196 protein-coding genes, 4 tRNA genes and 1 pseudogene are annotated in these 205,089 nt (G+C 69.2%); 147 read left to right on the top strand and 54 right to left on the bottom strand.

Features of this window, described 5'->3' with window-relative positions; genetic code table 11:
• Nucleotides 1–35: 35 nt before the first annotated feature.
• On the bottom strand, nucleotides 36–902 hold the full coding sequence (locus RAC81_RS14810) for a hypothetical protein (RefSeq protein ID WP_375083067.1): 867 nt from the start codon (nucleotides 900–902) through the stop codon (nucleotides 36–38).
• A 12-nt stretch (nucleotides 903–914) separates the two neighbouring features.
• Here RAC81_RS14810 and RAC81_RS14805 point away from each other — a divergent pair, with 12 nt between their 5' ends.
• The 17 genes from RAC81_RS14805 (at nucleotide 915) to RAC81_RS14725 (ending at nucleotide 17,300) form a co-directional block, all read left to right on the top strand.
• Entirely contained in the window at nucleotides 915–1,817 is a 903-nt protein-coding gene (locus tag RAC81_RS14805; RefSeq protein WP_375083066.1) for a hypothetical protein, read from the top strand.
• Between the two features lie 6 nt (nucleotides 1,818–1,823).
• Nucleotides 1,824–2,861: an HAD-IIA family hydrolase gene (locus RAC81_RS14800; protein WP_375083065.1), complete on the top strand. Its 1,038-nt coding sequence runs from the start codon at nucleotides 1,824–1,826 to the stop codon at nucleotides 2,859–2,861.
• Nucleotides 2,862–2,923: 62 nt separating this feature from the next.
• Complete coding sequence (locus RAC81_RS14795) at nucleotides 2,924–3,100, top strand: hypothetical protein (RefSeq protein WP_179297633.1); 177 nt, start codon at nucleotides 2,924–2,926, stop codon at nucleotides 3,098–3,100.
• Complete coding sequence (locus tag RAC81_RS14790) at nucleotides 3,097–3,894, top strand: TlyA family RNA methyltransferase (RefSeq protein ID WP_375083064.1); 798 nt, start codon at nucleotides 3,097–3,099, stop codon at nucleotides 3,892–3,894. The genes RAC81_RS14795 and RAC81_RS14790 overlap by 4 nt, the downstream gene beginning before the upstream one ends.
• Nucleotides 3,891–4,805 (top strand): NAD kinase, encoded by a 915-nt coding sequence (locus RAC81_RS14785; RefSeq protein ID WP_375083063.1) that lies wholly within the window; start codon nucleotides 3,891–3,893, stop codon nucleotides 4,803–4,805. Before RAC81_RS14790 ends, RAC81_RS14785 begins: the two co-directional genes overlap by 4 nt.
• Nucleotides 4,802–6,484 (top strand): DNA repair protein RecN, encoded by a 1,683-nt coding sequence (gene recN / locus RAC81_RS14780; protein WP_375083062.1) that lies wholly within the window; start codon nucleotides 4,802–4,804, stop codon nucleotides 6,482–6,484. The genes RAC81_RS14785 and recN overlap by 4 nt, the downstream gene beginning before the upstream one ends.
• A gap of 26 nt (nucleotides 6,485–6,510) precedes the next feature.
• Nucleotides 6,511–8,205, top strand: a complete 1,695-nt coding sequence (locus tag RAC81_RS14775) for a CTP synthase (protein WP_375083061.1) — start codon at nucleotides 6,511–6,513, stop codon at nucleotides 8,203–8,205.
• Nucleotides 8,198–8,788: an NUDIX domain-containing protein gene (locus tag RAC81_RS14770; RefSeq protein WP_375083060.1), complete on the top strand. Its 591-nt coding sequence runs from the start codon at nucleotides 8,198–8,200 to the stop codon at nucleotides 8,786–8,788. The genes RAC81_RS14775 and RAC81_RS14770 overlap by 8 nt, the downstream gene beginning before the upstream one ends.
• Nucleotides 8,789–8,790: 2 nt before the next feature.
• Nucleotides 8,791–9,693, top strand: a complete 903-nt coding sequence (gene xerD, locus RAC81_RS14765; protein WP_375083059.1) for a site-specific tyrosine recombinase XerD — start codon at nucleotides 8,791–8,793, stop codon at nucleotides 9,691–9,693.
• Nucleotides 9,694–9,773: 80 nt separating this feature from the next.
• Entirely contained in the window at nucleotides 9,774–10,664 is an 891-nt protein-coding gene (locus RAC81_RS14760; RefSeq protein ID WP_096715719.1) for a ParA family protein, read from the top strand.
• On the top strand, nucleotides 10,648–11,526 hold the full coding sequence (locus tag RAC81_RS14755) for a segregation and condensation protein A (protein ID WP_375083058.1): 879 nt from the start codon (nucleotides 10,648–10,650) through the stop codon (nucleotides 11,524–11,526). Before RAC81_RS14760 ends, RAC81_RS14755 begins: the two co-directional genes overlap by 17 nt.
• On the top strand, nucleotides 11,516–12,133 hold the full coding sequence (scpB, locus tag RAC81_RS14750) for an SMC-Scp complex subunit ScpB (RefSeq protein WP_375083057.1): 618 nt from the start codon (nucleotides 11,516–11,518) through the stop codon (nucleotides 12,131–12,133). Before RAC81_RS14755 ends, scpB begins: the two co-directional genes overlap by 11 nt.
• A complete protein-coding gene (locus RAC81_RS14745) occupies nucleotides 12,130–12,924 on the top strand; it encodes a pseudouridine synthase (protein ID WP_375083056.1) in 795 nt (264 codons plus the stop codon). The genes scpB and RAC81_RS14745 overlap by 4 nt, the downstream gene beginning before the upstream one ends.
• A gap of 41 nt (nucleotides 12,925–12,965) precedes the next feature.
• Nucleotides 12,966–14,072 (top strand): prephenate dehydrogenase, encoded by a 1,107-nt coding sequence (locus tag RAC81_RS14740; RefSeq protein ID WP_375083070.1) that lies wholly within the window; start codon nucleotides 12,966–12,968, stop codon nucleotides 14,070–14,072.
• The gene (gene cmk / locus RAC81_RS14735; RefSeq protein ID WP_375083055.1) at nucleotides 14,065–14,739 is read left to right on the top strand and encodes a (d)CMP kinase; all 675 of its coding nucleotides are present in this window, start codon (nucleotides 14,065–14,067) and stop codon (nucleotides 14,737–14,739) included. Before RAC81_RS14740 ends, cmk begins: the two co-directional genes overlap by 8 nt.
• 40 nt (nucleotides 14,740–14,779) lie before the next feature.
• Nucleotides 14,780–16,252 (top strand): ribosome biogenesis GTPase Der, encoded by a 1,473-nt coding sequence (gene der / locus RAC81_RS14730; protein ID WP_375083069.1) that lies wholly within the window; start codon nucleotides 14,780–14,782, stop codon nucleotides 16,250–16,252.
• Between the two features lie 106 nt (nucleotides 16,253–16,358).
• Nucleotides 16,359–17,300, top strand: coding sequence for an NUDIX domain-containing protein (locus RAC81_RS14725; protein ID WP_375083054.1), 942 nt, complete (start codon nucleotides 16,359–16,361; stop codon nucleotides 17,298–17,300).
• Between the two features lie 12 nt (nucleotides 17,301–17,312).
• On the opposite strand, the gene RAC81_RS14720 is transcribed toward RAC81_RS14725, so the two are convergent.
• The 4 genes from RAC81_RS14720 to RAC81_RS14705 are packed head-to-tail and all read right to left on the bottom strand — an operon-like array spanning nucleotide 17,313 to nucleotide 20,259.
• Nucleotides 17,313–18,770, bottom strand: a complete 1,458-nt coding sequence (locus tag RAC81_RS14720; RefSeq protein ID WP_375083053.1) for a DUF222 domain-containing protein — start codon at nucleotides 18,768–18,770, stop codon at nucleotides 17,313–17,315.
• Between the two features lie 37 nt (nucleotides 18,771–18,807).
• A complete protein-coding gene (locus RAC81_RS14715) occupies nucleotides 18,808–19,194 on the bottom strand; it encodes an RNA-binding S4 domain-containing protein (RefSeq protein ID WP_375083052.1) in 387 nt (128 codons plus the stop codon).
• Nucleotides 19,194–19,649 (bottom strand): hypothetical protein, encoded by a 456-nt coding sequence (locus RAC81_RS14710; RefSeq protein WP_375083051.1) that lies wholly within the window; start codon nucleotides 19,647–19,649, stop codon nucleotides 19,194–19,196. The genes RAC81_RS14715 and RAC81_RS14710 overlap by 1 nt, the downstream gene beginning before the upstream one ends.
• A gap of 25 nt (nucleotides 19,650–19,674) precedes the next feature.
• Nucleotides 19,675–20,259: a GNAT family N-acetyltransferase gene (locus RAC81_RS14705; RefSeq protein ID WP_375083050.1), complete on the bottom strand. Its 585-nt coding sequence runs from the start codon at nucleotides 20,257–20,259 to the stop codon at nucleotides 19,675–19,677.
• Between the two features lie 117 nt (nucleotides 20,260–20,376).
• On the opposite strand from RAC81_RS14705, the gene RAC81_RS14700 reads away from it, so the two are divergent.
• Nucleotides 20,377–20,453: transfer RNA gene (locus RAC81_RS14700), tRNA-Pro, on the top strand.
• A gap of 552 nt (nucleotides 20,454–21,005) precedes the next feature.
• On the opposite strand, the gene RAC81_RS14695 is transcribed toward RAC81_RS14700, so the two are convergent.
• The 3 genes from RAC81_RS14695 to RAC81_RS14685 are packed head-to-tail and all read right to left on the bottom strand — an operon-like array spanning nucleotide 21,006 to nucleotide 24,389.
• The gene (locus RAC81_RS14695; protein ID WP_375083049.1) at nucleotides 21,006–21,512 is read right to left on the bottom strand and encodes a GyrI-like domain-containing protein; all 507 of its coding nucleotides are present in this window, start codon (nucleotides 21,510–21,512) and stop codon (nucleotides 21,006–21,008) included.
• A 55-nt stretch (nucleotides 21,513–21,567) separates the two neighbouring features.
• A complete protein-coding gene (locus RAC81_RS14690) occupies nucleotides 21,568–23,157 on the bottom strand; it encodes an amidohydrolase (RefSeq protein WP_375083048.1) in 1,590 nt (529 codons plus the stop codon).
• Nucleotides 23,154–24,389, bottom strand: a complete 1,236-nt coding sequence (locus RAC81_RS14685) for an MFS transporter (protein WP_375083047.1) — start codon at nucleotides 24,387–24,389, stop codon at nucleotides 23,154–23,156. The genes RAC81_RS14690 and RAC81_RS14685 overlap by 4 nt, the downstream gene beginning before the upstream one ends.
• 176 nt (nucleotides 24,390–24,565) lie before the next feature.
• Between RAC81_RS14685 and RAC81_RS14680 the strand changes: the two genes are divergently transcribed.
• Complete coding sequence (locus tag RAC81_RS14680) at nucleotides 24,566–25,168, top strand: TetR/AcrR family transcriptional regulator (RefSeq protein ID WP_375083046.1); 603 nt, start codon at nucleotides 24,566–24,568, stop codon at nucleotides 25,166–25,168.
• On the opposite strand, the gene RAC81_RS14675 is transcribed toward RAC81_RS14680, so the two are convergent.
• Entirely contained in the window at nucleotides 25,169–26,032 is an 864-nt protein-coding gene (locus tag RAC81_RS14675; protein WP_375083045.1) for a DUF72 domain-containing protein, read from the bottom strand. It abuts the gene before it with no gap.
• 394 nt (nucleotides 26,033–26,426) lie between these two features.
• Here RAC81_RS14675 and RAC81_RS14670 point away from each other — a divergent pair, with 394 nt between their 5' ends.
• The gene (locus RAC81_RS14670) at nucleotides 26,427–26,888 is read left to right on the top strand and encodes a hypothetical protein (RefSeq protein ID WP_375083044.1); all 462 of its coding nucleotides are present in this window, start codon (nucleotides 26,427–26,429) and stop codon (nucleotides 26,886–26,888) included.
• Nucleotides 26,889–26,910: 22 nt separating this feature from the next.
• On the opposite strand, the gene RAC81_RS14665 is transcribed toward RAC81_RS14670, so the two are convergent.
• Genes RAC81_RS14665 through RAC81_RS14655 form a run of 3 tightly spaced genes read right to left on the bottom strand, consistent with a single transcriptional unit; the run spans nucleotide 26,911 to nucleotide 32,695 of the window.
• Nucleotides 26,911–30,375, bottom strand: a complete 3,465-nt coding sequence (locus RAC81_RS14665) for an error-prone DNA polymerase (RefSeq protein WP_375083043.1) — start codon at nucleotides 30,373–30,375, stop codon at nucleotides 26,911–26,913.
• Nucleotides 30,375–31,913: a DNA polymerase Y family protein gene (locus RAC81_RS14660; protein WP_375083042.1), complete on the bottom strand. Its 1,539-nt coding sequence runs from the start codon at nucleotides 31,911–31,913 to the stop codon at nucleotides 30,375–30,377. The genes RAC81_RS14665 and RAC81_RS14660 overlap by 1 nt, the downstream gene beginning before the upstream one ends.
• The gene (locus RAC81_RS14655; protein ID WP_375083041.1) at nucleotides 31,910–32,695 is read right to left on the bottom strand and encodes a hypothetical protein; all 786 of its coding nucleotides are present in this window, start codon (nucleotides 32,693–32,695) and stop codon (nucleotides 31,910–31,912) included. Before RAC81_RS14655 ends, RAC81_RS14660 begins: the two co-directional genes overlap by 4 nt.
• Before the next feature lie 116 nt (nucleotides 32,696–32,811).
• On the opposite strand from RAC81_RS14655, the gene RAC81_RS14650 reads away from it, so the two are divergent.
• From RAC81_RS14650 to RAC81_RS14620, 7 genes are read left to right on the top strand one after another with little or no spacing between them, the layout of a single operon-like run.
• The gene (locus RAC81_RS14650; protein ID WP_375083040.1) at nucleotides 32,812–33,102 is read left to right on the top strand and encodes a DUF1905 domain-containing protein; all 291 of its coding nucleotides are present in this window, start codon (nucleotides 32,812–32,814) and stop codon (nucleotides 33,100–33,102) included.
• A gap of 60 nt (nucleotides 33,103–33,162) precedes the next feature.
• Nucleotides 33,163–33,633, top strand: coding sequence for a prepilin peptidase (locus RAC81_RS14645; RefSeq protein ID WP_375083039.1), 471 nt, complete (start codon nucleotides 33,163–33,165; stop codon nucleotides 33,631–33,633).
• 35 nt (nucleotides 33,634–33,668) lie between these two features.
• Nucleotides 33,669–33,884 carry a response regulator gene (locus RAC81_RS14640; protein WP_375083038.1) on the top strand — a complete coding sequence of 72 codons (216 nt, stop codon included), beginning with the start codon at nucleotides 33,669–33,671 and terminating at the stop codon, nucleotides 33,882–33,884.
• Nucleotides 33,877–34,509: a CYTH domain-containing protein gene (locus RAC81_RS14635; protein ID WP_375083037.1), complete on the top strand. Its 633-nt coding sequence runs from the start codon at nucleotides 33,877–33,879 to the stop codon at nucleotides 34,507–34,509. Before RAC81_RS14640 ends, RAC81_RS14635 begins: the two co-directional genes overlap by 8 nt.
• 51 nt (nucleotides 34,510–34,560) lie before the next feature.
• A complete protein-coding gene (locus RAC81_RS14630; RefSeq protein ID WP_375083036.1) occupies nucleotides 34,561–35,718 on the top strand; it encodes a type III polyketide synthase in 1,158 nt (385 codons plus the stop codon).
• Entirely contained in the window at nucleotides 35,715–36,437 is a 723-nt protein-coding gene (locus RAC81_RS14625) for a methyltransferase domain-containing protein (protein WP_375083035.1), read from the top strand. Before RAC81_RS14630 ends, RAC81_RS14625 begins: the two co-directional genes overlap by 4 nt.
• Nucleotides 36,424–37,539, top strand: a complete 1,116-nt coding sequence (locus RAC81_RS14620) for an FAD-dependent oxidoreductase (protein ID WP_375083034.1) — start codon at nucleotides 36,424–36,426, stop codon at nucleotides 37,537–37,539. Before RAC81_RS14625 ends, RAC81_RS14620 begins: the two co-directional genes overlap by 14 nt.
• 57 nt (nucleotides 37,540–37,596) lie before the next feature.
• On the opposite strand, the gene lpdA is transcribed toward RAC81_RS14620, so the two are convergent.
• Entirely contained in the window at nucleotides 37,597–38,994 is a 1,398-nt protein-coding gene (gene lpdA, locus RAC81_RS14615) for a dihydrolipoyl dehydrogenase (protein ID WP_375083033.1), read from the bottom strand.
• Between the two features lie 9 nt (nucleotides 38,995–39,003).
• Complete coding sequence (locus tag RAC81_RS14610) at nucleotides 39,004–39,690, bottom strand: copper resistance protein CopC (protein ID WP_375083032.1); 687 nt, start codon at nucleotides 39,688–39,690, stop codon at nucleotides 39,004–39,006.
• A 95-nt stretch (nucleotides 39,691–39,785) separates the two neighbouring features.
• On the opposite strand from RAC81_RS14610, the gene RAC81_RS14605 reads away from it, so the two are divergent.
• The 3 genes from RAC81_RS14605 (at nucleotide 39,786) to RAC81_RS14595 (ending at nucleotide 41,599) form a co-directional block, all read left to right on the top strand.
• The gene (locus RAC81_RS14605) at nucleotides 39,786–40,271 is read left to right on the top strand and encodes an FHA domain-containing protein (RefSeq protein WP_375083031.1); all 486 of its coding nucleotides are present in this window, start codon (nucleotides 39,786–39,788) and stop codon (nucleotides 40,269–40,271) included.
• A complete protein-coding gene (locus RAC81_RS14600) occupies nucleotides 40,271–40,954 on the top strand; it encodes a MerR family transcriptional regulator (protein ID WP_375083030.1) in 684 nt (227 codons plus the stop codon). Before RAC81_RS14605 ends, RAC81_RS14600 begins: the two co-directional genes overlap by 1 nt.
• A gap of 99 nt (nucleotides 40,955–41,053) precedes the next feature.
• Nucleotides 41,054–41,599 carry a MerR family transcriptional regulator gene (locus RAC81_RS14595; protein ID WP_096715689.1) on the top strand — a complete coding sequence of 182 codons (546 nt, stop codon included), beginning with the start codon at nucleotides 41,054–41,056 and terminating at the stop codon, nucleotides 41,597–41,599.
• A gap of 86 nt (nucleotides 41,600–41,685) precedes the next feature.
• Here RAC81_RS14595 and RAC81_RS14590 read toward each other — a convergent pair whose 3' ends face one another.
• Nucleotides 41,686–42,498 carry a ParA family protein gene (locus RAC81_RS14590; protein WP_375083029.1) on the bottom strand — a complete coding sequence of 271 codons (813 nt, stop codon included), beginning with the start codon at nucleotides 42,496–42,498 and terminating at the stop codon, nucleotides 41,686–41,688.
• Between the two features lie 93 nt (nucleotides 42,499–42,591).
• Between RAC81_RS14590 and RAC81_RS14585 the strand changes: the two genes are divergently transcribed.
• The 3 genes from RAC81_RS14585 to def all read left to right on the top strand — a co-directional run bounded on the left by RAC81_RS14585 (nucleotide 42,592) and on the right by def (nucleotide 48,507).
• Complete coding sequence (locus RAC81_RS14585; protein WP_375083028.1) at nucleotides 42,592–45,999, top strand: pyruvate carboxylase; 3,408 nt, start codon at nucleotides 42,592–42,594, stop codon at nucleotides 45,997–45,999.
• Nucleotides 46,000–46,066: 67 nt separating this feature from the next.
• Nucleotides 46,067–48,016: a MinD/ParA family protein gene (locus RAC81_RS14580; RefSeq protein ID WP_375083027.1), complete on the top strand. Its 1,950-nt coding sequence runs from the start codon at nucleotides 46,067–46,069 to the stop codon at nucleotides 48,014–48,016.
• Nucleotides 48,016–48,507 carry a peptide deformylase gene (gene def / locus RAC81_RS14575; protein ID WP_375083026.1) on the top strand — a complete coding sequence of 164 codons (492 nt, stop codon included), beginning with the start codon at nucleotides 48,016–48,018 and terminating at the stop codon, nucleotides 48,505–48,507. Before RAC81_RS14580 ends, def begins: the two co-directional genes overlap by 1 nt.
• Before the next feature lie 92 nt (nucleotides 48,508–48,599).
• Here the strand turns inward: def and RAC81_RS14570 are convergent, their stop codons facing one another.
• Nucleotides 48,600–50,432, bottom strand: coding sequence for an AMP-dependent synthetase/ligase (locus RAC81_RS14570; RefSeq protein ID WP_375083025.1), 1,833 nt, complete (start codon nucleotides 50,430–50,432; stop codon nucleotides 48,600–48,602).
• A gap of 151 nt (nucleotides 50,433–50,583) precedes the next feature.
• On the opposite strand from RAC81_RS14570, the gene RAC81_RS14565 reads away from it, so the two are divergent.
• Nucleotides 50,584–51,282, top strand: coding sequence for a lysophospholipid acyltransferase family protein (locus RAC81_RS14565; protein ID WP_375083024.1), 699 nt, complete (start codon nucleotides 50,584–50,586; stop codon nucleotides 51,280–51,282).
• 38 nt (nucleotides 51,283–51,320) lie between these two features.
• Nucleotides 51,321–52,661, top strand: coding sequence for a class II 3-deoxy-7-phosphoheptulonate synthase (locus RAC81_RS14560; RefSeq protein ID WP_251588837.1), 1,341 nt, complete (start codon nucleotides 51,321–51,323; stop codon nucleotides 52,659–52,661).
• 74 nt (nucleotides 52,662–52,735) lie between these two features.
• On the opposite strand, the gene pknB is transcribed toward RAC81_RS14560, so the two are convergent.
• Nucleotides 52,736–54,682 (bottom strand): Stk1 family PASTA domain-containing Ser/Thr kinase, encoded by a 1,947-nt coding sequence (gene pknB / locus RAC81_RS14555; protein WP_375083023.1) that lies wholly within the window; start codon nucleotides 54,680–54,682, stop codon nucleotides 52,736–52,738.
• 79 nt (nucleotides 54,683–54,761) lie between these two features.
• Nucleotides 54,762–55,955 (bottom strand): LysM peptidoglycan-binding domain-containing protein, encoded by a 1,194-nt coding sequence (locus RAC81_RS14550; protein WP_375083022.1) that lies wholly within the window; start codon nucleotides 55,953–55,955, stop codon nucleotides 54,762–54,764.
• A gap of 133 nt (nucleotides 55,956–56,088) precedes the next feature.
• Here RAC81_RS14550 and RAC81_RS14545 point away from each other — a divergent pair, with 133 nt between their 5' ends.
• Nucleotides 56,089–56,457: an Rv2175c family DNA-binding protein gene (locus RAC81_RS14545; RefSeq protein WP_341934058.1), complete on the top strand. Its 369-nt coding sequence runs from the start codon at nucleotides 56,089–56,091 to the stop codon at nucleotides 56,455–56,457.
• A gap of 34 nt (nucleotides 56,458–56,491) precedes the next feature.
• Here the strand turns inward: RAC81_RS14545 and RAC81_RS14540 are convergent, their stop codons facing one another.
• A complete protein-coding gene (locus RAC81_RS14540) occupies nucleotides 56,492–57,580 on the bottom strand; it encodes a polyprenyl synthetase family protein (protein WP_375083021.1) in 1,089 nt (362 codons plus the stop codon).
• Nucleotides 57,581–57,677: 97 nt separating this feature from the next.
• Between RAC81_RS14540 and RAC81_RS14535 the strand changes: the two genes are divergently transcribed.
• The 19 genes from RAC81_RS14535 to RAC81_RS14445 all read left to right on the top strand — a co-directional run bounded on the left by RAC81_RS14535 (nucleotide 57,678) and on the right by RAC81_RS14445 (nucleotide 76,122).
• Nucleotides 57,678–58,052 (top strand): DUF3040 domain-containing protein, encoded by a 375-nt coding sequence (locus RAC81_RS14535; RefSeq protein WP_375083020.1) that lies wholly within the window; start codon nucleotides 57,678–57,680, stop codon nucleotides 58,050–58,052.
• 265 nt (nucleotides 58,053–58,317) lie between these two features.
• The gene (mraZ, locus tag RAC81_RS14530) at nucleotides 58,318–58,749 is read left to right on the top strand and encodes a division/cell wall cluster transcriptional repressor MraZ (protein ID WP_067120554.1); all 432 of its coding nucleotides are present in this window, start codon (nucleotides 58,318–58,320) and stop codon (nucleotides 58,747–58,749) included.
• Between the two features lie 115 nt (nucleotides 58,750–58,864).
• Entirely contained in the window at nucleotides 58,865–59,800 is a 936-nt protein-coding gene (gene rsmH, locus RAC81_RS14525; protein WP_375083019.1) for a 16S rRNA (cytosine(1402)-N(4))-methyltransferase RsmH, read from the top strand.
• Entirely contained in the window at nucleotides 59,797–60,369 is a 573-nt protein-coding gene (locus RAC81_RS14520) for a hypothetical protein (protein ID WP_375083018.1), read from the top strand. The genes rsmH and RAC81_RS14520 overlap by 4 nt, the downstream gene beginning before the upstream one ends.
• Nucleotides 60,370–60,400: 31 nt before the next feature.
• Nucleotides 60,401–62,188, top strand: coding sequence for a peptidoglycan D,D-transpeptidase FtsI family protein (locus RAC81_RS14515; protein WP_375083017.1), 1,788 nt, complete (start codon nucleotides 60,401–60,403; stop codon nucleotides 62,186–62,188).
• A gap of 26 nt (nucleotides 62,189–62,214) precedes the next feature.
• The gene (gene murF / locus RAC81_RS14510; RefSeq protein ID WP_375083016.1) at nucleotides 62,215–63,627 is read left to right on the top strand and encodes a UDP-N-acetylmuramoyl-tripeptide--D-alanyl-D-alanine ligase; all 1,413 of its coding nucleotides are present in this window, start codon (nucleotides 62,215–62,217) and stop codon (nucleotides 63,625–63,627) included.
• Nucleotides 63,624–64,736 carry a phospho-N-acetylmuramoyl-pentapeptide-transferase gene (mraY, locus tag RAC81_RS14505; RefSeq protein ID WP_096715675.1) on the top strand — a complete coding sequence of 371 codons (1,113 nt, stop codon included), beginning with the start codon at nucleotides 63,624–63,626 and terminating at the stop codon, nucleotides 64,734–64,736. The genes murF and mraY overlap by 4 nt, the downstream gene beginning before the upstream one ends.
• Nucleotides 64,726–66,264, top strand: a complete 1,539-nt coding sequence (gene murD / locus RAC81_RS14500; protein ID WP_375083015.1) for a UDP-N-acetylmuramoyl-L-alanine--D-glutamate ligase — start codon at nucleotides 64,726–64,728, stop codon at nucleotides 66,262–66,264. Before mraY ends, murD begins: the two co-directional genes overlap by 11 nt.
• Complete coding sequence (gene ftsW / locus RAC81_RS14495; protein WP_375083014.1) at nucleotides 66,233–67,501, top strand: putative lipid II flippase FtsW; 1,269 nt, start codon at nucleotides 66,233–66,235, stop codon at nucleotides 67,499–67,501. The genes murD and ftsW overlap by 32 nt, the downstream gene beginning before the upstream one ends.
• Nucleotides 67,498–68,574, top strand: coding sequence for a glycosyltransferase (locus RAC81_RS14490; protein ID WP_375083013.1), 1,077 nt, complete (start codon nucleotides 67,498–67,500; stop codon nucleotides 68,572–68,574). Before ftsW ends, RAC81_RS14490 begins: the two co-directional genes overlap by 4 nt.
• A 53-nt stretch (nucleotides 68,575–68,627) precedes the next feature.
• Nucleotides 68,628–70,025, top strand: coding sequence for a UDP-N-acetylmuramate--L-alanine ligase (gene murC, locus RAC81_RS14485; protein WP_375083012.1), 1,398 nt, complete (start codon nucleotides 68,628–68,630; stop codon nucleotides 70,023–70,025).
• A 3-nt stretch (nucleotides 70,026–70,028) separates the two neighbouring features.
• Nucleotides 70,029–70,952 (top strand): FtsQ-type POTRA domain-containing protein, encoded by a 924-nt coding sequence (locus tag RAC81_RS14480; protein WP_375083011.1) that lies wholly within the window; start codon nucleotides 70,029–70,031, stop codon nucleotides 70,950–70,952.
• A gap of 179 nt (nucleotides 70,953–71,131) precedes the next feature.
• Nucleotides 71,132–72,289 carry a cell division protein FtsZ gene (ftsZ, locus tag RAC81_RS14475; protein WP_375083010.1) on the top strand — a complete coding sequence of 386 codons (1,158 nt, stop codon included), beginning with the start codon at nucleotides 71,132–71,134 and terminating at the stop codon, nucleotides 72,287–72,289.
• On the top strand, nucleotides 72,286–72,966 hold the full coding sequence (locus tag RAC81_RS14470; protein WP_375083009.1) for a YggS family pyridoxal phosphate-dependent enzyme: 681 nt from the start codon (nucleotides 72,286–72,288) through the stop codon (nucleotides 72,964–72,966). The genes ftsZ and RAC81_RS14470 overlap by 4 nt, the downstream gene beginning before the upstream one ends.
• 43 nt (nucleotides 72,967–73,009) lie before the next feature.
• Entirely contained in the window at nucleotides 73,010–73,489 is a 480-nt protein-coding gene (locus tag RAC81_RS14465; RefSeq protein ID WP_375083008.1) for a cell division protein SepF, read from the top strand.
• A gap of 3 nt (nucleotides 73,490–73,492) precedes the next feature.
• On the top strand, nucleotides 73,493–73,789 hold the full coding sequence (locus RAC81_RS14460) for a YggT family protein (RefSeq protein ID WP_375083007.1): 297 nt from the start codon (nucleotides 73,493–73,495) through the stop codon (nucleotides 73,787–73,789).
• A 153-nt stretch (nucleotides 73,790–73,942) separates the two neighbouring features.
• Nucleotides 73,943–74,536 (top strand): DivIVA domain-containing protein, encoded by a 594-nt coding sequence (locus tag RAC81_RS14455; RefSeq protein ID WP_375083006.1) that lies wholly within the window; start codon nucleotides 73,943–73,945, stop codon nucleotides 74,534–74,536.
• 96 nt (nucleotides 74,537–74,632) lie between these two features.
• Nucleotides 74,633–75,199: a signal peptidase II gene (locus RAC81_RS14450; RefSeq protein WP_375083005.1), complete on the top strand. Its 567-nt coding sequence runs from the start codon at nucleotides 74,633–74,635 to the stop codon at nucleotides 75,197–75,199.
• A gap of 2 nt (nucleotides 75,200–75,201) precedes the next feature.
• Nucleotides 75,202–76,122, top strand: a complete 921-nt coding sequence (locus RAC81_RS14445; protein ID WP_375083004.1) for an RluA family pseudouridine synthase — start codon at nucleotides 75,202–75,204, stop codon at nucleotides 76,120–76,122.
• On the opposite strand, the gene RAC81_RS14440 is transcribed toward RAC81_RS14445, so the two are convergent.
• Nucleotides 76,119–76,718, bottom strand: coding sequence for a TetR/AcrR family transcriptional regulator (locus tag RAC81_RS14440; protein WP_375083003.1), 600 nt, complete (start codon nucleotides 76,716–76,718; stop codon nucleotides 76,119–76,121). The two genes, RAC81_RS14445 and RAC81_RS14440, sit on opposite strands and share 4 nt — an antisense overlap.
• Before the next feature lie 99 nt (nucleotides 76,719–76,817).
• On the opposite strand from RAC81_RS14440, the gene RAC81_RS14435 reads away from it, so the two are divergent.
• The 9 genes and pseudogenes from RAC81_RS14435 (at nucleotide 76,818) to RAC81_RS14395 (ending at nucleotide 86,969) form a co-directional block, all read left to right on the top strand.
• Entirely contained in the window at nucleotides 76,818–77,435 is a 618-nt protein-coding gene (locus RAC81_RS14435) for a DUF6230 family protein (protein WP_375083002.1), read from the top strand.
• Nucleotides 77,426–77,872, top strand: coding sequence for a DUF6114 domain-containing protein (locus tag RAC81_RS14430; RefSeq protein WP_375083001.1), 447 nt, complete (start codon nucleotides 77,426–77,428; stop codon nucleotides 77,870–77,872). Before RAC81_RS14435 ends, RAC81_RS14430 begins: the two co-directional genes overlap by 10 nt.
• Entirely contained in the window at nucleotides 77,869–78,588 is a 720-nt protein-coding gene (locus RAC81_RS14425) for a hypothetical protein (protein ID WP_375083000.1), read from the top strand. The genes RAC81_RS14430 and RAC81_RS14425 overlap by 4 nt, the downstream gene beginning before the upstream one ends.
• Before the next feature lie 35 nt (nucleotides 78,589–78,623).
• Nucleotides 78,624–79,190 (top strand): annotated as a pseudogene (locus RAC81_RS14420) (GNAT family N-acetyltransferase); the annotation flags it as partial.
• Between the two features lie 47 nt (nucleotides 79,191–79,237).
• Nucleotides 79,238–82,756: a DNA polymerase III subunit alpha gene (gene dnaE / locus RAC81_RS14415; protein ID WP_375082999.1), complete on the top strand. Its 3,519-nt coding sequence runs from the start codon at nucleotides 79,238–79,240 to the stop codon at nucleotides 82,754–82,756.
• A 111-nt stretch (nucleotides 82,757–82,867) separates the two neighbouring features.
• Nucleotides 82,868–84,139, top strand: coding sequence for a hypothetical protein (locus RAC81_RS14410; protein WP_375082998.1), 1,272 nt, complete (start codon nucleotides 82,868–82,870; stop codon nucleotides 84,137–84,139).
• A gap of 2 nt (nucleotides 84,140–84,141) precedes the next feature.
• Nucleotides 84,142–85,446: a histidinol dehydrogenase gene (gene hisD / locus RAC81_RS14405; RefSeq protein WP_375082997.1), complete on the top strand. Its 1,305-nt coding sequence runs from the start codon at nucleotides 84,142–84,144 to the stop codon at nucleotides 85,444–85,446.
• 10 nt (nucleotides 85,447–85,456) lie between these two features.
• Entirely contained in the window at nucleotides 85,457–85,927 is a 471-nt protein-coding gene (nrdR, locus tag RAC81_RS14400) for a transcriptional regulator NrdR (RefSeq protein ID WP_341934086.1), read from the top strand.
• A 10-nt stretch (nucleotides 85,928–85,937) separates the two neighbouring features.
• Complete coding sequence (locus RAC81_RS14395; protein ID WP_375082996.1) at nucleotides 85,938–86,969, top strand: quinone-dependent dihydroorotate dehydrogenase; 1,032 nt, start codon at nucleotides 85,938–85,940, stop codon at nucleotides 86,967–86,969.
• Between the two features lie 84 nt (nucleotides 86,970–87,053).
• Here RAC81_RS14395 and RAC81_RS14390 read toward each other — a convergent pair whose 3' ends face one another.
• Nucleotides 87,054–87,641 (bottom strand): DUF3043 domain-containing protein, encoded by a 588-nt coding sequence (locus RAC81_RS14390; protein WP_251588800.1) that lies wholly within the window; start codon nucleotides 87,639–87,641, stop codon nucleotides 87,054–87,056.
• Nucleotides 87,642–87,687: 46 nt separating this feature from the next.
• Here RAC81_RS14390 and RAC81_RS14385 point away from each other — a divergent pair, with 46 nt between their 5' ends.
• From RAC81_RS14385 to RAC81_RS14365, 5 genes are all read left to right on the top strand, one after another.
• Nucleotides 87,688–89,109 (top strand): dipeptidase, encoded by a 1,422-nt coding sequence (locus RAC81_RS14385; RefSeq protein WP_375082995.1) that lies wholly within the window; start codon nucleotides 87,688–87,690, stop codon nucleotides 89,107–89,109.
• Nucleotides 89,110–89,219: 110 nt separating this feature from the next.
• A complete protein-coding gene (gene erpA, locus RAC81_RS14380; protein ID WP_096715651.1) occupies nucleotides 89,220–89,585 on the top strand; it encodes an iron-sulfur cluster insertion protein ErpA in 366 nt (121 codons plus the stop codon).
• Between the two features lie 97 nt (nucleotides 89,586–89,682).
• Nucleotides 89,683–90,585 (top strand): cytochrome c oxidase subunit II, encoded by a 903-nt coding sequence (gene coxB / locus RAC81_RS14375; RefSeq protein ID WP_375082994.1) that lies wholly within the window; start codon nucleotides 89,683–89,685, stop codon nucleotides 90,583–90,585.
• 3 nt (nucleotides 90,586–90,588) lie between these two features.
• Nucleotides 90,589–92,322: a cytochrome c oxidase subunit I gene (ctaD, locus tag RAC81_RS14370; RefSeq protein WP_375082993.1), complete on the top strand. Its 1,734-nt coding sequence runs from the start codon at nucleotides 90,589–90,591 to the stop codon at nucleotides 92,320–92,322.
• A gap of 3 nt (nucleotides 92,323–92,325) precedes the next feature.
• Complete coding sequence (locus tag RAC81_RS14365; RefSeq protein WP_375082992.1) at nucleotides 92,326–92,760, top strand: cytochrome c oxidase subunit 4; 435 nt, start codon at nucleotides 92,326–92,328, stop codon at nucleotides 92,758–92,760.
• Between the two features lie 75 nt (nucleotides 92,761–92,835).
• Here the strand turns inward: RAC81_RS14365 and RAC81_RS14360 are convergent, their stop codons facing one another.
• The 6 genes from RAC81_RS14360 to RAC81_RS14335 form a co-directional block, all read right to left on the bottom strand.
• Nucleotides 92,836–93,255, bottom strand: a complete 420-nt coding sequence (locus RAC81_RS14360; RefSeq protein ID WP_375082991.1) for a rhodanese-like domain-containing protein — start codon at nucleotides 93,253–93,255, stop codon at nucleotides 92,836–92,838.
• A 92-nt stretch (nucleotides 93,256–93,347) separates the two neighbouring features.
• Nucleotides 93,348–93,848, bottom strand: coding sequence for a GNAT family N-acetyltransferase (locus tag RAC81_RS14355; protein ID WP_375082990.1), 501 nt, complete (start codon nucleotides 93,846–93,848; stop codon nucleotides 93,348–93,350).
• A 75-nt stretch (nucleotides 93,849–93,923) separates the two neighbouring features.
• Nucleotides 93,924–95,741 (bottom strand): cytochrome bc complex cytochrome b subunit, encoded by a 1,818-nt coding sequence (locus RAC81_RS14350; RefSeq protein ID WP_375082989.1) that lies wholly within the window; start codon nucleotides 95,739–95,741, stop codon nucleotides 93,924–93,926.
• The gene (locus RAC81_RS14345; RefSeq protein WP_375082988.1) at nucleotides 95,738–96,814 is read right to left on the bottom strand and encodes a ubiquinol-cytochrome c reductase iron-sulfur subunit; all 1,077 of its coding nucleotides are present in this window, start codon (nucleotides 96,812–96,814) and stop codon (nucleotides 95,738–95,740) included. The genes RAC81_RS14350 and RAC81_RS14345 overlap by 4 nt, the downstream gene beginning before the upstream one ends.
• 36 nt (nucleotides 96,815–96,850) lie before the next feature.
• A complete protein-coding gene (locus RAC81_RS14340) occupies nucleotides 96,851–97,654 on the bottom strand; it encodes a c-type cytochrome (protein WP_375082987.1) in 804 nt (267 codons plus the stop codon).
• Nucleotides 97,655–97,674: 20 nt separating this feature from the next.
• A complete protein-coding gene (locus RAC81_RS14335; RefSeq protein ID WP_251588899.1) occupies nucleotides 97,675–98,232 on the bottom strand; it encodes a heme-copper oxidase subunit III in 558 nt (185 codons plus the stop codon).
• Nucleotides 98,233–98,520: 288 nt separating this feature from the next.
• Between RAC81_RS14335 and trpD the strand changes: the two genes are divergently transcribed.
• Together trpD and RAC81_RS14325 are read left to right on the top strand one after the other, a co-directional pair.
• Nucleotides 98,521–99,585, top strand: coding sequence for an anthranilate phosphoribosyltransferase (gene trpD / locus RAC81_RS14330; protein WP_375082986.1), 1,065 nt, complete (start codon nucleotides 98,521–98,523; stop codon nucleotides 99,583–99,585).
• Between the two features lie 8 nt (nucleotides 99,586–99,593).
• Nucleotides 99,594–100,580 carry a PHP domain-containing protein gene (locus tag RAC81_RS14325; protein WP_375082985.1) on the top strand — a complete coding sequence of 329 codons (987 nt, stop codon included), beginning with the start codon at nucleotides 99,594–99,596 and terminating at the stop codon, nucleotides 100,578–100,580.
• A 3-nt stretch (nucleotides 100,581–100,583) separates the two neighbouring features.
• On the opposite strand, the gene RAC81_RS14320 is transcribed toward RAC81_RS14325, so the two are convergent.
• A complete protein-coding gene (locus RAC81_RS14320; protein ID WP_375082984.1) occupies nucleotides 100,584–101,522 on the bottom strand; it encodes a 5'-3' exonuclease H3TH domain-containing protein in 939 nt (312 codons plus the stop codon).
• 210 nt (nucleotides 101,523–101,732) lie between these two features.
• On the opposite strand from RAC81_RS14320, the gene rpsA reads away from it, so the two are divergent.
• From rpsA to RAC81_RS14265, 11 genes are all read left to right on the top strand, one after another.
• The gene (rpsA, locus tag RAC81_RS14315) at nucleotides 101,733–103,187 is read left to right on the top strand and encodes a 30S ribosomal protein S1 (RefSeq protein WP_096715640.1); all 1,455 of its coding nucleotides are present in this window, start codon (nucleotides 101,733–101,735) and stop codon (nucleotides 103,185–103,187) included.
• 153 nt (nucleotides 103,188–103,340) lie between these two features.
• A complete protein-coding gene (locus RAC81_RS14310) occupies nucleotides 103,341–104,195 on the top strand; it encodes an ABC transporter ATP-binding protein (protein WP_375082983.1) in 855 nt (284 codons plus the stop codon).
• Nucleotides 104,192–105,235 (top strand): aliphatic sulfonate ABC transporter substrate-binding protein, encoded by a 1,044-nt coding sequence (locus tag RAC81_RS14305; protein ID WP_375082982.1) that lies wholly within the window; start codon nucleotides 104,192–104,194, stop codon nucleotides 105,233–105,235. The genes RAC81_RS14310 and RAC81_RS14305 overlap by 4 nt, the downstream gene beginning before the upstream one ends.
• Nucleotides 105,232–106,092: an ABC transporter permease gene (locus tag RAC81_RS14300; RefSeq protein WP_375082981.1), complete on the top strand. Its 861-nt coding sequence runs from the start codon at nucleotides 105,232–105,234 to the stop codon at nucleotides 106,090–106,092. The genes RAC81_RS14305 and RAC81_RS14300 overlap by 4 nt, the downstream gene beginning before the upstream one ends.
• A complete protein-coding gene (gene acs / locus RAC81_RS14295; RefSeq protein WP_375082980.1) occupies nucleotides 106,083–108,095 on the top strand; it encodes an acetate--CoA ligase in 2,013 nt (670 codons plus the stop codon). Before RAC81_RS14300 ends, acs begins: the two co-directional genes overlap by 10 nt.
• Nucleotides 108,092–109,396 carry an O-acetylhomoserine aminocarboxypropyltransferase/cysteine synthase family protein gene (locus RAC81_RS14290; RefSeq protein ID WP_375082979.1) on the top strand — a complete coding sequence of 435 codons (1,305 nt, stop codon included), beginning with the start codon at nucleotides 108,092–108,094 and terminating at the stop codon, nucleotides 109,394–109,396. Before acs ends, RAC81_RS14290 begins: the two co-directional genes overlap by 4 nt.
• A complete protein-coding gene (locus RAC81_RS14285) occupies nucleotides 109,393–109,974 on the top strand; it encodes a CoA-binding protein (RefSeq protein ID WP_375082978.1) in 582 nt (193 codons plus the stop codon). The genes RAC81_RS14290 and RAC81_RS14285 overlap by 4 nt, the downstream gene beginning before the upstream one ends.
• A gap of 30 nt (nucleotides 109,975–110,004) precedes the next feature.
• Complete coding sequence (coaE, locus tag RAC81_RS14280; RefSeq protein WP_375082977.1) at nucleotides 110,005–110,604, top strand: dephospho-CoA kinase; 600 nt, start codon at nucleotides 110,005–110,007, stop codon at nucleotides 110,602–110,604.
• Nucleotides 110,601–111,830, top strand: a complete 1,230-nt coding sequence (locus RAC81_RS14275; protein WP_375082976.1) for an MFS transporter — start codon at nucleotides 110,601–110,603, stop codon at nucleotides 111,828–111,830. The genes coaE and RAC81_RS14275 overlap by 4 nt, the downstream gene beginning before the upstream one ends.
• 60 nt (nucleotides 111,831–111,890) lie before the next feature.
• The gene (gene uvrB / locus RAC81_RS14270; protein ID WP_341934109.1) at nucleotides 111,891–113,963 is read left to right on the top strand and encodes an excinuclease ABC subunit UvrB; all 2,073 of its coding nucleotides are present in this window, start codon (nucleotides 111,891–111,893) and stop codon (nucleotides 113,961–113,963) included.
• A 17-nt stretch (nucleotides 113,964–113,980) separates the two neighbouring features.
• Entirely contained in the window at nucleotides 113,981–114,313 is a 333-nt protein-coding gene (locus RAC81_RS14265) for a TfoX/Sxy family protein (RefSeq protein ID WP_375082975.1), read from the top strand.
• A gap of 83 nt (nucleotides 114,314–114,396) precedes the next feature.
• Here RAC81_RS14265 and RAC81_RS14260 read toward each other — a convergent pair whose 3' ends face one another.
• Entirely contained in the window at nucleotides 114,397–114,636 is a 240-nt protein-coding gene (locus tag RAC81_RS14260; protein WP_251588766.1) for a hypothetical protein, read from the bottom strand.
• A gap of 44 nt (nucleotides 114,637–114,680) precedes the next feature.
• On the opposite strand from RAC81_RS14260, the gene RAC81_RS14255 reads away from it, so the two are divergent.
• The 11 genes from RAC81_RS14255 to RAC81_RS14205 all read left to right on the top strand — a co-directional run bounded on the left by RAC81_RS14255 (nucleotide 114,681) and on the right by RAC81_RS14205 (nucleotide 126,712).
• The gene (locus RAC81_RS14255) at nucleotides 114,681–115,121 is read left to right on the top strand and encodes a MarR family winged helix-turn-helix transcriptional regulator (RefSeq protein WP_375082974.1); all 441 of its coding nucleotides are present in this window, start codon (nucleotides 114,681–114,683) and stop codon (nucleotides 115,119–115,121) included.
• A gap of 204 nt (nucleotides 115,122–115,325) precedes the next feature.
• Nucleotides 115,326–118,214, top strand: coding sequence for an excinuclease ABC subunit UvrA (uvrA, locus tag RAC81_RS14250; protein WP_375082973.1), 2,889 nt, complete (start codon nucleotides 115,326–115,328; stop codon nucleotides 118,212–118,214).
• Nucleotides 118,214–120,118, top strand: coding sequence for an excinuclease ABC subunit UvrC (gene uvrC, locus RAC81_RS14245; protein WP_341934119.1), 1,905 nt, complete (start codon nucleotides 118,214–118,216; stop codon nucleotides 120,116–120,118). The genes uvrA and uvrC overlap by 1 nt, the downstream gene beginning before the upstream one ends.
• A gap of 44 nt (nucleotides 120,119–120,162) precedes the next feature.
• A complete protein-coding gene (rapZ, locus tag RAC81_RS14240) occupies nucleotides 120,163–121,035 on the top strand; it encodes an RNase adapter RapZ (RefSeq protein WP_375082972.1) in 873 nt (290 codons plus the stop codon).
• Between the two features lie 68 nt (nucleotides 121,036–121,103).
• Entirely contained in the window at nucleotides 121,104–122,081 is a 978-nt protein-coding gene (gene whiA / locus RAC81_RS14235; RefSeq protein ID WP_096715625.1) for a DNA-binding protein WhiA, read from the top strand.
• A 184-nt stretch (nucleotides 122,082–122,265) separates the two neighbouring features.
• Complete coding sequence (locus tag RAC81_RS14230) at nucleotides 122,266–122,892, top strand: superoxide dismutase (RefSeq protein ID WP_096715624.1); 627 nt, start codon at nucleotides 122,266–122,268, stop codon at nucleotides 122,890–122,892.
• Between the two features lie 115 nt (nucleotides 122,893–123,007).
• Complete coding sequence (gene gap, locus RAC81_RS14225; RefSeq protein WP_375082971.1) at nucleotides 123,008–124,018, top strand: type I glyceraldehyde-3-phosphate dehydrogenase; 1,011 nt, start codon at nucleotides 123,008–123,010, stop codon at nucleotides 124,016–124,018.
• A 10-nt stretch (nucleotides 124,019–124,028) separates the two neighbouring features.
• Complete coding sequence (locus RAC81_RS14220) at nucleotides 124,029–125,243, top strand: phosphoglycerate kinase (protein WP_375082970.1); 1,215 nt, start codon at nucleotides 124,029–124,031, stop codon at nucleotides 125,241–125,243.
• Nucleotides 125,234–126,025: a triose-phosphate isomerase gene (gene tpiA / locus RAC81_RS14215; RefSeq protein ID WP_341934123.1), complete on the top strand. Its 792-nt coding sequence runs from the start codon at nucleotides 125,234–125,236 to the stop codon at nucleotides 126,023–126,025. Before RAC81_RS14220 ends, tpiA begins: the two co-directional genes overlap by 10 nt.
• Before the next feature lie 85 nt (nucleotides 126,026–126,110).
• A complete protein-coding gene (gene secG / locus RAC81_RS14210) occupies nucleotides 126,111–126,359 on the top strand; it encodes a preprotein translocase subunit SecG (protein ID WP_050723792.1) in 249 nt (82 codons plus the stop codon).
• On the top strand, nucleotides 126,359–126,712 hold the full coding sequence (locus tag RAC81_RS14205) for an RNA polymerase-binding protein RbpA (protein WP_096715619.1): 354 nt from the start codon (nucleotides 126,359–126,361) through the stop codon (nucleotides 126,710–126,712). The genes secG and RAC81_RS14205 overlap by 1 nt, the downstream gene beginning before the upstream one ends.
• 74 nt (nucleotides 126,713–126,786) lie before the next feature.
• Here the strand turns inward: RAC81_RS14205 and RAC81_RS14200 are convergent, their stop codons facing one another.
• Complete coding sequence (locus RAC81_RS14200) at nucleotides 126,787–127,989, bottom strand: hypothetical protein (protein ID WP_375082969.1); 1,203 nt, start codon at nucleotides 127,987–127,989, stop codon at nucleotides 126,787–126,789.
• Between the two features lie 111 nt (nucleotides 127,990–128,100).
• A tRNA-Gly gene (locus RAC81_RS14195) sits at nucleotides 128,101–128,171 on the bottom strand.
• A gap of 121 nt (nucleotides 128,172–128,292) precedes the next feature.
• Between RAC81_RS14195 and RAC81_RS14190 the strand changes: the two genes are divergently transcribed.
• The 12 genes from RAC81_RS14190 to RAC81_RS14135 all read left to right on the top strand — a co-directional run bounded on the left by RAC81_RS14190 (nucleotide 128,293) and on the right by RAC81_RS14135 (nucleotide 138,985).
• Nucleotides 128,293–128,366 (top strand) — tRNA-Pro (locus RAC81_RS14190).
• Nucleotides 128,367–128,429: 63 nt separating this feature from the next.
• Nucleotides 128,430–129,899, top strand: coding sequence for a trigger factor (gene tig / locus RAC81_RS14185; RefSeq protein ID WP_375082968.1), 1,470 nt, complete (start codon nucleotides 128,430–128,432; stop codon nucleotides 129,897–129,899).
• Nucleotides 129,900–129,982: 83 nt separating this feature from the next.
• Complete coding sequence (locus RAC81_RS14180) at nucleotides 129,983–130,477, top strand: tetratricopeptide repeat protein (protein WP_375082967.1); 495 nt, start codon at nucleotides 129,983–129,985, stop codon at nucleotides 130,475–130,477.
• Nucleotides 130,478–130,558: 81 nt separating this feature from the next.
• On the top strand, nucleotides 130,559–131,149 hold the full coding sequence (locus tag RAC81_RS14175) for an ATP-dependent Clp protease proteolytic subunit (protein WP_096715615.1): 591 nt from the start codon (nucleotides 130,559–130,561) through the stop codon (nucleotides 131,147–131,149).
• A 19-nt stretch (nucleotides 131,150–131,168) separates the two neighbouring features.
• On the top strand, nucleotides 131,169–131,810 hold the full coding sequence (locus RAC81_RS14170) for an ATP-dependent Clp protease proteolytic subunit (RefSeq protein WP_096715614.1): 642 nt from the start codon (nucleotides 131,169–131,171) through the stop codon (nucleotides 131,808–131,810).
• A 153-nt stretch (nucleotides 131,811–131,963) separates the two neighbouring features.
• Complete coding sequence (locus tag RAC81_RS14165; protein WP_375082966.1) at nucleotides 131,964–132,899, top strand: sugar-binding transcriptional regulator; 936 nt, start codon at nucleotides 131,964–131,966, stop codon at nucleotides 132,897–132,899.
• Nucleotides 132,896–133,897, top strand: coding sequence for a deoxyribose-phosphate aldolase (gene deoC / locus RAC81_RS14160; protein WP_375082965.1), 1,002 nt, complete (start codon nucleotides 132,896–132,898; stop codon nucleotides 133,895–133,897). Before RAC81_RS14165 ends, deoC begins: the two co-directional genes overlap by 4 nt.
• A gap of 9 nt (nucleotides 133,898–133,906) precedes the next feature.
• A complete protein-coding gene (locus tag RAC81_RS14155; protein WP_375082964.1) occupies nucleotides 133,907–135,349 on the top strand; it encodes an aldehyde dehydrogenase family protein in 1,443 nt (480 codons plus the stop codon).
• A complete protein-coding gene (locus tag RAC81_RS14150; RefSeq protein WP_375082963.1) occupies nucleotides 135,346–136,197 on the top strand; it encodes an aldehyde dehydrogenase family protein in 852 nt (283 codons plus the stop codon). The genes RAC81_RS14155 and RAC81_RS14150 overlap by 4 nt, the downstream gene beginning before the upstream one ends.
• 243 nt (nucleotides 136,198–136,440) lie before the next feature.
• Nucleotides 136,441–137,709, top strand: a complete 1,269-nt coding sequence (clpX, locus tag RAC81_RS14145) for an ATP-dependent Clp protease ATP-binding subunit ClpX (RefSeq protein WP_375082962.1) — start codon at nucleotides 136,441–136,443, stop codon at nucleotides 137,707–137,709.
• Nucleotides 137,710–137,711: 2 nt separating this feature from the next.
• Nucleotides 137,712–138,263 (top strand): NUDIX hydrolase, encoded by a 552-nt coding sequence (locus RAC81_RS14140; RefSeq protein ID WP_375082961.1) that lies wholly within the window; start codon nucleotides 137,712–137,714, stop codon nucleotides 138,261–138,263.
• A gap of 17 nt (nucleotides 138,264–138,280) precedes the next feature.
• Complete coding sequence (locus RAC81_RS14135; RefSeq protein WP_375082960.1) at nucleotides 138,281–138,985, top strand: Type 1 glutamine amidotransferase-like domain-containing protein; 705 nt, start codon at nucleotides 138,281–138,283, stop codon at nucleotides 138,983–138,985.
• A 10-nt stretch (nucleotides 138,986–138,995) separates the two neighbouring features.
• On the opposite strand, the gene RAC81_RS14130 is transcribed toward RAC81_RS14135, so the two are convergent.
• Both RAC81_RS14130 and RAC81_RS14125 read right to left on the bottom strand, forming a co-directional pair.
• Nucleotides 138,996–141,044: a M3 family metallopeptidase gene (locus RAC81_RS14130; protein WP_375082959.1), complete on the bottom strand. Its 2,049-nt coding sequence runs from the start codon at nucleotides 141,042–141,044 to the stop codon at nucleotides 138,996–138,998.
• A complete protein-coding gene (locus tag RAC81_RS14125) occupies nucleotides 141,041–141,943 on the bottom strand; it encodes a LysR family transcriptional regulator (RefSeq protein ID WP_375082958.1) in 903 nt (300 codons plus the stop codon). The genes RAC81_RS14130 and RAC81_RS14125 overlap by 4 nt, the downstream gene beginning before the upstream one ends.
• 81 nt (nucleotides 141,944–142,024) lie before the next feature.
• On the opposite strand from RAC81_RS14125, the gene tdh reads away from it, so the two are divergent.
• The 4 genes from tdh to RAC81_RS14105 all read left to right on the top strand — a co-directional run bounded on the left by tdh (nucleotide 142,025) and on the right by RAC81_RS14105 (nucleotide 145,126).
• Nucleotides 142,025–143,068, top strand: coding sequence for an L-threonine 3-dehydrogenase (gene tdh, locus RAC81_RS14120; protein WP_375082957.1), 1,044 nt, complete (start codon nucleotides 142,025–142,027; stop codon nucleotides 143,066–143,068).
• Nucleotides 143,068–144,246, top strand: coding sequence for a glycine C-acetyltransferase (locus RAC81_RS14115; RefSeq protein ID WP_375082956.1), 1,179 nt, complete (start codon nucleotides 143,068–143,070; stop codon nucleotides 144,244–144,246). The genes tdh and RAC81_RS14115 overlap by 1 nt, the downstream gene beginning before the upstream one ends.
• A 68-nt stretch (nucleotides 144,247–144,314) precedes the next feature.
• Complete coding sequence (locus RAC81_RS14110; protein WP_375082955.1) at nucleotides 144,315–144,911, top strand: ArsR/SmtB family transcription factor; 597 nt, start codon at nucleotides 144,315–144,317, stop codon at nucleotides 144,909–144,911.
• Nucleotides 144,908–145,126, top strand: coding sequence for a hypothetical protein (locus RAC81_RS14105; RefSeq protein ID WP_375082954.1), 219 nt, complete (start codon nucleotides 144,908–144,910; stop codon nucleotides 145,124–145,126). The genes RAC81_RS14110 and RAC81_RS14105 overlap by 4 nt, the downstream gene beginning before the upstream one ends.
• A gap of 52 nt (nucleotides 145,127–145,178) precedes the next feature.
• Here RAC81_RS14105 and RAC81_RS14100 read toward each other — a convergent pair whose 3' ends face one another.
• Both RAC81_RS14100 and valS read right to left on the bottom strand, forming a co-directional pair.
• The gene (locus tag RAC81_RS14100; protein ID WP_375082953.1) at nucleotides 145,179–145,394 is read right to left on the bottom strand and encodes a hypothetical protein; all 216 of its coding nucleotides are present in this window, start codon (nucleotides 145,392–145,394) and stop codon (nucleotides 145,179–145,181) included.
• On the bottom strand, nucleotides 145,394–148,000 hold the full coding sequence (gene valS, locus RAC81_RS14095; protein WP_375082952.1) for a valine--tRNA ligase: 2,607 nt from the start codon (nucleotides 147,998–148,000) through the stop codon (nucleotides 145,394–145,396). Before valS ends, RAC81_RS14100 begins: the two co-directional genes overlap by 1 nt.
• Nucleotides 148,001–148,169: 169 nt before the next feature.
• Here valS and RAC81_RS14090 point away from each other — a divergent pair, with 169 nt between their 5' ends.
• From RAC81_RS14090 to RAC81_RS14075, 4 genes are read left to right on the top strand one after another with little or no spacing between them, the layout of a single operon-like run.
• Nucleotides 148,170–149,780: an ABC transporter substrate-binding protein gene (locus tag RAC81_RS14090; RefSeq protein ID WP_375082951.1), complete on the top strand. Its 1,611-nt coding sequence runs from the start codon at nucleotides 148,170–148,172 to the stop codon at nucleotides 149,778–149,780.
• Between the two features lie 33 nt (nucleotides 149,781–149,813).
• Nucleotides 149,814–150,782, top strand: coding sequence for an ABC transporter permease (locus tag RAC81_RS14085; RefSeq protein ID WP_375082950.1), 969 nt, complete (start codon nucleotides 149,814–149,816; stop codon nucleotides 150,780–150,782).
• The gene (locus RAC81_RS14080) at nucleotides 150,779–151,591 is read left to right on the top strand and encodes an ABC transporter permease (RefSeq protein WP_375082949.1); all 813 of its coding nucleotides are present in this window, start codon (nucleotides 150,779–150,781) and stop codon (nucleotides 151,589–151,591) included. Before RAC81_RS14085 ends, RAC81_RS14080 begins: the two co-directional genes overlap by 4 nt.
• Complete coding sequence (locus RAC81_RS14075) at nucleotides 151,588–153,096, top strand: dipeptide ABC transporter ATP-binding protein (RefSeq protein ID WP_375082948.1); 1,509 nt, start codon at nucleotides 151,588–151,590, stop codon at nucleotides 153,094–153,096. Before RAC81_RS14080 ends, RAC81_RS14075 begins: the two co-directional genes overlap by 4 nt.
• On the opposite strand, the gene RAC81_RS14070 is transcribed toward RAC81_RS14075, so the two are convergent.
• Nucleotides 153,086–153,736 (bottom strand): pentapeptide repeat-containing protein, encoded by a 651-nt coding sequence (locus RAC81_RS14070; protein ID WP_375082947.1) that lies wholly within the window; start codon nucleotides 153,734–153,736, stop codon nucleotides 153,086–153,088. The two genes, RAC81_RS14075 and RAC81_RS14070, sit on opposite strands and share 11 nt — an antisense overlap.
• A 231-nt stretch (nucleotides 153,737–153,967) precedes the next feature.
• On the opposite strand from RAC81_RS14070, the gene RAC81_RS14065 reads away from it, so the two are divergent.
• The 5 genes from RAC81_RS14065 to ndk all read left to right on the top strand — a co-directional run bounded on the left by RAC81_RS14065 (nucleotide 153,968) and on the right by ndk (nucleotide 160,709).
• Complete coding sequence (locus tag RAC81_RS14065; RefSeq protein ID WP_375082946.1) at nucleotides 153,968–154,810, top strand: DUF559 domain-containing protein; 843 nt, start codon at nucleotides 153,968–153,970, stop codon at nucleotides 154,808–154,810.
• 338 nt (nucleotides 154,811–155,148) lie between these two features.
• Nucleotides 155,149–158,523: an isoleucine--tRNA ligase gene (ileS, locus tag RAC81_RS14060; RefSeq protein WP_375082945.1), complete on the top strand. Its 3,375-nt coding sequence runs from the start codon at nucleotides 155,149–155,151 to the stop codon at nucleotides 158,521–158,523.
• On the top strand, nucleotides 158,520–159,872 hold the full coding sequence (locus RAC81_RS14055) for a bifunctional folylpolyglutamate synthase/dihydrofolate synthase (RefSeq protein ID WP_375082944.1): 1,353 nt from the start codon (nucleotides 158,520–158,522) through the stop codon (nucleotides 159,870–159,872). Before ileS ends, RAC81_RS14055 begins: the two co-directional genes overlap by 4 nt.
• Entirely contained in the window at nucleotides 159,869–160,291 is a 423-nt protein-coding gene (locus RAC81_RS14050) for a DUF4233 domain-containing protein (protein ID WP_375082943.1), read from the top strand. Before RAC81_RS14055 ends, RAC81_RS14050 begins: the two co-directional genes overlap by 4 nt.
• 1 nt (nucleotide 160,292) lies before the next feature.
• Nucleotides 160,293–160,709, top strand: a complete 417-nt coding sequence (ndk, locus tag RAC81_RS14045) for a nucleoside-diphosphate kinase (RefSeq protein ID WP_067120383.1) — start codon at nucleotides 160,293–160,295, stop codon at nucleotides 160,707–160,709.
• Nucleotides 160,710–160,772: 63 nt separating this feature from the next.
• On the opposite strand, the gene RAC81_RS14040 is transcribed toward ndk, so the two are convergent.
• Nucleotides 160,773–161,390, bottom strand: a complete 618-nt coding sequence (locus RAC81_RS14040; protein WP_251588700.1) for a vitamin K epoxide reductase family protein — start codon at nucleotides 161,388–161,390, stop codon at nucleotides 160,773–160,775.
• A gap of 290 nt (nucleotides 161,391–161,680) precedes the next feature.
• Here RAC81_RS14040 and RAC81_RS14035 point away from each other — a divergent pair, with 290 nt between their 5' ends.
• A complete protein-coding gene (locus tag RAC81_RS14035; protein WP_375082942.1) occupies nucleotides 161,681–164,143 on the top strand; it encodes an Rne/Rng family ribonuclease in 2,463 nt (820 codons plus the stop codon).
• Here RAC81_RS14035 and RAC81_RS14030 read toward each other — a convergent pair.
• Nucleotides 164,105–164,374, bottom strand: a complete 270-nt coding sequence (locus RAC81_RS14030) for a DUF4031 domain-containing protein (protein WP_096715590.1) — start codon at nucleotides 164,372–164,374, stop codon at nucleotides 164,105–164,107. The genes RAC81_RS14035 and RAC81_RS14030 overlap by 39 nt on opposite strands.
• 212 nt (nucleotides 164,375–164,586) lie before the next feature.
• Between RAC81_RS14030 and rplU the strand changes: the two genes are divergently transcribed.
• The 11 genes from rplU (at nucleotide 164,587) to RAC81_RS13975 (ending at nucleotide 172,360) form a co-directional block, all read left to right on the top strand.
• Complete coding sequence (gene rplU / locus RAC81_RS14025) at nucleotides 164,587–164,895, top strand: 50S ribosomal protein L21 (protein ID WP_179297631.1); 309 nt, start codon at nucleotides 164,587–164,589, stop codon at nucleotides 164,893–164,895.
• Nucleotides 164,896–164,913: 18 nt separating this feature from the next.
• Nucleotides 164,914–165,171, top strand: coding sequence for a 50S ribosomal protein L27 (gene rpmA / locus RAC81_RS14020; RefSeq protein WP_017202370.1), 258 nt, complete (start codon nucleotides 164,914–164,916; stop codon nucleotides 165,169–165,171).
• A 75-nt stretch (nucleotides 165,172–165,246) separates the two neighbouring features.
• On the top strand, nucleotides 165,247–166,746 hold the full coding sequence (gene obgE / locus RAC81_RS14015) for a GTPase ObgE (RefSeq protein WP_375082941.1): 1,500 nt from the start codon (nucleotides 165,247–165,249) through the stop codon (nucleotides 166,744–166,746).
• Nucleotides 166,743–167,528, top strand: a complete 786-nt coding sequence (gene proB / locus RAC81_RS14010) for a glutamate 5-kinase (RefSeq protein WP_375082940.1) — start codon at nucleotides 166,743–166,745, stop codon at nucleotides 167,526–167,528. Before obgE ends, proB begins: the two co-directional genes overlap by 4 nt.
• Nucleotides 167,529–167,537: 9 nt before the next feature.
• Nucleotides 167,538–168,791 carry a glutamate-5-semialdehyde dehydrogenase gene (locus RAC81_RS14005; protein ID WP_375082939.1) on the top strand — a complete coding sequence of 418 codons (1,254 nt, stop codon included), beginning with the start codon at nucleotides 167,538–167,540 and terminating at the stop codon, nucleotides 168,789–168,791.
• Between the two features lie 65 nt (nucleotides 168,792–168,856).
• On the top strand, nucleotides 168,857–169,081 hold the full coding sequence (locus RAC81_RS14000; RefSeq protein ID WP_096715585.1) for a hypothetical protein: 225 nt from the start codon (nucleotides 168,857–168,859) through the stop codon (nucleotides 169,079–169,081).
• A 6-nt stretch (nucleotides 169,082–169,087) separates the two neighbouring features.
• A complete protein-coding gene (gene nadD / locus RAC81_RS13995) occupies nucleotides 169,088–169,690 on the top strand; it encodes a nicotinate-nucleotide adenylyltransferase (RefSeq protein WP_375082938.1) in 603 nt (200 codons plus the stop codon).
• Nucleotides 169,687–170,910 carry a hypothetical protein gene (locus tag RAC81_RS13990; RefSeq protein ID WP_375082937.1) on the top strand — a complete coding sequence of 408 codons (1,224 nt, stop codon included), beginning with the start codon at nucleotides 169,687–169,689 and terminating at the stop codon, nucleotides 170,908–170,910. Before nadD ends, RAC81_RS13990 begins: the two co-directional genes overlap by 4 nt.
• Entirely contained in the window at nucleotides 170,910–171,287 is a 378-nt protein-coding gene (rsfS, locus tag RAC81_RS13985) for a ribosome silencing factor (RefSeq protein ID WP_375082936.1), read from the top strand. The genes RAC81_RS13990 and rsfS overlap by 1 nt, the downstream gene beginning before the upstream one ends.
• A 1-nt stretch (nucleotide 171,288) precedes the next feature.
• The gene (locus tag RAC81_RS13980; protein ID WP_375082935.1) at nucleotides 171,289–171,978 is read left to right on the top strand and encodes an SDR family oxidoreductase; all 690 of its coding nucleotides are present in this window, start codon (nucleotides 171,289–171,291) and stop codon (nucleotides 171,976–171,978) included.
• Nucleotides 171,979–172,075: 97 nt separating this feature from the next.
• Nucleotides 172,076–172,360, top strand: a complete 285-nt coding sequence (locus RAC81_RS13975; protein ID WP_375082934.1) for a hypothetical protein — start codon at nucleotides 172,076–172,078, stop codon at nucleotides 172,358–172,360.
• Between the two features lie 47 nt (nucleotides 172,361–172,407).
• On the opposite strand, the gene RAC81_RS13970 is transcribed toward RAC81_RS13975, so the two are convergent.
• A complete protein-coding gene (locus tag RAC81_RS13970; RefSeq protein ID WP_375082933.1) occupies nucleotides 172,408–174,063 on the bottom strand; it encodes a dipeptide ABC transporter ATP-binding protein in 1,656 nt (551 codons plus the stop codon).
• 167 nt (nucleotides 174,064–174,230) lie between these two features.
• Here RAC81_RS13970 and RAC81_RS13965 point away from each other — a divergent pair, with 167 nt between their 5' ends.
• From RAC81_RS13965 to RAC81_RS13935, 7 genes are read left to right on the top strand one after another with little or no spacing between them, the layout of a single operon-like run.
• Nucleotides 174,231–175,439: a dipeptidase gene (locus RAC81_RS13965; RefSeq protein WP_375082932.1), complete on the top strand. Its 1,209-nt coding sequence runs from the start codon at nucleotides 174,231–174,233 to the stop codon at nucleotides 175,437–175,439.
• Complete coding sequence (locus RAC81_RS13960) at nucleotides 175,439–177,058, top strand: ABC transporter substrate-binding protein (RefSeq protein WP_375082931.1); 1,620 nt, start codon at nucleotides 175,439–175,441, stop codon at nucleotides 177,056–177,058. Before RAC81_RS13965 ends, RAC81_RS13960 begins: the two co-directional genes overlap by 1 nt.
• Nucleotides 177,059–177,088: 30 nt before the next feature.
• Complete coding sequence (locus RAC81_RS13955; RefSeq protein WP_375082930.1) at nucleotides 177,089–178,051, top strand: ABC transporter permease; 963 nt, start codon at nucleotides 177,089–177,091, stop codon at nucleotides 178,049–178,051.
• On the top strand, nucleotides 178,048–178,950 hold the full coding sequence (locus RAC81_RS13950; protein WP_375082929.1) for an ABC transporter permease: 903 nt from the start codon (nucleotides 178,048–178,050) through the stop codon (nucleotides 178,948–178,950). Before RAC81_RS13955 ends, RAC81_RS13950 begins: the two co-directional genes overlap by 4 nt.
• On the top strand, nucleotides 178,947–180,143 hold the full coding sequence (locus tag RAC81_RS13945; protein ID WP_375082928.1) for a M24 family metallopeptidase: 1,197 nt from the start codon (nucleotides 178,947–178,949) through the stop codon (nucleotides 180,141–180,143). The genes RAC81_RS13950 and RAC81_RS13945 overlap by 4 nt, the downstream gene beginning before the upstream one ends.
• A 46-nt stretch (nucleotides 180,144–180,189) precedes the next feature.
• The gene (locus tag RAC81_RS13940) at nucleotides 180,190–181,089 is read left to right on the top strand and encodes an alpha/beta fold hydrolase (protein ID WP_375082927.1); all 900 of its coding nucleotides are present in this window, start codon (nucleotides 180,190–180,192) and stop codon (nucleotides 181,087–181,089) included.
• The gene (locus RAC81_RS13935) at nucleotides 181,086–182,108 is read left to right on the top strand and encodes an Lrp/AsnC family transcriptional regulator (protein WP_375082926.1); all 1,023 of its coding nucleotides are present in this window, start codon (nucleotides 181,086–181,088) and stop codon (nucleotides 182,106–182,108) included. The genes RAC81_RS13940 and RAC81_RS13935 overlap by 4 nt, the downstream gene beginning before the upstream one ends.
• A 38-nt stretch (nucleotides 182,109–182,146) precedes the next feature.
• On the opposite strand, the gene RAC81_RS13930 is transcribed toward RAC81_RS13935, so the two are convergent.
• The gene (locus tag RAC81_RS13930) at nucleotides 182,147–182,320 is read right to left on the bottom strand and encodes a hypothetical protein (protein ID WP_375082925.1); all 174 of its coding nucleotides are present in this window, start codon (nucleotides 182,318–182,320) and stop codon (nucleotides 182,147–182,149) included.
• Between the two features lie 100 nt (nucleotides 182,321–182,420).
• Complete coding sequence (locus tag RAC81_RS13925; protein WP_375082924.1) at nucleotides 182,421–183,551, bottom strand: AI-2E family transporter; 1,131 nt, start codon at nucleotides 183,549–183,551, stop codon at nucleotides 182,421–182,423.
• Nucleotides 183,552–183,712: 161 nt separating this feature from the next.
• Here RAC81_RS13925 and RAC81_RS13920 point away from each other — a divergent pair, with 161 nt between their 5' ends.
• A complete protein-coding gene (locus tag RAC81_RS13920) occupies nucleotides 183,713–184,201 on the top strand; it encodes a pyridoxamine 5'-phosphate oxidase family protein (protein ID WP_375082923.1) in 489 nt (162 codons plus the stop codon).
• A 70-nt stretch (nucleotides 184,202–184,271) separates the two neighbouring features.
• On the opposite strand, the gene RAC81_RS13915 is transcribed toward RAC81_RS13920, so the two are convergent.
• The 8 genes from RAC81_RS13915 to RAC81_RS13880 all read right to left on the bottom strand — a co-directional run bounded on the left by RAC81_RS13915 (nucleotide 184,272) and on the right by RAC81_RS13880 (nucleotide 189,872).
• A complete protein-coding gene (locus RAC81_RS13915) occupies nucleotides 184,272–184,748 on the bottom strand; it encodes a nucleoside deaminase (RefSeq protein WP_375082922.1) in 477 nt (158 codons plus the stop codon).
• Entirely contained in the window at nucleotides 184,745–185,365 is a 621-nt protein-coding gene (locus RAC81_RS13910) for a hypothetical protein (protein ID WP_375082921.1), read from the bottom strand. Before RAC81_RS13910 ends, RAC81_RS13915 begins: the two co-directional genes overlap by 4 nt.
• Nucleotides 185,362–186,222: an endonuclease/exonuclease/phosphatase family protein gene (locus RAC81_RS13905; RefSeq protein WP_375082920.1), complete on the bottom strand. Its 861-nt coding sequence runs from the start codon at nucleotides 186,220–186,222 to the stop codon at nucleotides 185,362–185,364. Before RAC81_RS13905 ends, RAC81_RS13910 begins: the two co-directional genes overlap by 4 nt.
• Nucleotides 186,219–187,055, bottom strand: coding sequence for a glycosyltransferase family 2 protein (locus RAC81_RS13900; protein WP_375082919.1), 837 nt, complete (start codon nucleotides 187,053–187,055; stop codon nucleotides 186,219–186,221). The genes RAC81_RS13905 and RAC81_RS13900 overlap by 4 nt, the downstream gene beginning before the upstream one ends.
• Nucleotides 187,056–187,167: 112 nt before the next feature.
• The gene (gene bla / locus RAC81_RS13895; protein ID WP_375082918.1) at nucleotides 187,168–188,103 is read right to left on the bottom strand and encodes a class A beta-lactamase; all 936 of its coding nucleotides are present in this window, start codon (nucleotides 188,101–188,103) and stop codon (nucleotides 187,168–187,170) included.
• An 11-nt stretch (nucleotides 188,104–188,114) separates the two neighbouring features.
• Nucleotides 188,115–188,828 carry a lysostaphin resistance A-like protein gene (locus tag RAC81_RS13890; protein WP_375082917.1) on the bottom strand — a complete coding sequence of 238 codons (714 nt, stop codon included), beginning with the start codon at nucleotides 188,826–188,828 and terminating at the stop codon, nucleotides 188,115–188,117.
• 64 nt (nucleotides 188,829–188,892) lie between these two features.
• Nucleotides 188,893–189,630, bottom strand: coding sequence for a MerR family transcriptional regulator (locus RAC81_RS13885; RefSeq protein ID WP_375082916.1), 738 nt, complete (start codon nucleotides 189,628–189,630; stop codon nucleotides 188,893–188,895).
• A gap of 166 nt (nucleotides 189,631–189,796) precedes the next feature.
• Nucleotides 189,797–189,872: transfer RNA gene (locus tag RAC81_RS13880), tRNA-Ala, on the bottom strand.
• A gap of 135 nt (nucleotides 189,873–190,007) precedes the next feature.
• Here RAC81_RS13880 and RAC81_RS13875 point away from each other — a divergent pair.
• Genes RAC81_RS13875 through RAC81_RS13855 form a run of 5 tightly spaced genes read left to right on the top strand, consistent with a single transcriptional unit; the run spans nucleotide 190,008 to nucleotide 194,323 of the window.
• Nucleotides 190,008–191,075 (top strand): flavin-containing monooxygenase, encoded by a 1,068-nt coding sequence (locus RAC81_RS13875; RefSeq protein WP_375083068.1) that lies wholly within the window; start codon nucleotides 190,008–190,010, stop codon nucleotides 191,073–191,075.
• A 45-nt stretch (nucleotides 191,076–191,120) separates the two neighbouring features.
• A complete protein-coding gene (locus RAC81_RS13870; RefSeq protein WP_375082915.1) occupies nucleotides 191,121–191,912 on the top strand; it encodes a hypothetical protein in 792 nt (263 codons plus the stop codon).
• Entirely contained in the window at nucleotides 191,909–192,433 is a 525-nt protein-coding gene (locus RAC81_RS13865) for a DUF3592 domain-containing protein (protein ID WP_375082914.1), read from the top strand. Before RAC81_RS13870 ends, RAC81_RS13865 begins: the two co-directional genes overlap by 4 nt.
• Nucleotides 192,434–192,471: 38 nt before the next feature.
• Nucleotides 192,472–193,128: an SDR family oxidoreductase gene (locus tag RAC81_RS13860; protein ID WP_375082913.1), complete on the top strand. Its 657-nt coding sequence runs from the start codon at nucleotides 192,472–192,474 to the stop codon at nucleotides 193,126–193,128.
• Between the two features lie 4 nt (nucleotides 193,129–193,132).
• Nucleotides 193,133–194,323, top strand: a complete 1,191-nt coding sequence (locus RAC81_RS13855; protein WP_375082912.1) for a glycoside hydrolase family 3 N-terminal domain-containing protein — start codon at nucleotides 193,133–193,135, stop codon at nucleotides 194,321–194,323.
• Nucleotides 194,324–194,341: 18 nt separating this feature from the next.
• Here the strand turns inward: RAC81_RS13855 and RAC81_RS13850 are convergent, their stop codons facing one another.
• From RAC81_RS13850 to RAC81_RS13840, 3 genes are read right to left on the bottom strand one after another with little or no spacing between them, the layout of a single operon-like run.
• A complete protein-coding gene (locus RAC81_RS13850) occupies nucleotides 194,342–195,205 on the bottom strand; it encodes a 3-methyladenine DNA glycosylase (RefSeq protein WP_375082911.1) in 864 nt (287 codons plus the stop codon).
• A gap of 1 nt (nucleotide 195,206) precedes the next feature.
• Nucleotides 195,207–196,232: an App1 family protein gene (locus RAC81_RS13845; RefSeq protein WP_375082910.1), complete on the bottom strand. Its 1,026-nt coding sequence runs from the start codon at nucleotides 196,230–196,232 to the stop codon at nucleotides 195,207–195,209.
• 4 nt (nucleotides 196,233–196,236) lie between these two features.
• Nucleotides 196,237–196,914 (bottom strand): DedA family protein, encoded by a 678-nt coding sequence (locus tag RAC81_RS13840; protein ID WP_096715561.1) that lies wholly within the window; start codon nucleotides 196,912–196,914, stop codon nucleotides 196,237–196,239.
• 41 nt (nucleotides 196,915–196,955) lie between these two features.
• On the opposite strand from RAC81_RS13840, the gene RAC81_RS13835 reads away from it, so the two are divergent.
• From RAC81_RS13835 to RAC81_RS13825, 3 genes are all read left to right on the top strand, one after another.
• Nucleotides 196,956–198,272, top strand: coding sequence for an anthranilate synthase component I family protein (locus tag RAC81_RS13835; RefSeq protein ID WP_375082909.1), 1,317 nt, complete (start codon nucleotides 196,956–196,958; stop codon nucleotides 198,270–198,272).
• Between the two features lie 32 nt (nucleotides 198,273–198,304).
• Nucleotides 198,305–200,881, top strand: a complete 2,577-nt coding sequence (gene leuS / locus RAC81_RS13830; protein WP_375082908.1) for a leucine--tRNA ligase — start codon at nucleotides 198,305–198,307, stop codon at nucleotides 200,879–200,881.
• A 111-nt stretch (nucleotides 200,882–200,992) separates the two neighbouring features.
• Nucleotides 200,993–201,586, top strand: coding sequence for a helix-hairpin-helix domain-containing protein (locus RAC81_RS13825; RefSeq protein WP_375082907.1), 594 nt, complete (start codon nucleotides 200,993–200,995; stop codon nucleotides 201,584–201,586).
• Here RAC81_RS13825 and RAC81_RS13820 read toward each other — a convergent pair.
• Nucleotides 201,576–201,995: a VOC family protein gene (locus RAC81_RS13820; protein WP_375082906.1), complete on the bottom strand. Its 420-nt coding sequence runs from the start codon at nucleotides 201,993–201,995 to the stop codon at nucleotides 201,576–201,578. The genes RAC81_RS13825 and RAC81_RS13820 overlap by 11 nt on opposite strands.
• 58 nt (nucleotides 201,996–202,053) lie before the next feature.
• The gene (locus RAC81_RS13815; protein ID WP_375082905.1) at nucleotides 202,054–202,386 is read right to left on the bottom strand and encodes a hypothetical protein; all 333 of its coding nucleotides are present in this window, start codon (nucleotides 202,384–202,386) and stop codon (nucleotides 202,054–202,056) included.
• A gap of 151 nt (nucleotides 202,387–202,537) precedes the next feature.
• Between RAC81_RS13815 and RAC81_RS13810 the strand changes: the two genes are divergently transcribed.
• Nucleotides 202,538–204,877: a ComEC/Rec2 family competence protein gene (locus RAC81_RS13810; protein ID WP_375082904.1), complete on the top strand. Its 2,340-nt coding sequence runs from the start codon at nucleotides 202,538–202,540 to the stop codon at nucleotides 204,875–204,877.
• Nucleotides 204,878–205,089 lie beyond the last annotated feature (212 nt).

The following is a 205,089-nucleotide window of genomic DNA, read 5'->3' as shown; positions in this document are numbered from 1 at the left end:
GAAATGGCCACCCAAAGCTGGGTGGCCATTTCGCGTTAACAGCACACACGAGAACAGGGAACATCATGCCGGAAGAGGAAGAGCGCCGTCCGCGTCGCAACGACGACAGAGGACCGCGCCGAGACCGCCCTTCCGGACCCCGCTCCGACCAGCCACGCCGTGACGGTGGACAGCGTCGCGAGGGTGGCTACAGCCGTGATGGTGGTGTCCCGCGTCGTGAGGGCGGTTACAGCCGTGACGGCGGGCAGCGCGGTGTCGGTGGCTACAACCGTGACGGCGGTGCCCCGCGTCGCGAAGGCGGCTATAACCGTGACGGCGGGCAGCGTCGTGAGGGCGGATACAGCCGTGACGGCGGTGCCCAGCGTCGTGAGGGCGGTTACAGCCGTGACGGTGGTGCCCAGCGTCGTGAGGGCGGTTACAACCGTGATGGCGGGCAGCGCCGCGAGGGGGGCTACAGCCGTGACGGCGGTGCTCCGCGTCGCGAGGGCGGCTACAACCGTGATGGCGGGCAGCGCCGTGAAGGTGGCTACAACCGTGACGGCGGTGCGCCGCGTCGTGAGGGCGGATACAACCGTGACGGCGGGCAGCGCCGTGAAGGTGGCTACAACCGGGATGGTGGTGCCCCGCGTCGTGAGGGTGGCTACAACCGCGACGGTGGAGCGCCGCGTCGTGAGGGTGGCTACAACCGTGACGGCGGTGCCCCGCGTCGTGAGGGCGGCTACAACCGTGACGGCGGTGCCCCGCGTCGCGAGGGCGGCTACAACCGCGACGGTGGAGCGCCGCGTCGTGAGGGCGGCTACAACCGCGACGGTCAGCGCCCGGATCGTTCCCGGTCCTTCCCGCAGCGCGGGGGAGCGGGTCGTGAACGGCCGTTCCAGGCCGCGGACGAGCGCCCCCGGCACAACGATCCCGCCTTGCCGGAGGACGTGACCGCGCGCGACCTGCACCCGTCCGCTCGGAACGAGCTGAAGACGCTGAGCAAGGAGAACGCAGAGCACGTCGCTCGGCATCTCGCGATGGCATCCCGTCTCATCGACGAGGATCCCGCTCTCGCGCACCAGCATGCTCTCGCGGCCTCGCGTCGAGCCGGCCGCATCGCCATCGTGCGGGAGACGCTGGGCATCACCGCGTACGCGAACGAGGACTTCGCGCTCGCCCTCCGCGAGCTCCGTACATACCGTCGGATCTCCGGTAAGGACGACCAGATCGCCCTGATGGTCGACAGCGAGCGGGGCATCGGACGCCCCGATCGTGCGCTCGAGACGGGCCGCGCCGTGGACCGCAGTGAACTGACCACGCCGGTTCGAGTCGCTCTGGCGATCGCCATGTCCGGTGCGCGTCTCGACCAGGGGGACCTGGAACTGGCTTTGGGTGAGCTCGAGATCCCGGAGCTCGACCCCGACCGCGCGTTCGAGTGGAGTCCGGCACTGTTCTCCGCGCGTGCCGCTGTGCTCGAAGACCTCGGGCGCACGGAGGAAGCAGCGTTCTGGGCACACCGCGCCGAGGTCGCCGCGGAAGCGCTCGGAGTCGACGAAGCCGGTGACGAGGAGATCTTCGTCGAGGACGGCCTGATCGACGACATCGAAGACCTCGACGAGGACTCCGACGCCGCCGATGCGGATGCCGGAGCGGAGCCCGACGACGAGAACGAGAACGTCGTCGAGCCCGAGCCGTCGATCGAGGACGAGGTCCGCGAACTGCTCGGCGAGGACGAGACCGACGCGGCCGTAACCGAGGCCGACGAGTCCGTCACCGCGGATTCCGACACCGACGATTCCGACACCGACGAGGGGCGCGACTCCTCGAAGGAGGCCTGAGGCGCGGTGGGGCTGTTCTCGAAGAAGCACGCACAGCGTGCGCCGCTCGACGACGTCGACGCTGTGCTGGCCGATCTCGACGGAGTGGTCTACGCCGGTCCGGGCGCGCTGCCGCACGCGGTCGAGAGCCTCAACAGAGCTGCGGAATCGGTGCGTCTCGGCTACATCACGAACAACGCCTCGCGGACGGATGCCTCCGTCGCCGCGCACCTCAGCAGCCTCGGACTCGACGTCGCCCCGGCCGATGTGATCACCAGCCCGCAGGCGGCGATGCGACTGCTCGCCGGGATAGTCCCCCCGCCCGCCACCCTTCTCATCGTCGGGGGCGACGGACTCGTGGACGAGGCGGAGAAGGCGGGCTACACCGTCACGCGCTCGGCCGAGGACTCGCCGGCGGCCGTGGTGCAGGGCTTCGCCCCCGAGGTGGCGTGGACCGACCTCGCCGAGGCCGCCTTCGCGCTGAAGGTCCCGGAGGACGAGGGCGGCATCCCCTGGATCGCCACCAACACCGACTGGACGATCCCGCGCGAGCGCGGCGTCGCACCGGGTAACGGCACGCTGGTGTCCGCTGTCCACACGGCGATCGGCCGACTGGCGACGGTCGCCGGCAAACCCGAGGTGCCGATCTTCGAGGAGGCCCTGTCGCGCTTCGGCGCCCAGAAGCCTCTGTTCATCGGCGACCGGCTCGACACCGACATCCTCGGCGCAGTGCGCGCCGGGATCGAGTCGGCTCTCGTCCTCACCGGCATCGACCGGCCCAAGCACGTGCTGGCCGCGCCCGAGGGATCGCGGCCGACCTACATCCTCCGCGATCTTCGGGACCTCCACGAGCCGTATCCGACCGTCTCGGTGAAGGACGGCATCCACTCCGTGAACGGTGCGTCCGTGCGTGTCTCGGGACCCGATGTGGAGATCCTGGCTGAGGGAGACGAGCAGATCGATCTGCTCCGCGCCGGCGCGTCCGCGATCTGGGCGTCCGGGACCCCGGTCTTCGTGCTCCGAGTGCCGGAGCGCCTCTACGACGACCCGTTCCACCGCCCCTGACGACGGCCGTGCGGCCGTCGTGGCTCCGGCCCGCTGTCGCAGCCGCCGCGTACAGTAGAGACGTGAGCGATGAGACGACGAACGAGCCGACCGACGGTCTGTGGAGTCGCCTGCGCCTGATCGAAGGGCAGCCGTTGGCTGCGCGAGCAGACGCGTACTCCGGGTTGCACGACGAGCTGTCACGCCGCCTCGACAGCGGCGCGCGCCTCGATCAGCGCGACGCCCCTGGCGCGCGATGACGCGACTCGACGCCGCCCTCGCGACGCGGGGACTCGCTCGTTCGCGAACACACGCCGCATCGCTGATCGCGGACGGCCTCGTGAGCGTCGACGGGCGCCCCGTGGTCAAACCCTCGACCCCGGTCCTCGACACGGCCGAGATCACCGTCGCTGGCGCCGATCACTACGTCGGCAGGGCGGCCCACAAGCTCATCGCCGCTCTCGACGGGTTCGACATCGCCGTCGACGGGCGTCTCGCGCTCGACATGGGCGCTTCGACGGGTGGCTTCACGCAGGTGCTCCGCGAGCGCGGTGCGCGGTCGGTCCTCGCCGTCGACGTCGGACACGACCAGCTCGCGGCATCCGTCGCCGCTGACCCCGGGGTCGTGCTGGTCGAGGGCTACAACGTGCGTCATATGACGCCAGACAATCTCCGCGTCGCGACGGGCGAGCCGCAGGCGCCCGACCTCGTCGTCGGAGACCTGTCCTTCATCTCCCTCGAACTGGTGCTGCCCGCCGTCGCGGCAGTGGCCGCGCCTGCCGCCGACATCGTGCTGCTCGTGAAGCCGCAGTTCGAGGTCGGCCGCACGGCGGTGCGCGGCGGACTCGTGACGGATCCCGCGACTCGCGCGGACGCCGTCGCGAGGGTCGTCTGGAGCGCCTGGGATGCCGGACTGGGGATGCTCGGCATCCTCCCATCGCCGATCCTCGGCACGCACGGCAACACGGAATATCTCGTACACCTCGCTCCGGGCCGGGGCACGGATCCGTCAGAATGGTCGGAACGCATCAACGCACTGGCAGGGGGCCGATGAACGAGCGCAACATCCTGGTCGTCGCCCACGCCCGACGCACGGACACCGTCGAGGCGGCTCGCCGCGTGGTCGAGGCGCTGCGCGAAGCGGGAGCGCGTCCGGTGCTGGCGGGCGATGACAGTGCTGATCTCAGCACGGTCGATCCCTTCTTCGCCGACGTCGACGTGCTCGGCGACACCGTCGCCCAGGAGGACCTCGAGCTCGCGATCGTGCTGGGCGGAGACGGGACGATCCTGCGCGCGGCGGAGCTGGTGCGCGGGTGTTCTGCACCCGTCCTCGGCATCAACATGGGCCATGTGGGCTTCCTCGCAGAGATCGACCGCGACGACATGGACGCCGCTGTGCGCCGCGTCATCGACCGCGACTACGACGTCGAGGAGCGGCTCGCCCTCGCGGTGCGGGTGAAGGATGCGGATGGCGCGGTCGTCTACGAGACCTTCGCGCTGAACGAGGCGACCGTCGAGAAGGGCAGCCGCGAGCGCATGATCGAGGTCGTGCTGGAGATCGACGGGCTGCCGCTGTCGAGCTTCGGCTGCGACGGCATGGTCGTGTCGACCCCGACCGGATCCACCGCCTACAACTTCTCCGCCGGGGGACCGGTGATCTGGCCGACGGTCGAGGCCATCGCCGTGGTGCCGCTGTCAGCGCACGCCCTCTTCGCGAAGCCGCTCGTGGTGAGCCCCGACGCCGCCGTCGCGATCGAGATGCTCGACGGGACCACCGGTTCCGGCATCCTGTGGTGCGACGGCCGTCGATCGCACGACCTGCCACCCGGCGCGCGGGTCGTGGTGCGACGGTCCTCCCGCCCCGTGCGACTGGCGCGTCTGCACACCGCCGAGTTCACGAACCGTCTCGTGCGGAAGTTCCAGCTCCCAGTCGCGGGCTGGCGCGGACAGGGGGCGGGCGCGTGATCGAGGAGATGCGGATGCAGGGGCTCGGCGTGATCGCCGACGCCGTCCTCCCGCTGGGTACGGGCTTCACCGCGATCACCGGCGAGACCGGCGCTGGCAAGACCATGGTCGTGACCGGACTCGGGTTGCTGCTGGGCGCACGGGCCGACTCAGGCGCCGTGCGCGCCGGCGCCTCGCAGGCCTCGGTCGCCGGGGTCTGGATCGTGCCGGAGAAGGGCGAGGTCGCCGATATCGTCGCCGACGCCGGCGGTGAGCTCGAGCCGGCCGGCGGCGGGACCGCCGAGCTGTACGTCTCCCGCACCCTGAGCGCGGAGGGACGCAGTCGCGCGAGCGTGGGCGGACGGGCTGCGCCGGCGGGAGTGCTCTCGTCCTTGGCCGACGAGCTCGTCGTGGTGCACGGGCAGTCGGAGCAGCTGCGGCTGCGGTCGGCCGTCGCTCAGCGCGAAGCGCTCGACAGGTTCGGCGGCGCCCCGATCGCGACCGCGCTCGAGGCGTACGCGGCAGCCTTCGCGCGCTGGCGCGAGCTGGATGCCGAGATCGCCGACATCACGGAGAACCGGGACCGTCGAGCCGAGGAGGCCACGAGGCTGCGCGAGGCGCTCGCGCTGATCGAGGCGACAGCCCCCGAGCCCGGTGAGGACATCGAGCTCACCGCTCGTGCCGAGCGTCTCGCCAACGCCGAAGACCTGCGCCTGGCCGCCACGCTCGCGCACAACGCCCTGTCGAACGAAGAGGGCGAGCCCGATGTCTCCGCTCTCGTCGCGGAGGCGCGTCGATCCCTCGAGCGCGTGACCGACCCGACTCTCACCGACATCACCGAGGGTCTCGCCGACATCGGCTACCGCGTCGCCGACCTCGCCGGGCAGCTCTCGGCCTACCTCGCCGACCTCGACGAGTCCGGCCCGCACGAGCTGGCCGCCGTCGAGGAGCGCCGCGCGGCGCTCGGCGCGCTCGTGCGCGCCCACGGGTCGCTCGACGAGGCACTCGAACTGTGGCGCACCGGGTCGAACCGACTCGCCGAGCTCGACGACGACGGAGACCGCCTCACCCGGCTCGAGGCCGAACGCGACACCGCGCGCCTCGAGCTCGACGGGCTCGCGGCCGCATTGACCGCAGAGCGCACAGCAGCCGCTGCGCGTCTCGGTGCCGCTGTGACGGAGGAGCTGCACGCCCTCGCGATGCCCGACGCGACGCTCGTAGTGGCGGTCACCCCTGGAGCGGAGAGCGCGCACGGTCGCGACGACGTCGGCATCCTGCTCGCGCCGCATCCGGGGGCCGAGCCCCGCTCCGTGTCGAAGGGCGCGTCGGGCGGCGAGCTCTCGCGCGTCATGCTGGCCATCGAGGTCGTCATCGCCGGCACCGATCCCGTTCCGACGTTCGTGTTCGACGAGGTCGATGCGGGCATCGGCGGAGCCGCGGCGATCGAGGTCGGTCGGCGACTCGCCCGACTCGCCGAGAAGTCGCAGGTCATCGCAGTGACCCATCTCGCACAGGTAGCGGCCTTCGCGAACAACCACCTCTCGGTCGTGAAATCCCACGACGGAGCGGTCACCGCCTCCAGCGTCCGCCGACTCGAGGGAGAGGAGCGGGAGGCCGAGATGGCCCGTCTGCTCTCCGGACTCGCTGATTCGGACGCCGCACTCACCCATGCCCGCGAACTTCTCAGCCTCGGCGTCTGAGCGAACTGTTAGGATAGAAGCCCGTGATGAACTCTTCTTCTGCGGGGCCCAAGAACGACACGACCAAGCACATCTTCGTGACCGGTGGTGTCGTTTCGTCTTTGGGCAAGGGGCTCACCGCGGCCAGCCTCGGCAACCTGCTCACCGCTCGTGGACTCCGCGTCGTGATGCAGAAGCTCGACCCGTATCTGAACGTCGATCCCGGCACGATGAACCCGTTCCAGCACGGTGAGGTCTTCGTCACCGATGACGGCGCCGAGACCGACCTCGACATCGGCCACTACGAGCGCTTCCTCGACATCAACCTGTCGCAGGCGGCGAACGTCACCACGGGTCAGATCTACTCGCAGGTCATCGCGCGCGAGCGGCGCGGCGAGTACCTCGGCGACACGGTGCAGGTCATCCCGCACATCACCGACGAGATCAAGCGACGCATGCGCCTGCAGGCGACCGAGGACCCGCAGCCCGACGTCATCATCACCGAGGTCGGCGGCACCGTGGGCGACATCGAGTCGCAGCCGTTCCTCGAGTCCGCGCGGCAGCTGCGTCACGAGCTCGGCCGCGACAACGTGTTCTTCGTGCACGTCTCGCTGGTCCCGTTCATGGGGGCCTCCGGCGAGCAGAAGACCAAGCCCACGCAGCACTCGGTGGCAGCTCTCCGCCAGGTCGGCATCCAGCCCGACGCGCTCGTGCTGCGCAGCGACCGCCCCGTCAGCGAGAGCAACCGCAACAAGATCGCGCTCATGTGCGACGTGGACGCCGAGGGCGTCATCAACACGGTCGACCTGCCGAGCATCTACGACATCCCCTCGACGCTCAACGAGCAGGGCCTGGACTCGTACATCGTGCGCCGCCTCGGTCTGGACCAGAAGGCCGAGGAGGTCGACTGGACGCGCTGGAACCGGGTCCTGCACGCCGTGCACAACCCGAAGCACGAGGTCACGATCGGGCTCGTCGGCAAGTACATCGACCTGCCCGACGCCTACCTGTCGGTCACCGAGGCGATCAAGGCCGGCGGCTTCGCCCAGGAGACCAAGGTCAACATCCGGTGGATCCCGTCCGACCTGTGCGAGACGCCCGACGGCGCCAGGGAGCAGCTCGCCACGCTCGACGGCATCTGCGTGCCGGGTGGCTTCGGGATCCGCGGCATCGAGGGCAAGCTCGGCGCGCTGAAGTTCGCGCGCGAGCAGGGCATCCCGACCCTCGGCCTGTGCCTCGGCCTGCAGTGCATGGTCATCGAGTACGCGCGTGACGTCGCCGACATCGCCGGCGCGTCGTCGACAGAGTTCGACCCCGAGACCAGCGAGCCGGTCATCGCGACCATGGCCGAGCAGGTCGAGATCCTCGACGGCGGCGACCTCGGCGGCACCATGCGGCTCGGCCTCTACCAGGCCGCGCTCGCGGAGGGATCCCTGGCCCGCGAGGTCTACGGCGCTCCGATCGCGTCCGAGCGCCACCGCCACCGCTACGAGGTCAACAACGCCTACCGGTCGCGTCTGTCCGAGGCGGGACTCGTGTTCTCGGGGCTGAACCCCGAGCTCGACCTCGTCGAGTACGTCGAGCTGCCGCGCGACGTGCACCCGTACTACATCGCCACGCAGGCCCACCCCGAGCTCCGCTCGCGTCCGACCGACCCGCACCCGCTCTTCCGCGGCCTGGTCGGTGCGGCGATCGAGCGGCACCGCGCGAGCGAGCTGTTCGACGTTGAAGCCGATGCCTGAGAACCCCGTCGCCGCGGGCGAGCTCCGCGACGAGGCCTTCGAGCCCGAGGTGCTGCAGAGCGACCTCGCGTTCGAGGGCGCCGTCTGGAACGTCCGCGACGACCGCGTGCGCTACGGCGACGGCGAGATCCGCCGCCAGTACGTCGAGCACACCGGCGCCGTGGCGATCCTCGCGCTGGATGACGAGGGGCGGGTGCTGCTGATCCAGCAGTACCGGCACCCGATCCGTCACCGCGACTGGGAGCTGCCCGCCGGCCTGCTCGACGTCGACGGCGAAGAGCCGCTGGCCGCCGCACAGCGGGAACTGGCCGAGGAGGCCGATCTCGTGGCCGCTCACTGGGAGCCGCTCGTCTCCTCGTGGACCACTCCCGGCGGCAACGACGAGGCGATCCACATCTTCCTCGCGACCGGGGTCTCGGCAGCGCCGTCGGCGCACGAGCGTGAGGACGAGGAGGCCGACATCCGCGTCGAATGGGTTCCGCACGACGCGGTGATCGCGGCGGTCATGGAGGGGCGGATGCGCAACGGCATCCTCACCATCGGCGTGCTGGCGACCGCGCAGAGGCTGCGCGACCGGGCCTGAGCATGCAGCTCGACCGTGCGCTCGACTCGTACCTGCGCCATGTCACGATCGAGCGCGGTCTGAGCGACCACACGATCGCCGCCTACCGGCGCGATCTCGCCGGCTATCTCGAGTGGCTGACCGCCGACGGCGTCAACGATACGGCGGAGATCACGCCAGCGATCGTGGGGCGCTTCATCGCGGAGCGGTCGTCCGCCGAGCCCGCGCCGGCGGCGACGAGTCTTGCGAGGCTGCAGTCGTCGGTGCGCGGGTGGCACCGCTTCCTCGCGCGGGAGGGCATCGAGAACGACGATCCGAGCGGACGTCTGCGACCGCCGAAAGCGCCGCGTCGGCTGCCGAAAGCCCTCACCATCGACCAGGTCGAGCGCCTGCTGGCCGCCCCGTCGGCAGAAGAGCCGATCGGCATCCGAGATCGTGCCCTGCTCGAGCTCCTCTACGCGACCGGAGCGCGTGTCTCGGAGGCGGTGAACCTCGACGTCGATGACGTCTCGCACGGCGACGTGCTGCGGCTGCGCGGCAAGGGGTCGAAGGAGCGCATCGTGCCCGTCGGCTCGTACGCCCGCGCCGCCGTCGACGCCTACCTCACGCGTGTGCGGCCGGGTCTCGCCGCGAAGGGCCGGGCCTCGGCGCGGCTGTTCCTCGGAGCTCGCGGAGCGCCTCTGTCGAGGCAGAGCGCGTGGCTCGTGATCAGGGAAGCCGCGGAGCGTGCCCGGATCACGTCGGAGGTGTCACCCCACACGCTGAGGCACTCGTTCGCGACCCACCTGCTGCAGGGCGGCGCCGACGTGCGGGTGGTCCAGGAACTGCTCGGGCACGCCTCGGTGGCCACGACGCAGATCTACACCCACGTGTCAGTCGACACGCTGCGCGACGTCTACGCGACCTCGCATCCTCGGGCGCGCTGAGGCCGGTCTCCGCGCGCCGAGGGCTCTCGCCGATGCCCCGCCCGCTACAATCGACCAAGCACGAGGGAGCAGGAGAAGCGGTGGCGGAGAAAGCGGCGAAGTCCAGGGCGAAGGCACGGAAGGCCGACGAGACACCCCTCGGACCGACCGGCCGGCCGTATCACGGGTTCCCCACTCCTGAGCCGCTGGCCTCGCACGGACCGGCTCGCATCATCGCCCTCTGCAACCAGAAGGGCGGCGTGGGCAAGACCACGACGTCGATCAACCTCGCCGCAGCCCTCGCGGAGTACGGCCGCAAGGTGCTCGCCGTCGACTTCGACCCGCAGGGGGCGCTGTCGGCGGGTCTCGGCATCCAGACGCACGACGTGACGACGATCTACGATCTGCTGCTCGACACGAAGCGCGACGCGCACGAGGCGATCGTGCACACGAGCGTCGACGGCCTCGACGTCATGCCCGCCAACATCGACCTCTCAGCCGCGGAAGTGCACCTCGTCAACGAGGTCGCGCGCGAGACGATCCTCGCCCGGGTGCTTCGTCAGGTGGCGGGGGAGTACGACGTCATCCTCATCGACTGCCAGCCGTCGCTGGGTCTGCTGACGGTGAACGCGCTGACCGCCGCCCACGGCGTCATCATCCCCCTCGAGTGCGAGTTCTTCGCGCTCCGCGGCGTCGCACTGCTCATCGAGACGATCGACAAGGTGCGCGACCGGCTGAACCCGTCCATCACCATGGACGGCCTGCTCGCCACGATGTACGACCCGCGCACGCTGCACTCGCGCGAGGTGCTGGAGCGCGTGGTCGAGGCGTTCGGCGACGACGTGCTCGAGACCGTCATCGGCCGGACCGTGAAGTTCCCCGACGCGTCCGTCTCCGGCGTCCCCATCACCGAGTTCGCTCCGGAGCACGCCGCCGCCCAGGCGTACCTGCGGCTGGCGCGGGAGCTGGTCGCCCGTGGCGCCGTCGCCTGACGAGACTCCCGAGACGCTCACGTCCGTTGGACCGGACGAGGCGACAGCCGCGGCATCCGACTCGGCGTCGGCCGAGTCCGAGGCGGGGTTCCGGGTCTCGCTCTCGAACTTCGACGGGCCGTTCGACCTGCTGCTGAACCTCATCTCGAAGCACGAGATGGACATCACCGAGGTCTCGCTGAGCGCGGTCACGAACGAGTTCATCGCCTACCTGCAGCACCTGGACGACGACGAAGAGCTCGATCAGGCATCGGAGTTCCTCGTCGTGGCCGCCACGCTGCTCGATATGAAGGTCGCGGGACTCCTCCCGCAGGGAGAGCTGGTGGATGCCGAAGCCGTGGCGCTCCTCGAAGCGCGCGACCTGCTGTTCGCCCGGCTGCTGCAGTACCGCGCGTTCAAAGAGGTGTCGGCCTGGTTCTCGCGCTGCCTGCAGCGGGAGGATCGCCGGCACGTTCGGGCGGTCAGGCTCGACGAGAAGCACCGCACGCAGACGCCCGAACTCGTCTGGTCGCTCAGCGTCGACGACTTCGCGGCCCTCGCATTGCTCGCGTTCGCGCCGAAGGAGATCCCGCACGTCGGCCTCGACCATCTGCACGCCCCGCTCGTCAGCATCCGCGAACAGGCGGCGATCGTCGTCACGCTGCTGCGCGGCACGGAGTCGCTGAGCTTCCGCGAGCTGGTGTCCGGCATCCGCGAACCGGGCATCGTCGTGGCCCGGTTCATCTCCGTGCTGGAGCTGTACCGGCACGCCGCACTGAGCTTCGAACAACTGGAACCGCTCGGCGAGCTGACGCTGCGCTGGGCCGCCGACTCCTGGTCGGACGAGACACTCGCGAGCCTGGGGGCCGACTATGACCGATGACCTGACTGCGCCCACCGAGCAGGAGGAGGCGGCACCGACGGCTGCGCTCGAAACCCCTCTGGCAGAGCGGATCGAGGCGATCCTGCTGATCATCGACGAGCCCATCGGCCTGGTCGCTCTCGCCGCCGCCGTCGGATCTCCGGTGGCGGCGGTACGCCAGACGATCGAGGCCCTCGTCGACGATTACGACGGCCGGGGCAGCGGTCCGCGGCGCGGCTTCGAGCTGCGCGAGGTGGGCGGCGGGTGGCGTCTCTATGTGCGCGAGGACCACGACTCCCTCGTCGCCGAGTTCGTCGGCGGTCAGGCGCCGGCGCGGCTGTCGCAGGCCGCGCTCGAGACCCTCGCGGTCATCGCCTACAAGCAGCCCGTCACGAGGAGCCAGGTCGCGTCGATCCGCGCGGTCAACGTCGACTCGGTCGTGCGCACGCTCCTCGCACGGGGACTGATCACCGAGCTCTTCGCCGACGCGGAGACGGGGGCGATCAACTACGGCACCACCGACGCGCTGCTGCAGCACCTCGGGATCAACTCCCTCGACGAGCTGCCCCCGATCTCCCCGCTGCTCGACGACGGCGCCGACGGTTTCGACGAAGGAGTGGTCCGATGATGGAAGACGCGAGCTCTGCGCCCGAGGGCGTCCGACTTCAGAAGGTGCTCGCAGCGGCCGGCGTCGCGTCGCGGCGCGTGGTGGAGCAGTACATCGTCGAGGGCCGCATCCGGGTGAACGGTCGCACCGTGACCGAGCTCGGCACGAGGATCGACCCCGAGACCGATCTCGTCGACGTCGACGGAACAGCGGTGCAGCTCGATGTCTCCAAGCGCTACGTCATGCTCAACAAGCCGACCGGCGTCGTCAGCAGCATGCGCGACGAGAGCGGGCGCCCCGACCTTCGCCGGTTCACGAAGGACTACGAGGAGCGTCTCTACAACGTCGGCCGTCTCGACGCCGAGACCAGCGGGCTGCTCGTCCTCACGAACGACGGCGAGCTCGCGCACGTACTGGCGCACCCGTCGTTCGGCGTCACCAAGGTGTACATCGCCAAGGTCGACGGACCCGTGACGGCCCAGACGATCTCGAAGCTCACCAAGGGGATCGAGCTGGAAGACGGGCCGATCGCGGCCGACAAGGCGCGTCTCCTCGACACGTCGCGAGGGTCGAGCCTCGTGGAGCTGACGCTGCACTCCGGTCGCAACCGCATCGTGCGCCGGATGATGGCGGCCGTGGGTCACCCCGTCACGGAGCTCGTCCGGCGACAGTTCGGACCCCTGCACCTGGGAACCCTCCCGGCCGGCCGCACGCGCGAACTGAGTAAAATAGAACTCGGTGCGCTGCTGACTCTCGCGCGCCGTTATTCCGGTGTCGCCGCGGCGCCAGGCGAGCAGCAGGAGAACGAGTGACCGAGACGACGAGTGCGCCCGGCGGGGCGCCGACGACCGGCGTGTCCGCGCCGCGCGTCGCGACCCGTCTGTCCGGCACCGTGCGCATCGTCGGCGCCGGCCTGCTCGGCGCGAGCATCGGGCACGCGCTCCGGGCGAAGGGCGTCGACGTCGTGCTCGCCGACACGTCGCCCGCACAGCTGCGTCTTGCGATCGACTACGGCGCTGGTCGGGCGGCGACGGATGCCGACACCCCCGCGCTCGTCGTGGTGGCCGTGCCGCCCGACGTCACCGCCGATGTGATCGAAGCCGAGTTGGCGCGATTCCCCGACGCCGTGGTGACGGATGTCGCGAGCGTCAAGCTCGAGCCCTTCCTCGCCCTGCAGAAGCGCGGCGTCGACATCACCCGCTACATCGGCTCCCACCCGCTCGCCGGTCGGGAACGCGGCGGAGCGATCTCCGCCCGAGCCGACCTCTTCATCGGACGACCGTGGGTCGTGTGCCGGGATGAGGACACCAAGGCCTCCGATCTCGCTCTCGTCGAGGCGCTCGCGCTGGATGTCGGAGCGATGCCGCTGGAGATGACTCCGGAGGAGCACGACCGGTCGGTCGCGCTCACATCGCACGTGCCGCAGGTCGTCGCGAGTCTGCTCGCCGCGCGGCTCGCCGTCGCCGACGAGGGCGCATTGCGCCTTTCTGGCCAGGGCGTGCGCGATACGACGCGCATCGCGGCATCCGCGCCCGAGCTGTGGGTGCAGATCCTGGGCGCGAACGCCGGACCGGTCGTGGAGATCCTCGACGCGCTGGCAGAAGACCTCCGCGAGGTGTCGGATGCGCTGCGGGTTCCCGACGCCCCCGGAGCGCGGCGCGTGGTCGCGGAGACGATCAAGCAGGGCAACGACGGGGTCGAGCGTCTGCCGGGCAAGCACGGCCAGAACCGTCGCTTCGAGAGCCTCGTCGTCATGGTCGACGACACGGCCGGACAGCTCGGTCGACTGTTCGGGGAGCTGGGCGAGCTCGGTGTCAACGTCGAGGATCTGCGTCTCGAGCACTCGCCGGGCGCACAGTTCGGCCTCGCCGAGATCAGCGTCGACCCCGCTGCACTGCACGGGGCGATCACCGGACTCCAGGAACGCGGCTGGCGGATTGCAGGGACCACCAATGACTGACTTCATCGCGATCGACGGGCCCGCGGGGTCCGGCAAGTCGAGTGTCTCGAAGGCGGTCGCGCGCCGGCTCGGATTCGGGTACCTCGACACGGGCGCGGCCTATCGGGCCCTCGCCTGGCACGTGCTCGACCGCGGTGCCGACACCGATGACGCGGAGTCGGTGCGCGTCGCGGCATCCGAGTTCCCGATCAGGCTGGGGCTCGACCCCGACGACCGCACCGTGCTCGTGGGTGACTCCGACGTGACCGACGCGATCCGTGAGCCGCGCGTCTCGGGCGCGGTGAGCGGCGTAGCCCGCGTGCCCGAGGTGCGCGAGCAGGTCAATCGCCTGTTCCGCGCGCTCGTCGCCGAGGCTCCGTACCCGGCTGTCGTCGTGGAGGGTCGCGACATCACCACCGTGGTCGCGCCCGACGCGCCGGTCCGGATCCTGCTCACCGCCGCACCCGAGGTGCGCGCCGCTCGCCGCGCGGGCGAGCTCGCGGGCGAGAACGCCCAGGCCGTCGCCGAGGCCCTGCACAAGCGCGACGCCTGGGACAGCGCGGTCGTCGACTTCCTCAACGCCGCCGACGGCGTCGAGGTCGTGGACTCGACCGCGCTCGATTTCCCCCAGACCATCGACGCCGTGCTCGCGGTGATCGAACGACTTCGAGGAGCACACCGTGGCTGACGACGAATACGAAGGCGGCCCCGACCAGCTCGCCGAGAAGATGGACGCACTCGACGAGGAGCTGGCCGAACAGCGCGCGGAGACTCTGCGCGCCGGTCTCGCCGACTACGAGCTCGACGACGAGGATGCCGCGCTCCTCGCCGGCGTGACGCTCGGCGAGGACGGCATCCAGTTCCTGCCCGCGTTGCCCGTCGTGGCGATCGTGGGGCGCCCGAACGTCGGCAAGTCCGCGCTCGTGAACCGCATCCTCGGCCGTCGCGAGGCCGTCGTGGAGGACACCCCTGGTGTCACGCGCGACCGCGTCACGTACAAGGCCGAGTGGAACGACCGTCGCTTCACGCTCGTCGACACCGGCGGGTGGGAGCCCGACGCGAAGGGCATCGACCGCTCCGTGGCCGCCCAGGCCGAGGTGGCGATCGACCTGTCGGACGTCGTCCTCTTCGTCGTCGACGCGATGGTCGGCGCCACCTCCACCGACGAGCACGTCGTGAAGCTGCTGCGCAAGAGCGGCAAGCCCGTCTTCCTCGTCGCCAACAAGATCGACGACAGCCGCCAGGAGCCCGAGGCCGCCGCGCTGTGGAACCTCGGTCTCGGCGAGCCGCATCCCGTCTCCGCGATCCACGGCCGCGGTGTCGCCGACCTGCTGGACGCCGTCCTGAAGAAGCTGCCGGACGTATCGGCCGTCGCGAAGGCCGAGATCGGCGGGCCGCGCCGGGTCGCCATCCTCGGTCGCCCGAACGTGGGCAAGTCCTCGCTGCTGAACAAGGCGGCGGGGGAGGAGCGCGTGGTCGTGAACGACCTCGCCGGCACGACCCGCGATCCGGTCGACGAGATCGTCGAGCTCGGCGGCAAGCTGTGGACGCTCGTCGACACGGCCGGCATCCGTCGCCGGGTGCACATGGCGCAGGGCGCCGACTTCTACGCGTCGCTGCGGACCTCGGCCGCGCTCGAGAAGGCCGAGGTCGCCGTCGTCGTGCTCGATGTCTCGGAGACGATCAGCGAGCAGGATGTGCGCATCATCGACCTCGTGCTCGAGTCGGGCCGTGCGCTCGTGCTCGCATTCAACAAGTGGGACCGTCTGAACGACCTCGACCTCGAGAACGCCGACCGCCGTCGGTACCTGGAGCGCGAGATCGAGCAGGACCTTGCGCATGTCGCCTGGGCCCCGCGCGTGAACATCTCGGCGAAGACCGGCCGTCACCTCGACAAGCTCGTGCCGGCGCTCGAGACCGCGCTGGAGAACTGGGACCGTCGTATTCCGACGGGCAAGTTCAACGCCTTCCTCGCCGAGCTCGTGGCCGAGCACCCGCACCCGCTGCGCGGCGGCAAGCAACCCCGCATCCTGTTCGGCACTCAGGCGTCGACGCGTCCGCCGACGTTCGTGCTGTTCACGACCGGGTTCCTCGACCCGGGGTACCGCCGCTTCATCCAGCGACGTCTGCGCGAGCTCTACGACTTCGAGGGCACGCCGATCGTCGTCAACATGCGCGTCCGCGAGAAGCGCCAGCGCTAGTCATCGAGCCTCGACGGGCCGTGCGCTTCCCGCGGGCGGCCCGTCGCTGTTCCCGCGTGTGACCGGCGCGGGTGCCGATGCCCGGATGCTGTGAAAAGCTGAGGGGGTGACTGTCGTTCCTCCTGCCGCCGGTGAACCCCGCCGTCCGTCCGGGCCTCGCGATCCCGGCGATGCCTGGGTCGTGGCGCCGTCGGGTGAGAAGTACTGGGGTCGATTCGGCGCGGCGGGCCTGCTGGCGGTGGATCCCGAGCGCGGGATCCTGCTGCAGCACCGCGTCGCGTGGAGTCATTTCGGGGGAACCTGGGGTCTGCCCGGCGGCGCGCTGCACGAGGGCGAAAGTGCGATCGTCGGGGCGGTTCGCGAGGCTCAGGAGGAAGCGGGCGTGCCGGATGCCGCCGTGCGGCCTCGATTCACGAGCGTGCTCGATCTGGACGTCTGGTCGTACACGACGGTGATCGCCGATGTCGTCGAGCCCTTCGACCCGGTGATCAGCGACCCCGAGAGCGTGGCGCTGGAGTGGGTGCCTCTCGACGAGGTCGACGCTCGCCCGCTGCATCCGGGTTTCGGGCGGGCGTGGCCGACGCTGCGGGCGTTGCTCGCGGTGCGCCCGTCGCTCGTCGTCGATGCGGCGAACGTGGTGGGGTCGGTGCCGAACGGCTGGTGGAAGGATCGCGCGGGCGCCGCGCGTCGGTTGGCGGAGAGCCTCAGCGGGCTGTCCGTGGCGGGGTCCGACATCGACCTCGGCGGCACTGCCTGGTTCCCCCCGATCGCGCTCGTCGTCGAGGGGGCGGCGCGGGGCATCGATGCTCCCGACCCCGACGCCGATGACGACGACGCGCTGCTTCCGGCCGGCGTGGTCTCGCTCGTGGAGGCGGATGCCGGAGGGGATGACGCGATCGTCGCGGAGGTCGAGCGCCGGGTCGCCACCGGTGCGTACGTGGTGGCGGTCACCAGCGATCGCGAACTGCAGGCGCGGGTCGCGGCTGCCGGCGCCGCCCAGGTGCGGTCCTCCGGCTGGCTGCAGGGAATTCTCGCCGACGCGAGCTGATTCGGTTGGCGCTCACACGAACATCACTCGCCGTCGCGGGGGATCGACGTAGGTGCGCCCGAGCGGACTCTCCCAGGTCACACTCCTGTCGGGGAGCTGTCGTGCGGTCCATCGGTGCCGGGGGTCGACGTCGGGATGCTTGAGCGAGTGATGCGTCGTGCAGAAGTGGCTCAGATTGTCAAGACGGGTGCGACCGCCGAGTGCGTGGTCGTGGTTGTGGTCGATCTCGCATCGGTGCACCGGCATACGACAACCAGGGAATCGACAGTGCTGGTCGCGAGCCCGCAGATGTCGGCGCATCGCCTCGGTGGGAGTGTATGTGTCGGTCTCCACGACCTGCCCGGCGGGATCGAGGAACAGGCGGGACCAGCCCGTGTTCCGGCCCGCGAGCGCCCGGGCGATCGCGGGATCCAGCGGACCGTGCCCGTCGAGTTCTGCCGGCCTGTCGTCGGCGCCGATCAGCGTGCTCGCTGCGACCGTCACCTGGATCCGCGGCTGCACGGCGTCGAGTCCCGAGCCGAGTTCGGCGCTCGGGACCGAGACGAGGAGCAGATCTGCGAAGAGATCCGCGCGGATCTGGTCGAGCGTGCGGTCGTCAGCGGGGAGGTGCTCGATATCGGGGCTGCCGGGGTCCGTGAGCGGGTCGACGAGCCCGGCGAGAGGATCGACGGTGAAGGTGCCGTTCTCGCCGAAGATCACTGAGCCCGCGGCGGGCGAGTCACGTCGGGGGTCGTCGGGTGCGAGGTCGTCGACGGTGATCTCGTCGCTGCAGTCTTCGAGCGGAGGCAGGGTCGGCTCGGCATCCGCTCGGCCGCGCACGACTTCGCGCGCCATGCGTGTGAGCCGATCGGCGATCGCGACGGCGAGCCATTCCGGCAGCACGGCGGTGAGGAGCGCGAGCCCGTCGTCGACAGAACGCACGGAGACGCACCGCTCCGACTCCGCGCGACGGTGTCGCTCGACGACGGTCTCGCCCGCGAGTGCCGCGGCGACCTGGCGTGCGTGCGCCCGCGTGCGGGCGGCGGTCTCCTTCTCGGCTACCACGAGAACGGCGGTCTCGAACAGCGTCAGCGTTTCGGCATCCACTCGGCCGTTGCGAACGGCCTCAGCCACGACAGCGCTGGCGCGAACGATCTCGCGCACGTGTCCTGCGGTGATGTCGCCCGCCCGGAATGCGGCGCGCGTCGCGGGAAGATCGCGCGACAGGGTGCGAGCGTCGGTGAAGGACTGCTCCACCGTTCCGCGGGGGAGGTGAGCCGCGGCCGAATACTCGGAGAGCATCGATCGGTAGATCGCGTCGCGGTGGAACGGGCTCTCGGCGACATCCGTTTCGTGCACACCGACCCGCGCGATCAGCAACTCGGTCGCTTCGGCCTCGAGCGCCGCGATCTGCCGCCTCTTGCGCACCCACCCGTCGAGCAGGCTCTGTCGCTCTCGGAGGTCGAGATCGAGGTCGGTCGGCGTGTCCATGTTCCTATCTTAGAACATATGTTCGACGAAAACTGGGTCAATCGAGGAAGATACCGGCCTCCTCGTCGCCTCGTCCGCGAAGGCGATCGATGTCGCGGCGCTCCCGCTTCGTCGGGCGTCCGGCTCCGCGATCGCGGACTCCGATCATCGCCTGCGGTTCGCGAGCGGGCGTGCGGTCTTCGTACGCCGCGGCGGCGAGCGGTGCGCCTACGCGCTTCACGAGGAGCTGGCGCACGACCAGGATCCGATCGAACCCGGCGATGCGCACCCTCACCTCGTCGCCCACGCGCACCTGTTGCGCGGCCTTCACTTTGTCGCCGTTGAGGCGCACGTGACCGGCGCGGCAGGCGGTGGTGGCGGCCGAGCGCGTCTTGTACGCGCGCACCGCCCACAGCCAGCTGTCGATCCGAACCGCGTCGACCATCAGGACTCGACGGTGACCTGGGTGATCTGGCCATCGGGGCCGAGATGCACGGCCGGCCAGTACCCGTCGGGGAAGTGCGCGCCGCAGGTATCGGTGAAATGGAGCACGATGGTGCCGTCCTCCGAGGCTTCGATGGTCTCGAGCGTGAGATCCGTCGCGGCGGCGTCGAGATCCGCCGGTTCGGGGGAACCCTGGCTGAACGCCGTGACGACGGCATCCGTCGCCAGCCGGCGCAACGAGGCGAGAGCGGAGAGCGTCTCGCGGACGCGGGGGACGAGCGCTCGCGCTTCGTCGGCCGTGGTGCCCTCGAGCATGATCTCGAGGTCGGCATCGTCGACCGTGGCCGTGCCGGCGTACCAGTCATGAGTCAGGACCGTGCCGTCGCTCATCTCCGTCGTCGCCCGGGCGAGCACGCCCAGCTCAGGGTCGTCGATGATCGGATGCTCGTTGCTCATGGTTCCACGGTACTGGCGCATGCCGTCATGCGGTCACGTCCAGGGCTACGAGGGGACGACCCGCCTTCAGCTCGCCGCGCGGTTCGAACCCGGCTGCCATGAAAGTGCTGAGCGTGCCGTGGAACAGTTCGTTGCTGCGCTGCGTCGCGCCGCCGGTGTCGACCGGATACCCCTCGACGACTCGGGCGCCCGACTCGCGGGCGTACTCGACAGCGGCATCGAGCAGGGCGCGGTTGAGTCCCCTGCCGCGGTGCTCGCGCCGCACGACGAAGCAGCTCACCGCCCAGACGCTGTCGTCGTCGAACGGCTCCTGCGTCGCTGCGACGATCGCCCGTGTGTGGGCGAGCCGCCGCTGGCGGGCTCGCGGACCGATGCGGATCCAGCCCGCCGCCTCGCCGTCGACATAGGCGATGAGTCCCGGCGGGGGACCGGCATCGATCTCGGCACGGAACATCTCCACGCGCTCGGGGGTCGTGGTCTCGTTCCAGTCCTTGTTCCGCAGCATCGGCCAGATGCACTGGCAGCTGGCACCGTCGCCGCCGCCCGTGAGCGCGCGCTGCACGTCGTCCCACCGCGCGGTCGTCGCCGCCTCTGTCGTGATCGTCGCCATGGTCCGACGCTACGCCCGGGCTCCGACACGGGGCAACGCCCGGGAGGCAGTCGGTTCGCGGAGGCGTCGCCGGTCAGGCTAAGATAGGGGAGTTGCCTGCGCGAGAGTGCAGAACAACGGGCTGTGGCGCAGCTTGGTAGCGCACTTGACTGGGGGTCAAGGGGTCGCAGGTTCAAATCCTGTCAGCCCGACCAACAAGCCCCGGAGAACCGCAGGAATCATGCGGATCTCCGGGGCTTTATCCATCACCCGATCTGTCCCGCTCCCACATCCGGTCCTCCAACAAACGAAATGCGTTCTGTCGGACGGAACACCCACGTGCACCCATGATCGAAGTCGACCTCGATCGCGCCTGCACGATGACGGATCTCGTCGACTCGCCCCAGTTCTGTGTCGCGACCGACGTCATGGTGCGTCAGAGCGCTGGCACTTTTGACGATGCGAACGCCAGTCGTCGTGGCGGCGGGAACGGGCGGAGTGCACCGAGTGCAGCGACTGTACGGACCGATCAGCTCGATCTCAGAGGCATGTACTGTGACGCCGCCAGGTGCCCCCGCATCATGATCGGAGCCGGGGCATCCCTCGACGTGGATCATTCCTGACCTCGACTGGATCAGCGTCACCTCATCACCCATGACCAGATCGTGGCATAGAAGAGGGCTCCTCGGTAGCTAAGCAAGCCTTTTACTTGGCTAGCGAAAAAATGCGGCTGCACCTCTCACGACTCGCACGAGTGAAAAAGCTCCTCAGTCCTCCGCCTCCAGTAGGACCGCCAGTTCCACCGTCCACCGGGTCTTGCGGCGCTCGATCCGCGGGCCGGTGCGCAGAATCTCCAACCTCCCGGCCCACGCTCCCGTCTCCGGATCCGCGTCGAACCGGCGGCTCTGCTCCGGCACCCACGCCAGCAGCGCCTTGTTCGCCTGCATCGAGCTGCCTCGGTAGGCGAGCAGTGCGTAGTCGCCGGCCGGTGCCGATCCCGCGCGCACCCGCTCGCTTCCCGACAGCTCTACCGACGTGTCGAGCACGCCGACCTCGATGTCCATGTCGCCGGCCATGTCCACGGTGTGCAGCCGCAGGAAGAACGGCCCACCCGGTTCGACCCCGTGTTCGTCGAGCCATCGGGCGAGCTCGTCGATCAGGGAGTCTCGCACCGCCAGCATCCCGCGGAAGGGCGTGACGAGACGGATGCCGACGGTCGGCCGCTCCGGCCGGTGTTCGATACGCGGGCCGTCCTGAATGTCGAGATGCGCCATATGCCCATGATCGTCGGGTCGAGCTCCGAGAAGAAGGGCGAACGCGCCCGGCAGCTCAGGCTTGGTGCACTGTCCGTCCGCCGATCACGGTGCGCACCACCCTCGCGGTCAGCAGCGCACGCTGTCCCTCAGCGAACGGATCGACGTCCACGACGGCGAAGTCCGCGGCCTGACCCGCGGCGATGCGGCCACGCCATTCCCCGTCGCCGACGGATGCCGCGGCATCCCGCGTGCCGTGGATCACGGCGCGCTCGAGCGGCAGGGCGAACTGCGGATGCACAGCCGCGAGTTCAGGGTCGAGCGCCGAGGCGCGCGTCGCCGCGACGTACATGTTCGCGAGGGCGTCGAACGGCGCGGTGGGCGCGTCGGTGGAGAAGGCGAGCAGAGCGCCGGCGTCCTCGTACTCCGGCCAGGCGAACGCCCGGTCCACCCGCGAGTCGCCCAGCTGCTCGGCCCAGTTCGCGAAGATCGCCGGATCCGCGTGCACGGGCTGCATGGACGCCGTGACGCCGAGTCGCGCCATCCGCTCAGCCGTTCCCGGGGCGGCGTATTCCAGATGCTCGATGCGGTGCCGTCGCTGCCGCGGTCCGTTGTCGGAGTGCGCGTGCTCGATCGCATCGAGTGCCAGGCTGCTCGCGGCGTCACCGATCGCGTGCAGCGCGATCTGCAGCCCCGCGGCGTCGGCGGCGGCGACCACGGGGAGTAGCCGGTCACGAGGCCAGATCGTGTCGGCGTTCGAGCCGTCCGCATACGGAGCCCTCATCGCGGCCGTGCAGGCGTCGATCGTGCCGTCGAGCACGAGCTTGATGCCGACCACCCGCACTCCGTCGGTCTCCGCCGCTGCGAGCTCTGCCGCCTCCGTGACCTGCGCGAGGTTCGCCTCGTCGTCGCCCGTATCGTTCACGAACCAGTGCGCGGCGATCCGCAGCGGCTGCGCACCCCGGGCGCCTGCGCGCGCCAGCGCCTCGAGACCCAGACGGTCGAATGCCATGTCGACGGCACCGGTCACGCCGGCCGCGAGGTAGGCGCCGACGACGCGGTCGACCGCGGCATCCCGCTGCGCGTCCGTGGTCGTGGCATCGCGGTGGGCCCAGGCGTACTGCTGGGCGGCGGTCTCGTACAGCATCCCGGTCGCCTCTCCCGCTGCATCGCGCTCGATGCGACCGCCCAGCGGGTCGGGAGTGTCCCGCGTGATGCCCAACGCGGTGAGCCCCGCCGAGTTCACCCAGCACGAGTGGTAGTCGTTGGCGTCGAGGAAGACCGGGATGTCGTCGACGACCGTGTCGATCATCGCGGCGGTCGGCGCGCCGCCCGGTATCGCGTCGAAGAGCCATCCTCGGCCTCGCAGCACGCCGTCGGCCTCGGCGCGAGCCGCGCGGAGTCGGCCCTGGATCTCCTTCAGCGTGCGGGCGTCGGTGAGGCCCACCTGCCCGAGCGCCTCGCCGGTCATCAGCAGGTGCGTGTGCGCGTCGGTGAAGCCTGGTACGACGAGGTGGCCGCCCAGGTCGACGGTCTCATCGGCATCCGGCGCGTCCGCTTCGGAGCCGACGAAGACGAAGGCGTCGTCGTCGACCACTGCGCAAGCCGCCCAGAGCGGCTCGTCGGCCGTGAAGATGCGGGCGTTCGTGTACAGGATGCGTGTCATGCGGGGGACTCCGTGATCGAAGCGCGCTCGAGGCGCGTGGACAGCAGGGCGATCGCGCCCGTGGGTACGGCGAGCACGAAGCTCGCGATGCCGAGGGCGATGGCGAATCCCTGGAATCCGAGCACACCGACCAACGCCGCTCCGATCACCGGGGTCAGGGCGGAGCCGACGAGGTAGACGGCGAGCAGGGGTCCCGACCACCGCCCGTCGGCGTCCAGCGCGGCGGAGGTCGCGACGAAGTACATGAAGGCGATGGCATAGATCGTGTTCCACGCGATGAAGACGATGATGAACGCCGTCGCATCGGTGGTGAACCCTTCGGCGATCTTGAGCGCACCGCCGGTGAGCAGCAGGACAACGAGGGGAACGGCGCGGCCGAGCCGCGACCCCACGGCCATCAGCAGCAGCGATCCGAGGAGTCCGCCCGCCGTCGCGCCGCTGAGCGCGATGCCGAGACCCTCCGGCGAGAGTCCTGCCTGCTCGGCGCCCATCACCCCGGCCATGGCCCACAGCGAATCCTCGCTCGCCGCCCACAGCGCGAAGACCAGAAGGAGACCGAATCCCGCGATCGTCACCACGCGGGACCGTGCGGGCGAGACCTTCAACGTGCCGGTCGGCGGCACCTCGATGGGCATGGCCTCGGCGACGGCGGCGCCGGCGTGCGGATCGACCACGGGGGCTGCGGGCAGCCACGCGGTGACCGCGAGACCGATCACGCAGAACAGCGCGAGGGCGCCGAACACGTCGAGGGGAGCGAGGCCCATGAGCGGGATGACGGCGAGGACGACCGTGATCACGCCGCGGTTCGCGAGTCCGTTGAAGCCCGCCACGCGGTCGGGGTTCCGGAAGGCGGCGAGTGCCGCACCGGATGCTGCGACCGCACCGCCTGCCCCGATGCCGCCGGCCAGCAGAGCAGGCAGGATGGCCCCGGGGAGCAGGGCGGCCGTGGCGAATCCGAGCGCTCCGAGTGCGAGGCCGGCGCGCGCGACCGTGCGCCGGTGAGCCCCCGCGCAGAGGGGCGCGATCGCCAGGCCGGTCACCGCGGTCAGCAGGAGCGTGGCCGTGACGAGCCAGCTCGCACCGAGGACATCGATGCCGAGCCCGGTCTGCGCGGCCGTGATCATGTAGGGCGAGAGATTGACGCCGAGGTAGCCGGCGATGCCGATGGCGAAGGTCGCCGTGGCGGTGGGCACGCGCAGGGGAACCCGCGTGCTGAGGTCGATGACGGTCATGAGGCTCCGGGAGGAAGGGGCACGTCGCTGTGCGGAGGGAGGCGCGGGCGCCACGGGTCAGGCGCGATCCATAAACGAATAGTGTTCGTCAACGAATGGTGTTCACTATTATGCACAGGAGGGATGCCGAGGGGAACAGTCTTCTCGACATCGCACGACGACCGAGAGCGAGCACCATGCCCCGACCGACGACACCGCTGCTGTCGCCTGACATCATCGGCGCGGCCGGCTTGGAGCTCTCGCGGGCCGGCGAGCCTTTCGGGGTCAACGCCATCGCACGCCGGCTCGGAGTGCGCCCCTCCTCGCTCTACAACCACGTCGACGGGATGGACGGCATCGTGGAGCTCATGCGGGGCCGTCTGATCGAGGATTACCGCGTCGCCCCGAGCGGGGAGGCGTGGGACGAGTTCCTCGTGGACCTGCTCCGCGCGCAGCGCAGGATGTACGCCGATCACCCACAGCTCGTGCCCCTGCTGATCGGCAAGACGATCACGCATCCCGCCGTCATCGCCGCGTACGACGATCTCGCCACTGTGCTCGTCGAGGCCGGTTTCCCCGAGGACGAGGTGCTCACGGTCATCGCGGTGATCGACGCCTTCGCCATCGGCTTCGGTCTCGATCTGGCGTCGCCGGACGACGTGTGGGCGCCCGATGGCGAGACCCGCACGCTCGGCAGGATCCTCGACGGGGCGGTCCGTGGCGATGCGCGCGCCGACCGCACGTTCGAGGTCGGGATGTCGCTGCTCGTCGAGTCGCTGCGGTCGCGCCTGCGGCCCTGATCAGCGAGCGAGCGCCCCTACGAGTGCCGCCAGCCCCTCGGCGTCGTGCGGCGCATGCCCGCGAGCGTCGTTGTCGAAGTAGACGTAGACGTCGCGGGGGAGTCCGTCGCTCGCGCCCGAGCCGTCGGCCCAGGCGCCCACGATGCCGGCCCATTCCGCCAGCTCGGCCGCCGTGTATCCGCTGTGATACAGCATCTGCGCACCGTGCAATCGGACGTACGCGAAGTCGCTGGTGAGGGCGTCGAACCGGGGCCACCGGCCGGCGGTGTCGGCGGCGACGAGGGCGGTGCCGTGCCGCTGCAGGAGCTGCAGCGCCCCCGGGTCGGCGAAGGTGTCGGATCTCGGTTCGAGCGCGTAGCGCAGGGGCCGGTCCTCCTCGATCTCCAGCCACGCGCGGCCGTCGAGTCGCTCGTCGTGCCGCCTCGCGAGCTCGAGAGCCTCGCCCGTCGACGAAGGGAGGCTCGAGAGGAACGCCTCGAGGACGCCGGGGTCATAGGTCTGCCGTTCCGGGAGCTGCCAGAGGATCGGTCCGAGCTGGGCGCCGAGGGCGAGGACGCCGGATGCGAAGAAGTTCGCCAGTCCCTGCTCGGTGTCGCGCAGGCGGAGCATGTGCGTCACGTACCGGGAGCCCTTCACGGCGAAGACGAAGCCCTCCGGCACCTCCGACCGCCACCGGCGATAGCTCTCCGGACGCTGCAGCGAGTAGAACGATCCGTTGAGCTCCGCGCTGGAGAAGTGCTCGCCGATGTACTCGAGCTCTCGGCGTTGCGCGAGACCCTTGGGGTAGAAGTCGCCTCGCCAGCTCGCGTACTTCCAGCCGGAGACGCCGATGCGGATGCGACCGTTCGGTCGGGCTGCGGTCATGGGTGCACGATCCTCCCTGAGGGACCGACGCTACGGCGTGCGCAGTCCGCGAGGACCGGGCTTGACGGACGCCGAACGGCACAGTACGCGACGGCGAGGCGGGATCGGGACTGGTTGCCCTCTCGAGTCATCCGCCCCAGTTCAGATCGCTCGAGAGGGCCCACCGTCCTACCCGGACGGAGGGGGAGGGCGGCGAAGATCTCGCTGCTCTCTTCGGCTGTTCTCCCCATAAGTCAGCCGGTAGCCCCCGCTACTCTGAGCAGAATATCGCTAATCGCGTTTGTCCGCCATTTGGGGGACAAAGAAATGTACGAATGTTTCTTCCGGGTTTTGCGCTTCCGGTGAGAATCGCACCCGGGGTTGTCTTCGGGATCCGCGCTCCTAGAGTGGATCCATGGACAGAAGGCTCGTGCTGAACGCCCACCTCGCCGTCGAGCGGGGACATCGCCTGGATGTGATGGAGGCTGTGGACGAGGAGAACGGGCGCGCATCGGTGCTGCAGATCGTCGACCTCGACAGCGGCGTCCGCTACGTCCTGGAGGAGGCCACGCGCGGCGACGTCGTACGGTGGTCGGGGCGAGTGCTCGACTGCACGGTATCGATCAGCACGGTATCGATCAGCCGGGGGACGGTCGGCGGGGAGACGATCGGCGCCGAGGCGATCAGCGGGGGGACGGTCGGCGCCGGCTCGCGCACGGTGCTCGCGATCGACGTCGAGGGAGGCAGCGCAGGGGAGACGAACGCCCGCGCCGCGCTGCTCGGGGCCGATGCCGCGGTCGAGGCGGCCAAGGCCGAGGCCGACCGCTGGGGCGGGTCAGACGGAGTGCCCGAGCCGGAGACCGACCGCTTCTGGTGACCGGCCGCCGCGGGATCTCGACTCAGCGGAAGTCCCGCGAACGGTGCGCGACGCCTGTCCGCAGGTCTTCGAACGCGTCGGCGAGGATGTTGATCACCCCCTCCGGCGATCGCTCCAGGATGCCGCGGATGATGAGCGCCGGCGAATCCCGAGCGATCCGCCGATAGCGCGCCCACACGCCGGTCGAGCAGATGACGTTGACCAGGCCGCTCTCATCCTCGAGGTTCAGGAACGTGACGCCCGCCGCGGTCGCCGGTCGCTGCCGATGCGTGACGAGCCCCGCGACCTCGACCCGGCGGCCGGTCTCGTGCGATTGGAGGTCACGGGAGGTGAGCACGCCGCGCTCGGCCAGCGCCGCACGGAAGTGCGCCATCGGGTGATCGTCGGTCGAGACCCCGGTCGCCCAGAGGTCTGACGACAGCTGCTCGTAGCTCGACTGATCCGCGAACAGCGGCGGCTGTACCGAGACGACGGTGCCGGGCAGGAACCGCGATCGGTCCTCGGCCGCCGCTCCCGCGAGCCACATCGCCTCCCGCCGCTGCAGCCCCAGCGACTCGAACGCGCCCGCCGTCGCCAGAGCTTCCAGCTGCGCGGCGGTGGCATCGGTCCTCCGCACGAGGTCGTGCAGGTCGCGGTACCGCCCGTGCGCCTCGCGCTCCGCGACGATCCGTTCCGCCAGGGGGAGTCCGATGCCGCGGACGCCGCTGAGGCCGAGCCTGACCGCATACCCGCCGTCGCGCCGATGAGCCGCCGACTCGTCGGGCAGCGTGCGGTCGAAGCGAGGGGTGTCCGGCTGATCGGCCTCACGGCAGGAGTCGAGGCCCGTCGGAATCCGCTCCGTCGTCTCGGAGAGCGGCTCGAGGGAGTCGGTGGCCGCCGAGGCGTGCAGATCGGGCCGCCGGACCTCCACGCCGTGACGGCGCGCATCGGCCGTCAGGGTCGCGGGCGAGTAGAAGCCCATGGGTTGTGAGCGCAGGAGGCCGGCGAGGAACGCCGCGGGGTAGTGCAGCTTCAGCCAGGAGCTGGCATAGACCAGAAGCGCGAACGAGAGGGAGTGCGACTCCGCGAAGCCGAAGTTCGAGAACGCCTGGATCTGCGCGTAGATCCGGTCGGACTGATCCTTCGAGAGGCCGCGCCGCGTCATCCCGGCGTAGAGCTTGTCGCGCACCTTCTCGATCTTCTCGAGTCCGCGCTTGGAACCCATGGCGCGTCGCAGCAGATCGGCCTCGTCCGCCGTGCAGTCGCCGATCGCCGTGGCCATCTGGATCAGCTGCTCCTGGAAGATCGGGATGCCGAGGGTCCGCTCCAGGATCGGCTTCAGATCCTCATGCGGGTACGGGACCTCCAGCAGAACCGGCTCCTCGCCCCTGGCAGCGCGGGCGCGGTTCTCCTCGTCGAGGGCGTCCTTCGCCATCTTCCGGCGGACGAACGGATGCACGGCCCCGCCCTGGATGGGACCGGGGCGGATCAGTGCGATCTGGATCGCCAGGTCGTAGAAGCGGCGCGGCTGCAGGCGGGGGAGCAGACCGATCTGCGCTCGCGACTCCACCTGGAACACGCCGATCGAGTCGGCCCGGCAGAGCATGTCGTAGACGGCCGGTTCCTCCTTCGGCAGCGTCTCCAGCGTCCATTCCTCCCCGGTGGCGTCGCGGATCAGGTCGAAGCAGTGCTGCAGGGCGGCGAGCATGCCGAGGCCCAGCAGGTCGAACTTCACCAGTCCCATCCAGGCCGCGTCGTCCTTGTCCCACTGGATGACGGTGCGGTTCTCCATGCGGGCGTGCTCGACGGGGACGACCTCGCCCACCGGTCTCGCCGTGAGCACCATGCCGCCGGAGTGGATGCCGAGGTGCCGCGGCGCCTTCAGCAGCTCGCCCGCGTACTCCAGCACGTTCGCCGGGATGTCGTGCTCGTCGGCGACCTCCAGCCTCGTGCTCCAGCCATCGACCTGACGCGACCATGCGTCCTGCTGCCCCACGGAGTGCCCGAGCGCCCTGGCCATGTCGCGCACGGCGTTCTTGGGGCGGTACTGGATGACGTTCGCGACCTGCGCTGCGCGCTCCCGCCCGTACTCGCGGTACACCCACTGGATGATCTCCTCGCGGCGGTCGGAGTCGAAGTCCACGTCGATGTCGGGCTCCTCCGAGCGGGTGGTCGCGAGGAATCTCTCGAACGGAAGCCGGTAGAGGATGGGGTCGACCGCGGTGATCCCCAGGAGATAGCAGACGGCGCTCGCCGCGGCCGAGCCACGGCCCTGGCACAGGATGCCGCGACGCCGCGCCTCGGCCACGATGCCGTGCACGATGAGGAAGTAGCCGGGGAAGTCCTTCTCCTCGATGACGTCGAGCTCGCGGTGGATCCGCCGCCGGCCGTCGTCGTCCAGGCGGGGGTACTTCGTCGGCACCGCCTCCCACACGAGGTGCCGCAGCCAGGTCATGGGGGTGTGCCCCTCCGGCACCTCCTGCTTCGGGAGGGCCGGGCGCGCGCGTCGCAGCGGGAAGGCGGATGCCGCAGCGATCTCGAGCCCGGAGGAGATCGCCCCGGGATAGCGGCGGAACCGCGCTGCCATCTCGGCGCCGCTGCGCAGGTGAGCCCCGCCGTGTGCGGGCAGCCAGCCGTCGAGATCGTCCATGCTGCGCACAGCCCGGACCGCCGAGACCGCTTCGGCGAGGGCGGCCCTGTCGGGTGTCGCGTAGTGCACGTTGTTCGTCGCGACCACGGGCAGCCGCAGCCGACGGGCGAGGTCGGCGAGGGCGTCGTTGCGGCGGGTGTCCAGCGGGTCGCCGTGGTCGAAGAGCTCGACGACCACGCGGTCCCGACCGAAGAGGTCGACGAGCCGACGCAACGGGGTCATCGCGTCGCCGGCCTCGAGCCCTCGGCGGACAGCGCCCTTGCGGCATCCGGTGAGCACCGTCCAGTGCCCGGCGGCCGTCGCCGCGAGCTCGTCGATGTCGTAGACCGGCCGTCCTTTCTCGCCGCCCCGGAGGTGCGCTCCCGTCATCGATGCCGACAGGCGGTGGTACCCCTCGAGGCCGTCGGCGAGCACGAGCAGATGATCGCCGACCGGATCGGCCGCACCGCGCTGCGGCCCGTCGAGTCCGAGGGAGAGCTCGGCGCCGTACACGGTCTGCACCTGCACCTCCATCAGCTCTGCGACCTCGGCGAAGCGCGCCGCGCCGTAGAAGCCGTCGTGGTCGGTGAGGGCCAGCGCCGAGAGGCCGAGTCGTTCGGCCTCGGCGAGGAGGTCTTCCGGTGACGATGCCCCGTCGAGGAAGGAGTACGACGAATGCGCGTGCAGCTCGGCATAGGGCACGGGGTCGGTCGGACGGGTGACCGCTGTCGGCGGGTTCCGCTTCTTCCGGGTGCTGACCGGTCCGGGGTCGGGGCGGTCGAGGCGGGGCTCGGGGCCGCCGATCGGATACGGCGACTCCTCGCCGCTCAGGGTGCGTTCGAGCTCGCGCCAGGTCTGCGGAGGGTTGTGCCAGCCCATCAGCGATACCGCCCCTCGGCCCACCATCGGTCACCGGCCGAGAACACCAGCCACGCATGATCGTGGCCGTCGACGATCTGCAGTCGGTGCCCCCTCTTGCCGCCCGAGCTCTCCCACCGTCGCTCATGGATCGGCCAGGGGCCGGCCCAGGCGCGCACCTCGACGCCGTCGATCCGTGCGGGGACCGCGGAGAGTGCTCCCCGCTCATCGATCTGCACCGACTCTCCGTCCGGCGTCTGCACTCCGATGGGCCGAGGAGGACGGAAGACCTCGGCGGGGAGCGGGTCGGGAAGGCTCCCCGGCCAGGGCTGATCGGGGTCGCGCGGCGCGACGGATCGCTCACCCCACGGGGTCAGCACCTGCCGGTCGGCGAGCCAGCGCCCTCCCGAGAGCGCGGCCGTCACGACGCCCTGATGGCCCAGCATCGTCTGCACACGCGAGACGGCGTGGTGGAGGCGCTCGTCTGTGCCCGAGCCGAAGAGGCCCGGCTGGTGATGGGCGGCGTCGTCGACGGCCGTCGGCACGATGCGCACCATCGCGATGCCGCCGAAGGCCCGCGCCTCGTCGACCGGCTCCTTCGCCGAGTCGGCGGCCAGCGCCTCGAGCTGCCAGCGCACGCGGTCGACGAGATCCGCGGCGTCGAAGCAGGTCGGATGCAGCCAGCTGCGGGAGTACACGCGACCGTCGTCGTCGGTGAGATCGATGCGCACCTCCGTGCAGACCACAGAGGCGTCGGCCAGGGCGAGCATCACCGCATCCGAGGTCTGCCGCACCGCGAAGGCCACCTGGTCGGCACCCGCCAGCGGGGTCTCGAACTCGATGGAGCGCACGAGCTCCGGGTCGGGCGGTCGGGGCACGACCGCCCGGGAGTCGGCGCCGGCCGCGAGGGCGTGCAGTCGTGCTCCGCGCTCGCCGAAGCGGTCGCGCACCTCGATCGCGTCGAGCCGGGCGAACTCGCCGAGAGTGCGCACTCCGAGGCGGGTGAGCAGTCCGGTGAGCTGCTCGTCGCGCAGCACCCCGACGGGGAGCGGATGCAGGAACTCCTCGGCGCGCCCGGAGGGGACGACCGTGCAGGGCCCGGAACCGCGGGCGGCGAGTTCGGCGGTGAAGGGGCCGTCGGCGATCCCCACGCGCACCTCGGGATACCCCGCCTCGGCGAGGATGCGGATCAGAGCGTGACCGGCCTCCGGTTCGCCGTCGTGATAGCGGGAGATGCCCCGTGCCCGCAGCGCGGCGAGGCCGGGGCGCAGCAGGGCGGCACCCGGCGCGTGCTTCTCGATGAGCTGCAGCACGGGCAGGAACGCCCGCTCGTCCCGCGCCGGGTCGTGCGGGAGCACCCGCAGCGATGAGATGTGCCCCTGCGCGACGCGGCGGCGCTGGCCTGCGCGCACGCCGTGCTCTCGCGCCGACGCCGTGCAGGCGACCACCGTGTTCGCGTGAACGATCGCGGTGGGAGGATGCGGCGGCGCTCCGCCCAGGGCCGCCCGGAGCGGCCAGTCGGGGAACCAGAGGACCAGGACGCGGAGGGGAGCGGTCATCCGGCCACCGCCAGCGGGTACTCGGGCGGGCTCGCGTCGCCCTCGCGCAGGGTCGGCAGCGCGGTCAGCTCGGTGATCGTCTCGGCAGCAGCCTGCTCCGCGATCGCCTCGACGGCACCGTGGCTGCCCGGCAGTCGCACCCGCACGCTCGCACCCGTCGGGGTGTGCCTGGTGCGTGCCGTCACGGTCGCCGTCGATCCCTCGATCAGTCCCCAGCCCTCGCCGATGCCCTCCCACTGCTGGTCGTGCAGGCGGATGGCGCCCTCACTCTGCGGCCATGCCCCGAAGTGCTCGGACTCGGTGACCAGCAGCGTGCTGCCGCGGTCGCGCAGCCGGGCGCTCAGACGGGAGACATCGGCATCGCGGACCCGGCCTCCCGGTTGCACCGCGATCAGAGGAACGACCTCGGCGAGGGCGGAGGTGGCGGCGAGCCAGCGATCTCCGGGATCGGGGACGAGGATCAGCCGGGGCAGCTCGATCCCGAACGCCGAAGCCGCCTCGACGCCCAGTGTCGGCATGCCGACCACGGCGCACCAGAGACCGCGTCGCGAAGCGGCGCTGAGCAGAGCGAGCACGAGGCTGGGGGAGGGGGACACCGTGTATGCGGCACCCGCCTGCAGACCCTGATCGGGGAGCAGCGGGGCGAGGGCCTCGTCGATCGGGAGCAGGGGGAGGTCGCTGCGGCGGCGCTGCATGCGGCTGATCTCCCGGCGCAGCCGGAGCACCTCTCCGGCGCGGGAGTCGCCCGCCGGAGAGATCGTCGACACCGCATCGAACCCCATGCATCCATCCTCGAAGCTATGTACGAATAAATCAACTGGATCAGATGACGATAGTTCGAACCTCCGACATCCCTTCGCGAACGGTCATGTCGGACACTCTGGCTACGCTGAGGCCCATGCAGATCGAGTTCGAGAGCTCCGTCACCCGCTGGGAGAAGCGCGTCGACGACTGGTTCTTCGCCACCATGCCGGAGGAGATCTCGCTCGAGATCCGCGAGCTTCCCGCCCCACAACGGGGATTCGGATCCCTGCGTGTGCGGGCACGCATCGGCGCATCCCTCTGGACCACCTCGATCTTCTTCGACGGGGCCGCGTTCGTGCTCCCGCTCAAGAAGGCGATCCGCGACGCGCAGGGCATCACCGAGGGTGACGTGGTGCTCGTCGACCTCGACATCATCGATCTCTGACCAGCCGGGTTATCCACACCCGACGGCGCACGGCATCCGGGCATTCCCTAGCCTTCCCGGATGGATCCGCGTCCCGTGCTCATCGTCCTCGTGCATCTCGGCCTCGTCGTCGTCGCCGCCCGGCTCGTGGTGATCGACCTCCGCATCCACCGACTGCCCGATCGGATCGTGCTCCCGACCCTCGGCGTGCTACTCCTCCTCGCCGTCGTCGACGCGGCGCTCACGCATGACACGGCCCCGCTGATCCGAGGCGGGGCGGGGCTCCTGATCCTCGGCGGCTTCTACGCGCTGCTGCGCCTGATCAGCCGCGACGGCATGGGCGGGGGAGACGTCAAGCTCGCCGCCGCGATCGGCCTGGTGCTCGGCTGGCACGGCTGGCAGGAGCTCGTCGTCGGTGCGGCGGCCGCCTTCGTGCTCGGGGCCCTCTTCGCCTGCGGACTGATGCTCCTCCGCCGCGCGAACGGAGCCACCCGCATCGCCTTCGGGCCGTGGATGATCGCGGGCGCGGTGCTCGGTCTCGCCGTGGGCTGAGAACGGAACCGAGGCGGCGGGGCTAGGGTGAGGACATGGCACTCGCACGACTTCACGGAGGCCCGCTCGACGGGCAGATCATCCCTCTCGACGACGACGCGGACGACAAGCTGATCGTCCCCTACAGCGAGACGCAGGTGGTGTACAACCGCCGCGGAGACGCACAGAACACGGGTGAGTCCGACGGCCCCACCGAACTGGACTACTGGTTCGACGAGTCCCTCGAGGAACTCAACCCCGCGGATGACTGACGCGATCGACCCCGCCGAGCCGTCGCGCGTCGTCGAGGTCGAGCGTAAGTACGACGTCGATCCGGGAACGCCGCTGCCCGACTGGCGCGGCCTCCCCGGCGTCGATGCGGTGTCCGAGGGCGAGGCGCGCGAGCTCGACGCCCGCTACCTGGACACGGCAAATGCCGCGCTGTCGCGTTCCGGTGTGGCGCTCCGCCGCCGCACCGGCGGCCCCGACGCCGGCTGGCACATCAAGGGTCCTCGTGAGGGTGACGGACGTCTCGAGATGGGATGGCCGCTCGGAGACGACGACTCCGTGCCGCCGGCGATCGTCGACGCGCTCGCGCGCTGGACCACCGACGAGCTGTCGCCGCTCGCACGCATCGAGAACCGACGCACCGCGTACCTGCTCACCGGGCCGCACGGCGTGGTCGCCGAGTTCGTCGACGACCACGTCAGAGCCACGGACCTGCGTCAGGACGTGCGGCGCGAATGGCGCGAGTGGGAGCTCGAACTCGGGCCGGCGGCGCCGACCGGGACTGACGCCCGCAAAGCCTTCTTCGCAGCAGCGGAGGAGGCGATCTCCGCCGCGGGTGGGCGCGCAGCGGCATCCGACTCCAAGCTCGCCAGAGCACTCGGGTTCTGAGGGAGCGCAACCCCCTTCCTGCGCCGGGGCGGCTCGTGCTTGAGTGACAGCATGAGCCGTCCCGCTGTACTCCGATCGCTGCACACGATCGTCCCCGACACCGTCCTCCGGCAGAACGAGGTGCGCGACGTGTTCGCGTCGCAACCCGACGTCGGCCGTCTCGGCCAGCGCCTCATCGGAGCATCGTTCAACGGGTCGGGCATCGACACGCGCCACACGGTCATCGACGAGCTGTCGCTCACCGCCCACACCGATGATCCGACGTTCTTCGACCGCGAGTCGGGACTGCTGCTCGCGCCGGGCACCAAGACGCGCAACGAGTTCTACGTGCAGCAGGCCACCCCGCTCTTCATCGCGGCGGCCCGAGGTGCACTCGATGCCGCCCCCGACGTGCAGGCCGCGGACGTGACCCACGTCATCACGGTCTCCTGCACGGGTTTCCACGCCCCGGGGCCGGAGTACGAGATCGTCCGGGCCCTGGGGTTGCACGACAGCGTGCAGCGCTACCACCTGGGCTTCATGGGGTGCTATGCCGCGATGCCCGCGCTGAAGGCGGCGAGCCAGTTCTGCGCCGCCGATCCCGACGCCGTGGTGCTCGTGGTCAGCGTCGAGCTGTGCACACTGCATCTGCGGTCGTCGGAGGACCCCGACCTCATCGTGGCCTGCTCGCTCTTCGCCGACGGCGCAGCAGCCGGCATCGTGACGGCTCGCGATCTCCCCGCGGGAGAGCGCGGCGTCGTGCTCGACGGCTTCCACACCGCGATCGCCGAAGAGGGCGAGAAGGACATGGCGTGGACCATCGGCGACAGCGGCTTCGAGATGATCCTCTCGACGGCCGTGCCGCAGATCATCGGCGAGACGATCATCGGCGCCATCCGCCCCCTCTACGGCCGCGACGAGGACCTTGCCGACGCGTTCGACCAGGGCCGCATCGGCGATCGCGTCGAGCACTGGGCCGTCCACCCCGGCGGGCGCAGCATCCTCGATCGCGTCCAGGACCGGCTGCACCTCAGCGACGAGCAGATGATGCCGGCACGCGAGACGCTGCGCGAGAAGGGCAACATGTCGAGTGCGACCATCCTCTTCGTGATCAAGCGCATCCTCGACGAGGGTGCGCGGAACGGGTCGCGCGTGGCGGCGATGGCCTTCGGCCCTGGGCTCACCGCGGAGAGCGCGCTGATGACCGTCGTCGCGCCTGACGCCGCATGAGGCACGATCTCTCCGTCCGCGACGAGCGGGTGCGCGAGCTCATGGACGAGACGGACGCCGATCTCGGGATGCTGGAGCGCACCTACGAGCGGTTCGGACTGGTGAACGCACTCGTCTCCCGACCGGGGCTGCTCTACCGCAGAGACGTCCGCCCCCGGGCGCGGCGCGGACCCGTGCGCATCCTCGACATCGGCGCCGGGGGCGCCGATGCGTGCCGTCTGCTCGCGGCCCGTCTGCGGCGCGACGGACTCACCGGCTCGATCACGGCACTCGATGCGGACGTGCGGGCGATCGACTGGGCAGCTCGGCACGACGACGGCGCAGGCATCGAGTACCGGCACGCCCTGTCGTCCGATCTCGTCGCCGAAGGAGCGACGTTCGACGTGATCTTCTCCAACCACGTGCTGCATCACCTCGGTGACGCCGAGCTGCAGGGCATCCTCGACGACTCCCAGCGTCTCCTCGCGCCGGGCGGAATCGCCGTGCACCGAGACATCGCCCGCAGCTCGACGGCCTACGCGCTGTTCGCTTCGGTGACCTGGCCGTTCGCCGGAAGCCTCTTCCGGGGCTCATTCATCCGCGAGGACGGCCTGATCAGCATCCGTCGCTCGTACACGTCGCGAGAGCTCGCCGCAGTCGTCCCGGACGGATGGCGGGTGGTCGCAGGACTCCCGGCCCGGCTCGAGGCGAGGTGGGAGGCAGTCGGTGCCCGCCCATGAGGTGATGGTCGTCGGAGGCGGCCCGGTCGGCCTGCTCTTCGCCACTCTGCTCGTGCAGCAGGGCATCGACGCGGTCGTCTACGAGCGGCGAGGCGAGACGGACGACAGGACGAGGGCGATCGGCATCCACCCGCCCGGTCTCGACGCTCTCGACGCGGCGGGTGTCGGCGCAGCGGTGCGGTCGGAGGCTCTGTCCCTCGACGGAGGCGAGGTGCGCAGTCGAGGCCGTGTGCTCGCCGCCCTGAGCTTCGACGCTGACAGACCCGTGCACGTCCTCGCCCAGCCGCGCACGGACGACCTGCTGCGCACGAGACTGCGAGAGCTGTCTCCCGAGACGCTGAGGACCGCTCGCACGGTGCGGTCGCTGCGCGACGACGGTCGAGAGGTCACCGCGCAGGTCGAGGGTGCGGACGGAGCGCGCGAGGTCACGGCGGCGCTGGCCGTCGTCGCCGACGGCGTGCACAGCGGCCTCCGCCGAGCGCTGGGAGCGGGCTGGAGACGGATGCCGGGATCGGCGCCGTACGCGATGCTCGATGCCGACGATCCCGAGCCCGATCGGGTCGCCGTGCTGCACTGCGAACCGGAGGGGCTGGTGGAGTCGTTCCCCCTGCCCGGAGGACGCCGCCGCTGGGTGCTGCGTCAGGACCGCCCTGCGGCGATCGATGCGGAGCAGTTCCGCGCACGGATCGTGCAGCGCACCGGCATCCGCCTGTCGATCGATCCGGGGACGAAGCCCGCGCGGTTCCTGGCCGCGCAGCATATCGCCGAACGGTTCGCACACGGACGGATCGCCCTCCTGGGCGACGCGGCTCGCGAGATCAGCCCCATCGGAGGGCAGGGGATGAACCTCGGGTGGACGGATGCCGTCGCCCTCGCCGACGCCGTGGGGCGGTCGGCCCGGCGTCGTCCCGATCTCGAGCGCTATGCGCGGGCCGCCCGGCGGTCGGCACGGCGCGCGCAGCGCCGGTCGGCCTTCTACATGTCGATGGGCGCTCCGGCCGTCGGAACACGTCTCGTCGCCCGCGAGGCGCTGATGTCGGCGCTCGGCACACGTCCGGTCCGCGGCTGGACGGCCGGGCTGATCACCATGCGCGGTCTGTGACCGGACGCACGAAGGCCCGGCCCCGCGTGAGCGGGCCGGGCCTTCGAGACGTCGCGATCAGAAGTTGATCATGTGACCAGCGAGGCCGTGGAAGCCCTCCTGCAGAGCCTCGGACAGCGTCGGGTGCGTGTGCACGTTACGAGCGAGCTCGAGCGCCGTGAGGTCCCACTTCTGCGCGAGCGTGAGCTCGGGCAGAAGCTCCGACACGTCGGGGCCGATCATGTGCGCGCCGATGAGCTCGAGGTGCTCGGCGTCGGCGATCAGCTTGACGAAGCCGACGGGCTCACCGAGGCCGTGCGCCTTGCCGTTCGCCATGAACGGGAAGGTGGCGACCTTGATCTCGCGGCCCTCGTCCTTGGCCTGCTGCTCGGTGAGGCCGAACGACGCGACCTGCGGCGAGCAGAACGTCGCCCGCGGCATCATGCGGTAATCGCCGAGGGTCTGGGTCTCGGCCTTGCCGATGGTCTCGGCCGCGACCACGCCCTGGGCCTCTGCGACGTGGGCGAGCTGCAGCTTCATCGTCACGTCGCCGATGGCGTAGATGCCCTCGACGTTGGTGCGCATGTGGTCGTCGATGTCGATCGCGCCGCGCTCGGTGAGCTTGACACCAGTCTTGTCGAGTCCGAAGCCCTCGACGTTGGGCGCGAAGCCGACCGACATGAGCACCTTGTCGGCCTCGATCGACGACTGCTGGCCGTCCTTGCCCGTGTACGTGACCGTGACGGACGATCCGTTGTCGACGACGCTCTCGACCTTGGTGGAGGTGAGGATGTCGACGCCGTAGTTCTTGTACTGCTTGGCGATCTCCTTCGACACGTCCGCGTCCTCGTTGGGCAGGGCGCGGTCGAGGAACTCGATGATCGTGACCTTCACGCCGTAGTTCGTCATGACGTAGGCGAACTCCATGCCGATGGCGCCGGCGCCCACGATGACGATGGACTTCGGGAGCTCGCGGCTGAGGATCTGCTCCTCGTAGGTCACGACGTTGTCGCTGAGCTGCACGCCGGGGAGCAGACGGACCTTCGAGCCGGTGGCGATGATCACATTGTCGAACGTGACCTCTTCGGTCGTGCCGTCGGACTTGGCGACCGAGATGGCCTTCGGGCCCGTGAACGTGCCGCGGCCGTCGTACTCGGTGACCTTGTTCTTCTTCATCAGGAAGTGGATGCCCTTGACGCGGCCGTCCGCGACGACGCGGCTGCGGTCGAAGGCCTTGCCGTAGTCGATCGTGAACTCACCCGAGATGCCGAAGAAGTCGGCCTTGTGGTTCAGCGTGTGCGCGAGCTCCGCGTTCTTGAGGAGAGCCTTCGAGGGGATGCAGCCGACGTTGAGGCAGACACCGCCCCAGTACTTCTCTTCGATGATGGCCGTGGAGAGGCCGAGCTGCGCGCTGCGGACGGCGGCGACGTATCCACCAGGACCGGCACCGAGGATGACGACATCGTAGTGAGGCATGGATCCAGCCTATCGCTCCGACGGGGCGTCGGAATCGGGATCGGACGGGTCTGCGGCGGCGGTCCCGGCGTCGCGGGCGCGGCCCTTCAGGGCGACAGCGACGACACCCGCGACGGCGGCGGCGAGCACACCGGCGATCGCGAGGAGCCAGATCCACGTGGTGGCCGATGACCCGTCCTCCGCGGACTCCGACGGCTGCGGTGTCGGCGTCGCGGCCGGAGCAACCGTCGCCTCCGCTGACGCGGTCGCCTCGGGTGTCGAGGTCGGTTCGGCGGTGGGCGCCGCGACCGTGCTGTTCGCGACCGTGAAGTCGAACTCGCCCGAGGTGGGGTGGCCGTCGCTCGAGACGATCTTCCAGATCACGTGATAGGCGCCCGCTGCCGCCTCGGAGACCAGCGGCTGGGTGACGATCGCGCCGTCCACGCTGGCGTCACCGTCGGTGACCGACGCGCCCGAGGCGTCGGTCACGACCACCTCCGTCGCGCCCTCGCCGTCGATGAGCTTGGCGCTGAAGGTCAGCGTCAGCTCAGCGGGCAGCGTATCGACGGTGCTGTCGGCCTCCGGGGACGAGCCGAGGATGCTGTCGTGCGCCGACGCCGAGAGCGGCGCCGCGAACAGCAGGAACGCCGTGAGCAGCGCGGCGGCCAGGGCGACGGGGACGAGGGGACGGCGGTGGGCGACGGTTTTCACACTCATCAGCCTAGAAGCCCCCGATATACGACCGCTGAGTGGTGATCGGCCCTCCCGCGAGCACCCGCCGATCAGTTAGTCTGGACGACGAGGAGGGCACAGTGACAGACAGCGACAGCCGACCGGCCCGAGACGCCGCGATCCACCGTTCCGGCGAGCAGCGGCACGACGTGACGCAGACGTTCGGCCACGATTCAGACCTCTCGTTCGTGCCGTTCGGCGTGGAGTTGACCGACGTCGAGCAGAGCGCCATCGCGGCCCTCCCCGCGGGTTCGGCGCTCCTCCTCGTCCGCTCGGGCGCGCTCGCAGGAGCCCGATACCTCCTCGACACCGACGTCACCACCGTCGGGCGCCACCCCGAGGCCGACATCTTCTTCGATGACGTGACGGTGTCGCGTCGTCACGCCGAGATCACCCGCAACGGGTCGACCTTCGAGATCATCGATCAGCGCTCGCTCAACGGCACGTACGTCAACGGCGAGCGGGTCGACCGCAGCGTCCTCGTCGACGGCTCGGAGCTGCGCGTCGGCAAGTTCCGGCTGAACTTCTTCGTCTCCCCGGCCGATCGCCCAGCGGCGAACGCCTGATGGCGGCGTCCCCCGCCCGTGAACGCTCGGCGTCCGCGGGCCTTCTGAGCATCGGTCAGGTGCTCGCGAGGCTCACGCCCGAGTTCCCCGACCTCACTTCGAGCAAGCTGCGCTTCCTCGAGGTGCAGGGCATCGTCACCCCTTCTCGGACCGAGTCGGGATACCGCAAATTCTCGCAGGCCGACATCGAGCGTCTTCGGCTCGGCCTCACGCTCCAGCGCGACCACTACCTCCCGCTCAGCGTGATCCGTGAGCAGCTCGACGAGGCGGAGGCCGGTGGGGATGCCGCGTTGAGCGCCCCTCCGTCGATCGCCCCGACCCCGCGGCGGTACCGCCGCGACGAGCTGCTGTCTGCCGCAGGAGCGGGGCCGCAGCTGCTCAACGACGCGATCAGCACCGGGGTCGTCACCGCGCAGGAGACGTATCCCGAGTCGACGGTGACGCTGTTGCGCGGCCTCGTCGCTCTCGACCGGCACGGCATCGAACCGCGCCACCTCCGGTCGCTGCGGCAGAGCGCCGACCGCGAAGTGGCGCTCATCGAGTCGGCCCTGTCGGCGCTGCTGCGCCGGACGGACGCCGCCTCGCGCGGCAAGGCGGGGGAGATGGCGCCGAGCCTCGCCGCCCAGATCGACGAGGTGCGCTCGCACTTCGTGAAGGAAGCGATCGCGAAACTGCTTTCGTAACGAACTGATTGCGACACACCTTCGGGGTGCCACGGATGTCGTTGCCGCTGCCGGGGGCCTGCTCTACCGTGGAGGTAACGGCTCCAGAGAGGAATTCAGATGAATGCGGACGAGCGTGCAGACGACCCGCGGTTCGTGACCGAACTCCTCTTCACCGACGGTCTTCCGGCGATGGACGACGAGGTCGGCTACCGCGGCGCGGTCGCCGCCCGTGCCGCCGGCATCACCTACCGTCAGCTCGACTACTGGGCCCGCACCGAGCTCGTGGAGCCCACCGTGCGGGGCGCGAGCGGCTCCGGCTCGCAGCGCCTCTACGGGTTCCGCGACATCCTCGTGCTCAAGCTCGTGAAGAGCCTGCTCGACACCGGCATCTCCCTGCAGCAGATCCGCACGGCCGTCGATGAACTGCGCCGAGCGGGCATCCGCGATCTCGCCGGGACCACCCTCATGAGCGACGGCGCGTCGGTCTACCTGTGCACGTCGAACGACGAGGTCATCGACCTCGTGAGTCGCGGCCAGGGGGTCTTCGGCATCGCCGTCGGCAAGGTGCTGCGCGAGGTGGAGTCGACGCTGGTCGAGTTCGACCCGACGGCGCCGGACCCCGTCGACGAGCTCAGCGCCCGTCGCGCCAAGCGCTCGGCCTGACTCGCTCGGAACCGCGTCGCCATACGGAGAACGCCCGCTCGATGAGCGGGCGTTTCGCGTATGCGCTGACTCCTGGCCGCCGCGGATCAGCCCTGCGCGCCGGACTCCGAGACGGGGATGCGGCCGGTGCGGATGATGCGGTCGAGCAGCGAGTCGAAATCCGCGGCGAGCTCCTGCGCGGAATCGCCGGGCCAGATGTGCAGCGGCTTCGCCGCGCCCTGCGCCTGCTGCAGGGACGTGCGCTCCGGCAGCTGCGGCGAGAGGACGAGCGGGCCGAACATGTCGCGCAGCTCCTTGATGCGGAACTGGTGCTCGATCGACTGCGGGCGCACGCGGTTCACGACGATGCCGAGCGGCTGCAGGCGAGGGGAGAGGCCGCGGCGGATCTCCTCGATCGCGCGCAGAGCCCGGTCGGCCGCGGCGACGGAGAACAGCCCCGGCTCGGTGACGACCATGACGCGGTCGCTGGCCGCCCACGCCGTGCGGGTGAGGGCGTTCAGCGACGGCGCGCAGTCGATGAGCACGAGGTCGTAGTCGGCCTCGACGGCGGCCAGCGCCTCCTCGAGCTTCCACACGTCGCGGACGCTCGGGTGGGGGCCGTCGAAGTTGATGGCCGAGGGGCTGCCGATGAGCACGTCGATGGTGCCGGGGTGCACCTTGGCCCAGCCGCTGGAGGTGATCGCCTGACGGACGACCTTCTCCTTGGGGTTGGCGAGGACGTCGGCGATGTTGAGCCGACCGGCCACCTGGATGTCCATTCCGGTGGACACATCCGACTGGGGGTCGAGGTCGACGACGAGAGTGCGGACACCGCGGGCGAAGGCCGCTGAGGCCAGTCCGAGTGTCACGGTCGTCTTGCCGACGCCTCCTTTGAGAGAGCTGACGCTGAGTACGTGCACGGACTCCACGTTACCTTCCCCTAGGCTGGGTGCACACTCAGCCCCGCCCCATGCGCGCCGATCACGTCGCGCATCGAGCTCTCAGAGGTGTGCATGTTCCAGAAGATCCTGGTGGCGAACCGCGGCGAGATCGCGATCCGTGCCTTCCGTGCGGCAGTCGAGGTCGGAGCGAGGACGGTGGCCGTCTTCCCGCACGAGGACCGGGGCTCGGTCCATCGGCTGAAGGCCGACGAGGCCTACGAGATCGGTGAGCGGGGGCATCCGGTCCGGGCGTACCTCGACGTCGACGAGATCATCCGCGTCGCCAGGGAGGCGGGCGCCGACGCCATCTACCCCGGTTACGGCTTCCTGTCGGAGAACCCCGATCTCGCCGAGAAGGCCGCGGCGAACGGCATCGCGTTCATCGGCCCGCCTGCAGCCGTGCTCGAGATGGCCGGCAACAAAGTCGAGGCCAAACGGCACGCGGTCGAGGCCGGAGTGCCCGTACTGCGGTCTACCGAGGCCTCCGACGACGTCGACGCGCTCGTCGCGCAGGCCGAGGAGATCGGGTTCCCCCTCTTCGCGAAGGCTGTCGCCGGCGGCGGCGGTCGAGGAATGCGACGCGTCGAGTCCGCAGCGGAGCTCGCGCCGGCGCTGGCCGAGGCGATGCGGGAGGCGCAGAGCGCGTTCGGCGACCCGCGGATGTTCCTCGAACAGGCCGTGGTGAGGCCGCGGCACATCGAGGTGCAGATTCTCGCCGACAAGACCGGAGAGACCGTCCACCTGTTCGAGCGCGACTGCTCGGTGCAGCGCCGGCACCAGAAGGTCGTCGAGATCGCGCCCGCCCCGAACCTCGACGACGACGTGCGCACCGCGCTGCACGGCTACGCGGTCGCCTTCGCCCGGTCGATCGGGTACGAGAACGCCGGCACCGTCGAGTTCCTGCTCGAGACGGCGGGGGAGCGCGCCGGCGAGGTGGTCTTCATCGAGATGAACCCCCGCATCCAGGTCGAGCACACGGTCACCGAGGAGGTGACCGACGTCGACCTCGTGCAGAGCCAGATGCGCATCGCGGCAGGCCAGAGCCTGGCCGACCTCGGCCTGCGGCAGCCCGACCTGCACCTGCGCGGGGCCGCGCTGCAGTGCCGCATCACGACGGAGGACCCGACTCAAGGCTTCCGGCCGGACACGGGCAAGATCACCACCTACCGCTCGCCGGGCGGTGCCGGCATCCGTCTCGACGGCGGCACGGTGCATCAGGGCGCTCAGATCAGCCCGCACTTCGACTCGATGCTCGCCAAGCTGACCTGCCGCGGGCGCGACTTCCCCGCGGCGGTCGCCAGGGCGCGTCGCGCTCTTGCCGAGTTCCGCATCCGCGGCGTCTCGACGAACATCCCCTTCCTGCAGGCTCTGCTCGACGACGACGCGTTCGTCGCGGGGGATGTCAGCACGTCGTTCATCGACGAGCGCCCGGAGCTGCTGCGCGGCCGCGCCTCGAAGGACCGCGGCACGAAGATCCTGAACTGGCTCGTCGACGTCACCGTCAACAAGCCGCACGGTGCGCATCCCGGCGTGATCGATCCGCGCGCCAAACTCCCGACGATCGACCTCTCGACGGAGCCGGTCGCCGGTTCCCGTCAGCGACTGCTCGAGCTCGGTCCCGAGGGATTCGCGCGCAGCCTGCGCGAGCAGAGCGCTCTCGCGATCACCGACACCACGTTCCGCGATGCGCACCAGTCGCTGCTCGCCACGCGCGTCCGCACCCGAGACCTGGCCGCCGCCGCGCCCTACGTGGCACGCCTGACTCCGGGACTCCTCTCGGTCGAGGCCTGGGGAGGGGCGACCTACGACGTCGCGCTGCGCTTCCTCGGCGAGGACCCGTGGGAGCGCCTCGACAAGCTCCGGGCCGCATTGCCGAACATCGCCATCCAGATGCTGCTGCGAGGGCGCAACACGGTCGGGTACACGCCGTACCCTGAAGCCGTCACCGACGCATTCGTGCAGGAGGCCGCCGCGAGCGGCATCGACATCTTCCGCATCTTCGACGCACTGAACGACGTCGATCAGATGCGTCCGGCGATCGACGCGGTCCGCGGCACGGGCACGGCGGTGGCGGAGGTCGCGCTGTGCTACACGGGTGACCTGCTGAACCCCGCCGAGAACCTCTACACGCTCGACTACTACCTGCGCCTCGCGGAGCAGATCGTCGACGCCGGCGCGCACATCATCGCCATCAAGGACATGGCCGGTCTCCTCCGGCCGGCGGCCGCAGCGAAGCTCGTCACGGCACTCCGGGAGCGCTTCGACCAGCCCGTGCACCTGCACACCCACGACACTCCCGGCGGACAGCTCGCGACGCTGCTCGCCGCGAGCGCCGCGGGCGTGGATGCTGTGGACGCGGCATCCGCTCCGCTCTCCGGCACCACGAGTCAGCCCTCGCTGTCGTCGCTCGTCGCAGCGCTCGCCCACACCGAGCGGGACAGCGGCATCGAGCTCGCGGGAGTCTCGGACCTCGAGCCGTACTGGGAGGCGGTGCGCCGCCAGTACGCGCCGTTCGAGTCCGGCCTCCCCGGACCCACGGGGCGCGTGTACCACCACGAGATCCCCGGCGGTCAGCTCTCGAACCTCCGCCAGCAGGCCAAGGCGCTCGGCCTCGCCGACGACTTCGAGCTCATCGAGGACATGTACGCGGCGGCCGACCGCATCCTCGGCCGCGTGCCGAAGGTGACGCCGTCGTCGAAGGTGGTCGGCGACCTCGCCCTGCACCTCGCCGCCGTGAAGGCCGACCCGGCGGACTTCGAGGCGAACCCCGAGAAGTACGACGTGCCCGACTCGGTCGTCGGCTTCATGGCGGGCGAACTCGGCGATCTGCCTGGCGGATGGCCCGAGCCCTTCCGCTCGAAGGTGCTGGCCGGGCGGTCGGTCCGCACCGGCCTGACCGACATCTCCGCGGACGACGAGCGCGCTCTCGCCGGGGACAGCGCGGAGCGGCGTGAACGCCTCAACACGCTGCTCTTCCCCGCTCCGACCCGGGAGTTCGCGCAGACGCGCGACCAGTTCGGCGACCTGTCGGTGCTCGACACGGGTGACTACCTCTACGGCCTCGTTCAGGGGCAGGAGCACCTGGTCGAGATCGACCGCGGCGTGCAGCTGTACGTGGGGCTCGAAGCGATCGGCGACGCCGACGAGCGCGGCATCCGCACCGTCATGACCACGCTCAACGGTCAACTGCGCCCGGTGTTCGTGCGCGATCGATCCGTGGCGGTCGACGCGCACGAGGTCGAGAAGGCCGACACCTCGGTGCCCGGTCAGGTGGCTGCTCCGTTCTCCGGCGTCGTCACCCTCAAGACGGAGGTCGGAGCGTCGGTGGCGGCCGGGGAACCGGTCGCGTCGATCGAGGCGATGAAGATGGAGGCAGCCATCACCGCCCCCGTCGCGGGCGTCGTCGAGCGCCTCGCCATCGGCGTGACGCAGCAGGTCGACGCGGGAGACCTTTTGGTCGTCATCCGTCCGGCGCACTAATCTTGTGCGGGCGAGGGCCGCGCTCGATGCAGCGCTCCCGAGGCCCGACCGAGCTTGGAGTGACGACGTGACCCCGAAGAACGTGGCAGAGCCGCCGGACGACGAATCCCGCGGTGTGCTCGACGACGCCGCATCCCTGGACACCACGGGGATCGGCATCCTCGGGCACACGGCCCAGGTGAGCGTGCAGTTGCCGAAGGATGAGGACGACGCGCTCGAGGATGACGGCGTCGTCGAGGGCGAGGTCGTCGCCGACCTCATCCTCGACGAACCCGTCGCCGCCGCGAAGGCGGCTGCCGAGATCTCCGAGGTGTCTCTCTCCACACCGATGATCATCGAGCTGCCCGCGGAGCAGGTGGACGCGAGGCCGGCTGCGGCGGAGGTGGAAGAGGACGCCGCGTCGGAGGACGAGGCGGAATCCGACGTCGCGGACGAGGAACTTCCCGTCATCGACGCCGACGAGGTGGTCGTCGAGCAGGACTCCTCCGTCGAACCGGAGGCTGACGTCGACAGCGACCGTCTGGATGACGAGATCATCGAGACCGAAGAGATCGCCGCGGCCGAGGTCGCGGAGTCCGACGGGATCGCGGAGTCCGACGAAGCCGGCGAGGCGGACGAGGCGGCGGATGTCGGGGAAGAGTCGGAGTCGGAGTCGGAGGCGATCCTCGAGCGTGAGAGGGCGGCCGAGGCCGCGCCGGATGTCGTCGCCGTGTCTGACCGCGTCCACGACGGCAGCCTCCCTGAGCAGACGACACCTGAGCAGACGAAGCCCGCGCACACGGAGCCCGAGCAGACGGAGGATGCCGCGCCCGCAGTGCCGGCCGCGGCATCCGCGCCCGTCACCGAGTCCGACCACGAGGCGGAGGCGGCGGCTGCGGCGGCATTCGTCGCGCGAGCCCGCGCCGATCTCGACACCCGCACGCGCACCCGCGCGAGCGATGCCGTGCGACCGAAGGAGGATGCCGTGGTGGAGGAGCGCGAGAAGCCGGTCCCGACCCGTCACGCGGCGCGCGCCTCGCGAGCCGAGGTGCAGCTGACGGCCAAGCGCCTCGACGATCTCAGCGACACCTCGCGCGAGAGCGCCGACCTGCTCACGGCCGACCGGCTGCTCGATCCGCACCGCGTCACGAAGCCCGAGCCCGAGGGCGCCTGGAGTCACTTCCTGTACACGATCTCCGGACGGCGCATCAACATCGGCGACGGTCGACGCGCGCGCGAGCGCAAGGCGCTCACGACGCGCATCGCGGCGCCCTTGTCGGGTGGTGCGCGATTCGTGCCCGTGTTGTCGCGCAAGGGCGGCGTGGGCAAGACGACCCTGACGACGCTGCTCGGCATGGCGCTCGCCGACGCCAGGGACGACCGGGTGATCGCCGTCGACGCCAACCCCGACCGCGGCACGCTGGCCGACCGCGTGGTTCGTCCGCAGCACAACCGATCCGTGCGAGACCTCGTGCGCATCCACGACGAGATCAAGGGGTATCACGACATCTCGGCGGTCGTCTCCCGCGATGCGACCCGCCTCGACGTGCTGGCGTCCGACTCCGACCCCCGCATCGCGGAGGCCTTCAGCGACAGCGACTACCGTGATGTCGCGGAGGTCGCCGCGCACTACTACTCGCTCGTGCTCACCGACACGGGCACGGGGATCGTGCACTCCGTGATGGCAGCGACGCTCGACCTCGCCGATCAGTTCGTCATCGTGTCCGGGCTCAGCGTCGATGAGGCGCGACTCGCGTCAGAGACGCTGACCTGGCTCGAGACGAACGGCTATGCCGAGCAGGCGAGGGACGCCGTCGTCGTGCTCAACCAGTCGCACCCCGGTGCTCCACTGGTGCGTCTCGACGAGCTCGAGAACCACTTCCGCACGCGGGCGAAGCACGTCGTGCGGATGCCGTACGACGCGCAGATCGCCGGCGGCGGCCCGATCGTCTTCGCGAACCTCCAGCCCGAGACGAGGAAGGCGGCGCGGGAGATCGCGGCGCTGCTCGTCGAAGGGCTCCGAGCGAAGGCGGCCTGATGACGGTTCGTGAGATCCGCGTGTTCGGCGACCCGGTGCTCCGCACGGTGTGCGCCCCGATCGAGCAGATCGACGACGGCGTGCGAGCGCTCGTCGCCGACCTCGTCGACACGGTCGAGCTGCCTGGTCGCGCCGGTGTGGCCGCGCCGCAGATCGGTGTCGCGCTGCGCGCGTTCAGCTACAACATCGACGGCGACATCGGATACGTCATCAATCCCGTGCTGACCGAGGTCCGCGGCGAGCCGGTGCCGACGGGGGAGGGCTGCCTGTCGGTGCCCGGTCTCTGGCATGACGCGCTGCGCCACCCGTGGGCGCGGGTCGAGGGGATCGACCTCGATGGCGAGCCGGTGGTGCTCGAGGGTGAAGGGCTGCTCGCCCAGGCGCTCCAGCACGAGACCGACCACCTCGACGGCACGCTCTACCTCTCCCGGCTCGACGCCGACACCCGCAAGCGCGCGATGCGCGAGGTGCGCGAGAGCTCCTGGTTCTGACACCTGTCGAGCCACCCCCCTCACGAACGAACCCGCCCCTTGCGGTCAGCACGCAGGGGGCGGGTTCGAGCGGAAGGGGGTGGTTCGGCGGATCAGCCGCCGATCGCGACGTTGGTGGTCGACACGGGCTCGTCGTAGATCGCGGCGATCTCGTCGGCGAAGTCGTTCATGATCACGTTGCGCTTGATCGACAGCTTCGGCGTCAGGTGGCCCGACGCCTCCGTCCACTCGCTCTCGAGGATCGTGAACTTGCGGATCGACTCCGCCCGCGAGACGCGGGTGTTCGCGGCATCCACCGCGCTCTGCACCTCTGCGCGGACCGCCGCGTTCTTCGCGGCCTCGGCGAGGGGCATGTCCTTATCGAGGCCGTTGTTGGCGAGCCAGGTCGGCAGCATCTCGGGGTCGAGGGTGATGAGCGCCGAGATGAACGGGCGCTGATCCCCGACGACGACGACCTGGCCGATGATCGGGTTCGCGCGGATCGGGTCCTCGAGCGCGGCGGGGGCGACGTTCTTGCCGCCGGCCGTGACGATGATCTCCTTCTTGCGACCCGTGATGGTCAGGAATCCCTCGGAGTCGAAACTGCCGATATCGCCGGTGCGGAACCAGCCGCCGTCGCTGAAGGCCTCTGCCGTGGCCTCGGGGTTGTTCCAGTACTCGCGGAAGACGTTGATGCCGCGCACCTCGATCTCGCCGTCGTCGGCGAGACGCACGCCGACGCCGGGCAGGGCGGGACCGACCGTGCCGATCTTCGACTTGTCGGCCAGATTCACGGTCGCCGGGGCGGTGGTCTCGGTGAGGCCGTACCCCTCGAGGATGACGACGCCGAGGCTGTGGAAGAAGTGGCCGAGGCGCGAGCCGAGCGGTGCGGATCCCGATACGGCGTAGACGACCCGTCCGCCCATGGCCTCACGCAGCTTGCCGTAGACGAGCTTGTTGAACAGGGCGAACTTCAGACGCATGCCGAACGGGATGCTCTTACCCTGCTCCAGCAGTTTCGAGTGCTCGATCGCGACATCGGCGGCGGCGCGGAAGATCTTGCCCTTGCCCCCTGCCTCGGCCTTCTGCTCGGCGGAGTTGTAGACCTTCTCGAAGACACGCGGAACCGCGAGGAGGAACGTCGGCTTGAACGAGCCGAGCGCCGGGAGGAGCTGACGCGTATCGGGCTGGTGCCCGGTGCGGACACCCGCGTGGACGTTGAGGATCGAGATGAAGCGCGCGAAGACGTGCGCGGTCGTGATGAACAGCAGGGTGGACGACCCGGGCGTCTGCACGACCTCGTCGAGAGCCTTGGCGGAGTTGCGGGCGAGCTCGACGAAGTTGCTGTGGGTGAGAACGCACCCCTTCGGGCGCCCCGTGGAGCCCGAGGTGTAGATGAGGGTCGCGATGTCGGAGCCGACGGCGATGCTGCGCAGCCGCTCGATCTCCTCGTCGGCGACGGATGCGCCCTGCGCGGTGAGCGTGTCGATCGCCCCCAGGTGCAGCTGCCAGACCTCGCGCAGCAACGGAAGGTCGCCGCGCACCTCGTCCACGCGTGCGAAGTGCTCGGGCGACTCGACGAGAAGAGCGATGGCACCGGAGTCTTCGAGGATCCACTGGATCTGCGCGGGGGAGCTGGTCTCGTAGATCGGAACCATCACCGCGCCTGCGTAGAACAGGGCGAAGTCGACCAGCGACCACTCGTAGGTGGTGCGGGCGAGGAAGCCCACCTTCTCGCCGGGCTGGATGCCGGCCGCGACGAAGCCCTTGGCCAGCGCGATCACCGCGGACTGGAAGTCGGATGCGGAGATGTCGCGCCATCCGCCGTTCTCCGGGACCGCGAAGAGTGCACGGTCGGGGGTGGCCTTGACGCGCTCGACCAGCAGATCTGAGATGTTCGCGTCGGGGTCGGCGGGGACGACGGCGGGGACTTCAAACTGGACCACGGCAGCTCCTTCGGTACCGGTCGGGCACGGGGTTGCTCCCGAGTCTAGGGCATGGAACCCGGTCGCACGAAGGGTGGAACTCAGTCGCCTCCGAACGCTCGCGAGAGCCCCACGCTGGCGCAGCGGGCGCGCGGCGCTAGACTTCACATCGATGTTCTACTGGCTGATGAAGTACGTCGTGATCGGCCCCGTGGTCAAGGCGGTGTTCCGCCCCTGGATCGTGGGGCGCGGCAACGTGCCCCGCTCCGGAGCGGCGATCCTCGCCAGCAACCATCTGTCGTTCGCGGACTCGATCTTCCTGCCCCTCATGATCGACAGATCGATGTCGTTCCTCGCCAAGAGCGACTACTTCACCGGCCGCGGCCTCAAGGGCTGGGCGACCAAGTTCTTCATGAAGGCGACCGGTCAGATCCCGATCGACCGTTCAGGGGGAAAAGCCTCCGAGGCCTCGCTCAACACCGGTCTGCAGGTGCTCGGGGGAGGCGACCTCCTCGGCATCTACCCGGAGGGGACGCGCAGCCCCGACGGCAAGCTGTACCGCGGCCGCACGGGCCTCGCCCGTATGGCGCTCGAGGCCAAGGTGCCCGTCATCCCCGTCATCATGGTCGACACGGACACGGCGATGCCGATCGGACAGCGTCTGCCGCGCGTCGTGCGGGTCGGCATCGTCATCGGGGAACCCCTCGACTTCTCACGCTACGCGGGGATGGAGAACGACAGATACATCCTCCGGTCCGTCACGGACGAGATCATGGTCGCCCTGCAGAGGCTCGGCGAACAGGAGTACGACGACGTCTACGCGTCGACCGTGAAAGACCGTCTGCCGGCGCGCGTCACACGGCGGTCCTGAGGCATCTGCGCCGCCTCGCGCCCAGTAGGCTGGGAGCCATGCTCCAGCACCACATCGACGCGCTCGACGCGTGGCGTTCGCTCCCGATCAAGCAGCAGCCTCAGTGGCCAGACGCCGAGCGCGTGGCCGAGGTCTCCGCTCAGATCGCTGCGCTACCGCCCCTGGTGTTCGCCGGCGAGGTAGACAACCTCCGCGATCGGCTCGCGCGCGCCGCCTCCGGGCAGGCCTTCCTGCTCCAGGGCGGGGATTGCGCCGAGACGTTCGCCGGCGCCACCGCCGACCAGATCCGCAACCGCATCAAGACGGTCCTGCAGATGGCGGTCGTGCTGACGTATGGCGCCTCGATGCCGATCGTGAAGATGGGCCGCATGGCAGGGCAGTTCGCCAAGCCCCGCTCCAGCGACACCGAGACCCGCGGCGACGTCACTCTGCCCGCGTACCGCGGCGATATCGTCAACGGCTACGACTTCACCGAAGGGTCCCGCCAGGCCGACCCGGGCCGCCTGCTTCAGGGCTACCACACGGCTGCGTCGACCCTGAACCTGATCCGCGCCTTCACACAGGGTGGCTTCGCCGACCTGCGCGAGGTGCACTCCTGGAACAAGGGCTTCGCACAGAACCCCGCCAACCAGCGCTACGAGCGCATGGCTGCCGAGATCGACCGCGCCATCAAGTTCATGGAGGCCGCGGGCGCCGACTTCGACGAGCTCAAGCGCGTCGAGTTCTTCACCGGCCACGAAGGCCTGCTGATGGACTACGAACGTCCGATGACCCGGATCGACTCGCGCACGGACACCCCGTTCAACACGTCGGCCCACTTCCTCTGGATCGGTGAGCGCACCCGCGAACTCGACGGGGCGCACGTCGACTACTTCTCGAAGATCCGCAACCCCATCGGTGTGAAGCTCGGCCCCACGACCACGCCCGAGACGGCGCTCGCGCTCATCGACAAGCTCGACCCGAACCGCGAGCCCGGCCGGCTGACGTTCATCACGCGCATGGGCGCGGGCAAGATCCGCGACGCGCTGCCGCCGCTGCTCGAGGCCGTCCGTGATTCCGGGGCTCAGCCGCTCTGGGTCACCGACCCCATGCACGGCAACGGCATCACGACCCCCACCGGCTACAAGACCCGTCGATTCGACGACGTGGTCGACGAGGTCCGCGGCTTCTTCGAGGCGCACCGCGCGGTGGGTACGTTCCCCGGTGGCATCCACGTCGAGCTCACGGGCGACGACGTCACCGAGTGCCTCGGCGGCTCAGAGCAGATCGACGAGGCCGCTCTCGCCACCCGCTACGAGAGCCTCTGCGACCCGCGTCTCAACCACATGCAGTCGCTCGAGCTGGCGTTCCTCGTCGCAGAAGAGCTCGAGAAGCGCTGACGGCAGCATCCACACGACGAAGGCCCTCCTCGGATCGAGGAGGGCCTTCGTGGTCTGCGGACGATGGATGCCGCTCAGCCGCTGAGCTGGATGGAGAGCTTGACGGTACCTCCGCGGGGGAGCTGCTTGTCCGCCCCCGGATCCTGCGCCGTGACCTTCGCCAGATCGGCGAAACCGGGCAAGTCACCCCAGGCGGCGTAGGTCGCGGTGAAACCCGCTCCCTCGATGATCCGCTTGGCCTCGACGAGCGTCTTGTTCGTGACGTTGGGCACGGGGAAGAGCTCCGGGCCCTTCGAGACGATGAGCTGCACGGTGTCTCCGGGGCGCCAGTTGCCCTCTTCCGCACGGTCGGACACCCCGATGACGAGGTCCTTCTCGAGCTTCTCGCTGAACGCGTAGACGATCTCCGGGGAGACCTGCAGCTGCTTGTCGGTGAGCGTCGTCGTGGCCTGATCGACCGACATCCCGCTGACGTCGGGGAACGGGCCGGCCGAGACGTAGAGCTCGACGGAGTCGTCTTCGAGCAGATCGCACCCGTCGCCGCAGCCGTACACCTCGCCGCCGTCGCGCGGGGTCACGAAGGCGTTGATGACCCGCCCGGCTTCGGCGTCGGAGAAGAGGAGCAAGGGCTGCTCCGCCACGTTGACCTTGATGTCGCCGAGGTAGTCCCGCGCCTCCTGCTCGGTCTTGCCGTTGAGGGCCTCTGCGGTGTGGCTGGCCGGGCCGATCGAGATGAACACCGTGACCTCGGTGCCCTTGTCGAGCCGCTCGCCCTCTTCGGGATCGGTGCGGATCGCCTGATCCCTCGCGACTTCGATCGAGTTCTCTTCACCGCGGACCGGGACGAAGCCCTCCTCGGTGAGAGCGGACGCCGCTTGGTCGTAGGTGAGTCCCGCCACATCGGGCACGGCCACGAGAGAGCCCGGGCCGGAGCCGAACCACCAGCCGACGCCGCCCGCGACGGTGGCGAGCAGCAGCACGAGGGTGAGGAGCAGGGCGCCGCGCGCACGGCGACGAGAGGAGCGCCGCCGCAGCAGGGTGGCGTTGTCGACGGCCTGAGGCGCCGGAGCCGTCGGGTCGGTGAGCACCATCGTGCTCGGCATGATCTTGGTGAGCTCGGCGGAATCCGCCTGCGAGCGCTGTGGAGCGGTCGCCGCAGCGACGGCGGGCGCGATGCCCAGGTCGCGCTCGATGTCGCGCAGGCGCTCGAGCATCTGCTGGGCGTCGTCCGGTCGCTCGTCCGGGGACTTCTCGGTCGCCCACAGCACGAGTTCGTCGAGCTGCTCGGGCACCGCCGGGTTGCGGACGCTCGGGCGGGGCACCGACTCCGTCGCGTGCTGGAACGCGATCTGCATGGGTTGCTCGCCCTTGTACGGCTGCTCGCCGACGAGCATCTCGTACAGCATGATCCCGAGGGCGTAGATGTCGCTGCGCGCGTCGGCCGTACCGCGAGTGACCAGCTCGGGCGCGAGGTACGCGATCGTGCCGAGCAGCTGCTGACCGGTCGCGGTGTTGGCGGTGGTGGCGCGGGCCAGACCGAAGTCGCCGATCTTGATGCGGCCGTCCTCCGCGAGGAGCACGTTCTCGGGCTTCACGTCGCGGTGGACGATGCCGGCGCGGTGCGCGGCCGACAGGCCCGCGAGCACGGCATCCATGATGGTGATCGTCTGCGGGACCGTGAGTCGCTTCTGCTCGCGGAGCAGCTCGCGCAGAGTGATGCCCGGCAGGTACTCCATGACCAGGTATGCCAGCTCGCCGTCCTGCCCCTGATCGAAGACGTTGACGACGTGCGGGTCGGCCAGACGGGCAGCCGACCGTGCCTCCTGGATGAACCGGCTCTGGAAGGACGAGTCGTCGCTGAGATGCGCGTGCATGACCTTGAGGGCGATGCGGCGCTCGAGACGCAGGTCTGTCGCGACGTACACGGTGGCCATGCCGCCGCGGGCGATCCGAGCGCGGACCCGGTACCGACCGTCGACAAGCCGCCCGATGAGGGGGTCGGCCTGCTGATTGGTCGTCACGTCAAGATTCTATTGAGGACTGCCTGAAAGCTCCGGGAACGGCTCGCCCTCTGCTCCTGCGCGTTTGCCTCGAACGGGCTCATCCGTACTGCACGAGCCACTGGTACGCCTGCGTCTCCCACAGTCCGTATCGCTCGGGATAGGCGGAGATCTGCACGGCCTGCGCGGCATCCGTGAAGCGCATCGACTCCCAGCCGGGGATGTCGAGCAGGCCGCGGGTGGCCTGGCCGTTGGGGTCGCCGGCGCCGCCGAAGAACACTCGCGTGCTGCGGTCGGCGTCGAGGATCTGCTCCGCAGAGCCCCACCCGGTGCTCGGGCGCTGCTGGAAGAGGCCGAGCGAGTCGCGGTCGCCCCAGGAGAGGTTGCGCATGCTCGACTCGACCATCGCGGTCGCGAGTCCGATCGCGATCGCGCGATCCGAGACGCCGAGCTGCCGGCCGATGCGGATGATCAGGGCCGCGTTGCCGGCCTGCTCCGCGTCGAGCGCCGCTGAGGACTGCGATGGCGCGGCAGGCGCCGGCGCTGCAGCGGGGGCGGCTGCGGGGGCCGCGGGCGCGCCGCCGACGGCGATGCTCTGCCCGGGATAGATGATCGAACCCGAGGACAGGCCGTTCAGGGCGAACAGCGCGGCCGTGGTCGTGCCGTACTTCTGGGCGATGCCGAACAACGTGTCCCCAGCGGCCACGACATGGGTCTGCGCCGCGGCCGGAGGCGGGGGAGTCAGGGGCGCTGCGGCGGCGGGAGCGGGAGCGGGGATGCTGGCGCCGGAGACCGCGAGACTCTGCCCGGGGTGGATGACCGAGGCGCGCGTGAGGCCGTTGGCCGCGAGCACGGCGTCGACCGTGGTGCCGTACTTCTGCGCGATGCCGAAGACCGTGTCACCGCTGACCACGACGTGCGAGGCGCCCGCGGGCGCGGTGGTGACCGAGACCGGAGCCGCGGGGGCTGCAGCGGTCGCGCCCGAAAGGGTCAGCGACTGGCCGGGATAGATGACCGAGCGCCAGGTGAGTCCGTTCCAGGCGAGGACGTCGACCGTGCGGAGGCCGTGCTGTCGAGCGATCGACGAGACGGTGTCTCCCGGCTGCACCACGTAGCTGGAGGGAGTCGTCGTTGCAGGGACGATCCGGCCGGGGCCCGCCTGCATCCGTTCGATCGAAGCGGTGTCGGCCTGGGCTGGAACGACCGCGAGGGGTCCGGTGAGGGATCCGATGACCGCGGCGGGTACTCCTATCTGCAGGTATCGGGCGCGACGGCGTGCGAGTGGCTGTCTCAAGGCTTCCCCCTTGTTCGGCGTCTGCCTACGCTGACACGGGTGTAGACAGAAGTCAACAAGAGTGACGCATGTGACAGATGTGATCAGGCACGTCCGCATGCGATCATCTCGCGGAGATGAGATAGTGAACAGCGTGTCTGAGCAGTCTGAGAACCACCTTCCCGAGAACGGCGCCACCCCGACCGAGTGGCTGACGATGCCCGACCTGGTCGAGGTGCTGGGTGAGCCGCTCGGCCGCGTCCGTCGCCTCATCGACGAGCACTACCTCATCGGGTCGCGTCGATCCGGCGTCTTCGCCGTGCCGTCGGTGTTCATCGTCGACGGCCACCCGCTCTCGTCCCTGCGCGGGACCGTCATCGCACTGCAGGACGCCGGTTTCACCGATGACGAGGTCGTCGACTGGCTGCTCGCCGACGAGGAGACGCTGGGCCGCTCGCCGATCGCCGCGCTGCTCGCCGGCCACAAGAGCGAGGTCCGTCGCATCGCGCGCACCCTCGCCTGATCGATCGGCGGTGTGAGGCCGCCGGCTCCGGGGGTCAGGCTGCGCGCACGGTCGCCGCGCGGGCGAGATCGCGCAGGTCTCCAACGGCTGCGTTGTCGAGGCGTGCGCCCGAGAGCGCGCGGTCGGCCTCTTTCGCGTAGTCGTCGATCATCGACTCCACGCGCTCGAGAGCACCCGACTCGGAGATGGTCGCCTGCAGGAAGCGGATCTGCTCGGGGGTGAGCTCGGGGTCGCCGAGCATCTCGTCGAACAGGTTGCGCGCCGAGATGTCGAGAGTCTGCCGCGTGAGCGCGACGAGGACCGTGCGCTTGCCCTCACGGAGATCGTCTCCGGCTGGCTTGCCGGTGACGGCCGCATCGCCGAACACCCCGAGCACGTCGTCGCGCAGCTGGAAGGCCATGCCCACGGGGTGCCCGAACCGACGCAGGGCGCGCAACTGCTCCACATCGGCCTCGGCGACCGCCGCGCCCAGCACGAGCGGCTGCTCGATGCTGTACCTCGCCGACTTCAGCGACACCACTCGCAGAGCGCGTTCGACGTGCGACTCGGTGGCGTTCACGCTCCAGGCGGACTCCTCGGCGATGTCGAGGAACTGACCGACCGTGACGTCCCGCCGCATGCGCGCATACTCTCGGCGGATGGTGCCCGCGTGGGGGAGGGAGTCGACGGCATCCTCGAACAGGTCGTCGCTCCAGGCGACGAGCAGGTCGCCGAGCAGGATCGCCGACGAGCGGCCGAACGCCGCGGCGTCGCCGGTCCATCCGGCCTCGCGGTGCGACGCCTCGAGCGCGCGATGCGCGGCCGGACGTCCGCGACGGGTGTCGGAGTTGTCGATGATGTCGTCGTGCACGAGCGCGGCGGATTGGAAGATCTCGAGCGCCGCGCAGACGTCCCAGAGCGGATCGTGCTCGACCGCCCCACGGTCGCGGTGGCGGGCCACCGACCGCCAGCCCGCATGGCAGAAGCGCGCGCGCAGCCGCTTCCCGCCGACGAGGGTGTCGGCACCGGACTCGACGAGGGCGGCGGCATCCGGTCCGTAGGCGATCGCCTCCGCACGCATCCTGTCGAGGAACGACTGCAGGCGGGCGGCCACCGCATCGGGCACGGGGGAAGGGGTCGGCACGACTCCCAGCATACGTAAAGCCAATGAGGGGCCCGCTCACTAGCCCGCGACCTCATACCGCGCGTAGAATGAGGAGACCATACCCGAGGGGGACGAAATGCCACTCTCCGAACAGGAGCAGCGTCTGCTCGACGAGATGGAGCGCCATCTCCTCCACAATGACGCCGATGTCGTGAGTGCGCCGTCAGGCGACCGAGCACTCAGCTATCGCAATCTCGTTTACGGGGCGCTTCTGCTGCTCGCCGGCGTCGGCGGGTTGATCGTGGGTGTCATCCTCGGCGACGTGTGGGGTGTCGTGGTGGGAGTCATCGGCTTCGCCGCCATGCTGGGCGGCGTGATGCTCGCCGTTACTCCCGTGCGACGGCCGACCTCGTCGACGCCGACCGAGCGCGCCCCCAAGAAGGCGCGCGGATCGGTCTCCTTCATGGACCGCATGAACGATCGCTGGGATCGCCGTCAAGACGGTCGCTGACCTCCACTTCTCCTCGAAGGCCCGGATGCTCTGAGCATCCGGGCCTTCGTCGTATCCGGATGCTGTCGTGGGAATTTCCTCCACTCGCCCTCCACCGTCCTCCACTCGGCGATTTCCGTGTGATTCCGCGACTCTCTCGCCGCGCCCTGAGGCTCGTGCGTGCCTTCGCGCCGTCTCCGGGCAATTCACCATAGGTTTGTGGAGGAAAGTGGAGTAAAGTGGGGTGCACCTCGAAGTTGGCCGGACGAAGAGGGGGTGATGGCCGATGCTGCTGGGTACGCACTCTCCGAAGCTGGACGACAAAGGGCGGGTCATCCTCCCTGCGAAGTTCCGCGAAGACCTCGGTGGCGGCATCGTCGTCACGCGGGGCCAGGAGCGCTGCCTCTACGTCTTCAGCACGGCCGAGTTCGAGGCGATGCACGAGCGGATCCGTCAGGCGCCGCTCGCCAACAAGCAGGCGCGCGACTTCATGCGCCTGTTCCTCTCCGGTGCCAGTGCGGAGATGCCCGACAGTCAGAACCGCATCACCATCCCCGCGCACCTCCGCCAGTACGCGGGCCTGCAGAAGGAGCTCATCGTCACCGGAGTCGGCGCCCATGCCGAGATCTGGGATGCAGAGAGCTGGAACGCCTACCTCGCCGCCGGCGAGGAGTCCTACGCCGACCTGGAGCAGGAGGTGATTCCGGGACTGTTCTGACCACGGCTGTGATGCCCCGCCGCTCCCGCCCCGACACACTTCCCCGGTGCCGGGTCGAGAAGCGGAGGGGGATCAGGGCCCTGGTCACCGAGACAGAGGTCACCCGAGAAAGATCATGAACCTCCGCGACATCCACACCCCGGTCCTGCTCGAGCGCTGCATCGAGCTGCTCGCCCCCGCCCTCCAGCGCGACGGGGCGATCCTCGTCGATGCCACTCTCGGCATGGGAGGGCACTCCGAGGCGCTCCTGGAGCGGTTCCCGAACATCCGACTGGTCGGGCTCGACCGTGACACCGACGCCCTGCGCATCGCGGGGGAGCGCCTCTCGCGCTTCCGCGATCGCATCACGCTCGTCCACACCGTGTACGACGAGATCGGACTGCACGCGCAAGGCGCGTCCGGCATCCTCTTCGACCTCGGCGTCTCATCCCTGCAGCTCGACGAGGCGGATCGCGGGTTCGCGTACTCGAAGGATGCCCCGCTCGACATGCGCATGGATCAGACCCAGGGCGTGACCGCCGCCGAGGTCATCGCCACGTACAGCGAGGGCAACCTGCGCCGGATCTTCGAGCGCTACGGCGAGGAGAAGCTCGCCGGCCGGTACGCCCGTTTCATCATCGAGGCGCGTCAGCAGAAGCCCATCACGCGATCGGGAGAGCTTGTCGACATCCTCGTCGCGGCGACTCCCGCCGCTGCCCAGCGCGCCGGGCACCCCGCGAAGCGCGTCTTCCAGGCCCTGCGGATCGAGGTCAACACCGAGCTCAGCGTGCTCGCAGACGCGATCCCCTCCGCCATGGACTCCCTCGCGCTCGGAGGTCGGATCGTCGTGATGTCGTACCAGTCGCTCGAGGACCGCCTCGTGAAGCAGGCGTTCGCGGCGGGCGCCGCGTCCACCGCGCCGAAGGGCCTCCCGGTCGAGCTGCCCGAACACGCACCGCGCTTCCGCATCATCACCCGCGGAGCGGAACTGGCCGATGACGACGAGCGGGCACGTAATCCCCGCGCGATCCCCGTGCGCCTCCGGGCCGCCGAGAAGGTGCGTGACGCATGAGTCTCCCCGCAGCAGCGCGAGCCCCCAGGACCGTCGAGAGGGAGGCGCCGAGCCGCGCGCCTCGTCGACGGCTGCAGCCGGTCACGGGCACGCCGACGCGCCGCAAGCCCAAGCTGGCGTACGCACTGGTGGCTCTCGCCGGTGCCATGGCGATCGGCGCGGCCCAGATCGGACTGTCGCTCGCCATCACGCAGGACTCGTTCCTGCTCGCCAGCCTCACCTCGCAGCAGCACGACCTCGACCTCCGCACCGACGCGCTGCAGGAGGACCTCACGGGTCTCAGCTCTCCGCAGGCGTTGGCGACGGGCGCGGCATCGCTCGGGATGGTCGTCGCGGGCACCCCCTCCTACCTCCGTCTCAGCGACGGCGCCATCTTCGGCCAGGGGACGGGCGCAGGCGGCACGTCGACGATCGATCCGAACGGTGCAGGAGCGGTCGGGAACGCGCTGCTCCAGGCCCCGGTCACCGCGACGGCGACGGATGATGCCGCCGACGCCGCGAGCGGCCAGACGCAGCAGGAATTGCCACCGGCGATCACCGACGGCCTTCCCAGCCCCACGACGCGCTGAACCGACCACCACGATCCGACGGAGAGAGTCCATGACGACACGAGCCACCCGGACGCCGCGGCGACGCACGGTCGTCGCACTGGCCGTGATCCTCTCGATCCTCGCCGCGTTCATCGTGCGCCTCATCGACATCCAGATCGTCCGCGCCGACGAGCACGTGTCGCAGTCGCTCGAGTTCATCTCCCACGGCACCACGATCTACGGCGACCGCGGATCGATCGTGGACTCGGACGGCAACGTACTCGCCGAGAGCGTGGCCGTGTACGACGCCAACGTCGACCCGAAGGTCATGAACCTGCTCGAGACGGACGAGAAGAACCCACCGAAGATCCCGTGGGCGGAAGCCGCACAGCGGATCGCCGAGATCACGGGCGTGGACGCCGAGACGCTCCGGACGGGAGTCGAGGCACAGCATGCCGCGGACCCCGAGTCGCAGTGGTACCAGGTGAAGACGGGCCTCAACGCCGAACAGTACATCCAGTTGAAGGAGCTCAAGGCCGACGGTGTGAAGTACCTGCACTTCGAGGAGCGCGAGACGCGGGTGTACCCGAACGGCGCGGTCGCCGGCAACGTCGTCGGTTTCCTCGACGGCACCGGCGCGGCGCAGGCAGGCGTCGAGAAGATGGATGACAGGTGCCTCGCGCCGACGAACGGCGAGGAGAGCTACCGCACCGGCAAGGACGGGGTCATCATCCCGGGCAGCGAGAGCCGGACGGATGCCGTGGACGGGGGAACCGTACAGCTGACGATCAACAGCGACCTGCAGTGGTACATGCAGCAGATGATCGCGGAGGAGGCGCAGGCGCAGGGCGCCAAGGGCGGCACGGTGACGGTGGTCGAGGTGGCGACGGGCAAGATCCGCGCCGCCGCTGAGTGGCCGACCATGGACCCCAACGACCTCAACGCCTCGAGCTCGGACACCTGGGGCAGCAAGCTCTTCACCTACCCGTTCGAGCCGGGGTCGACCTTCAAGGCGGTGACCGCGGCAGCCGTCATGGAGAACGGGGGCGTCACGATGACGAGCCCGACGGTCTCGGCATCCTCGAAGGAGAAGTTCCCGAACGGCGCCGTGATCAACGACGCGTTCGTGCATCCGACGTTCCAGTACACCCTCGCCGGCGCGCTCATCGACTCGTCGAACGTGGCGCTGTCGAAGTTCGGCACCATGGTGAGCCCCGATGTGCGCCACGACTATCTGCAGCGCTTCGGCGTCGGCGAGACGACCGTCGGCTTCCCCGACGAGTCGTCCGGCCTCCTGCACCCCACCGACCAGTGGGACAACCAGTCGCTCTACACCACGACCTTCGGGCAGTACTTCACGGTGACCGCTCCGCAGCTCGCAGGCGCGTACCAGGCGATCGCGAACGGCGGCGAGAAGATCGGCCTCTCGCTGGTCGAGTCGTGCACCGCACCGGACGGCACGACCGTCACACCCGACGCCCCGAGCCGTGAGCAGATCATCCAGCCGCAGACGGCGGCCGATCTCACCCGGATGCTCGAGAACGTCGCGGTGCAGGGCGGGAACGCGGAGCGCATCCAGGTCCCCGGGTACCGCGTGACCAGCAAGACCGGTACCGCGCAGATCCCCGACGGCAACGGCGGTTACAAGCAGGGCGTGTACTACACGAGCATGGTGGGCTTCGCGCCCGTCGACGATCCGCAGTACGTCGTCGTGGTGACTCTCGACGAGCCGACTAGAGTTACATCATCCGCGGCGACCGCGTCGGCCTTCCAGAAGGCGATGACGCAGACCATGAAGACGTACCGCGTGATGCCGTCCTCCACCCCGATGGACGCACTGCTTCCGAAATTCGAATGATCGGCGCGCCCGCGCCTGGAGATGTCATGATCGCCCTGTCGCTTGCCGAGATCGCCGCCGTCCTGGGGGGTGATCTGCGGCTCGCCGGAGAAGCCACGGCCGAGACCGTGGTGGACGGCGTCGTCGACACCGACTCGCGGAACATGGGCCCCGGCTCGATCTTCGTCGCGAAGCCCGGCGCAGCGACCGACGGCCACAATTTCGTGGGTTCGGCTGCCGCGTCAGGCGCCGCGCTCGCGATCGTCGAGCGCCCTGTCGACGAGGAGATCACGCAGATCGTCGTCCCGGACGCGGTGCGCGCGCTGGCCGACCTCGCGCGAGAGGTCGTCGCACGGGTCCGCGCGGCCGGCTCGCTCAAGATCATCGGCATCACCGGCTCGAACGGCAAGACCACGACCAAGAACTTCCTGGCGCGGATCCTGTCGGAGGAAGGGGCCACGGTGGCCCCCATCGCCTCGTACAACAACGAGGTCGGCGCCCCCGTCACGATGCTGCGCGTCACGCACGGCACCCGCTTCCTCGTCAGCGAGTTCGGAGCCGACGCGCCCGGCAGCATCGCCCGCCTGGCCGGCCTCGTCGAGCCCGACGTGGTGGTCGTGCTCATGGTCGGCATGGCCCACGCCGGCGGCTTCGGGGGTATCGAGGCGACCGCGAAGGCGAAGTCCGAGCTCGTGGCGGCCGCCACCCCCACCGGCACGGCCGTGCTGAACATCGACGATCCGCGTGTCGCCGCGATGCGCGAGCTCGCCGAGTCGCGGGGCATGAACGTCGTCGGGTTCGGCCAGGGCGCCGCGGCGCAGGTGCGGGCGGAGGGGCTCGAGGTCACGGCATCCGGCACCTCCTGCGTGATCGAGGCAGCCGGCGCGCGTGTGCCGCTGCGCCTCCGCGTCCTCGGAGCGCATCACATCAACAACGCCCTCGCAGCCATCGCCGCCGCCGGGGTGCTCGGCGTCTCGACGGCGGATGCCGTCGAGCGACTCGAGACCGTGGAGATCGCGGAGCGCTGGCGCATGCAGCCACTCGGCAACGACCGTGTCCGCATCATCAACGACGCCTACAACGCGAGCCCGGACTCCATGGCGGCCGCACTGCGCACGCTCGCGCAGATCACCGGCCCCGGAGAGCGCACGGTGGCCGTCCTCGGCGCCATGAGCGAGCTGGGTGAGACCGCGGGGGAGGAGCACGACCGCATCGGCCTGCTCGCCGTGCGTCTCAACATCCAGCGCATCGTGGTCGTCGGACCCGAGGCGCGCCGCCTCTACATCTCCGCGATCGGCGAAGGGTCGTGGGACAGCGAGGCCGTCTTCTTCCCCGACCAGGACGCGGCTTTCGAGTACCTGCGCGAGGAGCTCCGCGACGGCGATCGTGTGCTCGTCAAGTCCTCCAACTCGGTCGGGCTCCGGCATCTCGGTGATCGTCTGGGAGAATTGTTCTCGTGAGGTCACTCATCATGGCGGCGGCCATCTCGCTCGCCTTCACACTCTTCCTGACTCCCGTCTTCCTCCGGCTCTTCCGCAAGTGGGGATGGGGTCAGGTCATCCGCACTCCCGAGGCGCTCGAGAATCCGAGCCATGAGGCGAAGCGCGGCACCCCGACCATGGGCGGTGTCATCTTCATCGCCGGCACGATGGTGGGGTACTTCACCGGCGTCCTCGTCGGCGGAGGAACACCGGCGCTGTCGGCGATCCTCGTGATCTGGCTCATGGTGGGCTTCGGAGCCGTCGGCTTCATCGACGACTACATGAAGGTGCGCAGCCAGCGGAGCCTCGGCCTCTCCGGATGGCGCAAGATCATCGGGCAGCTGATCGTGATGATCCCGTTCGGCATCGTCGCGCTGAACTTCCCGAACAAGTTCGACCAGACGCCCGCGTCGGGATCGATCTCCCTGTTCCGCGACATCCCGTGGCTCAACCTGTTCGCGTTCACGGTCGTCGTCGGCTGGGTGCTGTACCTGCTGTGGATCTCGGTGATCGGCGTCGCGACCTCGAACAGCGTGAACCTCACCGACGGACTCGACGGTCTCGCCGCCGGCGCCGGTGTGATCGTCGTGGGCGCGTACAGCCTCATCGCCTTCTGGCAGTTCAAGCAGTCGTGCGTCGGCGAAGGGGTCGAGAAGGCAGCGATCGGCGGATGCTACGAGGTGCGCGACCCGTTCAGCCTCGCCATCGTCGCTGCGTCCTTCGCGGCGAGCCTCATCGGCTTCCTGTGGTGGAACGCCCCGAAGGCCAAGGTGTTCATGGGCGACGTGGGCTCGATGGCCATCGGCGGCGTCATCACCGCCATGGCGATCCTCACGCGCACCGAGCTGCTGCTGCTCGTGATCGCAGGCGTGTTCGTGCTCGCTTCGGGCTCCGTCATCCTGCAGCGCGCGTACTTCAAGATCACCCGCGGCAAGCGGCTGTTCCTTATGAGCCCGTTCCACCACCACCTCGAGATGCGCGGCTGGTCGGAGGTCACCATCGTCGTGCGGATGTGGATCATCGCCGGGCTCCTCGCCGTCTCGGCGGTCGGCCTCTTCTACGTGGAATGGCTGACCCGTGTCGGTTGATTCCCGGCTCGCATCGCTCACCAGCTGGAACGCCGACTGGGCGGGTCTTCGCGTCGCGGTGCTCGGCCTCTCGATGACGGGTTTCTCGGTCGCCGACACTCTCACGGAGCTCGGCGCCGAGGTGCTCGTGCTCAGCGAGTCGGCCGACGAGGAGTACGCGAAGCTCGTCCCGGTCATCGGGGCGCGCCTCGAGCTCGGCTCACTGAGCGACGTGCCGCAGACCCTCGTCGACTTCGACGCGCAGGTCGTGATCGCATCCCCGGGGTTCGCGCCCGCGCACCCCGTCATCCGCTGGGTGCGGGAATCGGGCATCGCGTTGTGGGGCGACGTCGAACTCGCCTGGCGGGTGCGGGACAAGGTCGTGCGCGCCGACGGGACCCCGGCCGACTGGGTGCTCATCACGGGGACGAACGGCAAGACCACCACGACCCAGCTCACGGCGAGCCTGCTCGTCGAGGGCGGACTGCGCGCGGCTCCGTGCGGGAACATCGGGGTGCCGGTGCTGGATGCCGTGCGCGACCCCTCCGGCTTCGACGTTCTGGTCGTCGAGCTCTCCAGTCATCAGCTCTGGTACCTCGGCCTCGCGGAGCCGGAGGGCGAGCTGTACCCCCATTCGTCCGTCTGCCTGAACCTGGCCGACGACCACCTCGTCTGGCACGGCAGCGCCCGCGCCTACCGCGACGCGAAGGCGCTCGTCTACCGCAACACCCGCGTGGCCTGCGTGTACAACAAGGCCGATGAGGCGACCCGCCTGATGGTGGAGGACGTCGAGGTGGTCGAGGGGGCGCGCGCGATCGGGTTCGACCTCGGCATCCCCGGACCCAGCGATCTGGGGGTCGTCGAGGGACTCCTCGTCGATCGCGCGTTCCTCGACGATCGCGCACGCAGCGCACTCGAGCTCACGACCGTCGCGGATCTCGAGACCGCCGGGCTCAGCGCTCCGCACATCGTGCAGAACATCCTCGCGGCGAGTGCGCTCGCACGGTCGCTGGATGTCGCCCCCGAGGCGATTCACGACGCGCTGCAGAGCTTCCGTCTCGACGCTCACCGCATCCAGGTCATCGCCCGCCACGCCGGCATCACCTGGGTCGACGATTCCAAGGCGACCAACCCGCACGCCGCGGCGTCGTCGCTGCGCGCGTACCCCGGCGCGGTGTGGGTCGTCGGGGGAGACCTGAAGGGCGTCGACATCGCCGGCCTCGTCGCCTCCGCAGGCGCGACGGCCCGCGCAGCGGTCGTGATCGGCGTCGAGCGATCCGAGGTCGTGACGGCATTCGAGCGACACGCGCCGACGGTGCCCGTGTTCGAGGTCGATGCTGGCGAGACTGGTCAGGTCATGAACCGCGTCGTGGAGATCGCTGCGGGGATCGTCGACGGCGAGGGCACGGTGCTGCTGGCTCCCGCCGCGGCATCCTTCGATCAGTTCACGAGCTACGCGGATCGCGGCCGCCGCTTCGCCGAAGCGGTGCAGGACTGGATAGACCGGGGGAGCGCCGATGACACAGGTCGCACGCCCCCCGCGCTCTGAGTCCGGGTCTTCGGGCGGCCTCGCCGCACGTGTCTCGCTCGGACGCCGCTTCACGCCGCTCTCGACCGAGTTCCTCATGATCGCCTCCGCGGCGCTGCTGCTGACGATCTTCGGGCTCGTCATGGTGCTGTCCGCGACCAGCGCCACCGCCGTCTCCCGGGGCGAGAACCCGATGGACGGCGCTCTGCGCCAGGGCGTGTTCGCCGTGCTCGGCGTTCCGTTGATGTTCCTCATCTCGAGGATGCCGGTCCGCTTCCTCAAGCGCATGGCCTGGCCGGCGCTGTTCGGCGCTATCGCGCTGCAGCTGCTCGTCTTCACCCCCCTCGGCATCGAGGACGGCGGAAACCGGAACTGGATCAAGATCGCCGGCTTCACCCTGCAGCCGTCCGAGTTCCTCAAGCTCGCGCTCGCGCTGTGGATCGGCTACGTGCTCATGCGCAAGCAGACGATGCTCGGCACGTGGCACCAGGTCTTCATCCCCGTCGTTCCCGTCGGCGCGCTCGCGATCGGCACCGTCCTCGCAGGCAAGGACCTCGGTACCGCCATGGTGCTCGTGCTCGTCCTCCTGGGCTGCCTCTTCTTCTCGGGGGTGAAGCTGCGGCTCTTCATCCTCCCGGTGCTGCTCGGCATCGCCTCGGTGATCGCCCTGGCCGTCACCAGCCCCGATCGGATGCGGCGCATCACAGCGACGTGCTCGGACATGTCCGCCTACACCGGCGACTGCTACCAGTCGATCCACGGCATCTGGGGCATGGCCTCGGGCGGAGTGTTCGGCGTCGGCCTGGGCAACTCGCAGGAGAAGTACGGCTGGCTCCCCGCCGCGGGCAACGACTTCATCTTCGCGATCGTGGGGGAGGAGCTCGGCCTCATCGGCTGCGTTGTCGTGCTCGCGCTGTTCACGCTCTTCACGGTCGGTGCCTTCCACATCATCCGCAAGACTTCCGACCCGTTCATCCGCGTCGCCGCCGGCGGTGTCACGGTCTGGATCACGGGACAGGCCGTGCTGAACATCGGCGTCGTCATCGGCGTGTTCCCGGTCATGGGCGTGCCATTGCCCTTCATGTCGCAGGGAGGGACGGCGCTGCTCGCCGTGCTCATCGCCTGCGGCGTGCTCCTCGCCTTCGCCAGGACGATCCCGGCCGCAGAGGCACGCGCGACTGAGCGGGCAGCCTCGCCGGGACGGGCGCGCTCTGCTGGACGGGGCCCCTCGGCCGCGCGGGGTAGGGTCTCACGGTGACCACCTACCTTCTCGCCGGCGGGGGAACCGCCGGTCACGTCAACCCCCTGCTCGCCGTCGCCGACGGACTGCGTTCGCGCGACGCGGAGGCATCGGTGCTGGTGCTCGGCACGGCGGAGGGACTGGAGTCCCGGCTGGTGCCCGCACGAGGCTACGAGCTGCTCGTGGTCGACAAGGTGCCGTTCCCGCGGCGTCCCGACGCGCAGGCGGCGCGGTTCCCGCTGCGGTTCCGTCGGGCGGTCGCCCAGGTGCGCGACCACATCCGCGCGCACGGCGTCGACGTCGTCGTCGGATTCGGCGGCTACGCTTCCGCTCCGGCCTATGTCGCCGCGCGCCGCGAGCGGATTCCGTTCGTCGTGCACGAGGCCAACGCGCGACCCGGTCTCGCGAACGTGCTCGGCGCTCGTCGTGCCGCCGCAACGGGCGTCGCCTTCGCCGGCACCCCGCTGCGCGGGGGCGAGGTCGTCGGCATGCCGCTGCGCAGAGAGGTCATCGAGCTCGATCGTGCCGCGGTGCGCGACGAGGCAGCCGCTCACTTCGGCCTCGACGCAGCGCGCCCCGTGCTGCTCGTCTTCGGCGGATCGCTCGGCGCCCAGCGTCTCAACGACGCTCTGGCCGATTCGTGGGGCGATGTGCTCGCGGCGGGATGGCAGCTGCTGCACGTGACGGGAGAGCGCAGCGACTTGGCCGATCCCGGCGTCCCGGGGTATGCGCTCGTGCGGTACGTCGACCGCATGGACCTCGCGTTCGCCCTGGCTGATCTCATCGTGTCGCGCTCCGGCGCCGCCACGGTCAGCGAGATCAGCGCCCTCGGCATCCCCGCTCTGTACGTGCCGTACTCGGTCGGCAACGGCGAGCAGCGTCTCAACGCCGCGACCGCGGTCGCCGCCGGTGCGGCGAAGCTCCTCGACGACGCCACCTTCGACGGTGACGCCGTGCGACGGATCGTCCTCCCGCTCCTGGGCGATCCCGACCGCCTCGCCGCCATGTCGGCGGCGGCGTCGACGGTCGGGACCCGGAGCGGCACGGAGAACCTCATCGCGCTCGTCGACCGCGCTCTCGCCTCCGTGTGACCGGCGCTGCCCTGCGCCGCTCCGTCCGACCCGAAAAGTAGACTGAACCCGACATGATCAGACCTGACCTCTCCCTCCCGATCCCCGAGTCGATCTCCTCCGCGCACTTCATCGGCATCGGCGGATCCGGCATGAGCGGCCTCGCGCGCATGTTCCTCGACGCGGGCATCCGCGTGTCCGGCAGTGACCGCGCCGACAGCGACAACCTGCGCGCCCTGGCCGCTGCGGGGGCGACCGTCCACGTGGGGCACGACGCCGCACATCTCGGCGATGCCGACACGGTCGTGCACACCGGAGCGATCTGGCCGGAGAACCCCGAGTTCGTCATCGCGAAGGAGCGGGGCCTGCACGTGATCCACCGCTCGCAGGCGTTGCACTGGCTGATCGGCTCCCGCCGTCTCGTGTCGGTCGCCGGCGCCCACGGCAAGACGACGTCGACCGGCATGATCGTGACGGCGCTGCAGGCGCTCGGCGCCGATCCGAACTTCGTGAACGGCGGCGTGATCGAGCAGCTCGGCGTGTCGAGCGCATCCGGCTCCGGCGAGCTGTTCGTGATCGAGGCCGACGAGTCCGACGGGACCTTCCTCCTCTACGACACCGCGGTCGCCCTCATCACGAACGTCGACCCCGACCACCTCGACCACTACGGATCCGACGAGGCGTTCCACGACGCGTTCGTGCGTTTCGCGGACGCGGCGACCGAGGCCGTCGTCATCTCGAGCGACGACGCGGGCGCGCTTCGCGTCGGCGCGGGTCTCTCGCACCCGAACGTCATGACCTTCGGCCAGGCAGAGGGGTCCGATCTCCGCATCACCGACATCGTCGCCGCGGGCCCCGTGGCCGCGACCCTCACGCACGGCGACGCGAGCGTCCGCCTGCAGCTGGCCGTACCGGGCGTGCACAACGCCGTCAACGCGGCGGGTGCCGTCGCCGTCCTGCGCGCCCTGGGATTCGGTCTCGAGGAGTCAGCGCGAGCCGTCGAGGGGTTCGCCGGCACCGTCCGGCGCCTCGAGAAGCACGGCGTCGAGCGAGGAGTCGCGGTCTTCGACGACTACTCGCACCACCCCACCGAGGTGCGGGCGGCTCTGGAGGCGATGAGGTCGATCTCGGGTGAAGGCCGCATCATCGCGATCCAGCAGCCGCACACCTACTCGCGCACGCAGCACATGTTCCGCGAGTTCGCCGACGTGCTCGAGACGTACGCCGACCACACCGTCATGCTCGACGTGTACGGCGCGCGGGAGGACCCGGTCCCCGGGGTCACCGGCGAGCTGGTCAGCGGTGCGTTCCGCGACCCCTCCCACGTGCACTATGTCGCCGACTGGCAGCAGGCGGCCGACTACACGGCATCCGTCGCCCGTGAGGGCGACTACGTGATCACGCTGGGGTGCGGCAACGTCTACCAGATCATCCCGCAGGTGCTCGAGTCGCTGCGGACCATCGAGGCGTAGCGCATGCGCCGCCCGCCCCCGCTCCCGACGCCTGCCGGCGAGTCCGCGGAGAACGCGGCCGCGCGCCGACGGCCCGACACCGCGGTCGGACGGGGCACTGCCGGACGAGGCGGAGCGGCACCGGGGACGATCTCGGAGTTCCCCCCGACGGAGGCCGTCGATGACGACCGTGAGATGTCTGCGCGCGACGTCTGGCGTGCCGCGCGAGCGCGACGGAAGGCGCTTCGTGCGGAGATCCGGCGATTCACCCAGCGGTCGCGTCGCCGCAGGATCGTCTGGCTGACCGCGATCGGGGCCGCTGTCGTGCTCGTGGGCGGGAGCGTCGCGGCCGCCTACAGCCCGTTGTTCGCGGTGGAGAAGATCACCGTGGTCGGCGCGACGACGCTCGACCCTGCCACCCTCGAGGCCGCGCTCGCGGATCAGCTGGGCACCCCGCTGGCGCTCGTGGATTCGAGCGAGGTCAAAGCATCGCTGCTCGCGTTCCCCCTCATCGAGACCTACGCTCTCGAGGCGAAACCGCCGCACGACCTCACGGTGCGCATCGTCGAGCGCACTCCCGTCGGAGTCATCCGCTCCGAGGCGGGGTACACGCTGGTGGATGCCGCGGGCGTCGCGCTGTCGACGACCTCCGACCAGCCGGCGGGTCAGCCGATCCTCAACATCACGGGCGGCACCGACTCCGCGGCGTTCGAGTCGGCGGGGCTCGTCGTGCGCTCCGTTCCCGCGGATCTGCGCGCGGCGCTCACCAACGTCACGGCGACGACGCCCGACGACGTCACGCTGACGCTCAGCACGGGACTGACGATCGTGTGGGGCAACTCAGAGAACTCGCCGACGAAGAGCGAGGTCCTCGCGAAGACGCTGCGCTCCGTGCCAGGGGCGTCGTCGATCGACGTGACCTCGCCGCACGCGGTCGTCGTCGGCTGAGTTCGCTCGGCAAACACACGACACGCCCGTGTCGTTGCGCGCACGCACCCATGCGGCGCTTACCTTCGAACAAGAGAAACCATTGCCGGGAAATACTTTACACCTCTAGTTGAGGTTTAAGGTTCAACCCGGCGGGGGTGGCTCTCCATCAGACAGGCTCGATTATTCGGAGGCCGGCCATGAGCCAGAACCAGAACTACCTCGCCGTGATCAAGGTCGTCGGCGTCGGCGGTGGCGGCGTCAACGCCGTCAACCGCATGATCGAACTCGGTCTCCGCGGAGTCGAGTTCATCGCCGTGAACACCGACGCGCAGGCTCTCCTCATGAGCGACGCCGACGTCAAGCTCGACGTGGGCCGCGAGCTGACTCGCGGACTCGGCGCCGGCGCCGACCCCGAGGTCGGCCGTCGCGCCGCCGAGGACCACGCCGAGGAGATCGAGCAGGCGCTCACGGGTGCCGATATGGTCTTCGTCACTGCGGGCGAGGGAGGCGGCACCGGCACCGGCGGCGCACCCGTGGTGGCCCGCATCGCGAAGTCGATCGGCGCGCTGACCATCGGTGTCGTCACCAAGCCGTTCTCCTTCGAGGGCCGTCGACGCCAGAGCCAGGCCGAGGCCGGCGTCTCCAAGCTCAAGGAAGAGGTCGACACCCTCATCGTGGTGCCGAACGACCGACTGCTGGAGATCAGCGACCGCGGCATCTCGATGATCGAGGCGTTCGCCACGGCCGACCAGGTGCTCCTCGCCGGTGTGCAGGGCATCACCGACCTCATCACGACCCCCGGCCTCATCAACCTCGACTTCGCCGACGTGAAGTCCGTCATGCAGGGTGCGGGTTCCGCGCTCATGGGCATCGGATCCGCGCGCGGTGCCGACCGGGCGATTAAGGCCGCCGAGCTTGCGGTCGAGTCCCCGCTGCTCGAGGCGAGCATCGAGGGAGCGCACGGCGTGCTGCTCTCGATCCAGGGTGGCTCGAACCTCGGCATCTTCGAGATCCACGACGCCGCCGACCTCGTCAAGGAGGCCGCTCACCCCGAGGCGAACATCATCTTCGGTACGGTCATCGACGACACCCTCGGCGACGAGGTGCGTGTCACGGTGATCGCGGCCGGATTCGACGGCGGCGAGCCCTCGCTGCGCCTCGACCCGATGGTGGTCACGCGCCCGGCTGCGGCCAGCACGCTTCCCGAGGTCACGCTCTCGAACGACGAGGAGAGCGCGCCCGCGGCATCCGAGCAGGCCGAGAAGAACGAAGCCGTTCCGCAGCGCGTGACCGCGACGAGCATCGAGCCGGCATTCGCGGACGACGACATCGACATCCCCGAATTCCTGAAGTGACCGACCTGGCTGCCCGGCTGTCGGCGATCGATGAGCGGATCGCCGACGCCGCGCGCCTGGCCGGGCGCGACCCGCGGGAGATCACGCGGATCGTCGTCACCAAGTTCCACCCCGCATCGCTCGTGCGGGAGCTTTCGGCTCTCGGCGTCGCTGATGTGGGGGAGAACCGGCAACAGGAGCTCTCTGCGAAGACCGCCGAGCTCGACGGTCTCGGCGTCCGGTGGCACTTCATCGGTCAGGCGCAGACGAACAAGGCTGCCGCGATCAGACGGAGCGCGGATGCCGTGCATTCCGTCGACCGCGAACGCCTCGCCGACGCCCTGCACAGGGCTGCGGAGGATGACGGCATCCTCGACGTTCTGGTGCAGGTGAACCTCACCGACGACCCAGGGCGCGGAGGCGTCGCCCCCGAAGCGGCGCGGGCCCTGGCCGAGCACGTGCTCACCCTGCCCAGCCTGCGGCTGCGCGGGGTGATGGCCGTCGCGCCCCTCGACGAGGACCCGGCCCCGGCCTTCGCGCGGCTGCGTGCGATCTCCGACGATGTCCGGACCGTCGACCCTTCGGCGACGTGGCTCTCCGCCGGGATGACCGGCGACTTCGTCGAGGCGATCTCCGCGGGTGCGACACACCTTCGGATCGGCTCCGCAATCACAGGACCCCGCCCCGACCGGGGTTAACCTCTAACCAGACCAGCCCGACACGTTCGAACCGGAGGACACGATGGGTAACCCGCTGAAGAAGACCATGGTGTATCTCGGCCTCGCCGACGAGGAAGAGGTCTACGAGGAGGAGCAGCAGGCTCCGGCCCGTGCCCACCGAGAGCGTGACCGCGACCGCGAGCGCGACGAGCCGGCCCCCGCCCCGATCACCCCGCTGCGTCGTCCCGTCGCGGTGCGACAGCCCGCAGGAGGGGCAGTGAACGAGATCCTCACCGTGCACCCCAAGCAGTACCGCGATGCGCAGCTCATCGCCGAGAGCTTCCGTGAGGGAGTGCCGGTCATCATCAACCTCTCGCAGATGAGCGATGCGGACGCCCGTCGTCTGATCGACTTCGCCTCCGGTCTCTCCCTCGGCCTGTACGGCCGCATTGAGCGCGTGACCTCGAAGGTGTTCCTCCTCTCTCCGGAGAACATCAACGTCTCGGGTCACGGGGGCATCGCGCACGCGGACGCAGAGTCCGCGGGCTTCGACCAGTCGTAACCCGTGGGGCTCGTCTCCGTCTTCGCAAGCATCGTCCACACGGCGCTGCTGCTGTACCTCCTCGTCCTCTTCGCACGGTTGATCCTCGACTACATCCCGATGTTCAATCGCGAGTGGCGTCCCAAGGGCGCCGGCCTGGTGGCCGCTGAGGTCGTCTACACGGTCACCGATCCGCCCATCCGGTTCTTCCGGCGGATCATCCCGCCTCTGCGGATCGGATCGCTGTCTCTGGACTTCGGATTCTCGCTGACCATCCTCATCGTGCTGATACTCATGAACATCGTGGGCATCTTCCGCTGAGACGGCCGAGAGTTCTCGAGTCCGGGTGTCGCGGCGTCGCGGCGGACAGGCTCGGGGACTATGCTTGGCTCCCAGGTGCGCGCCCCGGGTTCGCGCCACATCACGACCGCGCCATTCTCGAAACTGGCAACCGAACTCATCGAAGGAGCCACCATGGCACTTACCCCGGATGACGTCGTCACCAAGCAGTTCCAGCACGTCCGCTTCAAGGACGGCTTCGACCCGGACGAGGTCGACGACTTCCTCGACGAGATCGTCATCGAGTGGCGCAAGGCCCTCGAGGAGAACGCAGAGCTCAAGGCCAAGCTGGCCGCATACGAGTCGGGCGCAGCTCCGGCCGCCGCTGCCGCTCCCGCCGCTGAGGCGCCTGCCGCTCCGGCTCCCGTCGAGACTCCCGCCGAGCCTGCTCCTTCTGGCTCCGCGACCGCCACCGCCGGCATCATCGAGCTCGCGCAGCGTCTGCACGACGAGCACGTCGCCGAGGGTGAGGCCAAGCGCGCCCAGCTCATCGCCGAGGCGGAGGGTGAGGTCAACCGGATCCGCAGCGAGGCCGAGGCCAAGCAGCGCGAGGAGTCCGCACGCCTCGAGCGCGAGCGGAACACGCTCGAAGCCCGCATCACCGAGCTCCGCAACTTCGAGCGCGACTACCGTTCGCAGCTGCGCGGCTACATCGAGGGTCAGCTCCGCGACCTCGACGAGAAGTCGGCGTCGACGGACTCGACTCCGGTTTCCGCGATCGGACTGTAGGTCGTCCTCTTGCCAGGACGCCGTCCTCTTCGTCGGTCGGCGGCCGGCGCGATCGTTGCGATCCTCGCAGTGGTCGTGCTGGCCGCCGATCAGTTTGTGAAGTACCTCACCATCGAGAACCTGCCCCTGCAGGAGCCGGTACCGGTGCTGGGTGAGTTCCTTCAGCTGTACTACGTCCGCAACCCCGGTGCGGCATTCTCGCTGGGCTCGGACGTCACGTGGATCTTCACGATCGCTCTCGCGGTCGTCGCCGCCGTGATCGTGTGGAAGGCCTTCGGCCTCCGTTCGCGGCTCTGGGCCGTCGTGCTCGGCGGTCTGCTGGGCGGCGTGCTCGGCAATCTCACCGACCGGCTCTTCCGCGACCCCGGCTTCCCCATGGGGCACGTGGTCGACATGATCTCGATGCCGTGGATGATGCCGGCGATCTTCAACGTCGCCGACGTCTTCATCGTGACGGGCATGATCTCCGTCGCGCTGCTCGTCGTGTTCGGTCTGCGATTCGACGGATCGCGTGAGCGCGACCACGCGGTCGTCGAGACCGAGGAAGAGGCAGAGGCCGTGGCTGTGGCCGAGGCGGTCGAGCACGAGAGAGCTGCGTCCGATGACTCGGCACGCGACGCCACGGGGTCTCGCTCCGGTCCGGCAAACGCCGACGGGCGCTGATCGTGGAGTTCCGGACCCTCCCCGTCCCTGACGGGCTGGACGGTGTGCGCGTCGACGCGGCGCTTGCGAAGATGCTGGGCTTCTCGCGCACGTTCGCGGCTGATGTGGCCGCGGCGGGCGGGGTGCGTCTCGACGGCACCACTCTCGACAAGTCGGATCGCCTCCGCGGTGGCGGCTGGCTCGAAGTCGAATGGCAGCCGAAGGAGGAGCCGCGCATCGTGCCGATCGCGGTTCCCGAGCTCGGCATCGTCTACGACGACGACGACATCGTCGTGGTCGACAAGCCGACAGGCGTAGCGGCGCACCCGTCGCTCGGCTGGGACGGTCCGACCGTGGTCGGCGCTCTGGCGGCGGCGGGATTCCGGGTCGCCACGAGCGGCGCGCCGGAGCGGCAGGGCGTCGTGCACCGGCTCGACGTGGGAACCAGCGGTCTCATGGTCGTCGCGAAGACGGAGGCCGCCTATACGGCCCTCAAGCGCGCCTTCAAGGAACGCACCGTCGAGAAGATCTACCACGCGGTCGTGCAGGGGCATCCCGACCCGCTCGCCGGCACGATCGACGCGCCCATCGGTCGGCATCCGAACCACTCCTGGAAGTTCGCCGTCGTCCCCGACGGCAAGCCCTCGGTCACCCACTACGAGACGCTCGAGGCGTTCCCGGGCGCCTCGCTGCTCGAGATCCACCTCGAGACGGGGCGCACGCATCAGATCCGCGTGCACATGGCCGCCCACCGGCATCCGTGCGTGGGCGATCCGCTGTACGGGGCGGACCCGACCCTCTCCGCGCGCCTGGGCCTCACGCGCCAGTGGCTGCACGCGCACCAGCTCGCCTTCAGGCACCCGACCACGGGGGAGTGGGTGCAGTTCGAGTCCGCGTACCCCGACGACTTCCAGCACGCTCTCGACGTGCTGCGCGCCGACTAGAAGCGCGCGTCGGAGGCGGCCGCGACGACGCCGTCGAGCGTCTTCTCAAGGAAGTCGACCGCGGCCTCGTCGTCGATACGGCGATCGACGACGAGCTCCAGCAGGGCCTCCTCCGTGAACGACACCCAGGCTCGGAGCGCGACCCGCAGCGCGAGCTCGTTCGGTGCTCCGAGCTCCTGGAACGCCTCCAGGAGGCGTTGCGCGTTGAGGTCGCGAGATTGGTCGACGATGGCGCGCACGGCCGGGTCACCGCTCGCGACGCCGCGGACCAGTGAAGAGAAGGTGCCGCTGTGGTCGCGCACGAAGCCGGCGATGCGCAGCAGCGTGTCGTGGATGCGCTCGCGGGGCGGCAGGTCGGCGCGCGGTTCGGTCGCCACGAGAAGGCTGTCGCGGGCGGTCGTGACGATCGCGCGCTCGACACCCTGGCGACTGTCGAAGTAGTGGAAGATCAGGGCTTTCGAGACGCCCGCCCGGGCCGCGAGCTCGTCGATCGTGAGTTCGTCGAGCGGGTGGTCGACGAGGAACTGCACGCCGATCGCGATCAGCTGGGCGCGACGCTCTTCAGGACTGAGGCGTGAACGAGGCTCCGACGGCATGCCTGAAGCCTAGCCAGACCGGGTATTGACTCTGAATCAATAGCGCCTAGGATCGGTATATCGCGCGGACGGAGCCGTCGGCGCGAAGGAGGAGGATCGATGAAGTTCCCGAAGCCGTCCACAGTCCTGTCCGCCGCGACCCGCACGCGTGCCGGCCGGATCACCCTCGCAGCCGTGCCGGCGGGGGTCATCGCCGGAGTGCTGCTCGGAGGTGTCGCCCAAGGGGCGGTTCCCGTCTCGTTCGCCGTGTCGGGCAGTCAGTTCCAGATCGGCGCGAGCCAGCTCGAAGGCACCGGCTTCTCGCAGTACGCGGGCGTCGCGACCGACACCGAGGGCGTCGAGCACACCGTCGCGATCGCGAACATCAAGAGCGCGACGCTGACCGACCTCTGCCAGTCGGTGATCACCGAGACACCTCTGGGCACGGTCGGGGTGTTGATCAAGGCGGGCGGCGGTAGGGAGCCGGCGACCGCGAGCGATCTGCAGATCGGGATGACCGGCCTCAAGGGAGACGCGTCGTTCGGCGGCATCCGCATCGGCGTCGATGCGTCCACCGTAGCCACGGATGCGAAGGGCTCGCCGGGCGACTTCGCGCAGGACTCCGACACGATCTCGATCACGAACCTCCAGCAGACGGCGTGGAGCACCCAGGCATCCGTCTTCACGCTGAAGGGCATGTCGCTCGAGCTCACGGACGGCTCGCAGGGATGCTTCTGAACGGGGCGGATGCTGTGAGCCAGGACTCGGGAGACACCGCCGTCGCAACGCCAGGCCGCTTCCGCACCTGGCGGCGACAGCGCCCGTTCGTGGGCGGCATCCTCGTGGCGGTCGGCGGCGTCGAGATGTTCTTCTCCGGGCAGCTCGACCTCGGCCATCTGCACGTGCAGCTCGGGATCGAGGGGCTGCAAGCCACGGTGATCCCGCTCGTGCTGCTGCTCCTCGGCATCCTGGCCATCGCCATGCCCGCCCACCACGTCTTCTACGGGGTGATCGCACTCGCGGTGGGTCTCTACTCCCTGATCGGCGTCAATCTCGGCGGGTTCCTCGTCGGGATGCTCCTGTCGGTCGTCGGCGGCATCCTCGTCGTGGCGTGGATGGCGCCGCGAGAGACGGCCGCAGCTGCTGCGTCGGCCGATGAGGTGACGGCGACGTGACCCGTCGACCCGGGCTCGCCGCCGCGCTGGTGATCGCCCTCGCGGTGACTCCGATGACGCTGGGGGCGGCTGCGCCGCGCCCGCAGGCCGGGTTCTGCATCCCTCTCATCTACTGCCCGGATCCCGAGCCGCAGCCGGATCCCGCGGCCCCGTCGGAGAGCCCCGCGCCGGCCGACCCCCAGGACCCGATCCTGCCGACCGATCCACTGCTGCCGCTCGACCCCGCCGAGACACCCGCGCCTGTCGACCCGGTAGCCGCGCCTGTCGACCCGGTACCCGCGCCCGTCGACGATGCCGCGCCGATCTTCACGGGCACGCCCGCGTCGCTGGGCTCGACCTCGCTGTCGTTCACCGGGCTCTCGGGGATCTCCATCGTGACCGTGCCGACAGTGGACGGCGGGGGAGTGCGCGCACTGAGGATCTCGGCCGACTCGATCACGATCGAGGGGTTCTCGCTGACGGTCCGCCCTCCAGGGGGTCCGGGACTCGTGACGACCGCCGACACCATGACCCTGCGCGGCGACGTGAGCGTCTATCTCGGTTCCGTGAGCGCCTCGGCGATCGGCGGAGAGCCGCTCACGATCGGACTCGATACGCCGCCGCCACTCACGGACATCGAGCCAGGACTGCTGAACGTGACGATGGGCCTCGTCGGCAGCACAGCGGACTCCATCACCTACGCGAACACGGATCAGCGGATCGTGCAGGCAGAGTGACGACCGATGTCGGCAGTCCGCGCAACAATGGCCGCATGAGCATAGAGGTGCGGCCGGCCACGGTGTTCGAGGACGTGGCCGCGCTCGTCGGGCCCAAGAAGCCGACGTCGACGGTGTGCTTCTGCCTGAGCTACCGAGTCGGTAGCAAGGAGAGCCTCGCGCTGAAGGGGCCAGCGCGGGCGGAGCGCGTGCGCGAGCTGTGCCACCAGGACCCGCCGCCCGGCGTCATTGCCTACCTCGACGACGAACCCGTCGGCTGGGCGGCGCTGCATCCGAGGCGGGAGACGAGCTTCGCGCGCAACCGACTGATCCCGCACGTCGACGACCTGGATGTCTGGTCGCTGTGGTGCTTCCGTGTCAGGCCCGGGCACCGGAAGCAGGGGATCTCGCACGCTCTCGTCGACGGTGCCGTCGCGTACGCCAGGGAGCGGGGCGCGCCCGCGATCGAGGGTTACCCGGTCGACAACCGCGGCGAGAAGGTCGACCTCACGATGGCGTACGTCGGGACGCGCGCGCTCTTCGAACGCGCCGGTTTCGAGAAAGCGGCCGAGACCGGATCCGTGTTGAACGGATTTCCCCGGGTGCTGATGCGGCTCGATCTGAGCTTACCCCGACGCCCGATGTCGGACGCCGAAAGTAGACTCGAACCATGGCATCCGACTCCTTCGTCCACCTCCATGTGCACAGCGAGTACTCGATGTTGGACGGTGCGGCGAAGATCGCGTCGATGACGCAGGCGGCGGCCGATTACGGGATGCCGGCGATCGCCGTCACCGACCACGGCAACACCTTCGCGGCGTTCGAGTTCTACAAGGCGGCGAAGGCCGCGGGCATCAAGCCCATCGTGGGCCTCGAGGCATACGTGACGCCCGGAACCCACCGCAGCGACAAGTCGCGCGTCCAGTGGGGCTCGCCCGACCAGAAGAGCGACGACGTCTCGGGATCCGGCGCGTACACGCACATGACCATGTGGAGCGAGAGCACGCAGGGTATGCACAACCTGTTCCGGCTGAGCTCGCTGTCGAGCATGGAGGGGTACTACTTCAAGCCCCGCATGGACCGTGAGCTGCTGCAGACATACGGCAAGGGACTGATCGCCACGACGGGATGCCCGTCCGGTGAGATCCAGACCCGGCTGCGGCTCGGCCAGTACGACGCGGCCCGCGCGGCGGCGGCCGAGTTCCAGGACCTGTTCGGCAAGGAGAACTACTTCGCCGAGATCATGGATCACGGGCTCTCGATCGAGCGGCGTGTCATGACCGACCTGATCCGCCTCGCGAAGGATCTCAACATCCCGCTGGTGGGAACGAACGACTCCCACTACACGCACCAGCATGAGGCCGACGCGCACGAGGCGCTGCTCTGCGTGCAGTCCGGCTCGACGCTCGACGATCCGAACCGCTTCAAGTTCGACGGCGACGGGTACTACATCAAGACCGCCGCTGAGATGCGGCAACTCTTCCGCGACCACCCCGAGGCCTGCGACAACACCCTCCTCATCGCCGAGCGCTGCGAGGTGGAGTTCAACACCTCTGCGAACTACATGCCGCGATTCCCGGTTCCCGACGGCGAGACGGAGGACAGCTGGCTGATCAAGGAGGTCGAGGCCGGCCTGCACTACCGCTACCCGAACGGAATCCCCGACAAGGTGCGCAAGCAGGCCGAGTACGAGACCGGCATCATCCTGCAGATGGGGTTCCCCGGGTACTTCCTCGTCGTCGCCGACTTCATCAACTGGGCGAAGGACAACGGCATCCGCGTGGGGCCGGGCCGTGGCTCCGGCGCGGGCTCCATGGTCGCGTACGCCATGAAGATCACCGACCTCGACCCGCTCGAGCACGGTCTCATCTTCGAGCGCTTCCTGAACCCCGACCGCGTCTCCATGCCCGACTTCGACGTCGACTTCGACGACCGTCGCCGCGGCGAGGTCATCGAGTACGTGACCCGGAAGTACGGCTCGGAGCGCGTCGCGCAGATCGTCACCTACGGCACGATCAAGTCCAAGCAGGCGCTCAAAGACGCCGGACGTGTGCTCGGGTTCCCGTTCAGCATGGGGGAGCGCCTCACGAAGGCCATGCCGCCGCCCGTTATGGGCAAGGACATGGAACTCGGCGGCATGTTCGACTCCGCGCACCCGCGCTACAAGGAGGCGAGCGAGTTCCGCGCGCTCATCGAGACCGATCCCGAGGCGAAGACCGTCTTCGACAGGGCCCTCGGACTCGAGGGACTCAAGCGGCAATGGGGCGTGCACGCGGCCGGCGTGATCATGTCGTCCGAGCCGCTGCTCGACATCATCCCCATCATGCGCCGCGAGCAGGACGGCCAGATCGTCACGCAGTTCGACTACCCGTCGTGCGAGTCGCTCGGTCTCATCAAGATGGACTTCCTGGGGCTCCGCAACCTCACGATCATCTCCGATGCACTCGACAACATCCGCACCAACCGCGGCGAGGAGCTCGATCTCGAGCACCTCGCGCTCGACGACCGCGGAGCCTACGACCTTCTCGCCCGAGGCGACTCCCTCGGCGTCTTCCAGCTCGACGGCGGGCCGATGCGCTCTCTCATGCGACTGATGAAGCCCGACAACTTCGGTGACATCTCGGCCCTCATCGCGCTGTACCGCCCGGGTCCCATGGGGGCGAACTCGCACACGAACTACGCGCTCCGCAAGAACGGCATGCAGCCGATCACGCCGATCCATCCGGAGTTCACCGAGTCGCTCGCAGACATCCTCGAGGAGTCCTACGGTCTCATCATCTATCAGGAGCAGGTCATGGCCATCGCCCAGCGCGTGGCCGGATTCTCGCTCGGCCAGGCAGACATCCTGCGCCGGGCCATGGGAAAGAAGAAGAAGTCCGAGCTCGACAAGCAGTTCGAGGGCTTCCAGGCCGGCATGCACGCCAACGGATACTCCGACGGAGCCGTGAACGCGCTCTGGGAGATCCTGCTCCCGTTCTCCGACTACGCCTTCAACAAAGCCCACTCCGCGGCGTACGGCGTCGTGTCGTACTGGACGGCCTATCTCAAGGCGCACTATCCCGCCGAGTACATGGCCGCGCTGCTCACCAGCGTGGGCGACTCCAAAGACAAGATGGCGCTGTACCTCAACGAGTGCCGACGGATGGGAATCAAGGTCCTGCCGCCCGACGTCTCCGAGTCGATCAACTTCTTCGCCGCCGTCGGAGACGACATCCGCTTCGGACTCGGCGCCGTCCGCAACGTCGGCAGCAACGTGGTCGACGGCATCGTCCAGGCGCGCAAGGACGAGCGCTTCACCTCGTTCCACCACTTCCTCGACAAGGTCCCCCTGCACGTCTCGAACAAGCGGACGGTCGAGTCGCTGATCAAGGCCGGCGCGTTCGACTCGATGGGCGACACCCGTCGCGCGCTCATGGAGATACACGAGGATGCCGTCGAGGCGGCCGTCGACCGGAAGCGCAACGAGGCTCAGGGAGCCATCGGCTTCGACTTCGACAGTCTCTACGACGGGATGGAGGAGGCGGCGCCCGCGAAGGTTCCCGCGCGTCCCGAATGGATCAAGAAGGACAAGCTCGCCTTCGAGCGAGAGATGCTCGGGCTGTACGTCTCCGACCACCCGCTCGCCGGCCTCGAAGTACCGCTCGCCAAGCACGCCTCCATCTCGATTCACGACCTCAACAATTCCGAGGACCTTCAAGACGGAGACCAGGTCACGGTGGCGGGGCTCGTCACGAGCGTGCAGCACCGTGTGGCCAAGGCCAGCGGCAACCCCTACGGCATGATCACGATCGAGGACTTCAACGGCGAGGTGACGGTCATGTTCATGGGCAAGACCTACACCGAGTTCCAGCACACGCTGCAGCAGGACTCCATCCTCGCGGTCCGCGGCCGAGTCTCGCGGCGAGACGACGGCCTGAACCTGCACGCCCAGTCCGCCTTCGCTCCGGACGTCGGGTCGTTCGACGCCGCGGGGCCGCTGTCGCTCGTGCTCGCCGAGCAGCGTGCGACAGAACGGGTCATGCAGGAGCTCGCCGACGTGCTCCGCCGTCACAACGGCGACACCGAGGTCGTGCTGCGGGTCCACCGCGGAGGCACAGCGAAGGTGTTCGACGTGCCGATGCCGGTGAAGGTCTCGGCCGATCTCTTCGGCGACCTCAAATCGCTCCTCGGCCCGACCTGCCTGGGCTGACGCGCCGTCATCGGGCGTCGCTCCCTGCACTCCTCACCGGGGCACCGGGTAGGATCATGACCCGTTGGGTGCGAGGCGTCCGAACTCCGCACCGTGACGAAAGGACCACCCATGAGCGCGGAATCCCCCTTCCTGAACAGTGATCCCACCGATGCTGCGACCTCGGCACCCGCGGTCTCCTCGGTCGACGAGGACTTCTCCGACGACGACGGGGTGCTGTACGACGAGGAGGTCACGCCCGAATACGGCATCCTCGGCTTCACCCTTCGCGAGCTCATCATCGTCGGCGCCTGGCTCGTCCTGTTCGTCCTGTCGTTCTTCCCGCTCGGCTGGTCGCCGGCGCTCTGGGCGCAGGGCATCTCCTGGATCCTGCCGATCGGCGTCCCGACCGTCGCCGTCTTCCTCGTCGTGCTCCGACGGCTGTCGCCCGACGGCATCCGTCGTGTCGGATCGCTCGGCATCGACCAGTTCGCCTCCGTGGCCTTCTCCGTCGCGGCGATGTGGTGGGCTCAGGTCCTCTGGGACTACGTCGCGCTCGTCATCCGCACCGACGTCGACGCGGTCGTCTGGGTCCCCTGGGTGCAGTTCGTCGTCGCCCTCGCCCTCGTCGCGCTCACGGTGTTCGCCCCGCTGATCCCGGGGATCAAGGAGGACTTCCACGGCCGCCTGGTGACCCTCGCTCACCGCAACGCGAATCCTGTCCGTCCGGTCATCGCACGTCCGCGGCCCGAGCGACCCGAACCGACCGTTGCCGAGCCGACCGTTGCCGATGCGCCCGGTGCCGTCGCAGACGAGACCGCTGCGCCGGTCGGGTACGTGTCCGCTCCCGCCCCCTACATCGCGCCGAACACCCATGTCTCCGTGCCCGCGAGCGGGCTCGACGCCGAGCTGTCCGGCCAGCAGGCGACCGACGAGGTGGCCCGGCTCGACGTCGCCGACCAGCTGCCCCTGTCGTCCCACGCCTCGGGCGGGGGAACCGGTACCGAGCAGGCGACCAGTGACGAGACCTACACCCCGTCCTACTCCCGCAGCTCGTGGGAGCGCGAACCTGAAGTCGTGTCGGACACCGGCAGCATCGAGGCGATGCTCGGAGCCCGCGCCCAGGACGTCGATGCGGCACCGCAGACACAGGCGTTCCCGGCGATCGATGACACCGACCTCGACGCGACGAACCCGCGTGACCCGGCTCCTGCCCCTCAGCCGTTCTGGATCCTCGCGCCCACGGAGCGAGATGTCCACGACGAGTTGGGTGAGCCGATCTTCCGCATCGGCCCGTCGGCGTGGGCGCTCGTGATCGAGGACCGCGGCGGTGCCTACGTCGTGCGTCATGACGACGGACGGATCGGATACCTGCACGACATCGCCGACATCACGAGGGGCTGACTTTGCGCACGATCGATCTGCGGGGGCGCGAGCTCTCGCCCGCAGACATGCTCGCAGCCGTACCCCGGGCCGCTCAAGCCAGGGCCGAGGCTCTCGATACCGCCGCACGAATCGTGGACGACGTCCGCGAGCGCGGTGAGTCCGCGCTGCGCGAGCAGGCAGAGCGGTTCGACCGCGTGACCGGACACGACCTCCGCGTACCTGCCGCGCACATCGACGAGGCGCTGGCGGGACTCGAGCCCGAGGTGCGGACTGCCCTGGAAGAGGCGATCCGCCGGGTCCGCACGGCCTCCGAGGCTCAGATCCCGGCCCCTCAGGTCACGCGGATCGGGCCGGGGGCGACCATCACGCAGCGGTGGCAGCCCGTGCAGCGGGTCGGCGTCTACATCCCCGGCGGCAAGGCGGTGTATCCGTCGAGCGTCATCATGAACGTCGTGCCCGCGCAGGTGGCGGGCGTGGCACAGATCGCGCTCGCGTCGCCGCCCCAGAGCGATCAGGACCGCCGTATCCACCCGACGATCCTCGCGGCCGCGGGGCTCCTCGGCGTGACCGAGGTCTACGCGATGGGCGGTGCAGGGGCGATCGGGGCCTTCGCTCACGGCGTCGCAGGCATCGGGCTCGACCCGGTCGATGTCGTGTCGGGTCCCGGGAACAACTACGTCGCATCCGCGAAGCGCGCCGTCGCGGGAGTCGTCGGCACCGACTCGGAGGCGGGCGCCACCGAGATCCTCGTGGTCGCCGACGCCGGGGCCGACGCGCGTCTCATCGCCGCCGATCTCGTGAGCCAGGCCGAGCATGACGAACAGGCGTCGGCGGTGCTCGTCACAGACTCCGAGCAGCTCGCCGGAGCCGTGGCGCAGGAGGTCGAGCGGCAGGCGGCAGCGACGCGTCACGCGACGAGGGTCGCCGCTGCTCTTTCCGGTCCGCAGTCGGCGATCGTGCTGGTCGACGACCGCGCGATGGCGACCGCGTTCAGCAACGCGTACGCCCCCGAGCACCTCGAACTCCACCTGTCGGACGCCGAGACCGCGGCGGACGCGTTCACCAGCGCGGGCGCCGTGTTCGTCGGCGATCAGACCCCGGTGAGCCTGGGGGACTACATGGCGGGCAGCAACCACGTGCTCCCGACGGGCGGTCAGGCGCGTTACGCGCCCGGACTCGGGGCCTACACGTTCCTCCGTCCGCAGCAGGTCATCAGCTACGATCGCGATGCTCTCGCCGCCGTGCGTGCGGGCGTCGTCGCGCTCGCGAACACCGAGGTGCTGCCCGCGCACGGCGAGGCGATCGAGGCGCGGTTCACCGCGTAGGATCGGTCAGATGCACTGCCCCTTCTGCCGTCACCCCGACTCGCGCGTGATCGATTCGCGCACCAGCGACGACGGACTCTCCATCCGCCGCCGTCGTCAGTGCCCTGAATGCGGAGGTCGCTTCACGACGACGGAGACGGCGAGCCTCAACGTCATCAAGCGCTCCGGCGTGATGGAGCCGTTCAGCCGCGAGAAGGTCATCTCGGGCGTCCGCAAGGCGTGCCAGGGCCGCCCCGTCACCGAGGCCGACCTGGCGATCCTCGCGCAGCGCGTCGAGGAGGCCGTCCGGCAGACCGGTGTCTCGCAGCTGGACACCAACGAGATCGGCCTCGCGATCCTCGGGCCGCTCCGCGACCTCGACGAGGTCGCGTACCTGCGGTTCGCCAGCGTCTACCAGGCCTTCGACTCTCTCGACGACTTCGAGAGCGCCATCACCGACCTCCGCGCCGACCACGCGAAGAGGGAGCCGGTCGACCGGTAACCTGGCAGGGATGTATCCGCTGCTCTTCCGCGCCGTCCTGTCGCGCTTCGACCCCGAGTTCGCCCATCACGCCGGCATGGCGGTGATCCGTGTGCTCGGAGTGCCGCCCTTCGCGGCCGTCACCCGCGCGTTCACGAAGCCGGACCGGTCACTCCGGGTCGACGCGCTCGGACTGACTTTCCCGTCGCCGTTCGGCGTCGCCGCAGGGTTCGACAAGAACGCCGTCGGCGTGCGCGGACTCGCGGCTCTCGGTTTCGGCCACGTCGAGATCGGCACGGTGACCGCCATCCCGCAGGAGGGCAACCCGAAGCCCCGCCTGTTCCGTCTCGTGGCCGACCGAGCGGTCATCAACCGCATGGGTTTCAACAACAGGGGAGCGGATGCCGCTGCTCGGCGCCTCGCCCGTCTGCGGCGCGGAGCCCCGGACACCGTGATCGGGGTCAACATCGGCAAGAGCCGCGTCGTGGATGTCGAGAACGCGACCGAGGACTACGTCTCCTCAGCCACCCGGCTCGCGCCGCTCGCCGACTACCTGGCGGTGAACGTGTCGTCGCCGAACACCCCTGGTCTCCGCGGGCTGCAGGCCGTGGAGACGCTCGCTCCGCTGCTGCGCGCCGTGAAGGAGGCGTCGGGGTCGACCCCGCTGCTCGTCAAGATCGCACCTGACCTGCCCGACGACGAGATCGCGGCGATCGCCGGGATGGCCGTCGCGGAGGGGCTCGCGGGGATCATCGCGCACAACACCACGATCAGCAGGGACGGCCTCGTCACCGACGATGCGACGGTCGAGGCCGCGGGCGCGGGTGGCCTCTCCGGGGCTCCGCTCAAGGAGCGGTCACTGCAGGTCCTGCGCCTGGTGCGCGAGGCCGTCCCGACGGATTTCTGTGTGATCGCCGTCGGAGGGGTGGAGACACCGGAAGACGTCCAGGAGCGTCTCGATGCCGGCGCGACCCTCGTCCAGGGCTATACCGCGTTCCTCTACCGCGGACCCTTCTGGGGACGGGAGATCAACCGCGGCCTCCTGCGACTGCGGCGAGGCTGACCCCTGCGGCGCACTGCGACATTCTGATCGAGACGACGAGGGCTCCTGCCGATCGGCAGGGGCCCTCGTTCGTGGCTCGGGATGTCAGGCGGGGTACTGTCCGCGCTTGACCTGAGCCTTCGGCAGACGCATGAACCGCATCTGCAGAGACCGCATGGCTGCGTACCAGCCCAGACCGCGCTCCATCCGCTCGGCCCCGAACTTCGCCGACACCTTGCGCTTGACCCGGATCGCGAGGAAGATCATGCCGCCGATCGCGAGGACGAGGTACGCCATCATGACGAGGTACGCCCAGCCGGCGATCGCGAACCCGCCGATCGCGAGGTTCGGCGGGAGGAGGGAGATCAGGATGACGAGCACCATGACGCCCATCACGAATTCCGCGGGGTGCCAACCGGCATCCACATAGTCGCGCACCCAACGGCGCTGCGGGCCCTTGTCGCGGGCGGGGAGGTACTTCTCGTCGCCGGCGGCGAGACCCGCCTGCGCGCGGGCGCGCCGCTCGTTGAGCTCGGCGCGCGCGGCCGCCTTGGCCTCCTTGGTGTTCGCCACCAGAGGGCGGCGGCGGGCGGCCTCCTGCTCCGCCCGGGTCGGCGTCGCACGTCCCTTGCCCGCGGCGGGCTTGTCGGCGGCGTCGTCGTTCGTCGGAGGGGATGCGGGGGAAATGGCCACGAGGTTCCTCGGTTCGGGTGAAAAGGATCACCTTAAGATTACTCGCATGACATCTCCTGCCCACCCCGGCGACCAGAACCTGTCCAGCGACCGCGAGCCGGCGCTCCTCGAAGCCGCGTCGACCGGACTCCCCGCCGCGCTGAGCGACCTCGGCGCGCTCGTGCGCATCCCGGGCATGGCCTGGCCGGCCTTCGACCAGACCCAGCTGGAGCGCAGCGCCGAGGCCGTCGCCGCTCTTGCCGAGGGCACCGGGATCTTCGACGAGGTTCGCGTCCTCCGCGCGGCGATCCCCGGCACCGACGAGCTCGGACAGCCCGCCGTGCTCGCCACGCGGGCGGCCCGAGGCGGCAAGCCCACGATCCTCCTCTACGCTCACCACGATGTGCAGCCTCCGGGTGATGACGCGCTGTGGGAGACGCCCCCCTTCGAGCCGACCGTGCGCGACGGGCGCCTCTACGGTCGAGGTGCCGCCGACGACAAAGCGGGCATCATGGCGCACATCGCGTCGATCCGCGCCGTGGCCGAGGTCCTCGGCGACGATCTCGAGCTCGGCGTCGCGCTGTTCATCGAGGGCGAGGAGGAATACGGCTCGCGATCCTTCGCGCAGTTCCTCTCCGACAACAAGGATGCGTTGCGTGCCGACGCGATCGTCGTCGCCGATTCCGGCAACTGGGACTCCGTGACCCCGGGTCTGACGGTCTCGCTGCGCGGCAACGCCCGCTTCACCGTCCGCGTCCGCACTCTCGACCACGCCTCCCACTCCGGCATGTTCGGGGGAGCGGTGCCCGACGCCATGATGGCCACGATCTCGATGCTCTCGACCCTGTGGAACGAGGACGGCTCGGTCGCTGTCCAGGGGATGACCGAGCGCGACGCGCCCACTCCGGACTACACCGAGGAGACCCTCCGCGACGAAGCGGGGCTTCTGCCCGGGACGACTCCGATCGGCGACGGCTCGATCCTCAGCCGAATCTGGAACAAGCCGTCCGTCACCGTCATCGGCATCGACGCCACGAGCGTGGCCGCGGCCTCGAACACGCTGCTGCCCGAGGTCACGGTCGTGATCAGCGCCCGCGTCGCTCCCGGACAGTCGGGCGAGGACGCGTATGCAGCCCTCGAAGCGCACCTGCGGGCTCACGCGCCGTTCGGCGCCGAGCTGACGTTCTCCGACGTCGACCTCGGCAACGGATTCCTGGTCGACACGAGCGGCTGGGCGGTGGCGCTCACCCGCGACGCGATGCGCGACGGTTACGGCGTCGCGCCGATCGACCTCGGAGTCGGCGGGTCGATCCCGTTCATCGCCGACCTCGTGCGCGAGTTCCCGGAGGCGCAGATCCTGGTCACCGGCGTCGAGGACCCGCATTCCCGGGCACACAGCCCGAACGAATCACTGCACCTCGACACCTTCCGTCACGCCGTCGCGACGGAGGCCCTCCTCCTGTCGCGCATGAACGACATCGTCATCTGAGCGCGACCCCCGACGCCGACGGCCCGGGCGAAACCGACCCGCCCGGGCCGGAGCGAAGGTAAAATCGAGTCACCAGCCGTGTGCGAACGCGGCCCGTCACAAGGAGCGACATGAGCGACACCGCACTCACCCCCGCAGAGACCACCCAGGCGCACGGCGTGAAGCTGACCGACGCCGCCGCGACCAAGGTCAAGAACCTCCTCGAGCAGGAAGGGCGCGACGACCTCCGCCTGCGCGTCGCGGTGCAGCCCGGCGGATGCTCCGGACTGATCTACCAGCTGTACTTCGACGAGCGCTTCCTCGAGGGCGACGAGACCGTCGACTTCGACGGCGTCGAGGTCATCGTCGACAACATGAGCGTGCCCTACCTCGACGGCGCGTCGATCGATTTCAAGGACACGATCTCGGAGCAGGGCTTCACGATCGACAACCCGAACGCAGCGGGCAGCTGCGCGTGCGGCGACAGCTTCCACTGATCGGATCGCGCCCGCCAACCTGCACGGTTGGCATGAATCAGGTGTGAGGTTGCCCTAGACTTGGGGTGTGCCCTGTCCGCAATCTGAAAGGTGCATCGTGCCCTCGAAACGCCGCCTTCGTTGGGTCGCTCTTCCTCTGGGAGTAGCGACAGCCGTGGCCCTGGCGGGATGTACTGCCACCGAGCTGAACGGCTACCTCCCGGGCTTCGTGGAGGGTGAGCCGGCCGTCACCAACCAGACCGAGCGCGTCTCGTCGCTCTGGGTCAACTCCTGGATCGTCCTCCTCGCCGTCGGCGTGATCACCTGGGCGCTCATGGCCTGGGCCGCGATCGCGTACCGTCGCCGCAAGGGGCAGACCGGGCTTCCGGTGCAGATGCGCTACAACATGCCGATCGAGATCTTCTACACGGTCGTGCCGCTGATCCTCGTGCTCGGCATGTTCTTCTTCACGGCACGCGACCAGGCGGCGATCGAGACGAAGTGGGACGACCCCGACGTCGAGATCACCGCGATCGCCAAGCAGTGGGCATGGGACTTCCAGTACGACGGCGAAGAGGACGACAACTCCGACGCCGTGTGGACCATGGGCATCCAGGCCCAGCCTGACGCCGCGGGGAACATCGATCAGGAGCAGCTTCCGACCCTGGTGTTGCCGGTCGACCAGAAGGTCACCATCAACCTGCAGTCCCGTGACGTCATCCACTCCTTCTGGATCATCGACTTCCTCTACAAGAAGGACATGTACATCGGGAAGGACAACTCCTGGTCCTTCATCCCGACCCGCGTCGGCGAGTACTCCGGCAAGTGCGCCGAGCTCTGCGGCGAGTACCACTCGATGATGCTCTTCAACGTGAAGGTCGTCGAGCAGGACGAATACGACGCCTACCTCCAGTCTCTCGAGGAGGAAGGCAACACCGGCGACATCACGGACGCCTACGACCGTCTGTCGAACCTGCCCGGCACCGCCGGCCAGAACGACTCCGAGGAAGGAGAGGAGTAAGCCATGTCGACCACTGAAGCACCCCGCACCGACGAGGCCCCTCGCTCCCGTCCCAGCACTCTGCCCGCGCGTCAGGCCGCTCTGATGAGCTCGTCGCGCGTCGAGCAGAAGGGCAACATCGTCGTCAAGTGGATCACCTCCACCGACCACAAGACGATCGGGTACATGTACCTCATCGCCTCGGTGCTGTTCTTCCTCCTCGGCGGCGTGATGGCGTTGGTGATCCGTGCTGAGCTGTTCGCGCCGGGCATGCAGATCGTGCCGACGAAGGAGCAGTACAACCAGCTGTTCACGATGCACGGCACGATCATGCTGCTGATGTTCGCGACGCCGCTGTTCGCCGGATTCGCGAACGCCATCCTGCCGCTGCAGATCGGAGCGCCGGACGTCGCGTTCCCGCGTCTCAACGCCTTCGCGTTCTGGCTGTTCCTCTTCGGCTCGACGATCGCCGTCGCCGGCTTCCTGACTCCGCAGGGCGCGGCGTCGTTCGGATGGTTCGCCTATCAGCCGCTCGCGAGTGCGTCCTTCTCTCCCGGCGCCGGCGGCAACCTCTGGATGCTGGGTCTGGGCATCTCGGGCTTCGGCACGATTCTCGGTGCGGTGAACTTCATCACCACCATCATCACGATGCGCGCCCCGGGCATGACGATGTGGCGGATGCCGATCTTCTCGTGGAACACGCTCATCACGAGCCTGCTGATCCTCATGGCGTTCCCGGTGCTCGCCGCCGCGATCTTCGCCGCCGGAGCGGACCGTGTGCTCGGCGCCCACATCTACGACCCGCAGAACGGCGGGGTGCTCCTCTGGCAGCACCTGTTCTGGTTCTTCGGCCACCCCGAGGTCTACATCATCGCGCTGCCGTTCTTCGGCATCGTGTCGGAGGTCTTCCCGGTCTTCAGCCGCAAGCCGATCTTCGGGTACAAGACGCTGGTCTACGCGACCATCGCCATCGCCGCCCTCTCAGTCGCCGTGTGGGCGCACCACATGTACGTCACGGGCTCGGTCCTGCTGCCGTTCTTCGCGCTCATGACCATGCTCATCGCCGTTCCGACGGGTGTGAAGATCTTCAACTGGATCGGCACGCTCTGGCGAGGGTCCGTGACCTTCGAGACCCCGATGGTCTTCGCCCTCGGCTTCCTCGTGTCGTTCGTCTTCGGCGGTCTGACCGGTGTCATCCTCGCGGCCCCGCCGCTCGACTTCCACCTCAGCGACTCGTACTTCGTGGTCGCCCACTTCCACTACGTGGTGTTCGGTACCGTCGTGTTCGCGATGTTCTCGGGCTTCTACTTCTGGTGGCCGAAGTGGACAGGCCGCATGCTGAACGAGCGCCTCGGGTACGTGCACTTCTGGATGCTGTTCATCGGCTTCCACATGACGTTCCTCATCCAGCACTGGCTGGGTGTCGACGGAATGGTGCGTCGCTACGCGGACTACTCCGAGGCCGACGGCTGGACCTGGGGCAACCAGGTCTCCACGATCGGCGCCATCATCCTCGGCGCGTCCATGCTGCCGTTCTTCCTCAACGTGTGGATCACGGCCCGCAAGGCGCCGAAGGTCACGGTCAACGACCCGTGGGGTTACGGTGCATCGCTCGAGTGGGCGACATCCTGCCCGCCGCCGCGTCACAACTTCACCTCGATCCCGCGCATCCGCAGCGAGCGGCCCGCGTTCGATCTGAATCACCCGGAGGCGGCCGAGTTCGCTACCACCGCCCCCGGCGAGCGAGAGGGCCACTGACCCATGCGCGACAACGTCATCCTCTGGTGGATCCTCACCGCGTTCTTCGCGCTGATGGGTGTGGTCTACACCGGCTGGCACATCCTGGCCACTCCGAACGACAACTTCGCCATGCGGATCGAGTGGGTCGGCACGGTTGCGCTGTTCTTCGCCGCGTTCATGGGTTCGATGGTCGCGTTCTACCTCGACCGCACTCACAAGGCGCAGAAGGGTGAGCTTCCGGAGGACATCCTCACGAGTGACATCGACGACGGCGACCCGGAGCTCGGCGAGTTCAGCCCGTGGTCCTGGTGGCCCCTCGTGCTCGCGGCCTCGGCCGGGGTCTTCGTGGTCGGCCTCGCCGTCGGACACTTCCTGCTCCCGATCGGCCTGGCGATCTTCGTGGTCGCGATCGTCGGCTGGGTCTACGAGTACTACCGCGGCAACTTCGCCCGCTGAGTATCATCCGGAAGGGCCCCGAGGAGTGATCCTCGGGGCCCTTCTGCTGTGTACGGGCGGGGTACGAGAGCTGCGTCACGCGCGGGTGCGGATGCGAGCGACTCCGGTGAGCGGGTCGACCGGACGCCGGTGGACGCCATCGGCGTCTTCCACGGGGTATCCCTCGCGCACCCAGTACTCGAATCCGCCGATCATCTCCTTGACGTCGTAGCCGAGCGACGCGAACTCCCGTGCGCCCTTCGCGCCCGCGTTGCATCCGGGACTCCAGCAGTAGACGACCACCGTCGCATCCTTCGCGATCTCCTGGGGTGCACGAGCGGCGATCTCGCTGTAGTGCATATGCACTGCCCCGGCCACGCGTCCCTGGGCCCATGCCTCGTCCGATCGGACATCGACGATGACGATGCTCTCTCCGCGCTGCTGCGCGGCATAGGCATCGCTCGCGTCCGTTTCCGCGGCGAGTTTGGTGGCGTAGTAAGCGGCTCGATCCATCATGATCACAGCCTAGGGACGGGTGGTGCGGAGCGCCGCTCGTATCCGGACGAAGGTGCATGCGAATCGCGCCAGCGTGGCCGGCAGCGTCCGCGTCAGAGCAGGATCGTCATCTGCAGTCGGCGTCCGTACCGGTCCAACCCGAGTTCCGTCTCCGTCTCGACGAGCTGCCGGTGGAATCCGGACTCGGGGATGCTCTCCTTGAATCCGCACGAGGCATAGAAGGGGGCGTTCCAGGGGATCTCCGCGTACGTGCGGAGCGTCATACGGGAGTACCCGCGGCGGCGAGCCTCCTCCAGCGCGGCCTCGACGAGACGCCGTCCGTGGCCGCGGCGAGCGTGCTCGGGGAGAACCGAGAGCTGCTCCAGATGGGCGGTGCCGTCGGCATCCAGCACGTGCACGAAGCCGACGGGGGAGGAGTCCGCGTTCTCTTGGAGAAGGAGCACGTATCCCGCCGATCCGACGCGCTCGGTCCCGTCTCCCGGCGGCGGCCACTCGGGTGCGCCGAGCGCTTCGACGAGGAGCGCGTCGGCGATGGCCTCGATCGTCTGGACGACCTCGGCGTCCCCGGCGACCGCTTCGCGTATCGTGCTCATACGACGATCCTTTCACGGGAACGTGAAAGGGCCCTGTCCGCGAACGGACAGGGCCCCGAGGGGGAGCGAAGCGGACTACTCCGCGTCGTCCTTCGACTTCTTGTCACGAGGGTGCTTGGGCGGGTCCGTCGCGATCACGGTGCTCGGAGTGTTCGCCGTCTCGTCGACGTGATTCTCCTCGGCCGTGAGAGGCGCGTCGGGGAAGCCGGCGCGATCGTGAGCGCCCTGGATCTCCGCCAGCTCCGTCTCCTCGTTCTGAGCGATGACGTGGTGCTGGTGGGCATCAGCCTCGTCGACCTCGGCCTGCGTGAGCGGAGCCAGACGGTCTTCGAAGAACCAGCGCGAGATCGAGGAGCGCAGGTTCTCGCTCCACGGGATGCGGCCCTTCTCGTTGGGGCGGACGACCAGCGGCTCGTAGCCGTCGACGTCGATGAGCTTCCAGCGGTCGTACTTGTCGACCGGCTCGTGGACCTCGATGAACTCGCCGCCGGGGAGGCGCACGATGCGTCCCGACTCGAATCCGTGCAGGACGATCTCGCGATCCTTCTTCTGCAGCGCGAGTGCGATGCGCTTGGTGACGAAGTAGGCGAGGATCGGGCCGAGGAAGAGCATCGCCTGCAGCGTGTGGATCACGCCCTCCATCGTGAGCATGAAGTGCGTCGCGATGAGGTCGGAGGATGCCGCAGCCCACAGGACCGCGTAGAAGACGACACCGGCCACGCCGATGGCGGTGCGGGTGGCGGCGTTGCGCGGGCGCTGGGCGATGTGGTGCTCGCGCTTGTCGCCGGTGATCCACGCCTCGAGGAAGGGGTAGATCGCGACGACGACGATGAACAGACCGAGGACGGCCACCGGCGCGAGGATGCCGAACGACCAGGTGCGGTCGAGGAACACGATGTCCCAGTTCGACGGGGCCAGACGCAGAGCGCCGTCGGCGAATCCGATGTACCAGTCCGGCTGCGTACCTGCCGACACGGGGGACGGGTCGTACGGGCCGTAGTTCCAGATCGGGTTGATCTGGAAGAACGTCGCGATCAGCACGATGGCGCCGAAGACGATGAACAGGAAGCCGCCCATCTTCGACATGTAGACGGGCATCATCGGGTAGCCCACGACGTTGTCGTTCGTGCGGCCGGGGCCGGCGAACTGCGTGTGCTTGTTGATGATCATGAGCATCAGGTGCAGACCGATGAGGGCGATGATGATCAGCGGCAGAAGCAGGATGTGCAGCGTGTACAGGCGGCCGACGATCGCGGTACCCGGGAACTCGCCGCCGAAGAGCATGAACGAGGTCCAGGTGCCGATCAGCGGCAGACCCTTGATCATGCCGTCGATGATGCGGAGACCGTTACCGGACAGCAGGTCGTCGGGGAGGGAGTAGCCCGTGAAGCCCTCGGCCATCGCGAGGATGAACAGGATGAAGCCGATGACCCAGTTGAGCTCACGCGGCTTGCGGAACGCACCCGTGAAGAACACGCGCAGCATGTGCACGCCGATGCCGGCGATGAACACGAGAGCGGCCCAGTGGTGGATCTGACGGACCAGCAGACCGCCACGGATGTCGAACGAGATGTTCAGCGAGGATTCGAGCGCTGCGGACATCTCGATGCCGCGCATCGGGGCGTAGGCGCCGGTGTAGTGCGTCTCGACCATCGACGCCTCGAAGAAGAACGTCAGGAAGGTTCCGGAGAGGAACACGACGACGAAGCTCCACAGCGCGATCTCGCCGAGCATGAACGACCAGTGGTCGGGGAAGATCTTGCGTCCGAGCTCCTTGACGAAGCCGGAGAGGCTGGTGCGCTCGTCGAGGTAGTTCGACGCGGCGCCGACGAAGCGGCCGCCGAGAGGCGCCTTGGTGTCCTTGTCCTCGTTGGACAGCGTTGCGGTGCTCAATGGCGCTCCCAGAAGCTCGGGCCGACGGGCTCGGTGAAGTCACTGCGTGCGACGAGGTATCCCTCGTCGTCGACGGTGATGGGCAGCTGCGGCAGCGGACGTGCGGCCGGGCCGAAGATGACCTTGGCGTGATCCGTGACGTCGAACTGCGACTGGTGGCAGGGGCAGAGGAGGTGGTGCGTCTGCTGCTCGTACAGGGCGACGGGGCAGCCGACGTGCGTGCAGACCTTCGAGTACGCGACGATGCCGTCGTACGACCAGTCCTTGCGGTCCTCGGCCTCGATGAGCTGCTCGGGACGGAGACGCATCATGAGGACGATGGCCTTGGCCTTCTCCTCGAGGTACCCGTCGTGGTGGCTCAGGGTCGCGAGCTCCTCCGGGATGACGTGGAAGGCGGATCCCAGAGTGACGTCCGCGGCGCGGATCGGGGTGCCGTCGGGGTCGCGGACCAGGCGCGCGCCCTTCTCCCACATGGTGTGCTTGAGCAGCGCGACGGGGTCGCCGGCGGTGGGGTCGTCCGGCGTGCTGTGCGGCGCCAGGCCGCGGAACAGCGTCACGCCGGGGATGATCGACGCGACGATCGCCGCGAACAGCGAGTTGCGGATCATCGTGCGGCGCCCGAAGCCCGACTCCTCGTTCGCCGCAGCGAACGCCTGGATGGTGGCCTCGCGTGTCGAGTCCTTGCCCCGGGTGGGGTGGCGGTGCTCGATGTGCTCCTTGTCGCTCATCAGCGCCTTGGACCAGTGGATGGCTCCGATGCCGAGGGCGAGGAGCGCGAGCGCGATCCCGAGACCGATGAAGAGGTTGTTCTGTCGGATGTCGATCAGAGCGCCGCTCTCGATCGGGAACAGCATGTAGGCCGCGACGGCCCAGATGCTTCCGGCGAGCGACAGGTAGAACAGCGTGTAGACGGTCCGCTCTGCGGTCTTCTCGGCGCGCGGATCCTTGTCGGTCATCCGCTCGCGGTGCGGCGGCAGCCCCGGGTTCTGCACAGGGTCGCTGACTGCGACGCCCAGCCCCGGAGAGGGCTGGTAGGCCCTGTCAAGAGCCTGCGAGTCGTCGTCGTGTGCCATGGTGCTCCTCGTACGTTCCTCTTCGATGAATAAGCGTCAGTTGGACTTCGCCGTGATCCACACGGTGATGGCGACCAGGGCGCCGATTCCGAAGATCCAGGCGAACAGGCCCTCGGACACAGGACCGAGCGAGCCCAGCGAGAAGCCGCCGACCTGCACCGACTGCTGCTGGAAGAGCAGAGCCGAGATGATGTCGCGCTTGTCCTCGTCGGACAGGTTCATGTCACCGAAGACGGGCATGTTCTGGGGGCCGGTGACCATGGCGGCGTAGATGTGCAGCGCGCTGGTCTCGGTGAGGGCGGGGGCGTACTTGCCCTCGGTGAGCGCGCCACCGGCGGCGGCTACGTTGTGGCACATGGCGCAGTTGACGCGGAAGAGCTCGGCGCCGTGCGCGACATCGCCTTCGCCGTCGAGGATCTCGTCCTTCGGGAAGGTGGGGCCGGGGGCCTCGGCCTGCACGTACGAGGCCATGGCGAGGATCTGCTCCTCGGTGAACTGCGGCTCCTTCTGGGGTGCCTGCGGTCCCTGCATCTGCAGCGGCATGCGCCCGGTAGAGACCTGGAACTCCACAGCCAGCTCGCCGACGCCGTAGAGGCTCGGGCCGTTGGGGGTTCCCTGCAGGTCGAGTCCGTGGCAGGTGGCGCAGTTCGCCTGGAACAGCTTCTCGCCGTCTTCGACCGTCAGCGTGCTCGACGCGGCGGTCTGCGTGTCGGTCGCGGCGAAGGCCGCGGATGCTCCGGCGTACACGGCGCCGGTGATCATGAGGCCTGCTCCGATGAGGGCCGCTGCTGCCAGGGGGCTGCGGCGGCCGTTAGAACGGCGCTTCTTCTCTCGTGCCATCTCGGGGATCAGCTCCGCTCTTATTTCAGGAAGTAGATAACGACGAACAGCACGATCCAGACGACGTCGACGAAGTGCCAGTAGTAAGACACCACGATCGAGGACGTCGCCTCCTTGTGCCGGAAGTTCTTGACGGCGTAGGCGCGTCCGATCACGAGCAGGAACGCGATGAGTCCGCCGGTGACGTGCAGGGCGTGGAAGCCGGTGGTGATGTAGAACGCCGATGCGTAGGAGTCGGCGCTGATCGGCATGCCCTCGGCGACGAGCTGCGCGTACTCCCAGACCTGACCCGACACGAAGATCGCGCCGAGTGCGAAGGTGAGGAAGAACCACTCGACCATGCCCCAGCCGAACAGGCGGCGACGACCGGCACCGTTCTTCTGGCCCTTGGGAAGGCGGTACGGCTGCAGGTCCTCAGCGGCGAAGACACCCATCTGGCAGGTGAAGGACGAGAGCACCAGGATGGCCGTGTTCACGAAGGCGAACGGCACGTTCAGGAGTTCGGTGCGGTCGGCCCACAGCTCGGGTGAGGTGCTGCGGAGGGTGAAGTAGATCGCGAAGAGTCCCGCGAAGAACATCACCTCGCTGCCGAGCCACACAATGGTGCCGACAGCTACCGGGTTGGGCCGCTTGATGGTTCTCGCCGCCGGGGCATACGTCGCTGAGGTCGTCACCCTTCCATTATGGCCGATCCGCGGGCATGATTCTCGCACCGCGGGGCCGCAGATAGCCCTCTGGGGACTAAGGGGACCCTAAGAAAACGCTGCGAATCCACGGTGAATCCCTGAGAAACAGCGGATGCCGCGTCCGCGCCCTCACTTCGATAACCATTCGAGCAGTTCGTTCCCGCCGATAGGATCGCTCACATGCCTGAAACGCTGACCTGGTCCGACGTGCTCACCACTCTTCTGGAACGTCGTGACCTCAGTGTCTGGGAGTCCACGTGGGCCATGCGTCAGATCATGCGCGGCGATGTCACGGAGGCGCAGCTCGCCGGCTTCCTCGTCGCGCTGCGCGCGAAGGGCGAGACCATCGACGAGATCGTGGGCTTCCGCGACGCGATCCTCGAAGCGGCGGTGCCGCTGCCTGTCTCTCCGAACGTGCTCGACATCGTGGGAACCGGTGGGGATCGTGTCGGCACCGTCAACGTGTCGACGACGGCCGCGATCATCATCGGCTCGGCCGGCATCCCCGTCGTGAAGCACGGCAACCGGGCGGCGAGCTCGGCCTCCGGCTCCTCCGACGTGCTGAGCGCGCTGGGTCTCGAGCTCACCCTGGATCCGGCGGCCGTGTCGTCGATCCTCGACCGCACCGGAATCACGTTCGCGTGGGCAGGGGCCTTCCACCCGGGGTTCAAGCACGCGGGCGGCGTGCGTGCGGAGCTCGGCGTGCCGACCGTGTTCAACATGCTCGGCCCGCTCTGCAATCCCGCTCGCGCCGAGGCCAACGCCGTCGGCGTGGCGCAGATGGAGCGTGTTCCGCTCATCACCGGAGTCTTCCGCACCCGCGGTGCGACGGCGCTCGTGTTCCGCGGCGACGACGGCCTCGACGAGCTGACCACGACCGGTCACAGCCGCATCTGGGAGGTCACGCGCGGCGACATCCATGAGCACGACCTGGACCCGCGCGATCTCGGCATCCCGCTCGCCGACCTCTCCGACCTCATCGGCGGCACGCCGGCGCACAACGCCGAGATCCTGCGGCGCACCCTCGCGGGGGAGCAGGGACCCGTCCGCGACATCGTGCTGCTCAACGCCGCGGCCGGCATCGTCGCCTTCGAACTGTCGCAGGACCCGACGCAGGCCACGCTCCCGATCGTCGAACGCCTCAGGGCGGGCTACGAGAAGGCCGCTGCCGCAGTCGACGACGGCCGGGCCGCCGCCAAGCTCGACCAGTGGATCGGCGTCAGCCGGGAGCTGGCCACCGCCTAGGAGGAGCCATGGACCCGATCGCCGCACTTCTCGAGATCGCCTCGCTGCTCGAGCGCGAACGGGCGTCGCGGTACCGGGCCAAGGCCTTCCGTCAGGCGGCCGCCACGCTCCAGCAGCTCCCGGACGACGTGCGCACGGACCCGACGCGGCTTCGTGCGGCGAAGGGGATCGGCGAGTCGACCTTCTCGGTGATCCGTCAGGCGCAGGCGGGTGAGGTGCCCGACTACCTCGTCGAGCTTCGCGGGGAGGTCGAGCCGGAGATCGCGTCGGAACTCCGCTCGAAGCTCCGCGGCGACTTGCATGCGCACACGGACTGGTCGGACGGGACGACTCCCATCGGGGTCATGGCGGCCGCCGCGCGCGCGCTCGGACACGAGTACCAGGCCATCACCGACCACTCGCCGCGCCTTCGGGTCGCCCGAGGCCTGTCCGCAGAGCGGCTGCGTGAGCAGATCCCGCAGGTGCGGGCGGAGTCCGGCGACGGCTTCACACTCCTCGCGGGGATCGAGGTCGACATCCTGGAGGACGGCGCCCTCGATCAGGAGGACGACCTCCTCGCGGAACTCGACATCGTCGTCGCGTCCGTGCACTCCAAGCTCAGGATGGATGCGCGCCCCATGACCGCGCGCATGCTCGCGGCCGTCGCGCACCCTCGCGTGAACGTCCTCGGACACTGCACCGGGCGTCTTGTGCAGGGGGACCGAGGGACGCGTCCCCTGTCCCAGTTCGACGCCGAGGCGGTGTTCGCGGCCTGCGCCGAGAACGGCGTCGCGGTCGAGATCAACTCCCGTCCCGAGCGGCAGGACCCGCCGGACGAGCTCATCGCGATCGCGCTGGAGGCGGGGTGCCTGTTCTCGATCGACTCCGACGCGCACGCGCCAGGGCAGCTCTCACTCCTCGACCATGGGGCGCAGCGCGCGGAGCGTGCCGGGGTCCCTGCGTCCCGGATCATCACGACCTGGGGGCTCGAGCGTCTGCTCGCCTGGGCGGGCTGACCCTCAGCCGGCGGTCGTGCCGACGGCGGCGATGGCTCGTGCCATCGATCCGCCGAGGTTCCAGGTCTCGGCCAGGGCCAGGGCAACATCGACCTCGTCGGGTCCGAGGGGGAGGAGGGGCTCAATGGGTGCGGCGATGTCGAGATCTTTCGCCACCTCGACGACGGTCGGAGCGACGTCGAGGTAGGCGGAGGCGGCGAGCACCTTGGCCCGCACCCCGGCGCTCATGCCCTCTCCCGCCTCGGCGGCAGCGCGGATGCCGGCGAGGTCGCCGTGCTCCTTGAGCAGCGTCGCCGCGGTCTTCTCGCCGACCCCGGCGACCCCGGGGAGTCCGTCGGAGGCATCGCCGCGCATCGTGGCGAAGTCCGCGTACTGGGTGGGAAGCACTCCGTACTTGCCGACGACGACGGCATCCGTCACGATCTCGAGGTTGCTCATGCCCTTCGCGGTATAGACGACGCGGACCTCGCGCTCGTCGTCGACGAGCTGGAAAAGATCGCGATCCCCGGTCACGATGTCCACCGGCATCGTGGCGTGGGTGGCCAGGGTGCCGATGACGTCGTCGGCCTCGTGCTCGGCGACGCCGATGATCGGGATGCGCAGGGCGGTCAGGGTCTCACGGATCAGCGGGATCTGTGCTTCCAGCGGATCGGGCACCTCTTCGACGTCCGGCCCCGCCGGCACGACCTCGACCACGCGGTGAGCTTTGTAACTCGGGATGAGGTCGACGCGCCACTGCGGGCGCCAGTCGTCATCCCAGCACGCGACCACGTGTGTCGGTTCGTACAGGGTGACGAGCTTGGCGATGATGTCGAGCAGGCCGCGAGCGGCGTTGATGGGGGAGCCGTCGGGGGCCGTCACCTTGTCCGGCACGCCGTAGAAGGCGCGGAAGTAGAGGCTGGCGGTGTCGAGCAGGAGCAGCTTGTCGGCGCGATCTGGCATGGGGACAGTCTGGCAGGGGAGTCGCCCGCCGACCGGTATTCGGGGGAAGCGGTCGGGCTCCCGGTCTGATAGTCTGAACTGTCACTCGTGGCGTGTCTCGCATGCCCTCGTGACAGAAATCACAATCCAACCGCTGTGAAGCATGCAGTACGACCGTGCGCGGTCGCAGCTTCCGGCCCGAGTTCCCATTCAACAAGGACAACCCACTACATGACTACCGCAACGACCGCCCCGGCCACCAAGCAGGTCGCCATCAACGACATCGGATCTGCTGAGGACTTCCTGGCCGCGGTCGAGAAGACCCTGAAGTTCTTCAACGACGGCGACATCATCGAGGGCACGATCGTCAAGATCGACCGCGATGAGGTTCTGCTCGACGTCGGCTACAAGACCGAGGGTGTCATCCCCTCGCGCGAGCTCTCCATCAAGCACGACGTCGACCCCAACGAGGTCGTCAAGGTCGGCGACGAGGTCGAGGCTCTCGTTCTCCAGAAGGAGGACAAGGAAGGCCGCCTGATCCTCTCCAAGAAGCGTGCGCAGTACGAGCGCGCCTGGGGAGACGTCGAGAAGATCAAGGAGAACGACGGCGTCGTCACCGGTACGGTCATCGAGGTCGTCAAGGGTGGACTCATCGTCGACATCGGCCTCCGCGGCTTCCTGCCTGCGTCGCTCATCGAGCTGCGCCGCGTCCGCGACCTCACGCCGTACCTCGGCCAGGAGATCGAGGCCAAGATCCTCGAGCTCGACAAGAACCGCAACAACGTCGTGCTCTCGCGCCGCGCCCTGCTCGAGCAGACGCAGTCCGAGTCGCGCACCACGTTCCTCAACAACCTGCACAAGGGCCAGGTCCGCAAGGGCGTCGTCTCGTCGATCGTCAACTTCGGTGCGTTCGTCGACCTCGGCGGCGTCGACGGTCTCGTGCACGTCTCCGAGCTGTCCTGGAAGCACATCGAGCACGCCTCCGAGGTCGTCGAGGTGGGCCAGGAGGTCACCGTCGAGATCCTCGAGGTCGACCTCGACCGCGAGCGCGTCTCCCTGTCGCTGAAGGCGACGCAGGAGGACCCGTGGCAGGTCTTCGCCCGCACCCACGCGATCGGCCAGGTCACGCCGGGTAAGGTCACCAAGCTCGTTCCGTTCGGTGCATTCGTGCGCGTCGCGGACGGCATCGAGGGCCTCGTGCACATCTCGGAGCTCTCGAGCAAGCACGTCGAGCTCGCCGAGCAGGTCGTGTCGGTCGGCGAAGAGGTCTTCGTCAAGGTCATCGACATCGACCTCGAGCGTCGTCGCATCTCGCTGTCGCTGAAGCAGGCCAACGAGTCGGTCGACCCCAACGGCACCGAGTTCGACCCGGCCCTGTACGGCATGGTCGCGGAGTACGACGAGAACGGCGAGTACAAGTACCCGGAGGGCTTCGACGCCGAGACGGGTGCCTGGAAGGAAGGCTTCGACGCCCAGCGCGAGGCATGGGAGCAGGAGTACGCTGCGGCCCAGGCTCGCTGGGAGGCGCACAAGGCTCAGGTCGCGAAGGCGGCCGAGGCCGAGGCTGCGGCCGGCGACGACTTCGGTGGCCAGTCCTTCTCGAGCGAGGCCGCCGGTGCGGGCACGCTCGCGGACGACGAGGCTCTCGCGGCTCTGCGCGAGAAGCTCTCGGGCGGCAACTCCTGAGCATCAGCTCTCACCGGAACGGGCCGTCACTCTTCGGAGTGGCGGCCCGTTCCGCGTATCCGGGACGGGGCGTCGGAGTCGGCCCCTGGCTTACGTGACCGAACATTACGAAGCGGTTCGTGACACGGGTGCGCTCTCGGACAGCATGAAGGCATGACCTCCCTGCTGAACGCGCCTGCATCGTCGCGCGCTCCGGGGGCGCCCGGCGCCGCCGCATCCGTGCGACTGGACGCCGTCGAGCGCTCGTTCCCGCTCGCGCCCGGGCGGCGGGAAGTCCTGCGCGGCGTCGATGTCGACGTGGCCGCAGGGGAGATCGTCGCCGTCGTCGGCCCCTCAGGCTGCGGGAAGTCCACACTGCTGCGGCTGATCGGCGGACTCGACACTCCGAGCCGCGGCCGGATCGAGATCGGCGGCGCCGCCGTCGTCGACGCCGACGAGCGCACCGCGGTCGCCTTCCAGGAGCCGCGGCTACTGCCGTGGCGGACCCTCGCCCAGAACGTCGAACTCGGACTCCCTCGACGGACGCCCCGGCGTGAGGGCCGCGAACGTGTCGAAGAGCTGCTGCACCTCGTCGGCCTCGAGCACGCGGCAGGGCAACGCCCGCGCGAGGTGTCGGGAGGAATGGCCCAGCGTGCCTCCCTCGCGCGCGCTCTGGCACGGAACCCCAGCGTGCTGCTGCTCGACGAGCCGTTCGGCGCCCTCGACGCCCTGACCAGGCTGCGTATGCACGACCTGCTCCTGAAGATCCACGCCGCCGAGCCGACCACCGTCCTCCTCGTGACGCACGACGTCGAGGAGGCGCTCTACCTGGCTGATCGCGTGCTCCTGCTGCGCACCCTCACGAGCGACGCAGATGCCGCGGCTCCCTCGATCGCCCGAACTGTGACGGTTCCGGGCGCACGGCCCCGGGACCGCGCCGACCGCGGCCTCGCAGACCTCCGCGCCGAGCTCCTCGAAGGACTCGGCGTCGACACCCACCACCGCACGTCCCCCGAGGAGACCCGATGAGCACCATCACCCGCCGAATCATCCCTGCGATCGCGATCGCCGGGACCATGATGCTCGTCGCCACGGGCTGTGTGGCGGGGGAGGATGCCCCTGCCGACACCGCTGAGGCCGACACCGCGGCATCCGGCGAATGGTCGGCCGACACGATCTCGCTCGACTTCGCCACGTACAACCCGCTCAGCCTCGTGGTGAAGGACCAGGGGCTGCTCGAGGAGATCCTCGGCGACGAGGTCACCGTGGAATGGGTGCAGTCCGCCGGATCCAACAAGGCCAACGAGCTGCTGCGCTCCGGATCGATCGACGTCGGATCGACGGCGGGTTCGGCCGCCCTGCTCGCGCGCGCCAACGGCTCTCCGATCCAGGTCATCGACATCTACTCGCAGCCGGAGTGGGCGGCGATCGTCGTCGGGCCCGACAGCGACATCACCTCGGTCGAGGATCTCGCCGGCAAGTCCGTCGCGGCGACCAAGGGCACCGACCCCTACTTCTTCCTCCTGCAGGCGCTCGAAGAGGCAGGGCTGTCGATCGACGACGTCGAGGTGCAGAACCTGCAGCACGCCGACGGGCGCGCAGCCCTGGACGGTGGGTTGGTGGCCGCGTGGTCAGGACTCGACCCCATCATGGCCGCCGCCGAGGTCGAATCCGGTGACAAGCTGATCTATCGCAACGTCGACTTCAACTCCTACGGCTTCCTGAACGCCACCGAGGACTTCATCGAGAATCACGCGGACCTGGCGCAGGCGGTGGTCGACGCGTACGAGCAGGCCCGCGAGTGGGCGCTGGAGAATCCCGAGGAGACCGCTGCACTGCTCGCCGAGGTCGCGGGCATCGACCCCGCCGTCGCGACGACCGTGATCGAGGAGCGCTCGAACCTCGACGTGAGCGGCGTCCCCGGCGACGATCAGATCGCGGTTCTCGAGAAGATCGCTCCGGTGCTGGTGGACTCGGGCGACGTGCAGGGCGGCAAGGAGTCCGTCGACAACGCGCTCGACTCCCTCGTCAACGACACGTTCGCCAAGAAGGCGGTCGGCGGAGAGTGACCGACTTCGACCAGCGCGTGGTCGTGCCGGCAGACGCGCGCGACGCGCTCGATGCGGCGAAGGGGCGGTACCGCCCCTCCGACCGGCGAGCCCGCCGCGGGTGGGACCGCCCCGCGGTGCGCATCGCGGGGGGTCTGCTGCTGCCGATCCTGATCATCGCGGCGTGGCAGATCTCGACGACCAGCGGGATGGTCGAGCCCTATCGGCTGCCCACACCGGCATCCGTCTTCGCCGCGGGCGCCGAGCTCGCCGAGGGAGGCGCCCTGTACACGCACATCGCGATCTCCGTGCAGCGGGTGCTGCTGGGGTTCGCGATCGGCTCTGTCATCGGTCTCGCGGCCGCAGGCATCGTCGGGCTGTCGCGGCTCGGCGACATCCTGCTCAGCCCGACTCTCGCCGCCGTCCGCGCGGTGCCGTCGCTCGCCTGGGTGCCGCTGCTGATCCTGTGGATGCAGATCGGTGAGTCCTCGAAGGTCACACTCATCGCGATCGGCGCGTTCTTCCCCGTGTACACGACCGTCGCCTCGGCGCTCCGACACGTGGATCCGCAGCTCGTCGAGGCCGGCCGGTCGTTCAGCCTGCGGGGATGGTCGCTGTTCCGGACCGTGCAGCTCCCCGCCGTCGTGCCCTCCGTCGTCGCCGGTCTCCGCCTCGCGCTCGCTCAGGCCTGGCTCTTCCTCGTCGCAGCGGAGCTCATCGCCTCGTCGATGGGGCTGGGGTTCCTCCTCACCGACTCGCAGAGCAACGGGCGGGTCGACCGGATCATCCTGTCGATCATCCTGCTCGCGCTGCTCGGGACGATCACGAACGGCGTGCTCGCACTCGTCGAGAAGTACCTGCTGCGACGGTGGGCGTGACCGTGGACGAGGCGCGACTGGTCGAGCAGCGGACCTACCAGCCGTCGGCAGGATTCGCCGCCGCCGCGAACGTGGCGGCCGAGGCCTATGCGGAGGCGGAGACCGATCCGCTCGCGTTCTGGGAACGGGCCGCCCGCCGCCTGGAGTGGGTCCGCGCCTGGGACGCGCCACTCGACTGGCAGCCCCCCACGGCGGAAGCGGGGCCCTCCGCGCGTTGGTTCACCGGTGGTCGACTCAACGTCGCCTACAACTGCGTCGACCGGCACGTCGAGGCCGGGCGGGGCGACAAGGTCGCTCTGCATTTCGAGGGCGAGCCGGGCGACCGCACCGCGGTCACTTACGCCGACCTGCAGCGCCGGGTGGCGCAGGCCGCGAACGCGCTCATCGCCCTCGGCATCCAGGCGGGCGATCGCGTGGTGATCTACCTGCCCGTCCTCGTCGAGACCGTCGTCATCACCCTCGCGTGCGCGCGCATCGGCGCCGTTCATTCCCTCGTCTTCGGAGGGTTCTCCGCCGAGGCGGTGCGGTTCCGCCTCGCCGACACGGGCGCCAAGCTCCTCGTCACGAGCGACGGCCAGTTCCGCCGGGGCACGGCGACGGAGGTCAAGTCCACCGCGGACGTTGCGGCCGCCGACCTCCCCGACCTCGAGCACGTCCTCGTCCTGCGGCGCACCGGACAGGACGTGCCGTGGACCGACGGGCGCGACGTGTGGTGGCACGACGTGGTCGACAGCGCGTCGACCGACCACGTGGCGGAGGCGTTCGACTCCGAGCATCCGCTCTTCATCATCTACACCTCCGGCACGACCGGGAAGCCGAAGGGCCTCGTGCACACCTCGGGCGGCTACCTGACGCATGCGAGCTGGGCGCACTGGGCGCACTTCGACGCCAAGCCGGACGACGTGCACTGGTGCACGGCCGATCTCGCATGGGTGACGGCGCACACGTACGAGATCTACGGACCGCTGTCCAACGGCCTCACCCAGGTCATCTACGAGGGCACGCCGGACACCCCGCACCGCGAACGTCACCTCGAGGTCATCGAACGCTACGGGGTCACCGTCTACTACACGGCTCCCACGCTCATCCGGACCTTCATGACGTGGTTCGGAGCCGACCTCCCGGCGGGGCACGACCTCTCGACCCTGCGCCTTCTCGGCACGGTCGGCGAGGCGATCAACCCCGAGGCGTGGGTGTGGTTCCGTCGCAATTTCGGACGCGACGAGCTCCCGGTCGTCGACACCTGGTGGCAGTCGGAGACGGGCGCGGCCATGATCGCTCCGCTTCCCGGTGCGACCACGCTCAAGCCCGGCTCGGCGTCCGTCCCGCTCCCCGGCATCGACGCGACCGTCGTCGACGAGCACGGCGTCGAGGTCGCACCCGGCCGCTCGGGCACCCTGGTGGTGCGTCGGCCCTGGCCCGGGATGGCCAGGACCGTGTGGGGCGACCCCGCGCGGTACCGGTCCGCCTACTGGGCGGCGTACGCCGGACACGGCGATTGGGGTGGCTACTACGTCGCCGGAGACGGGGCGACGCGCGACGCCGACGGCTATATCTGGATCCTCGGACGCCTCGACGACGTCGTGAACGTCTCGGGACACCGCCTCTCCACGATCGAGATCGAGTCGGCCCTCGTTGCCCACGACACCGTGGGGGAGGCGGGCACCGCCGGCGTCTCCGACCCCGTGACCGGACAGGCCGTGGTCGCCTTCGTGACGCCGTCCGGCCGGTCCGAGGTCTCCCCGGTCGAGCTCCGCGGCGAGGTGGCGCGCGCCATCGGACCGGTCGCCAAGCCCAAGCACGTGGTCGTGGTGCCCGACCTGCCCAAGACCCGCTCCGGCAAGATCATGCGCCGCCTCCTCGCACAGCTGTGGGAGGCCGAGCAGGACCGACGAGCGGGCCGCGAGGCGCCGCCGCTCGGCGACACCACTTCTCTGCAGAACCCCTGGGCCGTCGACGACATCGCCGCCGTGCTCGCGAACGCCGAACTGAGGACAGCATGACGGAAGAACACCGCTTCGGATTCCGCACCAGAGCGCTCCACGCGGGAGGCACGCCCGACGCGTCGACCGGCGCGCGCGCCGTGCCGATCTACCAGACCACGTCGTTCGTGTTCGACGACGCCGCTGACGCCGGCAACCTGTTCGCTCTGCAGAAGTACGGGAACATCTACTCGCGCATCGGCAACCCCACGGTCGCTGCGCTGGAGGAGCGACTCGCCTCGCTCGAGGGCGGGATCGGCGCCGTCGCGACGGCATCCGGCATGAGCGCCGAGTTCATCACGTTCGCCGCGCTCGTGGGTGCCGGCGACCACGTCGTCGCGGCGGCCCAGCTGTACGGCGGCACGGTGACGCAGCTCGACGTGACCCTGCGGCGCTTCGGCGTCGACACGACGTTCGTCGCCTCGACCGATCCCGCGGACTATGCGGCCGCCATCCGTCCGGAGACGAAGGTCGTGTACGTGGAGATGATCGGCAACCCCTCCGGCGAGATCGCCGACATCGAGGGGCTCGCCGAGGTCGCCCATGCGGCGGGCGTCCCGCTCGTCGTCGACGCGACCCTGGCCACGCCGTACCTCGCGCGTCCGCTCGAGCACGGCGCCGACATCGTCATCCACTCGGTCACGAAGTTCCTGGGCGGGCATGGCACGACCCTCGGCGGCATCGTGATCGAGAAGGGCACGTTCGACTGGGGGAACGGCCGCTTCCCGCAGATGACCGAGCCTGTCGCCTCGTACGGCGGCATCAAGTGGTGGGACAACTTCGGGGAGTACGGGTTCCTGACGAAGCTGCGCACCGAACAGCTCCGCGACATCGGCCCGGCGCTGAGCCCGCAGGCCGCGTTCAACCTGCTGCAGGGCATCGAGACCCTGCCGCAGCGCATCGACGCCCACCTCGCGAACGCGAGGGTCGTCGCGGAATGGCTCGCCGCCGACCCGCGGGTCGCTTACGTGACCTGGGCGGGGCTCGAGGAGCATCCGCACCACGAGCGGGCCGCGAAGTACCTGCCGCTCGGCCCCGGATCGGTCTTCGCCTTCGGAGTGAAGGCCGACGACGGCCGCGTCGCGGGGGAGAGGCTCATCGAGAACCTGCAGCTCGCATCGCACCTCGCGAACATCGGCGACGCGAGGACCCTCGTGATCCACCCCGCATCGACGACGCACCGTCAGCTCACCGACGAGCAGCTGGTCGGAGCGGGCGTACGCTCGGACCTCATCCGCATCTCGGTCGGCCTCGAAGACGCCGAAGACATCATCTGGGACCTGGACCAGGCCCTCACGATCGCGACGGGGGAGAACCGATGAGCGACATGACCCCGGCGGGCGACAGCTGCGCCGTCCCCGCCCCGCAGGACGCGGCGGCCTGCGCGCTGCCCGGCACTGCACCCGAGGCCACCGGGCGCACCTGGATCGGTCCAGGACAGCAGGAGCGGTTCGCGATCCTCCGCCGCACGAAGTCCATCGCGATCGTCGGCGCGTCGAACAACCCGGCCCGCGCGTCGTATTTCGTCGCCACCTACCTTCTCTCGAGCACGCCGTACGACGTCTATCTGGTCAATCCGAGGGAGAAGGAGATCCTCGGGCAGCCGGTGTACTCGTCTCTCGCCGACCTGCCTGTCGTGCCCGACCTCGTCGACGTGTTCCGCCGTCACGAAGACCTGCCAGGCGTCGCTCAGGAGGCGATCGACGTGGGCGCGAAGGCGTTGTGGCTGCAGCTCGGGTCCTGGAACGAGGATGCCGCGGCGCTGGCGCAGGGCGCAGGTCTCTCCGTCGTGATGGACCGCTGCGTCAAGATCGAGCACGCGCGGTTCCACGGCGGGCTGCATCTCGCCGGCTTCGACACCGGTGTGATCAGCTCGCGGCGGCAGCTGCTGTCGCGCTGAGCCTCGACCAGCGAAGCCTAGACTGGCGGCATGCCTCTCATCGCGCTGACCGGCGGCATCGCCTCGGGCAAGTCGACCATCGCCCGCAGGCTCGCGGAGCACGGCGCGACGATCGTCGACGCGGATCAGATCGTCCGCGACGTGCAGGCGCCGGGGAGCCCGGTGCTGACGGAGATCGCCGACGTCTTCGGCGGCGAGGTGATCGCTCCTGACGGTTCGCTCGATCGAGCGGCTCTCGGTGCCCGGGTCTTCGCGGATGCCGACCTGCTCGCGCGGCTCAACGCCATCGTGCACCCCGCGGTGCGCGCCGAGTCGCAGCGGCGATTCGACGCGGCATCCGCTCAGGACCCCGAGGGGGTCGTGGTCTACGACGTGCCGCTCCTCGTCGAGGCCAGGGTCGACGACCCCTGGGACCTGGTCGTCGTAGCGCACGCCCCCGCCGACGTCCGCCTCGAACGGCTGGTCGAACTCCGAGGCATGGAGCGCAGAGCAGCGCAGAATCGCATCGATGCCCAGGTGTCGGACGAGCGGCGGCTGGCGATCGCCGACGACGTGATCGACACGTCCGGCACGCTCGAGGAGACCGTCGCGCAGACGGACGCCCTCTGGCAGCGGATCAGCGCGCGGTGAGCTTCACCGGTCACGCACCAGGCTCGTCCGCCTACCGCCGGTTGATCGTCGGGCTGTTCTTCGCGGGGATCGCGACCTTCGCCCAGCTGTATTCTCCGCAGGCCGTGCTGCCGCAGCTCGCGGCCGACCTCGAGGTGTCGCCGGCTACCGCGGCGCTCACGGTGTCGGCGGCGACGCTGGGGCTCGCTGCGGCGGTGATCCCGTGGTCGCTCGTCGCCGACCGCGTCGGCCGGGTGCAGGCCATGGCGATCGGGGTGATCGCGGCGACCGTGTTCGGACTGCTCGCCCCGCTGAGCTCCGCTCTGGAGATGCTGCTCCTGCTGAGGCTGCTGGAGGGCGTCGCGCTGGGAGCCATCCCCGCGGTCGCTCTGGCGTTCCTGAGCGAGGAGGTCACGGCGCGCAGTGCGGCGGCCGCCGCCGGCAGCTACATCGCCGGCACGACGGTGGGCGGACTCGCGGGACGCGTGCTGTCGGGGATCGTCGGCGAGCCGGCGGGCTGGCGAGCCGGACTGTGGACCGTCGCCGCCGTCTGCGTCGTCGCCGCCGTCCTGTTCCTCTGGCTCACCCCGAGAGCGCAGGGGTTCGTGCCCGGTCGGCTCCGGGCGGGAGGGGACGTCACAGGAGTCCTGGCTCGCCTGGTGACGCCGCTGCGATCAGGGGCCCAGCTCGCGCTCTACGCCCAGGGCTTCCTGCTCATGGGCGCCTTCGTGGCGGTCTACAACTACCTCGGCTTCCACCTCGCCGCTCCGCCGTTCGCGCTGCCGGCGTGGCTCGTGACACTACTGTTCCTCGCCTACCTCGCCGGCACCGTCTCGTCGCCGTGGGCGGGCGCGCTGGCCTCGCGGATCGGGCGGTATCCGGTGCTGCTCTGGGCGACGGCGCTGATGGCGGCCGGTGCGCTGACCATGCTGGCGGGGATCGCCTGGGTCGTCCTGATCGGGCTCCTGCTGTTCACCGCCGGGTTCTTCGCCGCGCATGCCGTCGCGTCGGGCTGGGCGCCTGTCGCGGCCGGTCCGGCGACGCGCGCGCAGGCCTCCTCGCTGTACTACTTCGGCTACTACGCGGGGTCGAGTCTGTTCGGCTGGGCGCTCGGCATCGTCTTCGGCTCCGCCGACTGGACGTGGTTCGTCGTCGCCGTCGTCGCGCTCTGCGCGGTCGCCGCCGGCCTCGCGTCCGCCGCACTGCGGGGGACGCCGGGAGCACGGCCCTTCGCCGACGCCGCCTGAGCGGAGCGGCGGCCTGCCCGCCGTGACCCCGATGTCGGTGGCCCGGCCTACGCTTGATGTATGCAGACCACCCGCAGCGTCCGACCGTTCGAGGTCATCAGCGAGTACGCCCCGGCCGGCGACCAGCCCCAGGCGATCGCGGAGCTCGCCTCGCGCATCAACGCCGGCGAGACCGACATCGTGCTGCTCGGCGCCACCGGTACGGGCAAGTCGGCGACCACGGCCTGGCTCGTCGAGCAGGTGCAGCGCCCGACGCTCGTCCTCGCCCACAACAAGACCCTCGCCGCTCAGCTGGCGAACGAGTTCCGCGAGCTCATGCCGAACAACGCGGTCGAGTACTTCGTCTCGTACTACGACTACTACCAACCAGAGGCGTACGTCCCGCAGACCGACACCTTCATCGAGAAGGACTCGTCGATCAACGCCGAGGTCGAGCGTCTCCGTCACTCGACGACCAACTCTCTGCTGAGCAGACGAGACGTCGTCGTCGTCTCGACCGTGTCGTGCATCTACGGACTCGGTGCGCCGGAGGAGTACCTGCGCGCCATGGTCGCGCTGCAGGTGGGGGAGCGATACGACCGCGATGCCCTCATCAGGCAGTTCATCGCGATGCAGTACAACCGCAACGACGTCGACTTCTCGCGGGGCAACTTCCGCGTGCGCGGCGACACGATCGAGATCATCCCGGTGTACGAGGAGCATGCGATCCGCATCGAGCTCTTCGGCGACGAGATCGAAGCCCTCTACTCGCTGCACCCGCTGACCGGAGAGGTGATCGAGAAGCTCGACTCCGTCCCGATCTTCCCTGCGTCGCACTACGTCGCGGGCACCGACGTGATCCAGCGCTCCATCGGCACGATCGAGCACGAGCTCGAAGAGCGTCTGGCCGAGTTCGAGCGCCAGGGCAAGCTCCTCGAAGCGCAGCGCCTGCGCATGCGAACCACGTTCGACCTCGAGATGCTGCAGCAGCTCGGCTTCTGCTCGGGCATCGAGAACTACTCGCGGCACATGGACGGTCGGATGCCGGGCGAGCCCCCGCACACGCTGCTGGACTTCTTCCCCGACGACTTCCTGCTGGTGATCGACGAGTCGCATGTGACCGTTCCGCAGATCGGCGCGATGTACGAGGGCGATGCCTCGCGCAAGCGCACGCTCGTCGACCACGGGTTCCGGCTGCCCAGCGCGATGGACAACCGGCCGCTGCGCTGGGACGAGTTCAAGAATCGCGTGGGACAGACCGTGTATCTGTCGGCCACACCGGGCAAGTACGAGATGGGTATCGCCGACGGGGTGGTGGAGCAGATCATCCGCCCGACCGGCCTCGTCGATCCGCACATCGTCGTCAAGCCGTCGAAGGGACAGATCGACGACCTGCTCGAAGAGATCCGGGTCCGTGTCGAACGTGACGAGCGCGTCCTCGTCACGACACTGACGAAGAAGATGGCGGAGGAGCTCACCGACTTCCTCGGTGAGCACGGGGTGCGGGTTCGCTACCTGCACTCCGATGTCGACACCCTGCGCCGCGTGGAACTCCTCAGCGAGCTGCGGGCGGGCGTCTACGACGTGCTGGTCGGCATCAACCTCCTCCGAGAGGGACTCGACCTGCCGGAGGTGTCGCTGGTGGCGATTCTCGACGCCGACAAGGAGGGCTTCCTCCGCTCGGGCACGTCGCTCATCCAGACGATCGGTCGTGCCGCGCGAAACGTGTCGGGTGAGGTCCACATGTACGCCGACAACATGACGGACTCGATGGCCAAGGCCATCGAGGAGACCGATCGACGTCGCGACAAGCAGATCGCCTACAACAAGGAACACGGCATCGATCCGCAGCCGCTGCGCAAGCGCATCGCCGACATCACCGAGGTCCTGGCCCGAGAGGGCGCAGACACGGCCGACATGCTGGCCGGGCGCGGCAAGGCGTCGGGCAAGGGCAAGTCCCCGACGCCCAACCTGCGTCGCACGGGCATCGCGGCCGAGGGAGCTCAGCAGCTCGAGGCGACGATCGAGGATCTGTCGAACCAGATGCTCGCCGCAGCCGCCGAGCTCAAGTTCGAGCTCGCGGGTCGTCTGCGCGACGAGGTGCAGGACCTGAAGAAGGAGCTGCGGGCCATGGAGCGTGCCGGGCACGCCTGAGCGGAAGGCGTCTGACGATGGATGCTGCGGGAGAAGAACTCGCCGACCGGGTGCGGGCGCTGCTGACGCTGGGCGGAGACGTCGAGGAGAAGCGGATGTTCGGCACCCGGGCGTTCCTCGTCGACGGCCACATCCTCGTCGGTGCGCGCTCGGCGGGAGTGCTTCTGGTCCGAGTGCACGAAGAGACCGGCGCGGCGCTGGTCGCCCGACCCGGCGTGACGACCGCGGTGATGGGTCCCCGCACGATGGGAACCGGCTGGCTCGACGTGGCACCCGAGGCGACGGCCGACGACGAGGCGCTCGCGTTCTGGCTGGACGTCGCGCGGGAGGACGCCGACCGACAGGAGTGATGGTCGCCCGCTCCCGACGACCGGTAGCGCCTGGCGCCCCGTGGAACCGGACGCTCAGGGGCGGATCGATCTCGCCTCTGAGCTCAGGGGCAGTGGACGAGGGTCTTCGGCCCGGATCGATCGATGACGTGAGTGCTCATCGGGGCACCGCACAACGGGCAGGCACGTTCGGCGCGCTCGGCCGCGCTGGGCGGTGGAGTCTTCTCGTACGGGCCGACCGAGGCCGGCCCGGCGAAGCGGATCAGGTTCGAGTTGACCCACGAGTAGAGACCGCCGGCGGCGCGGATGCGGTCGCGGAGGGGAGCACGCTCGGGGTTCGTCATGTTCCTTAGTGTACTAACTATTAGTGGTCTTGTATAGTGGCGGCATGGCGACCTCCGACGACCTCCTGCGACTCGAGAACCAACTGTGCTTCGCGCTGGTCACGGCGGCGCGCAACGTCGTCGCGATCTATCGACCGATCCTCGAACCGCTCGGTCTCACTCACCCGCAGTACCTCGTGATGCTCGCACTGTGGGAGCGCGCTCCGCGGTCGCTGAACGACCTCGCGTCGGACCTCGCACTCGAACCCGCGAGTGCATCGCCGCTCGTCAAGCGTCTCGAGGCCGACGGTCTCATCGCGCGACTGCGGAGCGCCCGGGACGAGCGTCGCCTCGACATCACGCTGACCGAGGCGGGGAGGGCGCTCCGTGAGCGCGCCCTCGATGTGCCGCGCCAGGTGATGGAGGCCGTCGGGATGGATGCCGCGGGGATCGCCGATCTGCGCGACGGTCTGGCGCCGTTCGCCGGGCGCCGGGTCGACGCCTGACCCGCAGCATCCTGCTGCGGCTTCTCGTCGTCTCCCTCGTTGCGATCGAGCGTGCTCGCCCCGGCAGCGTCCGGCTCACTCGTCGTCGGACCGGCTGCGGCGCTGACGGCTCTGAGGAGGGCGGAGGCGGAGTCTCGGCCGCTTCCCAGCCCCGTGGACCCCCTCGGCGGAGCCAATGTCCGTGGCCCCTCGTAGACTTGACCAGTGCCAATCGTCCCCGTCGCATCCCCAGGAAAACTCAGTGTTCGCGGTGCCCGCGTCCACAATCTGAAGAACGTCGACATCGACATCCCGCGTGATTCGCTCGTCGTGTTCACCGGCCTGTCCGGGTCGGGCAAGTCGAGCCTCGCGTTCGACACGATCTTCGCCGAGGGGCAGCGCCGCTACGTCGAATCGCTGAGCGCCTACGCGCGCCAGTTCCTCGGTCAGGTCGACCGTCCTGATGTCGATTTCATCGAGGGTCTGAGCCCCGCGGTGTCGATCGACCAGAAGTCGACGAACCGCAACCCGCGATCGACCGTCGGCACGATCACCGAGATCTACGACTACATGCGACTGCTCTGGGCGCGCATCGGCGTCCCGCACTGCCCCGAGTGCGGCGAGCGGATCCAGCGTCAGACCGTGCAGCAGATCGCCGATCAGCTCATGACGCTTCCCGAGCGCACGCGCTACCAGATCGTCGCCCCGATCGTCTCGCAGAAGAAGGGCGAGTTCGTCGACCTGTTCCGCGAGCTCGGCGCCAAGGGCTATTCGCGAGCCATCGTCGACGGCGACCTCATCCAGCTCGCGGAGCCGCCGACGCTGAAGAAGAGCTACAAGCACGACATCGCGGTGGTCGTCGACCGCCTCGTGGCCTCCGACGACATCCTGGGTCGCGTGACCGACTCGGTCGAGACCGCCCTCGGCCTCGCCGGCGGGGTCGTGCAGGTCAACTACGTCGACGAGGAGGGCGACGCCGCGTGGCAGTCGTTCTCCGAGAAGCTGGCGTGCCCCAACGGGCACCCGCTCAGCCTCACCGAGATCGAGCCCCGCACGTTCTCGTTCAACGCCCCGTTCGGCGCCTGCCCGGCCTGCTCGGGTCTCGGCACTCGGATGTCGGTGGACGTCGATCTGATGCTCGGCGACGAGGAGCTCTCGATCCGCGAGGGCGCGATCATCCCCTGGACCACCCAGGGCAAGGGACTGTTCCAGTACTACGAGCGCCTGCTCGAGGGGCTCGCCGCCGACCTCAACTTCTCGCTCGACACCCCGTGGCAGGACCTCAGGGTCGACGTGCAGGATGCGATCCTCCGCGGCGACAACTACAAGGTGACCGTCAAGTGGAAGAACCGCTACGGCCGCGAGATGCGCTATGCGTCGGGGTTCGAGGGCGTCGTGCCGTATATCGAGCGGCAGTACGCCCAGGCCGAGTCCGACACGCAGCGAGCCCGCTGGGGGGAGTACCTCCGGGAAGTCCCGTGTCCGGTCTGCAACGGCGACCGCCTCAAGCCCGAGGTGCTCGCGGTGCAGGTGCACGGGCACTCGATCGCCGAGGTCTCGCACCTGAGCCTCGCCGACGCCCGCGCCTTCATGGAGACCCTCACGCTCACCGACCGCGAAGCGAAGATCGCGGCGCAGGTGCTCCGTGAGATCCGTCTGCGTCTCGACTTCCTGCTGCAAGTGGGCCTGTCGTACCTGAACCTCAGCCGTTCGGCAGGGTCTCTCTCGGGCGGCGAGGCGCAGCGCATCCGCCTCGCCACGCAGATCGGCTCCGGCCTCACCGGAGTGCTGTATGTGCTCGACGAGCCGTCGATCGGTCTGCACCAGCGAGACAACCGCCGGCTCATCAACACACTCCTCAAGCTCCGCGACCTCGGGAACACCCTCATCGTCGTCGAGCACGACGAAGAGACGATCGAGGCCGCCGACTGGGTCGTCGACATCGGCCCCGGTGCCGGTGTGAACGGCGGCGCGGTCGTGCATTCGGGTCCGTATTCGGCGCTGCTGAGCGAGTCGGATTCGATGACGGGCGAGTACCTGTCGGGTGCCCGCGAGATCCCGACGCCGACGAAGCGCCGCAAGATCGACAAGAAGCGCAAGGTCAGCGTCGTCGGGGCGCGGGAGAACAACCTTAAGAACGTGAGCGTGGACTTCCCGCTCGGAGTGCTCACCGCCGTCACCGGCGTGAGCGGCTCGGGCAAGTCGTCCCTCGTGAACGACATCCTCTACCAGGTGCTCGCCTCGCGACTCAACGGCGCGCGGACGGTTCCGGGCAAGCACACGCGGGTCTCCGGACTCGACAACCTCGACAAGGTCGTGCACGTCGACCAGGCGCCGATCGGTCGCACCCCGCGATCGAACCCGGCCACCTACACCGGCGTGTTCGACCGGATCCGGTCGCTGTTCAGCGAGACGCCCGAGGCGAAGGTGCGGGGTTACCAGCCCGGCCGTTTCAGCTTCAACGTCAAGGGCGGTCGCTGCGAGGCGTGCTCCGGCGACGGCACCATCAAGATCGAGATGAACTTCCTGCCCGACGTGTACGTCGACTGCGAGGTCTGCCACGGCAGGCGGTACAACCGCGACACCCTGGCGGTGCACTACAAGGGCAAGAACATCGCCGAGGTCCTCGAGATGCCGATCGCGGAGGCCGCGGAGTTCTTCGAGCCGATCCAGGCGATCCACCGCTACATGAAGACGCTCGTCGACGTCGGCCTCGGGTACGTCCGGCTCGGGCAGTCGGCCACGACGCTCTCCGGCGGCGAGGCGCAGCGCGTGAAGCTCGCCACCGAGCTCCAGCGCCGCAGCAACGGACGCAGCATCTACGTGCTCGACGAGCCGACCACCGGTCTGCACTTCGAAGACGTCCGGAAGCTGCTCGAGGTGCTGAACGGACTCGTCGACAAGGGCAACACCGTGATCGTGATCGAGCACAATCTCGATGTGATCAAGTCGGCCGACTGGGTGATCGATCTCGGGCCGGAAGGCGGTTCAGGTGGTGGCGAGATCCTCGCGACCGGCACTCCTGAGCAGATCGCTCGCGTCGCGGAGAGCCACACCGGGCAGTTCCTCGCCGAGATCCTGGATGAGGGGCGCTCTGCGCGGAAGGCCAGCTGATGGCCGACGTCCTCCCGTACAAGCCGAGGACCGGTGAGATCCCCACCGATCCCGGCGTGTACCGCTTCCGCGACGCCGATGGGCGTGTGCTGTACGTGGGCAAGGCGAAGAACCTGCGCCAGCGGCTGTCGAACTACTTCGCTCCGCTGCGCACTCTGCACGAGCGCACTCGACGGATGGTCACGACTGCGGCCTCGGTCGAGTGGACGGTCGTGCCGACCGACGTCGACTCGCTGCAGCTCGAGTACATGTGGATCAAGGAGTTCGACCCGCCCTTCAACGTGCGCTACCGCGACGACAAGTCGTACCCGTTCATGGCGGTGACGCTCGGCGATGAGGCTCCGCGCGTGATCGTGACGCGAAACCGCAAGATCCCCGGCGCGCGGTACTTCGGCCCTTATCCGAAGGTCTGGGCGGTGCACGAGACCATCGACCTGATGATCAAGGCGTTCCCGATCAGGACCTGCAGCGACGCGAGCTACAAGCGCGCCATGCAGACGGGGCGGCCGTGCTTCCCCGGGCAGATCGGCAAGTGCGGCGGACCCTGCTCGATGACGGTCACGATCGAGGAGCACCGGGCGATGGTCGACGACTTCGTCGCCTTCATGGCCGGTGGTGACGAGCGGTTCACCCGTGATCTGCGGAAGCGGATGCTGGCGGCGTCGGCCGCGATGGATTACGAGGCAGCCGCGAAGTTCCGCGACAAGCTCTCGGCCATCGAAGCCGTCCTGGGCAAGAGCGCCCTCGTGCTCGCCGCCGACGAAGACGCCGACCTGTTCGGCATCGCGGAAGACGAGCTCGCGGCAGCAGTGCAGCACTTCGTGATCCGCGGCGGACGCGTGCGCGGTGTGCGGGCGCTGACGATCGAGAAGGAGATCGACATCTCCTCGGCCGACCTCGTCGACCAGGTCCTGCAGCGCGCGTACGGCGATGCACAGGACGTGCCGCGTCGCATCCTGGTACCGACACTGCCCGACGATGCAGCCGAACTCGAGGAGTGGCTCCGCGAGCGACGGGGGAGGAAGGTCGAGATCGCCGTCGCCCAGCGCGGGCAGCGGGCCGACCTCATGCGCACCGCGACGATCAATGCGCAGCAGGCGCTCATCAGGCACAAGACCCGCCGCACGAGCGACTACGTCGCCCGCACCCAGGCGCTGACCGATCTGCAGGAGGCCCTCGGCATGTCCGAGGCCCCGCTGCGCATCGAGTGCTTCGACATCTCGCACCTCGGCGGCACCAACGTCGTCGCCTCGATGGTGGTGTTCGAAGACGGTCTGCCGCGGAAAGACCAGTACCGTTCTTTCAACATCGCGGAGACGACCGACGACACCGACTCCATGTACCAGGTGCTCACCCGCCGCCTCGCCTACCTCGACAAGCCAGACGAGACCGAGGTCATCGACCCGACGACCGACGAGATCGTGGGGGAGGACGTCGGCGAGGCCACGGTCAAGCGGCGGCCGCGATTCGCCTACCCGCCGCAGCTTCTGCTCGTCGACGGCGGCCAGCCTCAGGTCGAGGCCGCGGCGCGCGCTCTGCGCGACTCGGGTCACACCGAGATCGCCGTCTGCGGCATCGCCAAGCGGCTCGAGGAGATCTGGCTGCCCGGCGACGACTTCCCCGTGATCCTCCCTCGCACCAGTGAGGCCCTGTACCTTTTGCAGCGGCTCCGCGACGAGGCACACCGCTTCGCGATCACGCATCAGCGCAAGCGCCGCAAGAACGACATCACCACTGTGCTCGCCGAAGTCCCCGGGCTCGGAGCCTCGCGGATCAAGGTCCTGCTCAAGCACTTCGGCTCGGTCACCGCGCTCCGCGCGGCAGCTCCCGGCGAGATCGAACAGGTGCAGGGCATCGGCCCCGTCCTGGCCCAGAACATCCACACCCATCTCGCCACCCGGTAGTCCCGTTCTCGCTAGGCTGGAAGCGGCGGGGAGAAGGGGTAATGATGACTGACGGGGACAAGGGCGAGTTCCTCATCGTCACGGGCATGTCTGGCGCCGGTCGGACGACCGTCGCCAACGCTCTGGAGGACCTGGGCTGGTACGTGGTCGACAACCTGCCGCCGCAGATCCTGCGGCCGCTGCTCGACCTCACCGACATGGGCGGCAACGCGCTTCCCAAGGTCGCGGCTGTGGTCGACGTGCGCGGCCGCAACCTCTTCGACGACTTCCCCGGTGTCGCCAGGGCGCTTCGTTCGCGCGGCTCCGTGCGCGTGCTGTTCCTCGACGCCTCCGACGACGTTCTCGTGCGACGATTCGAGTCGGTGCGGCGGCCGCACCCGCTCCAGGAGGACGGGACGCTGCTCGACGGCATCCGCGGCGAACGGTCGCGTCTCGCCCCGATCCGCGAAGCCGCCGACATCGTGATCGACACCTCGGCGCTCAACATCCACCAGCTGGCCACCCAGGTCTCCGAGCTGTTCGCCGAGGAGGGGGCGCCTCGGCACCGCCTGACGCTCATGAGCTTCGGTTTCAAGTACGGACTCCCGACCGACGTCGACCTCGTCGCCGATATGCGCTTCCTCCCGAACCCGTTCTGGAACGAGGAGCTGCGCGGACTGACGGGGAAGGACGAAGAGGTCAGGGACTTCGTGCTGTCGCGAGAGGGAGCCGCCGAGTTCCTCGACGCGTACACGGCCGCGCTGACCCCCGTGCTCGAGGGGTATCAGCGCGAGAACAAGAGCCATTCGACGGTGGCTGTGGGCTGCACCGGAGGCAAGCACCGCTCGGTCGCGATGGTGGAGGAGCTGGCGCGTCGGCTCGCGGCGGTGCCGGGCGTGGCCGTCAACGTCCGTCACCGCGACCTCGGCAGGGAATAGCAGGCGCCTCCGCCGGAGTAGGCTGGAGGTTTGCGTCGCGATCCGGCGCGTGAGCGTAGAGGAGTGTCGTGGCACTAACCACCGACGTCAAGGCTGAGCTGGTCAGCATCCGCAATGCACCCCCCACGGTGCGTGTCGCGGAGGTCACATCGATCCTGCGGTTCGCCGGCGGGCTGCATTCGATCGCCGGACGGGTCGCCGTCGAGGCGGAGGTGGATGCCGAAGTGCTGGCGCAGCGCGTCGCGCGCGACCTCGCAGAGATCTACGGCGTCCGTCCCGAGATCGCCCAGGTTCAGTCGAGCACCGCGAACGACGGCGCCCGATGGGCCGTGCGTGTGATCGCCGCGGGGGAGACCCTCGCTCGGCAGACCGGCCTGCTCGACCAGCGCCGCCGCCCCGTTCGGGGCCTGCCCAATCGCCTCACCACCGGCTCGCGTGCCGAGGTCGCCGGTCTCTGGCGTGGCGCCTTCCTCGCCGCGGGAACCCTCAGCGAGCCCGGCCGCTCGGCCATGCTCGAGATCGCCTGCCCGTCGTCCGAGGCCGCGATGGCACTGGTCGGCGCCGCGCACCGGCTCGGGGTCGCTGCCAAGGCCCGTGAGGTCCGCGGCATGCCGCGCGTCGTGGTCCGCGAGGGCGAGGCCATCCGCACCATCCTCGCTGAGATGGGTGCTCAGAAGACCGCCGTCGCGTGGGAGGAGATGCGTCAGCGTCGCGAGGTCCGCGCCGGCGTCAACCGTCTCGTGAACTTCGACGACGCGAACCTGCGTCGCTCCGCCCAGGCTGCCGTCGCCGCGTGCGCCCGCGTCGAGCGCGCGCTCGAGATCCTCGCCGACGAGGTGCCCGACCACCTCCGGGTCGCCGGAGAGCTGCGCCTCGCCCACCGCGACGCGAGCCTCGACGAGCTCGGTCACCACGCCGACCCGCCCATGACGAAGGATGCCGTGGCCGGCCGCATCCGCCGCCTCCTCGCGATGGCGGACAAGCGCGCCCAGCAGGAGGGCATCCCCGGTACCGAGGCCGCCGTTCCCGCCGGCCTCGACGTCTGACCCGAGTCCGAGAGACGAGAGGCGACCCCTGTCAAGGGGTCGCCTCTCTTCGTCATACGGCGGAAGGATCAGGGGTGACGATGTGTTGTCCTCACTAGGATGAGTTACGTCTGCTCCGCACCGCATTCGGCAGCGCGGAGGATCGGCAAGCGCCGCGGCGCGGCGCGGATTGGATGAAAGCGATATGGCGACCTACACGCTCCCCGACCTTCCCTACGACTTCGCAGCACTGGAGCCGCACATCAGCGGCAAGATCATGGAGCTGCACCACGACAAGCACCACGCCACCTACGTCGCCGGCGCGAACACCGCGCTCGAGCAGCTCGCCGAAGCCCGCGAGAGCGGCAACCTGGCGAACGTGAACAAGCTCGAGAAGGACCTCGCGTTCAACCTCGGCGGTCACGTCAACCACTCCATCTTCTGGACGAACCTGTCGCCGAACGGCGGCGGCCAGCCCGAGGGCGAGCTGAAGGCTGCCATCGACGAGTACTTCGGCTCGTTCGAGAAGTTCCAGGCCCACTTCACCGCTGCTGCCACCGGAATCCAGGGCTCCGGCTGGGCCGTGCTCAGCTGGGACTCGATCGGCCAGCGCCTGATCATCCAGCAGCTGTTCGACCAGCAGTCGAACACCGCGCAGGGCACCATCCCGCTGTTCCAGCTCGACATGTGGGAGCACGCCTTCTACCTCGACTACCTCAACGTGAAGGCCGACTACGTCAAGGCCGCGTGGAACATCGCCAACTGGGAGAACGTGGCACAGCGCCTCGACGTCGCCCGTCAGCAGACGAACGGCCTGCTGGTACTGTCGTAATCGGGTCGCGTCCCGGCGGGCCTGGTCTCGTCGGGACGCCATCTCAGCCAAAAACCCCCGCGCACCGCGCACGCACGAATGCTGCGCACAGCGCACGAGAAACAGGGAGACCTGAGTGTCTGTCAAGATCGGTATCAACGGCTTCGGCCGCATCGGACGCAACTACTTCCGCGCGGCTCTCGCGCAGGGCGCTGACCTCGAGATCGTCGCGGTCAACGACCTCACCGACAACAAGACCCTGGCGCACCTGCTGAAGTACGACTCGGTCGGCGGCGTCCTCGACGCCGAGATCAGCTACGACGACGAGAGCATCACGGTCAACGGCAAGCAGATCAAGGCGTTCGCCGAGCGCGACCCTGCCAACCTCCCGTGGGGTGAGCTGGGTGTCGACATCGTCATCGAGTCGACCGGCTTCTTCACCAAGGCCGAGGCCGCGAAGAAGCACATCGACGCAGGCGCCAAGAAGGTCCTGATCTCGGCTCCGGGCACCGGTGTCGACGGCACGTTCGTCATGGGCGTGAACGAGGACACGTACAACCCCGAGACCGACCACATCATCTCCAACGCGTCCTGCACGACGAACTGCCTCGCGCCGCTCGCGAAGGTGTTCAACGACGCGTTCGGCATCGACCGCGGCTTCATGATGACCGCGCACGCCTACACCGCCGACCAGAACCTGCAGGACGGACCGCACAGCGACCTGCGCCGTGCCCGCGCCGCGGCGATCAACATCACCCCCGCATCGACCGGTGCCGCCAAGGCCATCGGCGAGGTCCTCCCGGAGCTCAACGGCAAGCTCAGCGGCTCGTCGTACCGCGTTCCGGTCCCCACGGGCTCGATCGTCGACCTCACCCTGATCACCGACCGCGAGAACCTCACGGTCGACGAGGTCAACGAGGCGTACAAGAAGGCTGCGGCCGACGGTCGCCTCGCCGGGTACCTGCAGTACAACGCCGACCCGATCGTGTCGAGCGACATCGTGCACAACCCGCACTCCTCGATCTTCGACTCGACGCTGACCAACGTCAGCGGCAACCTGGTCAAGGTCTCCAGCTGGTACGACAACGAGTGGGGCTACTCCAACCGTCTCGTCGACCTCACCGAGTACGTGGCCGAGCGTCTCTGAGACATCTCCCATGACTCTGCGCACCCTGGATTCACTGGGTTCGCTCGAGGGCAAGCGCGTCATCGTCCGTTGTGATCTCAACGTCCCCCTGCGGGACGGGGTCATAACGGACGATGGCCGTGTACGCGCCTCGCTGCCGACCCTCAACGCCCTCATCAACGCGGGCGCCCGCGTCGTCGTGTGCTCGCACCTCGGTCGTCCCGATGGCGCACCCAACCCGCAGTACAGCCTCGAGCCGGTTGCGCAGCGACTGTCCGAGCTGCTCGGCAAGCCGGTCGCGTTCGCCCGTGACACGGTGGGGGAGTCGGCTCACGAGGCCGTCTCCTCGCTGGAGGACGGCGGCGTCGTCGTCATCGAGAACCTGCGCTTCAACCCGGGGGAGACCTCGAAGGACGACGAGGAGCGCGGTGCGTTCGCCGCGCAGCTCGCAGAGCTGGGTGACGTGCTCGTCTCCGACGGGTTCGGCGTGGTGCACCGCAAGCAGGCCAGCGTGTACGACCTCGCTGAGCGAATCCCTTCGGCCGCCGGACTGCTGATCGCCGCCGAGCTCGACGTGCTCGACCGCCTGACCGAGAATCCCGAGCGCCCCTACGCCGTCGTCCTCGGCGGCTCGAAGGTCAGCGACAAGCTCGGTGTAATCTCGCACCTCCTCCCGCGCGTCGACCGCATCCTCGTCGGCGGCGGGATGCTGTTCACCTTCCTGAAGGCGCAGGGCCACGCCGTGGCATCCAGCCTCCTGGAAGATGACCAGCTCGAGACCGTCCGCGGCTACATCGCCGAGGCCGAGGAGCGGGGCGTCGAGCTCGTTCTCCCGACGGACGTCGTCGTGGCGTCCGCGTTCTCGGCCGACGCCGACCACGAGGTCGCCGCGGCCGACGCGATCGAGGACACCGCGTTCGGCGGCTCGGGCATCGGCCTCGACATCGGACCGGAGACGGCGGCGCGCTTCGCCGAGGTCATCCGCAGCTCGAAGACCGTGTTCTGGAACGGCCCGATGGGCGTGTTCGAGTTCCCGGCATTCGCCGCGGGTACCAAGGCCGTCGCGCAGGCGCTCACCGAGGTCGACGGCCTCAGCGTCGTCGGCGGCGGCGACTCGGCTGCAGCTGTGCGTCAGCTCGGCTTCGACGACGACCGCTTCGGTCACATCTCGACGGGCGGCGGCGCCAGCCTCGAGTTCCTCGAGGGCAAGAAACTACCCGGCCTGGAGGTGCTCGGATGGCAGTGAACAGCCGTACCCCGCTGATCGCGGGCAACTGGAAGATGAACCTCGACCACCTGCAGGCGGTCGCGTTCGTGCAGAAGCTGCACTGGACGCTGAAGGACGCGAAGCACGAGGACGGCTCTGTCGAGGTCGCGGTGTTCCCGCCCTTCACCGACATCCGCAGCGTGCAGACGCTCATCGACGCGGACAAGATCCCGTTCGCACTCGGAGCCCAGGATCTGTCCGCGCACGACTCCGGTGCCTACACCGGCGAGGTGTCGGGCGCGTTCCTGTCGAAGCTCGACGCGAAGTACGTCATCATCGGCCACTCGGAGCGCCGTGAGTACCACGCCGAGTCCGACGAGGTCGTGGCGGCGAAGACGAAGGCGGCCCTGAAGCACGGTCTCGTGCCGGTCATCTGCGTGGGGGAGACCTCGGAGGACCTCGAGAAGTTCGGCGCGAGCGCGGTTCCGGCCGGCCAGCTGGAGAAGGCCCTGCAGGGGCTCTCGAAGGACGCCGACATCGTCGTGGCCTACGAGCCCGTGTGGGCCATCGGCTCCGGTCAGGCGGCCACGCCGCAGCAGGCGCAGGACGTCTGTGCTGCGCTGCGCGGCGTGATCGCGAGCGTGCTCGGCGACGACGCGGCGGCGCGTACGCGCATCCTCTACGGCGGGTCCGTGAAGGCGGCGAACATCGCCAGCTTCATGCGCGAACCGGACGTCGACGGCGCTCTCGTCGGAGGCGCGAGCCTCGTCGTCGACGAGTTCGCGGCGATCATCCGCTTCGAGAAGCACGTCGGAGTGTGAGCGAGTGCGGCGGGGCTCCGGCCCCGCCGCACCGTATACTTGACCGTTACGGGGGCAGTCGTGCCCCAGCGAAAGGCTCTTCCTCGTGGAAATTCTCGAGTTCGTCCTGCAGGTCGTGCTGGGTATCACCAGCGTCCTGCTGACCCTCCTCATCCTGCTCCACAAGGGGCGCGGCGGCGGCCTGTCCGACATGTTCGGCGGCGGCATGTCGACGGCGGTCGGCTCCTCCGGCCTCGCCGAGCGCAATCTCAACCGCTTCACCGTGATCCTCGCTCTCGCGTGGTTCGTGGCGATCGTCGCGCTCGGACTCATCACGAAGTTCGAGGTGATCTGATGGCCACCGGTGGCAACGCGATCCGCGGAACCCGCGTGGGTTCCGGACCGATGGGCGAGCAGGACCACGGTTACCACGCCGACCGTATCGCCGTGTCCTATTGGGACGGTCTCGGCAACGAGACGGTCCGCTACTTCGCGGCGGGTCTCCCCGAAGAGGAGATCCCCGAGATCATCGATCACCCGCAGTCCGGGCTTCCGGCCGGACGCGACAAGGAGAACCCGCCGGCTCTCGCGAAGACCGAGCCCTACAAGACGCATCTCGCCTACGTGAAGGAGCGTCGCACCGACGAGGAGGCCGTCCAGCTCCTCGAAGACGCCCTCGCGCAGCTGCGCGAGCGTCGGGGGCAGTGACCCCCTTCTGACTGGCACTGAGGCCGCTGCGATCCGATCGCGGCGGCCTCAGTCGTACCGCGGAAGCGTCTCGGTCAGCGGCAGGCGTAGGAGGCGTCGATGTACGACTGCGGCGGGTAACCGTAGGCCCAGACGCCGTTCGCATCGTCGGTGAACCCCATGCCGATGGCCCAGGCGGTCGCCCACTTCTCGATGCTGTCCTGGGTCGACGAGTCGTACATGTCCTCGCACTTCACGCTGATGGCGTGGCCGACCTCATGAGCGACGAGAGCCTTGCTGCGATCCGCCGGCCACTGCTCGGCGACCGAGTTCGACAGCTCGATCACGGCGCGGTCGGGCTCGTCCCACCACCAGGTGGTCAGGCCACCCATGCTGCCGTTGTCGCCGGCGTTGTTCACGATCGGGTTCCAGTCGAACTCGAGCAGGACACCCGGTGCCAGCGAGCGTGCGAACGCCTCGATCTCCAGGCGCGACCCCTGCAGCGGACCCGCCTTCTCGGCGAGTTCTGCCTGCTCCGAGGCGACGACCTGCGCGGCTGCATCCTGCAGCGCGACGAACGAGGTGACCGAGAGATCGTCGAGTGCGACCGCGTCCGAGACGTCGGACGCCGCGTCCCTCAGCGCGATGACGTCGACGTTCTTCGCGGAGATGTGGGCCGCCTCGAACGCGGCGGCCGCGGTCGCGGCCGAGCCGAGGAATCCGAGCCCGGCCTCCTCCACGGAGGTACCGGCGTCAGCGAGGCCCGGCACCTCGGCATCCAGCTCGCTGACGAACTCGTCGAGATCGTCGGCCTGCTCGTCGAGCTCGCCCGCTCGGCCGAACAGCTCCCAGAAGATGACGGGTTTCTCTCCGGCCTCCGGGAGGGTCGCCGGCACCGTCTCGCTCGCCGCGGACACGGTGTCCGAGGCGGAGGTGACGGCAGCTCCGAGGTCCTCCTTGGACGCGGCGTCGGCGAGCACGCCCGTGTCGCTCTGGAGAAGCTGGTTCGCGATCTCGGTCGTCGCCGTCACGCCGTCGGCAGAGTTCTGGAGGTTCGACACCGAGACCTGAGCGCTGTCGCGGGCCGATTCGAAGTTCGCTTCCGCGTCGTCGTAACCGAGACTCGCGGTGGTCTGCAGCGCGGCGATCGTTCCCACGGCGACGACGCCGACGGCGAGTCCGATCCACAGGCCGGGGCGCCGCTTGCGCGGTGCGCGCTGAGGCGAGTGGCCCACGATGTGTGCGGGAAGCTGATGACCGCCCCGCGGGGTGACGGCTGTGCCGATGGGGGCTGTCATGCCGAGGACCTCCAGGTGCGGACGCTGCGTACCTCGACTCTGCCAGAAGATCGTCGACTCGACGGAGAAAAAGAAGAAGGCCTCCGCATCTCTGCGGAGGCCTTCGAAGCGAGGGGGTGACGGGAATCGAACCCGCGCAATCAGTTTGGAAGACTGAGACTCTACCATTGAGCTACACCCCCGGACCCGTCGTCGTGCTCCGGGACCGATCGGCGACCTGCACCGACTGTTCGATCATAGCGGACGGTCGAGGGTGCTCCCGTCCGTTAGACTCGATGGGGCTGAATCTGCGTGCGGATTCCCCGGGGCGTAGCTCAGTTTGGTAGAGCGCCCGCTTTGGGAGCGGGAGGTCGCAGGTTCAACTCCTGTCGCCCCGACACGGCTCGACAAAGCCTGGCAGCCGCGATTCAGCGCGGAAATCACAAGGAGAACACACCAGCATGGCGAACAGCACCGTCGAGAAGCTGACCCCGACCCGGGTCAAGCTCAGCATCACGGTCACCCCCGAAGACCTCAAGCCCAGCATCTCGCACGCCTACGAGCACATCGCGCAGGACGTCCAGATCCCCGGCTTCCGCAAGGGCAAGGTTCCCGCCCCGATCATCGACCAGCGCATCGGTCGTGGAGCGGTCATCGAGCACGCCGTCAACGAGGGACTCGACAGGTTCTTCCGCGAGGCGACCGCCGAGCACAAGCTCCGCGTGGTCGGTCGTCCGTCGGCCGACATCACGCAGTGGCCGAGTGAGAAGGACTTCTCGGGCGATCTGCTCGTCGACGTCGAGGTGGACGTCCGCCCCGACATCGAGCTCCCCGACTACGCGGGCATCACGCTGACCGTCGACGCCGTCGAGGCGGATGACGCCGCGCTCGACGCCGAGCTCGAGAACATGCGCGCCCGCTTCGGCACGCTCGTCCCCGTCGACCGCCCCGCCGCGAAGGGCGACTTCGTCGAGCTCGACCTGGTCGCCACGATCGACGGCGCCGAGATCGACCGCGCCGAGGGCGTGTCGTACGAGGTCGGCTCCGGCGAGCTGCTCGAGGGCATCGACGACGCGATCGAGTCGCTGACCGCCGGTGAGGACACCACGTTCCGTTCGACCCTCGTCGGCGGCGATCACGCCGGTTCCGAGGCCGAGGTCGCCGTCTCGGTCAAGGCCGTCAAGGAGCGCGAGCTTCCCGAGGCCGACGACGACTTCGCGCAGATCGCGAGCGAGTTCGACACCATCGCCGAGCTTCGCGAGAGCCTCGCCGAGCGCGTCTCGCAGCAGGGCGTCTTCACGCAGGGCTCCGCCGCCCGCGACAAGCTCGTCGAGACCCTGCTCGAGCAGATCGAGATCCCCGTGCCGCCGCAGCTCATCGAGGACGAGGTCCACAACCACCTCGAGGGCGAGGGTCGCCTCGAAGACGACGTGCACCGCGCCGAGGTCACCGAGGCGAGCGAGAAGCAGTTCCGCACGCAGGTGCTGCTCGACACGATCGCCGAGCAGGCCGACGTGCAGGTGTCGCAGGAGGAGCTCTCGCAGTACCTCATCCAGTCCGCCGCGCAGTACGGCATGGCTCCGCAGGAGTTCGTCGAGGCGCTGCAGTCGTCGAACCAGCTCCCCGCCCTCGTCGGCGAGGTCGCACGCAACAAGGCCCTCGCGATCGCGCTCGGCAAGGTGAAGGTCGTCGACACCAACGGCAAGGCCGTCGATCTGTCCGACTTCATCGTGACCGACGACGAGGCCGCTGACGAGGCCGAGACCGAGGCCCCGGCCGAGGAGAAGCCGGCCAAGAAGGCTCCGGCCAAGAAGGCTCCCGCGAAGAAGGCCGCCGCCAAGAAGGACGACGCCGACGCCGAGGAGAAGCCGGCCAAGAAGCCCGCCGCCAAGAAGGCTCCGGCCAAGAAGGCTGCCGACAAGGGCGAGTGATCGATCACGATCTCGAAAGGGGCGGATGCTGCGGCATCCGCCCCTTTCTCGTAGCAGACGACCCTCCGAGGAGAAGAGAAGACATGACGAGCTGGGATGAGCGGATCGACGAGGTGTGGGCCGAGGCGTCCGGCGAGGAGGTCGGCGACGACACCATCGCCCGGATCGACGCTCTCGCCGCGGAGCGGGGGAGCGATGACGCCAGGGCGGAGTTCGAACGCGCCGGCGCGCGCGACTCCGCCGGCCGCCCCGCGGAGGCGGTCGTGCTGTACCGGCGGGCCCTGGAGCTCGGCCTGGACGAGGAGCACCGTCCGCAGTGCGTGATCCAGCTCGCGAGTTCGCTGCGCAACCTCGGCCAGTACGACGAGGCGCTCGAGGTCATCACGGCCGAGGCGGAGCTGTCGGCGGACGGCCCGTACCGGGACGCGGTCGCCACGGTGCATGCGCTCATCCTGGCCAGTGCCGGGAAGCCCGCGACGGGGCTGTCTGTGGCGCTGCTCGCGCTGGTGCCGCACCTGCCGCGGTACCACCGGTCGATGACGGCCTACGCCCACGAGATCGCGGATCTCGACACCTGATATGCCGACGGCGAACACGGCCTGGACGCCGTGTTGTCGCCGGTAGATTCGAATCACTGAAACACGGAATCAGGAGCTGACATGGCTGCAGAACCCCTCCTCGCGACGAGCGTCTTCGACAGGCTGTTGAAGGACCGCATCATCTGGCTGGGATCAGAGGTGCGTGACGAGAACGCCAACGAGATCTGCGCGAAGATCCTTCTTCTCGCCGCAGAGGACTCGGAAAAGGACATCTACCTCTACATCAACTCGCCCGGCGGCTCCATCACCGCGGGAATGGCGATCTACGACACGATGCAGTTCGTGCCGAACGACATCGTCACGGTCGGCATCGGAATGGCTGCGTCGATGGGTCAGCTCCTGCTGACCGCCGGCACCAAGGGTAAGCGCTACATCACCCCGAACGCCCGCGTGCTGCTGCACCAGCCGCACGGTGGCTTCGGCGGCACATCGAGCGACATCCAGACCCAGGCCCAGCTCATCGTCTCGATGAAGAACCGCCTGGCCGAGATCACCGCCGCGCAGACCGGCAAGTCGGTCGAGCAGATCAACGAAGACGGTGACCGCGACCGCTGGTTCACCGCAGATGAGGCCCTCGAGTACGGCTTCGTCGACCACATCCGCGAGTCCGCCACCGACGTCGTCGGCGGCGGCGGCACGGACGCCAACTGAGAGAGCGAGAGGAATCTTCATGTACACACCCACCTTCCGCTCCGCCGGTGACCTGCCCTCCAGCCGCTACGTCCTCCCGCAGTTCGAGGAGCGCACCGCCTACGGCTTCAAGCGTCAGGACCCGTACAACAAGCTGTTCGAAGACCGCGTGATCTTCCTCGGCGTGCAGGTCGACGACGCGTCGGCCGACGACGTCATGGCACAGCTGCTCGTGCTCGAGAGCCAGGACGCCGAGCGCGACATCACGATGTACATCAACTCGCCCGGTGGCTCGTTCACGGCCATGACCGCGATCTACGACACGATGCAGTACGTCGCGCCGCAGATCCAGACGGTCGTGCTCGGCCAGGCCGCGTCCGCGGCGTCCGTGCTCCTCGCAGCCGGAGCCCCCGGCAAGCGGCTCGCCCTGCCCAACGCCCGCGTGCTGATGCACCAGCCGGCCATGGGTGAGGCCGGGCACGGACAGGCCTCCGACATCGAGATCCAGGCGGCGGAGATCCTCCGGATGCGCACCTGGCTCGAGGAGACCATGGCCCGTCACACCGGCAAGCCGGTCGAGCAGGTCAACCGTGACATCGACCGCGACAAGATCCTGTCGGCGGCCGAGGCTCACGAGTACGGCATCGTCGACCAGGTCCTCAGCTCGCGCAAGCGCGCCTGACCCCGGTCGTCCACGAGAGGACGTCGGCCTTCGGGCCGGCGTCCTCTCGTCGTTCCGGCGGATGCGCGGAGCGATGCGGTACTTCTGCTCATATGAGCAAGCGGATGCGCGAACGGTGATTCCGACGTACCCTGGACAGGGAAGGAGGATGCCGTGGAGGACGAACTCACCATGGTCCGCGTCGCCGAGCTGTACTACGACGAGGACAAGACGCAGGACGAGATCGGCGCCCTCCTCAAGCTCTCCCGGTGGAAGGTCGGACGCCTGCTCACCCAGGCGCGCGAGCGCGGCATCGTGCGCATCGAGATCATCCACCCGCGCGCCCGTCGGCTCGGACTCGAGCGGCAGCTCGTCGAGCAGTACGGGCTGTCCGCGGCCGTCGTCGTCCCGGCGCCCGACGGCGATGACGGCACCCTGGAGCGCGTGGCGCAGGCCGCCGCCGACTACCTCAGCGCCATGCGTCCGGTTCCCCGCACGCTCGGTGTGAGCTGGGGGCGCACACTCCGCGCCGTCGCCGAGGCCCTGCCGGACGGCTGGGCGACCGGCGTCACGGTCGTGCAGCTCAACGGGGGAGTCAGCCTCAATCGGCGTTCCGGCGGTGCCGCCGGGCTCGCCGTTACGATCGCGCAGCGCGCCTCGGGACATGTCTCGCTCCTCCCGAGCCCGGCGATCCTCGAGCGCGTCGAGACCAAGCAGGCCATCGAGGCCGACCGCACCGTCGCCACCGTGCTCGAGGAGGCGGGGCAGGCGCAGGCATTCCTCTTCACCGCGGGTCCGTGCGACGCCAGCTCCGCCCACGTCGAGAACGGCTACCTGACGGCATCCGACGTCGAGGAGCTCGCGCGCCGTGGCGCGGTCGGCGACCTCCTCGGACGGTATATCGACGCCGACGGCAATATCGTCGACCCGCAGCTCGACTCGCGCACGGTCGGCGTCGACCTCGCTCGACTGCGCGAGGCGGAGCGAGCCATCTTCGTCACCGCGGGCGAGGCCAAGCACGACATCGCGCGCACGGTCGTGGCCAACGGCCTGTGCAGCGTCCTGGTGACAGACGAGACCACAGCACGAGCATTGTTGGAGGAACGATGACGACCCAAGAACTCAGCCGCAGATCGGCGGTGGACGTGCTCGGCGGAGAACCCGACGACGCGACGCTCCGCCGCTTCCTGCACGGACTCCCCGGCGTCGACGCCGTCGGGCTCGAACAGCGTGCAGCGGGACTCGGAACCCGGTCGATAAAGACGACCTCGAAGGCGTGGGCACTCGACACGATCATCAGGCTGATCGATCTGACCACGCTCGAGGGTGCGGACACTCCGGGCAAGGTGCGGTCGCTGGTCGCCAAGGCCAAGAACCCGGATGCCGCGGACCAGACCACCCCGAAGGTCGCGGCCGTGTGCGTGTACGGCGACATGGTGCCGGATGCTGTCGACGCGCTCGGAGTCATGCACGGCGACCCCGACGACGGCCTCATCTCGGTCGCCGCCGTCGCGACCGCCTTCCCGAGCGGCCGGTCGTCGCTCGCCATCAAGCTGGCCGACACCGCCGAGGCCGTGGCCGCCGGCGCCGACGAGATCGACATGGTCATCGACCGCGGGGCGTTCCTCGCGGGCCGCTATGGTCTCGTGTTCGACCAGATCGCCCAGGTCAAGGAAGCCTGTCGTCGTGCCGACGGCTCGTACGCGTCGCTCAAGGTCATTCTCGAGACCGGCGAGCTGAACACCTACGACAACATCAAGCGGGCATCCTGGCTCGGCATTCTGGCCGGAGGCGACTTCATCAAGACGTCGACCGGCAAGGTCCAGCCCGCCGCCACTCTGCCGACGACGCTGCTCATGCTCGAGACCGTGCGCGACTGGTATCGCGGCACCGGGCAGCGCATCGGCGTGAAGCCGGCCGGCGGCATCCGTGCGTCGAAGGACGCGGTGAAGTACCTGGTCACCGTCGCCGAGACCGTGGGGGAGGAGTGGCTGCAGCCGCACCTGTTCCGCTTCGGTGCGTCGAGCCTGCTCAACGACGTGCTGCTGCAGAGGCAGAAGCTCACCACCGGCCACTACTCAGGCCCCGACTACGTCACGATCGACTGAGGACGAGATATGTCATTCCTGGAATACGCTCCGGCACCGGAGTCGAAGGCCGTGCTGAACCTCAAGGACAGCTACGGCCTGTTCATCGACGGCGAGTTCGTCGACGGCTCCGGCGCGAGCTTCACCACGATCTCTCCCGCCGACGAGTCCCGCATCGCCGAGATCGCCTCGGGCACGGACGAGGACATCGACCGTGCGGTCGCCGCCGCTCGCCGTGCCTACGACAAGACGTGGTCGCGCATGAGCGGACGCGACCGCGGCAAGTACCTCTTCCGCATCGCGCGCCTCGTGCAGGAGCGCGCCCGCGAGCTCGCCGTCGCGGAGAGCCTCGACAACGGCAAGCCCATCAAGGAGAGCCGCGACGTCGACGTGCCGCTGGTCGCCTCCTGGTTCTTCTACTACGCCGGGTGGGCCGACAAGCTCGACTACGCGGGCCTCGGCGCGAACCCGCGCGCGCTCGGCGTGGCCGGTCAGGTCATCCCCTGGAACTTCCCGCTGCTCATGCTCGCGTGGAAGCTCGCGCCCGCCCTCGCGGCCGGCAACACCGTCGTGCTGAAGCCCGCGGAGACGACGCCGCTCACGGCGCTGATCTTCGCCGAGATCCTGCAGCAGGCGGACCTCCCCGCCGGTGTCGTGAACATCGTGACCGGCGCGGGGGCCACCGGCGCTGCGCTCGTGCGCCACCCCGACGTCGACAAGGTCGCGTTCACGGGCTCGACGGGGGTGGGGCGCGACATCGCGCGCGCCGTCGCCGGCACGAACAAGAAGCTGACACTGGAGCTCGGCGGCAAGGCCGCGAACATCGTGTTCGACGACGCGCCCATCGACCAGGCCGTCGAGGGGATCGTCAACGGCATCTTCTTCAACCAGGGGCACGTGTGCTGCGCGGGTAGCCGGCTGCTCGTGCAGGAGTCGATCCATGACGAGGTGATCGACCGGCTCAAGAACCGCCTGTCGACGCTGCGTCTCGGCGACCCGCTCGACAAGAACACTGACATCGGCGCGATCAACTCGGCCGCTCAGCTCGCCCGCATCCGCGAACTCAGCGACATCGGCGAGGCGGAGGGCGCGGAGCGCTGGACCGCGGACTGCGCCATCCCGGAGAAGGGGTTCTGGTTCGCCCCGACGATCTTCACGGGCGTCGAGGCGTCGCACCGGATCGCCCGCGACGAGGTCTTCGGCCCTGTGCTGTCGGTGCTCACGTTCCGCACTCCGGCAGAGGCGATCGCGAAGGCGAACAACACCCCGTACGGCCTGTCGGCGGGCATCTGGTCGGACAAGGGCTCCCGCATCCTCGCGGTCGCCGACCGTCTGCGGGCGGGCGTCGTCTGGGCCAACACGTTCAACCGATTCGACCCGTCGAGCCCGTTCGGCGGCTACAAGGAGTCCGGCTACGGCCGCGAAGGCGGACGCCAGGGTCTCACCGCGTACCTGAAGGGGGCCGCAGCATGAGCAAGCGACTCAGTGTTCCGAAGACGTACAAGCTCGCCATCGGCGGCGCGTTCCCCCGAAGCGAGTCCGGACGCACCTACGAGGTGCTCTCGGCCAAGGGCGCCTTCCTCGCGAACGCGGCGAAGGGCTCGCGGAAGGACGCGAGGGATGCCGTCGTCGCAGCCCGTGCGGCGGTCAAGGGCTGGTCGGGCGCGACCGCGTACAACCGCGGCCAGGTGCTCTACCGTGTCGCCGAGGTGCTCGAGGGCCGCCGCGCGCAGTTCATCGACGAGATCTCGGCGCAGGAGGGCGTGTCGTCGTCGGCGGCATCCGCCCAGGTCGACGAGGCGATCGACCTGTGGGTCTGGTACGCGGGCTGGTGCGACAAGTACGCGCAGGTCGCCGGCAACGCGAATCCGGTGTCCGGTCCGTACTTCAACATCTCGGTGCCCGAGCCCACGGGTGTCGTCGCGATCGTCGCACCGCAGGACTCCGCGCTGCTCGGGCTCGTGTCGGTCGTCGCCCCGGCGCTGGTCGCCGGGAACACGGTCGTCGTGGTCGCCAGCGAACGGCATCCGCTCTCTGCGATCAGCCTGGCAGAGGTGCTCGCGACGAGCGACGTGCCGGGGGGAGTCGTGAACGTGCTCACAGGATCCCCCGCGGAGATCGCCCCGTGGCTCGCCTCGCACCAGGACGTGAACGCGCTCGATCTCGCCGGAGCCGGCGACCTCGACTGGGTCGACATGCAGATCGCCGCCGCCGAGACGCTGAAGCGCGTCCTGGCGCCCGGTGCTGTCACCGCCTCCCCCGAGCGGATCGCCGCGTTCACCGAGGTGAAGACGGTCTGGCACACGAAGAGCATGGTCTGACGCCGCTCTTTGCGCCGCATCCACCGCCGCCCCTGCCTGACTACGAGGCCCCTGCTCGTTCACGTGAACAAGCAGGGGCTTCGGCGCTCAGCGGGGGCGTCGTGCCACGGGTTCCTGCTGCGGTCTGCGCCGAGTGGCGGGGTAGCCAACTCGCGGAGCCGCGGTCCGCGCCAATGCGTCCCTGTGTCGGATGCACCGGTTAGGCTCAGTAGACGATCTCTGGATCCCTCGAGGAGGACGCGCATGGCCCGTATCGGTGAAAGCGCTGACCTGTTCAAGTGCTCGTTCTGCGGAAAGAGCCAAAAGCAGGTGCAGCAGCTCATCGCTGGCCCCGGTGTGTACATCTGCGACGAATGCGTGGAGCTGTGCAACGAGATCATCGAGGAGCGCATGGCGGAGTCGTCCGCCGAGGGCACGGCCGACTTCGAGCTGCCCAAGCCTCGCGAGATCTTCTCCTTCCTGGAGGAGTACGTCGTCGGGCAGGAGCCCGCCAAGAAGGCGCTGGCCGTCGCGGTCTACAACCACTACAAGCGCATCCGCGCGCACGGCACGCTGCAGCCGGCCGAGCAGAAGGCCGAGAGCGTGGAGATCGCCAAGAGCAACATCCTGCTCATCGGCCCGACGGGCTGCGGCAAGACCTACCTGGCACAGACGCTCGCCAAGCGACTGAACGTGCCGTTCGCGGTCGCCGATGCCACCGCACTCACCGAGGCGGGTTACGTCGGCGAAGACGTCGAGAACATCCTCCTCAAGCTCATCCAGGCCGCCGACTACGACGTCAAGCGCGCCGAGCAGGGCATCATCTACATCGACGAGGTCGACAAGATCGCCCGCAAAGCCGAGAACCCGTCGATCACGCGCGACGTCTCGGGTGAGGGCGTGCAGCAGGCGCTCCTCAAGATCATCGAGGGAACGGTCGCGTCGGTCCCGCCGCAGGGCGGCCGCAAGCACCCGCACCAGGAGTTCCTGCAGATCGACACCTCGAACGTCCTCTTCATCGTCGCGGGAGCGTTCGCCGGACTCGAAGACATCGTCTCGGCGCGCGTCGGCAAGCACGGCATCGGCTTCGGCGCTCCGCTGCACGACAAGGGCAAGGATCTCGACCTGTTCAGCGAGGTGCTCCCGGAGGACCTGCACAAGTTCGGCCTGATCCCCGAGTTCATCGGCCGGCTTCCCGTCGTGACGAACGTGTCGCCGCTCGACCAGGATGCCCTGATCGACATCCTCACCGGACCGCGCAACGCCCTCGTCAAGCAGTACCAGCGCATGTTCGAACTCGACGGCGTCGAGCTGGAGTTCGAGGACGAGGCGCTCCGGTCGATCGCCGACCTCGCAGTCGAGCGGAAGACCGGCGCCCGCGGTCTGCGAGCCATCCTCGAAGACGTGCTCGGGCCGATCATGTTCGAGATCCCGTCGGCAGAAGACGTCGCCAAGGTCATCGTCACCCGCGCGGCCGTCGAAGAAGGCGCGCCGCCCACCATCGTGATGGAGCGCAAGCGCAAGAGCGCCTGATCGTGCGGCCGGAGCCGTGGGAGGTCCTCTCCCGGCGTGTGCTCGTCGAGGACGAATGGATCCACCTCCGGGCCGATGACTGCCGTGCGAGTGGCGGTCGGTCGATCGCGCCGTACTACGTGCTCGAGTATCCCGACTGGGTGTCCGTCCTGGCGCTCGACCGCGACGGCCGTGCGATCGTCGTCGACGAGTACCGTCACGGCGGCGGGGTGATCGCACTGGGCACGATCGGCGGCGGGGTCGCGGTCGGAGAGACCCCGGCTGCAGCAGCCGCGCGGGAGCTGCGCGAGGAGACCGGCTACGCCTCGTCCGAGATCGTCGACCTCGGAGCGACCTGGGCGAACTTCGGAAACCAGACGAACCGAGTCCACCACTTCCTCGCCCTCGGATGCCGTGTCGTCGGCGAGCCGGAGCCCGACGAAAACGAGACGATCACGGTGCAGATCCTGCCGATGGAAACGCTGGGGGAGCAGCTGCGCCAGAGCTACCACCAGCTGACCTGGTTCAAGGCCAGAGACTGGATCGCCCGGGAGACGCCGGCGGCCGGACGATGACGACCCGGGGATCTTCAGTGCTCGGAACCGTCGTCGCGCTCGGGGGTGGCGGATTCTCGATGTCGGATGACGGACGCTCCGCTCTCGACGACCACCTCCTGGATCTGACCGGGGTGGACCGGCCACGGGTGTGCTTCGTGCCGACAGCCAGCGGGGACTCGTCCGACTACAGCCGCCGCTTCGCCGACGCGTTCGCCGGTCGTGCTGAGACCTCGGTGCTCTCGTTGTTCGCCACCCCGCCGCACGGGTATCGCGATCCGCGGGTCCTGCTGGATCAGGACGTCGTGTACGTCGGCGGTGGGTCGACCGCGAACCTGCTCGCCGTCTGGCGTCTGCACGGGCTCCCCGCCATCCTCCGCGAGGCGGCGGCGGCGGGCACCGTCCTCGCCGGCATCAGCGCGGGGATGAACTGCTGGTTCGGACAGAGCTCGACCGACTCGTTCGGACCGCTCGCTCCGCTGCGCGACGGGCTGGGGTTCATCGAGGGCAGCGCCTGCCCGCACTATCTCGGAGAACCGGGTCGGCGGGATCAGTACCTCGACTGGGTGCGAAGCGGGGACCTCGCGGATGGATACGCCGCCGACGACTTCACCGCGCTCGTGTTCCGCGATGGAATGCTGACCGATGCCGTGGCCGAGCGGGCGGGGCGCACGGCGTTCCGTGTCCACCGCGGGGGCGACGGCGTGATCGAGGACCCCATCGAAGTGCGAACGCTGGGCTGACCCAGGCGGCTCAGGGCGTCAACCCCCGGCGCTTCAGCAGCGGTGCGATCTCGGCATCCCTCCCGCGGAAGTCGCGGTAGGCCGCCAGGGGATCCTTCGACCCGCCGACGCCGAGCAGGCGCGCGCGGAAACGGTCACCGTTCGCGCGGGTCAGCCCCCCGTTCTCGCGGAACCACTCGACCGTGTCGGCGTCGAGCACCTCGCTCCAGATGTACGAGTAGTACCCGGCGCTGTATCCGCCGGAGAACACGTGCGCGAAGTACGCGGACGAGTACCGGGTGGGGACGGCGGGGTCATCGAGGCCGATGTCGGACAGGGCGGATGCCTCGAGCGCCGCCGCGTCGGTCACTCTCTCGTCGGGACCGATGCGATGCCAGGCCTGGTCGAGCCACGCGGCGGCGAGGTACTCGCTCGTGGCGTGCCCCTGATCGAACGTCTCGGCGGAGCGCAGACGCTCGACGACCGCGGCATCCAGGGGTTCTCCCGTGACGTGATGACGGGCGTAGTTGTCGAGCACTTCCGGCCACAGGATCCACATCTCGTTCACCTGGCTGGGGAACTCCACGAAGTCGCGGAACACGTTGGTTCCGGCGAAATGCGGGTAGGTGACGACCGCGAACAGGCCGTGCAGCGCGTGACCGAACTCGTGGAAGAGCGTGGTGACCTCGTCGAGCGTGAGCAGCGTCGGCTCGCCGTCCGCCGGCTGCGGGACGTTGAGATTGTTGACGACGACCGGACGCGTGCCGCGGAGTCGTGACTGGCTCACGATCGGGTTCATCCATGCGCCGCCCCGCTTCGAGTCGCGCGTGTACAGGTCGAGGACGTACAGCCCGAGCTCGGAGCCGTCCTCGTTGCGTACCTCGAACACCCGGGCGCCCGGGTGGTACGCCACCAGGTCGGCGCGTTCCGCGAACGTCACGCCGTACAGCTGCGTCGCGGCGAAGAACACGCCGTCGTGCAGCACCCGCTCGGCCTCGAACCACGGCCGAAGAGCCGCCGTGTCGATGTCGTAGCGCGCCGCGCGCGCCTTCTCCGTGTAGAAACCCCAGTCATGCGCCTCGACGGGGAAGGGATCGGGCTCGGTCTCGTCGACGATCTGCTGCAGAGCGGCCCGTTCGACGGCCGCGTTACGCGCCGACGGTGCGGCGAGCTCGCGCAGCATCCGCTCGACGGCCTCGGGTGTGCCCGCGGTCTCGTCTGCCGTGACGTAGGCCGCGTGCGATGCGTAGCCGAGCAGCGCCGCCCTCTCCGCGCGCAGCCGGGCGATCTCGATGAGCACGGGTCGGTTGTCGTTCGCGTTGCCGCGCGACGCCCTGCTGCGGGATGCCTCCATGATCCGCCGACGCGACTCGCGGTTCTGCAGCTGCGCCAGGTACGGGTGCCCCGTGAAGAGGGGGAGCGACACGAGGTACCCGTCGAGTCCGCGCTCCGCGGCGGAACGCGCGGCGGCCGAGAGCTCGCCGGCTCCCAGTCCCGCGAGCTCGTCCGCGGTCTCGAACACGACGGCCAGGTCGTTGGTGTCGTTCAGCAGGTTCCGCTCGAAGGTGTTGCTGAGCGTCGAGAGCTGCTGGTTGAGGAGCGTGAGTCGTGCCTTCGCCTCGTCGTCGAGCGCCGCACCGGCGTGCGTCATCTCGCGGTGGTGGCGTTCCACGAGGTACCGCTGCTCCGCGTCGAGGTCGAGGTCGTCGAGCTGCGCGTGGATTTGCTGCACGCGCCAGTAGAGCGCACCGTCGAGCGTCACGGCGTCGTGATGCGCGGCCATCAGCGGAGCCAGCTGCTCGTCGACGGCCTGGATCTCGGGTGTCGCGTCGGCCGAGCTCACGGTGTAGAACGCGTGCGAGACCCGGTCGAGCAGCTCGCCCGAGCGTTCGAGCGCCTCGACGGTGTTCTCGAACGTCGGCATCGAGCGCACCATCGTGATGCGGGAGATCTCTCGGCGGTGCTCCTCGAAGGCCGCACGGAACGCCGGAAGGTAGTGCTCGGGGCGGATGCGGGCGTAGTCGGGGAGTCCGTAGGGGAGTGTCGACGGCTGCAGCAGCGGGTTCGTGGCCTCGGTCATCCTCTGAGCCTAGCCATCGCGCGCTCGAGGGCCTCGACGACCAGACGCACGGATCGGCGGCGCAGGTTCTCCGGTCGAGCGAGCACGTCGATGAGGCGATGCGTCGAGACTCCGCGCAGCGGCAGCCTCGCGATCTCGCGGTCGTCGACGGTCCGTGAGGTGTAGCGCGGCAGCATCCCGATGACCCCTCCTGCGGCGATGACCGCGGCCACGGCGCCGTAGTCGTTGATGCGGTGCCGGATCTCGACCGGGCGGCCGGCAACGGCCGCCACCGCCGCGAGGACGTCGTCGGGGGAGTACCCGGCCCGACTGGTCACCCACGGACCGTCGACCACGTCGAGCGGTGAGACGCGCGTGCGGTGGGCGAGTGGGTGCGCTGCTGCGACCGCGACGTCGAGGGGCTCCTTCACGAGCGTCATGCTGCGCATGCCCTGCGTCGGCCACGGTGTGGAGTGCTCCATCCGATGCGCCAGCACCAGGTCGTAGCGAGCCGTCAGGGCGGGGAACTCGCTCTGCGCGACGTCCTCGTCGGTGAGCTCGACCGTGGGAGCGTCGTCGCCGAGCTCTCGAACGAGTTCGCCGAAGAGGGCCTGTCCGACGCTGTGGAATCCGCTCACCGTGACCACCCCGGTGTGATCGCTCTCGAAGTCGTCGACGGCGTGGCGGGCCGAGGCGATCGCATCGATCGCCTCGGCACCCGCGGCAGCGAGCACCTGCCCGGCGGACGTGAGCGTGAGGCGCCGGCCGTCCTTCCGGGTGAGGGGAGTGCGGAAGCCGCGCTGCAGGGCAGCGAGATGCTGCGAGACGGCGGAGGGTGTCACCGACAGCGCATCGGCGACGGCTGCCACGCTGCCCAGGGCGCCGAGCTCGCGCAGGATCTGCAGCTGGTGGATCTCCATAACGAAAGCTTAGCGATCACTACAGCGACGATGCAGAAGGCGCGTCTTGTTCTAAACGATCCTGTGCGATGTCATCGAACCATGAGAGCTCTGTTCAAGGGTGAACGCGCCGCCGGCCTGGAACTCGTCGACAGACCGGATCCCGTCGCCGCGCCCGACGAGGTGGTCATTCGGGTGCTCCGCACCGGCATCTGCGGCACCGACCTGCACATCCGCCGCTGGGACGACTGGGCCGCCTCGGCGATCGACGCACCCTTGATCCCCGGTCACGAGTTCTACGGAGAGGTCGTCGAGGTCGGGCCGCTCGTGCACGACATCGCGGTGGGCGATCGCGTCTCGGGCGAGGGGCACATCGTCTGCGGTACCTGTCGCAACTGTCGGGCGGGTCGACGGCAGATGTGCATCCGCACGATCGGCCTCGGGCTGCAGCGCGATGGAGCGTTCGCCGAGTACCTGGCGCTCCCCGCGACGAACGTGTGGGTGCACCACGCCGACGTCACGCCCGAGCTCGGCGCGATCTTCGATCCGCTCGGCAATGCCGTGCACACGGCTCTGACCTATCCGTTGGTCGGCGAGGACGTGCTGGTCACCGGATGCGGCCCGATCGGCCTCATGGCGATCGCGGTCGCCCGGCACGCCGGAGCACGGTTCGTCACGGCCACCGATGTGAGTGCGCCACGACTCGAGATGGCGACCCTCATGGGCGCGGACCAGGTCGTCGACGTCTCGCAGCGCGACATCCGCGACGCCCAGCACACTCTCGGCATGCGCGAGGGATTCGACATCGGCTTCGAGATGAGCGGGGCGCCTTCGGCTCTTCCCGCCATGATCGACAACATGAACCACGGCGGCCGCATCGCCATGCTGGGCCTGCCCAGCGACGGGTTCGGCATCGACTGGGGCAAGCTCGTCACCCACATGCTCACGATCAAGGGCATCTACGGCCGCGAGATGTTCGAGACATGGAACGCCATGGGCGCGATGCTGCAGACGAGCGCGACGCTACGCGAGTCGATCGGCCGCGTCATCGCCGATGTGCTGCCGGCGAGAGACTGGGAGCGCGGTTTCGCGGCGGCGGAGTCGGCCGGCACGGGAAAGATCATCCTCGACTGGACGGAGTTGTGATGTACGGGGCATTCGGTAAGCATGTGGCGGCGGAGCTCGCCGCGATCGACGAGGCAGGCCTTACCAAGCGCGAACGCGGGATCCGTGGTCCGCAGCGGGCCGAGATCACGGCTGACGGCGAAGAGGTCCTCAACTTCTGCGCCAACAACTACCTCGGTCTCGCCGACGACCCGCGGATCCTGGATGCCGCGAAGTCGGCGCTCGACGAGTGGGGGTATGGTCTCGCGAGCGTGCGCTTCATCTGCGGGACCCAGGAGCAGCACCTCGAGCTCGAGCGTCGGCTGGCGGGCTTCCTCGGCACGGACGACGCGATCCTCTACTCGTCCTGCTTCGACGCCAACGGCGGGGTCTTCGAGACCCTGTTCTCCGCCGAGGACGCGATCATCTCGGACGAGTTGAATCACGCGTCGATCATCGACGGCATCCGGCTGTCGAAGGCGCGCCGTCTGCGCTATCGCAACCGCGACATGGCCGACCTCGAGGAGCAGCTGCGGGCTGCATCCGACGCTCGCTTCCGTGTCATCGTCACGGACGGCGTGTTCTCGATGGACGGGTACATCGCACCGCTCGCCGAGATCTGCGACCTCGCGGAGCGGTACGACGCGCTCGTCTTCGTCGACGATTCCCACGCGGTCGGCTTCGTGGGGGAGAACGGTCGAGGCACGCCCGAGCTGTGCGGGGTCGCGGACCGAGTCGACATCTACACCGGCACGTTCGGCAAGGCTCTCGGCGGAGCGTCCGGCGGCTACGTGGCCTCGCACGCCGACGTCGTCGCGCTGCTGCGCCAGCGTTCGCGCCCGTACCTGTTCTCGAACACGCTCGCGCCGTCGATCGTCGCCGGTACGCTCACGGCTCTCGACCTCGTCGAGGGATCGGCCGATCTCCGCGCCTGGCTGCGGGAGAACGCGGCCCTCTTCCGCGAACGGATGACGGAGGAAGGTTTCGACCTCCTGCCGGGGGAGCACCCCATCGTCCCGGTGATGTTCGGCGACGCCGCACTCACCGCGCGCATCGCCGCCGAGATGCAGCGACAGGGCGTGTACGTCACGGCGTTCAGCTTCCCCGTGGTGCCGCGCGGGCTCGCGCGAATCCGCGTGCAGCTGTCGGCTGCCCACACCGCCGAGCAGGTCGAGCGATGCGTCTCGGCCTTCGTCGCTGCGCGTGCTGCCGTGAGCTGATCACCCGCAAAGATCGTTTTGCAAAGAAACGCTTGCAAAGAAAGCTTTGCAAGAGTATCTTTGCATGCATGGCCGACACAAAAGAGTCCCGCAGCCTGGATGCCGGCGCGCTCAAGGCGCTCGCGCATCCACTCCGGGTGCGCATCTTCGATCTCCTGAGCGAGCGCGGTCCGCAGACCGCCAGCACGCTCGCCGCGCTCGTCGGGGAGACCTCGGGCTCCATGAGCTACCACCTGCGAGCCCTCGCCGCGCATGACCTGATCCGTGAGGTCGAAGGTCGGGGGACCGCCAGGGAACGATGGTGGGAGCGCCCGAAGGGCCGGATCGACCTCCCCGGTCCCGACGACACCATGACCCCGTCGAACCGCGCATCGGCGCAGATCGTCACCTCGGAGTTCTTCCGGCTGCGTCACGAGACCCTCATGGCCTATCTCAACCGCTCCGAGGCGGAGATCCCCGAGGAGTGGCGCGATGCCGGCATCGTCATGACGACCTACCTCGACCTGACTGCCGAGCAGATGGCCGAGCTCAAAGCCGAACTGAGCGAGGTCGTGGATCGCGTCGTCGACCGCTATCAGGGCCAGACCGGACCGGACGTGCGCCGGGTGACACTTCGCACGGAGCTGTTCGACCTGCCTACCGCCGCACGCACGGAGGAATCATGACCAGCGCAACCCTGCACCTGACGGCGCCGACCCGCGTCGAACGCCGCATCCTCACCCTCGCCCGGCACCTCGAGACGTTCGTCGAACACCGCATCGCGGCGCGTGCCGAGCGCCGAGAGATCGCACTCGACCTTTTGCGCGAGCAGCAGGCGCGTCGCCAGGATCCCCGGGCCGTCGAGCATCTGCTCGCGCAGATGGGCGTACCCGGGAGGTGAGTCGAGCGGAGCCTGGCGCGTTCGTCTCGCTCCGCTCGCTCGCCCCCCGGGGTCAGTCCTCGAACGGGCGGGCGACGACGTCGCCGGATGCCGTCTGGACGACCTCCCAGCCGGCATCGAGCTCGGCGATCGCCCGGCCCTCGAGCCAGGTGAGCGTCCAGTGACCGGCGAGTCCCTTGGACTCCACCTCGGCGATCGCGGGGCGGAGCGCGGACGGCACGGACGCCGGCGGCTCCGCCCCGGTCGACCAGCGGGTGCCCAGCTGCATCATGCCTCCTCAGCCGGGGCGAGCTCGATCGTGACGGCGAACTCCGGTGCCTCGGTGAACTCGAGTTCCGCGATGCGTCCGACGGCGCGCAGGTCGTCGGCCGCGGCGCGCAGCGCCTCCAGCTTCGCCGCGGGTGCCGCGATCTCGGCCCGCGAGACAGGGGTCTTCTGCGAGGCCTTCGCCTCGGTCTTCGCCCGGCGGATGCCGATCAGAGCCTCGCTCGCCGCGGAGAGCACCGCGGTGTCGCCGGCGATGCGCAGCGGCTCCGGCCACGCGGCCGTGTGCACGGATCCCTCCTCGAACCACGACCAGACCTCTTCGGTCGCGAAGGAGATGACCGGCGCCAGCAGACGCAGCAGGGTCGACAGGGCGAGGCGCAGCGCCAGCGCCGCAGAGGCCTGACCCACGTCGGCCTGGTTGTAGGCGCGCTCCTTGACGAGCTCGAGGTAGTCGTCGCAGAAAGTCCAGAAGAACGCCTCGGTGACCTCGAGCGCCTTGGCCTGGTCGTAGTTCTCGAACGCCTTCGTCGCCTCGACGACGACGGCGTCGAGCGCCGTGAGCATCGACGCGTCCAGGGCGTGCGTCACCTGCGCGCCCTCCGGCACGGGGAACGAGAGCACGAACTTCGCGGCGTTGAGCACCTTGATCGCCAGCCGGCGGCCGATCTTCACCTGCGTCGGGTTCTGCGGGTCGAACGCCGCGTCCATGCCCAGGCGGCTCGACGCGGCCCAGTAGCGCACGGCATCCGAACCGTGGGCGTCGAGGATGTCGGCCGGGGTCACCACGTTGCCCTTGGACTTCGACATCTTCTTGCGGTCGGGGTCGACGATGAAGCCCGAGATCGCCGCGTTGCGCCACGGCGAGCGCCCGTCTTCGAGGGTCGAGCGCAGCATGGTCGAGAACAGCCAGGTGCGGATGATGTCCTGCCCCTGCGGGCGCAGGTCGAACGGCGAGGTGAGCTGCCACAGCTCCTCGTCGCGCTGCCATCCTCCGGCGAGCTGGGGCGTCAGGGACGACGTCGCCCACGTGTCGAGGATGTCGGCCTCGGCGTCGAATCCGCCCGGCACTCCGCGCTGGTCCTCCGAGTAGCCCGCGGGCACATCGGTGGTGGGGTCGATCGGCAGCGATGCGTGATCGGGTGTGAGCACACGGTCGTAGTCGCGCTCGCCGTTCTCGTCGAGGCCGTACCAGAGCGGAATCGGCACACCGAAGAAGCGCTGGCGCGACACGAGCCAGTCGCCCGTGAGGCCGCCGACCCAGTTCTCGTAGCGAACGCGCATGAAGTCGGGGTGCCACGACAGCTCCGTGCCGTGCGCGAGCAGCTCGTCGCGGAGTTCGCTGTCGCGGGCACCGTTGCGGATGTACCACTGACGCGTGGACACGATCTCGAGCGGGCGATCACCCTTCTCGAAGAACTTCACGGCGTGGTTGAAGGGCTTGCCGACGGCGGTCATGTCGCCGGTCTCCTGCAGCTTCTCGACGATCGCCTTGCGCGCGGAGAACACGGTCTTGCCGGCGAGCTCGGCGGCGTACCAGTCGGCCGCCTCCGCGTTCGTCACGATCGACGGGGCGGTCGGGAGGAAGCGTCCGTCGAGGCCGATCGTCGTCATGTTGGGCAGGTCGCGACCGTCGGCGGTGCGCAGCTCGCGCCACCAGATGATGTCGGTCACGTCGCCGAAGGTGCAGACCATCGCGGCACCCGTGCCCTTGTCGGGCTGGGCGAGGTGGTGGCCGTGGATCTCGATCTCGGCGCCGAAGAACGGAGTGCGCACCTTCGTGCCGATCAGGTGCTTGTGCGGACCCTCCGGGTGCGTCACGATCGCGATGCACGCGGGGAGCAGCTCGGGGCGGGTGGTCTCGATCGTGATCGAGCCCGAGCCGTCGGCGAAGGGGAAATCGATCGTGTGGTACGCGGCCTGCTGGTCGCGGTCCTCGAGCTCCGCCTGCGCGATCGCGGAGCGGAAGTCGATGTCCCACAGCGTGGGCGCGAGGGACTGATAGGCCTCGCCACGCTCGAGGTTGCGGAGGAACGCGAGCTGGCTCTGACGGATCGTGTCGTCGGAGATGGTGCGGTACGTCTGGGTCCAGTCGACGCTGAGACCGAGCTGACGGAACAGCGCTTCGAACTGCTTCTCGTCCTCGACGGTCAGGCGCTCGCACAGCTCGATGAAGTTGCGGCGGCTGATCGGCACCTGATCGGCGGCGCGGCTCGACTTGTTGTCGCCGCCCTCGAACGGGGGAGTGAAGTCCGCGTCGTACGGGAGCGACGGGTCGCAGCGCACGCCGTAGTAGTTCTGCACGCGGCGCTCGGTGGGGAGGCCGTTGTCATCCCAGCCCATCGGGTAGAACACGGTCTTGCCGCGCATGCGCTCGTAGCGGGCCTTCACGTCGGTGTGGGTGTACGAGAACACGTGGCCGATGTGGAGGCTGCCCGACGCGGTCGGCGGGGGAGTGTCGATCGAGTAGACGCCTTCGCGGCCCGACTGCGCGGCGCGGATGCGGTCGAACAGATACGTGCCCTGCTCGGACCACGCTTCGCCCCACTTCGCTTCGAGGCCTTCGAGTACGGGCTTGTCAGGGATCTGAGAGAGTGCGGACTCGGACATGGAGGTCTCCTCGAGCGATGTATGCGGCACTGTGTGAGCGTGCCTGAGTGTGGGGTGTGGCTCCAGTGTACCGACCGCGGTCGTGCAGGAGCCCGACGTCCACATCGACCGAGTCCAAGAATCCGCCCTAGACTGGACTCATCCCGACCCGTTCTTCCGAGGAATAGTCATGCCTGCACACCCTGCGCGTCGCGTTCTCCCCGTCGTGGCGCTCGCCGCCGTCTCCGCACTGGCGCTCAGTGCGTGCTCCGCCGGTTCGTCCGACTCCGCCGGCGCCGAGCTCGTGTGGTCGATCGAGGGCGCGAACCTGGCGGCCGGGCACATGGACCCGCAGGTGAGCCAGCTCGACGTGTCGGGGATGGTGCAGCGCGCCGTGCTGGACTCCCTCGTCTTCCAGGAGGAGGACGGATCGTTCACCCCCTGGCTCGCGACCGAGTGGAAGGTGTCGGACGACAGCACCGAGTACACCTTCACTCTCCGCGACGACGTGACCTTCACCGACGGCGAGCCCTTCGACGCCGCAGCGGTCAAGGCGAACTTCGACCGCATCGTCGACCCCGAGACGGAGTCCGCCCAGGCCGCGAGCATGCTCGGCGCCGACTTCTACGAGGGCACCGAGGTCATCGACGACCACACCGTCAAGGTGTCGTTCACGCAGCCGTACGCCCCGTTCCTCCAGGCCGCCAGCACACCGCAGCTCGGGTTCTACTCGCCGGCCGTGCTCGAGGAGTCCGCCGGCCAGCTCAAGGCGGGTGGCCCCGGCATCACGGTGGGCACCGGCCCCTACGAGCTCACCGAGTACACCCCCGACCAGGAGATCGTGTACACCCGCAACGACGACTACGCCTGGGGTCCGCACGGCGAGAAGGCACCCGAGGTCGAGACCCTGCGCGTCGAGATCCAGCCCGAGGCGTCGGTGCGCACCGGAGTGGTGCAGAGCGGCGAGGCCGACCTCGCGAGCAACATCCCGCCGAACCTCGCCGGAGATCTCGGCGACGGCATCACGGTCGACTCGGTCGAGTACCCCGGCCTGCCCTACTCGCTGTACCTCAACGAGCAGTACGGAGTCTTCGCCGATGAGAAGGTGCGTCAGGCCTTCGCGAAGGGTATCGACATCGACGCCGCGGTCGAGGAGATCTTCTTCGGCCAGTTCCCGCGGGCGTGGAGCATCCTCGGCCCGACCACGCCGGGCTACGACGCCGCGCTGGAGGACAGCTGGCCGTACGACCCCGAGGCGGCGAACGCGCTGCTCGACGAGGCCGGATGGACGGAGCGCGACGCCGACGGCATCCGCATGAAGGACGGACAGCCGCTCTCGGTGCGCTGGATCGCCTACACGCCCGTGCCCGACGACCGCGCTGCGCTCGCCAACGCGATCCAGTCGGACCTGAAGGCGATCGGCATCGATGTCGTCCGCGAGGTCCTCGAGCCCGGTGCGTACAACGAGCAGTACGGACCGAAGACGTTCGACCTGACCGACTGGGGTTTCTCGGGTGTCGACCCCGACCTGCTGCGCAACCACCTGCACACCGACGGGTTCCAGAACGCCTCGCAGGTCTCCGACCCCGAGGTCGACGGGCTGCTCGAGCAGGCCGTCGCCACCAGCGACCAGGGCCAGCGCGACGCGCTGTACGTGCAGCTGCAGGAGTGGAACGCGACCCACCAGGCGATCGTGCCGCTGTACGTGCCGTCGGCGATCACCGCGGTCGGCGATCGGGTCAGCGGCCTGCAGTACGACCTGTACGGGCGGCCCCTGTTCTACGATGTGAGCGTCGACTGACCGGGATCGGTCGCTGAGCGATCGGAGCGGAACGTGAAGGCTGCGCTCTTCCGGATCGCGGGACTCGCGGCATCCGTCGTGGTGGTGCTCTGGGGAGCGGCCACGCTCGCGTTCCTCGCGTTCCGAGTGATCCCCGGGGATCCGGTGTCGGTCATGCTCGGACCGCAGGCCCAGGTGAGCGAGGCCGTGAAGGACGGCATCCGCGCGGAACTCGGACTCGACCGTCCCCCGTTCGAGCAATACCTCTCCTTCATCGGCCAGCTCGCCAGAGGCGACCTCGGGGAGTCGTACCAGTTGCGGATGCCGGTGACCGAGGTCATCGGGCGTCAGCTCGGCGCCACGCTGCAACTGTCGGCGCTGGCGCTGCTCATCGCGGTGATCCTGGCGCTCGCCGTCACGTTGCTCGTGCGCGGCCGGGTGGGGCGTTCGGTCGCCGCCGGCGTCGAGCTCGTCATCCTGTCGTCCCCCGTGTTCTGGCTCGGCCTCGTGCTGCTGAGCGTGTTCGCCTTCGGGCTCGGATGGTTCCCCGTCTCCGGTGCGCGAAACCCGGCGACGATCGTGCTGCCAGCGGTCACGCTGGCTCTCCCGGTCGCGGCGCTGCTCAGCCAGGTCCTCCGCGACGGGCTCACCCAGGCGGAGCGGATGCCGTTCGCCGAGACCGTCCGCGCGCGGGGTGCCAGTGCCGGCTGGTTCACCGTGCGGCACGGACTTCGCCACGGAGCGGCCGGCGCGATCACGCTCGCCGCCTACCTCACGGGTTCCGTGCTCGGCGGTGCGGTGCTCGTCGAGACCGTGTTCGCGCGGTCGGGGCTGGGCCGCGTCACTCTCGCGGCGATCAGCAACCGCGACCTGCCCGTGATCACCGGCATCATCCTGCTCAGCGCTGTCGTGTTCGTCGTGGTGAACCTCGTCGTCGAGCTGCTGCACCCGCTCATCGACCCGCGGCTGCGTACGGGTCACTCGCGTCCCACCCGGCGCACGTCGGCGGCGGTGCTCCGGTGAGGCGTGCGCAGGCCGTGCTGCTGTGGTGCGCGGTCGCCGTGCTCGCGGTGCTGGCGTTCGCCGCGCTGTTCCCCTGGCTCCTGTCGACGCACGACCCGCTGCAGACCGATGTGCGCGCGGCGCTCCAGGCGCCCAGCGCCGAGCATCTGTTCGGCACGGACCAGAGCGGCCGCGACGTCTACTCCCGGGTGGTGTTCGGGGCGGGACGCTCGATCGGCATCGGTCTGCTCGCGACGGCGATCGCGCTCGTCGCCGGACTCGTCGTCGGAGCGCTCGCCGGTGTGGCACCGCGAGCCGTCGACGCGGGTCTCATGCGTGTGAACGACGTGCTCATGGCGTTCCCGGAGTTCCTCGTCGCGCTCGTCGTCATCGCCGTGCTCGGACCCGGCGCGGTCAACATCGCCATCGCGGTGACCCTTGCCGCGGTGCCCGTGTACATCCGTCTCGCCCGTGTGCAGACGCGCGTGCTGCGCGGGATGGAGCACGTCGAGGCCGCACGCATCCTCGGGGTCACGCCGGTTCGGGCGTTCGTGCGTCACGTCGCGCCGGGCGTCCTGGGATCGCTGAGCGTGCTCGCCACGATCGGCATCGGATCCAGCATCCTCGCGGCGGCCGGGCTGAGCTTCCTGGGACTCGGGCCGTCCGAACCGACGCCCGAGTGGGGTCTCATGCTCGCCGGCGGGCGCAACGTGCTCGGGCAGGCGTGGTGGATCGCGGTGTTCCCCGGGATCGCCATCACCGTGACGGTGGTCGCCGCGACGATCGTCGGGCGGGTACTGCGCGCACGGGCGGAAGGCCGGACGACATGACCGCCGCGCTGGATGTGAAGGGACTCCGCATCGACTTCGGCGACCAGCCCGTCGTCGACGGGATCTCGCTGCACGTCGAGGCGGGGGAGTGCGTCGCCATCGTCGGGGAGTCCGGGGCGGGAAAGTCCCTCACGGCTCGTGCGCTGCTGGGGCTCACTCCCGCGGACGCGCGCGTGCGCGTGGAGGCGCTGACGATCGACGGCACCGACGCCCGGGCACTGAGTGAACGACGCTGGCGGGATCTGCGCGGCAGACGCATCGCCCTCGTGTCGCAGGACGCCCTGGTGTCACTCGACCCGCTGCAGCGGATCGGGAATGCCGTCGCGGAGCCGCTGCACCTGCACGGCCTCGCAGGTGGTCGGGAAAGGGCGGGGGACCGCGTGCGCGAGCTGTTGCAGCGGGTGTGGATGCCCGACGCCGAGCGCCGCGCGCGCCAGTACCCGCACGAGCTCTCCGGCGGGCTGAGGCAGCGCGCTCTGATCGCCTCCGCGCTCGCCGCCGACCCCGCGGTGCTCGTGGCCGACGAACCGACCACGGCGCTCGACGCCACGGTGCAGGCGAGGATACTCGGTCTGCTGCGCGACATCACGGATGCAGGCACCGCCGTCGTCTTCATCAGCCACGACTTCGCCGCCGTGCGCCGGGTCGCCGACCGGGTTCTGGTCATGCGCGGAGGAGAGGTCGTGGAGTCGGGCCCCGTGGCCGAGGTCTTGGACGACCCGCAGCACGAGTACACGCGCCGGTTGATCGCCGCGACGATTCACGAACCGCGGATGGGCGCTGTGGCTCCCGCATCTCCCGTGCTCGTCGCCAGCGGGCTCTCGAAGGCGTTCGGGGGCGTGGTCGCGGTCGACGATGCTTCGTTCGCGGTGCCCGAAGCGCGCACGCTCGGCGTGGTCGGCGAGTCGGGATCGGGCAAGACGACCCTCGCCCGCATGATCGTCGGCATCGAGCGTCCCGATGAGGGTTCCCTGGAGTGGTCGACACCCCGCCGGGTGCAGCTCGTTCACCAGAACCCGCTCGGCGCGTTCGACCCCCGGTGGACGATCGGACGCTCGCTGCGGGAGGCGCTGGCCGCGGGCGGGGTTCCTCGCGCCGCGCGTGCGCGCCGGGTGGAGGAGCTCCTGCACGAGGTCGACCTCGACCCGAGCCTCGCGCGCCGCCGACCGCACGCCCTGTCCGGCGGGCAGCGTCAACGCGCTGCCATCGCCCGCGCGCTCGCCGCCGACCCGCAGGTGCTCGTCCTCGACGAACCCGTCTCCGCGCTCGACCCGTCGGTGCGAGAGCGCGTCCTGCGCCTGCTGCTGCGACTGCAGCGCGAGCGCGACCTCACCATGATCCTCGTGTCGCACGACCTCGATGTGGTCGGCGCCGTGGCCGATGACGTCATCGTCATGCAGCACGGGGCGATCGTCGAGCAGGGAACGGTGCGGTCGGTGTTCGCTGCGCCGCAGCATCCGTTCACGAAGGAGCTGCTGGAGGCGGGCGGCCCGGTCAGTCGATGACGCGGATGCCGATGCTCGCCGCTAGGACCGGGGCGAGCTGCTGCACCTGGAACGACGACAGCGTCGTGCCGCGCAGACTGTTGGCGTCGAGGAAGGCACCCGCGTCGAGCCCGCGAAGGTCGACGTGCGTCGCGCGAAGACCTCGTGGGTCGACCTCGTCGCTGCGCGTCTCGGAGAACCGGACGCGCGTGAGCTCGGCCTGGGGCACGTCGAGGGTGCGGATGCCGCACTCGGCGATCTCGACGTCGGTGGCCTTCGCCCCGCCGAGGTTCAGATAGTCGATCCGGACGCCGCGCAGTTCGAGTTCGTCGATGCGCGCTCCGCTGAGGTCGAGCGTGCCGAGGCGGCCGCCGTGGATCCGGACCCGGCGGAGGTCCGCGTCTCGCAGCCGCAGCGAGGCGACCCGCGCGTCGGTCATCGCCACGTCGATGAGGGTCGCTCCCGAGAGGTCGATGCTGTCGGCATCCGCGCTGATCGTGCACTGCTCGAGCGAGGAGTGCGCGAGGTCGACCGTGCCGTCGAGGTCGAGCCGTGCCGTGAACAGGTCGGCCCCGCGAGCCGGCCGGGCGTCGTCGAGCCGCGGCGGGAGGTCGGGAGGGGAGACGCGAGGGGCCACGAGGGTGTCGGATGCGCGAGCCATGCGTCGAGCGTAGGCCGGGGTGCCGACCTTGCCGTGTCGCGAGGGCAGATCCTCCCTCGGTGATTTCACCTTCCCTCGGCCGCATTCGGAGAGTCGGGCCGAGCGAAACGCATTCGGCCGCGCGAGCATGCGCGGGGAGTCTTCCTGCACAGGTCCCATACCGTTGCGGTCTCTCCCCGGATACGGGAATCGCGTACGTCGGCGGTAGCTGCACGCCTCCAGACTGAGCTGATGCGAAGAGACGTCGGCACCGTGGTCGAGGCGCTGAGTCGTGGCGACGGCGTCCTCCGTACGCGCACGCTGCAGCGGCGCGGATTCACTCCGCGCGATATCCGCTCCGCGGTCGAGACCGGTGCAGTCGTACGACCGCGGCGCGGGTGGTTGGCTCTGCCGTCGACCGAGCCGTTGTTGCTCTTCGCTGCCACCCACGGCGCGGTGCTCACGTGTCGTTCGCAGGCGAAGCGCCTGGGTCTCTGGGTTCACGACTCGAGCGGACCTCCTCACGTCGCGGTCGGCGCGAACGCGGAGGGAGGGCGCCGCATACCGGCCAGAGTGCACTGGGGCAGCCCGCTGATTCCCCGGCATCCTGACGCGCTCGTCGATCCGATCGAGAACGTGCTCGCGCATATCGCCGAATGCGAGCCGTTCGAACAGGCTCTCGCGACATGGGAGTCGGCGCTCAACAAGTCCCTCGTGACGCTCGAGGCGCTGAAGAACTACCCGTGGAAACCGGCAGCGCGCGAACTCCTCGCACAGGCCTCGCCCTTCGCGGATGCCGGGCTCGAAACGTACCTGCGCCTTCGTCTGCGATGGCTCCGCGAGCGCATTCGCGTACAGGTATGGATCGCTGGACACCGCGTCGACACGCTCATCGGCGACCGTCTCGTCGTCCAGATCGACGGGGCACACCACGTCGGTGCTCAGCGCAGCGAGGACATCCGGCACGACGCGGATCTGCGTCTCATGGGGTTCCACGTCATCCGCGTCTCCTACACCCAGGTCATGTTCGACTGGCCCACTGTGCAGGATCTGATCATGCGCGCGGTGGCGCAGGGGCTGCATCGGTCTCGGTGAACTGTCGCTTCGCTCGGCCATATGAGTCTGCCTCGGCCCGACCCGCGGTATGTGGCCGAGGCAGGAGCATAAGGCCGAGCCGAGGGGAGCGCGGATGCCGGAGGCGCCGGGTCCCGCGTACAATGGAGCCACCAGCATCGATCCGGCCATCACCGGGGAGCTCTCGGAAGAACGGTCGTGAGACCCAGTAGAACCGAGCGGGGCAGGCCCGTCACAGCCGCAGTGAGAGTGGTCCCGCCGTGAGGCGCGGCACGCGAGGTGGTACCGCGGTCCATCCGGGGAGTGAATCCGGAGGGTCGTCCTCGCAGCAGCATCCGCCACGACTCCTGCGAGACGACATGACCTATCCGCGTTCCTCCTTCGGCCCCGCCGCCGACCAGGCTGCCTCCGTCGCCCCGAGCCCGCGCTTCCCCGAAATCGAGCAGGACGTGCTCGAGTTCTGGAAGCAGGACGACACGTTCCGCGCCTCGATCGAGCAGCGCGAGGGCGCGGACGAGTGGGTGTTCTACGACGGACCGCCGTTCGCCAACGGCCTCCCGCACTATGGCCACCTGCTCACGGGCTACGCCAAGGATCTGTTCCCGCGGTTCCAGACCATGCTGGGCAAGAAGGTCGACCGCGTCTTCGGCTGGGACACCCACGGACTGCCCGCCGAGCTCGAGGCGATGAAGCAGCTCGGCATCACCGAGAAGAGCGAGATCGAGGCCATGGGCATCGACGTCTTCAACGAGAAGGCGCGCTCCTCGGTGCTGAAGTACACGCACGAGTGGCAGGACTACGTCACGCGCCAGGCGCGCTGGGTCGACTTCGAGCGCGGCTACAAGACGCTCGACCTCGGCTACATGGAGAGCGTTCTCTGGGCGTTCAAGACCCTGTACGACAAGGGCCTCGCGTACGAGGGGTACCGCGTGCTGCCGTACTGCTGGCGCGACGAGACGCCCCTGTCGGCGCACGAGCTCCGCATGGACGACGACGTCTATCAGAACCGTCAGGACCCGTCGGTGACCGTCACATTCCCGCTCACCGGCGCGAAGGCCGAGGCTCTGGGACTGACCGCCGTGCGCGCCCTCGCCTGGACGACCACGCCGTGGACCCTCCCGACCAACCTCGCGCTGGCCGTCGGTCCCGACATCGAGTACGTCGTGCTTCCCGCCGGCCCCGGCGGCGCCGCAGACGTGCACGCCGCCGCAGGGACCGAGGATGCCGCGGTCGAGGCCTCGGCTCACCGCTACCTGCTCGCCCGTGAGCTGCTCGCCGGCTACGCGAAGGATCTCGGCTACGAGAGCGCCGACGACGCGCTCGCCGCGGTCGATCAGACCGTGCGCGGCTCGGAGCTGCAGGACGTCACATACGACCGCCTCTTCGACTACTACGCCGATGCCGAGACGTACGGCACCGAGAACGCCTGGCGCATCCTCGTCGACGACTACGTCACGACCAGCGACGGCACCGGCATCGTGCACCAGGCCCCGGCCTACGGCGAGGACGACCAGCGCGTCGCCGGTGCCGCCGGCATCCCCACGATCCTGTCGCTCGACGACGGGGGCAAGTTCCTCCCGAACGTCACCGATGTCGCGGGGATGCTCTGGATGGACGCCAACACGCCCCTGATCCGCCTCCTGCGCGGAGAAGGCCGCCTGCTTCGCGAGCAGAGCTACGTGCACTCCTACCCGCACTGCTGGCGCTGCCGGAACCCCCTGATCTACAAGGCCGTGTCGAGCTGGTTCATCCGCGTGACCGAGATCAAGGACGACATGCTCGCGAACAACGAGCAGATCACCTGGGTGCCGGAGAACGTGAAGCACGGCCAGTTCGGCAAGTGGCTCGAGGGCGCGCGCGACTGGTCGATCAGCCGCAACCGCTATTGGGGTTCGCCCATCCCGGTGTGGAAGAGCGACGACCCCGAGTACCCGCGCGTCGACACCTACGGCTCCCTCGAAGAGCTGGAGCGTGACTTCGGCACGCTGCCGCGCAACCCGGAGGGTGAGGTCGACCTGCACCGTCCGTACATCGACGACCTCACTCGGCCGAACCCCGACGACCCCACGGGGAAGTCCACGATGCGCCGCATCGAGGACGTCTTCGACGTGTGGTTCGACTCGGGTTCGATGCCGTACGCGCAGGTGCACTACCCGTTCGAGAACCAGGAGTGGTTCGACTCGCACGCACCGGCCGACTTCATCGTCGAGTACATCGGGCAGACCCGTGGCTGGTTCTACGTCATGCACGTGCTGTCGACCGCACTGTTCGATCGCCCGGCGTTCACGGGTGTGAGCTGCCACGGCATCGTGCTCGGCAGCGACGGCTACAAGATGTCGAAGTCGCTGCGCAACTACCCCGACGTGTCGGAGGTGCTCGACCGCGACGGCTCCGACGCGATGCGCTGGTTCCTCATGTCGAGCTCGGTGCTGCGCGGCGGCAACCTCGCGGTCACGGAGGAGGGCATCCGCGCCGGAGTGCGCGAGTTCCTGCTGCCGATGTGGAGCTCGTGGTACTTCTTCGCCACGTACGCCAACGCGGCGAAAGACGGCGGATATGAGGCCAGCTGGCGCACGGACTCGACCGATGTGCTCGACCGCTACATCCTCGCCCGGCTCGGCGAGCTCGTGCGCGACGTGCGCTCCGACCTCGAAGGGCTCGACTCGACCACGGCGTCGGCGCGTCTGCGCGACTTCGCCGAGGTGCTCACCAACTGGTACATCCGTCGCTCGCGCGACCGGTTCTGGGAGGGCACCTCCACCGAGGCGTTCGACACGCTCTACACGGTGCTCGAGACGCTGTGCCGCGTGGCGGCTCCGCTCGTGCCGCTCGTGAGCGAGCGCGTCTGGCAGGGGCTCACCGGCGGTCGCAGCGTGCACCTGCAGGACTGGCCAGATGCCGACGCGTTCCCCGCCGCCGACGACATCCGCGACGCGATGGATGCCGTGCGCGAGCTGTCGAGCGTCGGCAACGCGCTGCGCAAGAAGGAGAAACTCCGCGTCCGGCTGCCGCTCGCGCGCCTCACTGTGGTGTCGCCGCTGGTCGACACGCTCGGACAGTTCGAGGACATCCTCCGCGAGGAACTCAACGTCAAGTCGGTCGAGCTCGTGCCGCAGTCGGAGACGACGGCCGCGGACTACGGCATCAGCCACCGCCTCAGCGTCAACGCCCGTGCGGCCGGCCCGCGTCTCGGCAAGAACGTCCAGACCGTGATCAAGGCCGCGAAGGCCGGTGACTGGTCGGAGGACGATGGCGTCGTGACCGCGGGCGGCATCGCGCTGGAGCCCTCGGAGTACGAGCTCGTGCTCGAGACCTCGGGTCGTCCCGATGGTGAGGCTCTGGCACTCGTACCGGGCGGCGGGTTCGTGCTGCTCGACACGCAGACCACCCCTGAGCTCGAGGCCGAGGGTCTCGCCCGCGATGCGATCCGCGTCGTGCAGGAGGCTCGGAAGAACGCCGGTCTCGACGTCAGCGACCGCATCGTGCTCGCCCTCAATGCGACGCCCGAGGACGCGGCGGCTCTCACCGCGCACGCCGAGCTCATCTCCCGCGAGACTCTGGCCATCGCCTTCGCGGCGCAGGCGACCGACGGTCTCGACGCCGTGGTCGACGGGGTCGAGAGTCCGGGCGACGGCGTCTTCCGGTCGGGCGCGCGAGCGCTCGGCTCGGCGAAGGGGCCGATCATCGTCACGATCGATGCCACGTCCGCGGTGCGCGAGGGAGCCTCGGCATGAGCGCCCGCGACCGCGCGGATGCCGTCTACGAGACCCTGCTGAGCCGGGCCGGCGAACGCTGGGTGCAGCCGCGCAAGGAGCGCACTGCTCGCGTGCTCGAACTGCTCGACGACCCGCAGCGCACCTATCGCGTCGTGCACATCACCGGGACCAACGGCAAGACGTCGACGGCCCGCATGATCGAGAGTCTGCTGCGCGCCCACGGGCTGCGCACGGGCCTCTTCACGAGCCCGCATCTGGAGCGGTTCACCGAGCGGATCATGATCGACGGCGAGCCCATCGCCGACGAGGCCGTGGCGGACGCCTGGGACGAGATCGAGCCGTTCGTCGGCATCGTCGAGGCCGAGCTCGAGGCCGCGGGTGAGGAGCCGCTCACGTTCTTCGAGCTGCTCACGGTGCTCGCCTTCGTCGCCGTGGCCGACGCGCCGGTCGACGTGCTGGTGCTCGAGGTCGGCATGGGAGGCGAGTGGGACTCGACGAACACGGCCGACGGCGATGTGGCGGTCTTCGCCCCGATCGACATCGACCACGCCGACCGGCTCGGGAGCACGATCGCCGAGATCGCGACGGTCAAGGCCGGCATCATCAAGGACGGCGCGGCCGTCGTCTCGGCCGAGCAGTCCGAGGCGGCCGCCGAGGTGCTGCGGCGTGTGGCGGCGGAGCGCGGAGCGTCGATCGCGTTCGAGGGCGCGGACTTCGGTCTCCTCGAGCAGAACCTCGCGGTCGGGGGGCAGCTCATCACGATCCGCGGCCTCGCGGGGAACTATGTCGAGGAGTACCTGCCGCAGTACGGCGCCCATCAGGGGCACAACGCCGCCCTCGCCGTCGCGGCCGTGGAGTCGTTGATCGGCGGCGCGCAGCAGCGCATCGCCGACGACATCGTCTCCGAGGGGCTGCAGGGTGCGACCTCGCCCGGAAGGCTGCAGCTGCTCGGCATCTCGCCGACCGTGATCGTCGACGGCGCCCACAACCCGCACGGTGCCCGCGCGTTGGTGCAGGCGATGGGCGACAGCTTCGACTTCGACGAATGGGGCGTCGTGCTCGGCATCCTCGCGGACAAGGATGCCGCGGGCATCGTCGCCGAACTCGCTCCGGCGGCAGCCCACGTCTTCGCGACCGCGCCGGAGTCGGATCGCGCCAGCGATGCCGACGCCATCGCCGATCTCGTCGAGGCGACCGGTCGCCGCGCGACCGTGCACGAGTCGCTGGCGGATGCCGCGGACGCGGCGCGCGAGTGGGCGGCCTCGTCCGACCGCCGAGCCGTCGTGATCGCCGGGTCGGTCGTGCTCGCCGGCGAGGCGATCGCCCTCGCCGAGGAGGAGGACTGGAAGTCGGGGTGGCGCGCGTGAGCGCGGACTCCGCCCCGGCCCGCAGACAGCGTCCGCCGCGTGCGCCCCGCACCCTGGTGCAGAAGCTCGCTCCGATCGTGCTCGGCTTCGAGTCGATCGTGGTGTTCCTCGCCGGGCTGACCGTCTTCGGCCTCAAGGCGCTGCCGCCCGGCATCCCGCAGTGGTGGGGGATCGTCGGCGGCGGTGTCGTCGGTCTCGCCTGCATCGCCCTGGCCGGCCTCATCACGAAGCCGTGGGCGATCACCGCGGGGTGGGTCATCCAGGCCCTCATCGCGCTGTCGGCCATCCTCGTGCCGGCGATCCTGCTCGTCGTGCTGATTTTCGGCGGCATGTGGGCGTATGCGACGATCATGGGGGCCCGCCTGGACGCACGACGCCCCGACGGATCCGCCACCGAGACTCAGACAGAGAGTGAATGACATGGCCACCGAAGAAACCCTCGTCCTCGTCAAGCCCGACGGTGTCGCCCGCGGCCTCACCGGCGCGATCCTGGCGCGCATCGAAGCGAAGGGCTACGCGCTCGTCGACATCCGTCTCGTCGAGCCCGACCGCGACCTCCTCGCCGCCCACTACGCCGAGCACGAGGGCAAGCCGTTCTACGAGCCGCTGCTCGAGTTCATGCTCTCCGGCCCGTCGGTCGCGATCCGCCTCGCCGGCAACCGCGTCATCGAGGGCTTCCGCTCGCTCGCCGGCACGACCGATCCGACCACTGCAGCCCCCGGGACGATCCGCGGCGACTTCGGACGCGACTGGGGCCTCAAGGTGCAGCAGAACCTCGTGCACGGCTCCGACAGCCCGGAGTCCGCAGCCCGGGAGCTCGGCATCTGGTTCGACTGAGTCGTTGCACGACGGAGCCCGCCGCACCTGAGGTGCGGCGGGCTTCGTCGTGCCGGCGGTGGATCAGAGGATCATGCCGATGACCTCGCCGAGGAGGTCGAGACCGCGCAGCTGCGCGAGCAGGATGATGATCGCGAAAGCCAGGATGGTCGCCAGCGGCACCCAGGCCATGAGGCTGTTGGCGCGCGCCTTGACCTTCTCGTTGCTCGTGAAGGTGCCATTGCGCGTCAGGTGCACCATCGTGGCGAAGAACGTCGGGATCGTGACCGACCAGGTCAGCATGCACCAGGGGCACAGCACGCCGAGGTTGGGGGCATAGAGGCTCTGCCAGATCAGCCAGCAGACGAGGCCGAACGCGAACGTGACGCCGACGCCGAACGCGGCCCAGAACCACCGGGGGAATCGGGCACCCGCGAGGATCGCGACACCGACGACCAGGGGAGCGATCCAGAGGCTCAGGCCGATCAGGGGGTTGGGGAATCCGAAGATCTCTCCCTGCCAGGATCCGAGGTTCTTGCCGCACTGGATCATCACGCTGACGTTGCAGCTGAGCTCGGCGTCGGGGTTCTCGAGCTGGATGAACTTGTCGATCGTGAGCTGGAAGGCGGCGAACCAGCCGACGACGCTCGCGATGATCAGCCAGACGGCGTAGACGACGGGGCGGGTGCGCTGCTCGCTCATATGTGGATTATCACAGCGGTCGCTATGGATCGGGCGTGAGGCGGCCGGAGAATATCGAACTCCGGCGCGGGTGAAGCCGTCGATGCCGCGTTCGCGGCCACTTGGTGCGATAATGGCCTGTGATGCACCGCTCGACCTCGTCGTAGCACGCATCGACGCAGACTTCGGGGCCGTATGCCCCTCGCGACCAGAGCCCAGAGCCGGTCGCACACCGAATGAGTTCGCGACACCCCGGTGCCGCATGAGAATTCGCGGAGCACCCGGTGCACCGCGCGAGGAGTACGCCAGAGATGGCCGACGAGAACAATGAACATGACGCCCCTACCCTCGACCTCCCTGCGGATGCTGACGTACCAGCCGCAGTGATCGCGGAGACTCCCGAGGAGTCGCCCGCGGAGGAGACGCCCGCCGAGGACACGGTGGTCGAGATGGATGCCGCGCCCGCCGCTGAAGAGGCTGCTGCCGAGGCTGCGGGAGCCCCGGCTGCCGAGGTATCCCCGGCAGCGGAGGAGAACCCCGTTGCCGAAGGTGCTCCTGCTGCGGACGAGGCTCCTGCTGCGGAAGAGGCTCCGGCTGCGGAAGAGGCTCCTGCCACCGAGCCGACACCGGCCGCCGCCGAGCCGGAGGCGTCCGAGCCCGAGGAGCCGGCCAAGCCCGCCCCGGTCACGGCGGTCTCGCTGGGACTGCTCCCCGAGGTGTTCGTGTCGCAGGTCTCGACGCGTCTGCACTTCTATGCTCCCGAGATCGTGCCGCTGCCCGCCCGTCCCGGACGCGACCGCGGCTTCGAGCGAGACCTGGACCGCGACGGCGACGAGTCGTCGTCGGGTCGACGCGGTCGCCGCCGCCGCGGCGGCTCGGACGAGGGCGACCAGCGCGACGAGCCCCGTCAGCCGCGCCAGCGCGTCGTCGAGTACATCACCGAGCCGAAGGCGATCAAGGGATCGACCCGTCTCGAGGCCAAGAAGCAGCGCCGCCGCGACGGCCGCGATGCGGGCCGCCGTCGTCCGGTGGTCACCGAGGCCGAGTTCCTCGCACGTCGCGAGTCGGTCGACCGCAAGATGGTCGTGCGGGCCAAGAACGGCCGCACCCAGATCGGCGTCCTGGAAGACGGCGTGCTCGTCGAGCACTACGTCGCCCGCAATCAGGACGCGTCGCTGATCGGCAACGTCTACCTCGGTCGCGTGCAGAACGTGCTGCCGAGCATGGAGGCCGCGTTCGTCGACATCGGTCGCGGTCGCAACGCGGTGCTCTACTCCGGCGAGGTCGACTGGGACGGCGTCGAGACGGGCAACCAGCCCCGTCGCATCGAGCTCGCCCTCAAGGCCGGCGACCGCGTTCTCGTGCAGGTCACGAAGGACCCCGTCGGGCACAAGGGCGCTCGCCTGACGAGTCAGATCTCGCTCCCCGGTCGCTACCTCGTGTACGTGCCGGGCGGATCGATGAACGGCATCAGCCGCAAGCTCCCCGACAACGAGCGCGCGCGCCTCAAGCGCATCCTGAAGGAGGTGCTGCCCGAGTCCTCCGGCGTCATCGTGCGCACGGCGGCCGAGGGGGCCACCGAGGAGCAGCTGACCCGCGACGTGCAGCGCCTCACCACGCAGTGGGAGCACATCCGCAAGCAGGTCGAGAGCCAGCAGGCTCCCGCGCTGCTGCACGCCGAGCCCGACCTCCTGGTCAAGATCGTCCGCGACGTCTTCAACGAGGACTTCACGAAGATGCTCATCCAGGGTGAGGACGCGCAGCGTACGATCCGCGCCTACCTCGAGAGCGTCGCGCCGGATCTCCTCGAGCGCGTCGAGACCTACGAGGACGAGGTCGACCCGTTCGACGCGTTCCGCATCACCGAGCAGATCGAGAAGGCTCTCGACCGCAAGGTGTGGCTCCCGTCCGGCGGCTCGCTCGTGATCGACCGGACCGAGGCCATGACCGTGGTCGACGTCAACACCGGCAAGTTCGTCGGCTCTGGCGGGAACCTCGAGGAGACCGTCACGAAGAACAACCTCGAGGCCGCCGAGGAGATCGTCCGCCAGCTGCGTCTGCGCGACATCGGCGGCATCATCGTCGTCGACTTCATCGACATGGTGCTCGAGTCGAACCGCGACCTCGTGCTGCGGCGACTCATCGAGTGCCTCAGCCGCGACCGGACGAAGCACCAGGTCGCCGAGGTCACCTCGCTCGGACTCGTGCAGATGACTCGCAAGAAGCTCGGTCTCGGCCTGCTCGAGACGTTCAGCGAGGCGTGCGAGGTCTGCGCCGGCCGCGGTGTCATCGTGCACCATGATCCGGTCGTCAAGCACCGCTCGAACGGCAACGGGAACGGCAACGGCGGCACGTCGTCGAACAACCGACGGCAGCGGAACGGCAACGGGCAGGGTCAGAACCCCGCGCCCGCGACGACGCACAGCATCCCCGAGGGCGCCAAGTCTGCGCTCGCGCAGATCGCCGCGTCGACGCGAGCCCCTGCAGCCGACGCCGTCGCGGACGCGCCGGTCGAGGTCGCGCCCGACGCCGCGCCTGCTGCGCCGCAGGATCGTCCCAAGAAGCCCCGCAAGAAGCGCGGTTCGGAGCGGAAGGGCCCGAAGTCGCCGGCCGAGCAGCTGCTCGACTCGGTGCTCGACGCCCTCCCGGAGCCGAAGGCACCGGGTCAGGGTCGCGGACGCCGCCGAGTGACGACCGCCGCTCTCACCGGCACCCCCGTCTCGGTGAACTCCGACTCAGCGGGTCCGGTCGCGTCCTCGGACGCGGAGTCCTGACGCGATCAGCCGTGTGACGAGCTCCTTGCCGCCGACGTGCTGAGCGCCGGCGGCGATGAGCCGTGGCAGCGCGTCCTCCGGGACGTCGTAGTGGTCGAGGTCGAAGGCCCTGCGGGGGAGTTCCTGGGCGCGCGCGAAGGCGTGCAGCTCGTCGAGGCTCTCGTCGCTGACCAGGTGCGCCCACAGTCGTCCGTGGGCGGGCCAGACGGGGTCGTCGACGAGGATGGTCATCCCGCCAGCCTAGAGCCGGACACGCAGCCCGCGGCGTTTTGCCACAGTGTCCGGCATCCGGTAAAGTAGTCCCTTGGTGCGCATGCCGCGTCGTCCTCGACGGTCGGAGCGGAGAGTCTTGCAGCCGCACCCGTCGCCCCGCGACGCATGCAAGCAACAGTCTTCCCGTGAGATTCTCGGAGCCCCGAGCTCCCCAACGAAACAGGTATGAAGTGGTTTACGCAGTAGTGCGCGCCGGTGGGCGGCAGGAGAAGGTCGAGGTCGGCACGATCGTTCAGCTCGACCGTGTTCAGGCTGCTCAGGGCGAGAAGATCGAGCTGGCCGCCGTGCTGCTCGTCGACGGCGCCACGGTGACCACCGACGCCGACCAGCTCGCGAAGGTCAAGGTCACGGCTGAGGTGCTCGGCAACCTCCGCGGTCCGAAGATCGTCATCCAGAAGTACAAGAACAAGACCGGCTACAAGAAGCGTCAGGGCCACCGCCAGGAGCTCACGCGCGTCAAGATCACCGGCATCAAGTAAGACCGAGGAGACCAGGACATGGCACACAAAAAGGGCGCAAGCTCCACCCGCAACGGTCGTGACTCCAACGCACAGCGACTGGGCGTCAAGCGCTTCGGCGGTCAGCAGGTCCTCGCCGGCGAGATCATCGTCCGTCAGCGCGGCACCCACTTCCACCCCGGCGTGAACGTCGGCCGCGGTGGCGACGACACGCTGTTCGCTCTGGCCGCCGGCGCGGTCGAGTTCGGCGCGAAGGGCGGCCGCAAGGTCGTCAACATCGTCGCCGCTGCTGAGTGATCACAGCACGACAGTAGACATCCGAATCGGGGCGGGCTTCGGCCCGCCCCGATTCGCTTTTTCAGGGAGAGAGACATGGTCACCTTCGTCGACACCGTGACGCTGCATCTGCGGGCGGGCAAGGGCGGCAACGGCTGTGTCTCCGTCCACCGCGAGAAGTTCAAGCCGCTCGGCGGACCCGACGGCGGCAACGGCGGCGACGGGGGCGACATCGTGCTCGTCGCCGACCCGCAGACGGGCACGCTGCTCTCGTACCATCACTCTCCGCACCGCAGCTCCGGCAACGGCGGTCCCGGCATGGGCGACCACCGCGCGGGGTTCATGGGCGAGGACCTGGTGCTTCCCGTGCCCGTCGGCACCGTGGTGAAGAACTCCGCGGGCGAGGTGCTGATCGACATGATCGAGCCGGGGGAGCGCTTCGTCGTGGCTCAGGGCGGTCAGGGCGGTCTCGGCAACGCGGCTCTCGCGACCCCGAAGCGCAAGGCTCCGGGCTTCGCGCTCCTCGGCACGCCGGGGCAGGAGGGCGATGTCGTCCTCGAGCTCAAGACGGTCGCCGATGTCGCACTCGTCGGCTACCCGTCTGCCGGCAAGTCGAGCCTGATCGGAGCGATCTCCGCCGCACGGCCGAAGATCGCCGACTACCCCTTCACCACGCTGCACCCCAACCTCGGTGTCGTGCAGCAGGGCGACTTCCGCTACACCGTCGCCGACGTCCCCGGTCTCATCGAGGGCGCGAGCGAGGGCCGCGGCCTGGGGCTGGAGTTCCTCCGCCACGTCGAGCGGTGCTCCGCACTCCTGCACGTCCTCGACTGCGCCACGCTCGAGCCGGGCCGCGACCCGATCTCCGACCTCGACGTCATCCTCGCCGAGCTGGCGGCCTACGAGGTCCCCGAGGGGCAGGCCCCGCTGCTCGAGCGGCCGCAGCTCGTCGCGCTGAACAAGGTCGACGTCCCCGAGGCGCGCGACCTCGCCGACCTCGTGCGCCCCGACCTCGAGGCCCGCGGGTTCCGCGTCTTCGAGATCTCCACGGTCTCGCACGAGGGGCTGCGTCCGCTGACCTTCGCGCTCGGCGAGATCGTCGAGCAGCACCGAGCAGAGCAGGCCGCTGCCGCTCCGGTCCGCGAGCGCGTCGTGATCAAGCCCAAGGGGTCGCAGAAGGACTTCACGATCCGGGTCGAGGGCGGCACCTACGGCAACGTGTACCGCATCATCGGGGAGAAACCGGTGCGCTGGGTGCAGCAGACCGACTTCCAGAACGAGGAGGCCGTCGGCTACCTCGCCGACCGCCTCGAGAAGCTGGGCGTCGAGGACGAGCTCTTCCGCCTCGGTGCCGTGCAGGGCTCGACCGTGGTCATCGGCGAGGGCGACAGCATCGTCTTCGACTGGGAGCCGACCATGTCGTCGGCCGCCGAGCTCATGACGGCGCCGCGCGGCACCGACCCGCGTCTCGCCCCCAACGGCCGTCGCACCACCTCGGAGCGTCGCGAGCAGTACTACGAGCGGATGGATGCCAGGGCCGTCGCCAGGGCGGAGGCGGAGGAACGCCGTCTCGCGACCCGCGAGGACGACGCGTGACAGCTCGCACCAGGGCGGATCTGGCGACCGCCGCGCGGATCGTCGTGAAGGTCGGCTCGTCGTCGATCAGCGGCGAGGCGTCCTGGCGCATACCGGTGCTGGTCGAGGCTCTCGCAGCCGCGCACGGGCGCGGCGCCGAGGTCATCCTCGTCTCCTCGGGGGCGATCGCCACCGGCATCCCGTTCCTGCGTCTCGACGCCCGGCCGACCGACCTGGCGACGCAGCAGGCGGCCGCTGCCGTGGGGCAGAACATCCTCGTGTACCGGTACCAGGAGGCGCTGCGTCCCTTCGACATCGTCGCCGGGCAGGTGCTGCTCACCACGGGCGACCTCGAGAACCCGACCTCGCGCAGCAACGCCCGTCGTGCGATGGAGCGTCTGCTCGGCCTCCGCATCCTGCCCATCGTGAACGAGAACGACACGGTGGCGACGCAGGAGATCAGGTTCGGCGACAACGACAGGCTCGGAGCCCTGGTGGCGCAGCTCACGCAGGCCGATGCACTGGTGCTGTTGAGCGACATCGAGTCCCTGTACACGCGTCCGCCGTCCGACCCCCGGGCCGAGCCGATCGATGTCGTCGCTCCGGACGCCGATCTCTCCGGACTCGAGTTCGGATCGACCGTCGTCAACAGCGTCGGCACCGGGGGAGCGGCGACCAAGGTCTCGGCCGCGCGGCTTGCCGCGGCATCCGGCATCGGAGTGCTCGTGACGAGCGCCGACCTCGTCGGCCGGGCCCTGACCGGCGAGGAAATAGGCACCTGGTTCGAGCCGGCGCTCTCCTAGACTGGGCGGATGACCGACCAGACCCCGCAGGTGCGTCTCGAGCGCGCCAAGGAGGCGTCCCGCGCCACCGCCGCGCTGACGAGCGATGACAAGGCCCGAGCGCTCGAAGCGATCGCCGCGGCCCTGGAAGCGAACGCCGAGACGATCATCGCCGCGAACGCCCGCGACATCGAGCGCGGGCAGGCCGACGGCATCGGCGACTCGCTGATCGACCGTCTCCGCCTCGACGAGAAGCGGGTCGCCGCCCTCGCCGCCGCCGTGCGCGAGGTCGCCGCGCTCCCCGACCCGGTCGGCCGCGTCGTCGGCGGACACCGGATGCCGAACGGCGTGGCCCTCGAGCAGGTCCGTGTGCCCTTCGGTGTCGTCGGCGCCATCTACGAGGCCCGCCCCAACGTGACCGTCGACATCGCGGCGCTCGCCCTCCGGTCGGGCAACGCCGCGGTGCTTCGAGGCGGCAGTGCGGCGCGCGACTCCAACACCGTGCTGGTCGAGGTGATGCGCGGCGCTCTGAGCGAGGTCGGCATCACACCCGAGGCGATCCAGACGGTCGACGACTTCGGTCGCGAGGGCGCGAAGGCGCTCATGCACGGCCGCGGATTCATCGACGTTCTCGTGCCGCGCGGCAGCGCGGGGCTCATCGAGACCGTGGTCACCGAGTCGACCGTGCCGGTGATCGAGACCGGCGCGGGCAACGTGCACATCGTGCTCGACGAGAGCGCCCCCGACGACTGGGCGCGTGACATCGTGGTGAACGCGAAGGTGCAGCGTCCGAGCGTCTGCAACGCGGTGGAGACGGTGCTCGTGCACCGTCAGGCCGCCCCGCGACTGGTACCGCTCGTCGCCAGCGCCCTGCAGAGCGAGGGGGTCGCGATCCACGGTGACGACATCGTCGCCGGCCTCGTCTCGAACGTGATCCCCGCGACAGAGGAGGACTGGGCCACCGAGTACCTGAGCCTCGACATCGCGATCAAGGTGGTCGACACCCTCGACGACGCGCTCGAGCACATCCGCCGCTACAGCACGGGGCACACGGAGTCGATCGTCACGACCGACTCCCGCAACGCCGAGCGCTTCCTGGCCGAGGTCGACTCCGCTGTCGTCATGGCGAACACCTCGACGCGCTTCACGGACGGCGGCGAGTTCGGCTTCGGCGCCGAGGTCGGCATCTCGACGCAGAAGCTGCACACCCGCGGCCCCATGGGACTCGCCGAGCTGACCAGCACGAAGTGGCTGGCGCGTGGAGCGGGGCAGACTCGCGGCTGAGGGCTAGACTAGGTGGCGCTGCGGCGCTTCGAGCGCCCACCCGCCAGCCACGAAACGGAGCAAGGATGAACCTCGTCGCACAGATCGCGATGGCCGCCGCCGAGACCGAGCACCACGGAAACGTCGCTCTCGAGACCGTCATCTTCGGCGTGATCGCCGCGATCGTGTTCGCCTTCCTCGCGCTCGTCACGCTGTCGTACAAGAACGTCGCCAACCGCCACTCCGCCAAGGCCGAGGCCTGGGCCGCCAGGCACGGCAAGGACGGACACGAGGCGGGGCACGGCCACTAGTCCCGTATGACTGACACGACCTCGCGCCCCGCGCGCATCGGTGTGATGGGTGGAACGTTCGACCCCATCCACCACGGACACCTCGTCGCCGCGAGCGAGGTCGCGCACTCCTTCGGGCTCGACGAGGTCGTCTTCGTCCCCACCGGTCACCCGTGGCAGAAGTCGGACGTCACCCCCAGCGAGCATCGCTACCTGATGACGGTGATCGCGACGGCCTCGAACCCGCAGTTCACGGTGAGCCGCGTCGACATCGATCGCGAGGGGCCCACCTACACGATCGACACCCTGCGAGATCTCAAGAAGGCGCGGCCGGATGCCGAGCTCTTCTTCATCACCGGGGCCGACGCCGTAGCGCAAATTCTCAGTTGGAGGGACCATGATGAACTGTGGGAACTGGCCCACTTCGTCGCGGTCTCCCGCCCAGGCCACATCCTGAGCACCGACGGCCTCCCGAGCGACGACGTCAGCCAGCTGGAGGTGCCTGCGCTGTCGATCTCCTCGACCGCCTGCCGCGCGCGGGTGCGCGACGGGGAGCCGGTCTGGTATCTCGTTCCCGACGGAGTCGTTCAGTACATCGCGAAGCATCATCTGTATCGGAGCAAGGCATGAGTACATCGGATCAGCCCGCGCAGGGCCCGCTGACACGAAAGCAGCTGCGGGAGCTCCGACTGACGGGCTCCACTCCCGTCATCACGCCCGACGAGGCCGCGGCCGCTGCTGCGGCGACGCCGCCCGCCCCCGCCGAGCCGAGCGCCGCGGAGCCCGCTCCGGCCCCGGAGCAGACGGCCTCTCCGGAGCACACGGGGTCCGAGGGGGAGGACACCGGCGAGACGCGGCTGACGCGACGTCAGGTGCGCGAGCGCATCCGCACGGCATCCGTGCCGGTCGTCGACGGAGAGCAGGTCGAGGGGGAGCAGACCGCTTCCGCCGACGAGGATGCCGCCGGCTCCGCCGCTCCCGACCAGGGTTCCCGTGAGGACGAGTCCGTCGTGACAGCCGTCCCGGTCTTCGCGCCGTCCGAGGCACGGGATTCGTCGTCGGATGACGAGGTCGACGAGGAGCTCACGGTGCTCCCGGTCAGCGCTGCCGCGAGCGTCGACTCCGTCGGCGTCGTGCCGCTCGTGCCGGCGTCCGTGGAGCCCGAGGAAGTCCCCGCCGACGACAACGCGAACGAGCCGCAGGACGACCAGGACCCCGTCGCGGCCGTCGCCGCGCTCGGAATCGAGGTCGAGACCCAGCCGGACGCTGACGACGATGACAGGGCTGAGGACGACGTGCTCGCGGACGTCGACGAGGCGGACGACGTCGTGGTCCCCGAGGGGGAGCGCCCGACGGTGAACTCGGCGTTCGGCAGCGGTGTGCTCGGCAGCGAGCCGGAGCCCCACAAACCCTTCGCCCCGTCGTTCGACGAGCTGCTCACGGTCGGAGATTCGACCGGGTCGCATCGCGCACCGAACACCCTGATCTTCACGCCCGGACCCGGCGAGGGTTCGCTGTCCGGACCGGTCGCCTCCACGGGCGAGATCCTCGTCACCGGCTCCTACGAGCTGCCGAAGGGACTCGGATCGCAGGGGCACGCGCACGGAACGACCGACGGCAAGGACGTCGACGCCGTCCTCATCGACGGGGAGCTGCCTCCGGCATCCTCTCCCACCCCGATCGCGGCGAGCTCCGCGATCAGCACCATCAAGCCCGCCGGAGAGGTCATCCGGCCGCCGGCGCCCGAGAAGGGCAACCGGCTCATGATCATCCTCGCGATCGTGGCGGGTGGTCTCGCCCTCGCGGTCGGGGTCGCCGTCGTGATCGCCATCACCACGAATGTCTTCTGATGCAATCACCTGAAACCGCCGAAGAGATGCTGCAGATCGCAGCGGAGGCCGCCGTCTCGAAGGGCGGCGAGGATCTCGTCGCCCTCAACGTGTCGGAGCCCCTGCCGCTCGTCGACATCTTCCTTCTCGTCACCGGGAACAGCGAGCGCAACGTCGCCGCGATCGCCGACGAGGTCGAGGATCGTCTGATCGAAGCCGGCCACAAGCGCGTGCGCCGAGAGGGCCGCGCGGAGGCGCGCTGGGTCCTGCTCGACTTCGGCGACCTGATCGTGCACGTCTTCCACCAGGAGGAGCGGGTCTACTACGGGCTCGAGCGCCTGTGGAAGGACTGCCCGGTCATCCGGATCGAGCTGGCCGAGCCCGCCGACCGCAGCTGACATGCCCACCCATCTGGTGACGGGTGCCGGTTCGGGCATCGGCACCGTCGTCGCGCAGCGCCTCCTGGAGCGCGGGGACGACGTGATCGTGCTCGCGCGGGATGCGGGCCGCGCCCGCGAGATGTCGGCATCGCTGCCCGGGGCGACCGCGCTCGTCGGAGATCTCGCGCAGCCCGGTCGGCTGTCGTGGACATTCTCGAAGCAGCCGCTGCCCGAGCGCATCGATTCGCTCATCCACGTCGCGGGAGTCGTCGACCTCGGACCTGTGGCCGACCTGCCGCCCTCGCTGTGGGAGCAGCAGCTCGCCGTGAACCTCGTGGGGCCGGCCGAGTTGACCAGGCTGCTCCTGCCGGTGCTGCGGGTCTCGCGAGGACGGGTGATCTTCGTCAACTCCGGAGCGGGGCTGCACGCGCATGCGGGGTGGGCTGCGTACGCGGCATCCAAGCACGGCCTGCGCGCGCTGGCCGACGCACTCCGGGCGGAAGAGGCGGAGCACGGCGTGCTCGTGAGCTCGATCTACCCTGGGCGCACGGCGACGCCGATGCAGGAACGCGTGCACCAGCAGGAGGGGCGCGAGTACGACGCCGCGCGCTTCATCACCCCGGAGAGCGTCGCTGCGACGATCCTCACGGCTCTCGACCTGCCGTCCGATGCGGCTCTCACCGACCTCACGGTTCGACCCGCTCGCTGACCCTCTGCCGTCGATCGTTCCGGTTGTCAAGGGGCTCGGTTCTCCCCGTCGCGCCGGAGATGATCTCCTCGGGGAGAGAGTCTTGGAGGGCTGTCAGATGAATGGAGATCCGGAGCCGAGATACGTGCTCAACCGCGTCACCCCGTCGGAATGGGTGATCAACGACCGGCGGTACGCCGAGAACGACCCTCGCTACGTCGTGGCGTGCGTGTACGAGTACGCGGAGACGGAGGTGGAGGTCGTGTGGTTGCGGGACCTCCCTCTGGCGATCCGCTACTCCACCGCGTATGACGTGCTGGAGGACGTGTCGCGCGTGCAGGACTCGAGCCGGGCGACGCGTCCGATCGCCATCCCGCACCTGCCGCCGCTGCTGGCGACCTGAGCCCCCGCCCTTCGTGCAGGGGTCCGACCACTGCCGGTCGGCCCTGCTCAGGCGTTGAGGCGCGTCCGCCGCGCCAGCATTCCGCGGTCGGCCCTGGTCTGCGGCGGGATCGCCGACAGCAGCGACTGCGTGTACGGGTGGGTCGGGGTGCGGTAGACCGTCTCGGTGTCGCCGACCTCGACCATGTCGCCGAGGTACATCACAGCCACGCGGTCGGCGATGTGGCGCACGAGCGACAGGTCGTGCGCGATGAACACGATCGACATGCCGAGGCGCTCGCGCAGGTCGCACAGCAGATCGATGATCTGGGCGCGGATCGAGACGTCCAGCGCCGAGACCGGCTCGTCGCAGACCAGCACGTCCGGATCGAGCGCCAGGGCCCGAGCGATGCCGATGCGCTGCCGCTGGCCGCCGGAGAACTGGTGGGGGAAGCGCGAGCCCATCTCCGCTGACAGCCCCACGAGCTCGAGCAGCTCAGCGACGCGCTCCCGGCGGCTCGCCGCCGTGCCGGTGCCCGTGGCCGCGAGCGGCTCGGCGATGAGCTGCTGCACCGTCATCCGCGGATTCAAAGACAAATAGGGGTCCTGGAAGACCATCTGCACGCCCCTGCGCAGCGTCTTGCGGTCCTGCAGGCGACCACGGGTGACGTCGCTGTCGCGATACACGAGGGTTCCGGCGTCGGGGGAGTCCAGGCCCACCAGCATTCTGGCGAGGGTGGACTTGCCGCTGCCCGACTCGCCCACGATCGCGAGGATCTCGCCGCTGCGCAGCTCCAGGTCCACGCCGGCCACGGCGGCGACGCGGTGCGCACGACGGCCGCTGCCCGAACGGAAGGTCCGCTCGACGGCGGTCGCCCGGAGGATCGGCGCCGACCCGTCGTCCTGGACGGCGGCGCTCACGTCCTTCGGCATCGAGTCGAGCAGCTGCCTCGTGTACGGATGCTGCGGTGCGGTGAGCACGTCGTCGGCGCTGCCCGACTCCACGACGCGGCCGTGGCGCATGACGGCGACGCTGTCCGCCACCTCCATCACGACGCCGAGGTCGTGCGTGATGAGCAGGATGCCCATGCCCAGCCGGTCGCGCAGGGAGAGCAGCAGGTCGAGGATCTGCGCCTGCACCGTGACGTCGAGCGCGGTGGTGGGCTCGTCGGCGATGACGAGATCGGGATCGAGGGCGATCGCCATGGCGATGAGGATGCGCTGACGCTGTCCTCCGGAGAACTGGTGCGGGTAGTCGTGCACGCGCTTCTCGGGCGTGGGGATGCCGACGAGGGTGAGGAGCTCGACCGCTCTAGCGCGAGCGTCGCGGCGCGACATGCGGCGGTGGGCGCGGAGGAGGTCGCCGATCTGATCGCCGATGCTCAACACGGGGTTGAGGGCCGACAGGGCGTCCTGCATCACGAGGCTGACCGTGACGCCGCGCAGGCGTCGATGCTGCTCGGGGGAGAGGGTCAGCAGGTCGGTCCCGCTGAGCGCGAGCGTGTCGGCGTGCACCTCTCCCTCGTCGATGAGTCCCATGATCGCGCGGGCTGTCATCGACTTGCCCGAGCCGGATTCGCCCAGCAGCGCGAAGACCTCGCCGCGGCGTACCGAGAGGTCGATGCCGTCGACGACGCGGTTGTCCCTGCCGTCTCCGGTGAGCGTGACGGTGAGTCCGGCGACCTCGAGCACGGTGCCGTCTTCGGGTGCAGACGTGTTCTCCATGGACACATCATGCCACCACCCACGACCTGAAATGTTTCGAACAGGAAACATCTCAGCCGAATTTTCTCAAAGTAGTTGACACCAGCGCCGAAATCATCGAGATTCGAGGAAATCTCCCTTCGTCGGACGGGAGAGGCATCCCGCACCACCGAACCGAAGGAGCATTCGTGCTCGAACAAGCTGACCGCTATGACGGCTACACCGCCTACGAGTACCTCGAAGCGGGCAAGGACTACCGCGAGTTCCGCTACGCCAAGCAGATCGGCCGCGTCCCCGCCTATGAGGGCCTCGAGCTGACCGACGCGCAGAAGGAGCGCACCGAGCGCCTGCTGCGCGAGGAGACCGTGATCTCGCTGCACGAGCACGTGCAGGTCTTCCCCGAAGACATGGGCGAGCTGCGCGACCACATCCGCCAGGGCCGCGAACCCACCGGCTACCAGGGCCTCGCGCGCTCCGGCCTCACAGCCGTCTTCGACAACGGAATGGACGGCACCTGCTGCATCTCGAGCGACGCCGGCTGGAAGTATCAGGACGTGCTGTTCGACCTGGGCGTGCGCATGGCCGACCTCGCGCACCAGGACTTCGTGATCAAGGCCGAGTCGATCAAGGACATCCGCTACGCGGCCGAGACGGGACGCGTCGCGCACATCTTCGCGCTCGAGGCGTCGACCATGATCGAGAACGAGGTCGACCGGCTCGACGTGCTGTACGGATTCGGCGTGCGTCAGATGGGCATCGCCTACTCCGAGGCGAACATGCTCGGCGGCGGGCTCAAGGAGCGCGGCGACGGGGGCCTCACGTACTTCGGCGAGCGCGCCGTGGAGCGCATGAACAAGCTCGGGATCGCGATCGACATCTCGCACTCGGGAGACCAGACGTGTCTGGACGTCATCGCCCACTCGAAGAAGCCCGTGTTCATCACCCACGCCGGTGCCAGGGGCCTGTGGCCCACGAACCGCATGAAGACCGACGAGACGATCATCGAGTGCGCGAAGCGCGGTGGCGTCATCGGGATCGAGGCCGCGCCGCACACGACGATCTCGCCGCAGCATCCGAAGCACTCGCTGGAGTCGGTCATGGACCACTTCCAGTACTGCGTCGACCTGGTGGGTCTGGAGCACGTGAGCTTCGGCCCGGACACGCTGTTCGGCGACCACGTCGGGCTGCACGACGCGTTCTCGTCGAACCTGTCGCTCGGCCAGGCGCACGCCAACGTCGAGTACGAGAAGCAGCCGTACGTCGACGGGATCGAGAACCCGGCCGAGGCCTTCTACAACATCATCGGCTGGCTCGTGAAGCACGACTACTCCGACGACGAGATCCGCGCGGTCGTCGGCGGCAACACCATGCGCGTACTCGAGGAGGTCTGGGTCTGATGAAGCACAAGAGATACCTCGCCCTCGGTGCGGCCGCGGCACTCGCCGTGAGCCTCACCGCGTGCGCCCCATCCGCTCCGGAGCCGGGGGAGTCGTCCGCCAGCACCGGGCCGAGCGACGAGACGCTCAGCATCGGGACGACGACGGACGTCGTCAACTTCAATCCGGTGCTCGGCAACAGCCGCACGGACTCGTGGATCACCAACCTGATGTACCCGCACCTGCTGAGCATTAGCGAGGATGGGACGAAGGAGGAGCACGTCGCCACCGACTGGGGCTACGTGGACGACACCACCGGGTTCTACGAGATCCGCGACGATCTGACGTGGAGCGACGGCGAGCCGCTGACCGCCGAGGACGTGGCGTGGACGCTGAACGCCGTCAAGCGCGACCAGGCCCCCGGCACGTTCTACGGTCAGCTCGGCAACCTCGACACGGCCACCGCCGTGTCGGACACGCGTGTCGAGCTCACGCTCACCCAGCCCGACTCCTCGATCATCGACGAGATCGGATTCTGGGGCGTCGTCGTTCCGCAGCACGTCTTCGAGCCACAGGGATCGATCGCGGAGTTCGCGAACGACGGGAGCGACGGCGGATGGGTCGGCATGGGGCCGTTCATCCTCGAGGACTTCCAGGTCGGACAGCACTACACGCTGAAGCGCGTCGAGGACTATCCGCTGGTCGACGGCGGCGTGCCGGGACCGGCCGAGGTCGTGTACCGCGTGTACCCCGACGTGAACACCGAGATCCTCGCCCTGCAGAGCGGCGAGATCGACGTGATCGCGAATGCGCTGCCGCCGGCGCAGGTCGACCAGCTCAGCAACGCGAGCGGGCTGCAGGTCATCGAGGCTCCGGGCCTCGGATACGCGCACCTCGTCTACAACATGGAGAAGCCCGACCTCGCGAAGACCGAGGTGCGGCAGGCGCTCGCCCACGCGGTGGACTACGAGGCGATCCGCACGGTGGTGCTGCAGGGGCAGGCCGTGTCGACGGGATCCAGCGCCCTCATGCCGGTCCTCGCGAAGTACTACGACGACTCCGTCGAGGAGTACGAGTTCGATCCGGAGAAGTCGCGCTCGCTCATGGAGGAGGCCGGGTACACGGCCGACGCCGACGGCAACTTCCCGATCTCCTTCCGACTGATCTACTCGCTGCAGGACAGTGTGACGAGCCAGTGGGCGCAGTTGGTGAAGGACACGGCGGCTGAGGCCGGCATCACGATCGAGCTGCAGGGCACCGAGCGGAACACATACCTCTCGATGACCAACGCGGGCGATTACGACATCTACGCCGGCAACTTCGCGATCATGGACGACCCCGTCACGAACTTCGCGCTGTCGTACCTCCCCGGAGGAGCGATCAACTACACCCACGTCGACGATCCCGAGCTCAATGCGCTGATCGAGGAGGGCATGGTCACGTTCGACGAGGACGAGAAGATCTCGATCATGCGCGAGGCGAACAAGATCGTGCACGAGCAGGTCTACGACAACATCATGTACACGCAGAACCTCTTCTTCGCCGCCAGCGACGAATGGGCCGGCTTCATCTCGAAGCCGAGCGAACTGCTGTCGATCGTGAACCCGCTCTCGCTCGCGAGCGCGCACCCGGTCGAATAACAACCCCCACTCTCGAGGAAGGTCGCCCGGGTGTCCCGAGCATCGTTCATTCTCAGCCGCGCAGGGCGAGGCCTGCTCACGATCTGGTTCGCCGTGACCGTGACGTTCCTGCTGCTCCGCCTGCTCCCCGGCGACCCGGCGCTCGCCCTGGCGAGCCCGAACATGACGGACGAGATCCGGGCGACCATCCTCGAGCAGTACGGGCTGGATCAGCCGCTGCTCATCCAGTACGGCCTCTACATGTGGCAGCTCGTGCAGGGAAACCTGGGTATCTCCTTCACCCAGTCGATCCCGGTGCTCGACGTCCTGCTCCAGCGGCTCCCGTGGACGCTGCTGCTCACCGTGACGGCGCTCGTGCTCACGATCGTCATCGGCATCCCCCTCGGCGTGGCAGCCGCCTCCTTCAAGGGCCGCTTCATCGACAGGGCCGTGCAGGTGCTCGGCGTGACAGGCCAGTCGCTCTTCGTGCCGAGCGTCGCGATCCTCCTGCTCTTCGTCTTCGGGCTGAACCTCGGCTGGTTCCCGATCGGCGGGGCCTACACGAACAACACGTACGGGCTGGACTGGTACCTCAGCGTCGCGCAGCACCTCGTGCTGCCGGCCGTGTCGCTCATGCTGATCCAGGTGGGCTCGTACGTGCTGACGATGCGGTCGACCCTCATCGAGACCCTCAGCGAGGACTACATCCTCCTCGCCAAGGCCAACGGACTGCGCGGCCGACGCATCCTGTGGAAGCACGCGCTGCGCAACGCCCTGCTCCCCACCACGACCCTGATCGGCCTGCAGCTCGGCTTCCTCGTCGGAGGAGCCGTGCTCACCGAGACCGTGTTCGCCTATCCGGGAATCGGCCGCGGGATCTACGAAGCCGTCACCCAGCTCGACTTCCCGGTGCTGCAGGGAGCGTTCCTCATGCTCGCCGTGACCGTCGTGGTCGCGAACACCATCACCGACATCGTCTACGGCTACCTCGACCCGAGAGTGAAGACGTCATGACCGCTCCTCTTCTCCCCACCGCCGAGGGCGCGCCCCTCACCGAACCGGCCGCCGTCGGCAGCGAACGGGCCAGCGCGCACACGTGGCGCGCATTCCGCCGAGACCCGCTCGGGATGATCTCTCTCGGGCTGCTCCTGCTCCTGGTCGTCGTCGCGCTCGCCGCGCCGCTGATCGCCCCGTACCCGGCGAGCTACGGCCCCGATGTCCTGCGTCCGCCGGGCGCCGGGCACTGGTTCGGAACCGACGCGCTCGGGCGCGACGTGTTCTCCGAGGTCATCTGGGGAACGCAGCAGAGCGTGCTCGTCGCCGTCGCGGCATCCGTCATCGCGATCATCTTCGGCACGATCATCGCGGTCATCGGAGCGTACTTCCGACGCCTCGACGGCATCATCAGCGTCATCGTCGACATGACGCTGTCGCTGCCCGTGCTGCCGCTCATGATCCTCATCGCGGCGCTCGTCGGTCCGAGCACGACGACGATCATCCTCGTGGTCGCCGCGTTCTCCTGGCCCGAGGTGACGCGACTCGTGCGATCGCAGGCGCTCACGGTCGTCGGACTGCCGTACGTCGATGCGGCGCGCCTCATGACGACCTCGCCGTTCTGGATCATCACCCGCCACCTCCTCCCCGCGGTCACTCCGGTCGTCGTGGTGTCGGTCGTCGTCACCGCCTCGCGGGCCGTCTTGTCGGCTGCGGGCCTGGCCTTCCTCGGCCTGGGCGATCCGACCACGTGGTCGTGGGGTCGCATCCTGTACGAGGCGCAGCAGGCCGGTGCGATGGTCAGCGCGTGGTGGCTCACGCTGTTCCCCTCGATCGCGATCCTCATCCTCGTGCTGTCGGCGACGCTGCTCTCGATCGCCTACAACGACGCCCGCAACCCGCGGCACCTCAAGCGATGACCGGAACGGATGACATGAACGAGTTCGATCAGAGACTCGCCCCCGCGTTCTTCGACCGTACGCAGGAGCGCGTCCGCACGATGATGGCCGAGGAGGGCTTCGACGCGTTCCTCACCGATCACCCGGAGGACATCGCCTACCTCACCGGGTTCTTCCATCACCCGTCGGAGCGTCCGGTCGCGGTGTGGGTCGAGGCGACGGGGCGCACGGTGATGCTGCTCCCGGAGCTCGAGCGGGAGTACGCGGAGTCGCAGTCCGCCCGCGCGGAGCTCGTCGCCTTCTTCGAGTACCCGGGCGTCGTGGCGCCCTTCCAGGTACTCGCCGACGCGGTCGTACCGCCTCGACGGGTGGGCTTCGCGTCGACCATGCCCTACGCCCGGCTCGCCGCGGCCCGCTCCGCGTTCGGCGGCGCCGACCTCGTGGGTTCCGACCTCACGATCCGTGCTCGGTACGTGAAGTTCCCGGAGGAGGTCGTGCTGCACCGGGAGGCGGCCAGGATCACCGACCGGATGCTGGACGCCGGCGTGCAGCTGGTCGTCGACGCAGTGGTCGCCGGGGGAGACCTTCCGACGGAGACCGAGCTGGAGCGGCACGTCACCGCCGCGGGCACCCGCCTCATGTACGCCGAGCACCGCAACGTCGTCGTGGCCTCGCTGCTCGCCGGTGGGCTGGTGTACTCCGGGCCCAACTCCGCGTTCCCGCACGGGCTGCCCTCGGTCAACAGGCTGCGCGAGGGCGACACGTTCATGCTGTCGCTCGGGTGCGCGGTGGGTGGGCGCTTCATCGAAGGGGAGCGCACCTTCGTGCTCGGCGAGCCGACGGCCGAGCAGCGCCGGTACCACGACACGATCCACGCCGCGCAGCAGCTCGGACGCGAGACGATCAGGGCCGGTATCGAGGGTCGGGAGGCGAACCGGCTCTGCCTCGACGTGATCCGCGATGCAGGCCTCGGCGAGTTCATCCGTCATCGTCAGGGGCACGGCATCGGGCTGGGCATGCACGAGGCGCCCTGGCTCGAGGACGGCGACGCGACGGTGCTGCAGGCCGGCATGGTCGTCTCCAACGAACCCGGCATCTACGTGCCGGGACACGCGGGGTATCGCATCAGCGACAGCATGCTCATCACCGACGACGGCGCGGAGCCCCTCACCACTTTCCCGCGCGGGCTCGACGACTGCACCATCCCGCTCTGAGCACCGCTCCTCGCATCACACGACCACTCGAAGGAAGAGGAACACCATGACCAGCACGCCGGAGGTCTCCCCGGAGTTCGCCGCCGCCACCAGCGACCATCAGTGGGTCGAGATCAACGGCAACCACCTCGCCGTCGAGGTGCTGGGCCCGGAGGGCGCCCCCGTGATCATCACGCATCACGGCGCCCCCGGCCTCGGTTCCCGAGCCGAGCCGCGCGCGAGCTTCGGACGCCTCGCCGACGAGTACCGGGTCGTCGTGTTCGACGCCAGGGGGAGCGGCCAGAGCGAGGGCAACGGCACGTTCAGCCACGAGCAGTGGGCCGCCGACATCGACGGCCTGCGCGAGTGGATCGGCGCCGAGCGCATCGTCATGGCGGGCGGCTCGTACGGCGGATTCATGGCGATGGAGTACGCCCTGCGCTATCCCGACCGCGTGGCGGCCGTCGTACTGCGCGACACCTCGCCCGACAACTCCAATGCGCACCTCGCGCGCGAGAACGCGCTGGCGTCGGACCGCGTGAGCATCGACATGGAGAAGTTCGACCGCATCGACGTGGGCAGGGTCCGCGACAACGAGGACCTCAAGGACTGCTGGCGCGAGATCCTTCCGCTGTACGACTTCCACTACGATCCGGATGCCGTGGAGCGGAAGGTCGAGGCGACGCCCTACCGTTACGAGGCGCACAACTACGCGTTCTCGGTGAACCTGCCGAATTACGACCTGAAGCCGCGTCTGCCCGAGATATCGGTTCCGACACTCATCACCGTGGGCCGGACCGACTGGATCACGCCAGTATCGTGTAGCCAGACGATCGCCGATCTCATCCCGGACTCCGAGATGGTGGTGTTCGAGAAGTCGGGGCACTCCCCGCAGATCGAGGAGGCAGAGGCGTGGACGGACACGGTGCGCACCTTCCTGCACCGGGTGTACCCGCCGACGGCATGAGCAGCGCGCCACTCGTGAGGGACGTCAGCGACCTCGACCGGCGCATCGTCGTCGCCCTGCAGCAGGACGGACGGGCGAGCTGGACCTCGATCGCCGAGTTCGCCGGAGCCTCGGTGTCGACCGTGACCAGGCGAGGGCAGCAGCTGCTCGCCGAGGGGATCGTGCGGGTCGGCATAGTGCCGACCCTGGGCAGCGAGGGCCACGTCGAGACGTTCTTCGTGCGGATCAATTGCACACCCGGGTCGCAGCTCACGGTAGCGGAGGCGCTCATCGGGTCGCCGTACGTGCGATTCGTCACCCTGGTGACCGGGAAGTTCGACGTGTTCGCCGAGGTCGTCATCCCCGGCGACTCCGCGAACTACGCTCACGTCCTCACGGATCTGCAGGCCATTCCCGGCGTCGAGCGCTGGCGCAGCGACCTGGTGGTGCACACCTACAAGGTGAGCTTCGACTGGGGGCGTCAGCTGTACGACTCGCACGCCGAGGCGGCGTCCGACCCGCAGTCATACATGCCTGCACCCAATACGTGCGACCCGTCGCATTTCGACGATGCGGATCGAGCGATCGTGCGCGAGTTGAGCGACAACGGGCGTGCATCGTTCCTCTCCATCGCGGCCACGCTCGACATGAACGAGAGCAGCGTCCGTCGACGGTACGAGCGGATGCGGTCGGCGGGGTGCCTCACCACGGTGACGATGGTGCCGGCATCCGCCCTCGGCATGAGCGCCGAGACGCTGCTCATGCTGCGGGTCGAGCCGTCGCGCCTGGCCTCGGTGGCGCAGACGCTGTCGCAGCATGTCTCGGTGCGGTTCCTCGCTGCCGTGCTCGAGGAGAACTCGCTCTACTGCGAGATCATCCTCCCGAGCACCGAGACGCTGCACGACTTCCTCACCGGGACGATCGCTCAGCTCAAGGGCGTGAAGGGGTGGGATGCGGCCATGGAGCTCGTGTTCATGAAGCGCGGCTTCATCGAGACGCCGTGGTGGCGTGGCCAGGTCGCGTCAGCCGGAGCGAACTGAGCCGACGGGCGCTCGCCCGCCGGCCCGGCCCGATCGGATCAGTCGCCGTCGGCTGCGATGCGGTCGGCGTCCGCGCTGTCGATGCGGTCGGGGTTCGCGTCCGGATCGAGCTCGCGCTCGCCGTCGACCTCGCGGATCGGCTCCTCCTGAGCCTCCTCGCCGTCGCCGAGCGGCGGGACCGGAGGGATCGGGGGTGGGGGATTGCTGGTCATGACCTGCTCCTCTCGTCCTGAGTGCTGCCAGGCTATGACCCGCGCCGGCGCCGGGGGAGTCGGTTGACTCTCGACCGCCGCAGGGCTAGGCGGTGCCGGATCAGACGGTCTCCGGGCGCTTCTTGCGGAACGGCCGAGCCGGGGTGTGCGGTCCATCCCACACCGTGATGATCCCCCAGGCCACAGCGGCGATCGGCACCGACAGGACGGCGCCGACGATCCCGCCGAGGATCGTGCCCGTGGTCAGAGCGAGCAGGATGACGAGGGCGTGCAGCTTGAGGGAGCGGGCCATGACGACCGGCTGCAGGAAGTTGCCCTCGAGCTGATTCACGAGCACGACGATGCCGACGACGATCAACGCGGCGACGGGGCCGTGGGTCACGAGCGCGACGAGCGCCGCGAGGATGCCGGCCGCGGTGGCGCCGACGAGCGGGATGAACGCGGTGAGGAAGACAATGACCGCCAGGGGGATGGCGAGTGGGATCTGCAGGATCGCCAGGCCGATGCCGATTCCGAGTGCGTCGGCGGCGGCGACGATCGACGTGCCGCGGACGTAGCCGCCGAAGACGTCGACGGTCTTGTCGCCGATGCGGCGAGCGCGCTCGTAGCTCTCACCGGTGAAGGGCCGCAGCAGGAACTCCCAGATACGAGGGCCGTCCTTGAGGAAGAAGAACAGCACGACGATCATGAGCGCGAGTCCGGTGAAGAAGCTCGCGGTCGCGGAGACGCCGGCCAGGGCGCCGCGACCGAAGGACGCGCTGGTGAGGAAGTCGCCGGCGCTCGCCCAGACCTCGTCCAGGTCGATCGACGCGAAGTCGAACGGGAGCGTGTCGAGCCACGCCGTCACCTGCACGATGCCGTCGGTGGCCGAGTCGACGAGGTCGTCCCACTGGGAGCGGACCGTCAGCACGATCACCCAGACCACCCCGCCGAGGACGACGATGATGCCGATCAGGGCGATCCACGTCGCGAGGATCGACGGCACCCCGCGTCGTCTCATGAGGGCGACGAGCGGGTGGATGGCGCTCGCGAGGATCAGGGCGATGGTGACCGGGATGAACACGAGCGACAGCTGCGTGATGACGAGCACACCGACGGCGACGAGCGCGAGCACGGCGAGGGTCTGCAGACTGCGCGTCGCGACGAGGCCCCATCCTCGGGCCCAGAGACTGCCCGCGTCCGGTGTCGTCGAGTCCGCTGTCGTCGGCTCCGGTCGTCGGAACAGTCCCATCACGTGCGCCTCCCGCTGTTCGCGCCGACGCCGGGATGACGAACGATCGCCCCGTCTTTCTATCCAGGCCCGCCGCCGATAGCAAGCCCCTGGCGCGCGGGTCGCGGAAGCCGCACGATTCTTCTATGCCGCCAGCGGGGCGGCGGGAGAGGACGACACCCATGACCGACCAGACCCCCACCCAGCGCGTCGCAGAACTCATCAAGGACTTCCGCTTCGCCATGCTCACGACGCGCAACGCGGAGGACCGGCTCGTCGCCCACCCGCTCACGGTGCAGGAGGCAGAGTTCGACGGAGACCTGTGGTTCCTCGTCGCGAAGGGCGCCACGTTCGTCACCGACCTGCGCGCGGACGACCGCGTAGGCGTCTCGTTGAGCTCGAACGACTCGTGGGTCTCGCTGTCGGGGCACGCGGAGCTCGTCGAGGATCGGGCGAAGATCCACGAGCTGTGGAGCCCCACGGTCGAAGCCTGGTTCACGGACGGCCCCGACGACCCCGAGGTCGGCCTGCTGAAGTTCACGGCCGAGACCGCCGAGTACTGGGACAGCCCCGGCGGCAGACTCGCCTCGCTGTTCAGCTTCGTCAAGTCGAAGGTCACGGGCGAGCAGTACGACGCCGAGAACGAGACGGTCCGCCTGCCCGAGCGTTGAGAGTCCGGCGCGGCGTCCTCCGGGACGCGGCGCCTCGGGTCTCACGCGACGCCCTGCGCGCCAGCGAGGCTCAGGCGAACCGGCGGCGGTGCAGGTCCTTGATCTCGGCTTCGAGCTCCGGGGCGGGGCCGTCGACGATCGCCGCCGGCACCACGTCGGTGATCGCGAGGGGCGCGACAGGGGACGGACCGACGCCCCACTCGTGCAGCCACCCGCTCAGCTGCTGCGACGACGCCACGTAGACGATGCGTCCGAGCCCCACCCACCCGTGACTGGCCGAGCACATGGGGCAGTGCTCGCCCGAGGTATACACGGTCGCCGCGGCGCGATCCGCCGGGGCCAGGTGCGTCGCGGCCCAGCGGGAGATCTCGAACTCCGGATGCCGAGTCTCGTCGCCGTGCACGACACGGTTGCGGTCCTCGAACAGCGTCTCGCCGGTGGCCGAGACGAGGACCGATCCGAACGGCTCATCGCCGTCGTCGAGCGCCTCGCGCGCGAGTTCGACGCAGCGTCGGAGATGGGTCAGGTCGGTCTCGGAGAGCGTCATGGTCGATCCTTCCGGACATCGTGGTCGAGCGCGTGCCGCCCCACGGGCACCAGCGCGAGGAGGACGCCGGCCGCGACGCCGCCGAGTCCACCCAGCACCATATCGCCGATCGTGTCCTGATAGGTGACGAAGATGTCGTCACTGATGTATCTCCAGCCGAGCCACTCGATCATCTCCCACATCGCGCTGATCGCGAGCGCCAGCAGCGGCACGAGGACGATCGGCGTGCGGCCGCGGACCCTGGCCCCGCTCCCGTCGAACGCCGACACCAGGGCGACGACGCCCGTGCGGGTGAGGATCACAGCCGCGACGACCGACAGCACCCCCGTGCACAGGAAGTGCAGCACGAGGTCCCAGCCGGTCACGGTGCGGTAGAGGTCGAAGACATTGCTCCACGCGGCCACGAGCACCGTCGCGCAGGTCGTGACGTCGAACCAGGCGGCGAGCCCCAGCATCCGGGGGAGCATGACGGCGGGCAGTGCGAGCGCGGCGATCCCGGCATCCGTGGGTTTCAGCCAGATCGCCGCGCCGATCACCCCGAGCACACCGATCAGACGCAGCGCATCGGCGAGCCATTCGCCGGGCGCCGCCGGCGGCCGAAGGAAGTCGTCTTTCACGCTGCACCTCCGATGCGCAGGACGCCGTGCACGGCCAGGTGGTCCGACGGGGCGACTCCGCCGAAACGCCGCGCGTCGACGGCCGTCGAGCGGACGTCGACGTCAGGCGTGGTGAGGATCCCGTCGATCCGTCTCGCTCCGATCCGTGGCCGCCGGTAGTTCGCGTGCGTGCCCCACTCCGGCGTGCGTCGGGTCTGAGCGGCCGTCCAGGCGTCGACCAGCAGCCCGCCGTCGAGCATCCGCCGCAGAGTCTTCGAGCGCGGGCCGGCGTTGAAGTCCCCGAGCACGATCGTCGACAGCGCCCGTTCTCGGATAAGGGAGCGGATGCGGTCGACGGACCGATCCCGGGAGCGGGCCGACAGCGGATCGAGGTGTGCGTTGATCGCCAGGAGCACCGACCCCGTACGGCGGTCCTCGAACTCCGCCCACACGAGGATCCTCGGGAACGGGGTTCCCCGATCCCGAGATCCCGCGCGCTCCGGCTCATCGGACACGGCTTCCTGCCTCCATGCCCGCACGGTCAGTCGGGCGCTGTCGTACAGCAGGGGAGTGCCCTCGCCGCGCCCCTCGGGTCCGCGCCCACGACCGAGGCTGCGGTAGGCGTCCCCGAGGGCGCCGCGGACGGTCGGCATGGCGTGCGGCAGCACCTCCTGCAGGGCCAGCACGGCAGGGCGGCTCGCACGCAGCAGAGCGGAGACCGCCGGAGCCCTCGTGCTCCACCGATCCGCCCGCCGCTGCAGGATGCCGTCCGTCGGTCGACGGAGATTGAAGGTCATCACGTGGAGATCGCGGGGATCGGTCGGTCCCATCAGCGCAGCACCACGCCGGGCGGGCATCGCGGGATCGGATGCCGTCATGCGGCGATCCCGGCCGACGTACGCGCGGGCGAGGTGCGGCGACGCCGTGCGACGAGACGACGCCAGCGGCGCGGAGGGAAGTCCTCGGGCCAGTGCAGCATCACGCTCCGGAACCCTCGATGCACGCGACGTCCGAAGGCGCCCTGGGTCAGAGGTCGCATCGACATGCCCATCGACGAACCGGGCAGTCGGGCGATCGTGAACGCGTCGCCCAGGTGGAAGGCGAGGTCGAGGTCGTCGTGCACCTCGGCGTCATCGCGGTGCACATCGTCTTTCACCTGCTCCCAGGCCGATCGGCGGAAGGCGAGGTTCGAGCCGAAGAGCGGCAGATGCCCCAGCGCCATCCCCGTCATCGCCGCGTACGCGCCCAGATAGAGCAGCGCGAGCGGTGCACGCAGAGCACGCGGGCCGTCGGTGAAGTGCGCGCGTCCCGTGAACGCGGCGACCTGCTCGGCGTGCGAGAAGGCGTCGCGCACCTCCGCGACCCAGGTCGGCGCGGGCACGCAGTCGGCGTCCAGGCGCAGCACGAGGTCTCCCCGCGCGGCGTCGTAGCCGGTCGACGCAGCGGCGGGGATGCCGGGCACGGGGCACGGGATGACGCGGGCGCCCGCAGCGCGTGCGACGACGGCCGAGTCGTCGGTCGAGCCGTTGTCGACGACGATCACCTCGTCGGGCGCCACCGTCTGCGCGGCGAGCGCGTCGAGGCAGCGGGCGAGCAGCGGGGCGTCGTCCTTGACCGGGATGACCACCGAGGTCCGGAGGTGCCCCGCATCGACCGACAGCTCCGGCATCCGTGCGCCTCCCATGACGTCACCGCACGAACGTCCGTCCATGCTCTCCTCCCACCCTACGGAGGGCAGGGGAGGGGCGTGGCCGGGTTGACGACGGTTCCGCGCGCCGCTAGCGCTCGCGAGCGTCGCGGCTGCACGGCGCCGCGTCCGCCGGTCAGAACCCGGCGAGCATGACGCGTGCGACCTGCTCGACGACCTCGTCGTCGTACGCGGCATCCGGGTCCGTCTTCGCTGTCAGGATCGCGATGTAGATGCGCTCACCCGCTCCCGTCGTCACGACGGCCACGTCGTTGCGCACGCCCCCGGCCCCTCCGGACTTGTCGGCGACGATCCATCCGGAGGGCGCTCCCGCACGGATGAGGGCATCGCCGGTCGCGTTGCCGCTCATCCAGTCCAGGAGCGTGTCCCGGGAGCGGGGGTCGAGGGAGTCGCCGTCGAAGAGGCTCTTCAGGCTCGTCGCGAGAGCCGACGGCGTGCTGGTGTTGTCGTCGTTCCCGGGGACGACGACGTTGAGCTCGGGCTCGTAGGCGGTGACGACGGTCGTCGTGTCTCCCCGTGCGCGGAGGAAGTCCTCGACGGCAGCCGGGCCGCCCAGCGACTCCATCACGAGGTTGGCTGCCGTGTTGTCGCTGTCGCGGACGGCGGCCTCGGCGAGAGCATCCAGGCTGAGTCCGTCGTGGAGGTGCTCGGAGGTCACGGGAGAGTATCCGGCGGCATCGATCTGCGCCGCGGTCCAGCGGACGTTCGTCTCGCGCTCCTCCGGCGATGCGGTGGCCAGCAGGGCGGCGGCGATGAAGGCCTTCATGGTCGACGCGTACGGCATGCGGGCGTCGCCGTCGTGGTCGACGGTCCGGCCGTCGTCTCGGATGGCGACGGCCCCGACGGCGACCTCGAACTCCGCCTCGATCGCTCGGATCTGCGGACCGATGTCCGCGGCTGCGGGGGGAGTGGGCGCAGCGGTCTGATCGGTCTTGACCGGAGACGGCTGAGCGGGCACGGCGCTGCAGCCCGACGCTGCCAGCACCACGGTCACCGCCGACACGGCCAAGGCACGCGTCCAGGTCTTCTTCGCGCTCTTCGCGTCTGTCACGGACATTCCTTTCAACTGAACGAGTAGAGGATGAGGAACGCCGAGTTGTAGACGATGTGCACGACGACTCCCGGCCACACCGACTTCGTGCGGACCATGAGCCACCCGTTCACGAGACCGACGAGGAGGGCGGAGGGGAGGACGAGGTTGATGCCGTGGAAGACGGCGAAGATCAGCGCGCTCAGCACGATCGCCGCCCAACTGCCCCACCTCTCGAAGAAGCGAGTCAGGATCCCGCGGAACACGAGCTCCTCGCCCAGCGGCGTGAGGACCGCTCCGAAGAAGATCGTACCGATGAGCGCGAGTACTCCTCCCGACGCCGCGGCGCGCAGGGTGTCTTGAGAGTCGTCCACGCCCGGGAACAGATGCTGGACCACCGTGTCGAAGGTCAGGATGACGGCGAAACACGCGGCCGCCAGGAGCACGGCGATGAGCAGCCATCGCGGCTCGACCCGCCGAACCCCGAAGGCGGCGAGGTCGCGCATGCCGACCAGGACGACGATCGTGAACACGAGCATCGGCGCCGCGCCCGAGAAGAAGAGCCCGGCGACTCCCTCCAGGGCCGGGGTCGGCGCGGGGAAGATCCCCAGCAGGGCGATGCCCGCGCCGTAGATCAGCACCGCGGCGACCAGCGCGACGATCAGCTCCAGCCATTGCGGTCGACGCTCCGCGTTCGTCGAGGTGTTCGTTTTCGAGGTGTTCGTCTTCGAGGTGTCGTTCGTCATGGATATCAGTGGACACCGTGCCCTCGGGGCAGCGTCAACGTCACGACGGCAGGACGGAGATCGGTCACTCCGGTGGATCGACCTCCGCATCCGCGCGTCGGAGGATCTCGTCCGCACGCGCGAGAGCACGGAGCTGGCCGTGGTTGAAGGTGTCGAGGAGTGCGGACGAGAGAGCCTCCTGCGCGAGACTCCCCTTCGTCCGTGTCGCGGATCGCAGGTCGGACGCCCAGGGGAATCGCTCGCGGTGCGCCGCCATCGAGACCGCGAGGAGCTGGGCGACGTGCTCGACCACCGCGCCGTCCGACTCGTCGGTGAGAGCCTCGAACGGTTCGCTCGCGTCGTCGGGTTCGGTGAGCAGGACGCTCGTGTCGTGGAGCACGGTCTCGTTCAGGACGCGGGAGTACACGGTGAGCAGGTCGCGGTACTTCTCCGGGAGGCCGTCTGCGGAATGCGCGAACGGTGCGGGCGTGTCGAGCGGTGCGCGGTATCGCAGGAGGAGAGCGAGTTCGGCGCGTACGCGCTGCAGTCGCTCGATGGTCGCCTCGAGTTCCGCGTCGAGGATGGCGATGGAGGCGTCCGCGTCGGCCGGGTTCGTGGCCAGCGCGCGGATCTGCGCGAGAGAGATGCCGAGATCGCTCATCCGCTTGACCTGCAGCAGACGGACGAGATGAGCGGTCTGATACTGCTTGTACCCGTTGCCCGCGCGCTCCGGCTCGTCGAGCACTCCGACCCGATGGTAGTGCCGGACCGTCTTCACCGTCGTGCCGGCCAGGTCGGCCAGCTGCTTCGTGCTCCACGCCATGCGTTCCTCTTCCGTCGCCGATACCCATATCAGCAGGTGCCCCAGGGGCACGGTCAAGGAGAGTCGCCTCGAGAGGAGCTCCTCGCCGCGCTCGCGGAGGTGACGGGCGCCCACCGGGAGGCCGGCGGAAAAACGAAAGAACCCGCGATCTCTCGCGGGTTCTTCATGGTGGACCTGAGGGGACTCGAACCCCTGACCCCCTGCATGCCATGCAGGTGCGCTACCAGCTGCGCCACAGGCCCAGAACTGCTTCCTTCTGCTCGAAGCAACTGTGAAAGCGTACTACACGGATCACGCACAGCACCAATCGGGGCGTGCACTCCGGGCGCGTCGGCGGTGCGCGGAACAACACCGCGCGGTCGGGTGTTGACGAGAGCGTGGACATCCTCGACAGCGTGGTGATCGGAGCCGGTCAGGCCGGGCTCTCGGCGTCGTACCACCTGACGCGTCTCGGCATCCGTCATGTGGTGCTGGATGCCGATGACAGGCCCGGCGGAGCCTGGCAGCACCGCTGGGATGCGCTCACGATGCGCGACGTGCACGGCGTGGCCGAGCTCCCCGACGACGCAGCACCGCCGCGCGACGACGAGAGGGCCAACGTCGCGGTGCCGGCGACCTTCGCGGCCTACGAGAGGGCCCACGGACTCCCGGTGGTGCGACCGGTGCGCGTGGATCGGGCCACGGACGACGACGACGGCATCCTCGTCGTCCACGCCGGCGACCGCGAGTGGCGCACCCGCACGATCGTCAACGCCACCGGCACCTGGACGCATCCGTTCCTGCCGCACTACCCGGGGATGGAGACGTTCCTGGGCGACCAGTTCCACACGGTCGACTACCCGGGACCTGAGTACTTCCGCGGCAAGCGCGTGCTCGTCGTGGGCGGGGGAGCATCGGCTGTGCAGTTCCTCGGTGCGATCGCGCCGATCGCCGAGACCGTCTGGGCGACCCGTCGGGAGCCGGTCTGGCGCACCGACGACTTCACCCCGGAGGCCGGGGCGGCGGCCGTCGCTCTCGTCGAGCAGCGGGTGGCGCAGGGACTGCCGCCCGAGAGCGTCGTGAGCGTGACGGGGCTGATGCTGCGCGAACAGGAGCGGGAGGCCGAACGGCTCGGCGCCTACGCCGACAGGCGGCCGATGTTCGAGCGCATCGAACCCGACGGCGTGCGCTGGGCCGACGGCACGTTCGAGCGCGTCGACGTCATCCTCTGGGCGACCGGATTCCGCCCGGCGATCGCCCACCTGGCACCCCTGCACCTGCGCAGCGCGGCGGGCGGCATCCAGCTCGACCGCAACGGTCGCGGCACCACGGCGGTCGCCGATCCGCGGATCCAGCTCGTGGGGTACGGGCCGTCGGCGAGCACGATCGGCGCCAACCGGGCGGGGCGCGCGGCCGCCAAGGGCGTGCAGCGGTCACTCGCCACGCGGACGGTTCCCGCCCCCTGAGTCGCTGACTCCACCGCGGCGGTGTGCCGTCGATACGCTGAGGGCATGATCCGCATCGCGCTCATGGTCGTCTGGCTGCTCCTCTCGGCATGGCTCGCGATCTGGACGGCCGAAGGACTGTTCGGGGTGAATCAGCGCGAGTCCATCCTGCCTTTCGCGGGGGAGGACACGCTCGGCGCTCCGATCATCATCGGCGTCGCCTGGGGACTCATGCTCACGTTCGGCGGCACCGTGTCGGGCCTCGGGCGCCGCCGGAAGCTCCGCGGTGCATCGCACATCGGAGTGGGACGCATCGTCGAGGTCTCCCGCACGGGCCTCACGGTCAACGACGTGCCGCAGTACGACCTCTTCATCCGTGTCACCCCTGGCTCGGGCGACGACTTCATCGCCCAGCTGCGCACCCTCGTGCAGCCGACCGACCTGTCGTCGCTGCAGGTGGGCAACCCGCTGCCGGTTCGCTACAGCCTCAGCGACCAGGACTCCGTGGAGCTCGCCGACATCAGCGACCCGTCCGTGCGCGAGGCCGTGCTGCAGTGGCGCATCGACCGCGGGCTCATCGATCCGCGTCAGGTGCGGGCACGGACGACGGGCACGCAGGTGCCGGCCTCCGTGATCGCGGTGCGACCGACCGGGCGACGTCTGGAGGGGCAGAGCGAACTCGCCCTGACGGTGCTCCTGGCGCCGGAGGGACAAGACACCTGGGAGGCCGAGACCACCGTCTTCGCGTACCCGGAGGCGATCTCGCGCTTCCAGGTCGGCGCGCCGATCTGGGCGTTCTACCGTCGGGAGGATCCGCAGACCGTGGCGGTCACGATCGAGAAGGAGCCCGGCCGATGAACATCCTCGACACCCTGATCTGGCTGCTGAACTTCCCGGCGGCGCACGGCTACGCCATGGTCTTCATCGCGGGCTTCTCGCTCTTCGGACTCTTCGCGCTCTCGGCGTCGGGCGCGACGCCGGGCAGCGCGCTGCGACGAGTGCGCGAGCGCGAGGGTCTGCTCCGTCCAGAGCACGCGAAGCGCGGTCGATGGGGCGGACGCCTCGCGCGGATCGTGTTCCGCGTGCTCACGGTCGTCATGCTCGCCAACCTCGTCGTCGGCATCCTGAGCCTGACCGGCGTACCCGTGACGCGCGCGTACATCTACGAGCACGGGCAGCCGACGACCGGCACACGAGACGGCGACTGGATCACGTTCTCGACGGCCTCCGGTGTCGAGTACACGGTCGAGAGCAACTTCTTCACCCCCGCGGTCTACCCCGACCGCGACGCGTACCTGTCGGGCGATCAGGTGGTCGTGCGCTACCTGCCGTCGCACCCGCAGGCATATGTGATCGACAGTTCGCAAGGCCCCCGCTGACCTGAGCCGATGTCAGGTTCGGCGCGTAGGGTGAAGGTATGTCGCGCATCATCGTCTTCGGCGGCCACGGCCGCATCGCCCTGTTGCTCGCTCCTCTGCTCGTCGCCCGCGGCGACGAGGTCACGGCGGTCATCCGCAATCCCGACCACGTCGCCGACGTCGAGAAGACGGGCGCGACCGCGCTGGTCTCGGATGTCGAGCAGCTCGACACGCGCGGACTCGCCGAGATCATCGCCGGACACGACGCGATCGTCTGGTCGGCCGGTGCGGGCGGCGGATCGCCCGAGCGCACATACGCCGTCGATCGCGATGCCGCGATCCGCACGATGGATGCCGCGGCCGATGCCGGTGTCGGTCGCTACGTCATGGTCTCGTGGATCGGCTCGAAGGAAGATCACGGCATCCCGGAGGACGACTCGTTCTTCCCGTACGCCGACGCGAAGTGGGAAGCCGACGAGCACTTGCGCGGCACCGACCTCGACGGCACGATCCTCGGCCCGGGGGCGCTGACCTTCGACGAGCCCACTGGGCGTATCGTGATCGACCCGGAGGGGCGCGGCGAGGTCTCGCGTGCCGACGTCGCGCAGGTCATCGCCGAGTCGATCGGCAACCCTTCAACGTTCGGCCGCACGATCCGCTTCGGCAACGGCGATGCCGACAGCGCCGTCCCGATCGTCGAGGCGCTCAGCGCCTGAACCGATGAGGTGGCGTCGGGCAGCGGCGATCAGCGCGGCGGTCATCGTCGGGCTGGGGATGCTGTCGTCACCCGCGGTCGCAGTCGACGTGCCCGTTGCTCGCGCATCAGTCCCGCGCGCACCCGCCGCCGTGGAAGGCGGAGGGGTCGATGCGCGCGCTGCGGAGCTCGTCGAGCGCATGAGCACCGCCGAGCAGGCGGCCAGCGTGGTGATGGGCCACATCCCGACGACCGACCCGACAGCGCTCGCGAGCTACATGCAGCAGGGCTTCGGCGGCTTCATCCTCATGGGAGCGAACGTGCCGGAGGGCGGCGACGTCGCGGCCGTCACCGATGCGCTCGTCACCGACGCCGACCCGTCGCCGCTTCTCGCGATCGACCAGGAGGGCGGGATCGTCTCGCGCCTCGGCGCAGACATCTACCCGGCGTCGACGTCGCTCAAGACGCAGCCGGTCGCTGCGACGTCTGCCGCATTCGCGGCACGCGCCGCGCTCGTCGCACGCTCGGAGATCGACGTCAACTTCGGCACGGTCGCCGACGTGCCGGCCGACCCCGCGTCGTTCATCTTCGGGCGCGCACTGGGCGCCGACCCGCAGAGCGCGGCGGAGCGCGTCGCTGCGGCGACCGCGGCCCAGGAGCCGGTCGTCGCATCCACGCTCAAGCACTTCCCTGGGCACGGTGCCGCGCCGGGCGACTCCCACCACGCGATCCCCTCGACGACCGAGACGCTCGACGAGTGGCGCGCCACCGATGCCGTTCCGTTCGTGGTGGGTGTCGACGCCGGAGCATCGCTCCTCATGTTCGGTCACCTCGCGTACACCGCGGTCGACGCGGCCCCGGCCTCGCTGTCGCCCGCCTGGCATGAGATCGCGAGAGACGAGCTCGGCTTCGACGGGGTGATCGTCACCGACGACCTCGGAATGCTGTCGTCGTCGGGCGTCCCCGCCTACGCCGATCCCGTGGCCAACGCGGTGACCGCTCTCGAGGCCGGCAGCGACCTGCTGCTGATGATCGCTGGCTCGACGCCCGACACGGCGGGTCAGATCGCCGCCGGGATCACCGCTGCCGTCGAGGCGGGCACGGTGCCGGAGGAACGGCTCGTCGATGCCGCCACGCGGGTCATGACGCTGAGAATGCAGCATGCGGCGGCGACGGCGGAGTGGACGCTGTGTTCCGAATGCGAGCCGGTGGACTGACGGCCGCGACTCGGCCGCTCAGACCGCCATCAGGGCATCTGTTCCGAGCCACGACTCGAGCAGCCGCGCACGCAGCACCGCCCCGCGCTCCGCGAAGCCCCGCTGACGACGCACGTACTCCGCCTTCCCCTCGGGCGTCTCGATCGGCACCGGTACGACACCCCAGGCGCCGAGGTCGTACGGGGCGGCCTCCATGTCGAGCAGGCGGATGTCACGGGCCAGCTCGAACACATCGAGCAGCAGCTCACCGGGAACGAGGGGTCCGAGCTTGAGCGCCCACTTGTAGAGGTCCATCCCGGCGTGCAGGCATCCCGGCTGCTCGAACAGCGGTTGGTCGTCGCGCGTCAGGGGCGTGCGATTGCGCGGCACCGCATCGGGGGTGAAGAACCGGAAGGCGTCGAAGTGCGTGCACCGCAGCTCGTGGCTCTCCACGACGAGGTCGGTACCGGCCTGTCCGAGCCGCAGCGGCACGGCATGACGGTGCTCGTCAGCGCGGTAGACCATCGCCCACTCGTGCAGGCCGAAGCAGCCGAACTGGCCTGGCCGCGAGGCGGTGCGGCGCAGCATCCGCTCGACGAGTCCCGCGAGCTCGGGCTTCTCCGCGGCGAACGCGGCAGCGTCGGGGACGGCGACGTCGGGAGTCGTGCCGGGGGAGTACCAGCGCCACGTGCGCCGCTCGCCGGCATCCTCCAGCTCGACTCCCGCACCGGGATGCCACCGTCGCAGCTGCGCCGGCTTGTACGAGTAGTAGGTGAAGAGGAAGTCCCAGACCGGGTGGGTCTCGCGGCGCGACGCGCGCGCACGGTGCTCGGCGGTGAGAGCGTCCGCCCGCTCCTGGTGCGCCCGTTCGCGCTCCAGCCAGGTGGTCCGGGACAGACGCATGTCAGTCCAGGATGCCGGCTTCGCCAAGGAGGTCGCGGAGTCCGGCGCCGTCCTCCGCGCTCACCCAGGGGGCGACGTCCTCGGAGTGCGGTTCACGTCCGGCGCGGCCACCGGCCAGCACGGCCTCGGCGGGCAGCAGCCGTCGGATCGCGACACCGCTCACGGAGTCGGGGTGCTCTTCCATGAACTCGGAGTAGATCGACTCGTCGTGCTGACCGTCGTCGCCGATGAGCAGCCACTTCACGTGGGGGAACTCCGTCGCGAGGCGACGCAGATTCGTGAGCTTGTGATCGCGACCGCTGCGGAACCAGCGATCGTGCGTGGGACCCCAGTCGGTGAGCAGCATGGATCCAGCGGGGAACAGGTGCCTGCCGAGGAATCGGCGGAGCGTCGGAGCGACGTTCCAGGCGCCGGTCGAGAGGTAGATCATCGGTGCGCCCGGATGCTGTCGCAGCAGCTGGTCGAGGAGCACGGCCATGCCGGGGACGGGGATGCGCGCGTGCTCGTCGACGACGAAGGAGTTCCAGGCCGCGATGAACGGACGGGGCAGCGCGGTAACCATGACGGTGTCGTCGACGTCCGACAGCACGCCGAACCGCGTCGACTCCGCCACGATGAAGGCCGTGGCCTCGATGGGGTCTTTGCCCTCGACCGAGAACGTGAAGGTCTGCCAGCCCGGCTCGAGCTCGGCGTGGATCACCGAGTCGATCACGCCGCCCCGATCCGCGACGACATGGTGGACGGAGTCGCCGATCGTCACGGTGACCTTCGCGAAGCTCACCGGGATGCCGACGAAGCTGCGCCAACCGCGGATGCTCGCCGGCTCGCCGTCGTCTCCCTTGCGCAGCGGGGGGACGATCAGCACCCGACCGAGGACCCGCACCCAGCCCGGACCGCCGTACCCCGGGAACGGGAGGACGGTGGCGCTGCGACCGCGACGGCGCGCTCGTCCCTCACGCCACACGTGGAAGCGGTGTTCGAGGCGCGCGAACCAGTGGATCCGGGGCGCCAGGGGTGCGGAAGCCATTGCTTCAGTCTTTCACGTCGGCAGTATTCTGCGCGCCTGCGTCCGGCGTCTCGATGTGACGAGACTCCAGGCGACCGAGCAGCCTCTTGCCCAGGAAGATCAGCAGCAGGAAGACCGCGATGATGCCGACGAAGATGTAGCCGGCGAAGTGGACGCGGTCCACGAGCTCGCGGAAGCCGCCTGCGGCGAGGGAGGTGATGCTCACGTAGGCCGTCGCCCAGAGGAGGCAGGCGGGTGCCGTCCACGCCAGGAAGCGGCGATACGAGTAGTGGCTCATGCCGACGGTCAGCGGGACGAGGGAGTGGAGGACGGGAAGGAAGCGCGACAGGAAGATCGCGATGCCGCCACGACGCGCGAGGTAGTTCTCGGCTCGCACCCAGTTCTTCTCACCCACGCGCTGCCCGATCCACGAACGGCGGATGCGGGGACCCAGCCAGCGCCCGAGCCAGAAGCCGATGCTCTCGCCGATGAGAGCACCGATCACGACGGCGATCACCATCGCGATCGCTTCCCACACGCTCGTGACTCCCATCGAGGCGATGATGACGATCGTGTCGCCCGGGACGATGAGCCCGATGAGGATGCTCGTCTCGAGCATCACGGCGACCCCGGCGATGAGCGTGCGCGTGACCGGATCGATCGACTGGATCACATCGAACAGCCAGAGGAGGAGGTCGTCCACCCTCCGAGAATACGGGAGGCGACGCCGCCTAGGCTGGGAACGTGCGAGAGCGACTGACCGGCCGCCTCCTCGATCGTGCGGTGGATCCCGAAACGGTGTTCCTCGCCCTCGAGGAGCGTCACGCCGACGTCTTCTGGCTGGATGCGGGAGCGGCGGCCGCCGAGGGGTGGAGCTACGTCGGCACGGGCGAGCAGGCGCGGTTCCCCGGGGAGGTGCGGCTCGACGTCGCCATGACGCGCCCTGCGGAGGAGCCGCCGTTCCGTGGAGGCTGGGTCGGCTGGTACGACTACGAGAGCGGTGCGGAGGCGGCGGGCGCCCCGGTCGCCCCGGTTGCCCAGAGCGGTCCCGGCGCCGGGGATGCGTGGCTGCGCGTGACTCGCCTCCTCGCGGTCCGTCATGACGACGGGACGGCCTGGGTCTTCGCGGATGACCTCGACGAGTGGGAGGCCTTCGTCGTCGCCGCGTCGACGTCGGAGGCCCGTCCGGTCCCGAGGCCCGGAGAGCGTCTCGCCTCCGCCAGACACACACCCGAGGAGTACACCGCCCTCATCGAGTGCTGCCGTGACCTCATCCGGGCGGGCATCGCCTACCAGCTCTGCCTCACCACGCGCTTCACCGTGACCGGAGTCGACGACGCGGTCGACGTGTACCGTCGCCTCCGCACGGCGACGCCGGCGCACCACGGGGGTTTCCTGCGGATCGGCGAGACGTCGCTGCTGAGCGCCAGCCCCGAGCAGTTCCTGCAGGCGGAGGGCGGAGTCATCCGCACTCGGCCGATCAAGGGCACGCGTCCCCGGGGCGTCGATTCGGACACGGATGCCGCGCTCGCCGCAGAGCTCGCCGTCGACGAGAAGGAGCGCGCGGAGAACGTCATGATCGTCGACCTCATGCGCAACGACCTGTCGCGCGTGTGCGTGCCAGGCACCATCCGCGTGGAGGCGCTGTGGAAGGTCGAGACCTACCCCGCGGTGCACCAGCTCGTCAGCACCGTCAGCGGCACAGCGGCGCGCGGTGTCGACGTCGCAGCGCTGTTCGCCGCAGCCGCGCCCGCGGGGAGCATGACCGGTGCTCCGAAGCTTTCGGCCATGACGAGACTGCACGAGCTCGAGGGGGGTCCGCGCGGTGTCTACGCCGGTTGCTTCGGCTTCATCGGCGACGACGGCGCCCTCGATCTCGCGATGGTGATCCGCAGCATCCTCGTCGAGGGAGATCAGGCGATCGTCGGTGCAGGCGGTGGGATCACGTGGCGGTCGGTGGCGGCATCCGAGGTCGCCGAGGTCGCGACGAAGGCCCGCGCACCGCTCGCAGCCCTGGGGGCGGATACGCCCGTGGCCTGGGGTTCCGATATCCTGAACTGATCCCTTTTCCCTCCAGATTGGTCGTGCGTTCGTTGTCTGAGAACCTGTCCACCTCTCCCGTCGCCGAGGAGACCGTCTCGGCGCACGACATCCAGGCCAAGTGGCAGAAGTACTGGGCGGAGAACGGCACGTTCCTCACGGGCGGCGACGACGACACGCGGCCGCGCCGCTATGTGCTCGCGATGTTCCCGTACCCGTCGGGCGACCTGCACATGGGACACGCCGAGAACTACCTCTACTCCGACATCGTCGCGCGCTTCTGGCGTCACCGCGGGCACAACGTCATGAACCCGATCGGGTGGGACTCCTTCGGCCTCCCCGCCGAGAACGCCGCCATCCGCCAGGGTGCAGACCCGCGCGAGTGGACGTACCAGAACATCGCGCAGCAGAAGGTCGGCTTCGAGCAGTACGGCGTCTCGTTCGACTGGAGCCGCGTCCTGCACACCTCCGACCCGGAGTACTACCGCTGGAACCAGTGGCTGTTCCTGAAGCTGTACGAGCGCGGTCTGGCCTACCGCAAGAAGAGCCCCGTCAACTGGTGCCCGAACGACCAGACGGTGCTCGCCAACGAGCAGGTCATCGACGGGCGCTGCGACCGCTGCGGCGCCGAGGTCGTCAAGAAGAAGCTGACGCAGTGGTACTTCCGCATCACGGACTATGCCGACCGTCTGCTCGACGACCTGAACCAGCTCGAGGGGCGCTGGCCGCACAAGGTGCTGCAGATGCAGCGCAACTGGATCGGCCGCTCTGTCGGCGCCGACGTCGACTTCCGCATCGAGGGCCGCGACGAGCCCGTCACGGTGTTCTCGACGCGCCCCGATACGCTGCACGGCGCGACGTTCTTCGTCGTGGCACCCGACGGCGACCTGGCGGCCGAGCTCGCAGCCGAGGCTCCTGACGAGGTGCGCGAGCGCTTCCAGAACTATCTCGCAGACGTGCAGAAGACGACCGACATCGACCGCCAGTCGACGGATCGCCCGAAGACCGGCGTCTTCCTGGAGCGGTACGCGATCAATCCGGTGAACGGCGAGAAGCTGCCGATCTGGGCCGCGGACTATGTGCTGGCCGACTACGGTCACGGCGCGGTCATGGCCGTCCCGGCGCACGACCAGCGCGACCTCGACTTCGCGCGCGCCTTCGACCTGCCCGTCAAGGTCGTCGTCGACACGACAGCGCCCATCACGGGCGCGATGCGCGCGATCGAGGTCGATGACGACGGCGTGCCGATCGACGCGGATGCCGCGCTCGACGAGCAGAACCCGGCATCCACCGGCGTCGCGCTCACCGGCGAGGGCCGCATGATCAACTCCGGACCCCTCAACGGGCTGTCCAAGCGCAACGCGATCGCACGCGCCATCGAACAGCTCGAGGCGTCGGGAACCGGTCGTGCGGCGAAGAACTACCGTCTGCGCGACTGGCTGATCTCGCGGCAGCGGTTCTGGGGCACTCCCATCCCCATGCTGCACGCCGAGGACGGCAGCATCGTGCCGGTGCAGGAGGACAAGCTGCCGGTCACCCTGCCGAGCGTCGAGGGCCTCGACCTCAAGCCGAAGGGCACGTCGCCACTGGGCGGCGCCGAGAGCTGGGTGCGCACGGTGGACCCGGTGTCCGGCGACCCGATGCTGCGAGACCCCGACACGATGGACACGTTCGTCGACAGCTCCTGGTACTTTTTGCGCTTCCTCTCGCCGAACAGCGAGACCGAGGCGTTCGACCCGGCTCTCGCGTCGCGCTGGGCGCCGGTCGACTCGTACATCGGCGGTGTCGAGCACGCGATCCTGCACCTGCTGTACGCGCGCTTCATCACGAAGGTGCTGTTCGACATGGGGCTCATCGACTTCACCGAGCCGTTCTCGAACCTCATCAACCAGGGGATGGTCCTGCTCGACGGGCAGAAGATGTCGAAGAGCAAGGGCAACCTGGTGCTGTTCCAGGAGGAGCTCGACGCGCACGGAGCGGATGCTCTGCGGGTGGGCCTCGCGTTCGCCGGCCCCGTGGAAGACGACAAGGACTGGGCCGACGTGTCGACGACCGGCGCCCAGAAGTTCCTGTCCCGCGCCCTTCGCATCGCGCACGAGGTGTCGAGCGACGTCGACGTGGTCTTCAAGGGCGGCGACGCTGCGCTGCGGCGCGCGACCCACAAGCTGCTCGCGGAGGCTCCGGGTCTGGTGGAGCAGACGAAGTTCAACGTGCTCGTCGCGCGCCTCATGGAACTCGTCAACGTGACTCGCAAGACGATCGACACCGGCGCAGCCGGCGCCGCCGACCCCGCGGTGCGCGAGGCGGCGGAGACGGTCGCGGTCATGCTCGACCTGATCGCCCCGCATACCGCGGAGGAGATGTGGGAGGCGCTCGGTCATGAGCCGTCGGTGGGTCTGGTGACCTGGCGGTCGGCCGACCCGGTGCTCCTCGTCGAGGACACGGTGACCGCGGTCGTGCAGGTGGGCGGCAAGGTGCGGGCGCAGCTCGAGGTGCCGGCTCGTATCGGCGAGGCCGAGCTCGAAGCGCTCGCCCGCGCCGACGAGCGCGTGATCCGGTCGATCGGCGACCGCGAGATCGTGAAGGTCGTCGTGCGTGCCCCCAAGATCGTGAGCATCGTCGTCAAGTGATATCGGGGGCGGTCCCAGACTGCTTCTGCACATCTCCGGGGTGACGCGAGTTGTGCACGGCGGGAGTTCGCCCGGCAGTGCGGCGTCGGCGTGCGCGCCTAGGTTGGCAGGGTGTCAGAGTCCTCGCCTCCACCTCCGCAGCGTCGCCTGCGTCTGAGCGTCGGCGCGGCCGTCGTGGTCGCGCTCGTCGTCCTGTCGGGCGCCGTCGGGCTGGGTCTGCTCCGCGGGCAGGCGGCGCCGACCGAGTCGATTCCGATGTCGACCGATGAGCCGTCTCTGTCGGCATCGGGTGACCTCTACGTGCACGTTCTCGGCGCGGTCGAGCAGCCGGGCCTGTACGTGCTCGACCTCGACGCGCGGCTCGTGGACGCGGTCGCCGCGGCCGGAGGCACGACGGACCAGGCCGATCTCGCCGGCGTGAACCTCGCGCGTGCCGTGACCGACGGTGAGCAGATCGTCGTCCCGGTGCTCGGGGCGGCGACCGACGTGCCGGGCGCTGCCCCGCCGGGTGACGATCGGATCAATCTGAACGCGGCCGATCAGGCGGCTCTCGAGACCCTGCCCCGAATCGGTCCGGCGCTCGCGGAGCGGATCATCGCGTGGCGCGACGAGAACGGACGGTTCCAGTCGGTCGACGATCTCCTGGCGGTCCCGGGCATCGGGGAGAAGCTCCTCGCCGGAATCCGCGACGGCGTCAGGGTGTGACGGGGGCCAACACGAAGTCTCCCGTCTCGCCCGGATTGACCGCGACCTCCCACCGGAATCCGTCTGGGTCGGAAAAGTACCCCGAATAACCGCCCCACTCCCGTTCGCGAGCCGGGCTCACGGGTACGCCGAGCGCGCGCACCTCTTCGATGACCGCGTCGACCTCGGCAGGCGTGGCCAGGTTGTGGGCGAGGGTGATCGGGGCGATGCCGGATGCCGGCGCCTCGCCGATCTCCGCGGTGAAGCCCTCGACCGACCAGAGCGACAGGATGAGTCGATCTCCGACGGGCAGCATCAGGACGTCGTCGCCGGCGAAGATCGGCTCCCACCCCAGGCCGTCGACGTAGAAGGCCCGGCTGCGTTCAAGATCGGCTACGGCGAGGGTGATGAAGCTGACGCGCTGTTCCATGGCGGGAGTCTCCCACACGCCGCAGACACGCCGCTCGGGGAGCGATCGCGTCGGCCTCTCATTCCGCGGTGGTGAGGTGACCGTTCGTGAACACGATGAGCACGAGAAGGAACGGCGAGGATGCCGCCAGCAACCCCCACCGTGACGCGATCACCGCCATGACGGCGATCGCGGCGACGGCTCCCAGCGTGATGCGTGCACGGAGCATGATGGCGTCGGCCGCCTCGACGCTCAAGCCGCCGTGGAGCGCAAGACCGACGGATGCCGCGAACACCTCGACACCCGTCAGGATCACGACGGCGGCGGCGATCGCGAGGCACGCCCAGCCGATGCGACCGCATACCTCCCGCCAGCTCGGGCGAGCGCCGACATCCGTGCAGTCGTTCGACATCCGCTCACGGTAGCGCACGTAGCCGCCTCTAGGTCCGCCACGAGGTGCGGCTTCCTGCATCGGTACTGCACATCGACGGCATGACGCGGGTTGTTCACGGTGGGTGTGTTCGTGGTCAGTGCCCGCGTCCTCGCGCTCTTAGGTTGTTCGGATGGCTGTGCGGACAGAGGGTGCGCGGGAGTACCCACCACGACGTCTGGGTTCGACGCGTGATCTCCGCTTGCTCCCGGTGATGGCCGCGGCGTGGGGCGTCGCTCTCTTCTGCGTCTTCGAGCCGGGAGCGTCGGGATGGTGCGCGGGTACGTGTTCGGTGGCAGCATTCGTCGCGGGCGCTGCGATGGTGCTGCGTCGTCGGTCGGCTGCGTCAGCGGGCGGATTGATGATCGTTGTCTTGGCCGTCGGTGCCGCCGTGGCGTTCACCGTCATGTCTGCGACGGTGGATCGTGCGGCGGTTCGGGGTTGGGACGGCAGGGTCGTCGAAGCGGTGGGGGAGATCGCGTCGTCGGCTTCGGTGGGGAGGGACGGGCGGCTGTGGATCGACGTGCAGCTGGCCGGGATCGGGCCGCCGGGCCGTGTGAGTGCTGCGTCCGCTCCGGTGCGGGTCGGCGTCGATCCTGTCGAAGGGTTCGACCTCGGGGCGGTCGTGCGGGTGACCGGCGAGAGCGCGGCCACGGATCCAGGGGAGCGTGCGGCGCTCGTGCTGTTCGCCAGCTCCGCATCGGTGGAACGGGAGGCGGCGGGCTTCTTCGCCGTGGCGGCCGGGCTGCGGCAAGCGTTCATCGAGCGCTCGACACGCCTTCCCGAGCCGGGTGCCGGTCTGCTGCCCGGCCTCGCCGTCGGCGACACGCGCGCGGTCGGTTCGGACTTGAACGACGCGATGCGCACCAGCGGTCTGAGCCACCTCACCGCAGTGAGCGGTGCGAACTGCGCCATCGTCGTCGGGGCCGTGTTCTGGTCGGCGGCGCTGTGCGGGGCAGGGCGTGGACTCCGCATCCTTCTCGCGGCACTGGGGCTGGCAGGGTTCGCGATCCTGGTCACACCGGAGCCGAGCGTGATCCGAGCCGGCGTCATGGCGGGGGTCGCCATGATCGCGCTACTGGTCGGTCGCCCCAGCGCCGGAGCGGGGATGCTGGCGCTCAGCGCGGCCGGCATCCTCATCATCGATCCCTGGCTCGCGTCCACCCCGGGGTTCGCGCTCTCGGTGGTCGCGTCCGGGGCGCTGATCCTGCTCGCACCCATCCTGTCGCGAGGCCTCGCCCAGTGGATGCCGTCGCCGCTCGCTCTTGCGATCGCCGTCCCTCTCGCCGCTCAGCTCGCCTGCGGTCCGATCATCGCGTTGTTCGCCGAGAGACAGTCCCTCGTGGGGCTCGCGGCGAATCTGCTCGCCGCGCCGGCCGCGCCCGTCGCCACGGTGATCGGCCTGCTCGCCTGCCTCTCCGCTCCGGTGCCTGCGCTCGCGGATGTCCTCGCTGCGTCGGCCTGGCTCCCGGCGTCGTGGATCGCCGCCACCGCGGATGCGACGGCGGGATTGCCGTTCGCCGAGGTGGCCATCCCGCCGGGTGTGCTCAGCGCCCTCGTCGTGGCAGGACTGAGCGGTGCGGTCGGAGTCGTCGTCGGCAGCCGCGGACACCGTCTGCGGTTGCCACGGTTGCTCGCCGTATCCGTGCTGTCGGGTGCGCTGGCCCTCGGCACCTCGCACGTGGTCCTCTCCGGTCCGCTGGCGCGCATGACGACTCCGACAGGCTGGACGATCGCGATGTGCGACATCGGGCAGGGCGACGCTGTGGTGGTGCGATCGGCGCACCAGGTCGCGCTCATCGACACCGGCCCCGACCCGACGCTGTTGGACGAGTGCCTTCGGGCGCTGGGCATCGCGCGGCTCGATCTGCTGGTGCTGACCCACTTCGACCTCGACCATGTCGGCGGAGTCGATGCCGTTCAGGGCCGGGTGAGGACCGTGCTGCATGGCCCTCCGGGTGAGACCGCCGACGAGAAGACGCTCGAGCGGTTGGCCGAAGGCGGCGCGACGGTCGAAGAGGTGCACGCGGGAGTGAGCGGTGATCTCGGCGGTGCTCAATGGAGCGTGCTGTGGCCTGCGCGAGACGAGAAGGCGTTCCCTCCGGGGAACGATCTCAGCGTGGTGCTCGAGATCGAGGGCGGCGGAGTGCCACGATCGCTCTACCTGGGTGATCTCTCCGCTGAGTCGCAGAGCATGCTGCTGAGGTCTCACCGGGTGCGTGGTGTCTACCCGGTCGTCAAGGTGTCGCACCACGGGAGCGGTGACCAGGCGCCGGCGCTGTACGAGGAGATCGCAGCGACGATCGGGCTGGTCGGCGTGGGCGCGGACAACGTCTACGGACATCCCCGAGACGAGGCCCTCTCGATGCTCGAGGCCGCGGGCACGACCGTGCTGCGCACAGATCTGGACGGTCGGGTGCTCGTGGGTACGGGAGCGGGCGGATACGAGATCTGGAGGGAAAGAGGGTCTTAATGATCTGTCGCGCGGCTGTTCTGTATCGGCATATCGAGCCACATTCGAACATAGTTACTAAACTGGGGGCATGACTTCTTCGCATCTGGTGCCGCTTCTCGAGGCCGTGCAGTGCCTCGATGAGGCGTGGGCGGATGCGGAGAACGGCGCCGAGCTGTCGCGGGCGCAGCTGGTGGCTGCGCATCGGGCGATCGGTGTGGTGCAGCGTCGGC

This window comes from Microbacterium sp. CR_7 (assembly GCF_041954755.1).
GTDB lineage: Bacteria > Actinomycetota > Actinomycetes > Actinomycetales > Microbacteriaceae > Microbacterium.
This window is presented reverse-complemented; position numbering and strand designations above follow the sequence as displayed.

Bases quoted from the DNA above. Each gene is read 5' to 3' on its own strand.
- murC (WP_375083012.1), top strand. From the start codon at position 68,628: ATGATCAGACCTGACCTCTCCCTCCCGATCCCCGAGTCGATCTCCTCC.
- RAC81_RS13920 (WP_375082923.1), top strand. From the start codon at position 183,713: ATGACCGACCAGACCCCCACCCAGCGCGTCGCAGAACTCATCAAGGAC.
- RAC81_RS13970 (WP_375082933.1), bottom strand. From the start codon at position 174,063: ATGGAGAACACGTCTGCACCCGAAGACGGCACCGTGCTCGAGGTCGCC.
- RAC81_RS14155 (WP_375082964.1), top strand. From the start codon at position 133,907: ATGTCATTCCTGGAATACGCTCCGGCACCGGAGTCGAAGGCCGTGCTG.
- RAC81_RS14600 (WP_375083030.1), top strand. From the start codon at position 40,271: ATGGCGGCGTCCCCCGCCCGTGAACGCTCGGCGTCCGCGGGCCTTCTG.
- ndk (WP_067120383.1), top strand. From the start codon at position 160,293: ATGGCCACCGAAGAAACCCTCGTCCTCGTCAAGCCCGACGGTGTCGCC.
- RAC81_RS14355 (WP_375082990.1), bottom strand. From the start codon at position 93,848: ATGAGCACGATACGCGAAGCGGTCGCCGGGGACGCCGAGGTCGTCCAG.
- RAC81_RS14100 (WP_375082953.1), bottom strand. From the start codon at position 145,394: ATGCAGCTGGGCACCCGCTGGTCGACCGGGGCGGAGCCGCCGGCGTCC.
- RAC81_RS14075 (WP_375082948.1), top strand. From the start codon at position 151,588: ATGACCGCCGCGCTGGATGTGAAGGGACTCCGCATCGACTTCGGCGAC.
- rsmH (WP_375083019.1), top strand. From the start codon at position 58,865: ATGAACCTCCGCGACATCCACACCCCGGTCCTGCTCGAGCGCTGCATC.
- RAC81_RS14385 (WP_375082995.1), top strand. From the start codon at position 87,688: ATGACATCTCCTGCCCACCCCGGCGACCAGAACCTGTCCAGCGACCGC.
- RAC81_RS14710 (WP_375083051.1), bottom strand. From the start codon at position 19,649: ATGAGCAACGAGCATCCGATCATCGACGACCCTGAGCTGGGCGTGCTC.
- RAC81_RS14745 (WP_375083056.1), top strand. From the start codon at position 12,130: ATGATGGAAGACGCGAGCTCTGCGCCCGAGGGCGTCCGACTTCAGAAG.
- RAC81_RS14665 (WP_375083043.1), bottom strand. From the start codon at position 30,375: ATGGGCTGGCACAACCCTCCGCAGACCTGGCGCGAGCTCGAACGCACC.
- RAC81_RS14625 (WP_375083035.1), top strand. From the start codon at position 35,715: ATGAGGCACGATCTCTCCGTCCGCGACGAGCGGGTGCGCGAGCTCATG.
- deoC (WP_375082965.1), top strand. From the start codon at position 132,896: ATGACGACCCAAGAACTCAGCCGCAGATCGGCGGTGGACGTGCTCGGC.
- RAC81_RS13960 (WP_375082931.1), top strand. From the start codon at position 175,439: ATGAAGCACAAGAGATACCTCGCCCTCGGTGCGGCCGCGGCACTCGCC.
- RAC81_RS14645 (WP_375083039.1), top strand. From the start codon at position 33,163: ATGGATCCGCGTCCCGTGCTCATCGTCCTCGTGCATCTCGGCCTCGTC.
- obgE (WP_375082941.1), top strand. From the start codon at position 165,247: ATGGTCACCTTCGTCGACACCGTGACGCTGCATCTGCGGGCGGGCAAG.
- nadD (WP_375082938.1), top strand. From the start codon at position 169,088: ATGACTGACACGACCTCGCGCCCCGCGCGCATCGGTGTGATGGGTGGA.
- RAC81_RS14340 (WP_375082987.1), bottom strand. From the start codon at position 97,654: ATGGCACGAGAGAAGAAGCGCCGTTCTAACGGCCGCCGCAGCCCCCTG.
- rsfS (WP_375082936.1), top strand. From the start codon at position 170,910: ATGCAATCACCTGAAACCGCCGAAGAGATGCTGCAGATCGCAGCGGAG.
- rapZ (WP_375082972.1), top strand. From the start codon at position 120,163: ATGACTGACGGGGACAAGGGCGAGTTCCTCATCGTCACGGGCATGTCT.
- RAC81_RS14260 (WP_251588766.1), bottom strand. From the start codon at position 114,636: ATGACGAACCCCGAGCGTGCTCCCCTCCGCGACCGCATCCGCGCCGCC.
- RAC81_RS14115 (WP_375082956.1), top strand. From the start codon at position 143,068: ATGTACGGGGCATTCGGTAAGCATGTGGCGGCGGAGCTCGCCGCGATC.
- RAC81_RS14360 (WP_375082991.1), bottom strand. From the start codon at position 93,255: ATGATGGATCGAGCCGCTTACTACGCCACCAAACTCGCCGCGGAAACG.
- RAC81_RS14325 (WP_375082985.1), top strand. From the start codon at position 99,594: ATGGACCCGATCGCCGCACTTCTCGAGATCGCCTCGCTGCTCGAGCGC.
- RAC81_RS14675 (WP_375083045.1), bottom strand. From the start codon at position 26,032: ATGACCGCAGCCCGACCGAACGGTCGCATCCGCATCGGCGTCTCCGGC.
- RAC81_RS13815 (WP_375082905.1), bottom strand. From the start codon at position 202,386: ATGTCGAACGACTGCACGGATGTCGGCGCTCGCCCGAGCTGGCGGGAG.
- der (WP_375083069.1), top strand. From the start codon at position 14,780: ATGGACGCACTCGACGAGGAGCTGGCCGAACAGCGCGCGGAGACTCTG.
- dnaE (WP_375082999.1), top strand. From the start codon at position 79,238: ATGGCATCCGACTCCTTCGTCCACCTCCATGTGCACAGCGAGTACTCG.
- RAC81_RS13890 (WP_375082917.1), bottom strand. From the start codon at position 188,828: ATGACGAACGACACCTCGAAGACGAACACCTCGAAAACGAACACCTCG.
- RAC81_RS14395 (WP_375082996.1), top strand. From the start codon at position 85,938: ATGTATCCGCTGCTCTTCCGCGCCGTCCTGTCGCGCTTCGACCCCGAG.
- RAC81_RS14720 (WP_375083053.1), bottom strand. From the start codon at position 18,770: ATGGACACGCCGACCGACCTCGATCTCGACCTCCGAGAGCGACAGAGC.
- tdh (WP_375082957.1), top strand. From the start codon at position 142,025: ATGAGAGCTCTGTTCAAGGGTGAACGCGCCGCCGGCCTGGAACTCGTC.
- nrdR (WP_341934086.1), top strand. From the start codon at position 85,457: ATGCACTGCCCCTTCTGCCGTCACCCCGACTCGCGCGTGATCGATTCG.
- lpdA (WP_375083033.1), bottom strand. From the start codon at position 38,994: ATGCCTCACTACGATGTCGTCATCCTCGGTGCCGGTCCTGGTGGATAC.
- RAC81_RS14430 (WP_375083001.1), top strand. From the start codon at position 77,426: ATGCTTCTGAACGGGGCGGATGCTGTGAGCCAGGACTCGGGAGACACC.
- RAC81_RS13820 (WP_375082906.1), bottom strand. From the start codon at position 201,995: ATGGAACAGCGCGTCAGCTTCATCACCCTCGCCGTAGCCGATCTTGAA.
- RAC81_RS14595 (WP_096715689.1), top strand. From the start codon at position 41,054: ATGAATGCGGACGAGCGTGCAGACGACCCGCGGTTCGTGACCGAACTC.
- erpA (WP_096715651.1), top strand. From the start codon at position 89,220: ATGAGCGACACCGCACTCACCCCCGCAGAGACCACCCAGGCGCACGGC.
- cmk (WP_375083055.1), top strand. From the start codon at position 14,065: ATGACTGACTTCATCGCGATCGACGGGCCCGCGGGGTCCGGCAAGTCG.
- RAC81_RS14055 (WP_375082944.1), top strand. From the start codon at position 158,520: ATGAGCGCCCGCGACCGCGCGGATGCCGTCTACGAGACCCTGCTGAGC.
- uvrC (WP_341934119.1), top strand. From the start codon at position 118,214: ATGGCCGACGTCCTCCCGTACAAGCCGAGGACCGGTGAGATCCCCACC.
- trpD (WP_375082986.1), top strand. From the start codon at position 98,521: ATGCCTGAAACGCTGACCTGGTCCGACGTGCTCACCACTCTTCTGGAA.
- RAC81_RS14175 (WP_096715615.1), top strand. From the start codon at position 130,559: ATGGCTGCAGAACCCCTCCTCGCGACGAGCGTCTTCGACAGGCTGTTG.
- RAC81_RS13940 (WP_375082927.1), top strand. From the start codon at position 180,190: ATGACCAGCACGCCGGAGGTCTCCCCGGAGTTCGCCGCCGCCACCAGC.
- RAC81_RS13870 (WP_375082915.1), top strand. From the start codon at position 191,121: ATGATCCGCATCGCGCTCATGGTCGTCTGGCTGCTCCTCTCGGCATGG.
- RAC81_RS14345 (WP_375082988.1), bottom strand. From the start codon at position 96,814: ATGGCACACGACGACGACTCGCAGGCTCTTGACAGGGCCTACCAGCCC.
- scpB (WP_375083057.1), top strand. From the start codon at position 11,516: ATGACCGATGACCTGACTGCGCCCACCGAGCAGGAGGAGGCGGCACCG.
- RAC81_RS14535 (WP_375083020.1), top strand. From the start codon at position 57,678: ATGCCACTCTCCGAACAGGAGCAGCGTCTGCTCGACGAGATGGAGCGC.
- RAC81_RS14465 (WP_375083008.1), top strand. From the start codon at position 73,010: ATGGGTAACCCGCTGAAGAAGACCATGGTGTATCTCGGCCTCGCCGAC.
- def (WP_375083026.1), top strand. From the start codon at position 48,016: ATGACGGTTCGTGAGATCCGCGTGTTCGGCGACCCGGTGCTCCGCACG.
- RAC81_RS14265 (WP_375082975.1), top strand. From the start codon at position 113,981: ATGGATGCTGCGGGAGAAGAACTCGCCGACCGGGTGCGGGCGCTGCTG.
- RAC81_RS14030 (WP_096715590.1), bottom strand. From the start codon at position 164,374: ATGACCATCCTCGTCGACGACCCCGTCTGGCCCGCCCACGGACGACTG.
- RAC81_RS13915 (WP_375082922.1), bottom strand. From the start codon at position 184,748: ATGACGCTCTCCGAGACCGACCTGACCCATCTCCGACGCTGCGTCGAA.
- RAC81_RS13845 (WP_375082910.1), bottom strand. From the start codon at position 196,232: ATGGCTTCCGCACCCCTGGCGCCCCGGATCCACTGGTTCGCGCGCCTC.
- RAC81_RS14640 (WP_375083038.1), top strand. From the start codon at position 33,669: ATGGCACTCGCACGACTTCACGGAGGCCCGCTCGACGGGCAGATCATC.
- RAC81_RS14220 (WP_375082970.1), top strand. From the start codon at position 124,029: ATGACTCTGCGCACCCTGGATTCACTGGGTTCGCTCGAGGGCAAGCGC.
- RAC81_RS14180 (WP_375082967.1), top strand. From the start codon at position 129,983: ATGACGAGCTGGGATGAGCGGATCGACGAGGTGTGGGCCGAGGCGTCC.
- RAC81_RS14685 (WP_375083047.1), bottom strand. From the start codon at position 24,389: ATGACCGTCATCGACCTCAGCACGCGGGTTCCCCTGCGCGTGCCCACC.
- RAC81_RS13930 (WP_375082925.1), bottom strand. From the start codon at position 182,320: ATGACCAGCAATCCCCCACCCCCGATCCCTCCGGTCCCGCCGCTCGGC.
- RAC81_RS14630 (WP_375083036.1), top strand. From the start codon at position 34,561: ATGAGCCGTCCCGCTGTACTCCGATCGCTGCACACGATCGTCCCCGAC.
- RAC81_RS13885 (WP_375082916.1), bottom strand. From the start codon at position 189,630: ATGGCGTGGAGCACGAAGCAGCTGGCCGACCTGGCCGGCACGACGGTG.
- RAC81_RS13950 (WP_375082929.1), top strand. From the start codon at position 178,048: ATGACCGCTCCTCTTCTCCCCACCGCCGAGGGCGCGCCCCTCACCGAA.
- RAC81_RS14440 (WP_375083003.1), bottom strand. From the start codon at position 76,718: ATGCCGTCGGAGCCTCGTTCACGCCTCAGTCCTGAAGAGCGTCGCGCC.
- RAC81_RS13905 (WP_375082920.1), bottom strand. From the start codon at position 186,222: ATGACGGCATCCGATCCCGCGATGCCCGCCCGGCGTGGTGCTGCGCTG.
- valS (WP_375082952.1), bottom strand. From the start codon at position 148,000: ATGTCCGAGTCCGCACTCTCTCAGATCCCTGACAAGCCCGTACTCGAA.
- RAC81_RS14285 (WP_375082978.1), top strand. From the start codon at position 109,393: ATGAGCGACATGACCCCGGCGGGCGACAGCTGCGCCGTCCCCGCCCCG.
- RAC81_RS14695 (WP_375083049.1), bottom strand. From the start codon at position 21,512: ATGGCGCATCTCGACATTCAGGACGGCCCGCGTATCGAACACCGGCCG.
- RAC81_RS14310 (WP_375082983.1), top strand. From the start codon at position 103,341: ATGACCTCCCTGCTGAACGCGCCTGCATCGTCGCGCGCTCCGGGGGCG.
- RAC81_RS14585 (WP_375083028.1), top strand. From the start codon at position 42,592: ATGTTCCAGAAGATCCTGGTGGCGAACCGCGGCGAGATCGCGATCCGT.
- rpsA (WP_096715640.1), top strand. From the start codon at position 101,733: ATGACTACCGCAACGACCGCCCCGGCCACCAAGCAGGTCGCCATCAAC.
- RAC81_RS14000 (WP_096715585.1), top strand. From the start codon at position 168,857: ATGAACCTCGTCGCACAGATCGCGATGGCCGCCGCCGAGACCGAGCAC.
- RAC81_RS13925 (WP_375082924.1), bottom strand. From the start codon at position 183,551: ATGGGACTGTTCCGACGACCGGAGCCGACGACAGCGGACTCGACGACA.
- RAC81_RS14125 (WP_375082958.1), bottom strand. From the start codon at position 141,943: ATGGAGATCCACCAGCTGCAGATCCTGCGCGAGCTCGGCGCCCTGGGC.
- RAC81_RS13975 (WP_375082934.1), top strand. From the start codon at position 172,076: ATGAATGGAGATCCGGAGCCGAGATACGTGCTCAACCGCGTCACCCCG.
- RAC81_RS14105 (WP_375082954.1), top strand. From the start codon at position 144,908: ATGACCAGCGCAACCCTGCACCTGACGGCGCCGACCCGCGTCGAACGC.
- RAC81_RS14070 (WP_375082947.1), bottom strand. From the start codon at position 153,736: ATGGCTCGCGCATCCGACACCCTCGTGGCCCCTCGCGTCTCCCCTCCC.
- RAC81_RS14305 (WP_375082982.1), top strand. From the start codon at position 104,192: ATGAGCACCATCACCCGCCGAATCATCCCTGCGATCGCGATCGCCGGG.
- RAC81_RS14515 (WP_375083017.1), top strand. From the start codon at position 60,401: ATGACGACACGAGCCACCCGGACGCCGCGGCGACGCACGGTCGTCGCA.
- RAC81_RS14365 (WP_375082992.1), top strand. From the start codon at position 92,326: ATGCGCGACAACGTCATCCTCTGGTGGATCCTCACCGCGTTCTTCGCG.
- RAC81_RS14200 (WP_375082969.1), bottom strand. From the start codon at position 127,989: ATGACAGCCCCCATCGGCACAGCCGTCACCCCGCGGGGCGGTCATCAG.
- RAC81_RS14110 (WP_375082955.1), top strand. From the start codon at position 144,315: ATGGCCGACACAAAAGAGTCCCGCAGCCTGGATGCCGGCGCGCTCAAG.
- ileS (WP_375082945.1), top strand. From the start codon at position 155,149: ATGACCTATCCGCGTTCCTCCTTCGGCCCCGCCGCCGACCAGGCTGCC.
- RAC81_RS14455 (WP_375083006.1), top strand. From the start codon at position 73,943: ATGGCACTTACCCCGGATGACGTCGTCACCAAGCAGTTCCAGCACGTC.
- RAC81_RS14770 (WP_375083060.1), top strand. From the start codon at position 8,198: ATGCCTGAGAACCCCGTCGCCGCGGGCGAGCTCCGCGACGAGGCCTTC.
- RAC81_RS13935 (WP_375082926.1), top strand. From the start codon at position 181,086: ATGAGCAGCGCGCCACTCGTGAGGGACGTCAGCGACCTCGACCGGCGC.
- ftsW (WP_375083014.1), top strand. From the start codon at position 66,233: ATGACACAGGTCGCACGCCCCCCGCGCTCTGAGTCCGGGTCTTCGGGC.
- RAC81_RS14680 (WP_375083046.1), top strand. From the start codon at position 24,566: ATGCCCCGACCGACGACACCGCTGCTGTCGCCTGACATCATCGGCGCG.
- tpiA (WP_341934123.1), top strand. From the start codon at position 125,234: ATGGCAGTGAACAGCCGTACCCCGCTGATCGCGGGCAACTGGAAGATG.
- RAC81_RS14005 (WP_375082939.1), top strand. From the start codon at position 167,538: ATGACCGACCAGACCCCGCAGGTGCGTCTCGAGCGCGCCAAGGAGGCG.
- RAC81_RS13990 (WP_375082937.1), top strand. From the start codon at position 169,687: ATGAGTACATCGGATCAGCCCGCGCAGGGCCCGCTGACACGAAAGCAG.
- xerD (WP_375083059.1), top strand. From the start codon at position 8,791: ATGCAGCTCGACCGTGCGCTCGACTCGTACCTGCGCCATGTCACGATC.
- RAC81_RS14635 (WP_375083037.1), top strand. From the start codon at position 33,877: ATGACTGACGCGATCGACCCCGCCGAGCCGTCGCGCGTCGTCGAGGTC.
- RAC81_RS14320 (WP_375082984.1), bottom strand. From the start codon at position 101,522: ATGCCAGATCGCGCCGACAAGCTGCTCCTGCTCGACACCGCCAGCCTC.
- RAC81_RS13810 (WP_375082904.1), top strand. From the start codon at position 202,538: ATGGCTGTGCGGACAGAGGGTGCGCGGGAGTACCCACCACGACGTCTG.
- RAC81_RS13980 (WP_375082935.1), top strand. From the start codon at position 171,289: ATGCCCACCCATCTGGTGACGGGTGCCGGTTCGGGCATCGGCACCGTC.
- RAC81_RS14670 (WP_375083044.1), top strand. From the start codon at position 26,427: ATGGACAGAAGGCTCGTGCTGAACGCCCACCTCGCCGTCGAGCGGGGA.
- RAC81_RS14565 (WP_375083024.1), top strand. From the start codon at position 50,584: ATGTTCTACTGGCTGATGAAGTACGTCGTGATCGGCCCCGTGGTCAAG.
- RAC81_RS14715 (WP_375083052.1), bottom strand. From the start codon at position 19,194: ATGGTCGACGCGGTTCGGATCGACAGCTGGCTGTGGGCGGTGCGCGCG.
- RAC81_RS14520 (WP_375083018.1), top strand. From the start codon at position 59,797: ATGAGTCTCCCCGCAGCAGCGCGAGCCCCCAGGACCGTCGAGAGGGAG.
- RAC81_RS14655 (WP_375083041.1), bottom strand. From the start codon at position 32,695: ATGGGGTTCGATGCGGTGTCGACGATCTCTCCGGCGGGCGACTCCCGC.
- RAC81_RS13860 (WP_375082913.1), top strand. From the start codon at position 192,472: ATGTCGCGCATCATCGTCTTCGGCGGCCACGGCCGCATCGCCCTGTTG.
- murF (WP_375083016.1), top strand. From the start codon at position 62,215: ATGATCGCCCTGTCGCTTGCCGAGATCGCCGCCGTCCTGGGGGGTGAT.
- mraZ (WP_067120554.1), top strand. From the start codon at position 58,318: ATGCTGCTGGGTACGCACTCTCCGAAGCTGGACGACAAAGGGCGGGTC.
- rpmA (WP_017202370.1), top strand. From the start codon at position 164,914: ATGGCACACAAAAAGGGCGCAAGCTCCACCCGCAACGGTCGTGACTCC.
- RAC81_RS13855 (WP_375082912.1), top strand. From the start codon at position 193,133: ATGAGGTGGCGTCGGGCAGCGGCGATCAGCGCGGCGGTCATCGTCGGG.
- RAC81_RS14230 (WP_096715624.1), top strand. From the start codon at position 122,266: ATGGCGACCTACACGCTCCCCGACCTTCCCTACGACTTCGCAGCACTG.
- RAC81_RS14255 (WP_375082974.1), top strand. From the start codon at position 114,681: ATGGCGACCTCCGACGACCTCCTGCGACTCGAGAACCAACTGTGCTTC.
- RAC81_RS14035 (WP_375082942.1), top strand. From the start codon at position 161,681: ATGGCCGACGAGAACAATGAACATGACGCCCCTACCCTCGACCTCCCT.
- RAC81_RS14040 (WP_251588700.1), bottom strand. From the start codon at position 161,390: ATGAGCGAGCAGCGCACCCGCCCCGTCGTCTACGCCGTCTGGCTGATC.
- RAC81_RS14150 (WP_375082963.1), top strand. From the start codon at position 135,346: ATGAGCAAGCGACTCAGTGTTCCGAAGACGTACAAGCTCGCCATCGGC.
- RAC81_RS14435 (WP_375083002.1), top strand. From the start codon at position 76,818: ATGAAGTTCCCGAAGCCGTCCACAGTCCTGTCCGCCGCGACCCGCACG.
- RAC81_RS14480 (WP_375083011.1), top strand. From the start codon at position 70,029: ATGCGCCGCCCGCCCCCGCTCCCGACGCCTGCCGGCGAGTCCGCGGAG.
- RAC81_RS14690 (WP_375083048.1), bottom strand. From the start codon at position 23,157: ATGACACGCATCCTGTACACGAACGCCCGCATCTTCACGGCCGACGAG.
- RAC81_RS13900 (WP_375082919.1), bottom strand. From the start codon at position 187,055: ATGGACGGACGTTCGTGCGGTGACGTCATGGGAGGCGCACGGATGCCG.
- RAC81_RS13945 (WP_375082928.1), top strand. From the start codon at position 178,947: ATGACCGGAACGGATGACATGAACGAGTTCGATCAGAGACTCGCCCCC.
- RAC81_RS14065 (WP_375082946.1), top strand. From the start codon at position 153,968: ATGCGAAGAGACGTCGGCACCGTGGTCGAGGCGCTGAGTCGTGGCGAC.
- RAC81_RS14170 (WP_096715614.1), top strand. From the start codon at position 131,169: ATGTACACACCCACCTTCCGCTCCGCCGGTGACCTGCCCTCCAGCCGC.
- uvrB (WP_341934109.1), top strand. From the start codon at position 111,891: ATGCAGACCACCCGCAGCGTCCGACCGTTCGAGGTCATCAGCGAGTAC.
- RAC81_RS14790 (WP_375083064.1), top strand. From the start codon at position 3,097: ATGACGCGACTCGACGCCGCCCTCGCGACGCGGGGACTCGCTCGTTCG.
- RAC81_RS14775 (WP_375083061.1), top strand. From the start codon at position 6,511: ATGAACTCTTCTTCTGCGGGGCCCAAGAACGACACGACCAAGCACATC.
- RAC81_RS14785 (WP_375083063.1), top strand. From the start codon at position 3,891: ATGAACGAGCGCAACATCCTGGTCGTCGCCCACGCCCGACGCACGGAC.
- coaE (WP_375082977.1), top strand. From the start codon at position 110,005: ATGCCTCTCATCGCGCTGACCGGCGGCATCGCCTCGGGCAAGTCGACC.
- clpX (WP_375082962.1), top strand. From the start codon at position 136,441: ATGGCCCGTATCGGTGAAAGCGCTGACCTGTTCAAGTGCTCGTTCTGC.
- RAC81_RS14090 (WP_375082951.1), top strand. From the start codon at position 148,170: ATGCCTGCACACCCTGCGCGTCGCGTTCTCCCCGTCGTGGCGCTCGCC.
- RAC81_RS13865 (WP_375082914.1), top strand. From the start codon at position 191,909: ATGAACATCCTCGACACCCTGATCTGGCTGCTGAACTTCCCGGCGGCG.
- RAC81_RS14130 (WP_375082959.1), bottom strand. From the start codon at position 141,044: ATGACCGAGGCCACGAACCCGCTGCTGCAGCCGTCGACACTCCCCTAC.
- ctaD (WP_375082993.1), top strand. From the start codon at position 90,589: ATGTCGACCACTGAAGCACCCCGCACCGACGAGGCCCCTCGCTCCCGT.
- tig (WP_375082968.1), top strand. From the start codon at position 128,430: ATGGCGAACAGCACCGTCGAGAAGCTGACCCCGACCCGGGTCAAGCTC.
- RAC81_RS14705 (WP_375083050.1), bottom strand. From the start codon at position 20,259: ATGGCGACGATCACGACAGAGGCGGCGACGACCGCGCGGTGGGACGAC.
- RAC81_RS14610 (WP_375083032.1), bottom strand. From the start codon at position 39,690: ATGAGTGTGAAAACCGTCGCCCACCGCCGTCCCCTCGTCCCCGTCGCC.
- RAC81_RS14650 (WP_375083040.1), top strand. From the start codon at position 32,812: ATGCAGATCGAGTTCGAGAGCTCCGTCACCCGCTGGGAGAAGCGCGTC.
- RAC81_RS14660 (WP_375083042.1), bottom strand. From the start codon at position 31,913: ATGACCGCTCCCCTCCGCGTCCTGGTCCTCTGGTTCCCCGACTGGCCG.
- RAC81_RS14335 (WP_251588899.1), bottom strand. From the start codon at position 98,232: ATGTTCTTCGCGGGACTCTTCGCGATCTACTTCACCCTCCGCAGCACC.
- ftsZ (WP_375083010.1), top strand. From the start codon at position 71,132: ATGAGCCAGAACCAGAACTACCTCGCCGTGATCAAGGTCGTCGGCGTC.
- RAC81_RS14560 (WP_251588837.1), top strand. From the start codon at position 51,321: ATGCTCCAGCACCACATCGACGCGCTCGACGCGTGGCGTTCGCTCCCG.
- RAC81_RS13850 (WP_375082911.1), bottom strand. From the start codon at position 195,205: ATGCGTCTGTCCCGGACCACCTGGCTGGAGCGCGAACGGGCGCACCAG.
- RAC81_RS14410 (WP_375082998.1), top strand. From the start codon at position 82,868: ATGAGCGCGGAATCCCCCTTCCTGAACAGTGATCCCACCGATGCTGCG.
- RAC81_RS14290 (WP_375082979.1), top strand. From the start codon at position 108,092: ATGACGGAAGAACACCGCTTCGGATTCCGCACCAGAGCGCTCCACGCG.
- RAC81_RS14205 (WP_096715619.1), top strand. From the start codon at position 126,359: ATGGCCACCGGTGGCAACGCGATCCGCGGAACCCGCGTGGGTTCCGGA.